Origin of the sequence: Lacrimispora sphenoides (genome assembly GCF_900105215.1) — a bacterium.
Classification (GTDB): domain Bacteria; phylum Bacillota; class Clostridia; order Lachnospirales; family Lachnospiraceae; genus Lacrimispora; species Lacrimispora sphenoides_A.
On sequence record NZ_FOIP01000001.1, the window covers coordinates 2,713,187 to 2,943,872 of the forward strand.

Genomic DNA, 230,686 nt, shown 5'->3' on the forward strand with positions numbered 1-230,686 from the left:
TTCTCTATCATGATCGGTGTTTCCAAGAGGCAGCCTATGAAATGTGCGGTCTGCTCCTATGGAGAAGAGGTCATTGTGACCTTTACATCCGTATTTCAGGATACCAGGCTTCAGGATCGTTTTTTCGGTTTTCTTAGAGAAATGAATATTCCGGTGAGCCTTGAGAGCAACGGCGTTCCGGATCACAGGGATGATCTTGGTATGTATCCCCAGATCCGGTATGACAGGAAACGTCTTAAGAAGCTGGTTACTGTCTTTTATGGATTGCTGTTTTTTGTGGGGGCTGTTTTAGGGATGATCAATTATGCCACCTATTCCGGATCGCTATGGTCCATCATTGCCATCGGGCTTATGGCATATACAGCTCTTACCGTTGAATATTCTGTTTTGCGCCATGCAAATCTGGCATCTAAGATCCTTTTGCAGACGGTAGCTGCGCAAATACTTTTAGTGGCCCTGGATCATTCTACGGGTTATAATGGCTGGTCAGTGAATTACGGAATTCCAAGCACCATTTTGTTTGCGGATCTTTCCATTGTTTTTTTGATTCTGGTGAACCGTATGAACTGGCAGAGCTATTTTATGTATCAGATTGCTGTTACAGTGTTCAGCTTTATTCCTTTGATTTTATGGGCGACAGGCCTTCTAACCAGACCGTTTCTGGCCCTGTTTACTGTGACGGTGACAGTGATCATTCTTGCCGTTACGATTGTGCTTGGAGATCGAAGTGTGAAAACTGAACTGAAAAGGCGGTTTCATGTGTAAAAAGATGCCGGAAAAGGAGGGGATTGTTGATGAGCCGAAGAAAAGTGAGTGTAAGAGGAAATCTTGTGAGGGATATGATGCAGAATGTAATGGAAACTTCGTTAAAACAGCCTATCCGGACCGGAGAACTGAGGAAAAATCCGGTGGAGCCTGCCTGGGTCCGTCCGGCGGGTTATGAATATGAAATCATAGAGCTGGAGCATTTGAAAATGGAGTATCTGCGCCCAGTGGGAGTGGTGACGGACCGGGTGATCTTACAGCTTCACGGCGGCGGATACATCGGGCCTATGAAGAACATTTACCGGAGATTTGCGGTCCGGTATTCAAAGCTTAGCTACGGCGGGGACGTGTTGACCCTTGACTACCGGGTGGCACCGGAACATCCATATCCGGCGGCTTTGGAGGATGCAGTGGCTGCTTATCAGTGGCTAATTGAGGAAAAAGGGTACCGGCCGGAGCATATTGCGGTAGCCGGGGATTCTGCCGGAGGCGGATTGAGCCTGGCCTTAGGGCTGTATTTAAAAGATCATGGAATTGCCCTTCCCGGAGGGTTTATCACCATGTCTGCGTGGACGGATCTAACCAACAGCGGGGAAAGCCGTTTGTCAAATTACGAGATCGATCCGCTGTTTGGAAATTCTAAGGATAATATGCTTTACAATTCGGAATATATTGGGGGAGAGGATCCTGGCCTTCCTTATATTTCTCCGGTATTTGGGGAATATGAAGGCTTTCCTCCTGTTCTCATGCAGGTGGGAAGCTATGAGGTGCTTTTAAGCGATACGCTGACTGTGGCTGAGAAGTTAAAAAATGCAGGAGTGAAGCGGCGGGTTTCCGTTTATGAGGGAATGTTTCATGTATTTCAGATGGGACTGGACTTGATCCCCGAGAGCCGGGAGGCATGGGATGAAGTGGAGTCGTTTTTACGGATCATTTTTAATATCAATGTCAAACCTGATGGAAAAGTGGTGCGAAAGGTGAAAACAGAGCACACAAAGCCGGCAAGAGATATGGTTAAGCTTCTCATTGCCATGATGAAGAAAGAACTGGACGCATAAAGGAGACACCAATGAAGATTACGCTGGTAACTGTGGGAAAAATAAAGGAGAAGTTTTATACAGATGCCATCGGGGAATACAGCAAACGATTGAGCCGCTACTGCAAACTGGATATCGTACAGGTGGCTGACGAAAAAACACCGGACTCGGCCAGCGAGGCAGTCGAAAGGCAGATAAAGGATAAAGAAGGGGAAAGAATCCTTTCTTCGATTAAGGATGGGGCTTATGTGATCGCGTTGGCAATTGATGGGGAAATGCTCAATTCGGTTGAACTGTCGGAGAAAATAAACGGCCTTGGAATCGGAGGAGTGAGCCATATTGTTTTTGTGATCGGCGGATCTTTGGGACTTTCTGATGCTGTTTTAAGGCGGGCGGATTATAAGCTGAGCTTTTCCAGGATGACGTTTCCACATCAGCTGATGAGAGTTGTTTTGCTGGAGCAGGTTTACCGGAGTTATCGGATTATCAGCGGGGAGCCGTATCATAAATAAGCGGAGAAATCCGGAATGTATATGTTGATTGATAAAGGAAAGTGTTGGATTATAAATCCCGTCAGGGAATATGCTTTTGGCGGCAAGCAGTTAGTCCAGAATGGCTCTTAAGTGATTGTTTGGGGAAATATGGAGGGAAATCATGGAAATAAGAAAAGATTATCCCATTCGTCTGACAGGCTCCAGGGCCTGGAGGACTTATTTTGGGGGAAAACTGCTGGAACAATTTCACGGAGCTAAAACAGGAGAAGACGATCATTTTCCGGAGGAATGGATTGCCTCTCTTGTGGCTGCCAGGAATGCAGGGAGAGAAGAATTGACAGAGGGCCTGAGCATGCTTGCAGATCGGCCGTCGGTGTCTTTTAAAGAGCTGATTGAATCAGATCCCGCCGGATATCTGGGAGAAGAGCATGCAGTACAGCTGGGGGCAACCCTGGGGGTGCTGGTGAAGCTGATTGATTCAGCAGAGCGGCTGGCTGTCCAGGTGCATCCGGATAAAGAGAAGGCCAGGGAATTGTTTCATTCAGAATACGGAAAAACAGAATGCTGGCATATACTTGGGGGCAGAGAAATACATGGAGAAAAGCCTTATGTTTATCTTGGCTTTCGTCCGGGTGTGACACCGGAACATTGGAAGGACTGCTTTCTTCGCCAGGATATCAGGGCCATACTGGAATGCCTGCACCGGTTTGAAATACAGGAGGGGGATACCATTCTGATCGAAGGCGGCGTTCCTCATGCGATTGGTGCCGGTTGCTTTCTGGTGGAAATCCAGGAGCCTACGGACTACACCATCCGGGTGGAGCGGGTGACGCCGTCAGGGTATCAGGTGGCGGATTCCATGTGCCATCAGGGACTGGGCTTTGAGAAGATGTTTGAATGCTTCCATTATGAAAATTTCTCAGAGGAGGAAGCGAAGAAACGGTGGTTCATTCCGGCAAAGGTTATAGAAGAAGAGGGGAAAAACCGCCGGATCCGTTTGGTTGGATATGAAGAAACTCCATGCTTTTGTATGGATATGGTGGAAATAAAAGATGTCATGAGTCTGAAGCAGAATAGCTGCAGTGCTGTTTATGTTTTGGAGGGCAGTGGAAAACTGCTTTTGGAAGAAAGGAATGACGTACAGGAAGCCGCCAGCAATGAGAAGGTCAGGCAGGAAGAAGTCAAGCAGGGGGATCAGTTCTTTCTGCCTGCCGGGATTCAGGAGCTCCGATGGAAGGCTGAAGAAGGAAGCTGCTTGAAGCTGATTCAGTGCTTTGGGCCGGAATTAGGTCGTCAATAAGACCATAAATATTTAATTCCTATATACTGCCAGGAATCGGCAGGAGAGAGATTAACGGGCTAAGATATAAAATCCCGGATTGCCAATAGCAGGCAATCCGGGATTTTTTATTTGTAATCGGCGCACATTCTAGTAAGCCGCTGATATGATAGTACTATCGCCTTCATGGGGCAAGGCGCCATGCTTACATCTCACTCAATTCCGCCAAATCCTTCGTCCATTTCCGATAAACAACCAAAAGCCTTTCATACAACGCATTGACTTCCTTATCCGGAAGCAGAATATCTTCCGTCTGATGGATTTCCGTAATGCGGTCATATCCTTCCCACAGTCCGCACCCATTAGCCGCCAGTGCAGCAGCACCCAGAGAAGCGGCATTCTGGTCAATGTTGGTTTTTAAAACAGGCAGATTATAAACATCTGCAAAAATCTGCCGCCATACCGCACTTTTGCTTCCGCCCCCGCAGATCAGCATTTCTCCGTTTATGGAGGTCTGAGTCAGCAGGATATCAAGGGTACAGCGCAGGGCCATGGCAATGCCCTCCATGGATGCACGCACCAGGTCTTCCCGGGTATTGTGAAGGGCCAATCCCATAAATCCGCCCCGAAGTCCGGAGGACGGCTCCTGGGCGCTTCCGCCTGCCAGGGAGGGATTAAACAGCACCCCATTGCTTCCGGCAGGGACACGTTCTGCCATCCGGTTCATGGCATCGTATGTATCCGTATCATCTGTAAAATCCCGGCAAAGGTTATCCCGGATCCAGCGGAAGGAGTTTCCGGCGGAGAAAATGGATACCGCGGAAGTATAATATCCTTTCTTTGCATGGGCAAATACAAAAGGCCTGGTTACCGGATCCACAACTGGTTTGGAAGAGGTAACGGCAATCCAGCTGGAAGATCCCAGGGACGTATACGCCACCCCTTCCGCCAGTCCCCTGGCGCCAAGGGCCATGCAGGTGTTATCCACTGCCCCGCAGGCAACCGGGGTCCCTTCAGCCAAGCCGGTCATCTGTGCCGCAGTCTGTGTAACCCTCCCGATGATGGAATCACTAGGCCGGATTTCCGGGAATATCTCCGGACTGATACCTGCAGCATTCATAAACCTGGGTTCATAATCCCATGCAGTAAGATTGAATACGCCGAATCCCGAGGCATAGGAGGGGTCCGTACACATGGTTCCGGTCAGCATATAGTTGATAAAGTCCTTAGAGCCCAGAATTTTGTAAACCCTGGAGTACAGTTCTGGCTGGTGCTTTTTCATCCACATCAATTTGGTAACTGTGTAGCATTCCGCCGGATCTCCATTTCCGGTGGTAAGATACCACTGGTCATAGTCCAGATCCTTAAATAATTCCACTGCTTCTTCCTCTGCCCGCATGTCGCACCAGATGGGCACCTGGTCCGCCAGCAGAGTTCCATTCCTGTCAAGAGGCACTGCCACCAGACTGTGGCCCGACAGAGCGACACCGGCGATATCCGCTGCATCAGATTTTGACTTATCAAGAAGCTGCCTTGTTGCCTGACAGACATGATTCCACCAATCCATTGGGCGCTGTTCCACAAAGCGTTCTTTGGGAAATAAGGTGTCATACTGGATAAATACATCTGCCAAAGATGTCCCGTTTTCAGAGAACAGTGAGGCTTTGATGCCTCCGGTACCCAAATCATAAGCAATTAATTTTTTCATACAATTATTCCTTCTCCTGTTATGTAGAAATTAAAATGGCCATTCCATTACAAAATGGAATATAGAAAATCGCTGGTTATGGTATCGGCAGGGTACAGCCCCACCTGTTCCCCTGCTTTTAACAGCAGTATCCGGTCACACATGCCGATAAGCTCTGAGAAATCCGAGGAAATCAGTATGATGGAAGCGTTCCGGGACAATAGGGCATTGTAAATATTATAAAGCTCGCTTCTGGACATTAAAACTAAGTAGCTGGAAGGCTCATCAAAAATATAAAGCCGGGCCTCCTGGTGGAGGGAGCGGGCGATGAGCATCTTCTGCAGCTCTCCCCGGCTTAGCTGCTCCACAGGAACGTGGCAGGAGACTTTCCGTATATTCAGACGGTCCATGAAATCCCGGGCATATAAATCCAGCTTCTGGCCGGAAACCATATGAAAGCGTGCAGCCTTCCGGACATTGGAGGCTGTGATGTTGAAGCTTAAATCCTTTCCCGTAAAAAGGGTCTGACTTCCGCAATCCCCCGGAAGGAAGCTGATGGCCCCGGAGCGTTCCAGCACAGGCGCATAATACATATGGCCGGAGGTGATTTCCCGTTCTTTGGAAATGGCCTGGATCAAGGTCGTGCGGCCGGAGCCTACGATCCCTGCGATTCCTAAAATTTCCCCTTCCTGCAGGGAAAAAGAAATGTCATGGAGATTTCCGCTTGAAATATGGTCTGCGGCAAGCAGCAGCTTTCCGGGCGTATGGGGCAGCTTTGGATAGGAAAAGTCCTTTTTAAATGACAGCACCCGTTTTACAAATGCCTCGTCTCCAAGTTCCTTTCTGGAATATGACTCCGTGATCTGTCCCTGTTCCATGACGGAGACGCAGTCACAGTGCCGGATCACGGCCGGGTATTCGTGGGATATAAGTATGACACAGATATTTTTCTTTTTTAATTCTGTCAGAAGATTCATGATCCTTCTGGTTTCGTGGTTGGTCAGAGAAGCGGAGAATTCGTCCATAATCAGAATTTTTGGGCGACATAAAAGAACCCTGCCGATCTGAAGCAGGCATTTCTCCCCTTGGGACAGGCGGTCCACAGGCTGGTTTAATTCTAAGTCCAGCCCCAGCTCCTTAAGGATGGAGCGACAGACGGCTTCCTTTTTTTCTTTCGCCGGGTAAAACAAACGCTTCTGGAAAATAAGCTCTTCGATACCCAGCAGCAGGTTGTCCATAATGCTTTTGCCTGAAAAAAGCTGAAGGGATTCCTGAAGCATATAGATCCCGTTTCTTTGGGCGCTTGTTATGCTGTGGATATCCAGCTGCCTGCCGTCTATCAGGATTTTCCCGCCCACTCTGGGAACGATGCCCGCAAGAATCCTGGTAAGAGTAGTTTTCCCCTCGCCGTTGCTTCCAACAATCGCAGTGATATCTCCGGAAGCCGCCTGGAAGTTGATATGGCTTTCCGGAAATTGCTTTGCACAGACATTTTCCATACGAATTACAAACTTATCCATAAACATTCCTCATGAAATTATATTAGCTTAAAGGTTTTAAATTATAGGAGGTGTATGCCCGTATTCCGTGTTCCATGTAGTACTGATGGTAATCCTGGGGAATCTTATTGTTGGTAACTATGGTAGAAATGCTGGTTAAATCCCCAAGACGGATAAAAGAACGCTGTTCAAACTTTTTGCTGTCCAGGCAGATGATTGCCTCATGGCAGCGGTCTGACACTGCCCTTATGATATCCACCACATTCATATCCGTAAGAGTATAGCCTCCTTCCATACTGGCTCCATCTACGGAAAAGAAAAACTTGCTTAAATAAATATGCTCCAGCTCCCGGTTTAAATCCTCCGGTATGGTATACATTCCGGAATTCTGCATCCGCCCGCCCAGAAACAGAAGCTGCACTGAAGCATTGCTTCCGAAAACATTGGCAACATAAAAATTGTTGGTCATTATATTTAAATTCTGCCGTTTGGACAGGGCCTTTGCAATATAGTAACTGGTGGTGCCAGGGCCCAGGAAAATCCATTCCCGCTCCCGGACCAGTTGGGAAGCCACCAGTCCCAGCTCTTCCTTTTCCTTATCGTAAGGAATATTTAAGCCGTCCATCCGATCCGTATGAAGCTGTTCCTCTGGAAAGGCGGAGGCATTTAACGTAGCGCCTCCATGATTGCGGGTCAAAAAACCGCTTTTTTCCAGCTGCTCTAAATCGTTTCGAATTGTTACCTCTGTTACATTTAAAAGAGAGCTGAGAGTGGCAACGTCTATTTGTTTGCGCTCAAATATAATCTCTTTGATCCGCTGTATTCTTTCTGCTTTAAACATTTATGCCTCCTCCCGATAATAATTGTTTTCATTATTAAGATAGCATAAAAAACGAAAAAAATCAACAAAAAAAGAAAAAGATAAACGAAAATAATAAAAAATAAAAGCAAGAAAACAAAAGAAAATAGTTGAAAAACGAAAAAACGTATGTTATAATGACGAAAACGGGAGAGAAAAAGCGCATTTCTTTCCACTGTTTGGCCAAATCAGTATCGTTTTTGTTAAAAATTTGTCATGTCTGCATCTGATTTATGCAGAGCAGTACAAAAGCACCGGGGCGTTATTACAAGATTATTGGAGGTATTTAAGAAAGAGAGGGTTATTATGAGGAAAGCATTAGCAGTATTCATGGCATTGACAATGGCGGTTTCCATGAGCGGATGCCAGGCAGCGAATAAGGCACCGGCAGAGAGTCCGGATGGAACGGGTGTGACCACTGGGGAAGCAGCGAAAGAAGCAGGAGCAAAAGCAGAGACGGAAGCCGGAAAGAAATACAGGATCGGATTTGCCAACGCTTCTATATCCAATAGCTGGCGTGTAAAGATGAGGGACATGCTGGTGGAGGAATGCAACCGGCTGGGAGTGGAGCTGGTGGAAACAGATGCCCACGATGATGCCAACACCCAGAACAGCAACATTGAAGCCATGCTCCAGCAGAACCTGGATGCCATTTTGATTACTCCGTGTGTGGAAGACGCAGCAAATCCCGGCATTGAGGCGGCATTTGAGACGGGAATTCCGGTCATCATCTTCGACCGTACCTGCACTACAGAGGATTACACCCATTTTGTAGGATATTCTGATAAGCAAAACGGTGCGGAATGTGCCAGGATGCTGGTGGAAGCTCTGACAGAGCGTTACGGCGAGCCAAAGGGGAATATCATTGCTCTGGATACTATGGCAGGCTCCAGTACGGATAACTTCCAGAAAGAAGGGCAGGACTCCGTATTTTCCAAATATCCTAACATTAAAATCATTGCGAGACAGTATACGGATTTTGAGGTCAGCAAGGGTAAGAGCTTTATGGAAGATTGTCTGGCTAAGTTCGGTCCGGGAGAAATTGACGGATTCATTTCACAGGATGGCGGCGTGACCCTGGGGGCAGTGGATGCCATCCGTGAGGCAGGAAGGGACAAAGAAGGCATTGTCTTTACAAATGCGGATGGTATCAACGGCGTGGTGAAGATGATCAAGGACGGCAGCTGCGTGGGGCTGACCCAGTTCCCCTGTGCAGCCAGCATGGATGCCCTTCATGTGGCCATTGACTGCATCGATGGTCAGGGGCCAAAGGAGAAGGACGTCATGATGGACTCCATTGTTGTAACAAAGGACAATATGGGCCAGTACCTGATTCCGGATGGGGATGATTATGACTGGACCTATTAATCAGTCAGGTGCAGTCACAGTAAGCGCTCAGCAGCAAAAACAGTCAGGATGACCAGGAGGGATACATAGATGAAAATCGGATTTTGCGTAGTAAACTACTCGGAAAAGCCACTGGAAGAGGTGGTAAAGCTTGCGGCAGACAATGGATACGACTGCGTGGAACTGCCCACTTATGTGGGCAACGGCCAGGTTGATGTGGAAGATATCCTAAAAAACAAGAAGGCAGGGGAAATCAAAAAGATGGTGGAAAGCCATGGCCTGACCATCGCCTCCTTAAGCAACCATGCGGATTCCCCTTTGATCATGGGACCTTACAGTGATGGGACCGTATCCTCCTGCAAGGGGACCAGGGAGGAGAAGATACTCTTTGGAACGGAAAGCATGATCCGCAGCGCACAGCTTGCAGCAGAGCTTTCTGTACCTGCTGTAGTGGCCTTTTCCGGCATGGAAAATTACGGACACATCAACGATTGGCCGGAGCCAAACGGCTGGAAATACGAAGAAGAGCAGTTTGCACTAAAATGGGGCAGAGTGCTTGATAAATACAAGGAATACGGCGTAAAGGTGGCGTTTGAACCGCATCCCAACAATGTGGTGTATGATACTCAGTCTGCACTAAGGCTTTTGGAGGTGGTGGATCACCATCCGGCCTTTGCCATCAATTTAGATCCGGCAAATATCCTGTTCTCCGGTGTGAACATCCAGACCTTTGTGGATGAACTGAGGGGAAGGATCGCACTGGTTCATGCTAAGGACTGTGAAATCGTCCATCACAACCTGGCAAAGGGTGGGTTAAATATGTACATGCAGGATGGCTGGGGCCGTTTGGACCGCTCCTTCCGTTTCCGGATTCCCGGCTGGGGCGACGTGGATTGGAAACGTATGATCAGCGAGCTGTTCCTCACCGGATATGACGGCGTATTCAATTACGAACATGAAGATGTAATCATGAGCAGGGCAGACGGAGTGAAAAAGACCATAGAATTCCTGCGTCCCCTGATGATCGACGCTCCCTATGAAGGACGCAGTGATGCGCTGTTTACAAAATAAAATCAGACATATACAGAGCAAAGGAGAAAATATATGAGAAAAATGAGAGCACAAGTGCTGACCCAGCCGTATCACTATGAACTTTCAGAAGTTCCGGTACCGGAGATTTCTGAGGATGAAGTCCTGATTAAGATCAAATATTGCGGAATCTGCGGTTCTGACTGGGGTTCCTTTACGGGAAAATATGCAGATGAGGTAGCTTGCCTTCCCTTAATTACAGGACACGAGTTCTATGGAACCATTGAAGAACTGGGAGCCAATGCGCAGGGATTAAAGTTAGGAGACCGTGTTACCTGCGATATCTGCAAGCCATGCGGTACCTGCTATCATTGCCGCATCGGAGAGCCGCTTCTGTGTACGGAATTCAAACAGATCGGGATCCATGTAAACGGCGGGTTTGCAGAGTATGTTAAGGTCCCATGGAAAAATGTATATGTGGTGCCGGATGAAGTATCCGATGAGAAAGCGGCCTTTGTGGAGCCTTTGACCGCCTGTATCAATGCCTCCAGGAAAATGGACTGCGTCATGGGAAGAAGCGTGGTAGTTATCGGCGCCGGGCTTGGAATCCTCCATGCCTGTCTCGCAAAGCTTAGAGGCGCTGCGCCGGTGATCATCATTGACGGCAATGAGGACAGGCTTGCCATGGCTAAGGACATGGTGGCAGACTATGTAATCAACTTCAAGGAGACCCCTGACGTAATAGCTGAGGTAATGAAGCTGACAAACGGCATAGGCGCCGATTTTGTTCTGGAAGCCGTAGGCAGTTCAAAGACCTATGAACAGGCATTCCAGATGGTGAGAAAAGGCGGAAAGGTAGAGGCTTTCGGAATCTGTGCAGATGACGATTACGCCAGTCTTCCTCCGGTGAAGTTCGTACTGGAGGAGAAAAAGGTCAGCGGAAGCTGCGCCGGCATTGGTTACGACTGGGGCGACGTTCTGACCCTTCTAAAATATGACCGGGTAGATCCTACCCCTCTGATCTCCATGATTGTTCCCCTTGAGGAACTGGAAGACGCTGTCAATGAAATTCGCAGAAATCCGAAATTGGTCAAGGTTTTAGTAAGCCCAGAGGCCAAAGAGCGGGTTGTACTGTATCAGTAAACCGATAAGGGGGACATTTCAGTCATGAAACAAAAAAGTGCTTCGGGAATGGTGAAAAAAATATTAAATAATCCCATCAGCGGCCCCTATCTTGCGCTGATCATCCTGCTGCTGATTGCCAGCATGATTTCACCGATTTTTCCCACATTTAAAAATATTACAAACATCCTACGGCAGGCATCCATTGTGGGCGTGGTCAGCATTGGCATGACAATGGTACTGCTCATAGGAGGAATTGACCTTTCCGTCACCAGTATTATGGCGATTGCAGCCTGTGTGATGGCAAGAATGTCAGAGCCCTATGTGCAGGCCGGCGGTACCGGCATCTATTTAGGACCGGTGCTTCTGGTGATGTTATTCGGCTTTATTATCGGCCTGATTAACGGCAGCATCATTGTGTGCAGGGGGGTAGAGGCTTTCATCATCACCCTTGGCACGGGGCAGGTGCTGCGGGGACTTAATTACATATATACCAATGGAGCGCCGGGAGGCTCGGTTTCCCAGTTCTGGTCCAACTTTGGTTCCAAGTCCCTGGGAGGGATCATCCCCTATGCCGTGGTGTTGTATGCGGTCCTTATGATCATTTTCATGGTGCTGCTTCACAAGACGGTATTCGGGCGCCATATCTATGCCATAGGCAGCAATTCGGAGGCAGCCAGGCTCTCCGGCGTAAAGGTGAAATTCCATAAGATTATGGCATACGGTCTTTGTGGCCTGACCGCATCCATCGCCGGCGTCATGCTGGCGGCAAGAGTCCGGGTAGGAGAGCCAAACGGCAGTACCGGCTACGATATGGATGCCATTGCGGCGGTGGTCATCGGCGGAACCTCCATGGCAGGAGGACGGGGGTCCCTAATCTGTACCCTGGCAGGCGTGCTGATCATGGCGGTAATGAACAACATACTGAATCTATTGGGCGTGAATCCATACCTTCAAATCGTGATTAAAGGTCTGATTATACTGGTGGCGGTACTGATTCAGAAGAAAAACAAATAATGCAGGACTGTTATGAGAAAACAGAGGTGAGCATATGAGCGAATACGCATTGGAAATGCTTGACGTGACCAAAACATTTTCCAAAGTGACCGCTTTAAATCATGTGGACTTAAAGGTAAAGGAAGGAGAGATACACGCTCTCATCGGAGAAAATGGTGCAGGAAAATCTACCCTTATGAAGGTTCTGTCCGGGGTTTACCAGGCAGATTGTGGAACTGTGCGCATTTTTGGGGAAGAAACGCATTTTCATAACCCACAGGATGCCATTGATAAGGGAATTGCCATCATCTATCAGGAGTTAAGCCTTGTCCCTGATTTAAATGCGGTCGAGAATCTGATGCTGGGTCATGAGATTCATAAGAACCATTTTATAAAGAAAAAAGAGGAAGAAGAGTTTGCAAAAAAATGGCTGGACTATGTGAGTGCCGGTACCATCCCGGATTATCACACTCCGGTCCGCTGCCTAAGCGTTGCACAGCAGCAGATGATTGACATCGCAAAAGCAGTATCCTATCATGCAAAAATCATTATTATGGATGAGCCTACGGACAGTCTGACCCAGAAAGAAATTGATGTTCTGTTTCAGATTGTGAGAAAGCTTAAGCAGGATGGAATCACGGTGATTTACATATCCCACAGGCTGGAGGAGCTGTTTGAAATCTGTGACCGGATCACGGTGCTTCGGGATGGTGCTTATGTAGACTGCGCGAATATTGCGGATGTGAATAAGGACTGGCTCATCGGAAAGATGATTGGCCGGGACCTAAAAGATACCTTTCCGCCCAGACGCCGGGTACATTCAGAGGAAGTGGTGCTTGAGACCAGCAATTTATGCGGGGAACAGTTTCAAAATGTATCCTTCCAGCTTCATAAAGGGGAGATCCTGGGATTTTCCGGTCTGGTTGGTGCTGGAAGAACGGAGGTTATGCGTGCCATATTCGGGGCGGACAAAATCTGCTCCGGAGAAATGAAGCTTTTTGGTCAGACGGTGCATATGACCCACCCCTGTCAGGCGGTGGAACTTGGCATGGGATTTGCCACGGAGGACAGGAAAGCCCAGGGGCTTTTCCTAAACCAGACAATTAAGGACAATATCGCAATTGCATCCCCAAAGCGGGTTTCTACCAAAGGCTTTGTAAGCGGAAAAGAAGAAGTAAAGCTTGCAAACCAGTATATGAAGGAGTTAAAAATTGCTGCGCCAGATATTCATAAAGTCTGTAAATTCCTCTCAGGAGGAAACCAGCAAAAGGTGGTGCTCTCCAAATGGCTGGCATCGGAATGCAGGATATTGATCCTTGATGAACCCACCAGAGGAATCGATGTAGGGGCAAAGTATGAAATTTACTTACTGATGGACCAGCTGGCCAATGCGGGAGTCAGTATCATCATGATTTCTTCCGAAATGCCGGAGATCATGGCAGTATCAGACCGCATGATCGTAATGCACGAGGGGACTGTGACCGGGGAAATTACTCATGAAGATTATACGGAAGAAAATATTATGAAGCTTGCCAGCGGCGAAATACGGAAAAAGGAGAGTTGACTTATGGGATACAAAGAGACATTATTTCAGCCGGTCATGATCGGCAGCAGAGAGTGTAAAAACCGGTTCTTCGCACAGCCCATGGAATGCGTGGATTCTGATGCAGAGGGAAATCCAACGGACTTAACTTATGAGCGGTATGAAAACCTGTATAAAGGCCAGTTTGGTCTGGTAGATTTAGAGGCGATCACGGTTACCAATGAAAGCCGCGCCAGAAAGACCCAGCTGGAGATCATGCCCCGCAATGAAAAAGCCCTGGAAAAATTTATCCGCAGACTGAAAGAAGTAAATCCCGATGCACTGATTGTATTCCAGCTGACCCACTCAGGAGAGATCAGCGTGCCGGAGTTTTCCAGAAGGGTCTGTGTGAAACCGATGTACGGGCTGGGCGGCGACATCCTGACAGAGGAAGAAGTAGAAAATATCATGGACCAGTTTGCCCTGGCATCAAAGATCTGTCAGAATGTGGGTGCAGACGGCGTAGACATGAAGCTGTGTCATGGATACTTAGGTTCCCAGATTATCCGACCTTATAATGACAGGGACTGGAAATACGGCGGCTCCTGGGAACGGCGTTCCGCTTTTGCATATGATCTCATGGAACAAATCCAGAAAGCGGTAAATTTTGATAAAAACTTCCTGATTGGTTCCAAAATGTCCATGTGGGAAGGCTTCCCGGGAGGCTTTGGTTCCGCAGGTCCGGACTCTCCGCTGATGGATATGACAGAGCCCATCGATTTAATTCAGGGGCTGGAGAAAATGGGAGCTTCCTATTTTGTGGAATCCTTAGGCAATGTCCACTGCAGCATGAGCTTTATGGAAGCAGCCACCAATGATCCTTACTTCTCATATCTGCATATTTATTTTTCAGATTTAATGAAGAAAGCGCTGAAGCCGGAAACAGTTGTAATCGGTTCCCATTTTTCATCCTTCCGCGGAGGAAAGAACAAGCTTCTGTCCATTGAACCGGAGAAATCCTCCCTGTTTGCAATGGGAGCCAGATGCATTGAGGACGGCATGATGGATATGGTAGGTTTAGGGCGCCAGTCCTTTGCTGACCCGCTTACTCCTTTAAAGCTTAAGGAGGGCCGGGAACATGAGATCAAGTATTGTACCCAGTGCATGAACTGTGAAGAGTTGATGATACGTCAGCAGCCGGTCGGCTGTGTGGCATTTAATAAACCTTACACCCAGCGGTTTGTGGACATTCGTAAGACCATGGGAAAACTGACAGAGCTGCATACCTGATGTCTGGCAGTTATATGGGATCCCGGAATTCCCAAAGAATCCGGCTGATCCATGATTCCGTTTATCTAAAAAAATTACATACAAAGAAAGGCAAAGAAAATGAAAGAATTAAGAAAAGACGTATTGACAGCAAAGGATATTGCTTACATGATGGACCCAAGTGTACTGAAATTGGATACGTCAATCAAAGATGTGGAAGCCATGGTAGAAGCATGTAAAAAGTATGATTTTGGCTCTTGCTTCTGCTGGCCCTGCTATTACCCTGAGCTGGTGGAATTGTTAAAGGGAACAAATACTGCTTTCGGTACCTCCCTTGCATTCCCTTCCGGTCAGGAAACCACAGAAACAAAAGTATACCTGGCTCATGAGTTTATGAAGCTGAATCCGGTGGAAAATGATATGGTAATGAATGTAGGCTGGCTGAAAGCGGGACTTTATGACCTGGTACTTGAAGATATCAAGGCAGTTCGTGAAGCTACTAAGGGTACTTCTTTAAAGGTAATCATTGAAGCAATGCTCTTAACGGATGAAGAAATCATAAAAGCCAGTGAGCTTTGTATCGAAGGCGGCGCAGATTATGTCAAGACAGGAACCGGATTCTCCCAGAATCCTACAACCCTTCATCACGTAGAACTGATAAAGGCAACCGTAGGCGACCGTGCAAAGATTAAGGTTGCAGGCGGAGTCAGGGATTTAGACACACTTCTTAGAATGTATAAGAGGGGAGCATGCAGATTCGGTATCGGCTTAAGCAATGCAATAAAGATCATCGAGGAAGTGATTGCAATGGGACACGATATTGATATGTCAACAATTGATTAAAAGCTGATGAGAGGCTGTTGCAAAATAAACTGAATATGCCTGATATTGTATATAAGAAGTAATACGATTGAAAGAAAGCGCATATATCATAGTTTTGCAACAGCCTAATGCTTTATTAACCTCATCAGGTAAGTCCCCCACTTCAATTCTGGAAAGGCATAAGTGGTGGGTGGACTTACTTGTGCCCGATAAAGCAGGGCATAATATGTCAGAAGGAGTGCAAACCCCTTCTGACAAGCTGCGATATCAGCTATGAGGTTATGAGCAAGCAGCGCAGCGGATTGCGAATATCCGATTAATAAGGAGGAATGAAAACAATGGGAAAACTTACAGGTAAGACCGCATTGATTACAGGTGCTTCACGAGGCATTGGGGAAGGAATTGCTAAGGCGTTTGCAAAACATGGTGCAAAGCTCATCCTTCTGGATATTTCTAATGATGTAGACAGACTGACAGAGGAGCTAAAGGCAGAGGGAGCTTCTTGTGTGGCGGTGCGGGCGGATGTCCGGGATCTAAAGGCAGTTGAGGCTGCGGTTGCAGAAGGCAAACGTCAAATGGGAGATATTGATATCCTGGTGAATAATGCAGGAGTATGCAGACTGGGAAATTTCCTGGATATGAGCGAGGAAGACCGAGATTTCCATATTGATATCAACATTAAGGGTGTGTGGAACGTGACCCAGACTGTGCTTCCGGAAATGGTGGAGCGAAAGGATGGGCGGATCGTCATCATGTCCTCCGTAACAGGGGATATGGTAGCTGACCCTGGTGAAACAGCGTATGCACTGTCAAAGGCAGCCCTGGTAGGGTTCACAAAATCCCTTGCAGTAGAATTTGCCGGATCCGGCATCCGTGTCAATGCCATATGTCCTGGATATGTGCGTACACCTATGGCAGAGAGCATTGCACAACAGTCGAATCCCACTGATCCTGAGTCTGTGCTGACAGAGATGGCAAAAGCGATCCCCATGAGACGGCTGGCGGCTCCCATAGAGGTGGGGGAACTGGCGGCGTTTTTAGCATCAGATGAATCCAGCTATCTGACTGGCACCCAGACGGTCATTGATGGGGGAAGCACATTGCCGGAAAGTGTCAGTGTCGGGGTGTAGTTCATGATCATTTCAAAGGGAATTGTGCTTCTTATGGCCTTGTTTCTGCTTGCAGGCGGTCTGGATAAAATCACAGGCAACCGTTTGGGCCTTGGGGAAGAATTTGAAAACGGCTTCCATGCCCTGGGTCCCCTGGCCTTAACAATGGCAGGGCTTACCAGCCTGTCCCCCCTGCTGGCCCGGTGGCTGTCCGGGGGAGTGGGAGCTCTGGCGGCAAAGGCAGGAATAAATCCTGCCATGGCCCCGGCGCTACTGATACCGGTTGATACGGGCTGTTACCCCCTGTCCCATGCCATGACTTCCGATGGAGCGGCAGCCGATTTCGCTTCCCTTATCGTTGCCTCCATGCTGGGGGCAACGGTCACGTTCAGCGTGCCGGTGGCCTTATCGATTATAAGGAAAGAGGACTATGGCTGCATGGCTATGGGGACAATGGCAGGGCTTATCGCCCTTCCTGCCGGATGCTTTGTGGGGGGACTGATGATGGGGCTTCCTCCCGGAACCGTTTTATGGAATCTGCTTCCGGTTCTGGCGTTTGCTTTGGTTCTGGCAGCAGGCCTGTTTCTTTTCCCCCAGAAAACCATTCGGTTCTTTGTGTGGTTTGGCAAGGGTGTGGTGGCAGTCATTACCATGGCCCTTATTACAGCATGTGTCCAGGAAGTGACCGGGTTCGTTGTGGTGGAAGGCATGGCTCCCTTAAAGGATTCCTTTATCATCCTTGGAAATATCGCGGTGATGCTGGCAGGAGCTTATCCCATGATGGCATGGATCCGCAAAAGACTTTTAAAGCCCCTAAAGAAAGCCGGCGGGTATCTTGGGGTGAATGAAACCGCTATGGCAGGCTTTCTGTCCACCTTGGCCAATAATGTCCCCATGATGGCAATGGTGAAGGATATGGATGACAGAGGAAAGGTATTAAACTTTGCCTTCGCCACCTGCGCCGCCTTTACCCTGGGGGATCATCTGGGCTTTTGCTCCGCTGTTGCACCGGATCGGATCCTGGCCATGGTTTGCGGAAAAATGGCAGGCGGTATTCTGGCTGTAGCCATGGCTTCTATTCTGCCTGGGATGAGCCCGAAGAAGAGCGTTGTTAGACCTTCCGCCTGAACTCATGGATTTTTTTATATTTACTTTGCTTAAGGTGTATGCTATGATGAAAAAACTCATCGTACGTAATAGATGGAGAGCAGCATGAATGATTTATAATCATGCACTGAACTTAGAGATGCTGTATATCAAATTTAAGCCGGACAGGATGAGAACCTGATGATGACATGATGGAGTAGAAAAACATGAAAAAAGCACTTATATTTGGTATTATCGGATCTTTCTTTTTTGCATTTACATTTGTGCTGAACCGTAGCATGCATCTGTCCGGTGGAAGCTGGATATGGAGTGCAAGCCTCCGATATCTGTTTACCTTTCCAATTCTGGCTTTGATCGTGGGGAAACAGCACGGGTTTCAACAAGTCCATAAAGTTATAAGAAAGAATCTTTTAAATTGGCTTATATGGAGTACCGTAGGATTTGGTCTTTTTTACGCACCGATCTCTTACGCGGCCGATTATGGAGAATCCTGGTTGATTGCGGCATCTTGGCAGGTTACAATCGTAATGGGAATTTTACTATCTCCTGTATTCCACAAGCGTATACCCATAAAAAATTTATGTATATCAGGATTTATTTTAATCGGAGTTTTTCTTTTACAGGTACATAATATTGCAGATTTGGATATTAAAATAACCCTTATGACGCTGCTTCCTATTCTTGTAGGGGCTGTTTCCTATCCTTTGGGAAACAGAAAGATCATGGAGGCAAGCGGGGACCAGCTATCTACAATCCAGCGGACTTATGGTATGACGTTATGCAGTCTTCCCTTCTGGTTCATTTTATCGGTACTCGGTCTGGTAAATGCCGGGGTACCTTCTGTAAGTCAGACGGTACAATCCTTCTGTGTCGCGGTTTTTTCCGGAGTGATCGCAACGTTGCTGTTTTTTAAAGCCACCGATATGGTTAAGTCGAACCATAAACAGCTTGCTGTGATAGAATCCACACAGTCGGGCGAGGTCATATTTACCTTGCTGGGAGGCATCTGGCTTCTTGGGGATTCCCGGCCTGATGATTTGGGAATTCTCGGCATATCGTTTATTGTGTTTGGTATGATCTTTAACAGCATGATTGTATCCTTTTCTAAAAAATCAGAGATTATTAACCCGTAACGAAATGGTTTTTACCTGCCAGCCTGTGGTACTTTTGCTGGCAGTTTTTGTATTGATGTTTTGATCCATATGAACTTGAAAGTCTCTTGGTAGTCTGGTAATATTAGGAACAGATCATTTTGTTTGCAGCCGTCAAATGATAAAGAGGCTGAAGTAAAAGAGGCGGCCGGGCATGGAAAGGAATAACAGCCGGGTATGCCCAGGATAAATAAAGATATGAAAGGAAAGGGCATATGAGCCAGAAACTTCTTACCCCCATCCTTCCGGAGGCGATGGATTTTGTTCTGGAAGATGTGGATGAATTATACCGCAGGAAAGACCAGGAGGAAGCGGTAAGCGATGTTCTAATAAGAAATCTTCATGTAACGGAGGAAGATCTTTCCCACATGCGTTTTTCTGCCGTCATATTTGAAAACTGCATATTTCAGGATTGCAGCTTTGATAAAGGAGAATTTACTGACATAGCATTCCGGGCCTGCGACATATCCAACTGCAATTTTGAGGACAGCTATTTTAACCGGGCGGAATTTTCTTCCTCAAAGGGGATGGGAACAAAATTCTGCGGGAATACCATGCTCCATACCGTAATAAAAGACTGCAATTTCAACTATGCCAATTTCGATTCCTCCAGGCTGGAGCACATCCGTTTTACCGATTCCCAGGTCCGGGGCGGATCCCTGACCCAGTGCCGCTGCAAGGCGTTTGAATGGAACCGGGCAAATCTGGAAAATGCCAGTTTTTTTAAAACCATGATGAAAGGAATGGATTTTACTAACAGTACCATACAGGGGTTGGTAATGTCTGATAACTGTGCGGAGATAAAGGGCGCTGTGGTGGACCTATACCAGGCGGCGGAACTGGCAAAGTATCTTGGCATTGTCATAAAAAACTGACCATCTGATGCTCTAATACGTTTCTGGATCAAACATGAGGTTTACAATGATCTTTTATGTGATAGAATGGTTATAATTATGTTGCAAGATAAGCGTTTATTTAAGGAGGCGAGCTTTTTTATGATGGAACCCTCAAAAGCTGCGTAGCACGGGTTATGCAGTTAAAATAAATAAGTAATTGTATAGCCTTTGCTATTCCTGACAGTAAAAATATGTTTGGGAGGCAGCGATGCGCTATCAGAAAGCGAATGAGATTTTACCGGAAGAGCTGGTGGAATTAATTCAGAATTATATAGACGGGGAGTATGTTTATATCCCCAGAAAACAGGAAAATAAAAGAACCTGGGGTCAGAGGACAGGTGCCAGAGCGGAAAGAAAGCTCCGGGACTTATCCATCTATGAGGATTACCTTTCCGGCATATGCGTGAAGCTTTTGGCGGAGCGCTATTATCTGTCCGAGAAAAGCATCCAGAGGATCGTACTTCAGGAAAAGAAAAATATGAAATTAGAATAAGGCGGCGCATCTGTAAGAAAATGGTGCGCCGCCTTTTCTTTGTTTCATAAGAGAGTATGAGGTGGGATAAAGAATGAGGGCGTGTTACAGTTGTTGAAAGAAACAATTGTAAAAATGGAGAAAGAACATGAATCGAAATTTACGAAAACAATGGATCGTCACGCCGGACCAGCTTCCAACCATCATAAGAAGATGCCCGAAATGCGGGAAAAAGACGGAATTTATAAACAGCGGTAAATTCAGGGTCAATGCCAATGGCCGCCTCATAGATGTCTGGATGATTTACCGGTGCGGACAATGTAATACCTCCTGGAATATGACCATATGGGAGAGAGCGGAGGCCGGCCGCCTGGAGAAAGAAGAATATGAGGGATTTTTAAATAATGATCCTGATCTGGCGGCAAAATACGGAAATGACAGGGATTTATTTGCGAGAAACAAGGCAGAAGCCGCTGCCTCAAAGGCGGAATATCACGTGACTGCTGTTGATACTGCATTACCCTGCGGGGAGGATCATGCCATGGAGATCGAGATAAGGATTCCGCCTGGATTTGATTTGAGGGCAGATATTTTTTTAATGCAGCAGTTGTCCGTATCCAGAAGCAGGATAAAGAAATGGTGTGAGGACGGACTGATTCTAAGCGGCGGACAGGTATTGTCTCCCAAAGGAAAAATCAAGGACAAGATGATTCTGCAGATAAAAAAGGAAGCCTGCCGTTCAAAACAGGAGGAAGCGTTTAAAATGATTCAGTATCATATGATTTAAAGTCCTGCTTTTCTAACTTTTTCTCGCCGGATCCGGTCCTTTTTGCCAGAAGAAACAAAGTCATAAAAACGGTATATCCGATCAATAATACTCCCGCAGTCAGCCATAACCCAGATATGGCAATCCGGTCTACAAACAGACTGCAAAAAAAGGACGCACACATGGAGCCTGCCTGCAGAAGAAAAGAACCGAAAGAAAGAACACTTGCTCTGAAATACCCTGGAGTATATTGGTTGATCAGGGTGTTTTCAGCTACACTTCCGGTTCCGAGGAGGAGATAAATACTACCGTATCCCAGGATAAAGAGCCATACATTTTTATGAAGAGCCAGAACGAGGAGGGCGCAGCCAAGGAATAACCGGCTGATGCTGTAAATCCGCCATTGGCGGCCGGGAAATTTCTTCAGCAGCCTTTGACAGAAGGAATTTCCCATCGCTGCCAGTAAGAATCCGGCAAAGGACAGTATACCCAAAACCCAGGTTCCTTCCGTATGATTTGAAATCTTAAGATAAGCCGGCTGCCAGTAGGTTTCAATGGAGATAAGGAAATAACCGGTAAACAGCATACCTGCCAGAATCAAAGGAAAGTCCTGTTTCGACAGGACTATTTTTACGCCTCTCTTTACATGCTTCGCGAGGGGAATCCTTTCTCCCCGGCGGCCGCAGATTTTATCCTCCCGGATGCAAAACAGACAGAGCATGAAGGTAACTGCTGTAAATACGCCTCGGGTCAATATATTTCCGGTGAAAGAATCTCCTATACAGGAAAGAAAGCCGCCAAGGATACAGCCGGCCGCAAGCCCGGCTTCTTCCAGAATCCCAAGGCGGGCAGCTATTGCAGGAAGACAAGCTTCTCCCTTTTCCTGCAGAGCCTGATCCACGATGAGGGCATCCAGGCTTCCGGTAGAAAAGGCTCTGCTGATCCCATTAAGAAGAATGTAAAACAGCAGCCAAATCCAGTTGTCAGCAAACAGCAGCAGGATCAGAGACAGGATCTGGCATGCGCCGGAAATAAGGAAAACAGTCTTCCGTCCGTATAAATCTGCGCAGATTCCGCTGGGCAGTTCAAAGCAAAGCACCGCAGCAGAATAGGAAGCGATCAAAAGCGGCAGAGTCTTAAGATCGGCTCCACGGTTTAAAAGAATTAAATTCAGCACCGGCAGAAGGATTCCCAAGGATACATAATTGAGAAAAATAGTCAGCTGCTTTCCATTACTCATGAGGATTCTCCTCTGCATTGTATAGAATAAACGCATATTCCCAGGGGGATTTTTCTGCAGAAGGAATGGCGTGCCGGTCTAAATAATCCGTGATCATCATCAAAAGCTCTTTGCCTTCTCCCTCAGACAGATGTATGACACCGGTTAAGATATCTCCTAAATTCCATGTACTTTCCGGATCGGTGGAATCATACCGTTCCAGATACTTCTTTTTCTGAGCCAGAAATCCCTCATAGGTTCCGGCAATCTGTTCCTGTACCAGAACTTCCTTCTGCATATTGTTCTCATCGGGATGATCCAGTCCAATCTGGACATTGACATAGGTAGGTTTGTAATATCTGGCGGTAATTCCGTTGATCATTTCTGTATGATCCAATTCCACGACTCCCAGCGAGCTTAGTTTTTTAATATGATGCTGGACACTGGAAGGGGATATCTCCAGTTTTTCTGAAAGCTGCTTGGGTGTCATGGGGATTTTGGACCGTCCCAATAATCTAAGAAGCTTCTGCCTAACAGGATTCATGTAGATTTCCAGTTCCTTTTTTGTAGATAACGTAATTTTATTCATATTCCTTTTTCTCCTTATCCCTGCGATATCATTACATATATTGTAACATTACAAAATGTGTAACGTCAAGCGGAAATTAAGTATAAAACAAGAAAGGTCTTATAAGTTTCGCAATTACATATCCTATGTATTGATTAAAGAATTAAAAAGAATTGATATTTTTGGAAAAGCCTCTTGACAATCAGGGAATAATATTATATTATAAGCGTAGTTGATAATGATAATTATTACTGATATTATTTATCAATAAGGTGAAGCGAATATTCTTATTTCGCTTTCCATATATCAGAACCAACACGCAGCCATACAGCTGTTTTCGAGGGGGCCTGGCCTCCACGGAAAAAAGTACAGTTTCCGCCCATAGAAACAGCGGAAAATCCTGATAAGTTAACATTAAATCAAAATATAAAAATCATAGGAGGTAATTCATTATGTCATTAATCGGAACCGAAGTAAAACCATTCAAGGCGCAGGCTTATCACAACGGAAAATTTGTAGAGGTCACAGAGGAAGATTTTAAGGGCAAGTGGAGCATCATCTGCTTTTATCCTGCGGATTTCACGTTTGTTTGCCCGACAGAACTGGAAGATCTGCAGAACAATTATGAGACATTTAAGAATCTGGGAGCGGAAGTTTATTCCGTATCTACGGATACTCACTATACCCACAAGGCTTGGCATGACAATTCAGAGGCTATACGTAAGCTGACCTATGTTATGATTGGAGACCCCTCTCATACAATTTCCCGCAATTTTGATGTACTGATCGAAGCAGATGGACTTGCGGACCGCGGTACCTTTATTGTTGACCCGGACGGCATCATTCAGTCGGTAGAGATCAATGCCGGAAACATTGGCCGTGATGCAAACATTCTTATTGATAAGATCAAGGCTGCCCAGTACGTAAGAAAGAATCCTGGTGAAGTTTGCCCGGCAAAATGGAAAGAGGGCGGAGCCACACTGAAACCAAGCCTTGACCTAGTAGGAAAAATTTAAGGAGTAAAGATTATGATGCTGGATGCTGAAATAAAGAAACAACTGGCTGAGTATCTCCAGCTTCTGGAAAACGATGTGCTGATTAAAATCAGCACAGGATCTGACAGTATATCAAACGACATGATGGTCCTGATGGAGGAGCTGACCGCACTGTCACCGAGAATAAAGACAGAACAGGTAAAACTGCCCAGAACACCCAGCTTTACCATTAGCCGAATGGAAGAAGACTTTGGGGTCACTTTTGCAGGCATCCCTTTGGGCCATGAATTTACTTCTCTTGTACTGGCTCTTTTACAGGTAAGCGGAAGAGCCCCCAAGGTTGACGGTAAACTAATTGACCTTGTGAAGAGTATCAAGGGCGAATACCATTTTGAAACCTACATCAGCTTAAGCTGTCATAATTGCCCGGAGGTGGTGCAGGCCCTTAACCTTATGAGCATTTTAAATCCTGGCATTACCCATACGATGATTGACGGTGCCGCCTTTAAAGAAGAGGCGGAGAGCAAAAATATTATGGCTGTGCCAACGGTTTTACTAAATGGTGAATTTTTTGGCAGCGGGCGCATGACACTGGAAGAGATTCTTGGAAAATTAGGCAGCGGGCCTGATATGTCAGAGTTTGAGAAGAAAGAGCCGTATGATATACTTGTAATCGGAGGCGGTCCCGCGGGAGCCAGTGCAGCCATTTACGCGGCGCGCAAAGGCATACGCACAGGGATTGTTGCGGAACGCTTCGGCGGTCAGGTAAGAGAGACGCTGGGAATTGAGAATCTGATCAGCGTCGGATATACCGAAGGTCCCAGATTAGCAGAAATTCTGGAGCAGCATGTTAGTAATTATGATGTGGATATTATGAGTGCACAGCGCGCCAGGCGCCTGGAAAGAAAAGAACTCATTGAGGTGGAACTGGAAAACGGCGCTGTCTTAAAAAGCAAGGCAGTAATCCTTTCCACAGGAGCCCGATGGAGAAATGTCGGGATACCGGGTGAGGAGGAATTTAAGAACAAGGGGGTTGCTTATTGTCCCCATTGTGACGGACCTCTTTATAAAGGAAAGCAGGTGGCAGTAATTGGAGGCGGTAATTCCGGCATAGAAGCCGCTATTGACCTTGCGGGAATTGCCAGTCATGTAACGGTGTTTGAATTTATGCCTGAGCTGAAAGCAGATGCCATACTACAGAAGCGCCTTTACAGTCTGTCTAATGTGACAGTCTTAAAGAATGTACAAACGAAAGAAATTACCGGCACTGATAAGGTAAACGGCATCACCTATATGGAACGTGAAACCGGAGCAGTCCATCATATGGATTTGCAAGGAGTATTTGTTCAGATCGGTCTTATAGCCAATACAGACTGGCTGGGGGATACTATTGAACGCAACCGCATTGGTGAGATTATTGTTGATAACCACAATGCAACCAGTTTACCAGGAGTTTTTGCAGCAGGAGACTGCACGGACAGCGTTTATAAGCAGATAGTGATCTCAATGGGATCCGGAGCTAGCGCAGCTTTAAGTGCTTTTGATTATTTAATTCGAAATTGACTTTGAGTAAGGTGAAACCCATGAAACCCATTGTTTATGTGTGTTTCATGAGTTTCATTTTACTCTCTGGTTACAAGCCGAAAGCTGGATTAAGCCTGGCCGTCGGTATGTATAGCTTGAAAATAGCGCCTTACTTTACCAAGAGCAGGGGCGCTATTTTTTGAGTTATTACCCGAAACCTTGACATGTCCCATCTGTAACAGTATAATTTTATATGGACATGACTGGAAAATGACTGGAGTGATAAAAATGCAATATCGTGCACTAGAGCAGATGCTCATTAATTCCATAAAAGAAGTACAGATAAAATTAGGATACGAAAAAGAACCAATTCGCTTCTATTACCCAGAACGTGCTCTGGTGAACATCCTGAAAATCCACGAAGGCTCTCCACAGGAAACAAGAGCAGCCATGGAAGGTTTTAAGGAATATGTGAAGGAGCGACTGGGAGACATCAGGATCACAAAAAGTCAGGAACGCTTTTGCTTTGAGATTCCCCAGGAAGGTATTGAATACGTATATTACCATAAAAAAGACAATGGCTTCTTAAAAGAATTCATTGAAACCGTGGAAAAACCCAATACGACCCTGGATGAGATCCTGAAAGTTTTTCATAAATTCGCCGACGGTAAGGTTATCTGTATAAAATCTCAGGAAGAAGATTTCGATTACATTATATTTTTTGAGGATTCCTCAATAGATAATTACCGGTACTATATTAAATTTCATAGAAATCACGCCACATACCACAGGTTCTTATCCGAAGATGCAGCGGATATGGGCATATAACGATATTATATCAGGAGAAAAAACAATGCAGAGAAAAAGGTGGATCGCAACCCTGTTTACAGGTCTGGTATTTATGGCCGCTAATAGTTTTACTGCCAAAGCAGATATGGCCGCCAATGCGGTAATTCCCATTGTGGCTCCGCCGCCCTTTGAGCAGCAGATTGGCCCTGGAGTAGGCGGGGGGAAAGACTTTTCCCAGTCAGCGCCGGAAGTTTACACAGGTACAGGAGAACAGGTTGTGGCTTTTGCAAAACAGTTTCTTGGAAACCCCTATGTATATGGCGGGACAAGCCTTACATCAGGTGCCGACTGTTCCGGATTTGTGCTAAGCGTTTATAATCAATTTGGCATAAGCCTCCCAAGGACCTCTGAAGCCCAGGGAGAAGCTGGATTTGATGTGGGCGGAATCGAAAATGCCCGGCCGGGAGATATTGTATATTACATAGGACATACCGGTATTTACATAGGGCAGAATCAGTTGATCCATGCAAGCGGCCCAAAGGATGGGATTAAAATATCCTCTGTGGATTTTATGACAATTGTTTCAGTCAGAAGAATATTAGGGAATTAAATAATAATAAGATTATATTTGAGCTTATTCAGATGCTTCGTCAGAATCATCGGGAATAAGCTCTTTTTTTATGCAGCAGCGTGCCGGAATGCCTTTCAGGAAGTCAGAAGTTTTTCAGTCATAATTTGTCCCACTACACATATATTGAGGTAAGAGGAGGGATGAAGGTGGAGAGGAAAGACGAGCTTATCAATATATTTTCCAGGAGCATAAGAGAAATTTTAAACCGGGTAACAATTAACTTTGACGAGGTTCAGGAAATCAGGCTCCGGGTAGGAGCTCCTCTTTTAATGATATACCGGAATGAGGAGTATTATGTGACTCTTAGGGGTTCTCTGAATAAGGAAGGAAAGGATGCCTATATCGTCTCGAAAAATGAGCTTAAGGAAACCATGGAGTACATGAGTAACTATTCTCTTTATGCTTTTGAAGAAGAGATGAAGCAGGGGTTTATTACCATTCAGGGAGGACACCGGATCGGAATCGCAGGAAAGACCATTTTAGACGAATCTGGAATTAAGACCATGAAATACATATCTTTTGTCAACGTCCGGCTGTCCCATCAGGTGAAGGGCTGCGCCTCTGAGGTTTTGCCCTATCTTTATGAGGAAGGGAGAGAAATCTATCACACTCTGATCATTTCCCCTCCCAGGTGCGGAAAGACCACTTTGCTGAGAGATTTGATCCGTCAGGTTTCCAACGGTTCTGAGGAGCATGCAGGCCTTACCGTGGGTGTGGTTGATGAGCGTTCTGAAATTGGGGCCTGTTATCAGGGGATCCCTCAGAATGAACTTGGAATCCGTACCGATATTTTGGACTGCTGTCCCAAGGCAAGAGGAATGATGATGCTGATACGAACCATGTCCCCAAGAGTGATCGCCGTGGACGAGATCGGGAGCAGGGAGGATCTGGAAGCAATGGAATACGTAATGAACTGCGGCTGCAAGCTGATTGCCACGGTTCACGGAAACTCTATAGATGATTTAAAGCAGAAGCCGATTCTAAGAAAGTTGGTGGAGGAGCGGATCTTTGAGAGGTATGTGGTCTTAAACAACTTAGGAAGGATCGGAAACATCGACCAGATCTATGATTCCAGGGGAACGCAGCTCTACAAGGCGCAGGTACATCAGATGGGAATACGGTGGGACAGGCAGGAGTGCATAGCTTATGGATAATACATGGCTGCGGATAATAGGAGCTCTACTGGTCATTATATCATGCTCAGGCCTTGGATTTTTTATGGCGGCCCAATGGAACGAGCATTTAAGAACTGTAGAAAAGCTTAGAAAAATGATTTTTTTATTGAAAGGCGAGATTGTTTATGCCAATTCTCCGCTGACTGAGGCCTTTGAACGGACCGGCAGAAAGGCTGGGGGAGAGATCGGTGTTTTGTTTGAGAGCGTGTCGGAAAGACTTTCCGGACAACAGGGAGAGACCTTTTATACCATTTGGCAGGAGGAGATTGACAAGCTTCCCAGGGAGGTCTGCTTGTCCAAAGAGGACAAACAGAATTTAAAAGGTCTGGGGGAGCATCTGGGTTACCTGGACATGGACATGCAGGAGCGGAATATCCTTTTATATCTGGAACAGCTGGACTTAACAATCGGTTATCTGAGAAAACATAAGCAGGAAAAAAGCCGCCTTTATACCAGCCTGGGTATCATGGGCGGTTTATTCCTAACAATCGTAATGTATTAAGGAGGATCGCATGGGAGTCAATTTGATTTTTAAAATTGCAGCAGTTGGAATCCTGGTTTCCGTCATCTGCCAGGTTTTAAAACACAGCGGACGGGAAGAACAGGCATTCTTAACAAGCCTTGCGGGGCTGATCCTGGTACTGTTCTGGCTGGTGCCTTATATTTATCAGTTATTTGAATCCATTAAAAATCTGTTTGCATTGTAGGTGAGTGTATGACCGTAGTGACCATAGCCATAACAGGAATCGTTGCAGTGCTTTTAGCGGTTTCGTTAAAGGGGATGAAGGGGGAATATGGGACCTATCTGGTCATGGCGGCGGGCTTTTTTATCTTCTTTTACGGCATGGGAAAGCTCACCACCATTCTGGATACGATGAAGGAAATCCAGACCTATATTAAGATTAACAGCGTCTATTTAACCACATTGGTAAAGATGATAGGAATTACCTATATCGCAGAATTTGCCGCGGGGATATGCAAGGATGCCGGATATGGAGCCGTAGGGACTCAGATCGAAATATTTGGAAAGCTTTCCGTTCTGGCGGTCAGCATGCCCATTCTCCTTGCGCTGATCGAGACACTGCAGGTATTTTTATCATGACGGGAGGGTTAAGGACTATGAAAAGAACCGCCTTTTTCCTGCTGTGCCTTATTAGTTTAATGCTGCTGTTTTTTTGTAAGGACAGCCTGGGAGCGGAAACATCATCAGGTAAGGAAGCATCCATCCCGGCGGAAAATTTAGACCTGGATCAGTATGATTTAACGGATATCCAGAATTTTCTGGATCGGTCGAAGGAGAACCAGGGCTTGAATCTATCTTTTAAAAAACTTATGAAAGATCTGATGGATGGAAAATTAAACGAGGTCATGGGACAAGTCGGAAAAGCGTTAAAAGATCTATTGGTGGGGGAGGTAAGAAACAGCGGGCATATGATGGGACAAATCATGGTGCTGGGGATCATTGGGGCGGTGTTTTCCAACTTTTCCAGTGTATTTACCGGAAGTCAGATTTCAGAAACCGGGTTTTTTGTCACCTATTTGCTTCTGTTTACCTATCTGGCGGCCAGCTTTTTTACAAGCGTGACCATTACGGGAAATGTGGTGGGGCAGATTCTGGATTTTACCAAGGTATTGATGCCTGCCTATTTCCTGGCGGCGGCATTTGCGGGAAGCAGTGCATCGGCGGCGGCTTCCTATGAGTTCACACTGCTTGTCATTGTTGCCGCCCAGTGGCTTTTGGGACAGGTACTTTTAGCACTCATAAGAGTCTATGCTCTTTTGGTCATGGCAGGCCACATTGCAAAGGAAGAAATGCTTTCAAAGCTTACGGAACTGTTGGAACAGGTGGTTTCCTGGAGCTTAAAGACCCTGGTGGGAGTTGTGCTTGGGTTTCATCTCATACAGTCCATGGTTCTGCCCTATGTGGATTCCATGAAAACGGGAGCCATTCAGAAGCTGATCGGAGCCATTCCGGGAATCGGCCAGGGCGTCAACTCGGTTGCCCAAATGGTTTTAGGCTCCGGGGTACTTATAAAAAATACCATTGGTGCAGCCGGCATTATCGTACTTCTTATCCTTTCCGTGATTCCCCTGATTAAACTGGCAGTGCTGATGGTTTTATACCAGTGTGTTGCAGCCCTTTTGCAGCCGGTCTGTGATAAAAGGATTGTTTCCTGTATTTCAGAAATGGCCAAAGGCCACAAAATGCTGCTGTCTGTAGCGGCTTCTGCAGTGATCCTCTTTGTTGTTACTATAGCGCTTGTATGCGCTTCTACCAATGTGACCTATTATACCGGGTGAGTGGCATGGAAGAATTGTTTAGCTGGATACGCAATATAACCTATTACCTGATTTTTATAACTGTGGTGGGAAACCTCCTGCCAAATAAAAAATATGAAAAATACATAAAATTATTTGCCGGCATGGTACTGATCCTTCTGGTATTAAAGCCCATTACAGGGGGCTTAAGGCTTGATGATACGCTGGCTTACTATTTTGAGTCAATAAGCCTTAAAAAGGAAGCCGGGGAGTTAACAGGAAAGCTTTCAGAAATGGAAGGGAAAAGGCTGGAAAGCATGATTACCAGATATGAAGAGGCGGTTGGAACGGATTTAAAATCCATGGCTGAGACCGACGGCTTTACCTGCAGAGAATCCAGGGCGGAGATTAACCAGGATCAGGCAAGCAGTACCTTTGGCCATGTCGTGCGGGTGACCTTGGTTCTGTCCCCGGGAAGAACTGGAGATGAGGGAACAGATATTGCCGTTTCCGGTAATGGAAATCCGCCGGTAAAAAAGGTACAGGAAGTGGAAGAAGTGAAAATAGCCGGCTCTGAACCGGAAAAGACTGATGATAAGGGACTAGAGGATGTGAGAAAACAGAAGCAGGAAGAAAATTCACGGCTTTCTGGTCTTAGAAGGCGGATTGCGGAATATTATGATTTGGAGGAACAGGATATTGAAATTCAAATGGAAGATGGGAAAGGATAAATGGCTGATCCTGCTGGCGGTTGGAATGATTATCCTGATCCTTACATTTCCCTCCGGTTCGGGTATGGCTGCCAGGGTAGAGAAAACAGCAGAAAGCAAAAACCAGACGGCACTGCAAAAAGGTATTGTGACAGAGCCAGCAGATGGGGAAGCGGCTGTTGCGGCAGGAGCAGACCGGACCTATGAGGAACAACTGGAGGCGAGGGTGAAGAGAATCCTAAAAACCGTGGATGGGGTCGGTCAGGTAGAAGTAATGATCGTACTGAAATCCTCAGAAGAGAAGGTACTCCGAGTCGATAAGGACAGTTCGGATTCATCTACTGAGGAAAAGGACAGCTCCGGGGGAACCAGAAAGCTCACCAGCGCAGATCGCAAGGAAAACACTATTCTGACCGGTTCAGGAGAAAATACAGCTCCCATTGTGGAGAAAGAGATACGTCCGGAAATAGAAGGAATCATCATCAGTGCCCAGGGCGGTGGCAGTCCTACGGTAAAAGCTGAAATTTCCGGTGCCATGGAAGCATTATTTAACCTGCCCCCACATAAAATTAAAGTATTAAAGAGGGTGGAATAAAAAGGAGTGTCATGTATGAGAAGTTGGAAAACAAGCAATGAGCCCAAAGTCCCTAGAACCCCAAAGAAAATGGATATGAAGAAACTTTTCCGAAGAAACCAGATTATTATCACCACCTTAGCCGTTATGATAGCTGCTGCTGGATATTTAAACTATGCAGGAAAGCAGGAGGCCGCTTCCGGGACAGACGTCTATGAAGCTGGAATGACTGATATTTCTGAAGAAGATATTTTAGCGGAAAACCAGTCCCTTACCGGCAGTGATACAAATCAGGATATTGCAAGCCTTGACCAGGATGCAGAGGATATTGATAAACTGGCGGCAGGAGAAACCGATGCGGCTTTACAAAGCGATGGATCGGTAGACTTAGCGGCAAATGAGACACAGGCGGCAAAAACCGGCCTTGACAACCCTGGAGAAGCGGTGCTTACCAGCGGAATGAACGTATCAGAATACATATCCAGCGTACAGTTAAATCGGGAGCAGGTAAGGGCAAAGAATAAGGAAACCTTAATGAACCTGATCAACAATCCAAACATTGAAGAAGCAGCAAAACAGCAGGCCATTCAGGAAATGATTGATATGACAGCTATTGCTGAAAAAGAAAATGCAGCGGAAACTCTGCTGCTTGCCAAAGGATTTGCAGATCCGGTGGTCAGCATTTCCAGCGGGAAAGTGGATGTTGTTATCAATGCCTCCAGCATTACAGATCCTCAGCGGGCTCAAATTGAGGACATCGTAAAGAGAAAAACAGAAGTGGGAGCGGAAAGCATCGTAATCACTCTTATGAAATTGGAAGAGTAAAAAGCCTTTGCAAACTGTGGACAGTTTTGCTATAATGATTCCAGAACCTAAAGGGCCGGAAGAAAAAACATCTTTCAACCCCCCGCTTTTGAATCAGGCGGATATGCCTGCATATCCAGTTGATTCATTAGTATATAAATATTAGTATAGGAGGGAATTGCTGTGGCAGAAATGGAAAGCAGAAATACTCACAAGGTATATGAAAAAGATAAAATTGGCGAAGTACAGATTGCGGACGATGTGGTGGCCATCATTGCAGGTCTTGCAGCAACCGAGGTAGAAGGCGTAGATTCCATGGCTGGCAACATCACCAATGAGTTGGTGTCAAAGCTGGGCATGAAAAATTTATCCAAGGGCGTTAAGGTGGAGCTGACAGAAGAACATGTATCGGTGGATTTATCCTTAAACATCAAATACGGTTACAGCATACCTACCGTCAGTGAGAAGGTTCAAGAGAAGGTGCAGAACGCCATTGAGAACATGACAGGTTTAACGGTCCTGGATGTAAACATCCGGATTGCCGGTGTAGCATTGGAAGAGAATAAATAGATGAAAAGGTCTATCGCGGGGGCGAACCGGGAAAAGGTTCATGCCCCCGCTTTTCTTTGTGTACAAAAGAATAAATGCTGTAAGGATATGATTCGGGATTTATAAAGGGACAGGTGTTTTCATATATGATGGCTGATAAGGAGAAAGACCGCTACTCGCTGAGGGTGATGACATTGTTTGGTCTGGTGGTATCGGTAATTATAGGGATATTCGCCTTAAACATTTATTACTTCAAAGAGGTGGAAAAAAGTCTGGTAGAACAGACTTACCAGGATTTAAAAAGGGAGAATGACGAAGCACTTACCTATTTTCGGGGAATGATCCGGGAAAGGTTTGAAGTGCTTGAGGCATTCTCTGCTTATGGTGATCTGCCGGAGGGACCGGAAATTGGAGTTTTAGGCGGGCAGGGAATTACGTATTACGGGATCCATGAATCCCAGGGGGTAAAGGGAGGAAACAGCATTTCCAGGCTGCCCTCCAATGGCTTTAACGGTCAGTCAGGGATCGCTTTGTCCGTTCCGGTGGTTAGGGAGGGACAAGCAAAGGGGTTGGTCTCTATGGAGTATACCGCTGAAGAACTGGGGAAGTATTTAAACAGTACAGAGTTAAGCCCATATGGTGCCAGTCTGGTTTTCACAAGGTCCGGAGAGCTGGTGGCCACGTGCCCTGGGTATGATGCTTATGCCAATGTTTATGATATACTCAAAACCATGGAATTTAGAGACGAACAATCTTTGGAGCAGATGAAAAAGACTGCGGCGAGCGGGGGCTTTGGATATGTCTCCTTTTATTACAAGGGCAGCAGGGAGCTTCTTTATTATCAGCCTGCGGGAGTTGAAGACTGGATGGTGGCTTCCATGGTGAAAACAGAAAGCTATGATGGCGCTCTTTACAAGATCAAAAAACTGTCAAAAGTCTTTATTGCAAGTTCAACGGTTATGGTGTCCTGTACAGTTCTTCTTATTATTTGTATTATTTATTTACGGAAAAAGGAAGCGAAGCGGGCGCAAAAGGATTATTTAACAGGCGTTTATACCAGAGAAACAGCTAGAAAGCTGGTGGAACAGAGACTGAAAGGCGGAGGGAAAAAGAGGTTTTATGCCTGTATGTTCCTTGATATTGACGATTTCAAGAAAATTAATGACACCTTCGGCCATCATAAGGGAGATCTGGTTCTAACCCAGGCAGGACAGATTTTAAGCGCCTGTACAAGAAAAGAGGATGTGATTGTCCGTTTTGGCGGAGATGAGTTCTGCATCTGGCTGTACGGCTTAAGCGGAAGGAAACAGCCGGAAGCCATTGCGAAACGGATATTAAATGCATTTCACGCCTCCGGAACCATACATGCAAGCATCGGAATCACCCTGGTAGGAGAACATGAGACAGAATACGATGCCATATTGAGACGGGCGGATCAGGCATTATATCTGGCTAAGGGAAAAGGGAAAAATCAGTTTGCATTCCAGCTTTGAGTCTTGGGGTCCTGCACTCCTTGAAAGTCCTTTTGATTTCAGGTATAATGAAGTTTAATGTTTTTAAAATTACTAAAAGGAGAAAAGCATGAATAAGCTTAGACTTGGAATTATTGGAAACGGTTATCTTGGAGAAATTATTGCCGGAGCATGGAACGATGGTTTACTGCCTGAGTATGAGTTGGTGGGAATCGTTGGGAGGACAAAGGAAAAGACAGAAGCCCTGGCAGAGAAAAGTGGCTGCAGCTCCTGCGCAGGGATCGATGAACTGCTGGAATTAAAACCGGATTACATCGCTGAGGCGGCATCTGGGGATTCCGTCAGAGACATGGCGGAGAAGATTCTGGCAAATGGATGTAATCTCATCGTGCTGTCCATTGGCGCCTTTGCGGATAAAGAATTTTATGAGAGAGTGAAGGCCACGGCCGTAAAACATAATACCAGGGTATACATCGCCTCAGGAGCGGTGGGCGGCTTTGACGTGCTTCGTACGGTTTCTCTCATGGGAGAGGCGAAAGCAGGAATTGAGACAAGAAAAGGTCCTGAATCCTTAATGTATACACCTCTTTTTGAGGAACATTTAATGACCGATAAGGAAAGCACCATGGTGTTTGACGGCAATGCAAAAGAGGCGATCGGACTACTTCCTACAAAGGTGAATGTTGCGGTAGCGTCTTCCCTGGCAACTGTGGGACCGGATAAAACCAGGGTGAACATTCACAGCGTTCCGGGAATGATTGGGGATGACCATAAGATCACTGCGGAAATTGAAGGCGTAAAGGCTGTTGTGGATATTTATTCAAGCACCAGCGCCATTGCCGGCTGGAGTGTAGTGGCTGTCCTGCAGAATATTGTGTCACCAATCGTATTTTAACGATAGCTGTTATACGGTTATGCCCGGTAGAGCGGGGCACACTGTGAGCAGGCAGTCGCGGATTGTGAATATAGCTTGACAGGAGGATAAGAAGTTGTTTGAGAAGTTGGTTGCCATAGAGCCGGTGAGTCTGGTAGAAGAAGCGGAGAAAGAGCTTTTCCAATATGCAAAACAGGTGGTGATGTACGAGGATATTCCCTGTGATGACGAAGAGATCATAAGGAGAATCGGAGATGCGGATGGAGTGCTTTTAAGCTATACATCCAGGATTAGTCAATATGTCTTTGAACGATGTCCTAAAATAAAATATGTGGGGATGTGCTGCAGCCTTTATTCAAAGGAGAGCGCAAATGTAGACATTGCTTACGCAGAACAGCATGGGATTACAGTTATGGGAATCCGTGATTACGGCGATGTTGGAGTGGTGGAATATGCGATCTGTGAACTGGTGCGCTTTCTTCATGGATATGACAGGCCCATGTGGAAGGATATGCCGGTAGAGATTACCGGATTAAAGATAGGAATCGTTGGAATGGGTGTTTCCGGAGGCATGATCGCCAATGCTTTGAAGTTTCTTGGTGCAGATGTTACCTATTACAGCAGGAGCAGAAAACCGCAATACGAGGAAAAAGGAATCGGATATCGTCCATTAGGAGAGCTTTTAGAGAGCAGCGAAATTGTATTTACCTGCTTAAATAAGAATGTAATCCTTCTGCGCGAAGAAGAATTCCAGAAGCTGGGAAATGGAAAAATCCTGTTTAATACGTCCATTGGACCTGCCTTTGAACCGGAAGATTTGAAAAACTGGCTGGATGCCGGGGACAACCGGTTTGCCTGCGATACGGCAGGAGCAGCAGGAGACGGGGAGCTTTTAAAACATCCCATGGTGTTTTGTGTCAATGCTTCGGCAGGGAGAACCAGGCAGGCCTTTGGAATTTTGAGCGAAAAAGTGCTTGATAATATCCGGAGGTTTTTGGAGAATAGCAAAGTTTCTATTGTATAAAAAACCCTGGTAAGGTATAATAATTCCAAATGTCCAGAAAATCACCAATAGGAGGACCATGGGAAATGACCAGAAGTAAAATGCGCGAACACTGCTTTAAAATGCTCTTTTGTGCGGATTTTTATCCAGCAGAGGAGAAGACAGGGCAGCTTATTCAATATTTTGAGGAACCAAAAGAGGATGATTTAAACGCCGAGGGTGTAGAAGAGATCATCCATGATGTGGATATGAGTGAAGAAAATGCTGCTTATTTAAGAGAAAGGGCAGAGTCCGTTATGGTCAGAATCCCTGAACTGGATTCAAAGATCAACGAAGTAGCCGAAGGCTGGAAGACAAAACGTATGGGTAAGGCTGAACTTACGATACTACGCCTGGCTCTGTTTGAGATATTATTTGATGAAGATGTGCCGGAAAAAGTAGCCATCAATGAGGCTGTGGAACTGGCTAAAAAGTACGGCGGGAATGAAGCTCCGGCATTTATTAACGGAGTCCTGGCAAAGCTGGTGTAAGATATGGCAAGTGTGTATTCCGTTACTTCAGTCAATGCCTATATTAAGAATATGTTTGCCCAGGATTTCGCCCTGAACCGGATATCCGTTAAGGGTGAAGTGTCCAACTGTAAATACCATACCTCCGGCCATATTTACTTTACCTTAAAGGACGGAAAATCGTCTATGGCGGCAGTGATGTTTGCCGGGCACAGGAAGGGTCTTGCTTTTAAGCTGGAGGAAGGGCAGCAGGTGGTGGTAAAGGGCAGCGTGGAGGTTTATGAGCGGGACGGAAGATACCAGCTCTATGCCCAGGAGATCACAAAAGAAGGAATCGGTGATCTGTTTGAAAGGTTCCAAAAACTGCGTGATGAACTGGAAGAAATGGGGATGTTTTCTCCTGAATATAAGAAACCGATTCCAAAGTACGGGACAACCGTAGGAATCGTGACGGCTCCTACCGGAGCTGCTATCCAGGATATTATAAATATATCGACCAGACGCAATCCTTATGTGCAGCTTTATCTCTACCCGGCTCTTGTCCAGGGAGAGAGCGCAAAGGAAAGCATAGTAAAGGGAATCGAAACCCTGGACCAGATGGGACTTGATGTCCTGATCGTTGGGAGGGGCGGCGGTTCCATTGAGGATTTATGGGCATTTAATGAGGAAGTTGTGGCAAGGGCTGTTTTTAACTGCACCACTCCTGTGATCTCAGCGGTAGGCCATGAAACCGATGTGACAATCGCAGATTATGTGGCGGACATGCGTGCCCCCACACCTTCTGCAGCCGCAGAGCTTGCTGTATTTGATTACAGCAAGTTTGAGGAGCAGGTGGAAATGTACGGTCATACGCTCTTAAGGACCGTGGAAAGAAAGCTGGAACGCTACCGGTTTCATGGAAACCAGTACGCCTTAAAGCTGAAACTGCATGACCCTAAGCGCAGCATTCATGAATGCCGGCAAAGGCTTGTGGACATAGAGGACAAGCTAAAAAACCTGATTCTGTCCAGGACGGCCTCATACCGGGCAAGGGCGGAAGAAGAAAAGCTTCACATAAAACAGCTGATAGAAAAGCAGGCGGTCAGGGACAGACACAGGCTGGAGATTTTCATCAGCCGCCTGGAAGCAGAATCCCCTCTTAAGAGGATGGGAGGCGGCTATGGTTTTGTAACTGATGGAAAAGACAGGCGGATTGATTCCGTGAAGCAGGTAAAAGCCGGTGACAGAATTGGGCTGAGGCTTAGGGATGGAAGCATGGAGGCGGTGGTTTCCCGTGTTGCCCCGGCGGAATCTGGCTTATTTGGCAGCCAGCGGGAGGAAGTTCGTGGAGACAGGTAATAAGGAGAAACGGATTTATGGCGGCAAAAAAAGAAAAAACGATTGAAGAGACATTTGGAGAGCTGGAAGAGCTCATTAAAAAACTGGAAAGCGGAGAAAGTTCCCTGGAGGAATCCTTTCAGTATTATGAGACCGGCATGAAGCTGGTAAAGTTCTGCAATGAAAAAATAGATAAAGTGGAAAAAAAGATTATCGTGTTAGAGGAAAATGGTGAGGAACATGAATTATAAAGAAATGTTTTCAGCCCGTACAGAGGAAGTAAGGCATGTAGTAGAAACATACCTGCCTCCTGTGGAGGGCCATCAGAGTACAGTTCTGGCGGCAATGGATTACAGCGTTCGCGCTGGAGGAAAGAGGATTCGTCCCATGCTGATGGAGGAGACCTACCGCTTATTCGGCGGTAAGGGGAAAGAGATCGAGCCTTTCATGGCTGCGATTGAGATGATTCACACCTCCTCCCTGATTCACGATGACCTTCCCTGCATGGATAATGATACCCTGCGCCGGGGACTTCCTACGGCATGGGTTAAATTTGGTTATGACATGGCGGTACTGGCGGGAGACGGTTTGCTGATTTATTCCATGGAGACAGCTGCAAAAGCTCTTTCCATGACGGACCGGCCGGACCTGGTTGCCAGGTGCATGGGGATTTTAGCAGAAAAAACAGGAATTTTTGGGATGATAGGCGGTCAGACCGTTGATGTGGAGCTGGCAGGAAAGCCTGTTCCAAGGGAAAAGCTTGATTTCATTTACCGGTTGAAGACCGGAGCGCTTTTAGAGGCCGCTATGATGATCGGAGCCGTTCTCGGCGGAGCAGATGAAGAGCAGCTGAAGCTGGTGGAGAAGATGGCCTCCTGTCTGGGACTTGCATTTCAGATACAGGATGATATCCTGGATTTAACCAGCAGTGCGGAGGTTCTTGGAAAGCCTGTGCTCAGTGATGAAAAGAACCATAAGACCACCTATGTAACCCTGGAGGGAATTGAAAAGGCGAAGCAGGATGTGGAGCGGATTTCAGAAGAGGCGATTTCCTGCCTCCATGAGCTCCCAGGGAAAAATGAATTCCTGGAAGCGCTGATTCGGATACTTGTGAACCGGGAAAAGTAAGCCGTTTAACGATAAGGCTAAAAAAGGATCTGATAAGAATATGATGCTGGAATTAATAAACGGGCCTGAGGATATCAAAAAACTGTCAAAGCAGGAGCTTGATATTTTAAGTCAGGAAATCCGTGACTTTTTGGTAGGAAAAATAAGCATGACAGGCGGCCATCTGGCTTCCAATTTAGGAGTGGTGGAGTTAACCATGGCGATCTACCTGGCTTTTGACCTTCCAAAGGATAAGGTTATCTGGGATGTAGGGCATCAGTCCTACACCCATAAGATATTAAGCGGCAGGAGAGATGAATTTGACGACCTGCGGCAATACGGCGGCATGAGCGGCTTCCCAAAGAGAAAGGAAAGTCCTTGTGATGCCTTTGATACCGGTCACAGCTCTACTTCCATTTCAGCCGGACTAGGACTGGCCCAGGCAAGAGATGTGCTGGGAGAGGATCATTTTGTGGTATCCGTAATTGGAGACGGCGCCTTAACAGGCGGCATGGCCTATGAAGCTTTAAATAATGCGGCCAGGATGAACAAGAATTTCATTATCATTCTCAACGATAACAACATGTCTATCTCAGAAAATGTAGGTGGCATGTCAACTTATTTAAATAGCATCCGTACCGGAGAAGGGTATCTGGACTTAAAGAAGCACGTGACCAACGTGCTGTCCCGGATTCCGGTTGTAGGAGATCAGATCATTGATAAGATCAGCAGGACAAAGAACGGCATTAAGCAGCTGCTCATACCTGGAATGCTGTTTGAGAATATGGGGATCACCTATCTTGGTCCGGTGGATGGCCATAATATAAAGGCCCTTTCCAGGGCACTGCGGGAAGCAAAGAAGCTTCCACATACCGTGCTGGTCCATGTGATCACCCAGAAAGGCAAGGGATATGCCCTGGCGGAGAGGAATCCTTCCAAATTCCATGGAGTTGATCCTTTTGATATCATCACCGGGGAGCCGAAGAAAAAGAAGAATAATCCCAGCTATACGGATGTATTTTCCAAAACCATCTGCCGTCTGGCTGAGCAGGATAAACGAATCGTGGCGGTAACGGCAGCCATGCCGGATGGAACAGGTTTAAAGCGGTTTTCCCGTCTGTATCCTGACCGCTTTTTTGATGTGGGAATTGCAGAAGAGCATGCGGTGACTTCGGCGGCTGGAATGGCGGCAGGCGGCTTAAAGCCGGTTGTGGCCGTTTATTCGTCTTTTTTACAGCGCGGCTTTGATCAGATCCTCCATGATGTTTGCATTCAGAATCTGCCTGTGGTCTTTGCCATAGACAGGGCAGGGCTTGTGGGAAGTGATGGGGAGACCCATCAGGGAATATTTGACTTATCCTATTTAACTGCTATCCCTAATATGAGCGTGTTTGCGCCGAAAAACTTATGGGAGCTTATGGATGGGATGGAGTTTGCCCTTTCCTACAATGGCCCGTTTGCGGTGCGCTATCCAAGAGGAGAGGCTTACCAGGGCTTAAAAAGTTTTCGTGCTCCCATTGAATATGGCAAGGGAGAGATGCTCTATGAGGAAAAGGATATTGCTCTTTTAGCAGTAGGAAGCATGGTGAGCACAGGGGAGCATGTGAGGCAAAAGCTGAAGGCAGAAGGCTGGAACTGTTCTCTGGCCAACGGCCGGTTTGTGAAGCCTTTTGACCGGGAATTGCTGGACCGTCTGGCAAAGAAGCATTGGCTGATCGCGGTCATGGAAGAAAATGTCCTTCAGGGAGGCTTTGGCCCCGGGGTCACCGCTTATATCCACGAGCACTATCCGCATGTAAAGGTTATAAATATCGCCTTGCCGGATGCTTATGTGGAGCATGGCAACGTATCCCTGCTCCGGAAGGGGCTGGGGATTGACAGCAATTCTATCATATGGCGGCTCAAAAAGGAATATCTTGATACGGAGCGCCAGAATGCAGAATGGAAAAAATATAAAGATAAAACAAGGGAAATGGAAAAGGCATGAAAGAACGTTTGGATGTGCTTTTAGTAAAACGGGGACTGGCTGAATCCAGGGAAAAGGCCAAGGCTGTCATTATGTCCGGGATCGTCTATGTAGACGGGGATAAAGAAGACAAAGCCGGTACCACATTTGAGGAAACTGCGAACATCGAGGTAAGAGGAAGCACTCTGCGGTATGTGAGCCGGGGCGGTTTAAAGCTTGAAAAAGCCATGACTCATTTTGACGTGACTCTGGAAGGAAAAGTGTGCATGGATGTAGGCTCTTCCACAGGCGGTTTTACAGACTGCATGCTTCAAAACGGAGCTGTTAAGGTTTATGCAGTGGATGTAGGCCACGGTCAGCTTGCATGGAAGCTGAGGAACGATGAACGCGTGGTGTGTATGGAAAAGACCAATATCCGCTATGTCACTCCTGGAGATCTGGCCGACCCAATAGAATTTTCCTCTATTGATGTTTCCTTTATTTCCCTGACAAAGGTATTAGGACCTGTAAAAGCTCTTCTTACGGATAAAGGAGAGGTCGTCTGCCTTATAAAGCCCCAGTTTGAAGCCGGCCGGGAAAAAGTGGGGAAAAAGGGCGTGGTAAGGGAAAAATCCGTCCATCTGGAAGTGATCCGGATGGTCATTTCCCATGCAGTAAGCATTGGCTTTGAAGCACTACATCTGGAATACTCCCCCATTAAGGGGCCGGAAGGGAACATTGAATATCTCCTTCACTTGAAAAATCATCAGTCAGGAGAGGCATGCCCGGAATGCGGTCTTAATCCGGAACAGATCGTGGAAGAAGCCCATGGGAATTTAACAGGAAACTAAAAGCGGCCTGTTACTGCAGGCAGCAAAGCGGATTAAAAGTATCCTTGCAGGTAAGGAGTTTTAATATGAAATATTTTTATGTAATCATGAACCCTGACAAAGAAGGGGCCAGAGAGACTGCGAAAGCCATTCGTGACTATCTTACCGGTCATGGGGCGGTCTGTCTGATCGGGGGAGAAGGCCAGGAGAAGCGGCAGGGGAAAAGCCATTATACCGATGCTTCCATGGTGCCGGAAGAGACGGATTGCCTGATCACCTTAGGAGGCGACGGGACCCTGATCCAGGCGGCCAGAGACTTAGCAGGAAGGAATATCCCCATGATCGGGATCAATCGGGGAACCCTTGGGTACTTAACCCAGGTATCCCGCACGGAGGATATCAATGATGCTCTTTCTGCTCTTCTTGCCAATGATTATAAGCTGGAAGAACGGATGATGTTAGACGGCTGTATTTACCGCAAGGGAACAGCTGTCTGCCAGGATATTGCCTTAAATGAAATTGTCATAACCAGGAGCGAGCAATTAAAGATGCTTCAGTTTAAGGTTTATGTAAATCAGGAATTTTTAAATGAATACCGGGCTGATGGGCTTATTGCGGCAACACCCACCGGCTCCACCGCTTACAATCTTTCTGCAGGAGGCCCCATCATTGTCCCGGATTCCCAAATGGTGGTCCTGACTCCCATCTGTTCCCATGCCCTGGGGACAAGGAGCATCGTCCTTTCCGCAGATGATTGGATCCAGATCGAAATGACGGGGAAGAAGGGCATAAGCCAGACGGCTGTATTTGACGGAGATACGTCCACGGAGCTTTATCCAGGCGATTGCATCGAGATACGCCGGTCGGATATTAAAACCATTCTGATAAAGCTGAAGAACATATCATTTTTAGATAACCTGCGCAACAAGATGGCTGGTATATAGGGAGGGACACTATGAAACTGGAACGACACAGCAAAATTGTGGAACTTATTGGAAAACACGAGATTGAAACCCAGGAGGAGCTGGCAGATTATTTGAATCATGCAGGCTTTGCGGTCACTCAGGCGACGGTTTCCAGAGACATCAGGGAGCTGAAGCTTACAAAGGTTCAGTCTGAGTCAGGAAAGCAGAGGTATGTGGTACTTCAAAACCAGGGCTCTTTCAGTGACAAATACATCCGGATCCTGCGGGATGGCTTTTTATCTATGGACATGGCGCAGAATATTCTGGTTATTAAGACGGTATCCGGCATGGCCATGGCAGTGGCGGCGGCACTCGATGCCCTTCATTTCGGTGAGATGGTGGGCTGCATCGCAGGTGACGACACCATCATGTGCGCCATTCGAAGCGCCGATGATACCATACTTATGATGGACAAACTAAAGAAACTCATTACGGGATAAAGGAGGCCGCCATGCTTTCAGAATTACACGTAAAGAACTTAGCCCTGATCGAAAAAGCCGATGTGGAATTTGGACAGGGCTTTAATGTCCTGACCGGTGAGACCGGAGCCGGTAAATCTATTATTATCGGTTCGGTTACCATTGCCTTAGGGGGAAAAACGCCAAAGGATATCATTCGAAAGGGCACAGAATACGCCTATATTGAGCTGATCTTTACGGTCAGTGACCCGGGGAAAGTCCGCCTGTTAAAGGCGTTTGATGTCTATCCGGATGGAGACGGCACGGTGATCATCTCAAAGAAGATCATGCCCTCCAGAAGTTTAAGCAAAATCAATGATGAAACCGTAACCGCAGGAAAGCTGCGGGAAATCACGGGCCTTCTCATCGATATTCATGGACAGCATGAACATCAGTCTTTACTCTACAAATCAAAACATCTTGAGATTCTGGACCGCTACCAGGAGAAAAAGTCCCATAAGCTAAAAGAGAATATTGTAGACACTTATCGGGAATACGTCCGGTTAAAGGACCGGCTTTCCGCCTTCCAGCTTGACGAGGAAGCCAGACTCAGGGAAATGGATTTTATCCGCTATGAGATAGAAGAGATCGAAAATGCCGGGCTAAAGGAAGGGGAAAAGGAAGAACTGACCTCCAGATACCGTCTTTTTTTGAATGCAAAGAAGATATCCGAAAGCCTTTCCATGGCTTATTCCGCCGTGGATACTGATTTCATCAGCCGTGCATTAAAAGAGGTGGAAACGGTCGCCTCCTATGATGACAGGCTCTCTGTCATAAGGGATCAGTTATTTGATGCCGATTCCATCTTAAGTGATATCAGCCGGGAAATAACCTCATACATAGATGATATGTCCTTTGATGAGGATGAATACAGGCAGATGGAAGAGAGGCTCGATGTTTTACATAATCTTGAAGCAAAATATGGAGGAAGCCTAAGTCAGATATTTATAAATCTGGAAGAAAAGCAGAAACGCCTGGAAGAGTTGGAGGATTATGACGGAGCCAGAAAAAGGACGGCAGAAGAACTCCAAAAGGTTTCGGACCGTCTGGAGCTTCTTTCCGGTCAATTATCCGAAATGAGAAAGAATACAGCCAAGGAACTGACAAACAAAATAAAGGAAGGGCTTAAGGACTTAAATTTTATTGATGTGGAATTTTCCATGGAATTTTCACGCCTTGGCCACTATACAGCGAACGGCTTTGACGAGGCGGAATTTTTGATCTCCACGAACCCTGGAGAGTCTTTAAAGCCTTTGGGCATGGTAGCTTCCGGCGGAGAACTGTCCAGAATCATGCTGGCCATTAAGACTGTACTTGCGGATACCGATGACATTCCTACTTTGATTTTTGATGAGATTGATACCGGAATCAGCGGCCGTACGGCTCAGAAGGTATCGGAAAAGCTGGCCTATATTGCCGGGAACCATCAGGTCATCTGCATCACCCATCTGCCCCAGATCGCTGCCATGGCTGACAGCCATTACGAGATTGCAAAGGCAGTGGAAGAGGGCCGTACAGCCACTTCCATACACCCTTTAAGCGGGGAAGAGGTAGTAGAGGAGCTGGCAAGGCTTTTAGGAGGCGCAGAGATAACCGAGGCAGTGAGAGCGAATGCAAGAGAGATGAAGCGGCTGGCAAAAGAAGGCAGACGCCCGGGAGTATGAGAACATGATTGGACTTGGAACACTGATAAATGTGGCGGGGATTGCGGCAGGAGGCTTGGGAGGCCTTCTCTTTGGGAAGAAGATGGAGGAGCGTTACCAGCGCACGCTGATGAGCGGAGCAGGAATATGTGTGCTGTTTCTTGGTATTGAAGGCGTTATGGAAGAAATGCTGGTCATCCGTCAGGGAGAGCTTGCCGGCAGGGGAACAATGATGCTTATCCTATCGTTTTTCATAGGATCACTTCTTGGAGAGTGGATGAACATTGAATCAGCCATGGAGCGGTTTGGAGAGTGGCTTAAAAGAATAACAAACAGCAGCGGCGATGCAAAATTTGTAGACGGATTTGTAACGGCCTCTCTTACTGTCTGCATCGGAGCCATGGCAGTGGTAGGTGCCATCAAGGATGGGATTTCCGGTGATTATACAATTCTTGCTGCCAAAGCTCTCCTGGATTTGATCATTATTCTGGTCATGACTGTTTCCCTGGGAAAAGGGTGCATCTTTTCGGCTATACCGGTAGCCCTGTTTCAGGGAACCATAACCCTTCTGGCAAGACTCATTGAACCCATTATGACGGCCCAGGCTCTGTCTAATTTGTCCTTAACCGGTTCCGTCCTGATCTTTTGCGTGGGCATGAATCTTATCTGGGGAAAGATGATAAAAGTTGCCAATCTGCTACCGGCCATATTTTTGGCAGTGGCTTTTGCTTTTGTTCCTTAGAACCTATCCATTGATGCATTGAAAGGAAAAATTATTGAAGGAATATATTGCGGAATGTATAAATATTTTAGGTGATTTTTGTGGGAAGAGGGATGTTCCTGCATTGACATCAGAGTATCTGAGAAAAAAATATGGAATAGAACAGGCAGACGTAATGGTCCTTTTCGGAGGCAGCATTCTCTGCGGTGGGGATATCCTGGCTCATGCAATGAAAAAGGGAATAGCAAAAAAATACATCATTGTAGGCGGGGCAGGTCATACAACGGAAACCCTGCGTCTTAATATGCATGATGAATTCCCTGATATAGAAACAGCCGGTCTGCCGGAAGCAAAGATATTTGAAGCATATATCGAACACCGTTATGGATTAAAGGCAGATTTTCTGGAATGTAATTCTACAAATTGCGGAAACAATATAACATATCTTCTGGAACTGCTAAAGGAAAACAACATTTCTTTCAACCGTATAATACTCGCACAAGATGCATCCATGCAGAATCGAATGGAAGCAGGACTCCGGAAATATGTAGCTGAAGATGTGACTATCATTAATTATGCCATTTACCGCGCACATGTGATTGTGAGGGATTCGGAACTTGCTTTTGAAGAAGAGATATGGGGAATGTGGGATATGGACAGGTATATAACCCTGTTAATGGGCGAGATTCCCCGATTGTCAGACAATGCAGACGGATATGGGCCGAAAGGGAAAGGGTTTATTGCCCATGTGGATATACATAAAGAAGTTGAGAATGCTTTTGAGGGATTGAAAAAAGAATACGCTGACATGGTTCGGACAGCGGATCCTTTGTATGCGTCAGCAAGATGATTTTCTGAGATTTTCTATTCGCCTGCTCATTTTCCGCTTTCGAATTTTTCTACATCGTCAGACATGTAATGCCGCAAGCTGCATGAACACTATGTTTTTGCAGGATTGCGGCATCTTTTTATTCGCTTCCACTCTTTTCTTTTTTTCAGAATGGCAGCTTGTAATGATTATTTTTTATCGAGGTTTTCTAAAATTTCATGATAACGTTTTGTTGCTAATGCGCTTGGCGCTCCCTTTTTGCAGAATGAGAGTTTTGCCAACTTAGGGACCACTCGCTCAACGATGATCTGACCGTCAACTGTTTTTGATTTCAAACATTCAAATGCTTCCAGGAAACGGCTATCATTTTTTGCACGGTCATAAAAAGATAGAATATAGACATATTCAAATAAATTATAATTGCGGAATGGGTATTCAACCTGCATAAACAGAGTTCCGATACCATAATGACAAGGACCGATGGGTTTACGAATGACCCAATGTTCAAGCAGAAATTCTACTGCTTTATTTAGCGCCTGTTCTTTATTTAAATAGTCGCTGAACCGAAAGGCATCAAGCACATTCAGTGTAGGTTTTGGATTGGAATACTCCGTTTCTTCCCCATGGCCATATGAAAACTTATTGCAGCGCCAGCCTCCGTCTTTGTATTGTGTATCCAAAAAATGGCGGAAGGTTGTTTGAATTCTGCTATCTGAAACATACCCCAAATGACACAATACATTGGCAGCTATTGCCGTTTGACATGGTAAAATACTGCCTTTGGGATAAATTTTAAAACGCCCGTCATCCTGCCATACGCTAAAAATTAAATCAGCAGCAGCTTTTAAAACAGGATCTTCCGGCGGCACTCCAAGTTCCGATAAAAAAAGCACGCTGTCAAAAGTCGAAAACGGAGATCCTTTCAAAAGCCGTTTATCGGGAGTTGCCCAAAGGTCAGCCCCATTGTCATGCCTGTGAGATAATATTGCTTCCACATCTGATAAGTATTGATTTTCCACCGCCATTTTATAGTCCTCCACAACAGTTATTCCGCTTATTAGTTTTTCGAGCACCCAAACGTTAAGGTCTATATACTAATTCGAATTCCTCGCATACGACTGGCATATCTTCATCAAATATTTTTCCGGTTTCAGACATCTCTTTGCTGAAAAATTCAACATGCACTTTTCTCCAGTATTCCAAAGAACCATCGCCTTCGCCTTCTTTCCCGGCATGTTCCTCACTTACCTCCCGAAATGGGACGATTGAAACTTTTGTTGTTTTAATAATACAAACCGCTTCATCCTTTGAGTCGAGAATAACGCTATAGTCTCCTACTTTTGGCAGTGCTTCGTTTTCTGCTTCATATATGGGATACGCAGAGGCTGTCCCTGTTTTAATACCTTTTAATACTAATTCCGCCAGTTCATCAGGTACAGCACCAAACGCCCATGATTGATATTCCGTTCCTTCGATTTGATTTTTTAATACAAATTTATCCCACATCTGTTCTGCATTCATGATATCTTAATTATCCCATCTTTCAGTTATTTTTAAAACCCCAAAATACAAAATCACTTCGTATCAGCTTCTTATTTATTAGAAAATTATACAATAATTCCTGAAATAATTCCACACAAATTATAATGAATATCTATTTGCAGAAAAGTAATAGGGGTTAAGGGATACCTCTCGGGAAAGAAGGGAAAGAAAACAAATAAAATCAGCAAAAAGTCCTCTATCCAAGCCATCTTCATCAATGTGTTATGCATGCTTATTAATCATTTTTTATTGTTTAATCAATGAAAAAACGGAGATGATAAGAGTAAATAAAGAATATGCATCACATCTTTTTTAAAAATTATTGAATTTGAAATGATCATTCAGACTGATGATAAAGCTAATAGAGATATCCATTTTATTGCAATAGCTGCCACCGAAAGAAAATAGTTACAACTAAAATATGACAGTGTGATTTAGTTAATTTCTCACATACTAAGAGAGGAGCAAAAAAATTGTCTCCTTTCATTCACCTAAGGAGGTATGCGAGATGGGAAAAAATAAATTTCATAAATTTATAGTAAGAGCGTTCTGGATCAGCCTGATCTTTTGCATCGGATTTTCCTGGTTCTATATGAAGCGGGTAATTCCCGACAAGTTAAATATCGTTGCACAAGAAGAAGAGCAGTTTCATTTCTCCATGCCTTTTGATGTGACGCTGTCATCTGACAGCGAGGAAGTGGTCTTAAATAATGGATCAAATATTCCTTCCGACAAGATCCATCTTCAGGTAAATCAGCCATTTTCCTTATATTCGGAAAACCAGGGAAGCTATAAGCTGGGGCTTAAGCTGTTTGGATGGATCCAATTAAAGGACATACAGGTGAATGTAGTAGATACCAAGTATGCCATTCCTTGCGGCACACCCATTGGTATCTACTTAAAATCCGACGGTATCATGGTAATCGGTACCGGAGATGTAACAAAAAAGGACGGAATGGTTGTAGAGCCGGCTTTCGGGATACTGCAATCAGGGGATTATATTGAAGCCATCAATGGAACACCTCTTAAGGACAAGGAAACTCTGATGAATGAGCTGAGCAAAATAGGCGCCTCAGAAGCAATGCTAAAAATCAGACGGAATGGGGAATCCATTGATGTAAAAATGAATCCTACGGAAGCAGAAGACGGAACCTACAAGCTGGGAGTCTGGGTAAGAGATGACACTCAGGGAATTGGTACCATGACTTATGTTGACATGAACGGACAGTTCGGTGCATTGGGTCATGGAATCAGCGACAGTGATACCGGCAATGTGGTTCAGATTACCAATGGAGCCCTTTATGAGACAGCGATTCTAGGAATTGAAAAGGGAACCTTTGGAAAGCCGGGAGTGATGAGCGGGATCATCTATTATGGACCAGGATCGACCCTGGGAACGATTACCGCCAATACAGAAGAAGGAATATTTGGAAACGTAAATGACAGGTTTAAACAGAGCATGGTGCAGGATGCCATTCCCATTGGCTACCGGCAGGATGTGAAGAAGGGAACGGCCTACATCCGAAGCGATGTTTCCGGAAAGGTGAGGGATTATGAGATTGAAATACAGCGTGTGGATTATTCCACCACTCATAAAAGTAAGGGAATGGTGATTAAGGTCACAGACCCGGATCTTTTGGCTTTGACCGGCGGAATCGTGCAGGGCATGTCAGGAAGCCCGATTATACAGGATGGAAAGTTGATAGGAGCTGTAACCCATGTGTTTATCCAGGACTCTACAAGAGGGTATGGGATATTCATCGAAAACATGATCAATCACTGAGTCCTAAGGCCAGGAGAGAAAAGAACAGAATCGTAAAAATTTACGGCGCCGTTCTTTTCTTTTCTTTTCACATTTTTGATTAAATAATAATAATTACAACGGATTTTAGGTAAATCAGAATATTTTTAGAAGTATTTCACAATAAATACATTTAAATATTTTTTCTTAATAGTCGAAATATAGAAAATAAAGTTACAAAAATGGCATGTTTTATAGAATGTGCTTTTCAAGGTAATTATAATGTGCTAATATAAGATTCATGGGATGGAAAATTTCGGAATTTTTTTGACGACAAGGAGTTTCAATTTTCAACACCGGTGGAGAATCAAAGGACCTTCAGGGTTTTGGACCGGGGTAAGCCTTTTCGACCTTCGACGTAACAAAGGAAAAAAATACTTTTAAAATCAACTTAAAAATCAGTTCCTTTTGTCGAATAATGCGATAGAATCCCGTTGCGGCATAAGCTAAGGCAAGACTATAATGGCTTTACACTAGTTTTAACCTATTTTTGAAGAATCAGAAGGAGAGTATCAATATGTCAGAAATTAGTATTGCGATTGCGGATGATAACCTGCAGACATTGAATCTGCTGAACGATATACTGGAGGGAGAGGAGGATTTTCACGTAGTAGGAAGAGCGGATAATGGCGAAGACGCTTATAACATGATCCTCAAAACAAATCCTGATGTTGTCTTATTGGATGTGATTATGCCGAGAATGGACGGAATAACAGTTATGGAACGGGTACGCGGAAATGGTGCTGTTACAAAGATTCCGTCATTTATTATGGTAACTGCAGCAGGAAGCGAGAATATTACTGAAGATGCTTTCCGAATGGGAGCAAATTACTACATAATGAAGCCGTTTAATAAGGATATTATCGTCGATAAGGTACGAAGGGTAGGACAGAGAAAGTCGAAGACTCCCAGCTTACAGGGGATGAAAAAAGTAAAACCTTATGTCAATAAAACGGAATACATGGAGCAGAACCTGGAAAATGATGTAACACAGATGCTTCATGAAATAGGCATTCCTGCGCATATTAAAGGTTACCAGTATTTGAGAGATGCCATTGTTATCTCCGTACAGGATCAAGAAATGCTCACCTCTGTCACTAAGATACTGTACCCTTCCATTGCAAAGAAACATCAGACAACTCCCAGCAGGGTGGAACGTGCGATACGTCATGCCATAGAGGTGGCCTGGAGCAGGGGAAAGATGGATACCATCAATGATTTGTTTGGATATACGGTAAGCACCGGCAAAGGAAAACCTACGAATTCTGAATTTATTGCTTTAATAGCCGATAAGATAAGACTGGATTATAAAAAACTATCCTAATTTGTAACTTTTGATACTTCCTTATTTCTTTAAAATGCAGTATACTAAATAAAAACCGACAATACCCCAACGGGAAAAGGATAAGGGAGGTTTTTGGATGAAGAAGATTTTATTCGTTGCATCAGAGGCAGTACCTTTTATTAAGACAGGTGGTCTCGCAGATGTTGTGGGATCCCTTCCCAAGTGTTTCGATACAGAGTATTTCGATGTTAGAGTCATGATTCCCAAATACCTATGTATCAAAGAAGAGCTGAGGAACCAGATGACCTATATTGACCATTTTTATATGGACTATCTGGGCCAAAACAGGTATGTGGGAATTCTTCAGTATGTTCATGAAGGCATTACATTTTACTTTATTGATAACGAAGAATATTATAATGGTTCCAAGCCCTATGGGGACTGGTATCATGACCTGGAAAAGTTTTGCTTTTTCTCCAGAGCAGCCTTGTCAGCGCTTCCGGTTATCGGATTCCAGCCGGATGTGGTTCACTGTCAAGACTGGCAGACCGCCCTTATTCCTGTTTTATTAAAGGACCGGTTTCATGATGGAGATTTTTTCAGGAACATGAAATCCGTAATCACGATTCACAATTTAAAGTTCCAGGGCGTATGGGATGCAAAGACGATACAGAAGCTTACATGTCTGCCGGATTATTATTTTACTCCGGATAAGCTGGAAGCATATAAAGATGGCAATCTGTTAAAGGGCGGCATAGTTTATGCCGATGCCATAACTACGGTCAGCGATACTTATGCGGAAGAAATAAAGATGCCGTTTTACGGGGAAGGGTTAGATGGCCTGATGCGTGCACGTGCAGGCAGTCTCCGGGGAATTGTCAATGGCATTGATTATGAGGAGTTCGATCCGGAAACCGATCCGCATATTGAAAAGAATTATAATTTAAAAAATTTCCGTAAGGAAAAGGTGAAGAACAAGCGGGCTTTGCAGCAGGAGCTTGGACTGAATCAGGATGAGAAGAAGTTTGTAATCGGTATTGTTTCCAGACTGACAGACCAAAAAGGTCTGGATCTGGTCCAGTGCGTGATTGATGAGATGTGCAGTGATGATATCCAGCTGGTAGTCCTTGGTACCGGAGAAGAACGGTATGAGAATATGTTTCGCCATTATGCGTGGAAATACCAGGATAAGGTTTCAGCTAATATCTATTATTCAGAGGCAATGTCCCATAAGATTTACGCTGCCTGTGATGCGTTCCTTATGCCATCTTTGTTTGAACCATGCGGTCTGAGCCAGCTTATGGCTCTCCGGTACGGCTCCGTACCCATTGTACGGGAAACCGGTGGTTTAAAAGATACGGTTGAGTCGTATAATGAATATGAGAACCGGGGAACCGGTTTCTCGTTCTCTAATTATAATGCTCACGAGATGTTAGGGATTATCCGGTACGCGGAGGGGGTCTACTACGATAAGAAGCGTGAGTGGAACAAGATCATAGACCGCGCCATGGCAAAGGATTACTCATGGAAAACTTCAGCCATGAAATATCAGGAACTATATGATTGGCTGATTGGCGATTAAGCCGGCCATGGATCAGGAAAGAAGCGTTTGAATAAGGATGGACAGCATGCATTTAACCCGAGAAGAAAAAGAAGAAGCAATTCGGTGGGCAGAAGATTCTTCCTGGGTAGAACGGGAAGATTACTGTGAAGATACAGATTATATGGACTGCGTCAGGGACATTATAGATAGTCAGGTATTCCAGTCCATGGATAATTATATGCAGCACGGAGACACAAGCTGCAAGGCTCATTGCATTAAGGTATCCTATATGGGCTACTGTATTTGCAGGAAGATGGGCTGGGATTATGCTGAGGTCGCAAGAGCCGGTCTGCTTCATGATTTGTTTTTGTATGATTGGCATACCCATGCAAAGGAAACGGGGGAACATTTCCATGGTTTTACTCATCCCCGGACTGCACTCAATAATGCAGTAAAATATTTTGATTTAACAGAAAAAGAAAAAAATATGATTTTACGCCATATGTGGCCGCTGACACCCATCCCCCCAAAGAGCCGGGATGGAATGGTGATCATTTATTCTGATAAATTTTGCGGACTGATTGAAACAATGGCCAGGATCAAGCGTTGGATCTTATTTGGATTTGGAAAGAAAAGCGCTGCATAATACGGAGGAAACCATGACATTTTGGGAAGATATACTTGGGAATCAGGTTTTGATTACTGCAGTTGCCGGTTGGCTGGTTGCACAGGTTTTAAAGACGATCATTGACCTGGCCCTTAACAAAAACTTTAATCCGGAGAGGCTTGTGGGATCTGGGGGAATGCCCAGTTCCCATTCCTCAACGGTATGTGCATTGACGACCGCCGCCATTTACCGCTATGGCGTCGGTTCTTTTGAGTTTGCGGTCTGCTTTGTCCTATCCATGATTGTCATGTATGATGCCATGGGGGTGCGCAGGGAAACCGGAAAACAGGCCAAGCTGTTAAACAGCATCCTGCTGGAAAACCCATTTGAGCTTAGCGGAGAGATATTACAGGAACGATTAAAGGAATATGTAGGACATACCCCGCTTCAGGTGGCGGCAGGTGCAATTTTAGGAATCTTGCTGGCGCTGTTTATCTCTCAGTACTATTAATCAAATACTTTGCATCTACGGGAATAAAGAAGAAAATTTTCTGGGAATCGTAAGAAAATAGTCCTTGATTTCTTAAGATATCCATTATATACTTTAACAAGTTCAAAAATTGTTAAAATTGGAGGTAAAATGGATATGTCAATTTATCATAGGATAAACTGTTTTTTCCTATTCAGTTTACTTGGATACCTTCTTGAATGTTCCGTACTCAGTTTTGAGAATAAAAGGCCTGTGCTGAATCGAGGATTCGGACATGGACCGTTCTGTATCATCTATGGATTTGGTGCCACGGGAGCGATGATCCTGCTTAAGCCTCTTGCAGGCAATCCGGTTCATCTTTATTTCGCCTCTATGGCTATGGCAACCTTTATGGAGCTTTTAACAGCTCACATGATGATAAGGCTGTTCGGTTCCTTCTGGTGGGATTATAGCCGGAAGCTGTTTAATTACAAAGGGATCATCTGTCTGGAAAGCAGTATTGCATGGGGGTTCCTGGGAATTTTTTATTTCCGCTTCCTAAACGGATTTGTCAATCAGATGGCAGGGATGATACCGGAGTATTTTGAACGATTGGTGGCAATGGGCCTTTTGATTTTTTATATGGCAGATTTCATATACACCATGAGGATGCAGCTTCGGGATGACTATGACGATGATGATACGTCCATGATCGGACGATTGAAAGTTTATTGATGATTGGCGGGATTCGATATGGGTCCCGCTTATTTGCTATTTTATAGCATAAAAGCAATGGGCCAAATTTGCTTTCGCGTCTTTTGGAGAATGCAGTACAATAATAGACGCTTGCGTCTATTCTATATATATTAAATCAGAAAAAGTGACATGGAGGTTAGGGATGAATAAGATAGAAAGGCTTGTATTGGCTTCCGCTTCACCAAGAAGGAAAGAGCTTCTGGCTCAGATCGGAATAACGCCGGAAATCGTGCCCAGCACCATAGAGGAGAAGATTACCACAAGTGTGCCCGAGGAGGCGGTGATGGAATTGTCCCGCCAGAAGGCAAAAGATGTGGCCAGCCGCATGCAGCCGGGAACTTATGTCATCGGAGCGGACACCGTAGTTGCAGCAGGCGGTGAGATTCTGGGCAAGCCAGTCAGCCACGAGGACGCTTACCGGATGATTTCCCTGATGGAAGGAAGGACTCATCAGGTATACACAGGGGTTACCCTGGTGTATTGTGGAGAACGTGGAAATAAAGTCAGGACATTTGTAGAAAAGACCGATGTTCATCTCTATCCCATGTCTGACGGGGAGATAAGGGTCTATGCAGACAGTGCAGATCCTATGGACAAAGCCGGGGCCTATGGGATACAGGGAATATTCGCAGCTTTTATTAAAGGGATTGACGGCGATTATAATAATGTAGTAGGATTGCCTGTAGGACGTGTGTACCAGGAGATAAAGCAGATGTTTGAACAGGAGGATAAGGAATGATTAAACTGATTGCATCGGATATTGACGGAACTCTTGTGCCGGATGGAGGCAACGAGCTGAATCCTGAGCTTTATGATGTGATTTTAAAGCTGCGGGCAAAGGGGATCCAGTTCGCCGCGGCCAGCGGACGCCAGTGGCTCAGCATTGAATCCATATTTGAACCCATCAAGGAAAAGGTATTCTATCTTTCGGATAACGGCGCCTATGTGGGCTGTCATGGCAGAAGCCTGTACGTCAACCCCATTGAGCGTAAGACGGTTATGGATATGGTACAGGATGTGAGGAATATGGCTGGACTTGATATCATGATCTGCGGACCCGATGTGATTTATACAGAGACAGACAACCAGGAGTTCCTGGACTGGATGATAAACGGCTACAAGTTCCATGTGAAGCAGGTAGAGGATATAACTAAGGTGGAATCTGAATTCATCAAGGTCTCCGTGTACCGCAAGACCGATGTGGAGGCCCATACCAGAACCTTACGGCAAAAATATGCGGACCGCCTTAAGATGACCATAGCAGGAGATATGTGGCTGGACTGTATGAGACCGGGAATTAACAAAGGGCAGGCAGTGAAGCTTCTTCAGGACAGTCTTGGGATCAAGCCGGAAGAGACTATGGCATTTGGCGATCAGTTAAATGATATTGAGATGTTAAAGCAGGCATATTACAGCTTTGCCGTAGGAAACGCCAGGGAAGAAGTAAAGGCGGCAGCCAGATTTCGGACGGACACGAACGTAAACGACGGGGTCCTGAAAATACTGAAGCTGCTTTAAGCAGCGTGAAAAGAGGGATGCTCGTGAAAGGACAATTTAAGATTATGGGAAAAGTCCTTCTCGCTGCTGCAGCGGCAATTGCCCTGCTGTCCGGCTGCAGGGCTAATATCCCCCTTGTTTCTGAATCTTTGGAGACAAAGGCGTATACGCTGTCCCAATCCATGGTGATCGTGGCTACGGAGAGGAACCGGTATCAGCAGATTTATACCAATCAGATCTGGGGAGTGGACTTACCAGGCGGCCAGACTTTTGAAACCTATCTGGTGGATCAGGTAAAGGAATTTCTTCAGGAAATGAAAATGATGAATCTCCTGGCTAGGAATAAGGGAGTCACCCTGACAAGTGCGGAAAAGGAAGAAGTCCGTAAAGCGTCGGAAGAATACTTTTCTTCCCTGACAAAGGAAGATATTTCCTACATGGGAGCCACGGAAACGGATGTGCGGACGATGTATGAGGAATATTACCTGTCCAATAAGGTAGTGGATGAACTGACAAAGGATATGAATCTGGAGATCAGCGACAGCGAGGCCAAAGTGGTCCAGGTGGATCAGATCGTTATGTCTGATGCGGATGTAGCTTCGGCTGTGCTTTTAAAGGCAGAAGCCGAGGGGGCTGATTTTTCTGTACTTGCCAGGGAATATTCAGAGAATCCTGTTACCACATACAAAATCGGCAGAGGGGAGAATCCAGGCCCCTATGAAGATGCTGCCTTTTCTCTTTCTGCAGGTCAGATCAGTCAGGTGGTGGAGGATAATGGCAAATATTATATAATCCGGTGTGTAAATGATTATGATCAAGACGCTACCCAGGAGAGGAAAGCCGGGCTATACCGCAAACGGAAAAAGGAAGCCTTTGATCAGATCTATTCCCAGTTTAAGAAAGATAATCCGATTACTTTCACCAATGAGATATGGAAAGATGTAAAATTCTCCAAAGATGACAAGACTACTACCACGAACTTTTTTGAAATCTATAAGAAGTATTTTTCTGACTAACCATAGGGGAAGGATGGGGAAAACTACAGATGAAACCGGAAGAATATGATAGGATGAGAGGACGCAGCCGGAGGCGCAGAAGAAACCGGGGTCGGGAGATCCTTATAGGGGTTTTCCGGATTCTGCTTGCCTTGTTTCTATTGGTCTGCCTGACGGTTGGGGGCGTGTTTGGCTACCGGTACTGGGAGGGAAGTAAGACCTCTGATTCTCCTTTGGAAACCAGCCGGGCAGTGGCGCCGGAAACCATGGGGGAATCGCATTAAAGGGAATGGATCTTCTGTTTCGATATAGGTGAGTTGATTATGATATACATTAAATCTGTTTATTTTAATAAGAAAAAGGAATATAATGATTCTAAATATGAGTTTAATATACCTGCAATAAAACAACTTATTGAACAAAAGGAATTGAAATTTTCTACAGATGTTACTTTTTTTGTGGGTGAGAACGGAGTAGGTAAGTCGACTCTTTTAGAAAGCCTGGCCATTGCTTCTGGATTTAATCCGGAAGGTGGAACAAGGAACTTTAATTTCTCGACGAAGGATACACATTCTCAATTATCAGATTATTTAGTTTTATCAAAAAGCCATGTTAAAGCAAGAGATGGTTTCTTTTACCGGGCAGAGAGCTTTTATAATGTATCTACAAATATTGATGAGCTTGACAGCGATGTACGATTATTAGATAGTTATGGAGGAATATCTTTGCACAAACAGTCCCATGGAGAAGGTTTTCTTTCCTTAATAAAGAATCGATTTGGCGGAAATGGACTTTATATTTTGGATGAACCGGAAGCAGCACTTTCGCCTTCCAGACTGATGAGCTTGATATGCCTGATCGATCAATTGGTTGAGAGAAATTCACAATTTATCATTGCAACACATTCTCCTATTTTAATGGCATTTCCTAATGCAACGATATACCAGATTGATGATAAGGGGTTTAAAACTGTTAAACTGGAAGAAACGGAGCATTACATTATTACAAAAGCTTTTACAAATAACTATAAAAAAATGATTTCTGAGCTGCTTGAATAACATAATTAAGTATGGAAAAATTAAGAGAAGTTGGGACTTGGAGCCTGTTCTATGGCTGGTCTCAATTTAAAACGTTTAGGAGCCGGGCTTTTTAAAGCCCGGCTCCATCTCATTGGTTCAGTTCTGAAAAATTCGATTTTAATTTCTGATACAATTCCCCCTGAACAAAATTCTCAAAGCAAACTTCATCTTGTGGAAGAATTACATCTGCGTACTCCATCACTGCCTCAGCGGTAGGCTTTATGCTGGAAGAAGTACTTTGAATCATAACAAAGAGAGCAGGTTCAGCCACCAGTCGTACGCTGTTGGATTCACAAAGAATAAGGGCGTCCTTTGGAACCAGTTTCAGCGCTTCCTCTAATGCTTCTCTTAAATTTTCCTTATAGGCACGGATGAGATAAACCTGATTTGCCCCGGCCTTTTTTAAAAGCATGGTATCTTTTGTTCCGGTACCGGTCTCCAGCGTGATGTCAAAGGAACCTTTCAGTCCTTGGCAGATCCCGCAGCCCTGTCCTCCTCTGGGGCATATATCCCCATGGTTTCTTATGGTTATCAGCTTGAATGCAACAACCGGTAATGTATCCTTAAAGGCATGGATAATCTGAAGTGCCAGGGTTGTTTTTCCGCTGTTCCGTCCCGTTGCGCCGATTAGTACCATATGTCTGGCTTGCAGAAGCGTTTTGTTTTCTGTACTCATATATGCTCCGTTTTCATAAATTGCTGCACTTTTTTGGTAAAACCAATATCATTTTGTGCAAAATTATTTTTATTATAACACGTTCCTAACATGGGTACAACATGGAAATCACGGGGAAAATCGTCGGAAATGCGTGATATATTTAACAAAAAAACTTTTTGATGTTCAGGATTGTATCCCTTCGGCTGCCGCTTGTGCAGAAAACTTTATCTTGATTTTTATTATTGATCCAGTAAAAAGCCAGGCATTCTGTGTTTCAATGACACAATTATAAATATTGCCTGAAAAAAGTCATGGAAACGACGGTAAGAAATTGAGAAAAACATAACGAGAAAAAAATAAAATATTATACATTTATGTATTATAAACAAAATAAGATGTAACCGTTATACTAATTTGTGCATATTGACACAAGACCAATGGAGTGTTAATATAAAAAAAACCTAAAAATATTTTATTACCTAAAATTTTTTTTTAGGTATCAATGTCCGGTGAGTTTCATAAAAAACAAAAACAGGAGGTGATTTCTTTCGAAAGCGCAGATAAAAAAATCGAAAATGTAACAGCCGCCATTTTATGCGGAGGCAAAAGCAGGAGAATGGGTTTTGATAAAGCATTTTTGATGGAGGATGAGCAGTATTTGCTGCTGCAGACAGCGGGGAGGCTGCAAAGCCTGTTTGAACAGGTGGTTCTGGTCAGCAATACAAAAGCCAAGTTTGTCGGCCGGACGGATTTTACGGAGTTTCGCATATTAGAGGATCACTACATGGAAAAGGGTCCCATGGGCGGGATAAGTACTGTTTTAGAGCAGGTTCAGACAGAATACGTTTTTATTATGGCCTGCGATATGCCTTTACCGGATATTGGGCTGATCGGCCGAATGTACCGGAAGCTGGAAGAGGAACAGGTTTTGGTTTGCAGTCATCAGGGGAAATTAGAGCCTTTGCTCGCCTTTTACCATAAGTCCTGCCTTCCTGTTTTTAAAAAGCAAATGGAGATAGGAGAACTCAAGCCTCGCAGTGCTTTTCCGGCCCTGAATGTGGGCCTGTATTGCTTAAGCGATACGGAAATAAACGCTATCGTAAATTTAAATACACCGGAAGATGTACAAAATTGGAACCAGAAAACAATAAAAAAATGAATGGAGTTACATAGGGGGGAACATGGGATTTTTTAGTCCGGCAGAAGTTTTGGATATTTTGGGAGATAAGGCCCAAATAAAAAAGAAGTTGTCTTTTATGAAATTGTTTTTACTTTCTATTCTTGGCGGTTCATTTATCGCAGAAGGCTTTTTAGCCTGCATACGTGTACAGGGAACTATGCCTGCCCAGTGGGGAAGCTTTGCAACATTTCTCGGAGGCTGCCTTTTCCCTATGGGGCTCATGGCGATTGTGCTGGTTGGGGGAGAATTAGCCACCGGAAATATGATGACCATGGCCATCGGTTTGTTCCAGAAAAAGATCTCATTTTGGGATTTAACTTATAACTGGGTAGTGGTCATGGCAGGAAATATGGTTGGAAGCATAATCGTCGCCTACACGTTTGGGCATTTTGTGGGACTGACGGAAGGAGCCTTTTTGGCCAAAACCATGGCTGTAGCTAACTCCAAGATCAGCGATCCGCCTATGGTGGCACTGGTTTCTGCCATCGGCTGCAACATCTTTGTCTGCATGGCTGTATGGTTTGCGACCAGCGCAAAGGGTTTTACCGCAAAGATGGCGGGAATGTGGTTCCCTATTATGATTTTTGTGGTCTTGGGATTTCAGCATGTGGTGGCAAACGCTTTTGTCATTCCGGCAGCAATCTTTTCCGGTGAGTCTTCGATCACGTGGCTTAATTACCTGCAGAATACGGTGTTTGTCTTTATCGGCAACGCCATTGGCGGAGCGCTGGTTTTTGCCCTTCCCTGCTTCTGTATGTATGGGCAGGAAGAGAATGTCAAAACGGAATGTGAAGTAAAATTAAATGAAAGAAAGGGTCATTGCAATGGATACAAGGGTAAGGGAAGAAAAGCTGAGGATCATCCGGCAGGATGGAGCTAAGCAGGAAAACATCTTGGAAATTTTAATTGATCTTCAATTTGCTTCGGAAGAAGGCTATATTGACAAAGAAACTGCGGCCATGGTTGCAGAAGAGCTGCATATGACCGAAACCAGGGTGTATGAGATTGTCAGCTATTATGCGATGTTAAAGGATAAACCTCAGGCCAAATATGTCCTTAAGATCTGCAACAGTTCGCCCTGTCATTTCTCCCGCTCGGAAGAGGTGTGTTTATCCCTGGAGAAAAAGCTTGGTGTACCCATGGGTAAGACGACAGATGACGGTCTTTTTGCCTACCACTATATTCCGTGCGTGGGTGCCTGTGACATTGGTCCGGTCATTAAGATCAAGGATACGGTATTTGGAAATCTCAGCGACGAAAAAATATCTGCTTTGATTGATGACCTGCGCAGAGGCAAAATAGCCGTATAGGCTGAAAGGGGGAAACACCATGGCAATGAAAGAACCGGTCCTTTTAAAACGAGTGGTAAAAATGACGGATTCCACTTCCGTTGAGGAATATATAAAATACGGCGGTTTTGCGGCACTGCAAAAAGCCGTTACAATGGACAGGGAGGATATTTTAGGAGAACTGGATACCGCTTTGCTTCGCGGAAGAGGCGGAGCAGCCTATCCCTTAGGCCGTAAATGGCGCCATTTATACGGCAGCACCGATACTCCCAAATACATTGTCTGCAATGCAGACGAAGGGGAACCCGGCACCTTTAAAGATAAGCTGCTGTTAGAAAAGGATCCTCTCAGCATTATTGAAGGCATGCTGATCGCAGGATATGTCTTCGGTTCCAACGACGGTTACATTTATATCAGGGGGGAATACCGCCACATCCAGGCAGTGTTCCATCAGGCGGTAAGCAACGCTCTGGCTGCCGGATATCTGGGAAATAAGATTATGGGGATTGACGGGTTTGACTTTCAGCTCCACATTGTTTCCGGCGGCGGCGCTTATGTCTGCGGCGAGAACTCGGCGCTTCTTAATTCAGTGGAGGGCAAAACCGGGCGTCCAAGGGTGAAACCTCCTCATCTTGCCGATGTGGGTCTATACCTTAAGCCAACGCTTGTCAACAATGTGGAATCCTTCGCCTGTGTTCCGGCTGTTATCAATATGGGCGGAGAAGCTTTTTTGCAGCTTGGCACAAAGGATGGGGGCGGTACTAAACTCATCTGTTTATCCGGGCATATTAAAAACAGGGGAATTTATGAGATTCAGCTCGGTACGCCCCTTGAAGAGATTCTCTACAGCGAGGAATACGGAGGCGGCACTTCCACAGGGAGACCCATTAAATTCTGCCATTTTGGAGGTCAGTCCGGCCCCATCGGAACCAGTGGGCAGATCAAGGGCTGCCTGTATGATTACGGAGATTTCTGGTCCCATAAGCTGGCAGTGGGATCCGGCGCCATCGTGGTAATGGATGACAGTGTAAGCGTTGTGGACTATATCACAAGTGTCATGGAATTTTTTGTCCATGAGTCCTGCGGCAAATGTACGCCCTGCCGGCTGGGAACCACTCGGCTTTTAGAGCTGCTCCAGAATTTTCAGCATCATAAGGGCAGGCCGGGGGATCTTGAAAGACTTGAAAAGATGCTGGAACATATTACTTATTTGTCTGCATGCGGACTTGGCCAATCGGTATCAGTTTCTGTGAATTCTGCCTTAGCCGGCTACAGAGATGAATTCGAAGCCTGTATCAGTTAATGGAGAAGGAGGAGAATACTGTGTTAGAAACAGAGAAAAACAACTCTATGATTGTACTGGAAATCGACGGGCACGCCATTGCCGTACAAAAGGGAACCACCATTCTGGAGGCCTGTAAAACACTGGATATTGAGATTCCAACTCTCTGCCATATGAAAGAACTGGCACCGGACGGTTCCTGCCGGATGTGCGTGGTGGAAATCGAGGGCGGGCGAAAGGGAGGGCTGGTCCCTTCCTGCTCCGAGCACTGTGCTCCTGGAATGAAAGTATCCACCAGGTCGGATCGGGTGGTGGAATCCCGGCGGTTTATCCTGGATCTGCTTTTGAGCAATCATGTGCTCAGCTGCTTTGACTGTGCTTCCAACGGGGAATGCAGGCTCCAGGATTACTGTCTGGAATACGGTGTGGAAAAAACCAGCTTCCCCTATGGAAAGAGAGTAGGGACCAATGAATCGGACAGCAGCAATCCATTCTTTTCCTTCCATCCTGAAAAATGTATTATGTGCCGGCGCTGCACCAGGGTATGTCAGCAGCTGCAGGGACGTGATGTTATCAGCGTTTCCAACCGCGGCTTTGATACCCGCATGAGCCCCAGCTATCAGCTTCCATGGAGAGAGTCCATTTGTGAGTCCTGCGGAAATTGTGTTTCAAACTGTCCTACAGGGGCTCTTTCCTCTAAGGATCAGCAGAGGCACTACAGGGCCTGGGAGGTTAAAAAGGTACGGACTACCTGTCCCCATTGCGCTACAGGCTGCCAGATGGATCTTTTGGTGAAGAATAACCGGATCGTGGGGGTTAATCCGGCTGACGGACCATCAAACAGAGGGCTTTTATGCGTAAAGGGCAAATTCGGTTCCTATAAGTTTATTCATTCCGGAGACCGTCTTACCCATCCGCTTATCAAACGGGACGGAAAATTTGAGAAAGCAAGCTGGGACGAAGCCCTGGACTTAATCGCCCGCCGGTTTACAGAAATTAAAAAGAAGTATGGAGCGGATGCCAATGCCGGCTTTTCCTGCTCCCGGGCTCCCAATGAGGACAATTATATTTTCCAGAAAATGATGAGGGCCGCTTTTGGAACCAACAATGTAGATAACTGCGCAAGAGTCTGTCACTCCGCCTCCGTCCATGGCCTTGCGATGACCCTGGGTTCCGGAGCCATGACAAATCCCATCCGGGACATTACGGAGGATGTTGACCTTATTTTACTCATAGGCTCCAATCCAACCGAAGCCCACCCCGTGGTTGGCACACAGATCCGGCAGGCAATTAAGAGGGGCACGCAGATTATTGTGGTGGACCCGCGTAAGATCGATCTGGTTAAAGATGCGGTCATCCATATGCCAATCAAAGCTGGAACCAATATTGCGTTTGCAAACGCGATGATCCATGTCATTATCAAGGAAGGCCTTGCGGACATGGACTATATACGGGAGCGGACCGAAGGGTTTGAGGAGCTGGCGGAAATCGTGAAAGATTATACGCCGGAAAAGGTTGCAGAGATCTGCCACATTGATGCAGAGGATATCCGCAAAGCCGCAAGGATGTACGCCAGGGCGAAAAAAGCACCTATCATTTACTGCCTGGGAGTCACAGAGCATTCCACAGGGACAGAGGGCGTTATGAGCCTATCCAATCTGGCCATGGCGGTCGGAAAAATAGGAAAATCAGGCTGTGGAATCAACCCACTCAGAGGGCAAAATAATGTACAGGGCGCCTGTGATATGGGTTGTATGCCCTATGATTTCCCAGGATACCAAAAGGTGGCGAACAAAGAGGTTCGTGAAAAATTCGAAAGGGCATGGGAAATTCCTTTAAGTGAAACCACCGGACTCATGTCCACCCAGGTGCTGCCGGAAGCCATAGAAGGGAAGATCAAAGGACTCTACATTTTCGGAGAAGACCCTATGGTCACGGACCCGGATACGGGCCATGTTGCCAAGTCCCTGGAAAGTCTGGACTTTCTTGTGGTGCAGGAGCTGTTTATGACAGAAACGGCCCAGTATGCCGATGTGATTCTGCCCGGAACCAGCTATGGGGAAAAGGAGGGAACCTTCAGCAATACGGAACGCCGGGTGCAGAGAGTACGCAAAGCGGTGACTCTGGAAGGAGAAATGCGCCTGGATACGGACATCTTTTATGATGTGATGAACCGTATGGGTTATCCCTGCGAGAAAAAGACAGCGGCTGAGATCATGGATGAAATCGCCAGCGTAACCCCTGCCTTTGGAGGCATCAGCTTTGAGAGGCTGGACCGGGGGGAGACACTTCAATGGCCCTGCCTGGACAAAGAGAGCAAAGGCACGTATATCATGCATGTTGGAAAATTTTCACGGGGCCTTGGATATTTTTATCCGGCAAAGTACCGGCCGTCCAAGGAGCTTCCTGACAACGATTATCCGTTTATGATGGTCACGGGCCGCATGCTCTACCATTACAACACCAGAGCCATGACAGGCAGAACCGAAGGCTTAAATGAAATCTGCGGAGATTCCTATATTGAGATCAACCAGGGAGATGCAGTCATACTGGGAATTAAGGACGGGGACAAAGTCAAAGTATCCTCCCGCCGGGGTGAAATTGAATCCAGGGCGGTGGTAGGAGATAAGATGATGCCTTCCGAAGTATTTATGACCTTCCATTTTGCAGACGGAAATGTTAATAAAATCACGAATTTTGTGATCGATGATATCGCCCGGATTCCGGAATACAAGGTTTGTGCGGTGTCTGTAACACGAGCTTAATCCTGTCATTTAAGAAAAGGGGCTGCAAAATCTGTTAGTTTGCAGCAGCCCCTTTATCCTTTATTTTGTTATATTAGGAGGGAGGAGCCTGATTGATCGAATTAGAAGAAGCTGTTAGCCTATTGGTGAACAGCGTTAAAATAGAAACAAAGACAGAAAAGCTGGACATTTTATCAGCCTATGGAAGAATTTGCGTAGAGGATGTGACAGCCCCTTTTCCTGTCCCCCATTTCCCCAAATCAGGAATGGATGGGTATGCAGTCAGAAGTCAGGATACAAAAGGCGCTTCAAGGGAAACACCAATCCAATTTCAAGTGGCTGGTGAAATATGTGCAGGGGATTATCTTTCCATCAAGGCAAAACCCTGTACAGCGGTTCGGGTGATGACCGGTGCCGTGGTGCCGGAAGGCTATGACTGTGTGATACGCCAGGAAGATACGGACTATGGCCAGGAACAGGCGGAGATCTATGTGGAAGGAAGACCCTGGCAGAACTATTGCAGGATCGGAGAGGACTTCCAGGCAGGAACGTGCATGATCCCCCGGCGGGTCCGCTTGGGCGCAGGGCATATCGGTGTTTTAGCCAGTATGGGAATCCGGGAAATTGCGGTGCTTAAAGAGCCGAAGGTGGGCATAATCTCAACGGGAAATGAGCTTGTTCCGCTCACCAGTCCCTTGGGAGAGGTAGGGGTATATCCCAGCAGTGCCTATGCCATCGCCGCCCAGTTGAAAGCTCAGGGAGTCCAGGTTCCTTTTATGGAAATCTGCCCTGACGATGCCAGGGGTTTTTCCCGTATGTTGGATGAGAGAATCAGCCAGGCAGATGTGATTATCACCACCGGCGCACTTTCCGTGGGAAAAAAGGATTTTCTTCCGGAGGCATTGGAAACAATGGGTGCCGAGCGGCTTTTTCATGGAGTGAATATGCGGCCGGGTACGCCTGTCATGGCTAACCGGTACAAGGAGAAGCTCATCCTCAGCTTATCCGGTTATCCCTTTGCAGCCATGGTTAATTTCCGGCTGTTCTTCTGGCCTGTCATGGCCAGGATGGTTGGCGATGATTCTCTTTCCTGGAAAAAAATAAGACGTATGGTAGTTGAGGGAAACGCCAATGCGGCAAAAAGGAGGCGGTTTGTCCAGGCATTCAGCGATGAGATGGGCGTCCATATCTTTGACAGAAACCACCATTCCTCCGTTTTATCCGAAATGCTCCGTTCAAACTGCATCATTGATCAGAAACAGGGATCGGTTATTTCGCCGGGGGATATGGTGGATATTCTCTATTGGAAGCAGGACCGGTAAAATTATGCCTGGAAAAAGGCCTCTGCCAGATGAACAAGAGCTTCCTGGTCTTTCGTGCCCATGATTTCCCTTGCGGAGTGCATAGCCAGGATGGGCACGCCTGCATCTACCGTCCGCATGGTAAGAAGGGCGGAAGAAATGCTTCCCAAGGTGGAACCGCCTTTCACATCCGAGCGGTTGGAGAACTTTTTATAAGGAATATTATTTGTCCGGCAGATTCCTTCAATGACACCGGTGCTGGAAGCGTCGGTTGCGTAGGCCTGGCTGGATGCCAGCTTAATGGCAACTCCGTCTCCCATGAGGATCTGGTTCTTAATATCACATTTTTCCCCATGGTTGGGATGAATGGCATGAGCCACGTCCAGGGACAGCAAAAAGCCGCTAAGAAGAACATTAAGGAAGGTTTCCCTGGTATAACCCAGAGATAAGCAGATCTTTTCAAGAATGCGTTCCATCAGGGCGGAAGCAGCTCCCTGCTTTGTATGGCTACCGATTTCCTCATTGTCGTACAGGGCAATGGCATGAATGCCGTTTTTGCATGGTCCGGCCATAATCCCGCTTAAGCAGGCCTGTACGGATGTTAAGTTATCCAGCCGGGGAGAAGAATAGAACTCATTTTGTAAGCCTAAGAGAGTTCCCTGCTCCCAGTTATAGATGCAGATTTCATAATCCAGAATATCTTCCTTTTTCACACCGGCCTCTTTTGCCAGAGCTTCTAAGAAAAAGTCTTCTTTACTTAACTCATCCGTGATCCGGGTTATGAGGGGAAGCATGTCTATCTGTGCATTGATGGAAACTCCATCGTTGGCGTCCCGGTTCATGTGGATCGCCAGGTTGGGGACCGTAAGGAGGGGACGTGAAAAATCCACAAAGATGGTCTCAGGCTTCATGGGAGATGTTCCGGCTACGCAGACCTTACCCGCCATGGATAGGGGACGGTCAAACCAGGTTCCCAGTAAAGGACCTCCGTATACCTCAACGTTAAGTTTTCCATATTCAAGAGAAGTGACCTCGGGGGAGGGTTTTACCTTCAGGCATGGCCAGTCCGTATGGGACGCTGCCAGTTTAAGGGCCGGTATTTCACCTAACTCTTCCCCTACGCTAAATGCAACCAGGGTGGAATCAAAGACATTTATGTAGTATGACCCGCCCTGTTGTAACTTCCAGGGCTCGGCCAGGGACAGTTCCTTAAATCCTGCGGACAATAGCTGGTCCGCTGCCGCCATGATACAGTGGTATGGAGAAACGGATGCGGCGATCAGTGTCTCTAACTGCTTAATATGATTCATATGATTTCCTCTTTTCTGCCCATGCTTTTTGGGCATAATGGTATGACCGAAGGGCGCTTCCTCTTTTCTGCCTGTGTTTTGGGGAATAATGGTATAGCCGAGGGAGGCCTCTTCTTTTCTGCCTGTGTTTTTAAGGGCATGGTGCTGTTTGGCTAAGTCCGCAGTGCAAGCCAGGGAATCCGCAGGATTCCCTGGCTCACGGGCATTCGCACTATAAAACAGGGTGCAAAAAAAATTTCTTACGTGCGGGCACGACGAAAATTTTTTTGTACCCTGTTTTGCACTGCTCATTGCTTACGTGAAAATAGTATACCACAGAAAAAAACTGTTTGGAATAGCGAAGATCGTGGGAATTCCTGCGTTGACAGTCTGGGAGGATCCGGTGTATAGTTAACGGATAGAGATTATAAAATGGGGAGAAATTGCCATGATCGCACTGAAAATTGAGGACCTCAAGCTCTTTACCTCCAAGTTGTTCGTAGGGGAAGTGTTTGACCAGTTCCTTGCAAAGGAAGCTGTTATTGTTACCTTTAATACATTTACCATCGATGGAAATATCCGTTCCGCTTATTACTCCAAAGAGGAACTGGAGGATATGAATACGGGACAGCTTTCTACCTGGGCTATGATGAAGCCCTTTTGTTTTTCGTTAATTAAAGGAAAAAGACTTCCTGTCAGTTTCCGGATCATCCTGCAGATGTCAAAGGAAGGTACAGAGCGCTTTCTTGCCTCCCGCCAGATTGCCTTTACACCCGATCAGGTGAAGGGGCTGTACCTCAACATCCGCTATGAGGAAGATAAGCTTTCCTGCGTGACAGGAACCTCGGTTTCTGTCTTTACCCTAGATAAGACCCTGGATGAGGAATGGGATCAGGCATTTAAAGGATTTTTAAAACAAAATGAGATTCCTTTTCTGGAGGAATAGAATTATTAGCACTCAGTTTAATTGAGTGCTGATTTTCTATTGACATTTCCATAACAGCGTATTAAAATATTCTTTGCAGGTATGATTCATAAGTTTACAAATTTGTGAAAATTCCATGGAAACATGGAACTGAAATAGAAAAAAGAGTAAGGAGTGTTCTAATATGGCAAAGACAGGAAGTTTAACAATTAACAGCGAGAATATTTTCCCGATTATCAAGAAATGGTTGTATTCCGACCATGATATTTTCTACCGCGAGCTTGTTTCCAATGGCTGCGATGCTATTACCAAGCTTAAGAAGCTGGAAATCATGGGAGAATGGCAGAAGCCGGAGGATCTGGATTTTAAGATCGAGATCATTACAGATTCCAATGAAAAGTCCATTACCTTTAAGGATAACGGACTTGGAATGACCATGGAGGAAGTCGATGAGTACATCAACCAGATCGCTTTCTCAGGCGCCCAGGATTTCCTTGAAAAGTATAAGGACAAGGCCAATGAAGATCAGATCATCGGTCACTTCGGACTTGGTTTTTATTCCGCATTCATGGTAGCTGACAGAGTTACGATTGATACCTTATCCTATAAGGAAGGCGCTTCTGCGGTTCACTGGGAGTCTGACGGCGGTACGGAATATGAGATGGAAGAAGGGGACAAGGCAGAGTTTGGTACCACCATTAAGCTGTATCTCAATGAAGAAAGCCTGGAATTCTGCAACGAGTACCGCGCAAAAGAGGTTCTTGATAAATATTGTTCCTTTATGCCGGTGGCAATCTATTTATCCAGTTCATCTTCAGAGCCTCAGTATGAGACCATTGAAAAGGATGAGCTGACCGATAAGGACACTGTTATCGAAACCATCCTCGAGGAAGCAGAGACCGAGGAAAACGAGAACGAAAACGGTGAGAAGGAAGTCGTAGAGGTATCTCCTGCCAAAGAAAAATATAAGATTAAAAAGCGTCCGGTACCTGTCAATGATATCAATCCCCTGTGGAACAAGCATCCAAACGACTGCACAGAGGAGGAGTACAAGTCCTTCTACCGCAAGGTATTCAATGACTACAAGGAACCATTATTCTGGATTCACTTAAATATGGATTATCCTTTTAACTTAAAAGGAATCCTTTACTTCCCCAAGCTGAATTTAAATTATGACAGCCTGGAGGGAACCATTAAGCTGTATAACAGCCAGGTATTTATTGCTGACAATATCAAGGAAGTTATTCCGGAATTCCTGATGCTGTTAAAGGGAGTGATCGATTGCCCGGATCTGCCGCTTAACGTATCCAGAAGCGCTCTTCAGAACGATGGTTTTGTGAAGAAGATTTCTGACTACATCACAAAGAAGGTTGCGGATAAATTAACCGGTATGTTTAAGACAGACCGTGAAAATTATGAAAAATACTGGGATGACATCAATCCATTTATTAAATTCGGCTGTTTAAAAGATGAAAAGTTCGCGGAGAAGATCAATGATTCCCTCCTGTTTAAGAATCTGGACGGCAAGTATTTAACTCTTTCCGATTGTCTGGAGGAGAATAAGGAGAAGCATGAAAACAGCGTATTCTATATCTCCGATGAAAAAGAGCAGAGCCAGTACATCAACATGTTTAAAGAGGCAGGCATAGATGCGGTTTATTTAACCCATAATATTGACAGTCCGTTTGTAGGCTATCTCGAACAAAAGAATGAGAATGTTAAGTTCTTATGCATCAATTCTGACTTATCCGACATCTTCAAAGAAGAGGTAAAGGAAGAAGATAAGGAAGCCATGAAGGCAGATGCAGAGACCCTGACCGAACTGTTCCGCAAAGCATTAAACAAAGAGCATCTGGAAGTAAAGGTGGAGAAGTTAAAGAACGGAAATGTATCTTCCATGATTACCGTATCTGAGGAATCCCGCCGCATGCAGGAAATGATGAAGATGTATACCATGCCGGGAATGGATCCTTCCATGTTTGGCGCAGGCGGTGAGACCCTGGTTCTTAACTACAACAATAAGCTGGTGCAATATATACTGGGACACAAAGACGGAGCCCATACAAACTCTATCTGTGAACAGCTTTATGATCTGGCGGCTCTCAGCCATGGTTCTCTGACACCGGAGCGCATGACGAAATTTATTGCCAGAAGCAATGAACTGATGCTTGTGATGGCAGAGGAATAGAACGTGAATCCTTGGATTTAGGGATATCTTTTTTCGCCTGATTGTGCTATATTAGATACAGCGATTTAAAATTGGCAGGGAAAATACCTTTGGGGGAACCTGCCCCCGCTGTATTGGGCATGTATCTATTACCCAGATAGCATGGGCATGGAAAGGAGAAACTTTAATGAAGGAAAAGACTATGAAGATGAGAAAGGCGATGCTGCGTCTGATGATCGCTCTCATGCTGGGTATATTCGCAGGAGCTGCACCTGGAGCCGCACTGGTGTCTCACGCAGAGACAGTTGCTGCTTCAGAGGCCAACCTACCGGCAGAAGGAACATCTGAGGACTTTGGAGTGACCTTTTTAATATGGTTTTTTGGGGGAATTACGCTTCTGATCCTGTTTGTTGTCGTAGTGGTCGTTTGTTCCAGCATAAGCGCAGTAGGAGTATTTGATGCGCAGGGAGAGGAATAATATCTGATGGTAAGATAAGGACTTGTACCTTGGAAGTTTCCCGGTATAAGTCCTTTTTTATGAAAAAAAAATTATTTTTGCATCATTAAGATTCATTCTCATAGCAGCCGGATCATGTAAAATTATTCTATTGACATCCGAGTCTGGTTTCTCTATAATATATGGTAATGAATACTACATGATAAGTTTTTCGCCAGGAGGAAGGATAGAGATATGAGCTATAAAATCATTGGGGACAGCTGCCTGGATCTTACGGCAGATCTAAAGAAAGATCCTCACTTTCAGATAATTCCCCTTACTTTGCAAGTGGGAAATACTCACGTAATCGATGACGAGACCTTTGACCAGAAGAGTTTTTTAGAGCTGGTAAAAAGCAGCAGCGAGTGTCCTAAAACAGCATGTCCGTCACCGGAGTTTTATAAAGAAGCCTTTGAATGCGACGTGGATCAGATTTTTGTTATCACTCTGTCCGAGCATTTAAGCGGCAGCTATAACAGTGCGGTTCTGGGAAAAAGGCTCTATGAAGAAGAACATGGGAATGACGGGAAAAAGATCGCTGTGCTTGGCTCGGATTCAGCCTCAGCCGGACAGTTAAATATCGCTCTTTACGTCCAGTCCCTTTGCCAGGCATCTCTGCCCTTTGAAGAAATTGAAGAGAAGGCAAGGACCTTCATCAAGAATATGAAGACCTATTTTGTATTGGAAAGTCTGGATACTTTACGAAAAAATGGACGACTTACCGGTCTTCAGGCATTTTTTGCCACTGCCTTAAACATTAAGCCGGTTATGGGTGCGAATTCAGGCGTAATCATTAAGCTGGACCAGGCAAGGGGAATCAATAAAGCGCTGGCCCGCATGGTGGAGATTGCTATTAAGGACGGAGGAGAAACCAGAGATAAGGTTCTGACAATTGCTCATTGTAATAATCCGGAACGGGCAGAGCATGTAAAGCAGGAGATGCTCAAGCAGGCCGTATTTAAGGATGTGCTCATTGTAGAAACAGCCGGAGTTGCTACGGTATATGCTAATGACGGCGGAATCATCTTAACGCTATAACGATATTTGATAAAAGCTTTACAAGTTTGGAAAAATATGTTAAAATGCTCACAAATAGAGAGTTTGACTAGGTGTAACTGTAATTAATCATGCAGGCATAACTGGTTATATTTATACTTTTGCTCAGGCAAGGCGTAAATATGACCAGTTTTTTATTTTAGGGAATTGAAATTAAGATTCAAAGACAGTACGTTTTATGAGAGGCCGAAAATCAGCCTCTCAAAAGCTGTATTATAAAAAGAAAGGATGGGAACTATGAGAGAAAACTTTTTGTGGGGAGGAGCCACTGCGGCAAACCAGTGCGAAGGCGGCTGGAAGGAAGGAAACCGGGGAATGGGAACTGTGGATGTGATCCCATGGGGAGAGAATCGTCTTCCGGTTATGCAGGGGGAGAAGGATTACAGGCAGCTGCCGGAAGATTCCTATTATCCCTCCAGGGAAGCCATTGATATGTACAATCATTGTAAGGAGGACATCGCCTTATTTGCAGAAATGGGATTTAAATGCTATCGCTTTTCCTTTTCCTGGTCCCGTATTTTTCCAACTGGAGAAGAAGAGAAGGCGAATGAAGAAGGGCTTAAGTTTTATGAGGATTTCATTGATGAGCTTTTAAAGTATGGGATCGAACCGGTAGTGACCATCTGCCATTTTGATATGCCGCTGGCTCTCGTTGAAAAATATGATTCCTGGAAAAACCGAAAGGTCATTGATTGTTTTGAGAAATACTGCGATGCTATTTTCCGCCGTTTCAGGGATAAGGTGACTTACTGGATCACATTTAATGAGATCAATATGCTTCTTCACCTGCCGTTTATGGGTGCCGGAATCCGGTTCTCTGAAGGAGAAAATGAAATGCAGGTGAAATATCAGGCTGCCCATAACGAATTAGTGGCTTCTGCCATGGCAACCAGACTGGCTCATCAGATTAATCCGGATTTTAAAATAGGCTGCATGCTTGCTGCAGGAAATTTCTACCCCTTTAGCTGCAATCCTAAGGATGTCTGGGAAAGCATAAAAAAAGACAGGGATAATTATTTCTTTATTGATGTACAGGCCAGAGGAGAGTACCCTGCCTATGCAAAGAAAATGTTTGAGAGGGAAGGAATAAAGCTTGAAACAGGTCCGGAGGACGACGAAATCTTAAAAGAGCATACGGTGGACTTTATTTCCTTCAGCTATTACTCATCCCGGTGTGTTAGCACAGCAGAAGAAGCCATCACAGAATCCACATCAGGCAATGTGATGAAGAGCGTTAAGAATCCCTACTTAAAGGAATCGGAATGGGGATGGCAGATCGATCCTCTTGGACTTAGGGTTACTTTGAATACTCTGTATGACCGTTACCAGAAACCGTTATTTATCGTGGAAAACGGCCTTGGTGCAGTGGATAGACTGGAAGAGGATGGAAGCATCATAGACGACTACCGGATAAATTATCTGGAAGAGCATATAAAAGCAATGATCGAGGCTGTGGATGAGGATGGAGTAGATTTATTGGGATATACCCCCTGGGGCTGTATTGACCTGGTCAGTGCATCTACAGGAGAAATGAAAAAGCGCTACGGATTTATCTATGTTGATAAGGACAATGAAGGAAATGGAAGCTTAAAACGCAGCAGGAAAAAATCCTTTGAATGGTATAAAAATGTAATCGCAAGCAATGGAGCTGTTTTGAAGGAAAGCGGATCTTGATAGCAAAATAGCATACGGGGAGGAAGGAAAGCACCTTTTGGGATCGGACAGACCCGGAAAGGTGCTTTTTTTGATGGATTTCATTATAATTAAAAGGAAAAACATATTTTTGTTGAAAATAGTAGGAGTAAAAGATATAATATATAAAAATACAAAAGTTTGAGGGGTCCGATGGAAAAAGAACAATTTTTATATAAAAAAATTTATCTGGATTTAAAAAATAAGATCCTTGCCGGAGAGCTGGAGGAAGGAACATGTCTGCCCCAGACGGGAGAATTAGCGGCTGCGTATGGAGTGAGTACCATAACCATTACCAATGCTTTAAATGCACTGAAAGGGGATGGCTACTTAAACCGGATCAAGGGGAAAGGAAGCTTTATACAGATTCCGGTAAAGATCGCAGGGACTTTAACAAGCGGTTTTGATGCTGCATCGGAACGATATGAGAACCCGGACCGGGATAAGATGCTGGGCCTGGTTCTGGAGCATGTATCCTCCTGTTTTGGGCTTGATATGATGTATGCAATGGATGCCATGGCGGCTGAGGCCGGCTATAAGCTTTGCGTCCGCTTTTCCTACGGAGAGAGAGAGAAAGAAACAGAGGAAATTGAGTTTTTAAAGGAGCTTGGCGTCAGTGGGATCATAGTCATGCCCTGTCATGGAATTTATTATAATACAGCTATTTTAAAGCTTGTGGTTGAAGAATTTCCTATGATACTGATCGATAAAAAAATGGAGGGGATTCCGGTTCCATCCGTAAGAACAGACAACTATCTTGCCATGAAAGAGCTGGTGGATTATCTGGTTCATAAAGGAAATAAAAAGATCGGCTTCATTACATTTTCAGAAAACGGCACTTCTTCTATTAAGGACAGAAGAAAGGGATTCCGTGAGGCCATAAGGGCTGCCGGGGTCGAGAATATAGAGGAATGCTGTCTGGAAGGGGCTGAAAAAATAAATATTTATTCAGATGATCTTGATATAGGCCTCAGCGGGAAGATTGAACGGTATCTTGATGATAATAAGGACTTAGATGCGGTAATCTGCGCAGAATATGGAATTGCCAGATGGCTTGGAAAATGGAAGGGAATTACCGTATGCTGCATTGACGAAGATTATTTATCACCCGGAGGTCCTCATTTCACTCATATAAAGCAGAATGAAAAGAAAATTGCCTTTGAAGCCATCAGGATCCTGTTAAAACAGATAGAAAAAGATCCGTCCTACAGCCAGATGGATTGTTTGGTTCCTGGAATATTTTGCGAATACTAAAATATATATTTTGCTCCTGTGATAATTAGGGTGCAGAACAATGATTATAATTGTTCTGTGCTCTTTTTTTATTCGTTGTAAATATTGCATAAAAAATATTGATTGATTATGTGTTTTAGTAACAAAATACCGATACATAGTTGAAAGTAAAAGTGTGATATGGTATTATAAATAAATAAAACATATATTTTAATTAAAATATATGTAAAAGTTGAGTAAATATGGTTTACAAAATCAAAAATATAATATAGTATGATTTTGTAGTCCCAAAGAGTGTTGGATTGAAAGGAGAAAAAATGAAAAAAAGAAGAGTCATGTCACTGCTCGCAGCAGCACTTATGGTGTGTTCCATAAGCGCCTGCGGAAAACAGGAGAGCGCTAGCACAAAAGCAAGCCAGACAGAGGAAAGTAAGGCAGAAGAAAGTAAGACAGACGAAAGTAAGACAGAAGCAGCCAGCCAGCCGGGGAAAGAAGCGGGGGGCACCGTAAAGATCATGACAGCTAATACAGGAGGCAAGGATGAAGCGGAAATGAAGCTTTTTACAGAAGCCCTTTCTCAGGCCACAGGCCTTACGGTTGAATTTGAAAAGCCGGCATCGGATTATGACAAGGTTCTGATGCAGAAATTAAGCGGCGGCGAAACCTATGACCTGATTTATATCACTGCCAGCCAGTATGCTAATCTGGTAGCTCAGGGGGCCTTAATGGATATTACGGACCGGGTAAATGGTTCGGAGATTCTCACCGGCAATGTGGATCCGGCTGAGTGGAAGGACATCACCATTGACGGTAAAATCTACGCCGGTTTCAACAAAAAGGAGATCCACAGGGTAGTGGCTTTAAACAACACGCTTCTTAAAAAGGCAGGAATCGATTATAAGATGATCGAGCCCACCATGGATGGATATTATGATGTGATGAAAAAATTAAAAGACAGCAGCCAGGACCCTGACTTTTATCCCTTTGATTCTATTTTATCTGAAACCTATGATTTACAGCCCTGGATGGCGGCAGCGGGCTTAAAGAACGGCGTGGTCCTGGACGATTCCGGGAAGCGGTTTGCGCCATACTCAGAAGATGGAGCAGCACCTGTATGGGAATGGTTTAAAAAGCTGTACGACGATGGTCTGCTGGATCCCTCCTCCTTTGTAGATAAGACAAAGGATATGAGAGCCAAAATGGGGGCCTCCTCACAGAAGACGGCTTTGACGGTAGACTGGGCAGCATGGGTTGGTTTACATAATGCAAATGCTAAGGCAGGGGGAATTTCTCCCGAAGATTTTGAGATCGTTTCTCTTCCTGGACTTAAGACCCCTGACGGAAGCTATATGCTGGTCAAAGGAAGCGCCAGTTTGTTTGCAGTTCCTGCCAATGCAAAGAATCCTGACGGAGCCATGAAGGTTTTAGAGTATTTTGCGACGCAGGAAGGCGGAAATCTTCTTTCAACCGGAATTTTAGACTATGATTATACTGGTTCAGATGGGAAATTTGAATTGACGGAAACAGGAGCTCAGCACGGCAATGACCATGGCGCTCCATTCCCTATCTATAAGGATTTCAAGCCGATTTTCGGATTCAATCCCGGAGTGGAAGAGGCGTTAAGCTACAGCAGCTATGCAACCATTGACAGGATCATTCCTAATGAAGCGGATTACAAGGAAATCGTGGGCAAATGGGGGATCAAGATCATCAAAGGAGATGTTTCCACCCAGGAGGGGCTTAGCGGCATGAGAAAAGAGCTTGTTGACCGGAAAGTGACTGACCGGTAATCACAATTCCCAAAAAAGACAGGAGGTATCGGTTTGAAAGGACAGCTTAAGAAAAGGATATTGCGGTATAAGGAGATCTATCTGCTGCTGATACCAGTTCTCATCTACTTTCTTGTATTTTCCTATTATCCGCTGGTACTGGGAATCATAAAAAGCTTTCAGAAGGTAAAGCTTTTAGGCGGCTATGAGATAGTAGGGTTTAGCAATTACAAGGAGATTTTTGGGGATAGGCAGTACAGACAGGCGTTTATTAACAGTCTTACAGTAGGAGGCGGAACCTTTATCCTGCAGTTTGTCTGGGGACTATTAATAGCTGTATTGCTGAATGAGATCAGAAGCAAGGCACCCAAATCCCTGTTCCAGACGGTTACTTACATACCGTATCTTCTGTCCTGGTCTGTGGTAGGAGGTTTGTGGATCTCCATTTTATCGCCTGCAGGCATGGTAAACGGCATTATGAGGGCTTTCATGGGAACCAGTTATTCTCCCATGGTATTTATGTCGGAGGGACGTTTCGCCAGATCGATCATGATTTTTACAGGTGCATGGAAAGGGGCCGGCTATTTTGCGGCCCTGTTCCTGGCCGCCATGGTCGGAATCGATTCGGCCCTGTATGAATCCGCCAGAATGGATGGTGCTACAAGAATCAAGCAGATCCGATACATCACTCTGCCGGTCATCGTGCCCACCATGAAGGTGGTAGCAGTGTTGTCGGTCATGGGAATCCTGCGGAACTTTGACCAGATTTTTGTTATGATGAATGCCTCCATCAGCGATAAGGTAAAAAACCTGCTGGTTTTAATTTACGAACAGGGCATTATCCAGTTTAATGTAGGGACTGCTACGGCGGCTGCGACCGTCGTATTATTCGCAACCCTGCTGATTACCTCGGCAGTCAGAAAAATGCTGAAATATGATGAGATTTATTCCTGATGGAAAGGGCAGAGATATGAAGAATAATCTAGATAAAAAAGGTTTGACAGGTTTCTGGAGAGTACTATTTTTGTTTTTGACGGCAGCCATTTTTCTTACCATGTTTCTTCCCATGTGGAATGTATTTGTAGTGTCCACCTCAACAGCCCTTGATTCCTCTCAAAGCGGAATCAAGCTGTGGTGGACAACATTCAGCTTGGAAGGCTTTTTCTATGTATTCCGGGTGACCAAGATGGCAAGACCGTTTCTAAATTCCCTTTTTATAACCACCTTGGGTACTGTGATCCAGGTTCTTTTATCAGCCCTTGCAGGCTATGTTCTGATACAAAAGAGCCTTCCTTTTAAAAACTTTATATCCTCCTTCATCATGCTCACCATGATGGTGCCGGGGGACTTAACTTTGATATCCGTTTACCAGCTCAATAAGCAGCTGTCATTGTTAAATACTTATCAGGGGTTGGTGCTAAATGGACTGGTGTCCGGTTTCAGCATTATGATGATGAGAAATTACTTTGAGACGGTCCCTTATTCTCTTGCGGAATCAGCCAGAATGGACGGGGCAGGTGAGTTAAAAATATTCGGAAGTATCTATATGCCTATATCCCTTCCGGGATTTGCTACTGTGTTCTTCATGGAGTATGTGGCCAGATGGAACTCTATCATGCTTCCCGCGACCTTGATCACGGACGAGAAAAAGTATACCCTTCCTCTGATGTTAAAGCAGATGATCATGTCTGTAGATTCCACATCGGGAACGGCGGCAACTCCGGATAACGCGATAATGGCGGCGATCGTGATTTCAACCATACCGCTGCTGATCATCTATATGTTTGCCCAGAGATTTCTCATGGAGGGCATAAACATGGGGGCCGTTAAGGGCTAAAGGAGGACCGAAATGAAGGAAAAGACAATCACATTTCAAAGGACAGTAATAAAAGAGGAAGAAGGGCTGTATTTAGAGGTACCGTTTTTCGTGCCGGATCAGGCTGAGGCCATGGAACTATCATACGACTACGAAAGGAACGGAACTATCATTGATTTCGGCCTGTTAAATGATACGGGAGAATTGATCGGCTGGTCCGGCTCTGACCGGAGCCGGATCGTTATTTCAGATCACAGGAGCATGGCTGGTTTTGCGTCGGTTCCTGTAAAGCAGGGACAATGGAGCATACTACTGGGAGCCTATAAGGTAGAAGAACAGGGAGTGGTAATTACATATAAAATTACGTTCCATTTAAAAGGCCTGCGGTTATATAAGGGAGATACCCACCTTCATTCCAGCGGCTCCGACGGAAATATGACTCCGGAAGAACTGGCACTTGCTGCCGGAAGAGAAGGGCTGGATTTCCTGTTTGTTACGGATCATAACAATTATGCCCACAATTACCAGCTTCGTTCTACGGACCTGGTAACCATGATTCCGGGAGTGGAATGGACCCATTACAAAGGACATATGGGAATGCTGGGAAGGAATCGTCCATATAAAAGCTTTCTCTCCAATTCCCTGGAAAGGACCGTAGAAATCGTCGAGGAAGCAAGGGAAAACGGTGCCTTTACGGTACTAAACCACCCCTTCTGTCCCTGGTGCGGCTGGCAGTGGGGGATGGAGAAGGTTCCCTTTGACGGGGTGGAGGTTTGGAACGGAGGCTTAATGCCGGAGAGCAACCAGGCCTGCCTGGCCTGGTGGGATGAAAGGCTTAAAGAAGGGAAAAGGATCCCAATAACAGGGGGCAGCGATTTTCATAAATATGAACTGGGAAGAATGCCGGCTTCTCCTTGTACCTGCGTGTACGCCCTGTCAAATTCCGCCGAGGATATATTAGAAGGACTTAAAAAAGGCCATTCCTTTCTGACCATATCTCCGGAAGGTCCCATGATGGAAACCTGGGCCGGGGAGGCTCTCATGGGAGATGAGATCCCGGAAGGAAGCGAAATCATGTTTAATTTCCGAAACTTACGCGAGGGAGATATCCTGTTCCTGGTTTCCCAGGACGGCAGGGAAGAAATCCCTTGCGGATCGGGCCGGCTTTCCATTCAAAGAACTGCCGGAAAAGCCGGATATCTCAGGGCGGAGATCAGGCGGAGTTTTCTTAAGGGGTATCCTTATATTCCGGTGCTCCTTTCCAATCCTTACTATATAACAGGTGAAAAAAATGACAAAGAATGAAATAGTGACAAATGAAACAATAAAAAGGGTACATGTAGTATTCATGACCCATTTTGATATGGGATTTACGGATCTTGCAGACCGTGTTCTTTCCAGCTATATCCAGGATTTTATTCCTGAAGCCATCAGGCTTGCCATGGACTTAAACCAGGATGGAAGGAAACGGTTTATCTGGACCTTAGGGGCATTCTTAATTGACCAGTATTTAAAAAAATCGCCTCAGGCGGAAGCACAGAAAATGAAAGATGCCGTTATGAGAGGAGATATCAGCTGGCATGGACTGGCCTTTACCACTCATACAGAACTGATGGATGCTGACCTGATGAATTTTAACTTAAGCTATGGGGACAGACTGGACAGAGAGTTTGGAAGAAAGACAATGGCTGCAAAACTTACTGACGTACCTGGCCATACGAAAGCCATGGTGCCAATCATGGCCCGCCATGGGAAACGATATCTTCATATCGGAGTAAATGCCTCATCCATGAACCCAATGGTTCCCAAAAGCTTTGTATGGCGGTCAGGAAACAGCGAGATTCTTGTCCAGTATTCCCCTGTTTATGGCTCGACCTGTTATATGGAGGGTATGGAGGATGTTCTGGAGTTTGTCTTTTTAGGGGATAATCTGGGCCTTCCCACGAGAGAAGATGTTTTAAGTCAATTAGAGGAATTGGAAAAGAAATATCCAGGTGCAGCAGTGGAGGCCTCCACTTTGGATGCTTATGCCGGAAAGCTTTGGGAAAGAAGGGAAGAGCTTCCCGTAATAACGGAGGAAATCGGGGACACCTGGATTCACGGCATTGCCTCAGATCCGGTCAAGGTCAGCGGCTTCAGACGGCTTCTGGGCCTTAAGGATCAATGGAAAAGACAGGGGAAGTTTGATTATGAAGGGCCGGAATTCCATGGTTTTATGGAAAATCTTCTGATGGTATGCGAACATACATGGGGGCTGGATTATAAGAAGCACCTGTTTGATTTTAAAAATTGGGAAAAGGAAGATTTTAAGAGAGCCAGAAAAGAAAATCATGTAACGGGGGATATGTTTACGGAAAGAAATGCAGCTCTTTTACATGCCATATATAAGGAGAAAGGTGTGGATCATCTGGAGAGCACCTATGACCGGTACGAAAGCTCCTATGAGGAGCAGCGGGCCTACTTACTCGAAGCGGTCCGGCTGCTGCCGGAGGAGCTTAAAGAGGAAGCCAGGCAGGCGCTAACATGGAATCCGGTTACAGAAGTAGAGACATGGGAAGAAGGAGGAGAGGTCCATCCTTTTGAGATCGTTTCCATACAGGACTGGAAAGCGGCGTTTGATGGAAGCGGCTCAATGGTATATCTGGAAAAGGAGGGAAAGGTCTGGATCCAGTCAGGCTGCTTTGGCCGTTTTTCTTATGAAACCTATGGGGCTACGGATACGGTATCGGAATATTATGAGTACAATCATGCATTTAAGGAAAATATGGCCTGGTCAGAAGCAGATTTTTCAAAGCCCGGACTGGAAACTGTGGAGGGACTTACTAACTGGAATTATACCTTTGGAGTGCGGGAGATGAGAAGGTCTGATTCTGTAGTGAGGATTTGTCTGGCAGGGAACCCGGCGGCTGTAAGGGAATATGGATGCCCTGAGCGGGCGTGGATTACCTACACGTTTGGAGAAGAATTATTGTGCGATCTTTTGTGGGAAAATAAAGATGCCAATAAAATGCCTGAAGCCCTTTGGTTTGATGTTAATCTTGATGTTGAAAATCCTTATCTCTGGAGGATGAAGATCATGGATCAGGAAATCTCTCCTCTTAAGGTAGTAAAAGGAGGAAACCGAAGGCAGCACTGCATAGAAAAGCTGGTCTATGACGGGGCGGATGGGACCATAGAAATACATAATACTGATTCTCCTCTGGTAAGTGTGGGAGGAAGGCGGCTGTATGGCGGTTGTCTGGAGCTTCCGGATATGAAAAAGGGATTTTCCTATTGCCTGTTTAACAATAAATGGGGAACTAATTTTTCCATGTGGTGCCAGGAAGACTGCAGGTTCCGGTATGTCTTAAGCTTTCAAAATAAGTAAAAGGGAATATTTGACAAATCTATGGAACCAGTGTAAGATAAAAAAATGGAATATAATCCAAAGAAATATGAAAGAAAAGTTATGGAAAAACCCATGGTTTTTGTGGAAAAAGTAATGAAAAATGAAAACTCATGTGGAAATAGTCAACAATCAGGAGGAGTAGATGAAGAAAAAAAATGGGCTGATGAAGATTCTGATTTTCCTACCCATAGTGCTGTTTATTTTGCTTGTCGGGTGGATCGGGGTAGGTGAATGGAATGGAAAACAGGCCGTTCCAAGGGAAAGCCTGACCCATTCAGAGCCTGAGACATCAGGGGAAACGGAAGTCCTGACGGTGGAAGAATCCCAGTCTCAGGAAGAAACCGCTCCAATTGAGGAAGAAACAGAGCAAAAATCAGCCGTTCAGCTCCTCTTTGCAGGTGATATATTACTATCTAGTCATGTGATGGCAGCTTATGATAAGGTGGGGGGCATGAATGGTGTCCTGGACGAAGGATATCGGAGTGAAATCAGCAATACGGATATCTTTATGGCCAACCAGGAGTTTCCTTTCAGCGACAGGGGCTCTGCTGCACCGGATAAGCAGTTTACATTCCGACTGCCGCCTTCCAAAGTCTCCCTGATGAATGAAATCGGAGTTGACATCGTTACTCTGGCCAATAACCATTCCCTTGACTATGGAACAGATGCCCTTGTGGATACCTGCACGGCCCTGGATGGAGCCGGTATTAAGTACGTGGGGGCAGGCCCTGATATGAACCGTGCCAAACAGCTTGAGAAGATAGAAGTGAATGGAAAGGCCATAGGCTTTCTGGGAGCGTCCAGGGTCTATCCCGATCCTAACTGGGTGGCGAACAGCAAAAAGCCAGGTATGGTAAGCGGTTATGATCCCACCATCCTTTTGGAAGAAATAAAAAAGGCAAAAGAAAGTTGTGATTATCTGGTGGTTTATGTCCACTGGGGTGTGGAGCGGGATGAGAAGCCTCAGGAATATCAGAGGGCTTTAGGAAAGCAGATCATCGACGCAGGGGCTGACTTAGTGATGGGAAGCCATCCTCATGTTCTTCAGGGAATTGAATATTACAACGGCAAGCCTATCTGCTACAGCATGGGAAATTTCATCTTTGGAAGCAGCATCCCAAAGACAGCCCTTATAAGGGCACAGGTGGATTTTGCCCAGGGAAGCACCACATTGTCCTTAGTCCCGGGGACATCAAAGGCAGGATATACCAGGAAGCTGACCCAGGAAGACGAGATCCGGGAATTTTACCAATATATCCAGAGCATATCCTTTGATGTATCAATTGATGAAAACGGCATTATTCACAATAATAAAAATTAAACTCAGACGAGGTATCTGTCACCCTGGCAGATGCCTCGTTCTTTTAGCCGTTTAGCCAGAGTGCCGAGGACCAGCTTTTTATTTCCGCTCCATAAAGGCGAAAGAAGAAGTTTTTTCGGTCCATCTCCGCTGATCCGGTGTATGACCACCTCGGCCGGAAGGAGGGCGATGCAGTCGATCACCAGGTCTGTGTATTCTTCCAGGGTATAGACAGGAACCAGGCCTTTATCATATTCTGCGGCAAGATCAGTTCCTTTTAACACATGAAGAAGCTGAAGTTTAATTCCATCGATTCCATGTTCTCCCAGATGACCCAGATAGTTTACAGTTTCCAAAATCATATCCCTGGTTTCTCCCGGAAGCCCTAAAATGACATGAGCGATGACCGTAAGACCGGCTTCCTTTAAATTCTGGTAGGCTTCATAGAACGTATGAAGGGGATATCCTCTGCGGATATGATCTGCTGTGGATTCATGGATGGTCTGAAGCCCCAGCTCTACCCAGACAGGCTTTATTTTATTTAATCTTATTAAAAGATTTAGGACATCAGGCGGAAGGCAGTCGGGACGGGTGGCAATGGAGAGGACCGCCACATCCGGATGGCAGATGGCCTGGGTAAACAGCTCTTCCAGATAGGGTACGGGAGCATAGGTGTTGGTATAAGACTGAAAATAGGCGATGAAACGGCCTTCTTCGGTCTTTATTTTACCCTGGATCCTTTTGCGGGCAGATTCAATCTGTTCCGTAACGGAGGAATGGAGGTTCAGGGATTCCGCAAATTCTCCTGATCCCCCGCCGCTGCAGAAAATGCATCCCCCGGTTCCCAGGGTCCCATCCCGGTTAGGACAGGTCATGCCGCCGTCAAGAGCCAGTTTATAGACTTTTTGTCCGTATTGTTTTTTCATTTCATAGTCCAGGGAATGGTAAGGTTTTTCGTTCCAGAACATGGTTTCCTCTTTTCCGCCCACGCTTTTTGGGCATAAAGGTATACCCGCAGGGTGTTTCCTCTTTTCTGCCCGTGCTTTCTGGGCATAAAGGTATGCCCTCAGGGTGTTTCCTCTTTTCTGCCCACGCTTTTTGGGCATAAAGGTATGCCAATGGGGTATTTCCTTTGCACTTATTTTTGTTTGTTTCATTATACGGGTCTCCTGGATGACCTGTCAAATTATTTTATAGGTTTTCGTAAAATATTATATTGTGAAATCTTTGGCATTTATGATATACTCGTAGCAATGACAATGCTTTGTCAATGAATGGGGGAAACCTTCCAGGTTACTATATAAATTGGGTGTGCCCAGCCCAAAAGCGTGGGCAGTAAATCGGAAAAGGAGAGCAAGTGACATGAAGATAAGTGATACGATTCAGCTGCTGGAGTCTAAGGAGTCTGAAAAGCTTATGACTGCTTTATATGGAAAAGAGGCAGTCAGGGAGAACATTGAACGTTATCAGAGCCTTATAGGAAACTTCCAGAAGAAATTTCCAGAGGATGATGTGATGCTGTTTTCCTCACCAGGGCGCACGGAGATCAGCGGAAACCATACCGATCATAACCATGGAAAAGTGCTGGCTGGAAGCATTAATCTGGATTGTGTGGGAGTAGCTGCAAAAAACAACAGCAGAAAAGTGAATATTATCAGTGAAACTTATAACCAGAGCTTTGAGATCGATCTGGATGACCTAGCTCCAAGCGATAAGAAGGCAGGAACCATTGACCTGGTAAAAGGTCTTTTAAAAGGCTTCTTAGAGGAAGGGTATGAGATCGGCGGCTTTGATGCCTGCGTAACAAGCAATGTCATCAGTGCGGCAGGTGTCAGCTCCTCTGCTTCCTTTGAGATGCTGCTCTGCTCTATTTTAAATACATTCTTTAACAATAGCGCCATGGATGCCGTGGCATATGCCCATATCGGCAAGTTTTCTGAAAACGTGTACTGGGACAAGGCTTCCGGCCTTTTGGATCAGATGGCATGTGCAGTAGGGGGACTTATTACCATTGATTTTAAGGACCCGGCAGTTCCGGTCGTAGAGAAGATTGATTTTGATTTTGGCTCTAAGAATCACAGCCTTATTATTGTCAATACAGGAAAAGGCCATGCGGATTTAAGCGCAGATTATTCCTCGGTTCCGGCAGAAATGAAAAAGGTTGCAGAATTCTTCGGAAAAGAAGTATGTGCTGAAATCACGGAAAAAGAGGTCATTGACAATTTACAGGAAATCAGGGATTTTGCCGGTGACCGTTCTGTCCTTCGCGCCCTCCATTTCTTTGAAGAGAATAAGAGAGTAGAGGCAGAAGTGGCTGCTTTAAAAGAAAACCGGTTTGAGGACTTTTTAAAGAAAATCACCGAATCTGGAAATTCCTCCTGGAAATGGCTACAGAACTGCTTTACCAACACCAGTTTCCAGGAGCAGGGAATCACCATTGCCCTGGCTCTTACGGAACTTTTCCTGGCAGAGAAAAATACAGGTGCATGCAGAATACATGGAGGCGGATTTGCCGGTGTCATCATGACCATGCTGCCTAATGAGCTGGTAGATGAATATATTTCCTATATTGAGAAAGCCATGGGAGAGGGCAATGCTTACCGAATGAGCATCAGGCCATATGGAGCCATCTGCTTCAATGAGATAATCAATCAATAATAATTGTAAATTCTGCCAAAATGGAGTAAAATATAATTAAGAAACGTTAGAAAAGAACGTGGGCAGAAGGAGGCATTATGAAAGAAAAGAAAAATCTGGTCATCACCATAGGAAGGCAGTACGGCAGCGGCGGCCGAATCGTGGGAAAAGCCCTTGCAGAGGAGCTGGGAATTCATTTTTATGATGAAGAGATTTTGTCCATAACTTCGGAGCAAAGCGCAGTTGGAGAGGTGTTTTTCCGTCTGGCGGATGAAAAGGCGGGTAGTAATCTGCTTTATAAGATCGTAAGCGGCTTAAAGCCCCAGCTTGGGAAACCCTCTACGGATGCGGACATTGTAAAACCGGAGAATCTGTTCCGTTTCCAGTCCCAGGTCATAAAAGAGCTGGCTTCGGAAGAGTCCTGCATTATTGCCGGACGGTGCGGGGATTATATCTTAGGCCGTGAAAAGGAAGAATTTCCGGGCCTGGTAAAAATCTTTGTTTACGCAGACACGGAAACCCTCATCAAGCGCACCATGGAAGTGGATAAGGTTGATGAGAAGGAAGCGGCAAAGCGTGTTAAGAAGATTAACCGGGAGCGGAAGGAGTATTACCGCTACTATACCGGCGAAAACTGGGAAAATTGGAACAATTATGATCTGATAATCAATACCAGCAGCATTGACTTAGAGCAGACCGCGAAGCTGATTAAGGATTATATTAAGCTTAGAGGAATTGAGCTATAAAGGAACGCATAAAACGGCGGCTTTGATTGTGATTTCAAAGCCGCCGTTTCCATGTCTAACGGTATATCATGGAACCAGTTTTAACGTTCCATGGATTTTTCCGGTACCAGCGCCGACAAGGCGCTATCTAAGTCATTCTTAAAATAGATCTGGTTTCCCTTGTTGCATTCATAAATAAAATCCCTTAGACTTTTGCTGGTATAGTTTGAAAAATCCCCTATGATTGCAAGCTTAAAACGGTAGTTTGAAAATTTCTGCAGGATTTCCCCTGCTATACCTGTTTTAAGATCAAAGAAGCTTTCATCAAGGCTTTCTTTATACAGGGTCATGCCGATGCAATCACATTGGTATTGGGACGAAGCCATTATATCAAGTATATCTTGAGCGGTGGATATCTTTTCGTCCTTATTAAGAATTACAATATTCTGGTTTCTTATTGTTTTTATATTCATCTCATCTAAATCCTTCTTTCTCTAGAAATGGAACTGTTATATCCAATATATTTGTCAGTATATGCCCGCAGCCTTGAAGAATGTGGGTTTCGGACATTGGAGCCAGGGCAGCAAGCCTGCGTGCCGTTTCATGAGCATCAATGGTGACATCATTTTCTCCGGCAATCAGAAGTACAGGCATGGTAAGTCTTTTTAATTGACTATCTGCAAAAACCGGCAGTGCATCCGTCATGGGAATAAAGTTTTGCACGATCAGCATAATAAAATCCTTTGCCTTTTGAGGTATATCACTTTCGCCAATTATGGAATCATCAAATGGCTCTGTACTATTTTTGTCCCGGGAAACATATTCCGCCGACTTAGAAATAAACTCCTGGCGGATTGGAGTGATGCCTGATGGAGAAATTAAAATAAGCTTTGCCACATATTCAGGAAATGCTGTTGCGAATTTCAAAGCCATCCATGCACCAAATGAATTTCCCATGATTATTACGCGGCAAATCTGTAATTTATCCAGAACTTCTTTCAACCATAATGCATATTCATCGGCAGCAGGGTCATACCTGTTTTCCTCACTGTTACCAGCTTCACCAATCATATCGATAGCGAATACATGATGATTTTTTGATAATGCGGAGATTTCTGCCGCCCAGAAGGCACTGTTGCTGCATGAGCCGTGGAGCAGTAGAAGAGGCGGGTTTTCCGGAAGTCCGCATTCTAGTACAAAGGTCTTTCCATATATGGTGTCTGTATAACGCTGCTTAGCTGGAAATTGACTTAATATTTGATTATAAATAGATAGTACTCTTTCTTTCCCTTCCGGGGACTTGAATACCTTATTTTGTATGGGCTTCATTAATAATCCTCCTGTCTAATCGTTTCAACCAATTCCATAATTAACTGAATGATTGCCTGTGCAAATTGGATGTTCCCCCATATGGTGACACGAACTTTGCATTCTGATTCCAGAAATTGTGCATGCATGGTCGGATGGCCATATTCCGGGAGATTGGTATTCAGCGCGGCAGTAACGGTATTCATAATACGAATGGCATCATCCATACCCTCGACATCGATATCAATTACGGAAGATACCTTTATTTCATAGTCGGATTTATTAATAGAATGGCTGGTTCCCTTTCCGCTTGGTAATTTTGTGCTTTCCATAAAAACACTTAAGTCATGTCCGGTCACTCTCCAGCTTTTTCCGATCTTTCCTGCTCTCAGCTTGCCTTCCCTGATGTAGCGCTGGATTGTCTTTGGGTGGATATTGAGCATTTCTGATATTTGTTCTACTGAATAATATTTCTCTTTCATATTAATCACTCCTTATTATTCCTTAAAATGCTTCGATAAAGTAATAATAAGGCATAATGGGGAATGTGTCAAGTGTTTATTTCAGGCTAAAATGTGGTAAATATAAATTCAGAAGGAGAGGGTATTACTATATGTGAAACATAAAAAGGCGGGTATCCGTACAAATATTACGGACCCGCCTAATTACTAAACACATATCTTCTGCCTGTATCGATTCAATAGTTTTCTATTCTAAATAAATAAGTTCACATTGGATTCTTCCGCATCCCCCAGATAAGCGCCTACGCCTCCAAGTTCCACTCCGTCGATCAACTCCTCGGCCCGGATTCCCATGACATCCATGCTCATGGTACAGGCAACAATTTTTACTCCGGATTTCATGGCCTTCTGGATCAGGGTTTCCAGTGAATCCACATTTTTATCGTTCATGATCTTTTTCATCATGGCGGTTCCCATGCCGCCCATATTCATTTTTGATAATTTTAATTTTTTACTTCCTCTGGGAAGCATGAATCCAAACATGGATTCCACCAGTGATTTGCGGACCGGCTGTTTTTCTGACTTTCTTAATGCCGTCAATCCCCAGAAGGTAAAGAACATGGTAACAGGTCTGCCCATAGCGGCAGCGCCATTAGCAATGATAAAGCTTGCCAAAACCTTGTCAAGATCACCGGAAAATACGATGATGGTCTTTCCTTCGGCTGCTTCCGTTTTTTCAGGGGCAGCAGGAGTTCCTTTCTTCACCAGGGCAACGTAATCTTTTCCGCGGAGTTCACAGGTCATAAGCTCATTACCGGTTCGTCTGCACCAGGCGCCGATGTCGCGGGTAAAACCGGGATCAGAGGCAGACACCTCCATGACTGCTCCATCCGGCATCTCCTTCATGGTTTCAAACACCTTCATGATGGGTCCGGGGCACTGCATGCCGCTGCAGTCTATGCGCATGGCAGAGGTGGGAATATTTTTCGTTTCCATCTGGCCGCTGTCGGAATAAACGGTTTGTTCGGAAGGAAGAACCCCTTCCGCCGTATAATGGGTCGACTGATAGAATCTGGCGCCGCCTGGATAAAGCTTGATATTATGAAAGCCGTTCTGCATCAGGAGGCGGGCAGCATTGTAAGCCCGGACTCCAATGGCGCAGAAGACGATGATTTTCTTTGAAGGATCCAGTTCTTTTAAGCGGTTTCTTAACTGTCCTAAAGGAATATGCTTTGCATTTGGCAGGGAAAAGGCCATTAGCTCTGCATCCTCTCTGACATCAAGCAGTACGGTCTCCGGGTTTTGCTCCACAGCATCCCAGGAGGAAAATGCAACCTTACCGGTAATCAGGTTTTCAGCCACAAATCCAGCCATGTTGACCGGATCCTTTGCTGAGGAGAAAGGAGGAGCATAAGCAAGCTCCAGGCTCTTTAAATCAGAGATTCCTGCACCAAGGCGGATGGACACCGCCAGAGTATCAATCCGCTTATCAACTCCGTCACGGCCCACAATCTGTGCTCCGAAGATCTTTTTCCCATCGGTGGAGAAAAGAAGCTTCAGAGTTATGGGCACGGCGCCGGGATAATAGCCTGCATGGGAATTCTGGGTAATGATGATGCTTTCATAGTCCCTTCCCTTTTGAAAACCCCTCTTGAGCAGTGCCTTTTCATTTGCACCGGTGGATGCTACAGCTAAATCAAATACTTTTGCAACCGATGTTCCCTGGGTTTTTTTATAGGTTTCCTGGGCTCCTGCAATATTATTGGCTGCAATGCGTCCCTGTTTGTTGGCAGGTCCTGCAAGGGGGACCATAGCCGGTTCCTGGAATATAAGGTCATCGACCTGAATCACATCGCCTACGGAATAGATATCCGGATCCGAAGTCCTTAAATATTCATCTACCACAATACCGCCGCGCTCATTGACGGAAAGGCCGGCTGCCTTTGCCAGTTCGCTGTTGGGCCGTACACCGATGGAGAGGATGACCAGTTCTGCGGAGATGGTTTTCCCGCTTTTTAAAGTAATGGCCACAGATCCATCCTGATCTTCAAATGCAGCGACACCGTCACTTAAATGGAGGTCTACCCCGTTTTGCAGAATGTGCTCGTGGAGCAGCTGAGCCATTTCGTAGTCAACAGGCGTCATAACCTGGTCCAGCATCTCAATGAGGGAAACAGAAAGACCTGCGTGACGGAGGTTTTCAGCCATTTCAAGGCCAATAAAGCCTCCGCCGATGACAGCGGCTGTTTTAATTTTATTTTCTTTTATAAGAGCGCGGATGCGGTCAGTATCAGGAACCGTCCAAAGAGTCTGGATACGGGAAGATCCGATTCCTGGAATGGGCGGGCGGACCGGTGATGAACCAGTGGAAATGACTAAGGTGTCATAGGTTTCCTCATAAGTTTCTCCAGAATCCAGCCTGCGGACCGTAATTTTTTTATTCTCCCGGTCAATGGAGGTGACTTCATTTTTTACTCTAACATCAATATTATATTTCTTTTTCATTGCTTCCGGCGACTGCAGCAGCAATGCGTCTCTGGATTTAATCACATCTCCTACATGATAAGGAAGGCCGCAGTTGGCGTAGGAAATGTATTCTCCCCGTTCAAACATAATGATATTTGCCTCCTCGTCAAGCCTGCGCAGCCTGGCTGCACAGCTGGCTCCTCCGGCTACTCCGCCGATAATTACAATTTTCTTCATAATATGCCTCCTGCTATATTTTTAAATTTACGAATGGTCACATGTTGTTTCGTTAAGTATAAACAAGAATTTAAAAGATGTCTGTGATTGAGTCACATAACAGTTCGTGATATAGATCATTCGTTTTTCTGGCCGCATTAATTAAGTAAACCTATGAAATTTTAATTTTACACAATTAAATTTTATAACACCATTGACAAATGATGAATAAAGTTTTATGATAAGTATGATTTTAATAAATATAATTTTGCATAATATAAAAAGGAGGACCATGATATGTCTGTTTATGATTTTACAGTGAAAGAGATGGATGGCACAGAGAACCCTTTATCCGATTTTGCAGGCAAAGTGTTACTGATCGTCAATACGGCAACGGTTTGCGGATTTACTCCCCAGTATACGGACCTTCAGGCCATGTATGACGAATATGGTGTCAAAGGATTTGAGATTCTTGATTTTCCCTGCAACCAGTTTGGAAACCAGGCGCCTGGCGATAACGAAGAAATTCATTCCTTTTGTACCGGACGCTTTGGAGTCACCTTTCCCCAGTTTGCAAAGATTGACGTAAATGGAGAGAATGCGATTCCTCTGTACCATTACCTGGTGAATGAAAAGGGCTTTGAAGGCTTTGACCCGGGACACGAGCTGACTTCCCGCCTGGAACAGAAGTTTGAAGCGCTTAATCCTAATTATAAAAATGAACCGGATATTAAGTGGAATTTCACCAAATTCCTTGTGGATCGCCAGGGGAATGTGGTCAGGCGCTTTGAGCCGACCGCGGATATGAAGTATGTAAAAGAAGTTGTAAAGAGTCTATTATAAAAAAACGTAGCGAGGATCGCAATGGGAGAGAGGATAGAAGTTATGGACTATGAAAAATTAAAATTGGAGAACCAGCTATGTTTTCCGCTTTATGCCTGCTCCCGTGAGATCATCAAATGGTATAAACCATTCCTTGATGAGATCGGTCTGACCTATACCCAGTATATCGCCATGATGGTATTATGGGAGAGAAGGCAGGTCACCATTAAAAAAATGGGAGAGCTTTTGTATCTGGACAGCGGCACCCTGACTCCTTTGTTAAAAAAGATGGAAGCTGCCGGCCTGCTCAAACGGAGCCGTGCCAAGGAAGACGAGAGAAGTGTGATCGTTGAACTGACGGAAAAGGGAGAACAGCTAAAAGACCAGGCTGTAACCATTCCTGACCGGATCTCCCAATGTGTACCTGTAAATAAGGACGAGTTTATAACCTTATACCGGCTTCTGTACCAGATTTTAGGCCAGGCCGACCCCACAAAAGCACCCCCGCGTGAATCCTGATTTGCGCGAGGGTGCTTTTGCATTCATACCTTTGCCATTTAAAAAGGTTACCAGGAAAGGTTACAGCATTTAGATGCTGTAAAGTCCATGTTAAAAAACTCGCCGATCCCCTGAGGAAAAGTAAAAATGTTGAGCGGATCATATTTCTCCTTTACCTCTTTTAATCTGCAAACATGGGTACCATAATATTCTTCAAGGTAGCAGGGAAGGCATGCATAGGGGAAATTTACATAGGAGCCGTCGGTAACTGATTTCAAATAGCTGTATCTATCAGCTACCCAGGCAGCATTTTGGCATCGATGGTCTTCAAATACGGTGTCAAGCCAGACAATAAAGTGGGCATCGCGGAAGAAAAACGCGGTTTCATCCACATCCACCTCCGCCACTCTACCTCCCAGGGCATAAAAGGAAATGCTGGCATAGACGGAGCCTTCGGCCCGTTCTTTTATAAGCCCGGCAATATTTAAGCTTTCACAGCTGCTAAAGTCCCGCACAGCAAAACGGCTTGCTGATTTGAACTTTTCAAAGGGTGGATAAAAATCCCCGATAATTGTAACAGCTTCTAAGAAGGTCACGTATTTTAAACTGTATTTTACACCTCCAAGCTCAAGGAGGGGAGCAATGATTCCCAGGGCTACTTCAGGAGGTCCATAAAAGATACCTCTTGCGATAATTGCAAGTCCCTCCATTAGGTCATTGTAAATCCTTGAGATTAAGGTTACTCTCTGATCGGCATCTTTCAGCCAGTCCTGCCAGGTCAGCAGAAACGAAGACTGCTTTTCCTGGTTTGCATGGGGATATCTTATGTCAATGAGTGTAACTTTATTTACCTTCTGAGGAAGGCGGAATGTCATGGAAACGATTACGCCAAAGTTTCCTCCCCCCGCTCCCCGGCAGGCCCAAAATAAATCGGAATTTACCTGTGAATTGGCTTTTATAATGCAGCCTTCGTAATTGACCATACGGATTTCCAAAAGATTGTCACAGCCAAGTCCAAAGTAGCGGCAGGAGAGTCCGAAGCCTCCGCCTAAGGCATATCCGCCTACCCCAACCGTGGGGCAGGTCCCGCCAGGGAAGGGGTAACCTTTTGATGAGACGAATTCGTATAGCTGTTTGTTAGTTACGCCTCCCTGAACGTGAAGTAAATGGGCGTTTTCATCTATGGCAAGCTGGTTCATTTCACTTAAATCAATGTCAAGTATATCATCTCCGGTGGAGTAGCCTTCATAGTTATGGCCTCCGTTTCGGATCCGCAGGCAGATGTGGTTTCTTCGGGACCACAAAACAGCATTGCTGACATCTTCCTGATTCTGGCAGTAGACGATGGCCAGGGGGAATTTTTGGACTGCTCTGTTATATACTTGTCTTAGTTCATGATAACAAGGGTCGTCTGGAGTTACAACACGACCGGTAAGCCCGTTAAAATTACAGGTGTTCATGAGGATTGCCTCCTTTCCTAATACCATGTTATTAAAAAGGAGGACATTTGGTTCGGGCTCAGCTTATCAGTAAATTTTGTTAAGATCCAGAAACAGTTTGGCGATCTCAGGGTCAAACTGTGTTCCGGAACAGCGTCTGATTTCTTCCATTGCATCCAGGCTGTCCATAGCCTTGCGGTAAGCCAGATTGCTTGTCATGGCATCAAATGCATCGGCAACTGCAAGAATGCGGCATAGCAGTGGGATTTCAGTTTCTTTTAAGCCTCTGGGATAGCCGGACCCATCCCATCTCTCATGATGGGAGAGGATATAATCAGATACAGTAGAGAGCTCAGGAGTGTTTTGGGCGATGCGGTAGCCGATTTCTGGATGGCGTTTCATCTCTTTCCATTCCTCATCACTTAAGGGGCCAGGTTTCTTTAAGATCTCCATACTGATTCCGACTTTTCCGATATCGTGGAGCATGGACAGAAGGGATAAATCATTTTTTTCTTCAGGAGCCAGGTCCAGCTTTTGGGCCATTGCGATACAGTAGGTTTCAATCCTTAAGGTATGTTCTTCCGTTTCCATGCTCTTTTCATGCAATGTGGCCAAAAGGGTATTTATGATTCGGTTGCGGTAGCTTTTTCCTTCTAAGAGCTTCTTATGATACATTTGTTCTTCCGCTTTTTGCAGTACCTGATGAAGATTTTCATACACGCTGTATTTAACATCAAATCCCAGGGATACGCTGATCTGCAGGGGAAGGCGGTCATTTTGCTTAAATTCCTCCTCCAGCTTCTGTATGAGATCCTGGGCAGAAGCGGTATCGGTTTTCGGCAGCAGGATCAGGAATTCGTCTCCGCCCCATCTGCCTGCGATCCCGTTTTTCGGTAAGGCATGTTTAAATATTTTCGCAACTTCCTTTAAAAGGAAATCCCCTGTTTTGTGGCCAAAGACGTCATTGGTTACCTTTAGGCCATTTACATCCCCCATGATTACCGTAATAGGCAGCATAGAGGCCCTATCGATCCGGATCATTTCCTCCTCCACGTACCTGCGGTTGAAGATTTCAGTCAATGAATCATGATAGCTTAAGTACATAATCCGTCTCTGCTGCTTTTTTTCGTGGCTTACATCGTGAAAGACCATGACAACGCCGTACATATGTCCTGTTTGATCCTTGATGGGCGCGGCGCTGTCTGTAATGGGAATAAAATCTCCCTGTCTGTTTAAAAGAACGGTATGATTGGCAAATTCCACGATCTTTTCCGTTTTAAGAACGGCACGGATCGGGTTTGAGATGGCTTCTCCGGAGGTTTCATTCCTTAAATCAAAGATTTCCTCAAAAGGCCTTCCGATTGCAGTCTCATTATTCCAGCTAGTGATTTCCTGAGCGGCCTGATTTAAATAGGTAATTTTTCCTTCGTTATCAGTGGTAACGACGCCATCACCAATGGAGTTAAGGGTAACGCTTAACAATTCTTTGTCCCAATAAAGGTCGTATCTGAATTTTTCCCGGTCTGATACGTCAAAGATAATGGAGAAGAGCTGGCTTTTTCCTTCATAGGTGATTTGACTGGAATATACGTCTACCATTTTGACAGTCCCGTCCTTTAAGCGGTGGGAAAACTGGGAATAGGGCCTTTCATTATTGAGGGCCTGAACACGCATAAGTTTGATGGCGTCATTAGGAGTTTGACTGATATCCTGTATGTGCATGGTTAAAATTTCTTCCCTGGTATAGCCATAAAAGCTGCGGGCTGATGGGTTGGCATTAAGTATTTTCCCGGTATTCATATCAATGATCAGCATGACTGCAGAGTGCTCCGTAAACATGGAATTTAAGTTTTCAAGGAGTTGTTCCTTATCTTCCTGCAGCTTTTTTAATTCTGTAACATCAATTCGTGATCCGATAATATAGGAGACCTTCCGATTTTCCTTAACAGGGGTAAGCCGAACCAGACAATTCCTGGGGTTTCCCTTAAACTCTACGGTTTCCTCGTACATTATGGTTTCTCCGGAGGCGATACATTTCTTATATCCTTCCTGCAAAATACTCCCCACATCATCACCCATTGCTTCTATGGGTGTTTTTCCTTCCATAAGAGGAATGGTCAATCCGGTCAATCTTTGATGGACCATATTGTTTCGGATATAACGGAATTCTCCGTTTTTATATTCCAGAAAAAACAAACCATCCTGGGTGCTGTTAAAAAAAACATCAATATCCCGGTTTAGTCTTTCATTTTTCACTCTTTGAGACTCAAGCTCCCCATTGATTTCCGTGATGTCATCAAAAATAGCCGTCAGTCCGTCTGATGTGGGATTGTAGACAGTAACCTTAAAGCTGCGTTCCCCAATGATCACGATGAAATGCTTGTCTTTTTCTGCATTCCCTAAGCGTTCATGAAACGTACGCCATGCGGGGGCTTCTGCTTTATCTTTCAAAAGCAGGGATACGTTTTTATGCAGCGCTTTTTCTTTGTCAAGGCCCCAAAGATCAAAAAAGGCATCATTTGCTTCTGAAAGAACATATTCCGGTGTGTGTTTCGTACTTCCAAAGATAATTTCATAGTAGGCATAGCCTAACGGCATCTGCATGAAAATTTTTTCTTTTTCCTCTTTTGCCATAATAGGACCCCCTTTACGCAATTTTAATAGGTAAGGTGTTAAAATGCACCAATTTGTAATAAAATAATATCAAAAGTTTTTTTGTTAAGCAATTCATATTTTGTGTTTTTTTACAAGAATTTTCACTTTTGTCATAAAAAACTTAATTTATCTGAATTTTATTGACAGAACTTGCCAGCAGGATTTTGGTTAGCATCGGGAGAGGGGAATGCCATGAACAGGAGGGGAATCCATGATCCGGAGAATGCTGCTTTCCGGCGTTTTGTTTTGTCAATATTTTACAAAAATATATTTTTTATGGGCTGACAGGTACTATTTTGATTTATAAATCATAAAATATGGAAAATTGCTTAATTGAAAGGCAGTAATCTTATGACTCCTTGCCCTGAAGGATTGCTCTCCTACACGATTCAATCCGGTGATACACTATGGCTTATTTCACAGCGCTTTCGTACTACCGTAGAGGAAATTATGGTTGTAAATCCTGGAATAACCCCCAATAATCTGATGATTGGGCAGGTGATCTGCGTTCCCCAAGGAAGCAGGAACCGCAATATGCCATCACAGACGCAGCCGATGACCGGGCCTCAGACACAGCCTGCGACTCAGCCCCGGACTCAGCCAATGACCGGACCTCAGACACAACCTATGACCGGGCCACAGACACAGCCTGCGACTCAGCCCCGGACCCAGCCAATGACCGGACCTCAGACACAACCTATGACCGGGCCACAGACCCAGCCTATGACGCAACCCCGGACCCAGCCGATGACCGGGCCACAGACCCAGCCGATGACACAACCCCAGACTCAACCAATGACTGGTCCCCAGACCCAGCCGACGACTGGTCCAATGACTCAGCCTCAGCGCAGGACCCAGACTCAGCCACAGACATCTGTTCCGGAAAACGGTATGAATAATTGTTCGGGAACGATGCAATCTTATACAATTCAAGCCGGAGATAACCTGTGGCTTATTTCGCGGCGTCATTCCATATCCATTGACGAAATTATGGAGGCGAATCCAGGCCTAAATCCGAATCGTCTGTTCATTGGTCAGGTTATCTGTATTCCACAGGCGGGCGGTAATCGTAATATGCCTTCACAAGCTCAGCCGATGACTCAGCCTCAGACCCAGCCTCAGACCCAGCCTCAGACCCAGCCTCAGACCCAGCCTATGAATCAGCCTATGTCCCAAGCTTTTATAGAGGAAGACCGGAGACGCAGAAACATAAGGCCCAGGTGTCCGGAAGGTTTACATCCTTATACAGTTCAGGCCGGTGATACCTTATGGCTTATTTCACAGCGCCATTGCACTACAGTAGAAGCAATTATGGAGTCTAACCCGGGTATAACTCCTGGTAATCTGTTTGTTGGCCAGGAAATCTGCATTCCTCGGTCAGCAGAATGCGCTGCGCCTGAAAGACCTCAAAACCGGCCACGCAATGAAGAAGGACGGAGAGAAGAACGCACGGAAGAAGAGCGCAGAAGGGAACGCATGGAGGAAGAGCGCAGAAGGGAACGCATGGAGGAAGAACGTAGAAGGGGACGCATGGAGGAAGAACGTAGGAGGGAACGCCCTGAAGAAGAACGTAGAAGGGAACGCCCTGAAGAAGAACGCAGAAGGGAACGCCCTGAAGAAGAACGCAGAAGGGAGCGCCCTGAAGAAGGTCGAAGGGGACGCACCGAGAATCTCTGCCCAGGAGGATTACATTCTTATATCATAGAGGCTGGTGATACCCTTTGGATTATTGCACAACGTTTTCAGACTACAGTTGAAGCGATTATCTCTGTAAATCCAGGTGTTAATCCAACAAATCTGTTTGTTGGTCAGGTGATTTGTATCCCATTTGGACAGAGACAGCCACCAATCTGCCCGACTCCGCAGCCAATGCCGACTCCGCAGCCAATGCCGACTCCGCAGCCAATGCCGACTCCGCAGCCAATGCCGATTCCACAGCCAATGCCGACCCCGCAGCCAATGCCGACTCCACAGCCAATGCCGACTCCGCAGCCAATGCCGACTCCTCAGCCAATGCCGACTCCACAGCCAATGCCGCAGCCTCAACCCCCTATCACCATGTGTATCACCGAGGCTGAACAAAACGTATCTAACTATTTGAGGCTTTTATGGTTACAGCATGTATACTGGACGAGAATGGTTATTGAAGGCATAGCTTTTGATCTTCCGAGTTTGAAAGTTACAACAGATCGCCTTCTGCAGAATCCAAAGGATTTCGAAGAGGTATTGGTAACGTTTTATGGGCAGGATACAGCAGCAAAATTTGCAGAGCTGCTGACAACTCACCTCACTATTGCCAATGAACTTGTTATAGCAGCGAAGGAAGGCAACGTTGATGCTGCCTCCGATGCGGAAAAACGCTGGTATGAAAATGCAGACCAGATTGCAACATTCCTTTCCAATATCAATCCCAATTGGTCGGTCGATGAATGGCAGGAAATGCTTTATAATCACCTGGCTATGACAAAAACGGAAGCTACTGATATTCTGACACAGAATTATGAAGACAGCATCGATATATTTGCAGACATTGAAAGAGGAGCCCTGGAAATGGCCGATGTCATGACACAGGGAATCGTACAACAGTTCATGCAGTTTTTTAGATAGTAATAATTAAATAAACGAGGGTATCTCAAAAGTCAATGAATGTCTTTTGGGATACCCTTATTTTTCTTTTGTTAGCAGACTGAAATACTTTGTGGTAAAATACCCATAAGACTGCGGCAGCACTTTTGGTACTGCGGGCGTCTAATCGAGACAAAGGAACTGCATAAATTGGGAGAGAAAATAACAATCAGGGATTATTATTCAAAAGATATTGAGGAAATGGCAGAATTATTTTATGATACAGTCCATAAAATATGCTCCAGAGACTATACAAAGGAGCAGCTTGATGCGTGGTCATCAAAAGATATTGACAGGGCTGCCTGGGACCGTTCATTTTTGGAGCATCATACGCTTGTAGCCGAGAAAAACGGTATGATCGTCGGATTTGGAGATATGGATAATACCGGTTATCTTGACCGTCTCTATATCCATAAGGACTATCAGGGGCAGGGGATTGCAACCGCCCTTTGTAACCGGCTGGAAGCAGATTTCCCTGCAGGTCCGGTGACAACACATGCTTCCATAACTGCAAAGCCGTTTTTTGAATCCCGCGGATATAGGGTTATCAAGGAACAGCAGGTAGAACGAAAAGGCGTTATTCTGACAAATTACGTGATGAAGAAATTTTGATAGAAGAAACTCTACGGAGCGTAGATTGAAAACCCCACGACGAACAACTACAATGATATGCGGAGAAGAAACTCTGAATTTAAGAAAGATGGTGAAATAAAATGGATAAGTCATCAAGGAAAGCTCTGAAAGAGCAGTATCAAAATAGAAAAATAGTCGGGGGCGTATATTGTATTAAATGCAAGGACAGGGATGAAGTATGGTTTCGGGCAACTGAAGATATGCAGGGGGCAAAAAACCGGTTCCAATTTTTTGTGTCAACGGATTCATGCCCTGAACCAAGTATGATGGATGCGTGGAAGGAGTCCGGGGCATCCGGATTTTCCTTTGAAGTTATCGAGGAAATAGAAAGAAATGAAACACAGACGGATCGTGAATTTTCTGACGATGTTAATACACTTTTGGAATTATGGCTGGAAAAGAATCAAAACCTTGATCCTTAATTCCTGATATGGAGGTAAAGCATGGAAAACAGTAGAGTAGGCAGCATAATCCGCACCTTACGCCAGGAACTCCGTATGACGCAAAGGGAACTTGCGGATAAGATGAACCTTAGCGATAAAACCATTTCCAAGTGGGAGAGGGGCCTGGGTCTTCCTGATATTTCTCTTATACCGGAGCTTTCCCGGATTTTGGAGATTGATATTATGAATTTACTAGCCGGCGATTTGACTCCCAACGATTTTGCAGGAGGTAATATGAAAAATACAAAATATTTCGTTTGTTCCACATGTCAGAATATAACGTTCTGCACGGGAGAGGCGGAAGTCTCTTGCTGCGGCAAAAAATTAGCAGCTCAGACTTTGAAAAAGGCCGAAGAAGGCGAAAGACTGACCGTACACTTGGTAGAAGATGACTGGTATATCACCAGTGAACACCCTATGGATAAAGAGCATTACATTTCCTTTGTAGCTTTGGCATCCGGCGACCGCCTTCAGATCATCAAGCAATATCCTGAATGGAATTTAAATGTGCGCATTCCCAGAAGAGAACATGGAATGCTGATATGGTACAGTACGGATTATGGATTACGGTACCAGTTGTTAAAATAAGGCGGTATAGCCGAAAGCGGCAGCACTGCCGGTACACCGTTTAAACAGCGTATCGCTTATAATAAATGCAGAAGAAAAGCACAGGGAGGCTCAATGCCCCCTGTGCTTTTCCTTGCGTTTTTCCTGCCGCAGTTCAAATTGGCGTTCTTTCTCTGCTTCCCGCTGTTCACGGGAACGGGATTTGCGCTCCGATTTTACCTGCTCCTGTTGAAGCTTCAAAGCCTGCTGCGCCTTTGTTCCAACCCCATTATTCTGCAGATGTTTTTCGATGTCCCTCTGCATTTTCTTGGGGTTGATGCGCCGTTCAGTCATTGGTGACGCTTCCAGAGATGGACTAAACCGCAGCCTGTTATAGTTTTTGAGTATGAAATCGTAGATTTCGTAGTCCTTTGGTTCTGCTCCAAAGGTGATTTTACAAGCTTCATATCTGCCTTCAAATTCACGCTCACAGATGCCCACCCAAAAGGGCTCCTCAAAGAATACAGTCAGCCTGGTACCAGTCTTTCTCATGATTAAATCCTCCTTTTAAATGCCTTACAAAGAACGGACAACCAAGGAGGCAGGTTACTGACAGCTTTCACTGCGTCCGGACTACCAACCGGAACTGTGTTTTTATCTTTGCATTGTATATTTTAACACTAATGGTCTAATGTTACATTACTTTTTTGCATCTTTTTTATCAGCTTTACTGCTTCATACCAGAATACTGCCAATGCAGCAATGCCTATAGCAGTGAAAAGCATGGCTGCAGACAGCGGAGCCAGCTTTAAAAACGTATTTAACGGAGAATACAAAATGAAACCAAGCATTGCAAATGTTCCAAAGATCGCTGCCCACATCACCTTGTCTTTTGCAAGACTTTTTATGGACTGCACTGCAAAATCGTGGTCAGAGCTGTTTACCTGTACCAGGAACAGATTGGAAAGCATGATGATGGTAAGCCCCATGGCTCCGGCTGTGGGTGCATTTGCTTCATTTCCGTCAAGTAAGGTATAATAGGTGCCGAATGAAACGGCAAATATAATCAGGCCCTGCAGGACGCTTTTAAAAAGAAGGGTTGGAGTGAGCATTTTTTCGTTCGGATCACGTGGTTTTCGGTTCATGATATCCATTTCGGCAGGCTGCCGTTCCAGTACAATGGAGCAGGTTGGGTCAATGAACAGCTCCATCAGCACAACATGCAGCGGCATCAGTAAAAGCGCAGTGGGCCCGATGCCAAGCATAGGGGCAAGCAAGGAAGCAAATGCAATCGGGATGTGGATGGTAAATACATAGCCTACTGCCTTGCGGATGTTATCATAAATACGTCTGCCGTCCTTTACGGTCTCTACAATCGTGGTAAAATTGTCATCCATCAGGATCAGACCGGCGGCTTCACGGGAAACTTCGCTGCCCCTCTTTCCCATAGCAATACCAATATCGGCATATTTCATTGCAGGAGCATCATTCACACCATCACCTGTCATGGCAACAATCTCGCCGTTTTCCTTAAATGCCTTAACGATCCGCATTTTGTGTTCCGGTACAACACGGGAGAAGATCGAAACATCTTTTACTTTATCGCGGAGCTCTTCATCACTCATTTCGTTTAGCATATCGCCTGTAATAATATGATCGCTGTTAGGCATATTGATTTTCTTAGCAATGGAAGAAGCGGTAATGCCATTGTCACCTGTAATCATCACTACACGAATACCGGCCTTGCTGCAGACGGCAATGTCTGCTTTCACGCTTTCACGGGGAGGATCGGCAAGACCGATCAAGCCCCGAAGTGTCAAGGAGCAGCCGGTGATTTCGGACGGTATTTCTGCTTCACTTTGGAGTTTCGCAGAGGCGACTGCAATGACGCGAAGTCCTTCCATGGACATTTCCATGATTTTTTGGTTAACGGTTTCTCTTTCTTCATCCCTGAGATTGCAGATGGTCAGAATCCGTTCAGGGGATCCTTTCGCTGCAATGACTAACTCACCGTTTCTGCGCCAGATATGTCCCATCATTTTCAGCTCATTGGTAAATGCGTACTCGCTGACCAGTTCTCCGTTAAAAAGATGTTCCCTGGTGATGCCAAGATTGCTGCAATGGGAAAGCATGGCTTTTTCCATGGGATCATAAACGTCTGTTTCACAGCCAAGTCCCATGGTTTCACATAATGCATAATCATTTCCATCCAGTGCCCACACATCCTGCACTGTCATTTGATTCATGGTAATGGTACCGGTTTTATCTACGCAGAGGACTGATACCGCACCCAAGGTTTCCACGGAAGGCAGCTTACGCACCAAAGACTGCTTTTTTGCAAGTCTCCATGCGCCCATAGAAAGAAAAACGGTAAGAATAACCGGAAATTCCTCTGGTATCATTGCCATGGCAAGGGTAATGCCGGATAGAATGCTTTCAATCAGCCGGTCGTGAAACGTATGGTCCGGAATATTGAACCATGTAAATACTGCCACAAGGGCAAACAGTACCGCAGCGATTCCCGCACATAGCTTAACAAGACTGCTGGTTTGCTTTTGCAAAGGGGTATCTTCATCAGGAGCTGCAGCCACATTTGCACCGATTTTGCCGTATTCCGTGGCAGCACCGATTTTATCGACACAAACAGTAGCCGTGCCCTGGGTGACCAGGGTACCTGCATAACAATAGTCCCGGCGCCAGTAGTCATTAGCGGAATCACCATTATCTGCTGAAAACTTCCAAACACCCTCAGCTTCGCAGATAAAGGATGATTCATCTGCGCATAATTTCCAAACACCTTCAGCTTCGCCGGTGAGGGAGGATTCATCTACGCATAAGTCGTTGCACTTAACTATCATACCGTCTGCAGGTATTTTGACGCCCTCACAGATCGTCATTAGGTCGCCGGGAACAAGATCAATACTGGCAATGATCTGTTCAATGCCATCGCGGATTACCGTTACATGAGGTGCTGATAAATCCTTCAGCGCATGAAGCGTCTTGTCTGTTTTCCATTCCTGAATGACATCAATGCTGATGACACCCACTACAAAAACAAGCATGATGGCACCGTCTCTGGGTTCACCCAGAATAAAATAGATGATTGCAGCAACAATCAGCAGCAAAAACATCGGCTCACAGATAATGTGAAAGACCTTCTTAAAAAAGCTCTCCATTTTCTGCGGCGTCAATTCATTTTTGCCATATTGTTCCTGCAATCGCTTTGCTTCGGCAGATGTCAAACCTGCCATGTGACCTTTGTTGTTTGTCATAAAAGTTACCTCCGTTTTAGCCTTTCGGCGTTCGTTTGATAGCTCTATGGCACTCCATTTTCGGGGTCTCTGTTCCATTTTTGTGTAAAAAAATACACCTATGGAACATATTATGAAAACAAAAAGTTGTTCTCATAACCGGATGGACGACGCAAAAGTTGCGTCTTTTTATAAGGAGTTAGAAAGAAACTTCTCATAAACCATACTACTGTCCCACAGATGTGCAATATTGCAATCTGTTGCCACTTATTAGGCGGCCCGGCCCCATGACCTTTGCAAAAAGGTTCATCGCCTGCTCAGTTTGTACCGTTGATCTCGCATCCAGAATCGGATGTAATGCAGTGCAAAGAGATTACAGAATATTATATGCACGGTTTTTTGGTTTGTCAACCAAAAATAGAATTTTTTTGTTGATTTTTTTTTTTATTGTATGTTTATAAAAATTATGAGGATCAATCAAACGATAAACAGATAAGTACTTTAACTTGTATCTGAATTGAATAAGTCAATTGGCATGAAAAATCACACTAAAAAACCATTTTAATAGTTAAAATGATGATGATATCTCGTAAAGTAATAAAAAAAACTAATAAAATGAACAAGAAAAACGCAAAAAAATTGTTGACTTTAAAAAAATGACATGTTAATATTTATTCAATAGTTAAGGGGGTGCTAATAGAGAGATAGTAAACCCAAATCAAAAAGTGAAAAGAAGAAATCTAGTTAATATCATATCAGGAAGCACAGTTGGATCGTGAATATGGCTTGAACATATACGAAACCTGCTTGGTTCCGGGGATTTTTATCCCTGGAATCAGGTGGGTTTTCTTTTTTGGGGGGGATCAGGAAGATGAAGATTGTCAAATTTTTAAACAATAATGCCGCACTGGTCTTAGACGGACAGGAGCGGGAACTGGTTGTCATGGGAAAGGGAATCGCTCATTTATCCCATAAAAATGAGGAGATATCACGTGAAATGATTGATAAAATATTCATTTTAGATGATCGCTCACAGCTTGCTCAGTATACTCAGTTATTTTCGGAAATACCGGGTGCGATTTTTGAATTGGCCGGCCGTTTTGTTACAAAAGCCAAAGAGGACTTGAATCGTACCTTGCAGAATTCTCTTGTCATATCACTGGCAGACCATATAAACAGCATGGTTGCGCGTGGGAGGCTGGGGGCTTATCTGGAGAACAGAATGCTTTGGGATATAAAGAAGATGTATCAGGATGAATTCCGGTTAAGCAGGGAGCTGGTGGCGGAATTTAATAAGCTTTATGATACCTTGTATGACGATCATGAAGCAGCAACCCTTGCCATGCATTTTGTCAATGCAGAATTGGAATCCGGGATGGAAAATGCAGGGAAGATAACAAAACTCATTGGTGAGATTTTAAACATAGTGAAATATCATTTTTTAATTGATTATGACGAAGAAAGTTATGCCTATTACCGCTTTGTAACTCACTTGCGTGTTCTGGCCCAACGGATTTTCCAAGGGTCACAATTAAATGATGCCGATATGAGTGAGATATTAAAAGACCACTTAAGCGAACGGTACGAAGCTACGTTTCAGTGTGTAAAAAAAATCAGGGATTTTTTTTGGATCCATTATCAATATTGCTTTACAGAGCAGGAAGGATTATACCTGGCGATCCATATCATTAAGATCCTTGATGACAATATAAAAATAGACTAGAAAGGGGAGATTTGCCATGGGAAAATATGAGGAACTGGCAAAGAAAATTGTCAAAGAAGTAGGAGGGAAAGAAAACATTGCGTCTTTGACCCATTGTATTACCCGCCTTCGTTTTCAGTTAAAGGATGAGAGCAAGGCACACGATGAAGTCTTAAAGAAAATGGATGGAGTCGTTACGGTTATGAAAAGCGGCGGACAATACCAGGTGGTTATCGGCAATCATGTGCCTTACGTGTACGAAGAGGTTTGTCAGGCGGCGGGAATCAGCAGCGAAGGAGGGGAAGCAGCGGATGCAGGAAATAAAAAGCTGTTTGATAAGCTGATTGATACGATCAGCGGCTGCTTCCAGCCATTTTTAGGGATTCTCTCAGCAGGCGGTATCATAAAGGGTATATGCGCACTTTTGGTTTTTCTCGGCGTTTTTTCCACTACGTCAGGTACCTATGCAATGCTAAATGCTATTGGTGATTCTGTGTTCCAGTTTATGCCCATCATCATTGGCTTTACTGCAGCGGGAAAATTCAATGTAAACAGGATGACAGGCATGGCCCTTGGTGCGGCCCTGTGTTATCCGGGCATCCAGTTATCTGCCCTGTCAGGAGGAGACGTCCTTGGCGTGCTGTTTGAAGGAAGCGTTTTCCACAGCGCTTATTACTTAAAGGCGTTTGGTGTGCCCTGGGTAGCGAATAACTATTTAAGCAGTGTAATTCCGGTTATTATTGTGGTCTGGTTTGCAAGCTATGTACAGAAGTTCGCAAAAAAAATAATTCCGGAGATGCTTCAAAACTTTTTCGTTCCGTTTGTTGTTATGCTTGTATCCATGGTTGCGGGATTTTTGGTCATAGGGCCTGTAATATCTATTCTGACAAGTTTTTTAAACTCAGGATTTTCTGCCCTCTTTGCAGCTTCTCCGATCCTATTTGGTATTCTGACGGGATTCTTCTGGCAGGTATTGGTTATTTTTGGCCTCCATTGGGCTTTGATTCCTTTGGCGTTCATTCAGTTGGCTGAGCTGGGATATATCAACGTATTAAGCGGAATGTATGGCGCAAGCTTTGCACAGACAGCCTGTGTGCTTGCCATGTACTTTAAACTCAAGGATAAGAAAACAAAATCACTTTGTATTCCTGCCGTTGTTTCTGGTATCTGCGGTGTGACGGAGCCTGCGATTTATGGTATTACCCTCCCGAAAAAACTGCCCTTTATTTACTCCATGATCGGTGGTGCGGTAGGCGGAGCTATTATGACTACTATGAATGCAGCTTCTTATACCATGGGCGGCCTTGGAATCTTTGGGGTGGTAAACTATATTAATACTGCAACAGGAGATGCAAGCGGGATGGTTACTTCCTTTATCTGTATCGCCGTTTCTTCCTTGGTTGGATTTTTACTTACTTTCTTCTTCTGGAATGATAAGGAAACGCCGGAAGAGGATAATCAGGGATCTGACGCATCGACAGGGATACAAGAGAATCCTGCAAAGCTTCTTTCCATAGAGGTTCTTTCTCCGGTAGAAGGTGATATTGTTCCATTGGAAAATCTGGAAGATGCAGCATTTTCCAGCGGTACTTTGGGAAAGGGGATCGCCGTAAAGCCATCAAAAGGAGTTGTTGTTTCTCCGGCAGACGGTGTGATCAGTGCCTTTTTCCATACAAAACATGCGTTGGGCATTAAAGCTGACAATGGTTTGGAGATTCTGATTCACGTTGGAATGGATACCACAAGATTAGAGGGCGAAGGCTTCAATGCGAAGGCCGAGCAGGGTCAGAGAGTAAAAAAAGGCCAGGTCTTATTGGAGTTTGATATGGACTTTATTCATTCGAAAGGATATTCATTGGTGACACCGGTATTGATTACAAATTTAAGTGAACATGACGGTATGATTTTGTGGAAAGACAAGAAGGTCACTACAGAGGATTGTCTGATAGGAATTGAGAGAGCAGCTGCCCTTTCATGATCTTTGTGTCCGATACCATGAGCAGATAAATATATAGGAAAGGAGTTATCATATGGCGTTTAGAGAGGATTTTTTATGGGGCGGAGCAACTGCTGCCAACCAATGCGAAGGAGGATATGCAGAAGGAGGCAGGGGACTTGCCAATGTGGACGTGGTTCCGCATGGCAAAGACCGCTGGGCTGTCGTTACCGGAGCAAAGAAAATGTTTGACTTTGATGAGGAATACTATTACCCGGCAAAAAAGTCGATTGACATGTATCATCATTATCTTGATGATATTAAATTATTTGGGGAAATGGGCTTTAAAACTTACCGCCTATCCATCGCATGGAGCAGAATCTTTCCTAACGGGGACGACGAACTTCCCAATGAGGAAGGGTTGAAATTTTACGAAGCTATTTTCAAAGAATGCCGCAAGTGTGGCATTGAACCGCTTGTTACTTTGATACATTTTGATTGTCCCATGCACTTGATCACAGAATACGGCGGCTGGAGGAACAGAAAGGTCATCGACTTTTTTGTAAATTACTGTGAGACTGTATTTACCCGGTACAAAGGGCTGGTAAAGTATTGGCTTACTTTTAATGAAATTAACATGATTCTCCATGGCCCTTTTATGGCAGCAGGATTATTTTTTGAAGAGGGAGAAGACAGAACCCAGATTCAGTACCAGGCAGCCCATCATGAACTGGTTGCCAGTGCTTTGGCAGTCAGAATGGCTCACGAGATCGATCCGCAGAACAAGGTGGGCTGTATGCTGGCGGCGGGACAATATTATCCCTTCACCTGCAAGCCTCAGGATGTATGGGCGGCATTTGAAAGTGATAGAGAGGGATATTTCTTTGTTGATGTGCAGGCAAGAGGAGAGTATCCTGATTATGCCTGGAAACGTTTTGAAAGAGAAAAAATTAAGTTGGATATCACAGACAGTGATCTGGAAATATTGAAAGAATCGCCTGTCGACTTTATTTCTTTTTCTTATTATTCGTCGAGAGTAGCCAGCGGGGATCCAACGGCTGCAGGGACTACCGAAGGCAATGTATTTGCTTCCTTGAAAAATCCTTATCTGGAAGCCAGCCAGTGGGGCTGGCAGATCGATCCTCTGGGACTTCGCATTACTCTCAATGCTTTGTATGACCGCTACCAAAAACCGCTGTTTATCGTGGAAAATGGTTTAGGTGCGAGGGATGTGGCTGATGTAAATGGATATGTGGAAGACGACTACCGCATTGACTATTTAAAATCCCACATTGAGGCCATGAAAGATGCGGTTGAAATCGATGGTGTGGATTTAATGGGATATACGCCCTGGGGCTGTATTGATTTAGTAAGTGCTTCCACCGGAGAAATGAGCAAACGCTATGGCTTTATTTATGTAGACCTGGATGATTCGGGAAATGGAACCGGAAAACGCTTCAGGAAAAAGTCTTTTTATTGGTATAAGAAAGTTATTGCTGCTAATGGGGAGGATCTGACCTGTTAAAACTGGATGGAATGCTGCCATGCCCGTCAAGAGGGGGCGGGCCGGCAGCTATCCGGTGGGAATGATCTAAAGGAGTATATAATAATAAGGATGAGGAATAAAGAATGAAAAAATTTACCGGATATATATCAGCGTTTTTACTTGGAACCATGCTTTTAACAGGCTGCCAGACGTCTTCTGTGAAACAGCCGGAGACGGCAGTACCAAAGACTGAGACGGCAGCAACGAAGAATGAAACGGCAGAAATAAAGAATGAAACAGAGAAAGCATCTGTAGAAGAGTCTGCGGAAGCGATTGATACGGTGACACTTTATATCACACGCCACGGTAAGACCATGTTAAATACTTCAGACCGATCACAGGGCTGGATCGATGCACCGCTTACACCCGCAGGTATAGAAGTGGCAAGCGCTTTGGGACGAGGCTTAAAATTAGAGGGAATTGAATTTGACGCTGTGTATACAAGCGATAGCGGGCGGGCCATTGAAACGGCAGAAATTGTTCTGAAAGAGAAGGGCCAGAATCTTGAGATACATAAAGACAAAAGGCTCAGGGAGTTTAACTTTGGTACTTATGAAGGTATGCCAAATGATGAAATGTGGGGAGCAATTGCAGCAGCGCAGGGCATAACACTGGAGGATATGATGGCTTCCATGCAGACAGGAAGCTTCATGGATACGGTTGCACCTTTTGCAGATACTCTGGCACAGCTGGATAAGGATAAGGCGGCGGAAGAGGGCAATTGGCCTGCGGAAGATATTGCCACAATCCAGGACCGTTTACAGGCGGCATTTAGCGATATCGTAAAGGAATCCATGGAAAAGGGCTATGGGGATGTTCTTGTAGTTTCTCACGGATTAAGCATCGGAACTTTTCTTTCTACAGTCGATGCAAATGCTAAAGTGCCGTCAGCAGGCCTTAAAAATGCCAGTGTATCAAAAGTGGTTGTCAAAGATGACATATATACAGTTGAAACGGTGAATGATTTGTCTTATGCTGAAAAAGGAAAATGATTATAAATAGATCATAAAAGGAAAGAGGGGATGGAATTAACCTCATCTTGCTTTGTATCACGTTTTAGGCTATACTGGTGTTGCTTTATACTATAACAGGCAAAGGAAACGTGATTTACATGGACATAGAGATTAAGCATAAAACAGCAATTCCCCGCTATCAGCAAATTGCCGTAGAGGTGGCGGCCCGGATCGCCAATGGGGAATATGAGGTAGGTGAGAAGATATACGCCCGTTCATCCCTGGCCAGCCAGTACAGCGTATCTCCGGAGACTGCACGGCGGGCGATCTGCATACTTAGCGATCTGGGGATCGTAACCTCGGAAAAGGGTAATGGGATCATCATTAGGTCCCAGAAAAAAGCAGCAGAGTACATCCAGCAAAACAGTAAGCGGCAGACCATCGATACAATCAAAGAGAATCTTTTAAAGAGTTTCAGCCGCCAAAAACAGGAAATGGAAAATTTAAATGACTGCCTGAAGGATCTGATAGAAGCCTCCGTACATTTCCGGTCAATGAATCCGTTTATGCCGTTTGAGATACGGATCACTAGCAACTGTGTTCATATAAATAAGACGGTAACGGAAATCCAATTTTGGCAGCGGACCGGGGCAACGGTGATTGCAGTAAGCAGGAATGATACTGTCATGAAATCCCCCGGACCATACGTTGCTCTTTCGGAAAATGATACCATATATTTCATAACTCAGGATGACACTCCTGATCGTGTAAGAGAATTTTTATATCCGTCCAAATAATAATTTTATCATAACGCTTGAAGCCATTTCGCTTCAGGCGTATTTTTTGAAATTTGACAAAGTGACAACTCTATAATATAATTAAGTTGTTACTTTGCTAAAAAGGAGGGAGATATATGATACAATTTGAACGTATTTCCAAACGTTATAAGACAAAGCAGGTTCTGAATCAAATTACATTTACGATAAATAGCGGTAGTCTGGTTGCTATTATTGGTGAGAGTGGTTGCGGAAAGACCACGCTCTTAAAAATGATCAACCGGCTGATCAAGCCCACATCGGGTACGATCTCCATTGACGGGAAAAATATCGGCAGCATGGATGAAGTAGCCCTGCGGCGGAAAATCGGATATGTGATCCAGCAGACGGGACTGTTTCCCCATATGACAGTTAAGGAAAATATTGAGCTGATTCCAAAGCTTGAAAAGATGCCGCCTAAGGACGTTGATGACAATACAAAGAAGCTGATGCAGATGGTCGGACTTGACTGTGATGAGTTTTTGAATCGTTATCCGACGGAGCTTAGCGGTGGGCAGCAGCAGCGTATCGGAGTTGCCAGAGCTTTTGCCACGGATCCGGATATTATCCTGATGGATGAGCCTTTTTCGGCCCTGGATCCCATGACGCGGTCAGATCTTCAGGATGAGTTAGTGCAGCTGCATGCAAAGTTAAAGAAGACGATCGTTTTTGTAACACATGACATGGATGAGGCCATTAAGATTGCGGATATGATCTGCATCATGAAGGATGGCGATATTCTGCAATATGACACGCCGGAGAATATCTTAAACAACCCTGTGGATGAGTTTGTTTCAAACTTTGTAGGAAAAAACAGGATCTGGTCTTCACCGGAATACATCAAGGTTTCTGACATTATGATCGAACAGCCTGTCACTGCCACCAAAGACTTATCTGTCTTAAAATGCATTGAAAAGATGCGCAGGAACAAGGTCGACAGCCTGCTCATGGTGGATCGGGACAGCAGGCGTCTGATCGGGATTGTCAAGGCCAGAAAATTAAGAGGCATTGAGGACAGAACCCAGATGGCAGAACAATTTATGTATGAGGACTTTCCTACCCTTTTACCGGAACAATGTATACTGGATGCACTGAAAATAGTGACCGAAAACCAGGTGTCAACGGTTCCGGTGGTTGATGATCAAAGGCGTCTTAAGGGGCTCATTACGCGGAGCAGTCTGGTGACGACCCTGAGTCAGCAATACTTTGATTATGAAGGAGGAGAGTCAGAATGAACTTTTGGAATTATATAATCAGTAATTATCCCCAGATTCTTTCATTGTTGATCGAACATCTGAAGCTGACTGCCATATCGGTGGGTCTGGCTATCCTGATCGGGGTGCCCCTTGGCATTTTTATATCCTTTGCGGCGAAAGCCAGTAAACCGATATTAGCGGTTGCAAATGTGATTCAGGCAATTCCCAGTATGGCGCTGCTTGGTTTCATGATCCCCCTATTGGGAATCGGTGTCATTCCTGCAATTGTTGCAGTCGTTCTATATTCTCTTCTTCCCATTATTAAGAATACCTATACTGGAATTGATAATATTAATCCCCAGACGCTGGAGGCGGCCAAAGGAATCGGATTGACGCCCTTTCAGGTGCTGACAAAGGTGCAGATTCCCCTTGCTCTTCCTGTTATTATGGCAGGAGTGCGGATCGCTTCTGTTACAGCAGTAGGGCTGATGACCATGGCTGCGTTTATTGGTGCCGGGGGCCTTGGATACCTGGTATTTTCCGGGATACGTACGGTAAACAACAATCAAATTCTGGCTGGTGCTATTCCTGCCTGTTTGTTGGCACTGATGGTAGACTTTCTGATTGGTCTTACAGAAAAGCTGGTAACTCCGGCCAGCCTTCAAAAGGGAGATGCCTCGGTTAAGAAAAAAAGCAGGAATATCCAAAAGGCAATGCTGGGAGCGGCTGCAATGCTGGTTGCGGCTATATTTCTTTTCACATCCGTTGGCAGTGTATCAGGGGATGCCCGTACCCTATCAGTTGGCTCAAAAGATTTTACGGAGCAAGAGATTCTTGGGAATATGGTGGCAGATTTAATAGAAGACAGAACGGATATCACAGTAAACAGAAAGCTGAGTCTGGGAGGGTCACAGGTGTGCTTTGCAGCAATGAAGACTGGAGATATTGATCTTTATATAGACTACAGCGGTACCTCATACACTGACATCCTCAAACATCCGCCGATCAGTGATATGGAGCAGGTGTATAAGACGGTAAAGGAAGAGTATAAGGAGCAGCTTAATCTGGAAGTGCTTAAGCAGATGAGCTTTAATAATACTTATACATTGGCTGTAACGAAAGAAATGGCTGAGAAGTATCATTTGAATAAAATAAGTGATCTTGCCAAAATAAGCGATACCTTAACATCCGGTACTACGTTTGAATTCTCCAACCGGGAGGATGGATTGTCCGGACTTCAGAAAACTTATGGTTTCCAAATAGGAAAACGCCTTACTTTAGATTCAGCTCCCCGTTATACGGCTTTGGGAAGCGGTGAGGTGGATATCATAGATGCCTTCTCCACTGACGGATTATTAAAAAAATTCGACTTAAAAACGCTGGAAGATGATAAAAACTTTTTCCCGCCTTATTTTGCCATTCCGGTTATTCGTGCGGAAGCTTTGGAGAAATACCCTGAAATTGCCGGAATCATGGAAGAATTGGCACCGTATTTAACCAACGAGGTTATGATTGAACTGAACTACAAAGTGGATGAATTACAGCAGACACCTGCTGCAGTCGCTCAGGATTTCCTGAAAGAGAATGGATTGATATCATGATTTATGGGATTCTGCTTTTTGCTTTTCTATCCTTTATTTTTACTTCTCCCAAGTGTCGCTGGCTGATGAGCGCTGACCAGCCCCTGTCCCTAAGGGAAGAAAGAATCGGTTTAATGTTTGGACGGTATATGCGGGATGTGGCAGTTGTAATGCTGCTTTTATGGTTGCTTGGAACTTTGCGCATTCCCTGGGTATATGTGATTGCAGGATGTGTGTTTATCCTGCGTACATTGAGTTTTCTCATTCATATGGCTCAGGTTTTTATAAATGATTAAATGCTGTCCGGAAAGAAAGAAGTTAAGAATATAGCGAACAAGAGCCGTTGCATCGGAAAGAAGATGCAATGGCTCTTGTTATATTTTGACCAGTAACAGCAAAAGAGTATAGCCTATAGCTCTGACAAGTAAATGCAGTAGTCTAAAATAACATTGCCATGCTCATCCTTCTCGGAAAATCTCGGACAGTTATACCTTTCGAAAAAACAAATCCTTTTTTCATTATCGTCCTGAAAATCACCCATACCATGTTCCTGGAATTTAGCAATACACTCATCGTGCATGCCATAGATGCTGCCGTCATCCTCTTTGCCTTTTATCCAGCACACACCGATGCTGCCCTCATCCAAATCTATAAAATCATAGCCATCGGGGACAAATGTATCAGGTGGAAGGAACATGCCAATCCAGTATTCAAAAGTGTTTTCAATATCGTTGCTGTTGCAGCGCATAAAACCCAGATAACTGTTTTCAATATTCGGGTCACCGTTTAGCTTTTCAAGCTTCTCAAACCAGCCGTTTCGAAACCATTCCATCCATTTGTGGCCAAATCCGCCAGATCTGTCAGCGTTGGTATAGCATTTCCCAATAAAACGCAGTGAGGGTAAATGCTCTTTATTGACTTTAATAATCTCTGCCATTTTTATTCCCCCTATTTTACGACCTTTTATAACCTTATTTTAACAGAAATCCGCCAGAATACAATATAGCAGTCTGGAAAAAAATGGAGGCAACTGCTCTGATCAGACACGTACCCAATACCGCCGTATTTATTTGACAGGAACTCAAATAGTCAATATAATGAGAGCAAGATAAAGGACGGTGATATTAAGTGCGAAGCTTTATACTAAATACAAAGATGATTTCTCCACCTCAAACAAGGAAAAGGCAGATGAAACATTGTTTGAGGCATATCGTATATATCAGTTTCATCGACAACCGAAATGAAAGGCGTATAATGCCTTGTTTTGTCGTGCCTCAATAAAGAATAGGAGGTAATGAAATGTCAAATTTTCATATTGTAAATAACAGGAATGACAGAGAAATAAATGATTTACTAAATATCTGGGAATCTGCAGTTGCAGCTACTCATACGTTTTTATCAGAAGATGACATCCAGGCGATCAAACCGGAGGTTGTAATGGGATTAAAAGAAATTGAACATTTGTATTGTTATTATGAAGATGATACTCCTCATGGTTTCATAGGTGCAGCCGACGATAAAATTGAGATGCTGTTTATCCATGATAAAGCCAGAGGAAAAGGAATTGGAAAGAAGCTTATCCGCTATGCTGTAGATAATTTAGATGCAAAATATGTTGATGTAAATGAACAGAATGATCAGGGCATAGGATTTTATAAACACATGGGTTTTCATGTCATTAGCAGGTCAGAGCTAGATGAACAAGGCAGACCATTTCCAATACTGCATCTTAAATTAAGTGACGGTTAAATAGTAACAGGTTGATAAGAAAAAGGCGAAGAACCATGCAGGGGATCGCCTTTTTTGCCTAATATCTGATTTACAATTCAACAGCATTATGAAACTATATTTCCATAAAGTTCTATTCTATATCATTGCAAAGAAGTAAAAATGGTGATAGGATATAGTTGACACACTCATATATCAACCGTGTCATATATATAATGGAAAGGTAAAATTATGTCTGATAATTATATTCGGGTATCTGGAGCTAGGGAGCGGAATCTAAAAAATATTAATGTCCTGATACCCAAAAAAGAAATTACGGTTTTTACAGGAGTATCCGGTTCTGGTAAATCGTCACTCGTATTTGATACAATAGCAGCAGAATCCCAAAGGCAATTAAATGAAACCTACACCAGTTTTATCCGTCACCGTATGCCCCATTACGGAAAACCCGATGTGGATATGATCGAAAATTTATCGGTAGCTTTTATAATCAACCAAAAACGGTTGGGCGGTAATGCACGGTCAACGGTAGGCACGATTACAGATATTTATTCTTTATTGCGTCTGTTGTTTTCACGAATTGGAAAACCTTTTGCCGGATATTCCGATGTTTTTTCATTCAATAATCCGGCTGGAATGTGCAGCTGCTGTCAGGGATTAGGAAAGATGGAAGCAGTTGATATTGAACGTCTGTTAGATAAAAATAAATCATTAGATGAAGGAGCAATCCGTTTTCCTACTTTTGAACCCGGCGGCTGGCGGCTGACCCGATATATTTATTCTGGATTTTTTGATAATGATAAAAAAATTAAAGACTATTCCTCCGAAGAACTGGATCTGCTTCTTTACGCTGACGGCATTAAGGTGAAAGATCCTCTTCCCGAATGGCCTAAAACTTCATTGTATGAGGGGGTGGTTCCACGGATCGAGCGGAGCTTTCTCAAAAAAGAGGATGGCGAAAAAGTTAGATACAGCAAAGAAATTGAGGGCTTTATCATAAAGCAGGATTGTCCCCACTGCCATGGAACACGCCTGAATGACAGAGTATTATCCTGCAAAGTGAACGGTAAAAATATAGCGGAATGCGCTGATATGCAGATAAACGAATTATTAGAATTTATCCAGTTAATCAATGCTCCTGTGGCGGCAGCAATTGTTTCAGAATTGGTGAATCGTCTGCAGCAAATGGTATCCATTGGATTGGACTATTTAAGTTTAAGCAGACAAACATCCACTCTATCGGGCGGGGAATCTCAAAGAATCAAAATAGTTTGCCAGCTGGGCAGCAGCTTAACAGACCTTACTTATATTTTTGACGAGCCCAGTATAGGACTGCACCCTCACGATATAAGCAAGATCAATGACCTTATGAAACTTTTGCGTGACAAAGGCAATACCGTACTTATCGTGGAGCATGACCCTGATATAATAAAGATTGCAGACCAAGTGATTGATATGGGGCCCGGCGCGGGAATCCATGGGGGTGAAATCGTATATCAGGGGAGCTTACAAGGGTTAAAAGCATCGGGTACATTGACAGGGAAGTATCTGTCTTACCGGCCTGAATTAAAAGCTGGCACACGTACCCCGAAAGGCTGGCTTTCCATTCACAATGCAACGCTGCACAATTTGAAGAACCTTTCAGTTGAAATACCCAAAGGAGTAATGACGGTTGTGACAGGGGTTGCCGGTTCAGGAAAAAGTACGCTTATCAATCAGGTGCTGCCCCGATTTTATCCTGATACTGTTTTTATCGACCAAAAGGGAATACAAGCATCAAAGCGTTCCAACATAGCAACCTTTACAGGTATCTTTGATATGATCAGAAAACTATTTGCGAAAAGCAACGGTGTCAGCGCCTCCCTGTTCAGTTTCAATTCCCAAGGAGCATGTCCTGCTTGTAAAGGCTTAGGTGTTACCTATACAGATTTAGCGTTTATGGATACCATGGTTACAGTATGTGAAGAATGTAACGGGAACCGTTATACCGACGAAGTGCTCGGGTATAAGCTAAGAGGTAAAAATATTGGTGAAATACTTAAAATGACCGTATCGGAGGCCTTGGAATTTTTTCGGGAAGAAGAAATAAGAACAGTACTGAAAAGGCTTTCAGATGTTGGAATTACCTATATTTCTTTGGGGCAGCCCTTGAACACACTTTCAGGAGGGGAATTGCAGCGGATCAAACTGGCTTCCGAGCTTTTAAACGGAGGGAAAGTTTATGTTTTGGACGAACCCTCAACAGGTTTGCATATGGCTGACATAAAACAGTTGATTGGTATAATGAATCGTCTTGTAGAACAAAATTCCACCCTTATTGTAATAGAGCATAATTTGGATATTATTTGCCAGGCAGACTGGATTATTGACTTAGGCCCACATGCCGGACAGCATGGCGGTAAAATTATGTTCACAGGGCTGCCGGAAGATTTAATTAATTGTAAAGATTCCCTGACAGGAAAATCCCTGAAAAAATATATAAATAAAATATAGGAGATCGGCTTTATGGCAGTAAAAGAATTAGAAGAAAATTATGTCCCTTTTCAGTGTATGATTGTATCTGATTCAAACAAATTTAACGTAGAAGGTGTTTCAACTGCACAGTACTATATCCTTGATACGTTGAGTAATCAAGGGCCAAAAACAACGAAAGAGCTTGCCGAAATGAAAGGAATCTCGCAGTCGGGTATTTCAAAATTGACGAAACGGCTGTTGGAAAAAAAGTATATCGTACAGGAAAGGCAGCTTAATGACCGCCGTTCCTATAAAATTATACTGACCAGTGAAGGAAAAGCCTTTTTAAACCGCGTCGATGATTTTGGAAATGAAATCATGAACTTAATTGAAGAAGCATTAACGTCAGAGGAAGTAAAGGCCTTTTCAATGATGTGCAAAAAAATCACCAGCTTGTATGCTGAAAAAACATGATAGCTTAAGTGGGAAGAGAAGGAGGGCGGTTATATGAATTATATCTTTACCAACAGCATTAAAGATGATAATGCATTACGGCGCAGTTATAACAGTTTAGCTGAAAAAACCTTTGGACTGTCTTTTGAAGAATTTTATCAGAATGGATATTGGACAGATAAATATATTCCATATTCCTTGATTGATGATGGAAAGGTAATTGCTAATGCATCTGTGAATATTTTAAAATCCTTTTATAATGGGCAGGAAAAACGATGCATCCAGATTGGCACTGTTATGACGGACTCCGATTATAGAAACCAGGGGTTATCCAGATATTTAATAGAAAGAATTTTAAGTGAATGGAAAGAAGCATGCGATACCATGTATCTGTTTGCCAATGACAGTGTTCTTGATTTTTACCCTAAATTTGGTTTTGTAAAAGCCGTTGAATACCAATGCAGCAGTCCGATCACTCCAACAAAAGGACGCGTAAGGAAACTTGACATGAGCCATGCAAGTGATCGTGAATTCTTGAAGCGGTATTACACGAAATCCAACCCATACTCCGCGCTTGCAATAAAGGATAACTATGAATTGTTTATGTTTTATTGTACTTCATTGATGAAAGATTGTGTGTACTTTCTGGAAGATTTTGATGCTGTAATAATTGCTTCAAATAAAAATGAAATTTTAACTTGTTATGATATTTTTAGCGACGGGAATCATGCTATGATTGAAATGGTATCCAGAGTAGCAGAGTCTCAAATACGCACTGTAGTTTTTGGCTTCACTCCTGCAGAACATGCAGCTTTTCATTCACAAATTCTCGAAGAAGAGGATACAACTCTTTTTATTCTTAAAGGAAAGGATAATTGGTTTGTGAATCATCAAATGATGTTTCCTGTTTTATCACATGCATAAATAAATCAAAGCAAGAGCAACGATGATGTATCATAGGGAATTATGAGATGTAACTAATTGAAAGAACAAAGGAGAATCTTACATGAGCCAAAATATATACGACAATGAACTGTTTTTTAAAGAGTATATGAAATTAAGGGGTGAAAAAAGCTATAATGATTTATTGGAACAACCTGCAATGAACAAATTATTGCCGGATATCAAGGGGAAAACAATTTTAGACATAGGATGCGGAATGGACATAATAGCTTATGGGCTATAAAGGAAAAGCCGGATTTGGTGAAAGAATTTATTAAGCCTACATTTCTGGTTATAAAAGCAAAAAAGTAATCATCTTATTTAATTAGTGAAACAATTAGCTGAGGAGGTCAAATGTTAGCTTATAGAACTTTAAATGATGCAAATATAGAAACACTTCACGAGGCATTTCGGAATGCATTTTCCGATTATCAGGTTGAAATGAATTTACCCATTGAAACATTCAAACAAATGCTGCAAAGAAGAGGGTATGCTCCGGAGATATCCATAGGTGCGTTTAAAGATGATCGATTGGTTGGTTTCGTTCTAAATGGACTTCGAAATTTAAACGGAAAAACAACGGTGTATGACATTGGAACAGGCGTTATCATTGATTACAGAAGACAAGGTGTCACAAGTAGCATGCTTTTGAATGTCAAAGAAGTACTTAAACAAAATCAAATAGAACAGTATTTACTTGAGGTTATTCAATCCAATACGTCTGCACTTCAATTGTACAAAAAAGAGGGATTCAAGATTCGAAGGAATTTTTCCTGCTTTAAAATAGACAAAAAAAGTTATGCTCCTGTGAAAAACCATAAAGTTGGGCACACGGATCAGATGGCGTGGGAACAATTAAGAGAATTCTGGGATTTTGAACCTTCATGGCAAAATTCAATTGATTCGGTAAATGCGGTATCAAAAGAATTTCTATATTCTATTGTACATTATGATAATACAATTGCTGGATATGGTATTATTAATAAAAAGACAGGAGATATCCCTCAAATTGCAGTAAAAAAAGTTTATAGAGGGAAGGGGATTGGCAGAAGCATTGTTACTGATTTAATCGAAAATACGGAATCTCAAAAAATAAGTACCCTCAACGTAGACGACGAATCAAAATGTATGAAGGATTTTCTGATTAAATCAGGGTTTGCACCAACTGTGAGTCAGTATGAGATGCTTTTGCACATAGGATAGGAATGAAGCGCGGAGGAGGTCATATATGAGGTATAAGCATATTGTTTTTGATATTGACGGAACATTAATAGATACGGAATATGCAGTTCTGCACTCTTTGCAAGACACCTTAATTGCCGTAACCGGGATTAACAGGGAAATCAACGAGCTGACATTTGCATTGGGGATTCCCGGAAAGAACGCATTGAAAAAACTTAACGTCCCGGAACATTCAATTTCGCTTATTCTGGGACATTGGGAAAAATGTATGTCCAATTACAGCAATACGGTATGTGTTTTTCAGGGCATAAGTGAGTTGTTGGACGCCCTTGTACAATACGGCTGTGAATTAGGGATTGTCACATCAAAAACAAGAGAAGAATTTAAACAGGATTTTGAACCATTTGAAATTAGCAAATATTTCACAACGATTATTTGCGCTGATGATACGGTGGAGCACAAGCCAGATCCAGACCCTCTTTTCAAATACATGGAAGTCTCAAATGCGAACAATAACGAATTGATTTATATTGGGGACAGTGTATATGACTGGGAATGTGCCAAAAGTGCCAAGGTTGATTTTGCTTTGGCGGGCTGGGGCAGTCTTTCCAGAGAAATAATGGCAGATTATTACTTAGAAAAACCTGACGATCTTCTTTTAATTATGAGGGATTGAACATATGATGCAACAGAAGAACATTCCATCGCCTGCCGAAGCTCAAATAACTCCAAGCGAGCTTGACAACTCTGGTATTTATAAGGTAATATGAGAAAAGCAATATAAGGAGATAAACTACTATGCGGCAAGGTATTCTTAAATAACAATCAATTGAATGATGGCAGGTATGAATTATTTAGCCTTATTACAGGTGTAATGGGCTTGGTTTTTTGTACCTTAATTTAAGAATACTTTCATATTTTATTGATGCCGCTGCGCTGTAGAATCTTCTTTCTAACAGCTTTTTAAGTCGTGCTCATAATTGTTATGATAGCAGTCCCCTGTGATGAAAGTATTTCAATCACAGGGGACATTTGTATTATAACGATTGTATGAGGTGTGACTTATGAAAATAATGAATATAGGAATCCTGGCTCACGTAGATGCAGGAAAAACAACATTAACAGAGAGCATGCTCTATACCAGCGGTACAATTGCTGAATCTGGGCGTGTTGATCGCGGTTCGACTATTACAGATTCTATGACACTTGAAAAACAGAGAGGAATTACAATACAGGCGTCTATAGCATCTTATGAATGGAAACATGTTAAAATCAATTTAATAGATACCCCAGGGCATATCGACTTCTATGCAGAAGTAGAGCGCTCCTTAAATGTATTAGATGGTATTGTTTTACTGATCTCAGCCAAGGACGGTATTCAGGCACAAACACGTATTCTTTTCGATGCAATAAGAAAAAGGAAGCTTCCTGCTTTGATTTTTATTAATAAAATTGATCAGCCAGATATCGATCTTGAATTAATATATAAAGATATCAAAGAGAAATTAACTTCCCATATTCTTGTAATGCAGAGAATTACAAATGATAATACTCTTTTACCCACGGAAATTGATGAATTGTCAGAAGAGATTAGAGATACGATTATTGAGATGGATGATACTTTACTGAAGAAATATATGCTAGATCAACCTATTACAGCGGAGGAACTTTTAAATAGCAGAAGAAAAAATATTAGCAGCGGTAAGCTTTTGCCTATTTATCATGGCAGTGCTCTGAAACATATAGGAACAAAAGAACTGATGGATGCTATTCTTATAGAATTCAATCCGATTATATTACCGACAGACTCCAAACTCGCTGCATTGGTATATAAAATTGAAAGAGATGATAATCGGAATAAGCGCACATATATGCGTATTTTTGGAGGCTCAATTAAAACCCGTGATGTACTAACCCCCGAAGGTCATTCTGACAGTATGAAAATTAAAAAGCTGGAAACCTCAAGCAATGGTAAAATTGTAGAAACCGACAAAATTGAATGCGGTGATATTGCTATTTTCCCAAATGAAGCCCGGCTAAAAATAGGAGACACCATAGGTACAATACCACGGAACAACTTGGCTTTACATGATAACAGCCTGATCATGCAGGCTAATATTTCCCCCATGTTTTCTTCCGATAGAGCAATTTTACTGGAAGCCTTGTCGGAACTGTCTGAAACAGATCCTCTTTTACAATATAAACTGGATTCCAGAAGCAGTGATATCATAATGGAGTTTCTTGGAAAGGTTCAAATAGAGATCATTGTTGCTCTATTGCAGAGCAGATACCATCTTCAGGCTAAAATAGAAAATGTAACAACTATTTATAAAGAGCGTCCTTTAAAAAAAGCGACTTTTACCGCTTATATTGAAGTTCCGCCAAATCCTTTTTGGGCCTCCATCGGATTGTCAATAGAGCCTCTTCCTATTGGAGCAGGAGTACAATATGAAAGTAAAGTGTCATATGGGTATTTAAAAAAGTCATTCCAGAATGCCGTTGAAGAAGGAATTCGATCTGGCTGCGAACAAGGGTTATACGGATGGGAATTGACGGATCTTAAAATTTGTTTTGAATATGGATTGTATTATAGTCCAGTAAGTACACCGGCTGATTTCAGGCATCTGGCTCCTGTCGTGCTTGAACAAGCTTTTAAACAGTCAGGTACAGAGTTATTGGAACCGTGTTTGTCATTCCAACTTTATGTCCCCCAAGATTGTAATGCTCGTGTTTATAATGACTTAAAAAAATATCATGCAATGATTGAATCAATAAAAACACGGCATAATGAAATTGTAGTGACTGGAAAAATCCCGGCCCGCACATCACAAATTTACAAAGAGCAGCTTTCAGAGTTAACAAAAGGCTGTGGAGTTTTTTTAACAGAACACGCAGGATACCAGCAAAATACCGGAGAAATTTTTATTCAGTCAAGAAAGCCAGATGATCGGTTGGACAAAACCCGCCACTTATTTGATAAGGCTTATGAAGAAGTTTCGCCCCTAAAAACGACTTGATGTAGCTCCAGCTAAAAATGAGAAACACCCTGCTTTTTACTTAGCAGGGTGTTTCTATTTGACCAATCTTTTAGCGGAAGCGGTGGGATTCGAACCCACGTGCCCTTGCGGACAACCGCATTTCGAGTGCGGCTCGTTATGACCACTTCGATACGCTTCCATGTAGAAAATATGCTGTTTGTATGCGGAGACCACTTGATTTCAAATCAGGTCCGTAATGGCCGCTTCGTATATGCTCCGCCTTATGAAAAAGACGAACGATACAATTATACACGAGAAATCTAATTTTGTGTAGTACTTTTAGCAAATTTTTCATTTTTTTCCGTATAAGCACCAGTGCTATGGAAATAATAGGAACATATATGAAAAAGTGCATATTTTTTTGTGAAAAACCCATTTGTTTTTGTTAAAAAGACACACAAAAAAATATCAAAAAAGGAGGTGCCAGAGATGAGGAATCTGAAACATACATTTTCTACGGTGGAAGATCTGGTTGCATTTGTAGTAAGAGCGGAAAGGTGCAGCTTTGATATTGATGTCATTTACAACCAGCTGGTTATTGACGGAAAATCGCTGATGGGAGTTATGCTCATCGGCATTGGAAAACAGGTTGAGATCGTTTGCCACAATGCAGCAGCTTCTCCTGAAGAATTAGTAGGCCATGCCGCTTAAATACTGGAATATTAAAACATCAGGCAGGAACAGAGAGGAAGAAGCCGGTCCCATCTTTTAAAGGAAAAGGGGACCGGCTTTCCCTGTTTGTTTCCCTGACCATTGCCATGACAGTGGTCTGCAGTCTGCCAGGCAAGACCCGGTCTGATAATATTTAATTTAATAGGAGATTTAATTTGCAGTTTTAGCCTGTTTCTGATTGACTTTAACCTAAGGAAAGACGTAAACTTAGTAAAAGGGAAAATCAGGAGTTTGAGATATGACAAATCAGACAAAAGAAAGCTATGACGAACTGGAACGCCGCCGCCGCGCCAGAATAAGGCAGCAGAAGCAAAAGAAGCAGCAAAAAAGAAGGCGGATCATCTACATAGTGGTCAGAGTAATCATTCTGTCCATAGCCCTGGCAGGGATCGCATGGGGGATCAGTTTGCTGTTTTTTAAAAATTATGTGGATCTAAAGAGGGTTACCATGCCTGTCTGGGTGAAGGAGGACTTTATTGAGCCAAATCCTTACTCAAGACCCGGGACAGAAATGAAAAGAGCGGATGGAATTGTGGTTCATTATGTGGCCAATCCAGGTACTTCGGCCAAACAGAACTTGAATTATTTTGACAGTCTGAAGAACCAGTCTGGAGACAAGAAAATTTCGGCCAGCAGCCATTTTATGATTGGGCTGGAAGGAGAAATTCTTCAGGGAATTCCTATTTATGAGGTAGCTTATGCCACATCCAAGGAAAAAAATGTGGATACGGTATCCATTGAATGCTGCCATCCTGATGAGACAGGGAAATTTAATGATGAAACTTATGATTCCCTGGTAAAGCTGACGGCCTGGCTTTGCAGGAATCTGGGATTGACGGAAAAAGATGTGATAAGGCATTATGATGCCACAGGTAAGGACTGTCCAAGGTACTTTGTAGCTCATGAGGATGCGTGGAAGAAGTTCCTTTCAGATGTGAAAGCGGCCAGAAAGCTGCCGGATGAAGGGGAAAGATAAGGATAAAGATAAAGATAAAGATAAAGATAAAGAACCTCCAATAGGCCCTGTCAGGCTTATTGGAGATTCTCCCAATGTACATTATTCTTCTCCAAATAATTCATGGTCTATGATTCTTACGGCATCTGCGATGCAGTCATTGCAGGAACGGAGGACCTTTCCGGTTTCCACGCCCTTTAAATCCTTGCAGATCACGCTTTTGTTTTGTTCCTTAAATTCTGACAAGCATTTTTTTGACGCTTCGTGAGAGGTCCTCTTGGAATCCGGCCGGTCTAGGTGGACGGAACTGTTCTTTAGTCCGGAAAGTACGGCAGCTGCGCTGATGGCCCCGCAGGTACCTTCCATACCGCCCATACCAAGACCCATGCCTTCCGTAACGCGGAACATGGTTTTCTCGTCAATGCCTGTTTTATCACAGAAGGCACAGGAGACAGCCTGTGCGCAATTATACCCCTTTGCATGCTTATTTAGAGCTTCTTCCACTCTTTTTGATGTTGTGTCTGACATGTAATGTTTCCTCCTGAAGTTATGATATCCACTGTATTGCCCGGTTAAGTTTCGGTCTGGGCAGAAAACAAATGAAATTTAAAAAATATTACGTGAAACAGAAAGCCGCCCAGGCAGGTGGCAAACAGATAAACAGCATTCCCTATGGATATGCCGTATTTTAACGCAATTTCATGAAAAACGATCTGAGCCGACGGGTAATAGGGGGAAATGTAGAACATATCTGCCTGACCCAAAGGCTTTGCCGTCCGATTGATAATAGAAGCTATGATGCAGCAGATGAAAAACAGGGGGAGTGTCCGCACGAATCCCAAAATCGAAGTATCGGAAAGACGGGAAAATGCGATGGCCAGCCCTATAAAAATCAAAAGCAGGTGCCAGATCAAACCGTGAAGGGTTAAGAACCAGTAAGGATGAAAAAGCCCGGATGGTTCTGCCAGTGCCATGATGCCTCCTAAAAGGTTGAAATCCTGCATAAAGGTGCATAGCACCCTTTGAACGTCCTTAGATGGGACCAGCGGAAGAATGAGGCAGAGGTACATGGGAAGGCTGCAAAGCTGAAATGGAAAATACCACCAGTTGTAGGTCTGTTCATTTACCACATAATATAAAAAAAGCTGTTTCCAGCATTCGGAGGCAGCCAGAAGAAGGCCGCAGAAAAAAAGCAGCCGCGGAAGTCTGGAGCTGTTTATTTTTCTGGTGGTGTAATAAGCCAGAAAAACCACAGAGGCAAGCCCGACGGCAATAAATATGATGTGGAACAGAGAATAAGGAGCCGGTGGATTCATGGGCCATGCTGTTTTTTCAAGGAGTTCCTTCATAGCGATTACCGACCTTCCTTTCTTACTTCTGATTAAGCTGTATTATCGTAAAAAGCATTTGCGATAATCGGATTGACGGGCTAAAAAGCAGCCCTTTTATTGAAGCTTGCACTGCAAGTTCCGATAAATCATATTATATAGGATTGCCTGAAATCATGCAAGATAAATGGAAATTCTTCGGAAAAATAAGAATCTTCTTCTTATTAAGTACTTGATTAATTCCGAAAATGCTATATAATGTATAACTAGCACTTTATTTAATAATTATGCATATTTGTGTATATAAGAGGAGGAATCATTATGAAAAGGAAAGTAATTGCTATGGTGGGTGTTGCATGTATGGCAGCTTTATTAACTGCTTGTGCAGGTTCCGGAACAAAGACAGAGACAACTGCTGCAGAACAGAAAGAAGCAGGAAAACTGGTTATGGTAACCAATGCAGAATTTCCGCCCTATGAATATTATGATAAAAATGAGATCGTTGGAATTGATGTGGATATTGCAAGGGCTATCGCTGATAAGATGGGTGTGGAGCTGGATGTTGAGGATATGGCCTTTGATTCCCTGATCCCGGCTGTCCAGTCCGGTAAGGCGGACTTTACTGCCGCCGGTATGACCGTCAACGAAGACCGAAAGAAAAATGTTGATTTTACCGATACTTATGCAGAAGCAGCCCAGGTAATCATTGTTAAAGAAGGCAGTGAGATCAAAACACCGGATGATTTAACTGGAAAGAAGATTGGCGTACAGACCGGCACCACCGGTGATATTTATGCAGATGATATTGAGAATGCGGTCGTTAATCGTTATAATAAGGGAATGGAAGCAGTTATGGCTCTTACTCAGGACAAAATTGATGCAGTCATCATTGACCGTGAGCCTGCAAAGGTATTTGTTAAGGAAAATGCCGGATTGGTGATCCTTGACGAAGCATTCACCGAGGAAGAATATGCAATCGCCGTTAAAAAAGACAACAAAGAGCTGTTAGACAAAATCAACGGTGCCATTAAGGAATTAAAGGAATCCGGTGAATTAAAGAAGATCGTGGATAAATACATTACCGCGGAATAATAAAAAAGGAAGAGTGCCATGTGGGAAAAGCTAAGAGATGATTTTTATCAGAATTTTATCGTAGATGACCGTTGGAAATACATTACCGGCGGCCTGCAAAATACGTTAAAGATCACGTTTTTTGCAGTTTTGATCGGTATTGTACTGGGATTTCTGGTTGCGATCATTCGTTCAACCTATGAAAATACCCATAAGCTGAAAATATTAAATGCAGTTTGCAGCGTTTATCTGACGGTGATCCGCGGGACGCCGGTGGTTGTACAGTTGATGATCATGTATTTTATCATCTTTGCATCCACTGATCCGGGCCAGGTGCCAACAGCGATTCTGGCATTTGGAATCAACTCTGGCGCCTATGTGGCGGAAATCTTCCGCAGCGGTATCAGTTCCATTGAAAAAGGACAGTTTGAGGCCGGCCGAAGCCTGGGCTTTAATTACGCCCAGACCATGTGGTTCATCGTTATGCCCCAGGCCTTTAAAAATGTGGTTCCTACCCTTGCTAATGAATTTATCGTCCTTTTAAAGGAGACTTCTGTGGCAGGTTACATAGGGCTGCAGGATTTGACCAAGGGCGGCGATATCATCAAGAGCCGTACTTATTCTGCGTTTATGCCTCTGATTGCAGTGGCCATTATTTATCTGGTTATGGTAATGGTATTTTCATATCTCGTAAAATTACTGGAGAGGAGGCTGCACAGAAGTGAGCATTAATAGAATGGAAAACCCCCTGATTCAGGTACAGAATCTGGGGAAAAAGTTTGGCGACATAGAAGTGCTTAAGGATATTACCGTTGATATTTATAAAGGGGACGTAGTATGTGTGATCGGGCCTTCCGGTTCAGGAAAAAGCACATTTCTCCGCTGCTTAAACCATCTGGAGGAACCCACCGGAGGACATATCCTGTTTGAAGGCGTGGACATTGTAGATAAGAAAACCGACATTGATAAGCACCGTCAGAAGATGGGAATGGTGTTCCAGCAGTTTAATTTGTTTCCTCATATGACGATTTTAAAGAATTTGACTCTTGCGCCCATGAAGCTTCAGGGACGCAGTAAGAAGGAGGCAGAAGAGCAGGCATTAGGGCTTCTTCATAAGGTAGGTCTTGCTGACAGGGCGGACTCTTATCCCAATCAGTTATCCGGGGGACAGAAGCAGCGTATCGCCATTGTCCGTGCGCTGTGCATGAATCCGGATGTCATGCTGTTTGACGAACCAACCTCCGCTCTTGATCCTGAGATGGTAGGCGAGGTGTTAAATGTAATGAGGGAGCTGGCTGACGAGAAGATGACCATGGTCGTGGTTACTCACGAAATGGGGTTTGCCAGAGAAGTGGCGACCCGGGTCATGTTCATGGACGGCGGTTATTTCCTGGAAGAAAATGAACCAAATGAGTTCTTTGCCAATCCTCAAAATGACAGATTGAAGCTCTTTTTGAGTAAGGTGCTTTAAACATTTATTGATTAAAAGAAAAAGACAGATGAGAGTCTGCCCCTGATTCTATCGGGTGGATAGATAGGTAATACTGGTTCGGTCTAAAACCGTCACGAAAGTGGCGGTTTTTTTATTATGCTTTTTCATTCAAAAATCCTATCATAAGCAATCAACTATTGGTATTTTTCAACAAATGTAAAATGTGTTAAAATAAAAACAAGAATGTTAAAAAAATAACTAGAAGGGAGTAACAAAGGATGGGTTCTTATGTTCATACATTGGTGGAGCGGTCCAGAAAAGCGCAGGAGATACTGGCCACCTATGACCAGGCTAAAACAGATGAGATTGTAAAGATGTTCGCAAAGGTGGTTTTCGACCATGCAGAGCCACTGGCAAAGCTGGCTGTGGAGGAAAGCCGCATGGGAGTTTATGAAGACAAGATTTTGAAAAACAAAGGGAAGTCCAGAATTATCTGGAATGCGATGAAAGGCAGGAAATCGGTTGGGATCATCGGAAGGGATGAGGAGGCAGGAATTATTGAGATGGCAAAGCCGATGGGCATCATTGCAGCAGCAACTCCCTGTACAAATCCTGTGGTTACACCCATGTGCAATGCCATGTTCGCCATCAAATGTCAAAATACCATTATCATCGCTCCTCACCCCAGAGGCAGGAAATGCGCGGCTGCAGTAGCAGATCTGTATTATAAGGAATTAGACAGGATGGGAGTGCCAAGGGATATCTTTCTTGTTATGGAGGAACCCAGTGTTGAACTGACCACAGAACTTATGGCTGCCTGTGACGCAGTGATTGCAACCGGCGGTATGGCAATGGTGAAGTCCGCATATTCCAGCGGAAAGCCCAGCTATGGCGTTGGCCCTGGCAATGTGCAGGGATTGATTGACGAAGGAATCAATTACAAAGAGGCGGCAGGCCGTATGATTGCCAGCCGTATCTTTGACAATGGCATCATCTGTTCCGGTACCCAGAGCATTATCGCCCCGGAGAAGGATTATGAAAAGATCATGAAGGAATTCGAGGATCAGGGGGCATATGTGATCGACGATCCAAACGTGACTACTAAGCTGGCGGAAGTGGTGTTCCCGGGTGGAACCATCAGTAAGCATGTAGTGGGCCAGTCCGTGCAGGCCATAGCAGGGATGGCAGGGATTTCTATTCCTGAGGACAGGAAGGTAATTGTTGTCAAACCGGAAACATATGGAGCGGGGATTGTGTGGAGCAAGGAGAAAATGTGCCCCGTAATGGCTGCTTACAGCTACAAAACCTGGGAGGAAGCCGTTGAGATTGCTTACCAAAACCTGTTGGTGGAAGGGGAAGGCCATTCTGCAGATATTCAGTCGGACAATCGAGGTCACATCGAATATGCAGGGGTAAAGCTTCCAGTAAGCCGGGTAATGGTCAACCAGACCAGTTCCAGCATGGCAGGCGGAGCATTTGCTAATTCGTTAAATCCCACCACGACTCTGGGCTGCGGAAGCTGGGGCAATAACGCCATCAGCGAAAACCTGTTTTTTACCCATCTGATGAATAAGAGCAGGATCGTTCTGGTTAAGAAGAACTGGAAGCAGCCGTCGGATGAAGAGATCTTTTCATAGGGAGAGCAGTCATGACAGAATTAATATTAAAAACACAAATCTCTTACTACGATACCTGCGCCGAATTTGCAAAGGAATTTAAACTCGGAAGAGGCGATCTGGTATTGACCAATGAATACATATATAATCCATGTTTTGGAAACCTGGGGCTGGAAGTGCAGACGATTTTCCAGGAAGAATACGGCGGAGGAGAACCTACAGACGTTATGGTAGACCAGATCCTTGAGGCAGCGGAGAGAAGGGAGTGCCAAAGGATTATTGCCATAGGAGGCGGTACGGTGATCGATATAGCCAAAGTGCTGGCTGTCTCGTCAGGAGATTCCTTAGATTCTCTGTACGAGGATCCGGCTTCTGCGAAAAAAAGAAGGAAGCTGGTGATTCTTCCGACTACCTGCGGAACGGGCAGCGAGGTGACCAATATTTCCATTATCAACAGGACCAGGCTGGGAACGAAAATGGGCCTTGTATCACCCGCTATGTATGCGGATGATGCGGTACTGGTCCCGGAGCTTTTACACGGACTTCCCTTTGGCGTATTTGCAGCCAGTTCCATTGATGCCCTGGTTCACGCCGTGGAATCCAGTTTATCTCCTAAGGCCACGCCTTATTCAAAGCTGTTCGGATACAAAGCCATTGAAATGATCATTAAGGGGTATCAGAAAATAGCGGCTGACGGAAGAGAAGCGTTAAAACCTCTGATGAAAGATTTCCTGATCGCCAGTAATTATGCGGGAATTGCTTTTGGGACTGCCGGATGTGCGGCGGTTCATGCCACAAGCTATCCTCTGGGAGGGAGTTATCATGTGGCTCATGGGGAAAGCAATTATGCCATGTTTACCGGAGTGCTGAAAAACTATATGGAAATACGCAGGGACGGAGAAATCGCAGTCTTAAACCAGTGCATTTCCGGACTTTTGGGTTGCGGGGAGGAAGAGGTCTATGAAAAGCTTGACGAACTGCTGGGAACGGTCCTTCCTAAGAAAACCCTGCATGAATACGGAGTAAAGCCGGAGGAACTTCCGGTGTTTGCAAAGAGCGTTATGGAGCGCCAGGGGAGGCTTATGGCCAACAATTTTGTACCTCTGGACGAAGCGCGGGTTTTAAAAATTTATAGGGAACTATATTAATTTCGGATCTTAAAGGAGGAAAAAGCAATGGCATTGATGACAGGGGAAGAATATGTGGAAAGCATGCGCAAAATGAAACTGAATGTTTATATGTTCGGGGAGAAAATTGACAATGTGGTTGACAACCCGGTTTTGCGTCCATCCCTTAATTCGGTAAAAGCGACCTATGATCTGGCTCAGATGCCGGAATATGTGGATCTGATGACAGTGACCTTGGAGGATGGCCGGAAGATCAACCGTTTTGCCAACATACACAGGAATACAGATGATTTAATAAAAAAAGTAAAGATGCAGAGGCTCTGCGGCCAGAAGACAGCATCCTGTTTTCAGCGGTGTGTGGGAATGGACGCATTTAATGCAGTATGGTCCACCACCTATGAGATTGATAAGAAGTATTCCACCCAATACCATGAAAATTTCAAAAGTTACCTCCGCATGGTCCAGGACCGCGACTTTACGGTGGATGGTGCAATGACCGACCCAAAGGGTGACAGAAGTCTGGCTCCTCACGCCCAGCCGGATTTAGATTTGTATCTTCGGGTGGTGGAGCAGCGTGAGGATGGGATTGTAGTCAGAGGGGCAAAGGCCCATCAGACGGGTATCATCAATTCCCAGGAGGTAATTGTCATGCCTACCGTAGCCATGGGGCCGGAAGATAAGGATTTTGCCGTATCATTTGCTGTGCCCACGGACGCAGAAGGAATTACCATGATAATCGGCAGGCAGTCCTGCGATACCAGAAAGCTGGAAGGTTCTTCCATGGATGTGGGAAACAGTGAATTCGGAGGCGTGGAAGCCCTGGTTGTATTTGACGATGTGTTTGTACCCAATGACAGGATCTTCTTAAATGGGGAACATGAGTTTGCAGGCATGCTGGTGGAACGCTTTGCAGGCTACCACAGGCAGTCCTATGGCGGCTGCAAGGTGGGAGTGGGAGATGTTTTAATCGGTGCCGCCGCACTGGCTGCAGATTATAACGGAGTGCCGAAAGCTTCTCATATTAAGGATAAACTCATCGAAATGGTTCATTTAAATGAGACCCTCTATTGCTGCGGAATTGCCTGTTCCGCGGAAGGCACACCTACAGAATCCGGAAATTATCTGATCGATCTTTTACTTGCCAATGTCTGTAAGCAGAATGTTACCAGGTACCCCTATGAGATTGCACGGCTGGCGGAAGATATTGCTGGGGGCTTTATGGTGACAGCACCTTCTGAAAAGGATTTAAGAAGCCCGGTCGTCGGCCCCATGGTGGAGAAATACTTAAAGGGAACGGCTGGAGTTTCTACGGAAAACCGCCTTAAGATTCTGCGCCTGATCGAGAATCTGACCCTTGGAACCGCAGCAGTGGGTTACCGGACAGAATCCATGCATGGAGCCGGTTCTCCCCAGGCCCAGAGGATCATGATATCCCGTCAGGGCAACATTGGAAAGAAGAAAGAGCTTGCAAAAGAAATTGCAAAGATCCGGGATTAAGGCGGGGCCTAAATAGATTTCAACAGGGAGGTTTGGGAGTGTGAACTGGAAAGAACTATATGCGTCAAAGCTTAAAACGATGGAAGAGGCAGTAAAAATCATTAAGTCCGGCGACCGGGTGGTCATCAGCCATGCGGTGGGAGAGCCAGTGAAACTGGTGGATGCCATGGTGGACTATGTTGTAAAAATGGATTTGAGAGACATTGAGATCAATCAGCAGATCGATATGGGGCACTCTCTTTATGCCAGGCCGGGAATGGAAAAACATTTCAGGCAGAACAGCTTTTTTCTGGGGGCCAATACCAGAGACTGTGTCAACAGCGGCCGGGGAGATTTTACACCCTGTTTCTTTTACCAGATACCGGATTTGTTCCGTTCTTTCTTAAAGCCGGATGTGCTTTTAGCAACCTTCTCCCTGCCGGATGAGCACGGCTACTGCAGCTTTGGTGTGGCCTGTGATTATACCAAGCCGGCTGCGGAGATCGAGGGAGTAAAGGTGATCGGGGTACTAAATCCCACCATGCCAAGGACACACGGAGACTGCTTTATCCATATCAGGGACATTGACGTTATCGTGGAAGACGATACGCCGGTGACGGAGCTGTTAATCCCCGAGAGCGGTGACGTGGAGTTGGCCATTGGAGAGCATATTGCTTCTTTAATAAAGGATGGGGACTGTTTACAGCTTGGAATTGGGGGGATTCCTGATGCTGTTTTAAAATTCCTGGGAGGCAAGAAAAATCTGGGGATCCATTCGGAAATGCTTTCTGACGGCATTGTGGATTTATATGAGAAAGGCGTTGTTAATTGCAGTGCCAAGAATTTTAATCCGGATAAGATGGTGGTGTCCTTCCTTATGGGAACCAGGCGGTTGTATGATTTTGCAGATAACAATCCCTGCATTTACATGGCTCCGGTGGATTATGTCAATAACCCCGGGATCATTGGACGCAATGATAACATGGTATCCATCAATTCATCCCTGCAAGTGAATCTAATGGGAGAGGCCTGTTCGGAGGCTATGGGCCTAAAGCAGTTTTCCGGTATTGGCGGGCAGGTGGACTTTATCCGTGGAGCCGCGTTCTCAAAAGGCGGGTGTTCCATCCTTGCATTTTCATCCACTGCCAAAAAGGGTACCATTTCCAGGATTGTCCCCTATTTGACTTATGGGGCGACTGTAACCACGTGCAGAAATGACGTGGACTATGTTGTGACGGAATATGGGATTGCCAGAATGAAAGGGCATACCCTAAGAGACAGGGCCCGTCAATTGATCCGGATCGCTGCTCCTCAGTTCAGGGAGGAGCTTTCGAGGGAATTTGAAAAACGTTTTGCTGAAAAATACCTGGAGGTGTAGGAATATGGACTGGAGAGAAATATATGCCTCAAAGTTAAGAACGCCGGAAGAGGCTGTGAAGGAGATCCATTCCGGTGATACGGTTCTGATCGCTCATGCGGCTTCAGAGCCAGGGATTCTTGTAAATGCCATGGTGGATTATGCGGTTGAGCAGGATTTGAGGAACATACGCATTGTCCAGCAGCACGATCTTGGGCCCTGTAAGTATTTAGGAGCTGGAATGGAGCGGCATTTCAGCTTTAACAACTTATTTGTAGGCCCTGCCAGCAGAAACCACATCGCGGCGGGAAAAGGGGATTATACGCCCTGCTTCTTTTATCAGATTCCGGATTATGTGGTAAATGTAGAGCCTGCGGATGTATTTTTAGTCACCTTATCTCCGCCGGATGAGCATGGTTTTTGCAGCTACGGCATTTCCTGTGACTTTGCTAAGGAAGCGGGACAAAACCCAAAGACCAGGGTGATCGGGTCTGTGAATCCCAATATGCCAAGGGTCATGGGGGACAATTTTATCCATGTCAGCAGACTGGCGGCCATTGTGGAAAGTAACGAGCCGGTTCTTGAACATGGAAATTCCATGATAGGCGAAACAGAGGCTTCCATTGGAAGGCACATTGCTTCCCTTGTACGGGATGGAGACTGCCTCCAGCTTGGAATCGGCGCCATACCGGATGCGGTTTTAAGGTGTCTGGACGATAAAAAGGATTTGGGAATCCATTCCGAAATGGTATCTGACGGAGTGGTGGATTTGTATGAAAAAGGAGTCATTACAGGAAAAAAGAAGAACATTGACAAAGGGAAAATGGTCGTTACCTTTATGCTTGGAACAAGAAGGCTGTATGACTTTGTAAATGACAATCCGGCCGTGTCCTTAATGCCTGTGAGCTATGTAAATGATCCCTTTGTCATAAGCCAAAATGATAACGTGGTATCCATCAATTCTGCGCTGCAGATCGACTTGATGGGGCAGGTATGTGCAGAGGCCATTGGATTAAAGCAATATTCCGCAGTGGGAGGACAGGTGGATTTTGTGAGAGGTGCAGCTGCGTCTAAGGGCGGGCGCTCCATTATTGCATTCCCTTCTGTCACAAAAGGGGGAAGCGTATCGAAAATCGTTCCTTTCCTTTCGGAAGGAGCAGCCGTGACGACCAGCAGAAATGATGTGGATTATATTGTGACGGAACAAGGAATCGCACGTATGAAGGGAAAGACGTTAAGGGAACGGGCCAGAGCGCTGGTTAAGATTTCCCATCCGGATTTTAAAGAAGGACTTAAAGAAGAATTTGAAAGGCGTTTTTCGGAGCCGTATTAATGGGGAAAAGCCTTGTATTATCACGGGATATATGGTATGTAAGAAATACCGGGTCCTGCAGAGATGCCCGGTTCCAGGTCCGGATAGATATCATCCGGACCTGGAAGGTATCACTAGTCTTTAAGAAGAGAGCCCCAGCAGTCTCCTTGCCGCATCCAGTAATTCCTGGCTGGTTTCCTCTACCAGAACTACATCTGTGACAGAGGGAAAAGCGGCTTTGATTTCAGCCGCAATCAGTTCTTCGCTGGTGCGGCCGGCTGCGGGACATCCGGAACATTTGCCGGTTAACCGGACTTTTAAAATGTTGTTTTCCAGGCTCAGTACCGTGACGTTGCCTTCGTGTTTGGCCAAAGCCGGGCGCACCTTCTTATTGAGAATCATTTCAATCTGCTCTCTTGTTCCTATCATGGCAAACCCTCCTTTTGAAACAGTGTAACAGCAGGAAGGAGCCTTTGTCAATCCGGATACTGATACGAATATCTGATGAATACAGATAGGAAAAAACAATAAAAGAAAAGAGGGAATCGGTATGTCGGCCAATTTTGAACATTACAAAGTTTTTTATTATGTGGCTAAGTATAAGAACTTCACAAGAGCTGCCAATGCTCTTTTAACCAGTCAGCCTTCTGTGACCTGCTATATACAGAACCTTGAAAACGTGCTGGGCTGCAAGCTGTTTATACGGTCGAAAAAAGGCGTTGTTTTGACCAGTGAAGGGGAACTGCTTTACAGCTATGTGGCACCTGCCTGTATGCAGTTTATGCAGGGCGAGGAAGCCTTAAAGGAGAGACTGGGCAAACAGATTGAACAGATCAACGTGGGAGCCACACAGATGGCTATGCATTCCTATCTGCTGACTGGGCTTCATCAGTTTAAAGAACAATTTCCCCAGGTCAGGTTAAACATCTTCACCTATAACACGCCCCAGACGTTAAGCGAACTGAAGGCAGGGAAAATAGATTTAGGAATTATTACAACGCCGTTTTACTGTGATGAGAACATAAAGGCAGTCAAGGTAAAGACCTTCCGCAGCCTGCTGGCGGGAGGAAAGAAGTATGAGGAATACGGCGGAAAAACCAGCTACCTTTCGGAACTTTCGACCCTTCCCCTGATAACCATGTCAAACGTCACAACTACTTTTGCCTTTTTTCAGGAATTTTACCATTCCTGCGGCCTGGTCATGCAGCCGGCCATTGAAGTGGCAGGAATTGACTTAATTCTTCCGGTAATTGTGCAGAACTTAGGCATTGGATTTGTTCCCGAAGAGCTGGCCCGGCCGGCCCTTGAAAAGGGAGAGATCGTAGAAATAAAGCTGCATGAACAAATACCGGAACGAAGTATCTGCATTGTCAGCGACAGCCGCCGGCCCTTAAGCTCGGCTGCAAAGCAGCTTCAGCAGATGTTAGAAGGCCAATGTCCACAAAAGCAATGAGCAGTGCGGACTTATGGTATAAAAAAATGGAGGAGCACCAGCATGGATTTTAATTTATCGAAAAAACACCTTCTCGCAAGAAGCCTGTTCCGGCAGTTTGCCGAAAATGAAGCAAAGCCCCTGGCGCAGGAGACCGACGAGACGGAAAAATTTCCAAAATCAACCGTTGAACAAATGGCAAAATGCGGATTCCTTGGTATTCCGGTACCAAAGGAATACGGCGGCCAGGGCTGTGATCCTCTTACATACGTTATGTGCGTGGAGGAACTTGCCAAGGTATGTGCGGCAACTGCCGTCATTGTATCCGCTCACACATCTCTTTGTATTGATCCCATACTTAACTATGGGAGCGAAGCCCAGAAGCAAAAGTACATCCCTGACCTGGCTTCAGGTAAGAAGCTTGGCGCCTTTGGACTGACGGAGGCCGGGGCAGGAACCGATGCCCAGGGACAGCAGACAAAGGCAGTACCGGATGGAGACCACTGGGTAATAAATGGCTCCAAATGCTTTATCACCAATGGAAAAGAAGCCGATGTTTATGTGATCATCGCTGTGACCGGTACGGTGGAAAAGCGTGGGAAAAAGATTAAGGAAATCTCCGCCTTTCTGGTGGAAAAGGGGACTCCGGGCTTTTCTTTCGGGACAAAGGAAAAGAAAATGGGGATCAGAGGTTCTTCTACCTATGAATTGATTTTCACGGATTGCCGCATCCCTAAGGAAAACATACTTGGAAGTAGGGGAAAGGGATTTCAGATCGCCATGCATACCTTGGACGGCGGAAGGATCGGTATTGCTGCCCAGGCCCTGGGCATTGCAGAAGGAGCATTTGATTCCACGGTGAAATATGTTAAGGAAAGAAAACAGTTTGGCCGCAGCATTGGTCAGTTCCAGAATACCCAGTTTCAGTTAGCAGATATGGCAGCCAGGATCGAAGCAGCCAGGCTTCTGGTATATAAGGCTGCTATGGCAAAAGCCACGCAAAAGTCCTACAGCGTGGAAGCAGCCATGGCAAAGCTGTATGCAGCAGAGGCTGCCATGGATGTGACCACAAAGGCGGTACAGCTCCATGGCGGTTACGGATATATCAGGGAATACGAGGTGGAACGCATGATGCGGGATGCCAAAATCACGGAGATTTACGAGGGAACCTCGGAGGTGCAGCGCATGGTCATATCCGGGAACATTTTAAAATAAGGAGGACTTGTTGTGAAAATAGTAGTCTGTATCAAACAGGTACCTGATACAAAAAATGGGGTGAAATTCAAGCCGGACGGCACTCTGGACCGGGGAGCCATGGCAAGTGTCATGAACCCGGACGACAAAGCCGGACTGGAAGCAGCCCTTCGCCTAAAGGACCGGCATGGCGGGGAAGTGACCGCTGTCACCATGGGACTTCCAAAAGCAGAAGAGGTATTGCGGGAGGCTCTGGCCATGGGGGCGGATAAGGGAATCTTAATAACGGACCGGGTGCTGGGAGGAGCCGATACCTGGGCTACTTCCTCCACATTGGCCGGAGCAGTCAGAAACTTAGAATACGACCTGATTATAACAGGACGTCAGGCCATTGACGGGGATACCGCCCAGGTTGGGCCCCAGCTTTCCGAACATTTAGGCATTCCGGTGATTTCCTATGCCCAGAAGATCCGGGTAGAGGGAGACAATGTGATTGTGGAGCGTCAGTTTGAGGACCGGTATCACGTTTTAAAGGCAAAGCTTCCCTGCCTGATCACGGCGCTTTCAGAGCTTAACGAGCCCCGTTACATGACACCGGGAGGTATCTTTGATGCGTATGATGCGGATATTACGGTATGGGGAAGAGGGGATTTAAAAGACGTAGCGGATACGGACATTGGTTTAAAAGGCTCTCCCACCCAGATCGCAAAGGCTTCCGACAAGGTGAAAAAAGGGACGGGAGAGATGATAAACGGAACCCCTGGGGAATCTGCAGCATTTATCGTAGAAAAGTTAAAGGAAAGACATGTTATTTAGCGGAAGAGAGGGGAGGCAGGCAATATGAATTTGGAAGAATACAAAGGGATCTGCGTTTTTGCACAGCAGACAGATAACCGGTTAAACAGCATTGCATTTGAATTGCTTGGAAAAGGTAAGGAACTTGCGAAGGATTTAAATACAGATGTGACCGCAGTGCTTATTGGTTATGGAATTATGGGGCTGGCGGATGAACTTGCCGCATATGGTGCCGACAGGGTGATCGTCGTGGACGGACCGGAGTTTAAGGAGTACCGTGCAGAGCCATATACCCATGCACTTGCTTCTGCAATCAGGGAATACAAGCCGGAAATCGTTCTCATAGGCGCAACTGCTGTAGGAAGAGAGTTAGGGCCCAAAGTGTCGGCCAGAATTGCAACAGGGCTTACTGCGGATTGCACAAAGCTGGAAATCGGAGATTTTCCGTTACATCCAGTTTCGGGTAAGGAGCAGAAGCATGATCAGCTTCTGATGACGCGCCCCGCTTTCGGCGGCAATACCATAGCGACCATCGCCTGCCCCAATCATCGGCCTCAGATGGCTACGGTCCGTCCGGGAGTGATGCGTACCGCCGGGAAGATTCAGGGTAGAAAGGCTGTGATCGAGGAATTAAATCCTGGCTTTCATCATAGCATGTACGATACAGAGATTCTGGAGATTGTGAAAGCCGTAAATGAAACAGCTGACATTATGGACGCTAAAATACTGGTGTCAGGGGGGCGCGGCATAGGCTGTCCGGAAAACTTCCGCCTGCTGGAAGAGCTTGCAAGTGCACTGGGCGGAGAGGTAAGCTGCTCAAGGGCCGTTGTGGACGCGGGCTGGAAGCCCAAGGATTTACAGGTGGGGCAGACCGGAAAGACCGTTCGTCCCAATGTGTATTTTGCCGTAGGAATTTCCGGGGCAATCCAGCATGTGGCAGGTATGGAAGAGTCTGATTTGATCATTGCAATCAATAAGGATGAAAGCGCCCCCATTTTTGAGGTCGCAGATTACGGGATTACCGGTGACTGGAAGAAAATTGTTCCGGAACTGACCAGGCAGCTTCAGGCAGTCAGGGCCGGAATATAAGGATTTCAACCGGATTCGTTATTGAAATAGAGATTATGGTATGTTATAATAGTTTATATCGGTCCAGAGAGAAAGAGAGCGCAGCAGGACAACTGAAAGGTTGTCTTTTGTGTGCGCTTTTTTTGTTGGATGAAAAAAGGTATCTTATTTGAAGCCATTATTTGCAGGAGGGGTTGAAAAATATGTATCAGACAATCATCATTGAAGATGACCCTATCGTTGCTTCTATTAATCGTCATTTTGTAGAATTAAATAAAGATATGGAAGTATGCGGTTGTTTTAGCAATGGACAGGATGCTCTAAACTACTTAGAGGAGCATTCCGTAGATTTGGCCATCACGGAACTGTATATGCCGAAAATGGATGGAATGGAGCTTCTGCGGGAGATCCGGAGACAGGAGAAGGATCTGGATGTCATAGTAGTAAGTTCCGCCAATGATGTAAAGCATGTTAAGAAGTTTCTTTCGCTTGGAATTATCGACTATCTGATAAAACCATTTGAATATACCAGGTTTAACCATGCTTTGGAGAAGTTTACGAAAAGTCAGGAACTGCTGAAACCTCGTAATTTCTCCCAGTCCCAATTAGATAAGCTTTTTTACATTTCTTCTCTGCCCCAGGCAGAAGAAAACAGTAAGGGAATCCAAGAAGCTACCTTAAGCAGTATATTGGATTATATGAAAGTGCACCAGCTGGATCCAATGACAAGCGATATGATAGCCAAAGAGGTACGGTTGTCCAGTGTGACGGTCAGAAGGTACATGAACTATCTGTTGGAAAAGCAGAGGGTTATCAGTGACATTGATTATAACACCGGAGGAAGGCCCAGTGTTGTTTACCGTTACATAATCGAAGAGGAGTGCCTGGCAGAGTGAGAAAAGTGCCGGAAACACTGGGCAGGTGTTCCGGCCTTTTTCTTTTCTTATTGGTCACATTAGCAGGATAGTAAAGGTATATTTATGCCCAGGGGATCGCGCTGTAAAGAAGTACTGCAGCTAAGGCACCGATCAGGGGCCCGAATAACACGACGGGAGCATATTTCCAGTTGGAGCTGCCTTTATCCTTGATAGGAAGAACGGCGTGAGCGAGCCGGGGGCCTAAATCCCTGGCAGGATTGATGGCGTATCCGGTTAAACCTCCAAGGGACATACCGATGGAAACGATGATTCCAAACACAAAGAAGTTACCTAGTCCAGGAACCGCTCCTGTCTGTCCGATGCCTTTAATGGCAAATACAAGAACGAATGTTCCGATAATTTCACTTAACAGATTGCGGCCGGTGTTGGGAATCGCAGGTGAAGTACAGAAAACACCTCGTTTCGTGGCCTGGCTCTCCGTTGCGTCAAGCTGATCCTTAAACAATAAGTAAACCAGGATTGCACCGGTAAATGCTCCTGCAAATTGTGCGATCACATATCCCGGAACAAGGTCCCATGGAAGGCTTCCGTCTGCCGCCAGGGCAATGGTAAGAGCCGGATTAAAATGGGCTCCGGAAGCTGCGCCGAAGATGAAAGCAGGTATCATAACCGCTAACCCCCAAGCAAAGGAGACCTGGACGGAACCTCCACCCTTCATACCGGACTTATCCAGGTTAACATTGGCAACCACGCCATCTCCAAGCAAAATCAAAATCATAGTTCCTAAAAATTCTGCTATATACATTAACATACGTTTCCTCCCTGAAACTTTTATTTAGTTTTCTAATCTTCTTTTGCCCAATCAAAGGAATATTTCACAGCTCTGTTCCATCCATTGATCCTCTTGGTTCTTTCTTCCCCGCAGATAACAGGTTCAAAGGTCCTGTCAATGGCCCAGTTCTTTATAACATCTTCCTTGTTTTCCCAATATCCCACTGCCAGGCCTGCCAGATAAGCGGCGCCCATTGCAGTAGTTTCCACACATTGAGGGCGGTTTACAGGTGCATTTATGATATCTGCCTGTGTCTGCATGAGGTAATTGTTGGCACTGGCACCTCCGTCAACCTTTAAGGAGGCCAGCTCGATTCCAGAATCCGATCTCATTGCCTGCAGCACGTCATTGACCTGATAGGCCAGGGAATCCAGGGTGGCGCGGATAATGTGGCACTTGTTCACGCCCCGTGTAATTCCTACCACAGTGCCTCTGGCATACTGATCCCAGTGGGGAGCCCCCAGTCCTGTAAATGCAGGAACGACGTAACAGCCGTTGGTATCTTTTACCTTGCGTGCCATATATTCGGAATCCTGAGCGGAATCAATGAATTTCAGTTCGTCCCGAAGCCACTGGACGGCGGCTCCTGCTACGAAGATGGAGCCCTCCAGGGCATAATTCACTTTTCCATCCAGTCCCCAGGCAATGGTAGTTACCAGGCCGTTGCTGGAGAATACAGGCTTTTCTCCGGTGTTCATCAGTAAGAAGCACCCGGTTCCATATGTATTTTTAGCCTCTCCTGCGGTAAAGCAGGTCTGCCCGAAAAGTGCTGCCTGCTGATCCCCTGCCGCACCGCTGACCGGAATAGGACCACCAAAGAACTGAGAGTCGGATTCTCCGTATATGCAGCTTGAGGGTTTTGCCTGGGGCAGCAGGGACTTTGGAATGTTAAGTTCTGTAAGAATGTCATCGTCCCATTCTAAGGTATTGATATTAAACATCATGGTCCGGGAAGCGTTGGAGTAATCGGTTACGTGAACCCGTCCCTTCGTCAGTTTCCAAATCAGCCATGTTTCTACGGTTCCGAATAAGAGTTCTCCTCTTTCGGCCCTTTCTCTTGCGCCTTCTACGTTATCCAGAATCCATTTTAATTTAGTTCCGGAAAAATAAGCGTCAATGACCAGTCCGGTTTTGGAGCGGAAGGTGTCTACCAATCCTTTTGCCTTTAAGGAATCGCAATATTCAGAAGTTCTGCGGCATTGCCATACGATTGCGTGATAAACGGGATCGCCGGTTGCCTTATCCCATACGATAGTAGTTTCTCTCTGGTTGGTGATTCCGATTGCAGAAATGTCTTCTGCTGAAGCACCTATTTTGGACATAGCCTCCACTGCAACCCCCAATTGCGTGGACCAAATCTCATTTGCATCGTGCTCTACCCAGCCGGGTTTTGGAAAATACTGAGTAAATTCCTTTTGAGCAACGCTGCATATTTCCCCTTTTTCATTGAACAGAATACACCGATTACTTGTTGTGCCCGCATCCAATGCCATTACATACTTTGCCATAAAAAATCTCCTTTTCCTTTAATTTTTAATCATTATAGGAGAACCCTGGCGAAAAAAGAAGAATAAGAAAGTAAAGAATGAATTACGTAAGTAAGAAACGCAAGTCCATTTATTTTACTTACATAATGTATTCAATACTTTCCAATGATTCCGCTCACTTCTGATATATGATAAATTATTATCAATGTAAGAGGTTGGGAGGTTTTATACAATGGTTTACAGCTATTATCCGGGCTGCACATTGAAGGCAAAGGCGAAGAAGCTGGACCGCTATGCCAGGGATTGTGCCCAAATATTTGAGATTGAGCTGGAAGAGATAGAAGACTGGCAATGCTGCGGAGGCGTCTACCCTGGGATGGCAGACGAACTGGCTACACGCCTTTCTCCTGTGCGCGCATTAAGAGAGGCCGGGGATAAAAAGCAGGATCTGGTGACTGTATGCTCTGCATGTCACCACGTGATAAAAAGAGTGAATGAGGATGTAAAGACCTCCGGAGAAATAAGGAGGAAGATCAACGCTTATCTGGAACCTGAGAATGGTTATGAAGGTGAGACAAAGGTGATCCACTACTTAGAACTGCTTCGCGACCGGATAGGCTTTGACCGGATCAGGGAAAAAGTAAAACAACCTCTTAATGGAAAGAAGATAGCTCCCTATTATGGCTGCCTGCTTTTAAGGCCTTTTGAAGTAATGAATTTTGACGATCCGGAAAATCCTTCGGTTATGGAAGAGTTTCTCCTTGCAATCGGTGCAAAACCGGTTCACTACGCTTTAAAAAACGAGTGCTGCGGCGGATATGTGACCATGGAAGATGAGGAATTTGCTTCTAAAAAAAGTTCCTCTATTATGGAAGCTGCTATGGACCAGGGAGCGGAAGGCATGATTACGGCATGTCCCCTATGTAAATACAATCTGGAAAACGGCGGTATGAAGGATGGCATTCCGGTCTACTATTTTACAGAACTTTTTGCTGAAGCTTTGGGAGTGAAAGAACAGGAGGAAGAAACGTGAGGGAAGAAATTTTAAGGATCAGCGGTGTGAACCCCTTAAAATGCATGAAATGCGGAAAATGTACAGCTTCCTGCCCTGCATTTGAAAAGATGGAATATCACCCTCATCAATTTGTAGAAATGGTTCAAAACAATCATATCACCCCTCTTTTGGAATCGGAATCCCAGTATTACTGTATGTCCTGTCTGGTCTGTGAGGAGCGGTGCCCCAGAGGGGTAAAGCCTCAGAAACTCATAGAAGCCGTCCAGGTTTTAAAGTTAAGGGCGTCGGAGGGGAACCGGCTGAAACCCCAGGATATAGCGGAGCGGCTGGATCCTTCGCTTCCCCAGCAGGCCCTAATGGCAGCATTCAGAAAGTACAGCAGGTGACAAAAGAAAGGAGGGGAAGAATTTGCAGAAAATAGGAGTTTTTGTCTGTTGGTGCGGAAGCAACATAGCGGCTACTGTGGATGTAAGTGAGGTCGTAGGAGCTGTGAAGAAAGAACCGGGAGTTGTTTTTGCATCTGATTATTCCTACATGTGTTCGGAAGCCGGCCAGCTTATGATCCAAAATGCCATAAAGGAAAAGGGGCTGACCGGAATCGTGGTATGCTCCTGCTCCCCGCGCATGCATGAAGCTACGTTCCGCAAAGCTGCACAGACTGCGGGACTGAATCCTTATATGGTAGAAATCGCCAATATCAGGGAGCAATGCTCCTGGATCCATAAAGATAAAGAAGAAGGAACGAAAAAAGCGATTCTATTGGCAAAGGCGGCAATTGCCAAGGTCCGTTTCAACGAACCATTGACAGCGGGAGAAACCCCGGTGACAAAACGGGCTCTGGTGATCGGGGGAGGAATTGCGGGAATCCAGACGGCCCTTGATATTGCGGATGCAGGATTTGAAGTTGACATTGTAGAGAAATCACCTACCATAGGCGGAAAAATGGCTCAGCTTGATAAGACGTTTCCCACTTTGGACTGTGCGGCCTGTATCCTCACTCCTAAGATGGTGGACGCAGCAGCCCACGAGAAGATCCGTTTGTTTACCTATAGTGAAGTGGAGAAGGTAAAAGGATTTGTGGGGAATTTCACCGTTGATATCCGGAAAAAAGCCAGAAGCATACTGGAAGAGAAGTGTACGGGCTGCGGAGCGTGTACGAAAGAATGCCCTTCTAAGAAAACGGGAAACGAATTTAATGAAAGGCTGGATAACCGGCCGGCCATTTATATCCCCTTTGCCCAGGCAATCCCCAACATACCGTCCATTGACAGGGAAGCCTGCATTCATTTTAAGACCGGTAAATGCGGCTTATGCCAAAAGGCCTGCGGCGTGGGAGCCATTGACTTTGACCAGCAGGATGAGATGATCACCAGGAAATACGGAGCCATTGTGGCTGCCACAGGGTTTCAGCCCATATCCGTGGAACGGTTTGACGAATTCCAGTATTCCAAAAGTCCCGACGTCATCACTTCCTTAGAACTGGAACGGCTGATGAACGCCGCCGGCCCCACAAAGGGAGAACTGGTAAAGCCTTCAAGCCGCAAGCACCCAAACGATATGGTATTTGTCCAGTGCGTCGGCTCCCGGGGGGAATCCTGCAGGGAAAAGAGCTACTGTTCCAAGATTTGCTGCATGTACACGGCCAAACACGCCATGATGATCCGTGACAAATATCCGGACATCAATGTTCATGTATTTTACATTGATGTTCGCACACCGGGAAAGAATTTCGACGAATTTTACCGAAGGGCAGTGGAAGATTACGGCGTTGATTACCGGAAGGGAATGGTGGGAAAGGTCATGGAGCAAAAGGACGGTAAGCTGTTAGTACAGGCATCCGACTTGCTGACTGGAGAACAGCTTCTATTACATACGGATATGGTGGTATTGGCAACGGCCATAGAGCCGGACAAATCAGCCAGGGCTCTGGCTACGATGCTCACGGCCAGTATGGACACCAATGACTTTTTTACGGAGGCCCATCCCAAACTGAGGCCCGTGGAAAGTCCCACTGCCGGAGTATTTTTATCAGGAACCTGCCAGGGTCCCAAGGACATTCCGGAGACAGTGGCCCAGGCAGGAGCAGCCGCAGCCAAGGTCATCGGTCTTTTAAGCAGAAAGAAGCTTCTTAATAACCCTCAAGTGGCAATGGCAGAGGAACGTTTGTGCAGCGGGTGTTCGGGCTGTTCCAAAGTCTGTCCTTACGGAGCGATTGACTACGAAGTGAGAGAGATCTGGGATCATGGGGTCAGGCAAACGCGGAGGATAGCTATGGTAAACGAAGCGGTGTGCCAGGGCTGCGGAGCCTGTACGGTGACCTGCCCATCCGGAGCCATGGACTTAAAGGGATTTACTGCAAAACAGATTATGGCGGAGGTAGATGCGATATGCAGATAGAAGATAACAGCAACAAGGAGTTCCGGCCTCTCATCCTGGCATTTTGCTGCAACTGGTGCAGCTATGCAGGGGCCGATCTGGCGGGTTCCAGCCGCTCTTCCTATCCGGCAGAAGTAAAGATTATCCGGGTCCCCTGTTCCTGCAGGGTGAATCCCTTATTCTTGTTAAGGGCCTTTGAAAAGGGGGCAGATGGTGTGATCTTAGCCGGCTGCCATCCGGGTGACTGCCATTATTCCACAGGCAATTACTATACCAGAAGAAGGATGGCCCTTTTGTTTGACATGTTGGACTACCTGGGAATCGAAAGGGAAAGAACCAGGGTGGAATGGATTTCCGCAGCAGAGGGTGCCAAGTTCTCTGCGACCATGAATGCCTTCACCCAGACGATAAAAGAACTGGGTCCAAACAGAAAGCTGAGGGATTTACGATGCATGCCATAGAAAAGACCATAAAAGAAACGTGTAAAAAGCTCTGGGATAATGGAGAGGTAAACCGGATTCTGGCATGGGAAAAAGGACTCTTTGACTATGACGCGGCTCCCGCCCTGTTCCGGAGCCGGGAACGTATTTCCCGTCTTGTTTACAATGAGCACTGCGGTGTAAATTTAAGCAAATTCCTGATAAAAGAAATGGAAAAAGAAGGAAAGGTACTGGTCCTTTTAAAGCCCTGCGATACATATGGATTTAACCAGCTTTTATCGGAGAATCGGGTAAATAAGGAAAAGGTTTACATTCTGGGCGTTCCCTGCGGTGGAATGAGGGATGAAAAGGGTCTTCTCTTTAAATGCCTCTCCTGTAAGGGCAATGATTTCAAAGCCTTCGACCAGATCATAGAATCGGATCTGACCGTTCCGGCTCCGGTTCCCTCCAGTGAAGAAGAGAAATTAAACCAGATGACTGCAGAAGAACGTTTTGCATTTTGGCGTGGACAGCTTTCCAAATGCATCCGCTGCAATGCCTGCCGCAACGTATGTCCTGCCTGCAGCTGCATCAAATGCGTGTTTGACAACCGGGATTCCGGAATAGAGGCAAAGGCAAATTCCGATGCTTTTGAAGAAAATCTGTTTCATATCATAAGAGCCTTTCACGTGGCGGGAAGGTGCACGGACTGCGGGGAATGCAGCCGGGTCTGTCCCCAGAACATTCCTCTCCATCTGCTTAACCGGAAAATGATCCAGGAAATTAATGAACGGTACGGAACCTATCAGGCAGGAGAAAATCCTGAAGCTAAGTCTCCGTTAACGGAGTTTAAGGAGTCTGATCCGGAAATTTCGGCCGTATACGGGAAAGGCGGTGTGTCTTAATGTTAAAAATGCCATTGAAACATCTTGACGAGCTTTTACTGGAACTTTCAAAGGAGCACCAGGTATTTGCTCCCATGGAAAAGGCGGGAAGTGTCTCGTTCTTTCCATGGAATGAGGGAGATACCGTATGTCTTGATACTCTTTTGACAGATCATGCACCCAAGTCCTTTTTCTTTCCCCAGTCAGAAACTTTATACCGCTCCCGGAGAGAAGAGGGTAGTCTTTCCATCGTTCCCGAAGAGGCGGAGGAAATAAGCTCTGTTTATTTTGGTGTAAGAGCCTGCGACCGGAGAAGCTTTGAGATCCTGGACCGGGTATTCCTAAGCTCGCCCTGCGATTCCTGCTATGAGTCCAAAAGAAGGAATGGATATGTGGTGGCTCTGGCCTGTGAGAATCCGGAAGACACCTGCTTTTGCCAAACCTTTGGCATCGATCCTGCCTGGCCGGGAGGGGATGTGTCCGTCTGGATCGCAGACGGAGAAATTTACTGGAAAAGCCTGACCGAAAAGGGAGAAGCATTAACGGAATTAGTCGAAGGTTTGTTTGAGGAGGGGGACCGTAAAAAAGCAGAAGAGCAGAAAGCAAAGATCCGGAAAAAGCTAGAAGCTCTGCCCCTTAAGAATTTGAGTCTGGGACGGTTTGAACATCCGGATTCCTCTATGGATTTGTTTGAGTCGGAACAATGGGAAACCTTATCCGACACCTGCCTAGGCTGCGGGATCTGCACGTTTGTATGCCCTACCTGCCAGTGCTATGATATATGCGACTACGACGCAGGCCATGAAATCAGGAAGTTCCGCTGCTGGGATTCCTGCATGTATCCGGGTTTTACGGAGATGTCCCATGGGAATAACAGAAACAGCCAAATGCAGCGGTTCCGTCAGAGATTCATGCATAAGCTGGTATATTTTCCGGAAAACAACGGCGGAGTATATTCCTGTGTGGGCTGTGGAAGGTGTCTGCGCAAATGCCCGTCTTCCTTAAATATTGTCAGAGTGATAAAAGCTCTTGGAGAGACAGACGCCGAAGGAGGAAACGATGAGTAACAGAACCAATGTATTGATCCCGGGAATCGGCGTGATTACAGATGTAAGAAGAGATACACCGGATGTGAAAACCTTCCGCGTAAATGGGTCAGAGGGCAGAAAACCCTTTGAACATATGCCGGGACAATGTGCCATGCTTTCTATTCCGGGAGTTGGGGAAGCCATGTTTTCCATCACTTCCTCACCAACCAACCGGGATTACATGGAGTTTTCCATTAAAAAGTGCGGCTGCCTCACCGACTGGCTCCACCAGATGGAAGAGGGGCAGGAGATTGCCCTGCGTGGTCCATATGGCAATTACTTTCCCGTTGATACGGATTTAAAAGGAAAGAACCTGCTCTTTATCGCCGGAGGGATCGGAATCGCACCCTTGCGGTCTGTGATTCATTACGTCATTGATAACCGGGCGGATTACGGCTTGGTGGACATTGTTTACGGAGCCCGTTCGGCAGAGGATCTGGTGGATTTAGAAGAAATGAGGAAAGACTGGTCAAACGTGGAGGGCTTCCGTGTGCATCTGACCATTGACCGGGAGGAAGAAGGCTGGGAAGGAAACGTGGCCTTTGTGCCTGATTATGTCAGGGAACTGAAGTTTTCAAACGACAGAATCGCTTTGGTCTGCGGCCCGCCTGTTATGATAAAATTTGTGCTTCAGGCACTGGAAGAAATGGGATTTGCCAGTACTGAAATCTATACGACCATGGAACTTAAGATGAAATGCGGAGTGGGAAAATGCGGACGCTGCAACATAGGCTCTAAGTATGTCTGTAAGGATGGACCGGTGTTCCGTTATGATGAATTGGGCGTCCTGCCCTCTGAATATTAGGAGGTTGACCAATGAATGATATGATTACTGTTTATCTGTTCGGTAAAAAATATACGGTTCCGTCCAATTTAACCATAATGGGAGCAATGGAATACGCAGGATACCAGCTTGTGCGGGGCTGCGGCTGCAGGTGTGGTTTCTGCGGAGCCTGTGCAACGATTTACCGTATCAAGGGAGACAGGGAATTAAAGACCTGCCTGGCCTGCCAGACCCAGGTCCGGGAAAATATGTATGTAGCAACCCTTCCCTTTTTTCCTCTGGTAAAAGAGGTTTATGACATAAGCAAGGTTTCAGTCAACGAACAGGTCATGATGGAGCTGTATCCGGAAATCTACAAGTGCATCGGGTGTGCAGCCTGTACCAAGAGCTGTCCCCAGGGTCTTGACACCATGCAGTACATCGCATATGCCCAGAGAGGGGAATTGGAAAAGTGTGCCGAAGAGTCCTTTGACTGTGTGATGTGTGGGATCTGTTCTTCCAGGTGCCCGGCTGGGATTTCCCATCCCCAGGTGGGACTTTTAGCCAGACGGATCACTGGAAAATATCTGGCTCCGGAGTCAAGGCACTTAACCAACCGGGTAAGAGAGGTAGAGGCTGGTGATTTTACGGAGCTGATCGAAGCGATCATGGCAAAACCCCTGGAAGAACTGAAAAACCTTTATAATACCAGGGAAATCGAAAAGTAGGAGGAATAGACATGTTTACAGCCAAGATGATGGATTCCGTAAAAAAGGTCGAGGCCACCAGAAAAGAGCGGATGGAGACTGAGCCCAGGAGAATGACGGCCGAGGAAAAGGAAAAGCTGCTGAAAGCCTATCACCCGGATTATAAAGAGGAAGAGTTTGTCACACTGAAGGCAGGCCCCAATAAGGGAGAAAAAGTGCCCAGGGAACTGGGAGTCCTTTTGCAGGCCAGGAGCCGGATCAAAGACACTGACGTGGATTTATCATCTCCGGATTACGATACGGATGTTCTGATCATCGGAGGAGGGGGAGCAGGCTGTGCAGCTGCCATTGAGGCTTCCAAGGCAGGGGCAGAGGTATTGATCGTCACGAAGCTCCGCCTGGGGGATGCCAACACCATGATGGCGGAAGGCGGGATCCAGGCTGCGGACAAAGAGAACGATTCCCCCCAGATCCACTACTTAGACGCCTTGGGAGGGGGACATTTCGCCAACCGGCCACAGCTTTTGAAAAAGCTGGTCATGGAAGCTCCGGGAGCCCTTAAATGGTTAAATGAGCTTGGAGTGATGTTTGACAAGGATAAAGACGGAAACATGATCACCACACACGGCGGCGGTACCTCCAGAAAGCGAATGCACGCTGCGGCTGACTACACGGGTGCGGAAATCATGAGAGTGCTCCGGGATGAAGTATTAAACCTCCCGATTTCCTTAGCTGATTATACCTCTGCCATTGAACTCATTTTAGATGAGGAGGGAAGAGCGGCGGGAGCAGTTCTTATGAATATGGAAACAGGAGAGCTTCTGACAGCCAGGGCAAAAACCGTTATCCTGGCCACAGGGGGAGCCGGACGGCTCCACTATCAGGGATTTCCCACCTCCAACCACTACGGGGCCACGGCCGACGGCCTGGTTTTAGCTTACCGGGCAGGGGCAAAGCTTCTCTATCAGGACACCCTTCAGTACCATCCCACGGGTGTTGCTTTTCCGGAGCAGATTTATGGGGCTTTGGTCACGGAAAAGGTCCGTTCCTTAGGCGCCATGTTAGTCAATGCCGGGGGTGAGGCTTTCATGCACCCATTAGAGACCAGGGATGTGTCCGCCGCCTCCATTATCAGAGAGTGCGCAAACGGGAAAGGAGTTGTCACTCCTCTTGGGAAGGGGATCTGGCTGGATACTCCCATGATTGATTTGATTCATGGGAAAGGAACTCTGGAAAAGCGTCTTCCCGGAATGCTGCGAATGTATTTAAAATATGAAATCGATATGAGAAAAACCCCTATATTGATCTATCCTACCCTCCACTATCAAAACGGCGGAATCGAGATCGGAGCGGATTGCCAGAGCACCATAGAGAACTTATATGTGGCAGGAGAAGCGGTGGGAGGGATTCACGGCAGGAACCGGCTGATGGGGAATTCTCTTCTGGATATTATTGTTTTTGGCCGCAATGCCGGAATATGTGCGGCCAGACGCGTGAAAGACATACATACAGGGAAGCTGACTTTGTCACATATAAGAGAGATGGAAGAGGAGCGTCAAAGGGCCGGTATTGTTACGGATAATATTTCCCCGCTGCTGTTGCCAAAGTATGCCAGAACAGCGGGGCAGCTATAAGGAGGAGGAAGTCCCCTGCGGGGATACCTATATGCCCTCGGGATTCGCGCTTTAGAGGGGCGCTCACCCTGGGGCAGGCTCTGCCCAAAAAGCATGGGCAAGAAGGAGGAAAAATGAGAGAAATATCGGTAAAGACATTGATCGACGTAGTAGAAAAGCTGTGCATTGATGCAAATCAGTACTTACCGGAAGACGTGAAGAAGGCGATCAAAACCTGCCGCGCCTGTGAGGACTGGGACATTGCCGCCGGGGTTCTTGACAATATTATCGAGAACTTTGAAATCGCAGAAAGGGAAGATGTTCCTATCTGTCAGGATACGGGCATGGCCTGTGTTTTTCTGGAGATCGGCCAGGATGTCCACTTGATTGACGGGGATTTGACCGAAGCAATCAATGAAGGCGTGCGCAGAGGCTACGAAAAGGGATTTTTAAGAAAATCTGTCGTAAAAGATCCGGTAAGGCGGGGAAATACAGGTGATAACACTCCTGCTTTAATCTATACGGAAATCGTTCCGGGAGACCAGGTGAAAATTACGGTAGGACCCAAGGGCTTTGGCAGCGAGAATATGAGTGCACTCCGCATGTTTAAGCCTTCCGCAGGACTCCAGGGAATCAAGGATTTTATTCTGGAAACCGTATCTGCCGCAGGTCCCAATCCCTGTCCTCCCATCGTAGTGGGTGTAGGGATAGGAGGCAGCTTTGACAAGGCAGCTCTCTTGGCGAAAAAGGCTTTGATGAGAGATTTGGATTCCTCTCATCCGGATCCTTACTATGCAGATCTGGAAAAGGAAATGCTGGAGAAGATCAACCTTCTGGGAATCGGACCTCAGGGCTTTGGAGGTAAGACCACTGCCATTGGGGTGAACATTGAAACCATGCCTACCCATATCGCAGGCATGCCCTGTGCCATCAATATTAACTGTCATGTGACTCGCCATAAAACGGAAGTAGTCTAATGTCTTTGAAAGACTCAAACGGTGAAAGACGCACGCCGCTTTTCCTTACTTTTTCGTGCCGTATGCGTCAGCGGCGGATTGGAGATAAAAATGATAAAGCATATTACACTGCCTTTGACAAGAGAATTGTCTAAAACCCTTCACGCAGGAGATACGGTTTATCTGACCGGTGATATCTACACTTCCAGGGACGCCGGGCATAAGCGTATGTGTGAGACCCTGGCAAAAGGCGAAAAGCTGCCCTTTGATCCCATGGATGCCACGATTTACTATGTGGGCCCCACGCCTGCAAAGCCGGGCCAGGTAATCGGGTCTGCAGGACCTACTACCAGCGGCCGGATGGACGCCTATGCTCCCACAATGATGTCCGTAGGAGCCAGGGGAATGATCGGAAAAGGAGCCAGGCAGCCGGATGTGGTGGAAGCCATAAAAAAGTATGACGGTGTTTACTTTGGCGCCATCGGGGGAGCAGGAGCGTTGCTTGCCAAATGCATCAAAAAGCTGGAACCCATCGCTTATGAGGATTTGGGAGCAGAAGCTTTGTGCAGACTTTACGTAGAAGAAATGCCTTTGGTGGTTGTTATCGACTGCGAAGGAAATAATCTCTATGAAGAGGGGAAGAATGCTTATTTAAAGTCAAGAAAGTAATTGGAGTGAAACGCAGTAACCTTTTGATGAAAAAGCAGCGGTTTCTGTCATATGGGAGCCAATGTTTTTAAATAAATTTAAAAAATACAGGAGGTAATTATGGGAACCAAAACAAACATTGTGGATTGGAAGACAATTACGGATTTTGTAGTGGATGCATTTAAGGGGTATGGGATTCCGGAAGAAGACGCAAAAGTCTGTGCGGATGTATTGCTGGAGTCTGACAAGAGGGGAATTGAATCTCATGGGGTAAACCGCTTTAAGCCCATTTATCTGGACCGTATCAAAGCGGGAATCCAGAACCCGGTGACAAATTTTGAGGTAGTAAAGGAAACAAGAACCACAGCGGTTGTGGACGGCCATGACGGCATGGGCCAGGTAATCGGTGTAAAATCCATGAATATGGCCATCGAGAAAGCCAAAGAATATGGCATGGGCATGGTGGTTGCCCGCAATTCCACCCATTACGGCATTGCTGGCTATTATGCAACAATGGCTTCCCAGGCAGGCTGTATCGGAATTACGGGAACCAACGCAAGGCCTTCCATTGCTCCTACTTTTGGCGTGGAAAATATGCTGGGAACGAATCCTCTTACCTTTGGTATGCCTACGGATGAGGAATTCCCCTTTGTGCTGGACTGTGCGACTTCCATTACTCAGAGAGGCAGGATCGAATACTATTCCCGTATCGGCAAGTCCACTCCTTCCGGTATGGTAATCGGACGGGACGGGCAGCCTCAGACGAATTCAGACCAGATTCTTTCTGATTTAAATACGGGAAAAGCAGCCCTCGCACCTTTAGGCGGAATCGGTGAAGAACTGGCAGGCTACAAGGGATATGGCTATGCCACTGTAGTTGAAATTCTTTCTGCAGCTTTGCAGCAGGGGAATTTCTTAAGAGCCTTAACAGGCATTGGAGAACAGGGAGAAAAGATTCCCTTCCATTTAGGCCATTTCTTCATTGCCATTGATACGGAAGCCTTTATGGGCCTGGATTCCTTTAAAAAGACATGCGGCGATATTCTCCGGGATCTTCGCGGTTCTGTCAAAGCTCCTGGGGAAGACCACATTTATACGGCAGGTGAGAAAGAGTATCTGGTATGGCAGGAACGCAAAAACAGCGGTGTGCCGATCAATGATGCAGTTCAGAAAGAGCTTATTAAGATCAGGGATGAACTGGGATTAAGCCAGTACCGGTTCCCATTTGAATAAAAAGTATTGCCATTTTTGATATGTCCCCTTCCAGGCAAACGAGTGTAATATTAAAACCCGTTTGCATGGAAGGGGGCATTTTCGCTTAATCCTATGAGCCCTGGAATGTCCGGTTGCTCTTTTCTGTCTTCTTATGTTAGAATAGATAGGAGTTTTTATGAACTGATTCTAACGTTAAGAAAGCTGGAAAAATGATGTATTGTATGAGTATAAGCCATAAAAAGGCTTCTGTGAATATCCGGGAACAATTCGCCTTTCATGAAAATGAGAAGACGGAGTTTATAGAACGGCTTATGAAGAAGAAAGCGGTGACTGGTGTAGTTGTGCTTTGCACCTGTAACCGCAGTGAGATTTATGTTTCAGGAACAAAGCATGCAATTGGGGAACTTCAGCGGGAGGCTGCTGATTTTAAAGGAATTAGACTGGAAGAACTGCTGAAATATCTAAATATCTACGGTGGGGAAAGCGCCATAGGGCACTTGTTTAAAGTGGCCTGTGGGTTCGATTCCATGGTGCTGGGAGAAGACGAGATTTTAGGGCAGGTAAAGGGTGCCTATGAGATGTCTAAAGACCAGGGGGCAGTGGATTACGAAATGAATGTGCTGTTCCAAAGGGCGTTTGCCTGTGCCAAACGGATCAAGACGGATACCAATTTATCCAGAACGCCCCTATCCGTTGCAACTCTTGTAGCCAATGAGGTGTTCCGCTTTGAAAAAGAGGGCGGTGATAAGAATGTGATGGTGATCGGCATGACCGGTAAAATGGGGAATACTATAACAAAAAATATTTTAAGCAAGTCCGGAATCCATGTCACCGGCACGGTCAGAAGCCATAAGTCCGATCTGACTTTTGAGGTAAAGGGGGACAGGGTGAAGGTCGTGGATTACAGGGACCGCTATCAGTATATGGATGAGATGGATATTGTCATCAGTGCCACTTCCGGCCCCCATTACACTGTGACCTGTGAAGAACTGTCAGAGCAAGTGACTCCTGGGAAAAAACGGCTGTTCATGGATGTGGCAGTTCCTGTGGACATGGACCCTGAGATTGAAGAAATGGAAGGGCTGACTCTTTATAACATCGACTATTTTGAAACACTTTCAAAAAACAACACGGAAATTAAACGAAAGGAATTGGACCGGGCAAACGTAATCATGGAAGAGGACTTAGATGGGGCCATCAAGGAGGTGGTGTTCCATCCATACATCCGGAGAATGGAAGAACTTAAGGAAGCATTTGCGGGAAAACGTCTGGATACCCTTCTCTTTGAGATCAGGGACCATGTTTCCAGTGAAGAATTAAAGGTGGTACTTAAAACCCTGGATGGCTTAGAACGCTGGATTAAGGAGGGATGACCGTGGCTTATTTCCCGTTTTTTGCTGATATTGAAGGGAAAAGATGCCTGATCGCAGGCGGAGGATCGGTCGCCTGCCGCAAGGCTCTGACACTTATGGATTATGGTCCGGATATTATAGTTGTGGCTCCGCAAGTGATTCCCGAGTTGGAACGGCTGATAAAAGAAAACAAGGGAAGACTCACATGGTGGTGCCGGGAATTTGCAGAATCTGACCTGGAGAAAATGGATTTTGTAATAGCGGCAACTTCAGATGAAGGATTAAACCGGCAGATATCCATCTGGTGCAGGGAACAGAAGATTCCAGTCAATGTGGCGGACAACCAGGAGGAATGCAGCTTTATTTTTCCAGCTCTTATTAAAGATGGAGAGATCACGGTGGGGATTACCACAGGCGGAAGCTCTCCGGCCCTTGCCCGGTATTTAAAAGAAACGCTTAAAGAAGCCATACCTGGGGGACTTGGCGGCCTGGCAAAGCAGCTTGGCTCATACAGGGATATGGTAAGAGAAAGGGTAGACTCCCTACCTGTCAGAAGGTCAATATTTAAAACTATGACAGAGGAGGGGATCCGCCAGGGAGATTATACCAGAGAACAGGCAGATGAACTGATAGAAAGGAAACTGGCGGAGCATGAAAAGTAATACCATTCGTATTGGAACAAGAAGAAGTGCTTTGGCCGTGGCCCAGGCAAATCTGGTAGCAGAGGCTCTTAAAAAGGCAGGTAACGGCTTATCGGCAGAACTGGTGTTAAAGCAGACGGAAGGGGACCGGATTCTTGATAAGCCGCTTTTGGAATTTGGAGGAAAGGGCGTATTTGTGACGGAATTTGAGCAGGCCCTTTTGCGGGGGGAGATTGATTTTGCAGTCCACAGCGCCAAGGATCTGCCCATGGAGCTGGAAGAGGGGCTGGGAATTGTGGCAGTTCTGGAGCGGGGAGATCCCAGGGATGTTCTGGTGACACCAGCTTTAAGTAACCTTTCCGGAAAAAAGGAAATCATAATTGGAACCTCCAGCTTAAGAAGGAAGATTCAGATGGAGGAGATTGGAACGGCCATGTGGCCGGGAGCTTTGGTTCGCTGCGAGAATTTAAGGGGAAATGTACAGACCAGACTTTCAAAACTCATGGAAGGCTCTTATGACGGCATTCTATTGGCGGCTGCCGGATTAAAGCGTCTGGGACTTTGGGAAGACAGCCGGTATGATTACCATTGTTTTGATTGTGAGACCTTTATTCCGGCTGGAGGCCAGGGGATACTAGCGGTGGAAGGACGGCTGGATTCCGGTCTTGAAGCGGTGGTAAAGCATATTGAGGATGAAGAAGCCAGGATGTGCCTTTCTTTAGAACGGAAAATATTAAGGCATTTAAATGCCGGCTGTCATGAACCCATCGGCGTGTATTCCAGACTGGGAGGCGGGGATATGGAGGTTCTTGGAATCAGCAGGAGAGGGGAAGAAATCAAGCGGATCCATCTTTGGGGAGGAACCGGGGAACTTGACAGGCTGGCGCGGCAGGCCGCCGATGGCCTTGCGTAATAAGGAGGATGCTATGAAGGAAACAGGAGTCGTCTATCTGGTAGGGGCTGGTCCGGGAGATCCGGGGCTTATTACGGAAAAAGGGTTGTCAAGGCTGCGGGTGTGTAACGCAGTGGTTTATGATTCCCTTCTTTCTCCACGCCTTCTTGATGAGGTACCTGACCAATGCCGGAAGATTTATGTAGGAAAACGGGCCGAGCGTCATTCTATGAAGCAGGAGGAGATTAATCAGCTTCTGGTAGAGCTGGCAAGGGAAGGTCTTGCAGTTGTGAGGCTAAAGGGCGGTGATCCTTTTGTATTTGGACGGGGTGGAGAAGAGATCATGGCTATTTCTGAGGCAGGAATCCCTTATGAGGTGGTTTCTGGAGTTACCTCTGCGGTCGCCGCCCTTGCAAGTGCCGGGATCCCGGTGACCCACCGGGCGCTTAGCAGAAGCTTTCACGTCATGACCGGACACACACTCTCAAAGGAAGGAACGCTTCCTCCTGATTTTGATGAATTTGCCAGGCTTTCCGGCACATTGATTTTTCTTATGGGACTTGGGAACTTATCCCTCATCGTAAAGGGCCTTTTAAACCAGGGAAAACCAGGGGAGACACCTGCTGCGGTTATTCAAAACGGAACTCTTCCCGGAGAGAGAACCATCCGCGGGACCATAGAAAATATTGAGGAAAAGGTGCTGGTGGCTGGAATAGAAAGTCCTGCTATCCTTGTGGTTGGAGAAGTGGCTTCCCTTGATTTTTCTTCTACGTCAAAACAGCCCCTTATGGGGTGCCGGATTGGAGTAACAGGAACGGACACCTTTACAGAAAGGCTGAGAAAAAAGCTGGAATCTTTTGGAGGAGCTTCGGAATGCATACTGAGCCTTTTGATCGAGTCCTACCGAAAGGGAGCGGAAATGATGGAAGCATATGAAAACCTGCCGTCCTACACATGGATTGTATTTACCAGCGCCAATGGAGTAAGAGAATTTTTCCATGGGCTTTTGGAATGTGGGCATGATTTCCGGTCGGTGGGTCATGTGAAATTTGCCGCGGTCGGAAGGGGAACGGCCGATGAACTGCTGCGGCACGGCTTTTCTGCAGATTACTTACCAGAGAAATATCAGGTACAGGATCTGGCGGAAGGCTTAAAAGGCTTGATTTCCGGGGGAGACAGGCTTTTGATCCCCAGATCCTCAGGCGGCTCCAAGGAGCTGAATGAGATTCTTGATGAAACCGGAGCTTCTTATGATGACATCGTTCTCTATGATGTGGCCCTGGCAGGCCTGGAGACGGAAAAAAGGACGGAAGCCTTAAAGCATTTGGACTATCTGACCTTTTCAAGCGCTTCCGGTGTAGAGGCTTTTTTCCGGGAGGCAAATGAGGAAATAAAGGAAGCCCTGGCAGGTCTTAAAGTGGTCTGCATCGGGGATATAACAGCAAAAGCCCTTATAGGGCATGGGAGAAAGGCAGATATCATCGCCGGGGTTTACAGCATCCAGGGGTTAACGGAAGCCATTTGCCGGGATTGGAAATAGGAATAGGAGATGATTCATTGGATCCATCAATAAAGAATGTGGAAATGAAGAATAAGGATCGGTTTTTAGGATTTGCGGATGTCTATGATCAGGCAAGGCCGGAAATGCCAGAATATCCGATCGAGATCATAACAAGATATTTAAATAAGAAGGCAAATATTGTAGTTGACTTAGGCTGCGGTTCGGGCTTATCAACAACTGCATGGAAAAACCATTGCAACGCCATTATCGGTATTGAACCAAGTGATGATATGTTCCTGGCCGCCAATAAGAAATCAGATAAAAACATTTCGTTTAAGAAAGCGTTCGCCCATGAGACAGGTTTAAGCAGCGATTGTGCTGATGTTGTTATCTGTTCCCAGTCTTTTCATTGGATGAACCCTGCATTAACTCTGGCAGAAGTAAACCGCATACTAAAGTCCGGCGGTATATTTGCTGCGGTCGATTACGACTGGCCGCCTGTCTGCAAATGGGAAGCTGAGCTTGCCCATAAGCAGCTATTTTATAAAGTCAGCTGCCTGGAGGAAGAACATGAGGATTTGAAAGATGATTATATAAGATGGGATAAAAATAAACATCTGTCCAATATCAATAATAGCGGTTACTTTCGTTATCAAAGAGAAATTGTTTTTGCAAACAGAGAATCCTGTGATGCCAAAAGATTTATCAGTATGACGTTAAGCCAAAGCGGACTCCAAAGCATCATGAAACATAAGTCGGATTTAATTAAGAGTGCTCTGGATGAATATATTGAGACAATACAGTGCTTATTCGCCGGTGAGATGATGGAAGCGGACTTCTGTTATCGCATGCGCCTGGGTATTAAATGATCAATTTAACAAGAAACGAAAGCTATCTTACGGATTGAAAAGGAGTCAGTTAGAATGAAAATAGAAGAATCAAAAACATTATTTGAAAAATCAAGGGAGTATTTCCCGGGCGGGGTCAACAGCCCGGTTCGTGCTTTTGGCTCCGTGGGAGGAGTACCGGTCTTCGTAAAACGGGCGTCAGGCTCCCATATTTTCGATGAGGATGGAAATGAATACATTGATTACGTGAATTCATGGGGGCCATCCATTCTTGGGCATGCCTGCGGGCCTGTGGTGGAAGCGGTGAGAGAGGCCTGTCTTGACGGCTTATCTTTTGGCGCGCCTACCAGAAAGGAGCTGGTTCTGGGAACACTTATCAGGGAGTGTATGCCTTCCATGGAGATGATGCGTATGGTAAGCTCCGGAACAGAAGCGGTCATGAGTGCGATCCGCGCGGCAAGAGGCTATACGGGAAGGGATAAGATCGTAAAGTTTATTGGCTGCTATCATGGACATTCCGATGGACTTTTAGTTAAGGCTGGTTCCGGTGCCTTGACAGAATCTGCACCGGACAGTGCCGGTGTACCGGCTTCCTATACCCAGCACACATTGTTAGCCAGATATAATGATGAGGATTCCGTTAAAAAGCTGTTTTCGGAATTTCCCGATGACATCGGAGCGCTAGTGGTGGAGCCGGTGGCAGCCAATATGGGGCTCGTTCCGCCAAAGCCCGGTTTTCTGGAATTTTTAAGGGAAATTACGGCAAAGTATGGAGCGGTTCTCATCTTTGATGAGGTCATTACCGGATTTCGTATGGGGCTTGGAGGCGCACAGGGATATTACGGTGTTACTCCTGATATGACAGCCCTCGGAAAGATCGCAGGCGGTGGAATGCCGATGGGAGTGTATGGTGGAAGGAAGGAGATCATGGAGGTGGTTTCTCCTTTGGGAAAGGTATATCAGGCAGGAACCCTTTCCGGCAATCCCATTGCAACGACAGCTGGAATCGCTACCATCAGGACCCTGATGGAGCAGCCGGGAATCTATTCTTCTCTGGAAGAAAAGGCTGGAAAGCTTGTGAAAACTCTTAAGGAAACGCTTCCGGAAACCTGGGTGAATCAGGCAGGCTCTCTTTTCAGCGTATTTTTCACAAAAGGCCAGGTGGTGGATTTTGATACAGCTCTGGCTTCGGACACGGTTAAGTATGGAACCTATTTTCATTATCTTTTGGAGCACGGCATTTACACGGCTCCTTCCCAGTTTGAAATTTTGTTTCTTTCTGCGGCACATACAGATGAGGATATTGAAAAAACCTGCAGCATCATAAAGGATGCAGCAGGAATTATTTCTTAAGAATGGTAAAATATAGCTTTGGAATGGCTGGGTGTCAGCAGTTCCAAAGCTTTTTCAAATTTTAAGGGAATAACCGTGCATTTTGCCATATAGATTCTAAAAGTTACATAAATTGTATTAACATTTTCCGCAATCTCTTGATAAATAGCTAGATTTGGTATATTTTAATCTCATAGGAGGCTGAATGTATGGACTATTTAGTTGTATATACAAGTAATACTGGAAATACCCAGAAGGTTGCCATGAAAATTTTTAAAACCCTTCCTGGAAAATCCAAGGATATTGTCAGTCTGGAGGAACTTCATGGAGAAGAAGCGGATACGTATTTTGTAGGTTTCTGGAATAACCGGGGAACCTGTAAAACGGAAGTGCTTGACTTTCTTTCGGATCTCCACGGCAAACGGGTTGCTTTGTTTGGAACCTGCGGGCTTTCCGGAAATAAAGAATATTATAAACAGGTGGAAAAGCAGGTGGCTGTATTCCTTCCTGATGATAATGAATATCTTGGCTGTTTTATGTGCGGAGGAAAGATGGCTCCCCAGATTTTAGAAAAGTACAGGCAAATGCAGGCGATTCACGACACTCCTCAGATCAGAGCCATGATATCCGCATATGAGGATGGGATGCTGCATCCCAATGAACAGGATTTTAAGGACGCGGAAGAATTTGTAAAATCGGTTCTTAAGGAGTAACAAAAGAAAAGGAGGAGAATTATGGGTTTGAAAGATGATAATACACAAAATAAGCAGAAAAAACCGTTTATTTTTTATTATGTAATCGTTTTATTAGTAATGATATTGTTTAATGCATTGACGGTTCCATGGATTCAGTCCAAATCCGTGACTGAGGTTCCCTACAGCACGTTTCTGGAGATGGTAGACCAGGGGAAAGTTCAGGCAGTTGCAAAGACAGAAACAGAGATCCAGTTTAAATCAGATACCGGAAAGAAGGACTGGGAAGGCAAGCCTGTGTACGATGTATATAAGACCGGACTGTGGCCGGATGATACACTTACCGAAAGGCTGATAGCCCATGACGTTTCTTTTGAAAAGGCGATTGTAGAGCAGATGTCCCCCTTGCTTTCCATTTTGCTTACCTGGATCATTCCCATTTTGATCTTTGTGTTTCTGGGGAATTTTCTATCCGGGCAGATACAAAAAAAGATGGGCGGCGGCAATGCCATGAGCTTTGGAAAATCCAATCCGAAGATCTATGCGGAATCCGAGACAGGAAAAACATTTCGGGATGTGGCCGGCCAGGAGGAGGCAAAGGAAGCTTTAACGGAGATTGTGGATTTTCTTCATAACCCCCAGAAGTATGCGGATATCGGTGCATCCCTTCCCAAAGGTGCCCTGCTAGTAGGCCCTCCCGGAACCGGTAAGACACTCCTTGCCAGGGCGGTAGCAGGTGAAGCACATGTGCCGTTTTTCTCCATATCTGGTTCTGAATTCGTGGAAATGTTTGTGGGTATGGGTGCGGCAAAGGTCAGGGACTTATTTAAGCAGGCCACTGAAAAGGCCCCCTGTATCGTATTCATCGATGAAATTGATACCATAGGCAAGAAACGTGACGGTGGCGGCTTCACCGGAAACGACGAACGGGAACAGACCTTAAACCAGCTCTTGGCTGAGATGGATGGATTTGACGGAAGAAAAGGCGTTGTCATATTGGCAGCCACCAACCGTCCGGATTCCCTTGATAAAGCTCTTTTAAGGCCGGGCCGTTTTGACCGCAGGATCCCTGTGGAGCTTCCTGATCTTAATGGCAGGGAGGCCATATTAAAGGTTCACGGCAAAAATGTAAAGCTGTCCGATGATGTGGATTTTCATGGAATCGCACTTGCCACGGCCGGGTCCAGCGGTGCAGAGCTTGCCAATATTGTTAATGAGGCGGCGCTCCGGGCAGTCCGGATGGGCAGAAAGACCGTAACCCAAAGAGACTTGGAAGAAAGCGTAGAGGTAGTAATCGCAGGATACCAGAAAAAGGATGCTTCTGTTAATTCCAAGGAAAGGAAGATCATTGCTTATCATGAGGTAGGGCATGCGCTTGTTGCTGCTTGCCAGAACCATTCAGCGCCTGTTCATAAGATCACCATTATTCCAAGAACTTCCGGCGCCCTCGGCTATACCATGCAGGTGGATGAAGAAGAACGCCACCTGTTGACAAAGGAGGCTGCCTTAAGCAAGATCGCCACCTTTACCGGAGGAAGGGCGGCAGAAGAGCTGATATTTGATACAGTCACCAGCGGCGCTTCCAATGATATCGAACAGGCTACCAGAATTGCCAGGGCTATGGTGACCCGTTACGGTATGAGCGATGAGTTTGATATGGTGGCCCTTGAGACCGTAACCAACCAGTATCTGGGCGGAGACACCACTCTTGCCTGTTCTCCTGAAACGGCAAAGCAGATCGATGATACCGTAATCAGAATCGTAAAGGAACAGCATCAGAAGGCCTTTAATATTCTTAAGGAAAATGTTACAAAGCTGCATGAGATCGCAGAATATCTCCTGGAACGGGAAACCATAACAGGGGAAGAGTTCATGAGGATCGCAGGTTTTGAGACTGCCGGAACCCAGGAAAGCTAAAAATATTGTAAAAATGTTACAAAAAAAATGAAAATACGTTTTACTTTTTGGTAGATTATGGTATAATTCCCGTAAAGGTTGTAACTTACAGAGGGGGATTATGCAATGAAGGTACAGTTTTTGAGAAAATGGAGGAGTCGTGATTTAAGTAGCAAAGGGTTGTCCTGGTTAAAGAAGAAAGGGGCAGGAAAATATCAGCTTTCAACCAGGATTGCACTCATCGCAGGAATTATGCTGGTGGTCGTTTTTACGGGTTTGATCGGAGTTACCTCCAGAATGACAAAAAACGCCATGAAACAGTCCGCTTTCAGAGAGTTAAAGACTCTGGCATCTGAGAACGGAAAGGTGATCCAGCAGACGCTTGATGAGGCAAGGCAGGTATCAGACAATATTACGTACTATCTTGAGAATTCAGCGGCTAACCGAAAGGTTCTCCAGGGGCTGAGGATTAAGTCAGGCCCTTCAGCTGAACCGCTGTATAAAAGCCAGGTATTTGATAATATGACCCTGGACAGCTATGGTATGAGAATGGAGGATTATATGATGACGACCATCAAGTCCTCAGTTCTCTACTCCGAAGATATCGTAGGAATCGGTATTCTGTTTGAGCAGTATGCCATGAGTTCTGCAGCCAGAAGCTATGGCCTGTATGCAGGCAAGGATGGGACGGTTAAGGACTGCGGGCTGTACGAGGATTATTCTTCCGCGGATTATTTTGTAAAGGTGATGGAAGAAAAGACTCAGGTCATTACACTGCCATATAAATCGAATGGAATGATGATCATTACCATGGCGGTGCCTGTAATCGTTAACGACAGGGTGCTGTGCGTGGTTTCCATTGATGTGGATCTGGACCGCTTCAGCCAGATGAAAACGGCAGGTTCCTCCTACCCAAGCATGCAAACCTTCATTTTAAATGAAACAGGAACCATCATTTCAGAAAGTACAGGCAGCGGTCTCGTTGGAACCAGTGTTTCTGATTTCGTGAACAGCGGGACGTGCAGAGAGAAGATAAATACGGAAATTACCTCTGGCTCCGACTTTTATACCGTAGATCCAGGCAAAAAAGGAGATACCTATTATTTCTTTGAACCAATTCAGTTAAATGGTTCCAGCTGGTACTCCGTCACAGCGGTGGAAGCGGGGGATATGAACCGGGAAGCAGACCGGATGTCTTCCATGATGATCGTTATTTCCATCACAGCCATGATCGTTATTCTCTTTATCATTGCATTTATTATAAGAAGGCAGTTAAAACCGATCCATAAGATCGTTGCGGCTGCCGGGCAGATCGCGGAAGGGGATTTAAGTGTCATTATTGATGTGGAATCCAACGATGAGATCGGCCTTGTTGCAGCTTCCTTTGAACGAATGACAGTGAACTTAAAAGAGGTAATAGACCGAATCTCCTTTACGTTAAATGAAGTTGCAAACAACCATTTGGACTTAAACGTGGAACTGGGTCTTAAGGGAGACTTTTCCCAGCTTGAAAAGGCGGTAAAGCAGATCGTCATGAATTTAAATTCGGTTATGAATGAAGTTAATCAGGCAGCTGCCCAGGTAGCGGTAAGCTCCGGACAGGTTGCAAGCGGTTCCCAGCTTTTAGCAAACGGTGCGGAGGAGCAGGAAAGAACCGTTGAAATGCTATCCGGCTCCATCAGCCAGGTTGCAGAAAAAGTCAGACGTCTGGCAGAAAAAGCCGGAGAAGTTTCCTTACAGGTTCAGATGACCGGTACAGAGGTGGTAAACTGCGATATGTCCATGCAGAATCTTTCCAATGCCATGAATGAAATTCATGTCTCTTCCGGTGAGATCGGAAAGATTATCAAGGTGATTGAAGATATTGCATTCCAGACCAATATCCTGGCATTAAATGCTGCAATAGAGGCCGCAAGGGCAGGAGAGTCTGGAAGAGGATTCGCAGTGGTTGCCGGTGAGGTACGGAATCTTGCTGCAAAAAGCTCTGAAGCAGCAAAGAATACCACGGCATTAATCAGGGATTCCATAAATGCTGTGGAAAAGGGCAATGAGATATTGGATGAAACCGTTCAGTCCATGATGAAGGTGTTGGAGGATTCCGCTCTGGCAGTGGATTCCGTGGATACCATTTCAACCATAGCCTCCCAGGAAGCAAGAGCAGTGGAAGATGTGACCAAGGAGCTTGGAAGGATCTCCTCTGTAGTTCAGAACAATGCAGCGGCAGCGGAAGAAAGTGCGGCTTCCAGTGAGGAACTATCCCAGCAGGCGCAGCTTTTGCGTGAACTGGTAAAGAACTTCCGCTTAAGAGAAGAATAAAAGATACATAATGAATTTCATAAAGGATCGTGAAACAGAGTTAATTCGAACAGATATTTAACTCTGTTTCTTTTTGTGATGACATACAAAAATTATATAATATTCGAATAAAGGCAATAAAATGTTTTGTAATAACATTATAAAAATGCATATAAATTCTAAATAATTATATACAATTTGAAAATTAACAATTAATATATAAAAATATATTAAAAAGTATTGACAAAATAAAGCTTGTACGTTATAATAAAGCCATAACTAAAAGAATTTAAATAAAGAAAGTTAAATCTAAAAGAAGGAGGTACAGTCCACCAGAAAGAGCAGCCACGCTTCATTTATATAATATATGAAGCAAAAGAAAAACCAATCTGCCGATGTTAAAAGCCAATCTTTGAAGCAATGGTAAGTCATTCATGAAAAAGAGAGAATTCATGAGAAGGAAAGACTGTATTAGATTCAAATGATCCAACTTAAGAAATTTAGGACATATAAGGAGAGAAGCAGTTAAGTTAAAAAGTAAAGTCCATGAATCTGGTGTATAACAACGGGGAGCGGAAAAATTAACATAGATCATGCTGAAGATCGTGTACTATGTACAAGGAAACAGACATGAGAGAGAAACGAGGTATCAAGACCAATGGATTCAATAATATAGAAACGGATATCGATGGTATGAAAACTTAAAATCGGTATCCGTTTCTATCTGTTTATTATTAAGGATATGATAAAAAAGGAAACCTTTCTCAAAGTTTCCCTTTACTTACATATATTGATAAATGAATTAAATAAATTTTTTTTTATTGTTCTTGATAAAATAATCTCTTAATTTTCGGACGTACTCTAAACGTTCTTCTGGCTTTGAGTTTTCTCTGTCTGCCTTATATAAATTGTCACCCTTATATCTTGGAAATACATGAAGATGATAATGCCACACATCTTGATTTCCACAAGGTTCATTATGCTGTCTGGAAGATACTCCATCACATTTGTACGTTTCTTTTAATGCAAGTGCGATTTCTTTTTCTAAATCATGTATTCTGTAAGAAAATTCAGATGGCAGATCATATAAGTTCTCTATATGTTTATTAGGAATAATAATGACATGTCCTTTATTATTTTTCCACCAACAAGAAGAAATAAATGCAGTAACATAGTCATCTTTGTATATTATATCGTTCTGTTTCGTATATATATGTTCATTTTCCACTCCATCAACTATTAGACAAAAAGGGCAAACATACCCTTCGGGTTCATGATTATACATATCTTTCCTCCAATATAATCTACATACTTAGCCTTTATTAAAAGATCCCTTCCAAATCAAAGGGCGGCGTGTATTCTTCTTTTGCACTGCTTTTTTCCTGCATAAATCCCTGAACCAACCCAAGTCTGATGGCTTCATCCACCACTTTTCCGTATTCATAAGAAGTAATTCTCCGGTTAATTTCCGGAAAACTTTCGCTCCGATAGAATGGGGTATACTGGCTCAAAAGACTGATGTAATACATTCCCTCCGGCAGTTCATCCTTCATCCAGTGAAGCAGACGGATAGAATCTTTGTAAGCGCCCGGAAGCACCATATGGCGTATGATGACCCCCTTTTTCATAAGGGTCCCATCGGAATTAAAACGGGGAGCCCCGGTCTGGCGAATCATCTGTTTTACAGCCTTTGAAGCCGCATCAAAATAATCAGAAGCTTTGCTGTAGCGTGAGGAAAGTTCAGAACTGAAATATTTTAAATCAGGAAGCCACACATCAATGTATGAGGTAAGCGTTTTTATGATATCTTCTGATTCATATCCACCGCAGTTATAAACCACAGGAATAGAAAGCTTTGGTTTTGTAAGATCCAGGGCCTTTAAAACCGAGGGGAGATACTGGGTGGCTGTGACCAGATTAATGTTGTGGGCGCCTTCCTCCTGAAGCCTTAAGAAAATCTGGGCAAGTTCTTTACTTGTAATTTCCTTTCCGAAATTCTCCTGGCTGAGGGTATAATTCTGACAAAAGCAGCAGCCCAGGGTACAGCCGGTAAAAAATACGGTACCGCTTCCCCGGCTTCCGCTGATGCAGGGCTCCTCCCAGTGGTGGAGTGCGGCCCGGGCTGCTTTTATGGTATCGCCGCAACCGCAGAAACCGGTACTTATATGGCGGTTTACCCTGCAGTTCCTGGGACAGAGGCTGCAGGATTCATAGATATGGTCAAGGTTCATTTGAGAAACTCCTAATATTGACAAAGTCACTTTTGTGCATTAATATATTAAACAAAATACAGAAAAATTGCAAGAAAAAGATGATACACAAAGGAACGGTGCCAATGAGTAAAAAGAAAAAGCTTGCTGCTCTTTGTTATGCATTTCCCAGAACAATGCCGGTGATGGCCGGTTATCTGGTTTTAGGAGCAGCGTACGGGATACTTATGAATGTAAACGGGTATGGGATCTGGTGGGCCCTGCTCATCAGTGTATTTGTCTATGCCGGAAGCCTGCAGTACCTTGGAATCACATTTTTTGTGGCGGCAGTGAATCCATGGTACGCCTTTTTTATGTCCTTGATGCTCAATGCGAGACATTTATTTTACGGGCTTTCCATGCTGGACAAATATAAGGATGCAGGGAAGTTAAAGCCATATCTGATATTTTCACTGACGGATGAAACATTTTCCGTTCTGTGTAATGAGGAGCCGCCTGAGGGACTTCCAAAATACTGGGTGTATTTTTTTATATCGATTCTGGATCAGCTTTACTGGGTGACAGGAGCTGTAATCGGTGCATTAGCCGGAACCATGATAACTTTTAGCACGGCTGGAATGGACTTTGCGCTGACGGCTCTTTTTGTGGTGATCTTTATCGACCAGTGGAAATCAGGAAAAGGACACCAGGCCGCATGTGTGGGCGTGTGTTCCTCTGCCCTTTGCGTGGCAGTCTTTGGCCAGAGTGTTTTCATTGTTCCGGCCATGATCCTCATTCTGATCATTATTACAGCAGGTTATTTCATGGAAAAGAAAAAGGAGGAACAGCCTTGAACGATAATATAGCAGTTTACAGCCTGATCGCATTAGTCATGGTACTTGCTACTGTGATCACCCGTTTTCTTCCCTTTCTTTTGTTTCCGGCAGGGAAAGAGACCCCCAAATACATTCTCTATCTGGGGCGGACTCTTCCATATGCCACCATTGGTCTCTTGGTGGTCTACTGTTTAAGAGGGCTTCAATTTCTTTCTTATCCTCATGGACTGCCAGAACTTATCTCCATTTGCACCATTACAGGGCTTCATTTATGGAAGGGAAATTCCCTGTTAAGCATTGGTGCAGGAACGATTCTTTATATGGCACTCATTCAGGGTGTATTCCGCTAATGTAACATGAGGCGGTATTAATACCCTTTTGGCAAAACGGCCTGCTCCCGGAATTCTTTGGGGGAAAGGCCGAATTCTTTTTTAAAGGCCCTGTAAAAGCTGGTATAATCCGAAAAGCCGTATTGATGGTACAGCTCTCCAAAAGGGATGCCGGAGAGGATTCCGTTTTTACTCGCCTGCAGCCGTTTTTTCAGGATGTACTGGTGAAGGGAAATCCCCATGTTATCCTTAAATACATGGGAAATGTGATATTTGCTGGCATAAAAGAAGGATGCCAGATGGTCCAGGGACAGATTTTCTCCCAAGTGGTTGTTAATATAATCACAGAGGTTCAGATAAAGTACGTTTTCATAGGCAGCAGGTACCTGATGGAGCATATCATAAGTGATCCGGTTCAACAGGAGCATAAAGGAATGGATCTGCAGCTCTGAATTCATCTTATGGAATGCCTTATTTCCATGGATTTCTTCCAAAAGGTCCAGGAGACGACCTTGAATATTCTGAAATGTGACAAAATCCGTGCGGAAATGGTAATGCTTATTCTCTGATACATAACTAAAACTATATGAAAAGTCCTGTGACCAGGAACACATGGTCTCAAAATAGCTCCGGCTGATCCAAAGAACAATCCGCTGATAGGTATTTCCGGTGGAATGGAATATGGGGTGATGCTTTACCTCAGGAGGAATGAGTAAGTAATCCCCATACTGCAAAGAATACGGTTTCCCTTCCACATCATAAGTTACATCTCCGTTTAAGAAAAAATACACTTCATAATAGGAATGGCTGTGGTCCACTACATGATTCAAGTCCAGATCCTTATAAAAAAATACTTCAAATTCCCCTGAATTCATATACTGCCGCTCATTAAAGCCGGTGGACAATTCTTTTCTCATTTGATAATCCCCTTTCCTGTTTTCTTATGCCTTTATAATAGTATCGGAAGTAAAGAGCACTTTCGATAATCAGATGGACGGTTTTAGTTGTATTATAGGCCATGACCGCAAGTTTTGCAATGTGAACGGCAAATAAATCCATGGTAATAAGGAAACATTTTGTTTATACTGAGTCCACAAGGTAGGAAAAGAAACTTATTATAGGATTGTTAAGGAGGTATTTTATGAAATTATCATTCAGATGGTACGGAGACGATGACAAAGTAACCTTACAGAACATCCGCCAGATTCCAGGCATGTATTCCATTGTAACGGCGGTTTATGATGTTCCCGTAGGGGAAGTATGGGGCAGAGAAAGCATTGCCCACTTAAAAGAGGAAACAGAAAAGGCAGGACTTGCCTTTGAAGTGATTGAGAGCATTCCGGTTCATGAGGATATTAAATTAGGAAAGCCAACCAGAGACAAGTATATTGCAAATTATTGCGAGAACATCAGGCGGGTGGCGGAAGCAGGGATCAAGTGCATCTGCTATAACTTCATGCCGGTATTTGACTGGACCAGGACCCAGCTGGATCATGTGCTGGAGGATGGCTCTACCTCTCTGGTTTATTATCAGGATCAGGTAGACAAAGTGAATCCTCTGGAAAGCGAAAGCGACTTAACCCTTCCAGGCTGGGATTCCAGCTACACAAGAGATGAGCTTAAGCAGATTGTAAGCGAGTACAATACCATGTCAGAGGATGACCTTTGGGATAATTTAAAATATTTCTTAGAGGCGATTATTCCTGTTGCAGCAGAATGTAACGTGAATATGGCGATCCATGAGGATGACCCATGCTGGAGCATCTTTGGACTTCCAAGAATCATTACCTGCGAGGAGAACTTAGACCGTTTCTTAAAGCTTGTGGATGATAAGCACAATGGTATCACTCTCTGTACCGGTTCTTTAGGCTGTTCCAATAAAAATGACGTAGTAAAGATGGCTGCCAAATATGCAGCTATGGGACGTATTCACTTTGTCCATGCAAGAAATGTGGCGATTCTGGAAGATAACCAGGGCTTTGAAGAGCGTGCTCATTTATCATCATGCGGTTCCCTGGACATGTTTGCCATCTTAAAAGCTCTTCATGACAATGGTTTTGAAGGTTATATGCGTCCGGACCATGGCCGTATGATCTGGGGCGAAACAGGCAGAGCCGGTTACGGACTTTATGACCGGGCACTTGGCGCAACCTATTTAAACGGTCTTTGGGAAGCGATTGAAAAAACGAGCAAATAGGAAAGAGGGAAATCATATGGCTTTAACATTTGGTACAGATTTAAGCGGTAAGGTAGCAGTTGTAACAGGAGCAGGCGGAGTATTATGCGGAATGTTCGCAAAGACTCTTGCAGAAGCAGGCGCAAAGGTTGCAGTTCTGGATTTAAACGAAAGTGCTGCAGAGGGAATTGCAGCTTCTATTAATGAAGCAGGCTATAAGGCAAAGGCTTACAAAGCAAACGTTCTGGAACGGGCAAGCCTTGAGGAAGTTCATGCAAAGGTTTTGGCAGAGCTTGGTCCCTGCGACATCCTGATTAACGGCGCAGGCGGTAATAATGCAAGAGCCAATACGGACAAGGAATATTTTGAGATGGGTGACATTGAGGCGGATACAAAAACCTTCTTTGATTTAGACCAGTCAGGCGTTGAATTCGTTTTTAACTTAAACTTCCTTGGAACTCTGCTTCCATGCCAGATTTTTGCTAAGGATATGATTGGCAGGGAAGGCTGCAGTATTTTGAATATTTCCTCCATGAATGCCTTTACTCCACTTACGAAGATTCCGGCATACAGCGGTGCAAAAGCTGCGATCAGCAACTTTACCCAGTGGCTTGCCGTTCATTTTTCCAAGGTCGGTATCCGTGTGAATGCAATTGCACCAGGCTTTTTCGTTACAGCGCAGAATGAGAAGCTCCTGTTTAACGAAGATGGTTCTCCCACACCAAGAACCAACAAGATTCTGTCTGCAACTCCCATGGGACGTTTTGGAGAAGCAGAGGAATTAAATGGCGCTTTGTTATTCCTTTTGAATCATGCAGCAGCAGGTTTCATCACCGGCGTGGTTCTGCCTATTGACGGCGGATTCTCAGCTTATTCCGGCGTATAACAGAATATTAAAAAATATCAGCCTCTTCCTTGGGATTGCAGTGAGCAGCACTCAGACCGGGAAGGGGCTGTTTTTTAATGGATTTTTCACAGAAGAAAATAGAAAATACACCTAGTTGTAATTTCTTTTTAGAGAAAATTCGACAAAATTCGTTTCCATTTTCTGGAAGCGTTGACAAATGGTTACAAAATATTGTATAATGGATAAAACCATGAACAAAGTGTTATGGTTTACAATTACCAAAGACGAGACGAGGAGCATAAGGCAATGAAGACATCGGGGGATAAGAAACGAAACCTGAAAGCATTACTAGGGACGAAGAAAGTGAAGCCGGAAAAAAACGGAAGTAAGAGTACATTCCTGAAATCATTGAAGATGAAGATGCTGGCATTCATTATCGCAATTATTTTGGGATTGGCTGTGACCAACATGGTAATCAGTATTACAGTCAGTTACAAAGGGATTACAGATGTTGTGAAAAATGATTTGGAATCAACGGGTAAACTTGTGAACAGTCTGGTAGTACAGAACTTAAATCAGATGAAACTAAGCATAGAAGCCAGTTCACAGGGTGGAAGCTTGAAATCCATAAATTCCAGGGTTGTGACGGAATACCTTTCCAACCAGTGTAAGCTTTACGGATACAAAGAACTTGAAGTAATCAGCATGGATGGTACCGTTACCCGCAGCGCAAGCGGACAGAATATCGGTGAGAAATACGAAGTCACTGGTTATCTGGAAAAAGCCTTAAATGGTGAGACCACCATTTCCACCACGGAATATGATAACAACAACGAACTTGTGATCCGCGTTGCGGCTCCTTATGAATATGGAGTTCTTTTGGGAACTTATAATGGCTCCGTTTTAAGTGATCTGATCAGTGACCTCCGGATTGGGGAAAGCGGCAATGCCTTTATTATCGACAATACAGGGACCATGATCGCCAATATATCACCGGATCTGGTTAATAACCGCCAGAACTTTATTGAGCTTTCAAAGTCCGATAAATCCTATGTTTCTGTAGGCCGTATGTTCCAGACCATGTTGGGTGGAAAATCGGGAACTGGTAATTACGAATACAATGGAGACAACCGTTTTTGTTATTACAGCCCGGTAACAGGCAGTGACGGCTGGGCTTTGGGTGTGGCAGCATCGGTTAAGGAAACCACTGTTTCCATCTACTTAGTAGTTTTTGCAATGGGTGTGTTTGCCATTGTATCAATCGTTATCGGTTGTTTCCTGGCATTCTGGTTTGCAGGATCCATTGCAGGTCCGGTATCAGCCATTGCAGCAAGAATGAAGCTCTTTACAGAAGGAGATTTATCCAGCGAAGTTCCGGTTGTAAAGCGCAGGGATGAGATCGGACAGCTTGCCGATGAAATCACCAGTTCCGTACATAGTGTTAAATCCTATATCACTGAAATCGCAGCCGTATTGGAAAATATCGCTTCCGGAGATTTCAGCCGGTCCGTTGGAATGGAATTCCAGGGAGATTTTAAGGTAATACAGCAATCCATTGACATTGCAGAAGACTTACTTTCAAAAACCATGGATACCATCAGTATTTCTTCAGATGAAGTAGCAAAGGGCAGTTCTCAGGTGTCTCAGGGAGCGCAGAATTTAAGCCAGGGTGCTGTAGAGCAGGCAGCTTCTGTAGAAGAGTTATCTTCCTCAGTAAATGAGATATCAAGCAGCCTTATGAGCACGGCTAAGGCTGTGGAAGATGTAAATAAGCAGGCAGGACGGGTAGGAGAAGCCATGGAAAGCGGCAATGCCCAGATGCATGAGATGATGCAGTCCATGGATCAGATCAATAAAAAATCCAAGGAAATTGAGAAGGTTAATAAGCTTATCGAAGACATTGCCTTCCAGACAAACATTCTTGCGCTCAATGCCGCTGTAGAGGCAGCCAGGGCAGGCGAGGCCGGAAAAGGCTTTGCAGTTGTTGCAGATGAGGTCCGCAATCTGGCAGGAAAGAGTGCCAACGCAGCAAAGGATACCTCCAGTCTGGTTGCTGATACCATTGCAGCCGTTAATACGGGAACCGGTATTGCAGCATCTACAGGGGAAACATTAAACGGTGTTCTTTCAGAAACCAAGAATATGGTTTCTGCCATTCGCAGATCCGCAGAGGAACTAAAAGAGCAAAGTGAAAAGGTTACTCAGGTAACTTATGGAATTGAGCAGATTTCTTCCGTAGTTCAGAATAACTCTGCGACTGCAGAGGAAAGTGCTGCGGCCAGCGAGGAACTTTCTGGCCAGGCGGAAGGTTTACGGGAATTAATGAGCAGATTTCGGCTTCGTTAAAATTTGACGATGAAATAAGAAAAAAAGAAGGTCTCTTAGGGGCCTTCTTTTTTTGACTCATTTCCTCATTCTTTATCTACATTCTTTGCATGGGGCATGTAGGGATAAAGATCTTCATATGCTTCCAGTTCAGCTTCTGACTGCGGAGCCGCGGGAATAAGTCCCGTACAGTCCATGGTGGAACAAGTCTGAATATCGATATCATAATTATTATTAGAGGTTGTTGATTCTGTCTTTCCTTTTTTTGTTTCCTTTTTTTCTGATTTCATTTCATTTTCTCCTTCCGGCAGTCTTATGGGAACCGTTTCTTTTAGTTTGAGGAAAAACAGCGTAATTATTCGTTGCCTGTGTGATCTCTTTTTTGCGTTATAAAATTTATTGAAAATCGTTATATAAGATGTCGGAAAGCATCGTCCAAGAGTATGATTGATTACAGGGGGGAACTGGAAATGAGAATTGCCATTTTTACAAATGAAGAACAAATGCCGGAATTAATAAAGGCCTGTCCGTGCAGGCAGAACAACCGCTTACAGATTGATTATTTTTCTATAAAGGAAGGACGTCTTTCTACGTTGGAACGTGCCTTATATGATATGATTGTAATTAGTCCAAAAGGGAATATAACCTTATACCAGGCAAAATATTCTGTGTTCTTTAACGGCCAGTACTGCATTCTTGATATCACGGATATTCTTTATCTGGAATCCTATTACCGGAAAACAAGCGTGGTGGCAGGCAGCGGCAGGATGCGGATCCGGGCAAGGCTAGATGAAGAGGAAGAAAAGCTTCCAAAAGACCGGTTTGTCAGAATCAACAGGCATAACATTATCAATATGCAATATGTAAGGAGTGTAAAAGGAGAAGCAGTTGAGATGCAGAACGGAGAGGTTCTGTATGTAAATGGCGGGAGAAGAAAAAAGTTTGAAAAGAGTTACAGGGATTTTCTAAAGGATCATAGTATGATATTTTAAAGATTTAAAAAACGCAATAATTAGGTTAAAAAGTGCAAACTGGCTTGCCTTGGATAAAAGACCATGGTATTGTATGTTTCATTAATCGGCAGTTCACATCTAAACACATTTCTATCATCTGTAACATCAGGGCAGGCAGCGATAATCAGCCGATATCGCCGCCTGTCTTCTTAAGGTTAAAGAACTCCTATGGAAAGGCTATAGCTTTTTGTATTTCCGGGACTTAAAGTCTGCACATGATTCTTATGAATGAATTCGTCATCTTCCGTTGCATAGATTGCAGAACCATTCCATGGTTCCACACAGACAAAGGGCGCTTTCGCAGGATATGGCGTCCAGAAAGCTACGGTTTCAAAGCCTGGATAGGAAACTTCCACACCCCGGCCGGTATTTCTGTTTACGATTGAAACTTTTCTGGACTGTAAATCATCAAAATAGATGGCATCATCTTTAAATAATTCACGGGTTAAAGAAAGGGAACGGCTTTCATTCAGCTGATCGATCCGGTTTCCAGGATTAAATTCCAGATGTTCAGAATCATATACCATGCTGGAAATGGTTTCCTCCTTTTCAAACACCAGATCATAATCCTCAAATACGGCATTATCCTCCATAGGGCAGTTAAAACCAGGATGAGCGCCCAGACAGTAGTGTATGATCCGGTCATCGGTGTTTGTCACCCGGTATTCCATGAATATGGTTCCGCCTGTAAGAGTATAGACAAGACTTAAACGGAAGGAATAGGGATAAATCTTCTTTGTTTCTTCTGTATCCCGGATTTCAAAGGTCACGGAAGTGCTTGTCTGTTCAGTGGCGGAAAAATCCATTTCCCGGCAAAAACCGTGCTTAGGGATTTCCCATGTCTGGCCTTCCAGAATGGTCCGGTCGTTGCGGCAGTTTCCCACAATGGGAAAAAGAAGAGGAGAGCATTTGCTCCAGAACTGGGGATCTCTCTGCCATATGTATTCTGTACCGGCAGAATCTTTGAATGAAATGAGCTGGGCACCGATGGAATCGATGACAGCAGTTGCTTTGGAATCATGAAGTGTAACCAGCATTTCAATTTACCTCGTTTCTTAGTTGTTTTTATCTCTTAAATAGCCAAGCTTGCTTTACAATAAGTATACTAAATAAAAAAGGAAACTTCCATGGGTTTGTGAAAAAACATTTGAAAAAAAGAGGTTATTAACTGAAACGTTTAATATTTTCTCCTGTCCTATTGACAATTACATAAAAATCTGAGTTAATTAAATCAAAAGGTTCTGGAGGCAGGCGATGGCAACCATAAAGGAATTGGCAAAATGCTGCGGTGTATCAGTGGCCACAGTTTCAAATATATTAAACAACAAACCTGGTGCAAGTGATAAGACTAGAAAACTGGTTTTAGAAATGGCTGAAAAGCTGGATTATACCCCTAACGTTGTTGCAAAGAACTTAAAGCTGCAAAAGACGAGAAGCATTGGGGTCATTGCGGAGGATATGACCATATTCAGCATCCCTGACGTAATAGACGGCATTACGGACTACTGCCAGGAGCTGGATTACCAGATACTTCTTACCAATCTAAGGCTGTTTAAAAAATACGATGATACTTATTATAACCGGGACGATTATTATGGGCAGGTAGGGCTTGAGATAAAAAAGCTGATGGAAAAACAGGTGGAAGGGATTATATATGTGGCTGCCCATGAGCGGGTCATTCGGTGCATCCCTGATACACTGCCGATCCCTGCCGTAATGGCTTACGGATATTCCAAAAGTATGAAGGTACCTTCTGTTGTGGTGGATGATGTCCATGGCGCTGCTGAAATCATGCAGTATCTGCTGAACCACGGCCATAAGAGAGTCGGGGTGATTACAGGAAAGCCGGACAGCCTTCATGCACAAGCCAGACTGGTGGGATATCAGCAGGCTCTTTTTCAAAACAGGATTTTGTACGATCCAGGCCTTGTGATCGAAGGGGACTGGACCAGAGAATCCGGGTACCGGTGTGCCTGCCAGCTCCTTGAAAGGGGAGTGACTGCCATCTTCTGCATGAATGACTTAATGGCAGGAGGGGTGTATGACCGCCTGGAGGAACTGGGCATGAACGTGGGCACTGACCTATCGGTGGCAGGATACGATGACCGGGAATTATCAGGGTATTACCGGCCCCCACTTACCACCGTAAGACTTCCTCTTCATGATATCGGGCACAAAGCCAGTGAACTGGTTATTGGCCTTATAAACGGGCAGGAGCTTGAGACTGATGCTGAAAACGTCTGTTCCGTTGGATGCAGGCTTCTGATTCGTAAATCGATAAAGAGTATTGAATAGAGTCAGTTCATCGATCAAATTACGAAAAGGAACATTTTACATGGGACAGGCTGTGTAAATGTTCCTTTTTTGTAGAGAAATTATGGAGAATGAGCTGCCTGATATCGGCTGTTTTTAGATGATTGTAAGAAAAAACCAGGTAAAATGATATTATTCTACATTTTACAAAAAAAAAATAAGTAAAAGTTACATAGTTAAACGATTTAAATATTTGTAAAATTGTGCAAAAGTACTTTACAGAATAAAACCCGTGTGCTAGTATGAAATTATATGAATTGATGGTGATTATTAACAAATAAATCACCTTTACTTTTATTTTTTAAATTAAACGTTTAATATAAATTACAGAAATTAGAAAACCATGATGGATAAAAAAGTTTACGGGTATTCCACTGAAAGTGGTTATTATCAACGATAAACCATGGAATCGGCAAATGACTTCCGTGAAGGAAGTGATGATAGCTTATCAATGGATAGATTAAACGATTTAATCTCATCAGGCAGCGAAGCGGATTGCAAGTATCCGATTGACCAGCAGAAGGAGAAAGCAGTTCCATACAGTAAATGGGGGATCCGGAAAGCAGGAAAGATGACGGTATGGATAAAAAAGTTCATCCGGTGGGAGTCATACAGATGGTATCATCTGATTTGATAAAGCAGGATAATAAAAAGGAGGATTTATCATGAAAAAGCGGGTATTAGCCGGGCTACTGTGTGTAGCGATGGCAGCATCCATGATCACTGGATGCAACAGCGCCAAGGGAGTTTCCGGGGAAACCACCAAAGGCGTATCTTCGGCAGGGAAAAAGGAGATGGAGGTAGGCGGTAATGATGTGACCACCTTGAACGTGTGGACCTTTATTGAACTGCATCAGAACTTCTATGTATCAATGGCGGAGAAGTGGAACGAAGCTCATCCCGATAAAAAGGTGAAGCTGGTGCTGAGCAATATGCCCTATGATGACATGCACAATAAACTGTCCCTTGCGCTGGAATCGGGGGAAGGGGCGCCGGATATTGTGGATATCGAACTTGGCAAATTCCCTGCATTTATGACAGGAAAGATCGGCCTCATGGAGCTTAATGATGCGATTGAACCTTACAGGAAGAATATCGTAAAATCGAGGCTGGATATTTACACGAAAGACGGGAAGGAATACGGTTTTCCGACCCATGTAGGGACAACGGTGGCATTCTACAATGAAAAGCTGTTAAGTGACGCAGGAATAAATTATGAAGATATTAAGACCTGGGATCAATTTAAGGAAGCAGGTGTAAAGTACTATGAAACTACCGGAAAATATTTCGCTTGCGTGGAAACCTCTGCCCAGTGGATGGTCAATCTGATGCTGGCTCAGAAGGGCGGGGACTATGTAGATGAAAACGGGAAACTCAATCTGGCAAGCAAGGAAATGGCGGAAGTGCTGGAATACATAAAGGGAATGCAGGAAACCGGCGCATTTGCAACGATTCCAGGCGGGCAGCCGGATAATGAAGAAGCATACCCATTCTATAACTCAGGAGATTATGCCGTTCAGATTATGCCGTTCTGGCAGACTTCCAGATACGTAAATTATATGAAGGATTTAAAGAAGCAGGTAGCCATTGCCACAGTACCGGTATGGAATGAAAGCGACAAAGAGATAGCCACCATCGGCGGAGGCGGTACTGGTACTGCCATTGTAAAATCAGGGAAACATGCACAGCTTGCGGCGGAAGTAATGGCTTATATCAAGCTTTCCGAGGAGGCCAACAAGGAAGTATGGAATGTGCTGGGCTTTGATCCGGTCAATACTGCGGTATGGTCTGATACCTCACTGACACAGAACCCGGATAACCAGTTTGTCCAGTATTTTACCAATTATCCCTTTGATACCCTGCTTAAAACAAAGGACAGCATTGGATCCTTACGAGCTTATACGGATGAAAAATATCCCTCTATCAACAATGAATTCTGCAATGTGACCCTAAACAGTATCTTTGAAGATGGGGTGGATGTGACAGAGGCTCTTCAATCCTCCCAGGAAACCCTGAATAATGAATTTAAAGAATAGGTAAGGCTGCGGGCTGCAGGAGGATGGCATATCACCTGCAGCCGGTAAATGAGTTCCTATGAGAAAAGGGGTATGCGAAATGAAGAAATTCTTTTACTCGAAAAAGATAGCTCCTTATGTATTTATCTGCCCGTTTGTGATCACGGTATTATTGTTCTGGCTAGTGCCCATCTGCAATGGGGTCCTTTTAAGCTTTCAGGATATATTAAAAGAGCAATGGGTTGGATTTGACAATTATACGCGGCTGCTGTCTGATAAAATATTTATGAAAGCGTTGTGGAACAGCTTTAAGTATATGGCAGGAACGTTGCTCCTCCTGATTCCTTTTCCAATGCTGTTTGCGACCCTGTTAAACAGCAGATTAATGAAAAAGGCAGATTTTTTTAAATCTGTTTATTTTATACCGGCGCTTACTTCTGTTGTGGTGGCAGGTACAATTTTCCGCCTTATGTTCGGGGAGTCATCCACCTCTCTTTTTAACCAGGTGCTGGTTTTTTTTGGAGCGGCCCCAATAAAATGGCTGAAGGGGGCAGGAACCAGTTATTTTGCCCTTCTGCTTTTGGCCTGCTGGAGATGGACCGGAGTGAATATCCTGTACTTCCTTTCAGGTCTTCAGAGCATTCCTTCTGATCTATATGAAGCGGCTGCCATTGACGGTGCCTCCAAATGGCAGCAGTTTTCTAAAATATCCGTGCCGCTGGTCAAACCTACTACGGTTTACGTCCTTACGATCAGTATCTATGCGGGCCTTTCCATGTTTCTTGAAAGCAATATGCTGTTTAAGGGGAATAACTCCCCCAATAACATCGGTCTTACCATCGTCGGGTACCTTTACAGGCAGGGGGTTGAAAAAAGGGCTCTGGGTTATGCCTGTGCGGTTGGCCTTATTCTTTTATTGGTTGTTATGCTGGTAAATATCATTCAACTGAAGATCACAGGTACATTTGAAGAAGGGAGGGAATGATATGGGTGAAAGAAACACAGCAAACATGCAGGGCAGAAGAAAGGCGGCCACCGCCGCACTGATCCTTTTGTTTGCCATCCTTGCCGTATTGATCATTCTTCCCATCTGGGTGCTGTTTGTAGCCAGCTTTAAACCGGGCAGTGATCTGCTGCAATACGGCCTTAATCTGGATATCCGCTTTTCAAGAATGAGTTTGGATAACTATATCCTTTTGTTTGCAGGGCAGCATGAATACTGGAAATGGTTCTTTAACAGTATCTGCCTTACCGTTGTCACGGTGGTGAGCACGTTGCTTGTAAGCTCCTTTGTGGGATACGGATTTGCGGTTTATGAATTCAAAGGAAAGAAGGTTCTGTTCGTCATCGTTCTTCTGATCCTCTCCATTCCCTTGGAGGTAGTCATGCTTCCCCTGTATAAACAGATGTCCAGCTGGAAGATGATGGACAGCTATGCCGCCATCATTCTTCCCTTTGTTGCCCATGCCTCCACGATCTTTTTCTTCCGGCAGTATCTGATGAGCATTCCGGGGTCTCTTTTAGAGGCAGGAAGGATCGACGGCGCCACCGAGTATGGGATTTTTTACAGACTGATCGTTCCTCTGATGAAGCCTGCTTTTTCCGCCATGGCCATTCTCAATGGAATGAATGCCTGGAACAATTACCTGTGGCCACTTCTGGTGATCCGATCTTCTGAAAAGTATCCTCTGACCCTGGGCTTAAATACGCTCATCAATCCTTATGGAGACAATTACAGCCTTTTGATCGTGGGTTCTGTTTTTTCGGTGGTACCCATATTCCTCCTGTTTGTGGCTTTCCAGAAATACTTTATTGAAGGTATGATGGCAGGGGCTGTGAAAGGGTAGGGGGGACAGGAGATGGACAGCCGTAATTTTATTAAGACCCCTTATAATGAACCTTTCATTGTCCGGAGAGCAGATCCTTATGTATACCGTCATGGAGACGGAAGCTATTATTTTACCGCATCAGTGCCGGAATACGACCGGATCATCCTTCGACGTTCGGATACGATCCTGGGATTAAAGGCTGAAAAGGAAGTGACTATCTGGGAAAAGCATGAGAAAGGGATCATGAGCGCCCATATCTGGGCTCCGGAGCTTCATTATATGGAAGACAGGTGGTACGTTTATTTTGCAGCAGGGAATTCGGATGACGTCTGGGCGATTCGTCCTTATGTGCTGGAATGCAGGGAACAAGACCCAATGACAGGGACCTGGAGGGAGTTAGGCATGATGCAGCCCTTTGATGATTTTTCATTTCAGGATTTTTCCCTGGATATGACGGTTTTTAATCATAACGGGAACTGGTACTGCATCTGGGCGGAAAAGGTCAGTGTGGGAAAGAAGATTTCAAACCTGTACATAGCCAGAATGGAGACGCCGTGGAAGCTTTCATCGGAACAGGTGACTCTTTCCACTCCTGACTATGCCTGGGAAAGGGTAGGGTTCTGGGTTAATGAAGGACCGGCGGTTATAAAGCATGGAGACAGGATCTATGTCACTTATTCTGCCAGTGCTACAGGGGCCTGCTACTGCATGGGGCTTTTGAGCATAGATGCAGGTGCAGATTTACTGGACCGGAATGCATGGAAAAAAGGCCGGGAGCCTGTATTTAAGTCCGTGCGGGAAGCCGGAATATTTGGTCCGGGACATAATTGTTTTGTAAAAGATGAAGACGGTCTTCAGGATATTATGGTATATCACGCAAGGCAGTACGATGAAATCACCGGAGACCCCCTTTATGATCCCAATCGGCATACTTATATGATGAAGGTTGGCTGGGGAGATCATGGTCCGGTATTTGATTGGAAGAATATTATAAGATAATAAAAGAAAAAATCAGCATTTTACAGGCGATTTGTCAGCCTGGGAGTGCTGGTTTTTTCCATCCTTTCATTAATTTGTAAGAACTGGTAAGGGTTTTGTCAGAACTTGTCCGAAAGCTTTAGGGAAATATAAGGAATTATTCCTATTTTTAGTGGAACTCTATGATACAATTTAATCAGAATTATAACATATCATATAACGAGAACCCCATTGAGGGATACCTGTATGCCCTAAGACTGTGGGTGGATAAGAGGAAACACCCTGCGGGTATACCTTTATGCCCAAAATGCATGGGCGGATAAGAGGAAAGGAGACAGTGAATCTATGAGAATTGGAACATTTATAAGAAGAATTTTGTTTTTGCTGATGACGGTATGTCTTTTAGCTGGATTCACTGTGGCATATAAAGGATATGAGATGTACCGGGAGGCTATTTTGGAAACCGGGCTTCAGGACCGGGTGGAGGCGATTCGGGATAAAGAAGGGTATACTGAATACGAAAACCTGCCCCAGATTTATGTGAATGCGGTCATATCCGTTGAGGATCACCGTTTTTACCGCCATAACGGGATCGACTTTATTGCCATAGCCAGGGCCGCTGTAAATGATATCAGAGCCGGGCGGTTTGTGGAAGGCGGAAGCACCATAACCCAGCAGCTTGCTAAGAACTTATATTTTGACCAGGACAAAGAGATTGCCAGAAAAGCGGCAGAAGTGTTCATGGCCTATAATATTGAGAAAAACTATACCAAGGATGAAATTTTTGAACTGTATGTAAACTGCATTTATTTTGGAGACGGATATTACAGTGTGGGCGCTGCCAGTGAGGGCTACTTTAAAAAAGGGCCGGAGGAAATGACGGAGTATGAGAGTACTCTCTTAGCCGGTGTTCCCAATGCCCCTTCCAAATACGCTCCGTCAAAAAATCCTGCTCTGGCGGAGAAAAGACAGATGAAGGTTCTTCAAAGAATGGAGAAGTGCGGATATTTTTCAGCGCAAGAGGCGGAGACTGTGGCGGAGCAGATGGTGGCCGTTCGATGATTTTTGCTTGATGAATGAAGGGGCAGAGAGTATAATGGAGGTGTTACATATATTTTTTCACGTACAAAAGAATGGAGGAATCTATGTCCATCAGACAGTTCACAGGCAGACGTTTAAACGAATATGTAGAGAATTACGTGGTATTTGATTTGGAAACAACAGGCATCAGTGCCGAAGAAGATTCCATTATAGAGATTTCTGCGATCAAGGTAAAGGGACATGAGCCTGTTGCCGAGTTTAATACACTGGTTAATCCTGGGACCCATATTCCGGCCGGTGCTACCAATGTTAATGGAATTACAGATGATATGGTAAGGGCGGCGCCTGGACTAAAGGAGGTTTTACCGGAGTTTCTTTCCTTTATTGAAGGGGAAATTCTGGTAGGGCATAATATTCAGTCCTTTGACCTGCTTTTCCTGTACAGGGCTGCAGAGGAGCTTTTGAGAAGAGAGGTGGCAAATGATTACGTTGACACCCTTTTCATGGCAAAAGCCTGCTTACCCCAGCTAAACCGCTACCGCCTGACGGATATTTCGGCGTATTTCCATATTGATACAGATGGAGCCCACCGGGCACTTAATGATTGTGTCATGAACCAGAGATGCTATGTGCAAATGGGGAAGCTGCATCATAATGAAGAGGCTGAGATCTGCCCCCAATGCGGCGGAGTGCTTAAGCACCGCAGCGGAAAATTTGGGGAATTTTATGGCTGTACTAATTTTCCGCAGTGCCGTTTTACAAGGAATGTTTAAGCTGCAGGTTCGTAGTGTTATTTCTGCAAATAATGAGCCGGGCGCAGGAATGCAGGCATCCGAAGGGTGCATAGACTTATTACATAATGGAAGAAAGGGGAAACGGTATGGAGGATAAAAATTTATATAATAAGATCATGCTGATTGTACTTTGTCTGATCATGATTTTGCTTTGTGCCGGTATGTACAGCTGGTTCCATGAAGGGAGTGCTGCACCGGAAATGGAAGTGCCCCGGGAAAAGGTCCAGGTCCTTCAATTTGAATTCCGGGAGCAGGGAAGGCTTCCGGAGTCTGTCATTTTGGAGGAAGACGGAATATGCAATTTTTAATTGAAAGGGCGGTCCCTGCGGATTATCAGACGGTTGCTGACGTGATACAATCGGTGTGGCAGCAAATCAAGCAGAAGGACTGGTTTGTTGCCGATGATTCGGAATACACCTGCCATACGCTTAAAGAGGGAAACGGAATCGGTTTTAAGGCTTTTGATATGGATTCCGGGGCCCTGGCAGGTGTTTTTCTTGCTGCTTTGCCGGGAAGCAGTGCAGAAAACCTTGGCCGGGACATTGGCCTTCCCGAAATGGAGCTGGGAAAAGTCGCCCATATGGAGTCGATCGCCATTCTTCCTGAATACCGGGGGAACGGCCTTCAGTATACCATGATGAAGGCCGCTGAGGAAGAGCTTAGGAAACAGGGCTATCGGTATCTGATGTGTACGGTTCATCCGGAAAACAGATACAGCAAAAACAACATAATCAAACAGGGTTATGAGGTTGTCCTGACCAAAGAAAAGTACGGCGGATATGTAAGAGATATCTTATTAAAGAAGCTTTCTTAAAATGCAGGAGTTTTGCAAACGTTTGCTTAAAAAGTCGTTGACGTTTGGGTTATTTTTACGTATACTTTTTCCTAAGGGCTGACAGAAGTCGCCAATGGAAAGAATACATAAAAGAAACAATATTTAAAAACAGATACCAGGAAGGTATGGGTATTCCCAAGGAATACGTATGACTGTTTCTGGTATCTGTTTTTTTGCAGAAATACCGGACTCGATGAGAACATTTATGGAGGGGAAAAACGATGAGAAAGTATAAATGGGGGATTGCCGCAGCATTGGTACTGTCTGCAATGGTTATGAACGGCTGCGGAAAAGCCGGAGAGACACAGACACAGGTGGTTTCAGAGTCAGCCGATGCAGACAATACCGGAAAAAACGACAGAGTCGTTGTGGTAATGGGCGTCAGTTCAGAGCCTGAATCAGGATTCGATCCGGCTTATGGCTGGGGAGCCGGGGAGCACGTCCATGAACCTTTGATACAAAGTACGCTTACGGTCACTGATAAGGATTTAAACATTGGTTATGATCTGGCAACGGACTTAAAGGTCAGCAGCGACGGCATGACCTGGACCGCAAAGATCCGGGATGACGTGTTCTTTACGGATGGGAAAAAGCTGACCGGGCAGGATGTGGCATTTACTTATAATACCTTGAGAGATACCAGTTCTGTGAATGATTTCACAATGCTTGACAGGGCAGAGGCAGTGGATGACACGACCGTGGAGTTTCATATGAAGCATCCCTATTCCATCTGGCCATACACCATGGCCGTGACAGGAATTGTGCCGGAACATGCATATGGACCGGATTACGGGGAACACCCTATCGGATCCGGCAGGTACATATTAAAGCAATGGGACAGAGGGCAGCAGGTGATCCTGGAAGCCAATCCGGACTATTATGGAGAAGTGCCGAAGATGAAACGGGTTACGGTCCTCTTCATGGAAGAGGATGGTGCTTTGGCAGCGGTCCAGTCCGGACAGGCAGATATTGCATATACGGCTGCTTCCTACTCGGACCTTACGGTACCCGGGTATGGCCTTTTAGACTGCAAAACCGTGGATAACCGTGGATTTAACCTTCCGGCCATTCCCTCCGGAAGCGTATCAGAAGAGGGAATTCCTTTGGGAAATGACTTTACCAGCGATGTAAAGGTCAGAAGAGCGATCAACATTGGAATTGACCGGGAAGAAATGATAAATAACGTACTGAACGGATACGGCAGTCCCGCTTACAGCGTTTGTGATAAAATGCCATGGTATGAGCCTTCTGCAAAAACAGAATATGACCCGGAAGGGGCAGAGGCATTGCTTGACGAAGCAGGCTGGAAACTGGGCAGCGACGGAATCAGGGAAAAGGATGGTAAACGGGCGGAGCTTCAGTTCCTTTATCCGGCAGGAGATTCTGTAAGGCAGGCCATTGCGGCAGACACCATCAATCAGCTTAAAAAGCTGGGAATTGACGGACAGATGGAAGGTGCAAGCTGGGATACTGCCTATGACAGAGCTCAGTCACAGCCTTTGATCTGGGGCTGGGGTGCTCATACTCCCATGGAGCTTTATAATATTTACCATACCATGAAGGAAACCGGGATTGCAGCCTATTCTCCTTATGCCAATCAAACGCTGGACCAGTACATGGATGAGGCTCTTGCAGAAAATGACCTGGAAAAATCCTATGAGCTGTGGAAAAAAGCCCAGTGGGATGGAGAAACAGGCATTACCCAAGACGGAGATATTCCATGGATCTGGCTTGTGAATATTGATCATTTATATTGGGTAAGGGATGGGTTAAAGGTTGCGGACCAGAAGCTTCACCCCCATGGCCACGGCTGGTCCATTGTAAATAACGTGGATCAGTGGAGCTGGGAACAATGAAAAGTGGCCGGCCCCAAAGGAAAGTCTTTTGGTTTTTACTGAAACAGCTCATACGGATGGCTGTCCTCCTTTTTCTGGTAAGCGCAGCAGCTTTTTTTCTGGTATCGGTTTCCCCTATTGATCCGTTAAAGGTCAATATTGGCCAGGCAGCTCTTGGCTCTATGAGCCAGGAGCAGATCGCAAAGCTTTCGGAATACTGGGGAACCGGCTTACCGCCGGCAGAACGGTTTCTTTCCTGGGCCGGCGATTTTCTAAAGGGGGATATGGGAACCTCTCTTTTATACCGGCAGCCGGTTTCTCATGTGATTGGACTGAAGCTGTCAAATTCCCTGTGGCTGATGGCAGTTTCCTGGCTGGTTTCCGGAGGAGCCGGCTTTGCCCTGGGAACCCTGGCTGGTGCTAACAGGGGAAAAGCGGTGGATAAGGTGATCTCCGCTTATGCTCTTATGACCGCAAGCACTCCGGCTTTCTGGCTGGCGCTGGTGCTTTTGATGGTGTTTGCTGTCTGGCTTAAGATACTTCCCATTGGGCTAAGCGTCCCCATAGGCATGGAAGCGGCAGAGGTCACTATTAAGGACAGGGCAGTGCATGGGATCTTGCCCTGCCTGACCCTTTCCATTACCGGAATGTCCAATATCCTACTCCATACAAGAGAGAAAATGATCCAGGTTATGGAAAGTGATTATGTTCTCTTTGCGAGAGCAAGGGGAGAGTCCAAAAGCCAGATTGTCTTTCGCCACGGAATCAGAAATATTCTCCTGCCTGCCCTGACCCTTCAGCTGGCTTCGGTCAGCGAAATCTTTGGAGGTTCGGTTTTAGTGGAACAGGTATTTTCCTATCCGGGACTGGGCCAGGCGGCTGTGACGGCCGGACTTGGCGGTGATATTCCGTTGCTTCTGGGGATCACGGTCATCAGTGCGGCTATTGTATTTACAGGGAATTTTATTGCAAACGTACTTTACGGCGTGGTGGACCCAAGAATGAGGAAAGGGAGGAAGGTCGCATGAAACAATGGAATGGCCGGAAGTCCATGGTATGCCTCCTGGTGCTTTTCATCACCCTTTTGGCAGCTGTGACCATTGCCGGGCAGCTTTACAGGACAGAGGCCCTTGTCACTGATTTTTCCAGAAAAAATATGCCGCCCTGTTTTTCTCATCCCTTTGGGACGGACTGGATGGGCCGGGATATGTTTGCCAGGACCATGACCGGTCTTTCCATGAGCATCCGCATTGGCCTTCTCACAGCAGCGGTCAGCACAGTGATTGCCTTTTTCCTGGGACTTTTTGCAGCGTCCATGGGAAGAGTGGCGGACGGGTTTGTGGTCGGGCTCATTGATCTTGTCATGGGGATCCCTCATATCCTCCTGCTGGTTTTGATCTCCTTTGCCCTGGGGAAAGGCTTTAAAGGAGTTGTAGTGGGAATTTCTTTGACCCACTGGACTTCCCTTGCCAGGCTGATCAGGGGAGAGGTTCTTCAGCTTAAGGAGAGCCAGTACATAAAAATCTCCCGTAAGCTTGGCCACAGCGGGTTTGAAACAGCCCTTAAGCATATGACGCCTCATTTGATTCCTCAGCTTCTTGTTGGGCTTGTGCTGTTATTTCCCCATGCCATCCTTCATGAGGCCAGCATCACGTTTCTGGGCTTTGGGCTTTCCTCAGAGCAGCCTGCCATCGGCGTGATCCTGTCAGAGAGCATGAAATATCTGTCAATGGGGAAATGGTGGCTGGCGCTGTTTCCAGGAGCATTTCTGGTTGCTGTTGTTATGCTGTTTCATCTAACTGGAGAGATGGTGGGCAGGCTTATAGACCCGGGCGCCCTGCATCAGTAGGAGGGAATGGATTGGAAGAGAAGAAAACGGTTCTGGCGGTAAAAAACCTGTCAGTATCATTTACCCAATATGAGCGATGGATCAAAAGAACCACTCTTTTGGCTGTCAAGGACGTAAGCCTTACCGTGAGAGAAGGAGAACTGGTGGCAGTGGTGGGTTCCAGCGGTTCGGGAAAAAGCCTTCTGGCCCATGGAGTGCTGGGAATCCTGCCTTATAATGCGGCATGGTCCGGGGAGATATCTTATTATGGGGAGAAGCTTACGGAAAAACGGCTGGGACAGCTTCGGGGGAAGGAGATCGTTCTGGTCCCTCAAAGCGTTTCTTATCTGGATCCCCTAATGAAGGCGGGGGCTCAGATCAGGAAAGGGAAACGGGATCAGGGAAGCATGGGCGAAAGCCTTAAAACACTTAAGCGGTATGGGCTTGATGAGACTGTGGAGAAGCTTTATCCCTTTGAACTGTCAGGAGGAATGACCAGAAGGATCTTAATTTCCACTGCTGTCATGGAAAAACCTAAGCTGGTGATAGCGGATGAGCCTACACCGGGCCTGCATCTGGAGGCGGCAAAACGGGTGCTGTCCCATTTCAGGGAAATGGCCGATGGAGGAGCCGGTGTGCTTCTCATCACCCACGACCTGGAGTTAGCGCTGGAGGTCGCTGACCGGATTGTGGTATTCTATGCCGGTACCAGCATTGAGGAAGTATCTGCCGCTGATTTCAGAGAGGAAAGACTCCTTCGTCATCCATACTCCAAGGCCCTTTACAGGGCTATGCCGGAACATGGATTCCGGGCTACACCGGGAGCCCAGCCTTATTTAAAGGACCGCCCCTCAGGCTGTCCCTATGCCCCCAGATGTGAATACCGGGAGGCAAGGTGTTTAAAGGAAGTGGATTACGTCGGCCTGGCTGGTGGAATGGTCCGGTGCGTAAAAGCAGAGGAGAGATAAGGTGAGACTGGAAGTAAAAAACATATCATTCCGATATGATAATGGGAATAGGCAGATATTAAATAATCTGACCATGTACATGGACAGCGGGGAACGTGTGGGGCTGATTGCTCCCAGCGGTTTTGGGAAGACCACTTGCTGCAAAATTCTTGCCGGATATGAAAAACCGGATCAGGGAGAGGTGCTTTTAGACGGAAAGCCCCTTTCTTCCTGCAAGGGATATTGTCCAGTCCAGATGATCTGGCAGCATCCGGAAAACTCTGTAAACCCAAGGCTTAAGCTTAAAGAGGTTTTAAAGGAGGGAGATGGAGTAGAAGACCGGGTAATCGAAGGTCTGGGTATCGAACCGGAATGGTTAAACCGGTACCCGGCTGAGGTTTCGGGAGGTGAGCTTCAGCGTTTTTGCATTGCCCGGGCGCTTGGCGGCGGAACCAGGTTTCTCCTTGCGGACGAGATCAGTACCATGCTGGATTTGATCACCCAGAGCCAGATCTGGAATTTTCTCATATCAGAAGTGGAGAGACGTAACATCGGCCTTTTGGTAGTCAGTCATTCCCAGGGCCTTTTAGAACGCGTATGCACAAGGAGACTTGATCTGCGCGGGCAATGAGGTAAACTAAAACGCACAGAGTGTGTTTTCCCTAGCATAAACGGAACATCGTAAGAGGAGGAAGTCGGGATCATGGATATTAGAGATATGCTTAACCTGGTAAAATCAGGAGAAATGGAAATTCAGGAAGCAGAACAGCTGTTAAAGGATCTTCCCTATGAGGACCTGGGTTATGCAAAGCTGGACCATCACAGGGCGCTTCGTTCCGGCTTTGGAGAGACGGTCTTTTGCCAGGGAAAGCCGGACCCATACCTGGTGGAGATTTATAGGAAATTCTATGAAAGAGACGGTGAAGTGCTGGGAACCAGGGCCTCAGAGGAGCAATTTGAACTGGTAAAATCCGTTGTGCCGGAAGTTCAGTATGATCCCATATCCAGGATCTTAAAGGTAGAGCGGCCGGAAAAAGAAAGGAAGGGATGTGTGGCGGTCTGTACAGGAGGTACGGCGGACATCCCGGTAGCGGAGGAGGCGGCACAGACTGCGGAATATTTCGGCTGTCACGTGGACCGGATATATGATGTGGGAGTAGCCGGAATCCACCGTCTTCTGTCCCAGAGAGACAGGATCCGGAATGCCAGCTGCATTATTGCAGTGGCAGGAATGGAGGGGGCTTTGGGAACGGTGATCGCAGGGCTGGCGGACTGCCCGGTCATCGCGGTTCCCACCTCGGTAGGCTACGGAGCCAGCTTTCATGGGCTCTCTGCTCTTCTTACAATGCTTAATTCCTGTGCGAATGGAATTTCCGTTGTAAATATTGATAATGGATATGGGGCGGGGTATCTTGCGACACAAATCAATCGACTGGCGGTGAAATAAGATGGGAAAAATACTGTATTTGGAATGTAACTCAGGAATCAGCGGTGATATGACGGTAGGCGCTCTTTTAGACCTGGGAGCAGATAAGCAGGCTTTTACAAAGGCTCTGCAGAGCCTGGGAGTGGACGGCTATCATCTACACTTTGGCAGGACCAGGAAATGCGGACTGGATGCTTATGATTTTGATGTTCATTTGGAAAATGAAGGGCATGGCCAAAAGCGTGATCACGACAATGACCATGATCTTGATTATAGCCAAGACCAAAGCCAAGACCATGAGCATAATCACGATCATAGCCATGACCACGACCATGATCACGGCCACAGCCACGACCTCGATCATGACCATAGCCATAGCCATGACCATGACCACAATCATGACCATAGCCATGGCCATGATCATCCCCAAGTTCACCGGAATCTCCAGGATATATACGCAATCATTGACCGGCTGGATTCCAACAGCAGGGTAAAGGCAATGGCGAAGCGGATGTTTGATATCGTGGCAGAGGCGGAGTCAAAAGCTCATGGAATCCCTGTGGAAGAGGTCCATTTTCATGAGGTCGGAGCCATTGATTCCATTGTGGACATCATTGGTGTGGCGGTTTGTGTGGACAGCCTGGACGTGGATGAGATCGTGGTATCTCCTTTGTCAGAAGGGTATGGCAGCATCCGCTGCCAGCATGGTGTTATCCCGGTTCCTGTTCCGGCAACAGCTAACATTGTATCGGCCCATGGTCTGAAGCTTCGTCTTACGGACAATGAAGGGGAGATGGTGACTCCTACCGGAGCTGCCATAGCTGCCGCCCTTGGGACAAGAACGAATCTTCCTTCCTCCTTTCAGATCTTAAAGACAGGGCTTGGTGCAGGGAAAAAGGACTTTAAACAGGCAAACGTTCTGCGGGCCATGCTGCTTCTGGAAGAGGAAGAAGGGGCAGGAGAAAATATGTGGGTTTTAGAGGCCAATATTGACGATTGCAGCGGGGAATCCTTTGGTTTTGCCATGGAATCCTTATTGGAAGCCGGAGCGGCTGATGTCTGGTATACGCCTGTATTCATGAAAAAGAACCGTCCAGCCTATATGCTTAGCCTGATCTGCCGGGAAGAGGAGATAAGCAGAATGGAAGATATTCTGTTCATTCAAACCACTACCATCGGAGTGAGAAGATACCCGGTAGCCAGAACCATTTTAAACCGAAAAAAAAGGAAGGTCATGACGGAATTCGGGGAGGCGGAGGTAAAAATCTGCACCTACAAAGACAGGACCTTCTGCTACCCGGAATTTGAAAGTGTAAGAAGTATTTGCAGACAAAATGGGCTGGATTATCAGACGGTATACAGTATCATACGCATGGAGGCGGAGAAATAATGGAACAGAACATGTTAGAAATAAAAATGAGACTGGAACAGATGATGGCAGAGTACGCCAAAGAGGATATCTGCCTGGCTTTTTCCGGAGGAGTGGATTCCAGTTTGTTGCTGAAAGTAGCAGCAGATGCCGCAGGAAAGACGGGAAAAACTGTTTATGCGGTGACTTTTGACAGCCGTCTTCATCCCTCCTGTGATCTGGAAATCGCAGCCAGGGTAGCAAAGGAGCTGGGAGGAATACATAAGGTGGTTTCCGTAAATGAACTGGAACAGGAGGAGATACGTTTTAATCCTGTAAACCGTTGTTATCTATGCAAAAAGAAGCTGTTTCAGACTTTGAAGGATTATGCGGGGGAAATGGACATCCCTTATATCATGGATGGAACCAACGAAGATGACCTGCATGTCTACCGTCCGGGAATCAAAGCCTTAAGAGAACTGGGAATCATCAGTCCTCTGGCAGAGCTTCACATCACCAAGGCCCAGGTAAAAGAGCTGGCCTCATGGTACGGGATCTCTGTGGCGTCCAGGCCTTCCGCTCCCTGTATGGCGACCCGTCTTCCCTATGGTACAGAAATTGATTATGATATCCTGAATCTTATTGGAAAAGGAGAGGAATTTGTAAGTTCTCTTGTGAAAGGAAATGTACGCCTGAGACTTCATAAAGACATTGTCCGAATCGAAGTGGACAAAGAAGCGATAGGAAATCTGGTGGAGAAGAGCAGAGAGATCATTGCTTATTTAAAAGAATTAGGCTTTATCTATATCACCATGGATCTGGAAGGATTCCGGTCCGGAAGCATGGATGTGGGGATCCCCCCATTGAGTAAAAATTCATACTGATACGTAAAAAGTGCGTTTCCCCGACAGGAAACGCACTTTTTCTGCATATTCCGCTGACCCTATAAACAAATCCCCGATAGCGGTCGAGCGGGATAGCGCAGTGCCGTCAGGATTCGACAACACGACAAATGTGGATTTATTAACAATAACCTAAAAAATGAATATTAATTAAAAAATAATATAATAATTGAATATGAGTTAAACATTTAGCACAGAAATATTATGTGAAATTGTACAATAAAGTCTATTGTATTTTGACTTTGTTTGTGCTAATATGAAAACACATATTTAGGTTTTTTGTCCGTAATCCTGTTTTTAAACATAAGGAGGACAAATATATTAGTAAAGGAGAAAATATACCGTGGGTAACAATGCAATGGAAAACATGGAACCGGTGGAAGTGTTTCACTATTTTGAGGAAATTAACAGTATTCCGAGAGGTTCAGGAAATGAAAAAAGAATCAGCGATTATCTAGTTTCTTTTGCAAAGGAACACAATCTGGAGGTCATACAGGATAAGGCGCTGAATGTGATCATCAGGAAGCCGGGTTCCAAGGGCTATGAAGAAAGTCCAGGTGTCGTAATTCAGGGGCATATGGATATGGTCTGTGAGAAAAGGCCTGATGTAATGCATGATTTCATGACAGACCCCATCCAAATGAAAATCGTTGGAGATATGCTTTACGCAAACGGAACAACTCTTGGGGGAGACGACGGCATTGCGGTTGCTATGGGGTTAGCGGTTCTGGCATCGGATACATTGGAACACCCTCCTGTTGAATTGTTGGTTACCACCTCTGAAGAGACCGGAATGGATGGCGCCCATGCGCTGGATCCAAAAAACATATTAGGTAAAACCCTTATTAATATCGATTCAGAGGAAGAGGGAATCCTGACGGTAAGTTGTGCAGGCGGATGCTCCTCCAAGATCAATATTCCTATTACATGGGAAGATGCAGATAGCAGCAGGGCTGCTTATATTATTGATATTTCTGGTTTAAAGGGCGGCCACTCTGGAGTGGAAATACATACAGGCAGGGCAAACGCCAATAAATTGATGGCCCGGTTTTTGAAAAGTGTAAGCTTAGAGACAGATTTAAATTTATGCTCCATTAGCGGAGGTTCCAAGCACAACGCCATTGCCCGTGATGCACGAGCTGTTGTGTGTGTAAATTTAGAGGCTGTCCCAATGCTGAAAGAGAAGATTTCCAGTTTGGAACAAATATTCAGGGATGAATTCAAAGTTGCAGATCCGGATATAAAGGTCGAACTAAATCCTGTGGAAAATATGCCGAAGCGAATCATGTCGAAAGACACAAGGGATAATATCATTAATTTTATGTACCTGATTCCAAACGGAGTCCAGAGCGTTAGCATGGATATTGAAGGCCTTGTAGAGAGCTCCCTTAATCTGGGGGTAGTTGAGACTGGGGAAGAAAGCATTGAAATCATAAGTTCTATCAGAAGCTCTATTGGAACGATAAAGGATAATATTTTCCATACCGTAGCCACCATTGCCGAACTTACAAACGGGAAGGTGACCGCTGAATCGGATTACCCGGAATGGAAATACAATCCCGATTCAAAAGTTAGACTGCTGTTTATAGAATTATACGAGAAATTATTTGGTGAAAAGCCGCTGATAAGCGCAATTCATGCCGGATTAGAATGCGCAATTTTTGATAAAAAGTTTGAAGGAAAGATGGATATGATATCCGTTGGACCGACAATCGTTGGGGTACATACTGCAGAAGAGCATTTAAGCATCCCATCCACCCAGAGGACATGGAAATATTTGACAGAAGTATTGAAAGCCCTCAAATAGCAGCTGGAATACCGCTGATAATTTATATTTAATTTGTGTCAATGATTGATCAAACTATAATGAATATAAGGGAGTACTATGTATGAATCAGAAATTATCTAAAGGCGCATATGGTGGTATAGCCGGCAAAGACTACGTACCATATGTCCCTAAAAACTCCGGATCGGGTGGAAATGCTGCGGTATTAATCATTGGTATTGCTCTGTCTGCATTGTTTGCAGCATCAACTGCTTACTCAGGCATGAAAGCAGGTCTTACAGTTGCAGCCGGAATACCGGGCTCCATATTAGGTTCTGTATTTATTGCTATGTTTGCAAGAGAAAAAGGAATCCTTGGAAAGACACTCCTTCAGGGAATGGCCAGCGGCGGTGAATCCATTGCCAGCGGTATGATATTTGTTTTTCCGGCAATTCTTTTGATCGGTTCCCAGGTTACATTTCTGGAAGGTCTTGTGATCGGTGTCGGCGGTGCATTATTTGGTATAGGTGCAGCTTCTCTGGTCTACAATTATTTGATCGTGGAAGAACATGGAAAATTAATGTATCCTGAGTCAATGGCTATTTCGGAAACCTTAGTTGCTTCGGAAGGCGCCAAAGATTCTCTGAAGTTTATGGGAATCGGATTTGGAATAGGCGGTTTAATAACTGCGGTAACCAGCTCATTCTTAAATATCACCAACAACGTGATCAGCTTTGTGCATGAGCCCTTTTACAAATGGAAATTTCAGCTTGAAGTGAACCCATTGCTGCTGGGAATTGGATTCATCGTGGGGATGGAAGTATCCTTGACCATGTTTGCCGGTTCTATATTATCTAACTTTGCCATCACGCCTCTCATCGGTTATTTTGCTACTTTAGGAAGTGGCGGACCCGCCGTATGGAATAATCCTTCTGTCAGCGTAAACGCTATGGGAGTCGGCGATATAGCAGGAAGCTACGTAAAATATATCGGTGCAGGCATGATGCTTTCCGGCGGTCTGATCGGTGCGGTAAAGCTGATTCCAACGGTTATCGCTTCCATAAAGGAAACCATGAATGCCAGAGGTAAAGGCTCCAGCGGCGCTGGATCTTCTGTTGAAACTGTTATTTTACTGTCAGGTATCATCGTAGGCTTCATCGGCGGTTTCCTGGTATCTGGCGGCAACATTGCCATGGCTGTACTGGGTGCTGTTTTATCCATGGTGCTTTCTTTGATGTTTGTTATTGTTTCCGGCCGTTTAACCGGTACCATCGGAACTTCAAACCTTCCTGTATCCGGTATGACAATTGCTTCCATCGTTATCGTCACATTACTGTTTGTGGGATTAGGCTGGAAGAGTGTAGATGATAATAAGGCTCTGTTGTTATTCGGTTCCTTTATTGTTACTGCAATCGCTGCAGCAGGCGGTTACTGCCAATCACAAAAAGTTTCTTTTATCATTGGCGGAAGCAAGAATGAAATGCAGAAATATTTTGCAATTTCTTCTGTGGTAGGCGTTGTGGTAGTTACCTGCGTTATATTATTGCTTTCCAATCAGCTCTCAATGACTGGAGACAATGTTCCGTTTGCATTGCCTCAGGCGAATTTAATGGCAACATTGACAGCCGGAATCATGTCGGGTCAGCTGCCCTGGGTTATGATCATTTGCGGCATTATGATGGGAATCGTTTTATTTTTGCTGGGACTCCCTGTAATGACAGTTGCAATCGGTTTTTATTTGCCGATATCCACAACTTCTATCATTTTGATAGGAGCTCTGGTTCGTTTCTTAGTTGAGAAATATTGCAAGAATGAAAAAGAAAAGGAAGCGAAAGTTTCTAACGGTGTAAGCCTGTCATCAGGACTTGTTGCCGGCGGATCAATCATTGGACTTATCGGAATCGTTTTACAGGTAACTGGAGTTATCAGTGGTGCAGGCCCAAGCGGATTTGCAAATTCAAATGGAATGGCATTTATCTTATTGATCATTCTTGTAGTAGCGACTGCTATACCGCTTTTTAAGAGTGAAGTGAAGAATGCTAAATGACAATGATGAGGTTTTAAATTTAATATTTAAGATTTCCGAAAAACTGGAATATGAGGTTGATAAAAACGGCATTGTGACCATGCTTATTAAACAGGATCACAAGATTCAACGGGTTTTTAGAAAACTCGGTTTCAAAATTCCGGAATATAAAAAGATTGCAATGGATGAGTATGGAAGCTGCGTCTTTCTTCAAATTGACGGCAGTAAGACCATTAAGGAAATTGGAAAAAGCCTTGAAGAAACGTATGGTGACAAGGTAGAGCCGCTGTATGAAAGACTGCTGTTATTCGTCAGTCACTTAGAACAGCAATTTCACTATATCGAAAATACCAGCAAGGTGTAAGAAATAAACTGCAAAGCAGGTAGATCGGTGTCGGGAATTAAGTCCTGGCACCGATCTTTTTTTGTGTAACTCTTGACCGCTGCTGGCATGAACGATATAATTATCATTAAATTCTTTTACCGACTGGTCAGAAAGGACTTTGATGAAACCAAATAAATTTATGTTTTTCTTTGTGTTCTTACTCCTGCCGCTTCTTTTATCAGCCTGCGGGAGGCATTACCCGGATTATATCAGTCAATCCGGCAGTCCGAGCACTGAGGAATCAAAAACGGCTGCAAACGAAACAGATGATCACAGTGCAGATCCTACAGAACCCACAATCCATATCTCAACCACAGAGTCTACGGCGATGGAAGATACAGCCGGACAGACGGATTCTTCCTATAGCAGTGATCCCTATGAGGTTAGAGCAGGAGAGCTGCTCTTAAGCATGTCCCTTGAGGAAAAGGTGGGTCAGATGTTTTTTGTCCGCCTGCGCAAAGCCAGTGCCCTTCAGGATATTGAGAAGTATCATTTAGGCGGTTATATCCTGTTCGGAGACGATTTTAAGGATGAGACGCAAACCGGCATCCAGGATTTTATTAAGAGCTGTCAGAATGCAGCCTCCATCCCCTTGCTCGTGGGAGTGGATGAGGAAGGCGGAACTGTGTGCCGTGTCAGCAAATACGCGGCTTTCCGTTCTGAACCGTTTAAGTCTCCTCAGGATTTGTATAAACAGGGCGGCTTTGAAGCTATTCAGGCGGATACAAAGGAAAAGACAGCCTTTCTGCTTGGACTTGGGATCAATGTTAATCTGGCTCCTGTCTGTGATGTCTCTGTTAATCCGGATGATTTTATTTACCGCAGGTCTTTTGGCCGGGAAGCCCGGGAGACGTCAGATTATGTCAGGACAGTTGTCCTGGAAATGGAAAAAGCGGGAATCGGCAGCACACTGAAACATTTTCCCGGTTATGGCAGCAATGGGGATACCCATACGGGATCCGCGGTTGATACCAGGGATTACCAACAATTTGTCCAGAGTGACTTCCTGCCATTTGAGGCCGGGATTAAAGCCGGAGCCGACAGTGTTCTGGTTTCCCATAATATCGTAACTTCCATGGATGAGAAACATCCTGCCTCTCTTTCCCGTGTGGTTCATGATAAATTAAGGGAATCCTTAAACTTCAAGGGAGTGATTATGACGGATGACCTAAGTATGGATGCCATTAAGAACAGTACATCGGAGGCGGCTGTTCTGGCCATTGACGCCGGAAATGACTTACTGGTTGCGACTGACTTTGACGTACAGATTCCGGCTGTTTTAGATGCTATAAATAAGGGGACCCTGAAGGAAGAACAGATTGACACTTCCGTAATCAGGATACTGGTCTGGAAACTTAAATTAGGCTTATTGCAGTGATCCATACTGCCATTACGTTTGTACCATTAGCGATATAAAAAAAGTGCGGTTCCATGTTTGGGAAACGCACTTTTTATGTCATCAAAATGTATTATCAAGCTTCGTTAACTACTTTAAAAAAATTATTAATTTCCACCTGGCCATAACCCCATATGTTATTTGGATAAGTATAGGCGTTGTCGCGGGTTGCATACAAAATCAGCTGCCGGTTAACAACACCGCCAGTCATCTGGATATAATTCTCTTTGACAATCCCCCATTCAAAAATCATTGCCATGATTCCTGCCGTATGGGCCGCTGCGGCTCCCGTTCCTGTAGCAGTGCCGTATTTATCACCCGGAACCGCACACGGGATAAGATAGCCCGGGGCTGCAATGTCAGGCTTAACCACTCCAATTCTCGTGTAGCCTCTGCCGGATTCTTCCAGGATGCTGTTATCCAGCTGATTATAAGCAGTAACGGTCAGCGGGCTTACTGCGTTTCCCGGAGAAGTAATAGTAACGTTTGGATCCGGATTTATAAAGTATGTTTCGTCTGTTATCAGATTTCCTGATGGGAGCCATGCATGAAAGGAGAATGAATCATTATTACTATTTTCTAAGTGAAATTGCCAGGTTCCAGGAAACGTGTTTGTGAAACGCAGCAGGATAAGCTGGTCCCCGGTATTCTGCTCGTAAATAATATTGTTTATCCAGGCGTTTGTCTGGCTTATATTGAAATTATAATTGATGCAGCCATTAATTGATGGAGGAATTAATCTTGTAACCTCCCGGGTAGGGGAGGTTATGCTGATGGACAGCTGAGCAGGGGAAGTGGCCCAAATTTCTACGAAGAACATGCTGTCATCGTTTCCCGCATTTATACTAAAATCACTATAATGGACTTCGGGAGAAGTGGCATAATAATAATGTCTTTTTTTGTTTCCTTCATTTCCTGCTGAGATTGAAACTCCTATTCCAGGAAGCTGTGCCAGATAATCTAAATAGCTGCTTAAAGGGCCGTTTCCGTCATGTCCTCCCATACTTGTACCAAGGGCAATACAGATAACTATTGGCTTATTTAATTCTATGGAGACAGTAACCAGGTAACGTGCGGCAAGCATAATATCGGATTCCTGAAAACACAGAAGTCCATCCGGTACAAAAAAGAGATCCTTTAAATTCTTTTTGGCATTTTTCAATTTTACGACTACCAGATCGGCTTCCGGGGCAACTCCGCGGAAACTTTGGTCATTGGTTGGGGAACCGGCCGCAATACTGGAAATTGCCGTACCATGGCCATTGGTATCAACCGAGGGAACGATCGATAAAGGGTTATTCGACTGTAGCGCTTTGTTTATCAGATCTCTGTCGTATTCGGAACCAAAAGTAAAGCTATCCGGGGGTATGCCGCTTTGTTCACTCTGATCCCAGATTGACTGAATGCGTGTGGTTCCGTCAGTGTTTTTAAAAGCCTGATGCCGGTAGTCAATACCGGTATCTATAATTCCTATTAATACATCTTTTCCAAACAGACTTAAATCAGGATTGTTCTGAACCGCTGTAATTCCGGATATGTCTAAGCTTACTAATGAATTTAGTGTGTAAAGTGACGGAAAACTGTTGTAAGAATACAGCCCTAAGTTACAGGGGTTCATAGATTCTGCCGGGACATGTTCCAAAGAAAATCTTTCATTGAGGTAGGTAATATCACTGTCCTTTTGATGTAGTGGAATGAGAACATTATTTACGAACAGATCGTAATAATTATTGTCAAGTATTCTTTCCAAAATCTAGCCCCCCTCTTTGCATTCTGGTGCTATACATATTTATGCAGAGAGAATCTGATTATGTACATTATTAATCGTTAGGCAGGGAAGGATAAGCTGCTTCTATTCCTTTGATCTTCTCGTAAAGCATATCATTGACCGGAACCATGAATCCGTGTTTTGCCGCCAGACGGCGGACAACTCCGGAAAACATTTCCACTTCAGAATACCGGCGGGCCATTCCATCCTGGCGCATGGAGGGAGCGCTTTCCGGAGAAAGAGTTTTGATCAGATCTATGTAGAAATTCATATCTTCTTCCGATAAGTGAACCCCTTCCTTTTTTGAAAGATCAATCACTTCTTTCATGGCCCCGATCAGGGCGTCATAAGGCTCTCCGGGAGCAAGTACTCCGCCATAATTGGTTTCAAAGGCCATGCAGGTCTGGTTGACTCCCACATTCAGCATGAATTTTCCCCAAAGACGTTTTACAATGTCGGCTTCGACCGTATAGGATACGCCGGCGCTGTCAAAGTAACAGGTTAAGTCCTTTAGTCTGGATTCCTGTCCTTCGGTCCTGGTTCCAAGTAAGAGGGTGCCCGGGCGGGTGTATGTAAGACTGGAACCAAACCTCATGGCGTCCATTCCCTGTGCAATGCAATAAAGTACTTTTTCCCTGCCGAACCGTTTTGCAATGATCTCCTCGCTGTCGATTCCATTCATGACCGATAGGATCGTAGTATCAGGACCAACGCTGGCCTCCATGGTATCCAGGGCAGAAGAGAGGGCGCCGTATTTGACCGCCACAATCATAAAATCCACTGGCCGGGCGTTTTTGCAGTCCTCGATCCGAAAGGAAAAAGGTTTGCCGTTTATGGTGAAGGGTGTTTGCTGGTAACGTTCTATCCGTTCACGGTCCCCAAGAAAGAATAGGTTATCCGGGCCAAGGGAGGCAGTAATCTGGCTGGCGTAAAGCATTCCCAAAGCGCCCAGCCCTACAATTGCAGTTGTTTTAGATTGATCGCACATAAAATCTCCTTTCAAATAAGACTTGTCTACGGAATGAGGCACTGGTTCTTATCAAAGCCTCCTGCATTCATGCTGTCCTGATATATTTTTTCCAATTCTTCCAGATGAAAAACCCCTTCAGAAACTTTATAGAATTTTTTCGTATCTGCCAGATAGAACATGCTGTTTTCGTCCACATTAATAGCGGCAGTCTGACCGTTGGTGTTAGAAAAATAAATCTGGTAGGTGGTGGCGCTGTCAAGAGCTCCGTCAGGGACTTCTTCTAAAGAAAAGCCGTGAAAGAGATCGGCGGCCCTTTCTATAGTTTCCTTGCTCTCGTCATAGAAGGAATAACAGATGGAACCATAGTAAATGGAAACGGATTCGGTTTTTTCTGTGTCAATAGGAATACCGGTAAGGTTCTCTTTTTTCTGGCTTTGGCATGCAGTAAGAGATAAGATAAGAATGACAAAAGGGAAAAAGATTCTTTGTATTTTTCTATTCATAGGAAACCTCTTTTTTTAATCTATATTACCATAAGTTCCTAAAAAAGCAAAGAATAGGAAGGGACCGATAATTATGTTTGCTTTGTCTGATAATATTCTGTCAGGATATCAAGATAAGCCTTGGCATATTTCGGCAGGTAGCGGTTTTTCTGATAGGCGGCTATAAGGGTGTTTTCAATCTTTTCTTTCCCAATGGACAGGCAGACTGAGGATTTAAGTTCTCTGTCTTTTAGATAATGATAGTAGCTTTCAGGAGCAAAGGCGGCTCCCAGGCCTTCCATGGCGAGGCGGATGGACATTTCGCTGTTTCTGGTATGAAGGAGAATATTTGGTTCCAGCCCGTAATCCTTAAAGAGCTTTAAAGCAAGGCCGCCTGTATTCTGGTCAGGATAAAGAAGAATAAAGGGCTCGTCTGCAAGAAAGCCAAGATCGATCCAGGGATATTGAAAGCCATCTTTTTTTTCAGCCATTTTTACCAGTGGATTAGATCCGGATAGGACGAGAACCATTTCTTCCTTTCCGATCACCTGATAATCCAGGCCGGTGGGAAATTCATGGACATTGTAAATGGTCACGTCCACGGTATGGTCGGTCAGGGTATGTTCTGCTACAAAGTTGACTTCCTCCATCATGTTGACTGTGACATGGGGATATAGCTTGTGGAAGTTTGAAAGAGTGGGACCGATCAGGCTGTTTCCAAGCATGATGGGAATGGCGATATTTAAACGTCCGTGGTTTTGGTGCATAATATCGTCAAACTCCATGTCCCATTCGATTCCGAATTCCACGATTCTTTCGGCGTAGTGGATGTAACGTTCTCCGATATAGGTCGGAGAATAGCAGCTTCCAACACGGTCAAAAAGACGGGCCCCAAGCTGATGCTCCAAGTTTTTTAAATATTTGCTTAAGGATGGCTGGGAGATGAAAAGGGTTTCTGCAGCTTTGCTGATGTTTTTCTGTCTGGCGATGGCCAGAATGTATCTTGCTTCCTTTAATTCCATAAATATTCCCCCTTTGTGCAGGTGATGGCGTTCTCTTATAGCTTTAATGCATAGAAAATATAGATTATATGTATTTGACGTACAGTATATCATAAATTATAATAAAAGTATAGACATAAATTAACAGAACTTATAAGTAATAATAAGTTCATAATAATTGACGTAAAAAGCATGGGGAGGTCCAGATGAAGAAAAGTAGTGCATTTATCATGGTGGTGCCAGGGCTTGTAATACTGGCAGTGTGTCTGTTTTTACCGCTTTTAAGGGTACTGATTCCGTCTTTTCATACCGGAGACTATCCGTTCAGCGCTTATGTGGAGTTTTTTCAGGATGAGTATTATCTTAAGATTTTTATGAGAACGGTTAAGGTTGCGTTCATCACTACGGCTATCTGCATGGCAGCAGGAGTACCGACTGCATATTTTATCAGCCGGTGCCAGAAGAAGTGGAGAGGGATTTTGCTGTCTGTTTCCATTTTTCCCCTGATGACCAATTCTGTCATCAGAAGCTTTGCCTGGATCAATATTTTAGGAAGCAACGGTATTATTAACCGATTTCTTATGGCGGCCGGTCTTGTGGAAAAGCCTGCGAAACTGTTGTACACGGATTTTGCCATTATCATTGGTTCCGTTTATTTATTTCTTCCCCTGATGATCGTTACAGTGGCCGGTATTATGGAAAATATTGAGGATGACATGATGGAAGCGGCTCTCAGCCTGGGGGCGGACCGGTTCAAGGCCTTTATGAAGGTGATTTTCCCCATAAGTCTTCCGGGAATCATCGTTGGAGGTATTCTGGTATTTACCGGAACCTTGACGGCCTATACTACGCCTCAGCTGCTTGGCGGCAATAAACATATGGTTCTTGCCACATTCATCTACCAGAGGGCCATGAGTGTGGGAGACTGGAATGGGGCTGCAGTTATTTCCCTGATCATGATCGCCACGACCCTGGCTGTGATCAAAGGTTTAAATGCCCTGTCAGCCAGACTGGACAGAAGAGGAGGAAATCATGCGTAAGAATAAAATGCTGACTGCTTTTGCTGTGATCGTGTTTCTGTTTTTGGTTCTGCCGCTTGTCATCATTACTGTGACCGCTTTTGGGGAGGGCAGTGCCATCACCTTTCCCATTGACTCTTTCTCTTTTCGGTGGTTTGTCAATGTATTTGCATTAAAGTCCTTCCGGGTTTCCTTCCTGACCAGTTTGGAAATCGCTCTGCTTGCGACCGTGGCCGCACTGATTGCAGGGATTCCGGCTGCTTATGCTCTGGCAAGGTCCGGCATAAAAGGAAAGGGGATTCTAAAATCCGTGTTCCTTTCCCCGACCATTGTGCCTGGAATCGTAATCGGCTTCGTGCTCTATCAGTTTCTGGTTCTGACTTTAAGAGTTCCAGTGTTTGCCGGACTTTTGGCCGGGCATTTTATGGTGACACTGCCCTATGTGATCCGGGTGGTCGGCTCCAGTCTGGACCAGTTCGATTTTTCGGTGGAAGAGGCGGCCTGGAGTCTGGGGTGCACAAAGACGGGGGCATTTTTCCGTGTGGTACTGCCTAATATCACATCGGGAATCTCCGCTGCCTTTATGCTGGCTTTTATTAACTCCTTTAATAACATTCCGGTTTCCATGTTTCTCTCCGGTCCCGGTGTGTCTACTTTCCCGGCGACTCTCATGGGTTACATCGAATATAATTATGATCCCACCGTATCGGCGGTATCCGTGCTTTTAATGGCCGTAACGGTCCTTATTATGGTAATTGTTGATAAGACACTGGGAATTGCAGCTTTGGCAAAATAGGAGGAGAAACCATGGCGTATATGACACTGCAGGATATTGATGTCTGCTATGATAAGAAGAAACAGATTTTAAAGGGATTGAATTTAGAAGTGCAGGAAGGGGAGCTGGTTTCCCTTTTGGGGCCAAGCGGCTGCGGAAAGACTACGACCCTTCGGGTGGTAGCAGGGTTTATTGAGCCCCAGAATGGAGTTTTCGCTCTGGATGGGGAGGACCTTACCAAGGTTCCGGTCCACAAGAGGAATTTTGGAATCGTATTTCAAAGCTATGCCCTGTTTCCCCATTTAAGCGTATATGACAATGTGGCATTTGGGCTTAAGATGAGAAAGCTTGATAAAGCGGAAATTGATAAAAAAGTGGATCAGATCCTGGAGGTCTGCGGTCTTACGGAATTTCGCGGGCGTTTTCCCCAGCAGATGTCCGGCGGGCAGAGGCAGAGAGTGGCCCTTGCCAGGGCGTTAGTAATTGAACCGAAGCTTCTTCTCCTTGATGAGCCTTTAAGCAACTTAGATGCAAAGCTGCGCATCAATATGCGAATGGAGATTAAGAGGATCCAGAAAAAGCTTGGCATTACCACCTTATTTGTCACCCATGACCAGGAGGAGTGCTTCTCCATCTCGGATAAAGTGGCGGTTATGAATCAGGGAGTGATCGAACAGTTTGACACGCCGGAAAATATTTATCAAAGGCCAAATACGGAATTTGTTGCAAGATTTATTGGTTTTGAGAATTTTCTTCCTTTAAAGAGACAGGGAGATGTATATAAAACGGAGACCGGCGCAGTATTTAACGTAGAAAATACACACAGGGATGGCACCTGTACCGGCACCATTCGTCCGGAGGATATCCGGGTGGCAGAAGAAGGACAGGATAACAATATCCTGGAAGGTACGGTAGGCGTCCGGACATTTCTTGGTAAGGGCTATCAGTATGAGGTTCTTACCGCTGCCGGAAAGTTCCTGGTAAACAGGCCGGCAGAAGAAGCTTATGAAGAGGGCAGCCGGATCCGCCTTTATCTGCCGGAATCTAAGCTGATTCTTGTGAATTAAAAGGAATGTACCAGAGGACATGGACAGTAATAAGGTAACTGCGGCTGATACAGCCGGTCAATTATAAAAAAGAGAGGATCATGATTATGAAGAAAGTATTGGCATTATCCCTGTGTGCAGCCATTGTACTGACGGGCTGCGGCGGTGCCGGAGCTACGGGAACGGCAGGAGAGAAAAAGAGCGGTTCAGAAGAAAAGAAACTGGTGTTATCCACTTACGGCTTAAGCGAAGATATTTCTGAGGAAGAGGTGTACAAGCCCTTTGAGGACCAGTACAACTGCAAGATCGTTACAGAGACAGGTAGTACCAATGAGCGTTACACAAAGCTTTCTGCTGACTCACAAACCACCATTGACGTAATCGAGCTGTCCCAGGCCATGACGGCAAAGGGGATCGAAGAGGATTTATTTGAGCCTCTGGATTTAAGTAAGATCGAGAACAGCCAGTATCTGATCAAAGCGGCAAAGACTATGGCGGACGCCGGACAGGGAATTGCCTATACCATCAACAGCATCGGTATTATGTATGATCCGGAAGCAGTGGGCTTTGAGATTAAGAGCTTTGATGATTTATGGAAGGCAGAGCTGGAAGGAAGCGTTGCCATTCCGGATATCACGACTACCTTTGGTCCTGCCATGGTTTATATGGCAAGCGATTACAAGGGCGTTGATGTGACCAGTGACAATGGAGCGGCCGCATTTGAGGCATTGGAGGAATTAAAGCCAAACCTTGTAAAGACCTATGCAAAGTCTTCGGACTTAATCAATATGTTTACTTCCGGGGAAATCAAGGCTGCCATCGTAGGCGACTTCGGTGTTCCTACCATTAAAGAGGCAAACCCGGATCTGGTGTATGTGACTCCTGACGTTACTTATGCAAATTTCAATACCATCAGCATTACCAAGAACTGCAAAGACAAGGAACTGGCTTACGCATACATCAATTACCGTTTAAGCAAAGAGCTTCAGGATAAAACCACTAAGGCTTTAAATGAAGCACCTACCAATAACCAAGTGGAGGTTTCCAAGGAAGATTCGGAAAATATGACATATGGCCCTGCGGCAGAGAGTGCAAAGGTGTTAGATTATTCCTTTGTCAATCCGGTCTTAAGTGATTGGATTGATCAGTGGAACCGAACAATCAATAATTAAGGACAGAGGGAAAATGAAGGTTGACTTACTTGTTCAAAATGGATGGGTCTACCGGACATACAGGCAATGCTTTGAAAAAATGGACATTGCGGTTGTAGGGGAAAGGTTTTACGACATTTCCCCTTCCTCCTATTATGGGAACAAAATTCCTTATGAGGCTGAATGTGTGGTGGATGGTACAGGAAAATATTTTATACCGGGACTGATCGATATTCATATGCATATCGAAAGCTCCATGACATATCCGGGAGAGTTTTCCAGGGCGGCCCTGCCCTGGGGAGTCACCTGTGTGGTGGCTGACCCTCACGAGATCGCCAATGTATTCGGGTTAGAAGGAATAAAAAGCTTTATGGAACAGGAGACGGAGCTGGATATTTATTACGGGATTCCATCAAGTGTTCCTTCCACCGGAAGCAGCTTAGAAACCTCAGGCGGGCAAATCAGGGAAGAGGAGGTCCGGGAGCTTTTAAAAGAGGATAAAGTCATCTGCCTTGGAGAGGTGATGAATGATTCAGACTTAGTTTCCGGGGAAGATACCCTGATCAAACGCATTATCAGGCTGTGTCAAAGCGGGGACCGCAGGCTGAAGATTGAGGGGCATTGCCCTGCCCTGTCAGGAGAAGCGCTGGCAGGCTTTATCCGGGGCGGCGTGGATGCAGACCATACCCAGCAAACCCCAGAGTCAGTACTGGAAAAGACGGACATGGGCATGTTTCTGGAGCTTCAGGCAAAATCCCTGACATCTGATGTGGTAGAAACGGTGGTATCCCATGGTCTTTATGAAAATGTGGCTCTTGTAACAGATGATACCATGCCGGATCATCTGGCAAAGGGCCATTTAAACCAGATCCTTAAATTGGCTGTTGAGCAGGGAATGCCGGCAGAGAAGGCTATTTACTGTGGGACCCTTACACCTGCGCGGAGAATGGGCCTTGATGACAGGGGAATGATTGCGCCCGGAAAGCTGGCGGATTTCGTTGTACTTGATGATCTGGTAAGCTTTTGCCCTTCTGCGGTTTATAAAAACGGAAAACAGCATATAAAAAGTCCGGATTCCCCAAAAGCAGTTTTCCCGGACCATTTTTACCAGTCTGTAAAATGTCGCCTGGCTCTGGCTTCCGATTTTAAACTGAACCGGTGCGAGATACGGGAGGGAACAGCAACCGTAAATGTCATGGAGATTCAGGATTTTGGAACAAGGGTTAAGCATGTGAAAAGGGAAATTCCCGTCAGGAACCGCTGCATATGCTGGCAGGAGGCAGGACTTTCCCTGGCAATGGTATTTGAACGCTACGGAAAGACAGGAGATGTTTCCTATGGACTTGTGGAACATGCCTTAAAGTCTCCCGGAGCGGTGGCAACCACCTGGAGTCATGACAGCCATAATCTGCTGGTGCTTGGAAATTCAGTGGAGGATATGGTGCTTGCCCAGAACCGGGTGGTTCATATGCAGGGCGGTTATGTAACAGCCCGGGGCGGTAAAATCACAGCTTCCGCAGCCCTTCCTGTAGGAGGAATCCTCTCCGACGGAAGTCTCCCAAAGCTTTCAGAGGAACTGGCTGAGGTGCGGGAGGAAATCGAGGCCATGGGGTATGTGAACAGCAATGTTATCATGTCCATTTCCACCCTGACGCTACTGGTTTCCCCGGAATTAAAGATAAGCGACAAGGGCCTGTTTGATGTAATGATGAAGCAAAGGGTTCCTTTGGTGGAAACATACGAGTCTTAAAAAAATAATACAGAGACAGCCAATGGGTGTGCCTTTATGTCTCCTCAATTTGGGCAGAAATAAGGAAAAGGTTGATAAATGTGAGAACGATAATCATAAATGTAACTGTGGTAACAATGAATGATCAGAGGGAAATTCACGATCCCGGTTTTGTGATGTTTGAAAATGATATCATCGCAGCGGTGGGAGGTATGAAGGATTTACCGGAAGAAGCCTGGCATTTGGATACGGTGACAGTGGACGGAAAGAACGGCATCCTGATGCCGGGAATGGTGAATCTCCATACGCATATGGGGATGATCCCTTTCCGTGGACTTGGGGATGACTGCAAGGACCGGCTCCGGGTATTTTTGCTTCCGATGGAGCAAAAGGCCATGGATGAAGAGCTTGTATACCTGTCTTCCCGCTACGCGGCAGGGGAGATGCTTCTTGGCGGCGTGACCACAGCTCTTGATATGTATTACTTTGAGGAAGAAGCTGCAAGGGCCATGGATGAGATGGGAATGAGAGGGATTGCAGGGCAGACAGTGATGGAAGAAGGTGCCTGCGATTTCAGTGATCCTTATCAGGCATTGGCTTATGGGGAAGAATTGATAAAAAAATATCAATCCCACCCCCGAATATCAGCCTGCATTGCTCCTCATGGAACTAATACCTGCGGGAAAACACTGCTTTTGGAAGCCTACCGTCTGGATTCGTCCTTAAAGGTTCCTTTTACTTTACATACGGCGGAAATGGATTATGAAATGGATTATTTCCGGAAGGAATACGGCATGTCCCCGGTTCAGTATTTGGACAGCATCGGGGTATTGGGAAAAGAGACTCTGGCAGCCCACTGCATTCATATGGAGGAAGAGGATCTTTTGCTTTTAAAGGAACGGGAAGCAAGGGTGGCTCACTGCATCGGCTCCAATACAAAGGCGGCAAAGGGCGTGGCACCGGTAAGCTCCATGCTTCGGATGGGAATCCCGGTAGGCCTTGGAACGGATGGCCCTGCAAGCGGAAATACTCTTGATATTTTTACGCAAATGAAGCTTTGTGCCGATTTTCATAAAAATGAAACCAGAGACCGGAGCGCATTTCCGGCGGAAACCATTGTGTCAATGGCTACGGATCTGGGAGCAAAGGCCCTTGGCCTTTATGACCACACAGGTTCCCTGGAACCGGGAAAGCAGGCGGATCTTGTTTTAGTTGAAACCTGCTCTGCTAATATGTTTCCGGTTTACAATCCCTATTCTGCCCTCGTTTACAGCGCCAATCCTTCCAATGTGGAGGCCGTATACGTTGCAGGGGAATGTGTGGTGAAGGATAAGAAGCTTGCAAAGGCAGATATGGCAGAAATCAGGAAAATGCTTATAAAGAAGATGAAAAAAACGGATTTTGGAATTTATATGGAAAAAATGGGGAATATTTATTGAAGAAAGGGTTTGCAGGGTGATTATAATAAATCGATCTTAGGTATATTATAAACAGAGGTTTTAATTATTAATTCGCCGGTTGTAATTTATTAGAAATAATTGACAACCATATTGCCCTGTGGTAAACTGTATCAGTACAAATACGCGCCGATACTTGGTATTTTGGATACTCCAACCAATACTTGGTATGAGGTGAGACTTTAAGACTAAAGGAGGAAATCAACATGATTTCAAAGGAAAAGAAAGCAGCTATCATCGCTGAATTTGGCAGAAAAGCCGGAGACACAGGTTCACCGGAAGTACAGATCGCAATTCTGACAGAAAGAATTACAGAATTAACTGATCACCTTCAGAAGAACCCAAAAGATCATCATTCCAGAAGAGGACTTCTGATGATGGTTGGACAGAGAAGGGGTCTTCTTGATTACTTAAAGAAGACAGACTTAGAAGGCTATCGTTCATTGATCGAGAAGTTAGGAATCAGAAAATAATAAACCATTTAGGGTGGAGGACATCTCCACCCTATCTGTCTATTAGGAAAAGAATATTAAAAGTAGAAGCATTCCCCGAGACCGCTGATGTGCGCGTAATAAGCAGAGCAAAGAGGCGGGAAGGGGGCACGGATATGCATGCATATCCGTGCCCCCTTCCAGTCTCTTGGCGAGCAGCCGCGAATGAGGGACTGAAAGTCCCGAATTTGCGGCTGCGGATTCTGCCCAAGGCAGAATCTGCTTATGCCCCCAGCGGGCCGCATAATCAAACTCATTTTTTCATTATTGCGCGCAGATCAGTAGTTTCGGCGTCTTCTACTGTTAATATAAATATTAATCCAGTAAAAGGAGATACCAGTATGTACAAGAGTTATAGTATGGAACTGGCCGGCAGAACATTAACCGTTGATGTCGGCAGAGTAGCAAAGCAGGCAAGCGGCGCGGCACTTATGCACTATGGCGATACCGTTGTATTAGCTACCGCAACTGCTTCTGACAAACCAAGAGACGGAATCGATTTCTTCCCACTGAGCGTAGAATACGAAGAAAAATTATACGCCGTAGGAAAGATCCCAGGCGGCTTCAACAAAAGAGAGGGAAAAGCGTCTGAGAATGCAATTTTGACCTCCCGTGTCATTGATCGTCCAATGAGACCTCTGTTTCCAAAAGATTACCGTAACGATGTGACTTTAGATAACATCGTTATGTCTGTAGACCAGGATTGCAGTCCTGAGCTGACAGCGATGTTAGGCTCAGCCATTTCAACCTGCATTTCCGATATTCCTTTTAACGGACCATGCGCTTCCACCCAGGTGGGACTTGTAGACGGAGAATTCGTCATCAATCCGACCCAGGCTCAGAAGCAGGTTTCCGACATGGCGCTTACGGTTGCATCTACAAGAGAAAAAGTCATCATGATCGAGGCCGGAGCCAATGAGGTGCCGGAAGATAAGATGATCGAGGCCATTTTTAGGGCTCATGAAGTAAACCAGGAAATTATCAAATTCATTGACACCATTGTAGCAGAGTGCGGAAAGCCGAAGCACCAGTACACCAGCTGCGCAGTGCCGGAAGAGTTATTTGCTGCCATCAGGGAAACCGTTACTCCTGAGGAGATGGAAGTTGCCGTATTTACCGATGAAAAGCAGATAAGAGAAGAAAACATCCGTAATATCACCGCAAAACTGGAAGAAGCCTTTGCAGATAAGGAAGAATGGCTGTCAGTGCTTGGAGAAGCCATTTACCAGTACCAGAAAAAGACTGTCCGCAAGATGATCTTAAAAGACCATAAGCGTCCTGATGGCCGTGCCATGGATCAGATCCGTCATCTGGCAGCAGAAATCGATATGCTTCCAAGAGTTCATGGTTCCGCCATGTTCACCCGCGGCCAGACACAGATTTTAAATATTTGTACCTTGGCTCCATTATCAGAAAGCCAGAGATTAGATGGCATTGATGATATGGAAACCTCCAAGAGATATATGCACCACTATAATTTCCCGTCCTTCTCCGTAGGAGAGACAAGACCTTCCAGAGGACCGGGACGCCGTGAGATCGGCCATGGTGCCCTGGCAGAGAGAGCATTGATTCCGGTTCTTCCGTCTGAGGAAGAATTCCCATATGCGATCCGTACCGTTTCCGAGACCATGGAATCCAATGGATCTACCTCCCAGGCAAGCATCTGTTCCTCATCCATGTCCTTAATGGCTGCCGGTGTTCCTATTAAATCGGCTGTTGCAGGTATTTCCTGCGGACTTGTTACAGGAGATTCCGATGATGATTACATCGTCTTAACCGATATTCAGGGTCTGGAAGATTTCTTCGGCGATATGGACTTTAAGGTTGGAGGTACCCACAAGGGTATCACTGCGATCCAGATGGATATTAAGATCCACGGCCTTACAAGACCGATCATTGAGGAAGCTATCCGCACCACCAGAGAGGCAAGGCTTTACATTCTTGATGAGGTTATGGCAAAAGCCATTGCAGAGCCACGTAAGGAAGTAGGCAAGTATGCTCCGAAGATCGACCGGATTTCCATTGATCCTCAGAAGATCGGTGATGTAGTAGGTAAGCAGGGGAAAGTGATCAATAAGATCATTGAAGAAACCGGCGTAAAGATCGATATTAACGATGACGGAAATGTATCTGTATGCGGAACCGATCAGGCCATGATCGACCGTGCGATCCAGATCATTAAGAGCATTGTTACGGAAATCGAAGCAGGACAGATTTTCAAAGGCAAGGTTGTCAGAATCATGAACTTTGGTGCTTTCGTTGAACTGGCTCCAAACAAGGATGGTATGGTTCACATTTCCAAGTTGTCAGATAAGAGGGTGGCAAAGGTTGAGGATGTTGTCAACATCGGTGACGAAGTAACCGTTAAGGTAATGGAAGTCGACAAGATGGGCAGAATCAACTTAAGCATGAAGCCGGGAGATCTGGCCGGAAAGACAGAAGAGAAAAAAGCTGAAAAAGAAACAGGATCAAAAGAAACAGAATAAAACAGCTATGCCTTTTGGCAGACAGCAGATAGGCCAATATCCGTCTGCTGTCTGTTTTTTTACCTCATCAAGTAAGTAGGGGTGCAAGCCCCATCTGACAAGCTGCGATAGCAGCTATGAGGTTATGAGTAGTAGCGAAGCGGATTGCAAATATCCGATTGACTTACATAAATGCAGGTCAGGAACGGGGAAGGAGTTTATCATGGAAAAACAGACACTGGCAGAAATTGCCGCCCAAAAATTATTGCAGATCATACAGGAAGAAGGATACACTGCAGGAGACAAATTACCCACCGAGGCGGAACTGTCTGAAGTTCTGGGGGTAGGGCGTAATACGGTCCGTGAAGCCTTAAGGATCCTGATGTCCCGGAATATTGTCACTATCCGCCAGGGATCGGGGACCTTTCTGTCGGATAAAAATGGTGTGGCCGATGATCCTCTGGGATTTACCATGATAGAAGACAGAAGAAAGCTGACAGAGGATTTGATCCAGATCCGGGTTATGCTGGAGCCCCCGATTGCAGCCCTGGCGGCCCAGAACGCGGATTTGGATCAAATCCTTTGCCTGGAACAGATACTTCTGGAGTTAGAAAAGATGATGGAGAACCGGGAGGATTATTCGGAAAGGGATTCCCAGTTCCATGCCCAGATTGCCAACTGCAGCCATAATCTGGTCATAGCAAACCTGGTGCCTGTCATTACCGACGGGGTCCGGGTCTTTGCCGGTTCGGTCCGGGAGACTGAATATGCCCAGACGTTATTGTCACATCGCAGGATTTATGAGGCGATCAGGGACCGGAAGCCTGTAGAGGCACAGCAGGCAATGTATTTCCACTTAATGTACAACGAAAACCGCTATAAGGAAGAAGACCGGGAGAGAACCTGATTAAATCATGGTCTGAAATCATGCAGGAAGAGATAAGGCATATATTCATGGGATGAGTATATGCCTTATTTTTTGCTTTTTCTTGACTTATTCCATAAAATGTGATAAAAATAAAATATATTTGTAGGATGAATATTCGTCCTATAGTGTTCATTTATTTCTGGAGGTCAAAAATATTGAAACAATTATATGATGTACTTATTATCGGAGGCGGGGTCATTGGAAGCGCAATTGCGAGGGAAATGTCCAGATATCGCTTAAAAATAGGCGTTTTGGAAAAGAATCTGGATGTCTGCTGCGAGACGAGCGGACGAAATTCCGGGGTGGTCCACGGAGGATTCGCGTATGACACTGGTTCTTTAAAAGCAAAACTGTGTGTAGAAGGCAACCAAATCATGGGACAACTTTCCGAAGAACTGGATTTTCCTTTTAAACGTTGCGGAAAGGTTCTGGTAGGTAATACACCGGAGGATCAGGAAGCGCTGGAACGGACCATGAAGCAGGGCAAAGCCAATGGAGTAAACGGTATGGAGCTGATCGGAAAAGATCGGCTTCATGAACTGGTTCCTGCTGTGGTAGGGGAATTTGCCATGTACTCCGCTGAAAGCGGAATCGTAGATCCTTTCGGATATACCATTGCCCTGGCTGAGAATGCAGCAGAAAATGGTGTGGATTATTTCTTTGACCGCGAGGTGACAGCCATTGAAAGAGATGCGGATTCCAATTATGTGATCACCGCATCCGGCGGAACCTTTTACGGCCGCTGGGTAGTGAACAGTGCCGGCTTAGGCTGCGGAAAAATATCGGAGCTGCTTGGTATGGGCAGTTATAAGATCATAGGTTCCAAGGGAGATTACATCATTCTGGATAAAAGGACCGGTCCTTTGCTTCCCATGCCGGTATATCCGGTTCCCAGCAATACCTATATGGGGATCCACGTGACCAACACGACAGATGGCAATGTGATCGTCGGGCCCAATGCGGATCTGACAGAGAATTTTACATATTATGGCGTATCCCAGGACAATATGGACTATTTAGCAAGAAGTGCCTCCGACTTATGGCCCTGCATCCATAAGAAGGATTATATCCGTAATTATTCCGGAATCCTTCCCAAATGGGTAGATGAGAATGGAGCAATCCAGGATTTTAAAATTGAGGTGCAGGATTCGGCAGCCCTGCGAGCCATCAATCTGGTAGGCATAGAATCTCCCGGACTGACTGCGGCTGTTCCGATTGCCCGCTATGCGGTAGGGCTCATGGCGGAGAGAGAAACGCTTACCCTTAACTCCTCCTTTAATCCCATACGCAAAGGTGTGGTGCGGTTTGCGGAGCTTTCAAAAGAAGAGCAGAACCTTAAAATTCTGGAAAATCCGGAATACGGAGAGGTGATCTGCCGTTGTGAAAAGGTGACTAAGGCAGAAATCCTACAGGCAATCCATAATCCTCTGGGAGTTGACACCTTAACCGGGATTAAGTATAGAACACGCTCGATGATGGGGCGCTGCCAGGGCGGGTACTGCCAGATGCGCATTGCACAGCTGCTGGGGCAGGAGCTGGGGAAAAAAGAAGATCAAATCCAATATGCCAGAAAAGGTTCTAATATGTTCTTTGGCAAAGTACGGCAGGAGGTGGAGTCATGAATGCAGAACGAAAAGAGATCCAGGTAGAACAGGTGGATGTTGTAATTATAGGCGGAGGACCTGCCGGGCTTGCAGCAGCGGCGGAACTTTACCGCCGCGGAATTCGTAACCTGCTGATCATTGAGCGGGAAAAGCAGCTGGGAGGCATCCTGCGTCAATGCATTCACGACGGATTCGGACTGACCCGCTTTCAGACTGCCTTAAGCGGTCCTGAATATGCACAGCGTTTCATTGACACAATAGAAGAACTGAATATTCCTTACATAACAGATGCAACGGTACTGGAGGTGACCCGTGAAAGACAGGTGACGGCAGTTTCCGGGGAGGGCATGAGAACCTGGCAGGCAAAGGCAGTGATCCTGACCATGGGCTGCCGCGAGCGGACAAGGGGAGCCATTGGGATTCCGGGTGAGCGGCCTGCGGGCGTATTTACAGCAGGCGTTGCCCAGGCTTATATGAATCTGTTTAATACCATGCCGGCTAAGGAAGCGGTAATACTGGGTTCTGGAGATATCGGTTTGATTATGGCCCGCCGGCTTACTCTGGAAGGGGCTCATGTAAAGGCTGTATTTGAAATCCAGCCTTATCCCAGCGGTTTGCCGCGCAATATCGAACAGTGCCTTAATGATTATGACATACCATTGTATTTAAGCCATGGAATAACCGCAATTCATGGAAATACCAGGCTTACCGGTGTCACTGTCTCTCAGGTAGATGAGAATTTTATGCCCATCCCAGGAACTGAAAAAGAGTACCAGTGTGATACGCTCATTCTTTCCGTCGGCCTGATTCCGGAGAATGAACTATCCCTGGATGCTGGAGTTATCTTAGATGAACGGACCAGGGGCGTTCTTGTAGACGAATATTTCCAGACTGACGCAGAAGGGATCTTTGCCGCAGGAAACGTCCTTCATGTACATGACCTGGTTGATTTTGTCTCGATAGAGGCGGAGAGTCTGGCCGATTCAGTGGCGGAATACGTAAAAGAGGGAAGTCTCAAACCAGCTGCCATTGCGATTAAAACCGACTGCAATATCGGGTATACGGTACCTCAAAGAGTCAGCGGAACGAAAGAATTCACGTTGTCCTTAAGGGTAAAAAGACCGATGAAGGACTGCCGCATTGTTGTGCGCCAGGCCGGGACGGAAGTGGCTGCTAAAAAGAAGAAAAAAGCCATACCCGCAGAAATGATTCGCTTTGTCATCTCTCATGAAAAGCTGGTGTCCGGCTCAGATTTGGAGGTGTGCGTAGAATGATGAAGGAATTTACCTGTATTATCTGTCCGAACGGGTGCGAAATAAGCGCAGATATAGAAATAAAAGAAGACGGCGGCAGCCTGATACGGTCCATAGATGGCGCCCTCTGTCCAAGAGGAGAGATTTATGTGAAGCAGGAACTGATCGATCCCCGTCGTAATATTGCAACTTCAGTTCTGGTAAAAGGAGGAATTCTTCCATTAGCCAGCGTACGTCTGACGAGCCCGATCCCAAAAGCCAGAATCTTTGATGCCATGGAAGAGATAAAGAAGTGCGGTCTGACAGCACCTGTGACAGCCGGAACGGTTATCGTGGAAAATATTCTTGGATATGATGCAGATGTGATTGTGACAAAATCTGTGCCGGCCGGCGAACTGCAGAAATAATAAAGATCCGGCAAAATATAGCAGCCGTAAAACAGTCTTGTTTTACGGCTCCTTATCGTATCAAAATATGGTACCAATCCATTAAATAAAATAATCGGGAAATTCTTTTTTAAGTATGGTCTGATCTGCCAATGCTGTGGATATGTGCTGGATCATGGCTTCAGAAGCCTTTTTCTTATCCTTTTCCATGATGGCTTTGCAGATGGCGGAGTGATCGCTGATGACACGGTCTGATACATTGATCTGATAACTCAGCTTTCGCTGCCTGTCAAAGTGAGGCATGATGGTCTGCATGGTGTCATAGATAAAGGTCATTCCGCATATATCATAAAATTCTTTGTGGAAAGCAATATCCAGAGTCAGAAATTTCTCGAAGTTCTCCCTCGGTCCGTTGGATGCGTAATCTTTCTGGAGCGTTATATAGTCATATAAGTTATCCATGTGTTCCTGGGTAATAAAATCACAGCTCATTTCTGCCAGCGGCCCTTCAATCATTTTCCTCATGGTACATACCTGTTCCACGATATTACTATCGATCAAAGAAATAAAAATTCCCTTTTGAGGATAGCTTTCGATCAAATGGCCATTGGTCAGAGAAAGAATGGCTTCTCTGACCGGAGTCCGGCTGATGTTTAATTCCTTTGAAATTTCTATATCAGAGATTTTTTGTCCCGGCGTGAATTCCAGGTTAATAATCTGGTCCAGAAGAAACCGAAGGGCATATTCACGTGCAGACTCTCCCGGGTTTTGGGTAAAATTTTTTGTCATTTCAGCGCTCCTTTGTGTTATAGCTATGTCACGGAAAGATTCGGACATGGATATTTTAAATTGTAATCAATATATTACTTTCAAGAAAAAATAGCACAATAGGTACAGTATACGGTACAAGTAATGTTTTTACCATGGATGAAAATAATAAATATAAATAAAAAATTATACAATTATCACATGGAAAATGATTATTATCGTTAAAGTGCACAAGAAACAGAGGTTTTAAATGGATAAAAGAAACAAAATCCTTGTTAAAAAAATATTTATTATTGCTTTTCAAACACTGATATAGTATACTAGCGCCATGAAAATATATTACTGCTGAATTAATATATTTCTAAATCGATTTAATTGAACTCATAATTCGTAAGAGGAGGATTACAACATGAGAAGGATGAAAAAAGTTTTATGCATGGCATTGGCGGTTGGTATGGCTGTCTCATCCCTGGCTGGCTGCGGCAGCAGTACATCAGGTGCAGCGAAAGCTTCGTCTTCAGGGAAAACGCAGGCAGGAGCCCAGTCAACGGCTACCGGTGCTCCGATCAAGGTGGGAGTATCCAACATGGTAACCGGCCCTATGGCAGCCGGTGGGCTTCGTATGAAGCAGGCCGTAACCATGGCGTTTGAAGAAATCAACGCCAAAGGCGGAGTGCTGGGTGGAAGACCTTTGGAGATGGTTCTGGTTGATGACACAGGGACTCCCACAGGTGCGGTAAATGCAGTCAATAAGATTCTGGGTGAGAATGTTTCGGTATCAATCGGACCTCATACTTCTCCCATGGCATCTGCAACTCAGGAATTATATCGGAAGGCAGGAGTTCCGTTCATCAGCGCTGCTACCTCACCAAAGCTTTTAGAAGCACAGAATCCATACTTTTTCCGTATATCCGTTTCTGACGGAGCCGTTGGACCGGCTATGGTGGAGTTTGCCAAGGACCAGTTTGGTGCTGCAAAGGTTGGAGCTCTCTATGATACTGATGATTACGGTGTAGCGGCCGACAATGCCACAAAACTGTATTGCGAAAAGAATGGCATTGAGTATTACTCAGAAGGATTTACATCTGGCGATAAGGACTTAACATCACAGCTTTCCAAAATAAAAGGCTGGGGACCTGATGTTATCTTTGATTTTTCCCATGACGCAGAGGCGGCTTTGATTGTCCGCCAGTTGGACGAGCTTGGTATGGGAGATCTTCCTCATGTTGGACCTAATGCTCTGGCACAGTCCCAGACCTATGATTTATGCGATGCAAAACAGCTGGAAGGTACTTATGCATCTACAGATTTCTATGCAGACCAGACCAATGAGACCATGAAGAAATTCTTAGATGATTTTAAGACACGCTGGGGAGCTGACGTGGAACGTTATGCAGCGATGTATTATACTGCAGCTTACTTAACAGCCGATGCCATTGAGCGGGCAGGCTCCGATAAACCGGAAGATATTCGCAAGGCTCTTTCTGAAACAAAAGATTTTAATGCTGTATTTGGAAAGCTTAACTGCTCTGAGCAGGGAGAGATGAATACGAACCTTTATATTCTGGAGTTTAACGGAGAAAAGAATATGTCTGTATCCAAACAGGTATCCTTAGACTGATTATAAAAAGGGAATAAACGGCACCCGGCGGCTTAAAACAGCTGCCGGGTGCAAATAACGAGGAGGTTCTACATATGCAGGTATTTGTACAGCTGCTCATTACCGGTATTGCCATGGGCTTTATCTATGCTCTGGTAGGTATTGAGTACACTCTTATCTGGAACGCAACAGGATTACTAAATTTCAGCCATGATAAGTTCATCTTATTTGGAGCTTATATGTTTGCCGGTACCTATGTGCTGGGTCTTGGGCTTCCGCCGATACTAGCAATTCTTTTCACAATTCTTACCATGTTTTTATTAGGTATTGTCAGCGCGTTTGTAATTTTTAATCCGCTAAGCAAGCTTTCCACCAATTTATTCGCAGTGATCGGAACCGTTATCCTTGGCAGGATCATGATAGAGTCGGTTCGCCTGATCTGGGGGCCTCTTCCCTTTACACTGGATAATTTCATGAGAGGATCCATTCACTTTGGTTCTGTGGTAGTCTCAAAAGCTCATTTGGTTATAATTGTGGTATGTTCCTTAATTACCGCTGGCCTTCAGGTTTTCTTTAAAGCAACCAAGACCGGAAAAGCCATGCGTTGTGTATCGGAAAATAAAACGGCAGCATCCTTAATGGGAATCAATGTTCCCATGAACATCGCCTTTACCATTGGTTTATCAGCGATTGTCTGTGCCACCATCGGAATCCTGGTAATTCCTATATTCAATGTGGAACTTCAAATGTCATCCATGATCGGTTTAAAAGGATTTGCCTCCGGTGTCATCGGCGGCTTTGGCTACCTTCCAGGGGCAATTGTGGGGGGTATCCTACTTGGAGTGGTTGAAATCTTTGGAAGTATGCTGATTCCGTCTGTTTATAAAGACTGTTTGTCATTTGTACTGTTAATCATTTTCTTGTTGGTGAGACCGTCAGGAATTCTGGGAAATAAGAGATAAGGGAGGAGGAAAGCAATGAAAATAAACAAAACATCGGCATTAATTGCAGCAGCAGCCATTGCTCTGGCAGCGATCCTACCCATGTTTATTTCCAATAACTATCATCTGAATCTGATGATCCAGGTATTAATTAATATCATTATAGTAGTGGGTCTTAATTTCATAACCGGCCTTACCGGTCAGATGAATCTGGGAACTGCCGGTATATTCTCTATGGGAGCATATACGTCTTCCCTGCTGGCAACAAGACTTGGGATCAATCCATGGATTTGCTTAATTGCAGCCGTGGGTATGGGATTTTTAATAGGAATGGGTCTTGGCTATCCTTCCTTAAGGGTGTCCGGAGTATATTTAGCCCTTACTACCATTGGTTTTTCTGAAATTGTCCGTATTCTGATGACGAATTTAACAGGCCTGACAGGAGGAGCATTGGGCGTAACGGGAATTCCCCCATTTTCTATCCTGGGCCATAAGTTCCAGACCAATAAAGAGATTTACTATCTCTATCTGGTCATAGCGGTCATTCTTATCTTTAACGCATACCGGATTGTTAACTCCAAATGGGGACGGGCTTTCCTGGCAGTTAAGGATAATCCGGATGCGGTGGAAGCAGGAGGGATCAACATTGCGTCCATTAAGATTTTAGCGTTTACCCTTGCAGCTGTTTATGCAACAGTGGCAGGAAGCCTTTATGCCCATTACGTTGGTTTCATCAATCCTAGTGCGTATAACCTTGAGTATTCCATTAACTACGTTGTCATGTTGGTTATCGGAGGAATCGGCTCTGTGCCAGGCAATGTGCTCGGGGCGATTCTGGTTACTTTAGTGCCGGAATTATTAAGATTCATGGAAAATTACTACTGGCTGGTATTTTCAATCATCACTCTGCTGTTTGTCATCTTTATGCCAAATGGGATCGTTTCTCTATTTAAGGGTAAGAAGAGGGCAGCAAAAGCAGGGAAAGGAGTGCAGGCAAATGGCAGATAACAGAGAAGGAAAATCTATTTTAACCCTGAAACATGTAACAAAACGTTTTTCCGGGCTGGTTGCGGTAAATGATCTGTCTCTGGATATGAAAGAACGTACTATTCATGCTTTGATCGGACCAAACGGAGCAGGTAAGTCAACTGCTATCAATATGATCACCGGCCTTCTGCCGTTAACAGAGGGTGAGATTTACCATGAGAATACGAAAATAAGCGGTATGAGTGCCCATCAGATCGCCCAGACCAGCTGCAGCCGGACCTTCCAGAATTTAAAGTTATATCGTTCCATGACAGTGAAAGAAAACTTAATGATGGGAAATATGACAGACCGGAAGCAGGGCTTTGTACCTTTTCTGTTTGATATTAAGAACGCATACAGGGAAGAGAAGCTTATGAATGAAAAAGCAGATCAGATCCTGGAGTTTATGGGATTAAAGGATCTGGCAGAAGAGTATCCGTCCAATATGCCTTATGGAAAACAGAAACTTACGGAGCTTGCCAGGTCTCTCATGTCAGATCCAAGACTTCTGTTCTTAGATGAACCTGCCGCAGGACTCAATCCCTCCGAACGTGTGGAATTTGTAAATATTATGCTTAAGGTATTTGATTCCGGCATCGATATTTTCCTCATTGAGCACAATATGGATGTTATCATGAATATCAGCAATTATATTACCGTTATTAACTTTGGAGCTAAAATTGCCGAAGGCACACCGGAAGAAATACAGCAGGATCCGTTGGTAATTAAGGCGTATTTAGGCGACCGGTATAAACAGAATATGGCAAGGGGGGCTTCAAATGCTTAAAGTAAATGGCATTGACGTATATTATGGCAAGGTTCAGGCTCTGTTTGACGTATCCATTGAAGTGGGTGACCGGGAAATCGTATCCATCATCGGAGCCAACGGAGCAGGAAAGACTACCCTGATGAAATCTATTATGGGAATCAATAAACCGAAAAACGGCACCATCGAATACAACGGCCAGGTCATAAGCGGCCTCCCTCCCCATAAGGTGGTAAGTAAAAAGATTGTTTATATCCCTGAGGGCCGTGAAATTTTCCCCAATATGACGGTTCAGGAAAATCTGGAAATGGGCGCTTATTCTGTAAAGTTATCAAAGGCGGAAATGGAGCGTCATCTGGAAGAACAGTACGATATTTTTCCGAGGCTTAAGGAACGGGCAAAACAAAAAGCCGGTTCCATGTCAGGAGGCGAGCAGCAGATGTTAGCCATAGCAAGAGGGCTAATGTCAGATCCGGAGCTTTTGATGCTTGATGAGCCAAGCCTTGGTCTTGCACCAGTCATTGTTGATGACATGTTTGATGTAATTGTCCGCGTAAATAAGGTGAGAAATATACCGATCGCTATCGTGGAGCAGAATGCATTTATGGCCATGTCCATATCTGACAGGACCTATGTATTGGAAGTGGGTAACCTTGTTACCCATGGAGAAAGCAAGGCACTGATGGATTCTGATGAAATTAAAAAAGCTTATCTGGGAGGCTGACGGCCTCCCACTGTTTACATAATGAATGGAGGTAAAAGAAATTGCGCGCTATTTATTTAGAAGAACCGTGGAAGGTTGCATGTATTGACAATGAGAAACCAGAGCCAAAGGAAGGTCAGGCCCTTATAAAAGTACGGGCAGCAGGTATCTGTGGAAGTGATATAGGTGCTTACCGGGGAACCAATCCTCTGGTATCCTATCCAAGGATTATCGGCCATGAGGTTGTGGGAGAGGTAATATCCATTCCGGAGGACAACAGGAAAGGAATTAAAGCAGGAGACCATGTGATCGTAGATCCCTATCTCTTTTGCGGAGAGTGCTACCCCTGTTCCATTGGACGAACCAATTGCTGTACCGATTTAAAGGTACTTGGCGTCCATGTGGAGGGAGGAATGTCCGACTATATGGTACATCCGGCAGATATGCTGTGGAAGCTTCCGGAAGATATGCCATGGGATATTGCACCGATGGCAGAGCCTCTTACCATTGCCTTACATGGCATTCACAGAGGCAGTTTAAAGAAAGGGGAGCATGTGGCGATCATAGGGGCAGGCCCCATCGGTCTTCTGGCAGCCATGTCAGCTCTGGCTTATGAGGCAGTGCCTATTGTTATTGACGTTGTTGCTGAGCGCCTTTCTTTTGCAAAAGAGCTGGGAGTAAAATATACCATTCATTCAGCAGAAGAAAATCTGACAGAAAAGGTATTTGAATATACCGATGGCCGTTTGGCAGAGCTTGTCATGGAGTGTTCTGGTGCAAACCCGGCAGTCCGCTCTGCCCTGGACATTACAGCGAACGCAGGCCGGATTACGTTGACCGGATGGCCGAAAAAAGAAACTCCGCTCCCTACCGATATGATCACCAGAAAGGAAATTGATATCCGCGGTGCCCGTACCAGTGCCAATGAATTTGAAGAAGCCATTGAGCTGATCCATTCAGGCAGGGTAGATGTGAGAAAAATACTGACCAAAACCGTTACGATGGAAGAAACCCCGGAAGTGATCGCTGATATTGAACAAAATTCCGGTAACTATATGAAAGTAAACGTAATTCTGTGACGGATGGCAGGAGAAAAGTCATACAGAAGAAAATGATGATTGACAAATAAAGCTTTAGAACGTATAATTGTCTGGATCGAAGACATAAGCATCTGATTTACAATTAAATATGCTTCATTAAGAGGGAGTAGTTTTAATGCATCGTCAACATCCTGACTGCCAAAGGGCAGCCTGGTGGTGCATGCCAGACAATGGTTACCAGACTTTTAATGTATTTATTCTGAACATTTAATATTTTTCAGAATAAGTGCATTGAAAGTCTTTTTCTTTTTCTTTTTGGGGCAATAATAAATCAGAGAGATCAAACAGTACATGTTGATGCAGGCTGTCCGTATGGGCAGCAGAATGGAGGAAAGTTTGAAAGACTGGTATCAGAAAACAGAAGAAGAAGTTTTAGAAGCGCTTCATACGTCAAAGGAAGGCTTAAGTGCAACAGAAGCAGCCGGACTTCTTGCCAGCAAGGGAGAAAATATTCTGGAGGAGGGAAAGAAAAAAAGCACCCTTCAAGTATTTGCCGAGCAGTTCCGTGATCTGCTGGTGGTCATTCTGATTGCAGCGGCTGTCATTTCCATGCTTTCAGGAAATGCAGAAAGTACCATCGTTATCGTAGCGGTTATTGTGCTGAATGCAGTTCTTGGAACCGTGCAGCATGAAAAGGCCCAGAAGTCTCTGGCAAGCTTAAAGTCCTTATCGTCACCAACTGCCAAGGTGATCCGGGATGGACAAAAGGTAGAGATCGCTTCCAAAGGTGTGGTTCCCGGAGATATCCTGCTTCTGGAAGCCGGAGATATGGTAGTGGCTGATGGACGGATCCTTAATAATTATTCCCTGCAGGTAAACGAAAGCTCCTTAACCGGCGAATCTACCAATGTGGATAAGGAAGAAGGGACTCTTGATACAGAAGCACCTCTGGCAGACCGGACCAATATGGTTTATTCCGGAAGCCTGGTTACTTATGGCAGAGCGGTTGTAGCTATCACCGGAACCGGAATGGATACGGAGATCGGAAAGATCGCCAGCCTGATGAATGCGACTAAGGAGAAAAAAACACCTTTGCAGATCAGTCTGGATCAGTTTTCCAGCCGGCTTGCCATGGTCATTATGGTGATCTGCGCCATGGTGTTCCTGTTAAGTATTTATCGTAAAATGCCACTTTTAGACTCCCTGATGTTTGCTGTGGCTCTTGCAGTTGCTGCGATTCCAGAGGCCTTAAGCTCCATCGTAACCATTGTACAGGCAATGGGAACACAGCGAATGGCAAAAGAAAATGCTATTATTAAGGAATTAAAGGCGGTGGAAAGCCTTGGCTGCGTTTCCGTCATCTGCTCTGATAAGACCGGAACCCTGACCCAAAATAAGATGACTGTAAAGGATATCTATGTGGATGGCAAAGTCTGTCAACCGGATGAGTTAGACCTTCGCAACCAGCTCCACCGGTATCTGCTTTACGATGCACTGCTGACCAACGATTCCTCTATTGTAGAAGGAAAGGGGATCGGAGATCCTACGGAGTATGCCCTTCTTGAAATGGCAGGAAAAGTCAGCTTAAGTCATGATCTCATCAGGGAAATGATGCACCGTCTGGAAGAGATTCCTTTTGATTCCGACCGGAAGCTGATGAGCACCAAATACCAGCTCCATGGAGTTCCTACCATACTGACAAAGGGTGCGGTGGATGTATTGCTGTACCGGACCACCCACATCCGTACCTCGGAAGGAGTCAGGGAACTGACAGAAAAAGACCGGGAGAATATCCTGGAGCAGAATATGAGATTTTCAGAGAATGGACTTCGAGTGCTTGCTTTTGCCTATAAGGAAGTAGAAGAAGACCATGTGCTTTCCTTAAAATCAGAAAACGACTTTATCTTTATTGGGCTTATCTCCATGGTTGACCCGCCGAGAGAAGAGTCTAAAGATGCGGTAGCCGATGCCAAACGGGCAGGAATCCGGCCGGTAATGATCACCGGAGATCATAAGATAACGGCAACTGCCATAGCAAAACAGATCGGTATTTTTGAAAAGGGAGATATGGCTGTTACCGGCGCGGAATTAGACGCAATGACCGATGAAGAGCTTGACTTAAATATTACTAAGACTTCCGTATATGCCAGAGTTTCGCCGGAAAATAAGATCCGAATTGTGGACGCATGGCAGAGGCGGGGAAATGTTGTTTCTATGACAGGAGACGGAGTCAATGATGCGCCTGCCTTAAAGAAGGCCGACATCGGAGTGGCTATGGGAATCACCGGTACGGAGGTTTCCAAGGATGCTGCATCTATGATTCTGGCAGATGATAACTTTGCAACCATTATAAAGGCAGTTGCCAACGGCCGTAATGTTTACCGGAACATAAAAAACGCCATTCAGTTTTTGCTGTCCGGCAACATGGCGGGAATCCTTTCCGTCCTGTATACATCGATTATGGCTCTTCCTGTGCCCTTTGCACCGGTTCATCTGCTGTTCATTAACCTGCTGACTGATTCACTTCCGGCAATCGCTATTGGCATGGAGCCTGCGGAGCACGGACTGCTTAACAGGAAGCCAAGAGATCCAAAAGAGGGAATCCTGTCCAAAGAATTTATGCTTAAGATACTGGTGCAGGGCGCTCTGATTGCCGTATGTACCATGACGGCTTTCCATATCGGATTAAAGCAGGGCAGTGCAGCCACAGCCAGCACCATGGCCTTTTGTACCCTGACCCTTTCCCGGTTGTTCCACGGATTTAACTGCAGAAGCCGCCAGTCTATTTTCCGGTTGGGTTTTGCAAGCAACTGGTACAGTCTTGGAGCATTCCTTGCAGGAGTTTTCCTGTTAAGCCTTGTTATGTTTGTGCCTGTCCTTGAAAAGCTGTTTTCCGTAGCTCCTCTAACAGCCAGCCAGATTGGCATCATATATGGTCTTGCAGTCATTCCTACGATCATCATACAGTTAACAAAAATCATAAAAGAAAACAGGAAATAATTACTTCTAAAAAAGAGGTTCAACCGTAAAAAAAGTGTTGAACCTCTTTTTTAAAAATGTTAAAATATTTCAGTACATAAAATTAAATATAGGAGAAAGGAACGACACATGACAGGACAACTTTCACTAAAAGTGAGAAATTGCGGACCGCTGTCCAGGCGGACGAAATTCCAAATTCTTGCCCTGGTGCCGATTTATTTTATTGTTGCAGGCCTCTTACTGCAGCCGTTCGATGAAATCTGGAGGGGTATCATTACAATTGTCAGGGAGCCAGATTTCCTGATTACGGATTATTTTGCTATTGGCGGCGTAGGAGCTGCTTTTGTTAATGCGGGTGTATTAACCTTATTAAGTATTGCAATTGTATATTTTCTTGGTATGGAGATGAGCGGCCATACTATAACCTCATGCTTTCTTATGTTTGGTTTTTCTTTGTTTGGGAAAAATATCATGAACATATGGGCTATCATGCTGGGCATCTGCCTGTATTCTTATTATCACAAAACTTCCATTACACGTTATATTTATGTTGGCTTTTACGGGACCTCATTGTCCCCGATCATCACTCAGATCATGCAGATCGGCAATTTACATTTGGCGTCCAGGCTGATTTTGAGCATTTTTGTAGGATTGGCAATTGGATTTGTACTTCCGCCCTTGTCCACTCATACGCATTACGCCCACAAGGGATATTCTCTCTATAATGTGGGATTTTCTGCCGGCATCATTGCCACAGTGATTGTATCACTGATGAAGTCCTTTGGAATCACTATAGAGACAAGACTGATCTGGTTTGAGGGCAACAATGAGTTGTTTGCAAGGTTGCTTCTGTTTTTGTTTTTTGGTATGATAATATTTGCATTCCTGTTATCAGAGAATGTTGGAAAGCGTTATCTGGAAATACTGAAAACCTATGGTCTCAGCGGAACCGATTATGTAAAGAGTGAGGGATTTGGGCCTACACTCCTTAATATGGGAATTAACGGAATTGTAGCAACATTGTTCCTTGTTATGTCAGGAGGTGCGTTAAACGGACCTACGATTGGAGGGATATTCACCATTGTAGGCTTCAGTGCAACAGGAAAGCACCTGCGAAACATTCTCCCTATCATGATGGGAGTGGTACTTGGAGGAGCGATTCAGAACTGGAGCATTACGGATCCCAACGCTCTTCTTGCACTTTTATTGTCGACAACCCTTGCACCGATTGCCGGTGAGTTCGGCATTATAGCGGGTATTATAGCCGGATTTTTACACTCTGCCGCTGCGCTTAATGTAGGCATTGTTTACGGCGGAATGAACCTTTATAACAATGGCTTTGCAGGAGGTCTCATAGCCACCTTCCTGGTACCGGTGTACCAGTCTGTCCGGGACAGAAGCGCGCGGGCCAAGGTCCATGATTCCTTATAGCTTCATGAGAAACGAAAGCCAGAATAAAATTAATTTAAGAACAGGAAAATTTGAAGATGTTGTATCAGATAAAGGATGGGACAGTCATTGCCGGAGGCAGCCTGATTCTGTCACATATTGACTTTGAAATACACGGCAGAGAAAAAATAGCGGTGGTAGGTAATAATGGAGCCGGAAAAACCACACTTTTAAAACTGATAGCCGGGGAAGTGGATTTAGACCGGGATGATAAACGGCAAGGCCCTGGAATCATCAGT

At 45.1% G+C, this 230,686-nt stretch carries 216 protein-coding genes, 1 tRNA gene and 1 riboswitch (2 of these 218 cut by a window edge); of the genes, 182 read left to right on the forward strand and 35 right to left on the reverse strand.

Annotation, left to right across the window (positions count from 1 at the left end; genetic code table 11):
- The 4 genes from BMW45_RS12320 to BMW45_RS12335 form a co-directional block, all read left to right on the forward strand.
- Nucleotides 1-765, forward strand: partial view of a DUF6320 domain-containing protein gene (locus BMW45_RS12320; RefSeq protein WP_092243953.1) — the 3' end only. The gene continues 1,092 nt to the left of window position 1, outside the view; only the last 765 of its 1,857 coding nucleotides appear in the window; its start codon lies off the left edge, out of view; it ends in the stop codon at nucleotides 763-765.
- Between the two features lie 29 nt (nucleotides 766-794).
- The gene (locus BMW45_RS12325; RefSeq protein ID WP_092243956.1) at nucleotides 795-1,823 is read left to right on the forward strand and encodes an alpha/beta hydrolase; all 1,029 of its coding nucleotides are present in this window, start codon (nucleotides 795-797) and stop codon (nucleotides 1,821-1,823) included.
- Between the two features lie 11 nt (nucleotides 1,824-1,834).
- Nucleotides 1,835-2,314 (forward strand): 23S rRNA (pseudouridine(1915)-N(3))-methyltransferase RlmH, encoded by a 480-nt coding sequence (rlmH, locus tag BMW45_RS12330; RefSeq protein ID WP_092243959.1) that lies wholly within the window; start codon nucleotides 1,835-1,837, stop codon nucleotides 2,312-2,314.
- Between the two features lie 142 nt (nucleotides 2,315-2,456).
- The gene (locus BMW45_RS12335; RefSeq protein ID WP_092243962.1) at nucleotides 2,457-3,596 is read left to right on the forward strand and encodes a type I phosphomannose isomerase catalytic subunit; all 1,140 of its coding nucleotides are present in this window, start codon (nucleotides 2,457-2,459) and stop codon (nucleotides 3,594-3,596) included.
- 184 nt (nucleotides 3,597-3,780) lie between these two features.
- Here the strand turns inward: BMW45_RS12335 and BMW45_RS12340 are convergent, their stop codons facing one another.
- From BMW45_RS12340 to BMW45_RS12350, 3 genes are read right to left on the reverse strand one after another with little or no spacing between them, the layout of a single operon-like run.
- A complete protein-coding gene (locus BMW45_RS12340) occupies nucleotides 3,781-5,283 on the reverse strand; it encodes a xylulokinase (protein ID WP_092243965.1) in 1,503 nt (500 codons plus the stop codon).
- Between the two features lie 47 nt (nucleotides 5,284-5,330).
- On the reverse strand, nucleotides 5,331-6,782 hold the full coding sequence (locus tag BMW45_RS12345) for an ATP-binding cassette domain-containing protein (protein WP_166433341.1): 1,452 nt from the start codon (nucleotides 6,780-6,782) through the stop codon (nucleotides 5,331-5,333).
- Between the two features lie 22 nt (nucleotides 6,783-6,804).
- Nucleotides 6,805-7,602, reverse strand: coding sequence for a DeoR/GlpR family DNA-binding transcription regulator (locus BMW45_RS12350; protein WP_025234626.1), 798 nt, complete (start codon nucleotides 7,600-7,602; stop codon nucleotides 6,805-6,807).
- Between the two features lie 324 nt (nucleotides 7,603-7,926).
- Between BMW45_RS12350 and BMW45_RS12355 the strand changes: the two genes are divergently transcribed.
- From BMW45_RS12355 to BMW45_RS12415, 13 genes are all read left to right on the forward strand, one after another.
- Nucleotides 7,927-8,988 (forward strand): substrate-binding domain-containing protein, encoded by a 1,062-nt coding sequence (locus BMW45_RS12355; protein WP_166433342.1) that lies wholly within the window; start codon nucleotides 7,927-7,929, stop codon nucleotides 8,986-8,988.
- 69 nt (nucleotides 8,989-9,057) lie between these two features.
- Nucleotides 9,058-10,038, forward strand: coding sequence for a sugar phosphate isomerase/epimerase family protein (locus BMW45_RS12360; RefSeq protein WP_092243974.1), 981 nt, complete (start codon nucleotides 9,058-9,060; stop codon nucleotides 10,036-10,038).
- Nucleotides 10,039-10,071: 33 nt separating this feature from the next.
- On the forward strand, nucleotides 10,072-11,139 hold the full coding sequence (locus tag BMW45_RS12365) for a zinc-dependent alcohol dehydrogenase (protein ID WP_025234623.1): 1,068 nt from the start codon (nucleotides 10,072-10,074) through the stop codon (nucleotides 11,137-11,139).
- A gap of 24 nt (nucleotides 11,140-11,163) precedes the next feature.
- Nucleotides 11,164-12,135 carry an ABC transporter permease gene (locus tag BMW45_RS12370; protein WP_025234622.1) on the forward strand — a complete coding sequence of 324 codons (972 nt, stop codon included), beginning with the start codon at nucleotides 11,164-11,166 and terminating at the stop codon, nucleotides 12,133-12,135.
- A 34-nt stretch (nucleotides 12,136-12,169) separates the two neighbouring features.
- Entirely contained in the window at nucleotides 12,170-13,678 is a 1,509-nt protein-coding gene (locus BMW45_RS12375) for a sugar ABC transporter ATP-binding protein (RefSeq protein WP_092243977.1), read from the forward strand.
- Between the two features lie 3 nt (nucleotides 13,679-13,681).
- On the forward strand, nucleotides 13,682-14,926 hold the full coding sequence (locus BMW45_RS12380) for an oxidoreductase (RefSeq protein ID WP_092243980.1): 1,245 nt from the start codon (nucleotides 13,682-13,684) through the stop codon (nucleotides 14,924-14,926).
- Nucleotides 14,927-15,025: 99 nt separating this feature from the next.
- Entirely contained in the window at nucleotides 15,026-15,748 is a 723-nt protein-coding gene (gene deoC / locus BMW45_RS12385; RefSeq protein ID WP_025234619.1) for a deoxyribose-phosphate aldolase, read from the forward strand.
- Nucleotides 15,749-16,065: 317 nt separating this feature from the next.
- Nucleotides 16,066-16,857 (forward strand): SDR family oxidoreductase UcpA, encoded by a 792-nt coding sequence (ucpA, locus tag BMW45_RS12390; RefSeq protein WP_025234618.1) that lies wholly within the window; start codon nucleotides 16,066-16,068, stop codon nucleotides 16,855-16,857.
- Nucleotides 16,858-16,860: 3 nt separating this feature from the next.
- On the forward strand, nucleotides 16,861-17,964 hold the full coding sequence (locus BMW45_RS12395) for an ethanolamine utilization protein EutH (protein ID WP_092243984.1): 1,104 nt from the start codon (nucleotides 16,861-16,863) through the stop codon (nucleotides 17,962-17,964).
- 185 nt (nucleotides 17,965-18,149) lie between these two features.
- Entirely contained in the window at nucleotides 18,150-19,076 is a 927-nt protein-coding gene (locus BMW45_RS12400) for a DMT family transporter (protein ID WP_092243987.1), read from the forward strand.
- 233 nt (nucleotides 19,077-19,309) lie between these two features.
- Nucleotides 19,310-19,969 carry a pentapeptide repeat-containing protein gene (locus BMW45_RS12405; RefSeq protein WP_092243989.1) on the forward strand — a complete coding sequence of 220 codons (660 nt, stop codon included), beginning with the start codon at nucleotides 19,310-19,312 and terminating at the stop codon, nucleotides 19,967-19,969.
- A 229-nt stretch (nucleotides 19,970-20,198) separates the two neighbouring features.
- A complete protein-coding gene (locus BMW45_RS12410; RefSeq protein WP_092243991.1) occupies nucleotides 20,199-20,483 on the forward strand; it encodes a CD3324 family protein in 285 nt (94 codons plus the stop codon).
- 127 nt (nucleotides 20,484-20,610) lie between these two features.
- A complete protein-coding gene (locus BMW45_RS12415) occupies nucleotides 20,611-21,249 on the forward strand; it encodes a DUF1062 domain-containing protein (RefSeq protein WP_092243994.1) in 639 nt (212 codons plus the stop codon).
- Here the strand turns inward: BMW45_RS12415 and BMW45_RS12420 are convergent.
- Together BMW45_RS12420 and BMW45_RS12425 are read right to left on the reverse strand one after the other, a co-directional pair.
- Complete coding sequence (locus BMW45_RS12420; protein ID WP_166433343.1) at nucleotides 21,221-22,468, reverse strand: MFS transporter; 1,248 nt, start codon at nucleotides 22,466-22,468, stop codon at nucleotides 21,221-21,223. The genes BMW45_RS12415 and BMW45_RS12420 overlap by 29 nt on opposite strands.
- Entirely contained in the window at nucleotides 22,461-23,036 is a 576-nt protein-coding gene (locus BMW45_RS12425) for an ArsR/SmtB family transcription factor (protein ID WP_092244000.1), read from the reverse strand. Before BMW45_RS12425 ends, BMW45_RS12420 begins: the two co-directional genes overlap by 8 nt.
- A 431-nt stretch (nucleotides 23,037-23,467) precedes the next feature.
- Between BMW45_RS12425 and ahpC the strand changes: the two genes are divergently transcribed.
- The 27 genes from ahpC to BMW45_RS12560 all read left to right on the forward strand — a co-directional run bounded on the left by ahpC (nucleotide 23,468) and on the right by BMW45_RS12560 (nucleotide 46,719).
- Entirely contained in the window at nucleotides 23,468-24,031 is a 564-nt protein-coding gene (gene ahpC / locus BMW45_RS12430) for an alkyl hydroperoxide reductase subunit C (protein WP_054791470.1), read from the forward strand.
- 12 nt (nucleotides 24,032-24,043) lie between these two features.
- The gene (ahpF, locus tag BMW45_RS12435; protein ID WP_092244003.1) at nucleotides 24,044-25,573 is read left to right on the forward strand and encodes an alkyl hydroperoxide reductase subunit F; all 1,530 of its coding nucleotides are present in this window, start codon (nucleotides 24,044-24,046) and stop codon (nucleotides 25,571-25,573) included.
- 249 nt (nucleotides 25,574-25,822) lie between these two features.
- Nucleotides 25,823-26,362 (forward strand): DUF3877 family protein, encoded by a 540-nt coding sequence (locus BMW45_RS12440; RefSeq protein WP_166433344.1) that lies wholly within the window; start codon nucleotides 25,823-25,825, stop codon nucleotides 26,360-26,362.
- A 25-nt stretch (nucleotides 26,363-26,387) separates the two neighbouring features.
- The gene (locus BMW45_RS12445) at nucleotides 26,388-26,933 is read left to right on the forward strand and encodes a C40 family peptidase (protein ID WP_242883004.1); all 546 of its coding nucleotides are present in this window, start codon (nucleotides 26,388-26,390) and stop codon (nucleotides 26,931-26,933) included.
- 167 nt (nucleotides 26,934-27,100) lie between these two features.
- Nucleotides 27,101-28,108, forward strand: a complete 1,008-nt coding sequence (gene spoIIIAA / locus BMW45_RS12450) for a stage III sporulation protein AA (RefSeq protein WP_092246418.1) — start codon at nucleotides 27,101-27,103, stop codon at nucleotides 28,106-28,108.
- Nucleotides 28,101-28,631 (forward strand): stage III sporulation protein AB, encoded by a 531-nt coding sequence (locus BMW45_RS12455; protein WP_092244012.1) that lies wholly within the window; start codon nucleotides 28,101-28,103, stop codon nucleotides 28,629-28,631. Before spoIIIAA ends, BMW45_RS12455 begins: the two co-directional genes overlap by 8 nt.
- Before the next feature lie 10 nt (nucleotides 28,632-28,641).
- Nucleotides 28,642-28,836, forward strand: a complete 195-nt coding sequence (spoIIIAC, locus tag BMW45_RS12460; RefSeq protein ID WP_013273849.1) for a stage III sporulation protein AC — start codon at nucleotides 28,642-28,644, stop codon at nucleotides 28,834-28,836.
- An 8-nt stretch (nucleotides 28,837-28,844) separates the two neighbouring features.
- A complete protein-coding gene (spoIIIAD, locus tag BMW45_RS12465; RefSeq protein WP_092244014.1) occupies nucleotides 28,845-29,231 on the forward strand; it encodes a stage III sporulation protein AD in 387 nt (128 codons plus the stop codon).
- Nucleotides 29,232-29,248: 17 nt separating this feature from the next.
- A complete protein-coding gene (locus BMW45_RS12470) occupies nucleotides 29,249-30,430 on the forward strand; it encodes a stage III sporulation protein AE (protein WP_092244017.1) in 1,182 nt (393 codons plus the stop codon).
- Between the two features lie 5 nt (nucleotides 30,431-30,435).
- Complete coding sequence (locus BMW45_RS12475; protein WP_242883006.1) at nucleotides 30,436-31,119, forward strand: stage III sporulation protein AF; 684 nt, start codon at nucleotides 30,436-30,438, stop codon at nucleotides 31,117-31,119.
- Nucleotides 31,067-31,693, forward strand: coding sequence for a stage III sporulation protein AG (locus BMW45_RS12480; RefSeq protein WP_092244023.1), 627 nt, complete (start codon nucleotides 31,067-31,069; stop codon nucleotides 31,691-31,693). The genes BMW45_RS12475 and BMW45_RS12480 overlap by 53 nt, the downstream gene beginning before the upstream one ends.
- Before the next feature lie 15 nt (nucleotides 31,694-31,708).
- Entirely contained in the window at nucleotides 31,709-32,497 is a 789-nt protein-coding gene (locus BMW45_RS12485; protein WP_242883008.1) for a SpoIIIAH-like family protein, read from the forward strand.
- Between the two features lie 171 nt (nucleotides 32,498-32,668).
- Complete coding sequence (locus BMW45_RS12490; protein ID WP_092246424.1) at nucleotides 32,669-33,046, forward strand: Asp23/Gls24 family envelope stress response protein; 378 nt, start codon at nucleotides 32,669-32,671, stop codon at nucleotides 33,044-33,046.
- Nucleotides 33,047-33,171: 125 nt separating this feature from the next.
- Nucleotides 33,172-34,518, forward strand: coding sequence for a sensor domain-containing diguanylate cyclase (locus BMW45_RS12495; RefSeq protein WP_092244026.1), 1,347 nt, complete (start codon nucleotides 33,172-33,174; stop codon nucleotides 34,516-34,518).
- 88 nt (nucleotides 34,519-34,606) lie between these two features.
- Nucleotides 34,607-35,392, forward strand: coding sequence for an aspartate dehydrogenase domain-containing protein (locus BMW45_RS12500; RefSeq protein ID WP_025234597.1), 786 nt, complete (start codon nucleotides 34,607-34,609; stop codon nucleotides 35,390-35,392).
- 94 nt (nucleotides 35,393-35,486) lie between these two features.
- Nucleotides 35,487-36,395 (forward strand): D-isomer specific 2-hydroxyacid dehydrogenase family protein, encoded by a 909-nt coding sequence (locus BMW45_RS12505; RefSeq protein WP_092244029.1) that lies wholly within the window; start codon nucleotides 35,487-35,489, stop codon nucleotides 36,393-36,395.
- 65 nt (nucleotides 36,396-36,460) lie between these two features.
- Entirely contained in the window at nucleotides 36,461-36,904 is a 444-nt protein-coding gene (gene nusB / locus BMW45_RS12510) for a transcription antitermination factor NusB (RefSeq protein ID WP_092244032.1), read from the forward strand.
- A 3-nt stretch (nucleotides 36,905-36,907) separates the two neighbouring features.
- The gene (xseA, locus tag BMW45_RS12515; RefSeq protein ID WP_092244035.1) at nucleotides 36,908-38,221 is read left to right on the forward strand and encodes an exodeoxyribonuclease VII large subunit; all 1,314 of its coding nucleotides are present in this window, start codon (nucleotides 36,908-36,910) and stop codon (nucleotides 38,219-38,221) included.
- Nucleotides 38,222-38,238: 17 nt separating this feature from the next.
- Complete coding sequence (gene xseB / locus BMW45_RS12520; protein WP_013273837.1) at nucleotides 38,239-38,451, forward strand: exodeoxyribonuclease VII small subunit; 213 nt, start codon at nucleotides 38,239-38,241, stop codon at nucleotides 38,449-38,451.
- Complete coding sequence (locus BMW45_RS12525; RefSeq protein WP_092244038.1) at nucleotides 38,441-39,328, forward strand: polyprenyl synthetase family protein; 888 nt, start codon at nucleotides 38,441-38,443, stop codon at nucleotides 39,326-39,328. The genes xseB and BMW45_RS12525 overlap by 11 nt, the downstream gene beginning before the upstream one ends.
- A 40-nt stretch (nucleotides 39,329-39,368) precedes the next feature.
- Nucleotides 39,369-41,294, forward strand: coding sequence for a 1-deoxy-D-xylulose-5-phosphate synthase (dxs, locus tag BMW45_RS12530; protein WP_092244041.1), 1,926 nt, complete (start codon nucleotides 39,369-39,371; stop codon nucleotides 41,292-41,294).
- Entirely contained in the window at nucleotides 41,291-42,103 is an 813-nt protein-coding gene (locus BMW45_RS12535) for a TlyA family RNA methyltransferase (RefSeq protein ID WP_092244043.1), read from the forward strand. Before dxs ends, BMW45_RS12535 begins: the two co-directional genes overlap by 4 nt.
- A 65-nt stretch (nucleotides 42,104-42,168) precedes the next feature.
- Nucleotides 42,169-43,026 carry an NAD(+)/NADH kinase gene (locus BMW45_RS12540; protein WP_092244046.1) on the forward strand — a complete coding sequence of 286 codons (858 nt, stop codon included), beginning with the start codon at nucleotides 42,169-42,171 and terminating at the stop codon, nucleotides 43,024-43,026.
- A gap of 11 nt (nucleotides 43,027-43,037) precedes the next feature.
- Nucleotides 43,038-43,487 (forward strand): arginine repressor, encoded by a 450-nt coding sequence (gene argR / locus BMW45_RS12545; RefSeq protein WP_092244049.1) that lies wholly within the window; start codon nucleotides 43,038-43,040, stop codon nucleotides 43,485-43,487.
- Between the two features lie 11 nt (nucleotides 43,488-43,498).
- On the forward strand, nucleotides 43,499-45,169 hold the full coding sequence (gene recN, locus BMW45_RS12550; protein WP_092244052.1) for a DNA repair protein RecN: 1,671 nt from the start codon (nucleotides 43,499-43,501) through the stop codon (nucleotides 45,167-45,169).
- Between the two features lie 4 nt (nucleotides 45,170-45,173).
- Nucleotides 45,174-45,890, forward strand: coding sequence for a DUF554 domain-containing protein (locus BMW45_RS12555; protein ID WP_054791479.1), 717 nt, complete (start codon nucleotides 45,174-45,176; stop codon nucleotides 45,888-45,890).
- Nucleotides 45,891-45,924: 34 nt separating this feature from the next.
- Nucleotides 45,925-46,719, forward strand: a complete 795-nt coding sequence (locus BMW45_RS12560) for a hypothetical protein (protein WP_092244055.1) — start codon at nucleotides 45,925-45,927, stop codon at nucleotides 46,717-46,719.
- Nucleotides 46,720-46,886: 167 nt separating this feature from the next.
- Here BMW45_RS12560 and BMW45_RS12565 read toward each other — a convergent pair whose 3' ends face one another.
- Together BMW45_RS12565 and BMW45_RS12570 are read right to left on the reverse strand one after the other, a co-directional pair.
- Nucleotides 46,887-47,723, reverse strand: a complete 837-nt coding sequence (locus BMW45_RS12565) for a prenyltransferase (RefSeq protein ID WP_092244058.1) — start codon at nucleotides 47,721-47,723, stop codon at nucleotides 46,887-46,889.
- Nucleotides 47,724-47,778: 55 nt separating this feature from the next.
- Nucleotides 47,779-48,219 carry an ASCH domain-containing protein gene (locus BMW45_RS12570; protein ID WP_092244061.1) on the reverse strand — a complete coding sequence of 147 codons (441 nt, stop codon included), beginning with the start codon at nucleotides 48,217-48,219 and terminating at the stop codon, nucleotides 47,779-47,781.
- A gap of 529 nt (nucleotides 48,220-48,748) precedes the next feature.
- Here BMW45_RS12570 and spoIVB point away from each other — a divergent pair.
- From spoIVB to BMW45_RS12625, 11 genes are all read left to right on the forward strand, one after another.
- Nucleotides 48,749-50,023 carry a SpoIVB peptidase gene (gene spoIVB, locus BMW45_RS12575; protein ID WP_092244064.1) on the forward strand — a complete coding sequence of 425 codons (1,275 nt, stop codon included), beginning with the start codon at nucleotides 48,749-48,751 and terminating at the stop codon, nucleotides 50,021-50,023.
- A gap of 535 nt (nucleotides 50,024-50,558) precedes the next feature.
- Nucleotides 50,559-51,365: a sporulation transcription factor Spo0A gene (gene spo0A, locus BMW45_RS12580; protein ID WP_092244067.1), complete on the forward strand. Its 807-nt coding sequence runs from the start codon at nucleotides 50,559-50,561 to the stop codon at nucleotides 51,363-51,365.
- 97 nt (nucleotides 51,366-51,462) lie between these two features.
- The gene (gene glgA, locus BMW45_RS12585) at nucleotides 51,463-52,908 is read left to right on the forward strand and encodes a glycogen synthase GlgA (RefSeq protein WP_092244070.1); all 1,446 of its coding nucleotides are present in this window, start codon (nucleotides 51,463-51,465) and stop codon (nucleotides 52,906-52,908) included.
- Nucleotides 52,909-52,945: 37 nt separating this feature from the next.
- Nucleotides 52,946-53,515, forward strand: coding sequence for an HD domain-containing protein (locus BMW45_RS12590; RefSeq protein ID WP_092244073.1), 570 nt, complete (start codon nucleotides 52,946-52,948; stop codon nucleotides 53,513-53,515).
- 13 nt (nucleotides 53,516-53,528) lie between these two features.
- Complete coding sequence (locus BMW45_RS12595; RefSeq protein ID WP_035286794.1) at nucleotides 53,529-53,987, forward strand: divergent PAP2 family protein; 459 nt, start codon at nucleotides 53,529-53,531, stop codon at nucleotides 53,985-53,987.
- Between the two features lie 135 nt (nucleotides 53,988-54,122).
- On the forward strand, nucleotides 54,123-54,680 hold the full coding sequence (locus BMW45_RS12600; RefSeq protein ID WP_092246427.1) for a putative ABC transporter permease: 558 nt from the start codon (nucleotides 54,123-54,125) through the stop codon (nucleotides 54,678-54,680).
- A gap of 163 nt (nucleotides 54,681-54,843) precedes the next feature.
- Nucleotides 54,844-55,440 (forward strand): Maf family protein, encoded by a 597-nt coding sequence (locus BMW45_RS12605; RefSeq protein WP_092244076.1) that lies wholly within the window; start codon nucleotides 54,844-54,846, stop codon nucleotides 55,438-55,440.
- A complete protein-coding gene (locus BMW45_RS12610) occupies nucleotides 55,437-56,219 on the forward strand; it encodes an HAD family hydrolase (protein WP_054791482.1) in 783 nt (260 codons plus the stop codon). The genes BMW45_RS12605 and BMW45_RS12610 overlap by 4 nt, the downstream gene beginning before the upstream one ends.
- Before the next feature lie 17 nt (nucleotides 56,220-56,236).
- Complete coding sequence (locus BMW45_RS12615; protein ID WP_242883009.1) at nucleotides 56,237-57,214, forward strand: peptidylprolyl isomerase; 978 nt, start codon at nucleotides 56,237-56,239, stop codon at nucleotides 57,212-57,214.
- Between the two features lie 29 nt (nucleotides 57,215-57,243).
- Nucleotides 57,244-57,477 (forward strand): hypothetical protein, encoded by a 234-nt coding sequence (locus BMW45_RS12620; protein WP_092244082.1) that lies wholly within the window; start codon nucleotides 57,244-57,246, stop codon nucleotides 57,475-57,477.
- Between the two features lie 39 nt (nucleotides 57,478-57,516).
- The gene (locus BMW45_RS12625; protein ID WP_092244085.1) at nucleotides 57,517-58,251 is read left to right on the forward strand and encodes an AAA family ATPase; all 735 of its coding nucleotides are present in this window, start codon (nucleotides 57,517-57,519) and stop codon (nucleotides 58,249-58,251) included.
- Between the two features lie 109 nt (nucleotides 58,252-58,360).
- On the opposite strand, the gene BMW45_RS12630 is transcribed toward BMW45_RS12625, so the two are convergent.
- Nucleotides 58,361-58,948: a hypothetical protein gene (locus tag BMW45_RS12630; RefSeq protein WP_092244088.1), complete on the reverse strand. Its 588-nt coding sequence runs from the start codon at nucleotides 58,946-58,948 to the stop codon at nucleotides 58,361-58,363.
- A gap of 484 nt (nucleotides 58,949-59,432) precedes the next feature.
- On the opposite strand from BMW45_RS12630, the gene BMW45_RS12635 reads away from it, so the two are divergent.
- The 6 genes from BMW45_RS12635 to BMW45_RS12660 all read left to right on the forward strand — a co-directional run bounded on the left by BMW45_RS12635 (nucleotide 59,433) and on the right by BMW45_RS12660 (nucleotide 66,747).
- Nucleotides 59,433-60,089: a molybdenum cofactor guanylyltransferase gene (locus BMW45_RS12635; RefSeq protein WP_092244091.1), complete on the forward strand. Its 657-nt coding sequence runs from the start codon at nucleotides 59,433-59,435 to the stop codon at nucleotides 60,087-60,089.
- Between the two features lie 22 nt (nucleotides 60,090-60,111).
- On the forward strand, nucleotides 60,112-60,990 hold the full coding sequence (locus tag BMW45_RS12640; RefSeq protein WP_092244094.1) for a formate/nitrite transporter family protein: 879 nt from the start codon (nucleotides 60,112-60,114) through the stop codon (nucleotides 60,988-60,990).
- 13 nt (nucleotides 60,991-61,003) lie between these two features.
- On the forward strand, nucleotides 61,004-61,420 hold the full coding sequence (locus BMW45_RS12645) for an NADH-quinone oxidoreductase subunit NuoE family protein (RefSeq protein ID WP_242883010.1): 417 nt from the start codon (nucleotides 61,004-61,006) through the stop codon (nucleotides 61,418-61,420).
- A gap of 19 nt (nucleotides 61,421-61,439) precedes the next feature.
- Nucleotides 61,440-62,702 (forward strand): complex I 51 kDa subunit family protein, encoded by a 1,263-nt coding sequence (locus tag BMW45_RS12650; protein WP_166433346.1) that lies wholly within the window; start codon nucleotides 61,440-61,442, stop codon nucleotides 62,700-62,702.
- Between the two features lie 20 nt (nucleotides 62,703-62,722).
- Nucleotides 62,723-65,446, forward strand: coding sequence for a formate dehydrogenase subunit alpha (gene fdhF / locus BMW45_RS12655; RefSeq protein WP_465220281.1), 2,724 nt, complete (start codon nucleotides 62,723-62,725; stop codon nucleotides 65,444-65,446).
- Between the two features lie 92 nt (nucleotides 65,447-65,538).
- A complete protein-coding gene (locus tag BMW45_RS12660; RefSeq protein WP_092244103.1) occupies nucleotides 65,539-66,747 on the forward strand; it encodes a molybdopterin molybdotransferase MoeA in 1,209 nt (402 codons plus the stop codon).
- A 2-nt stretch (nucleotides 66,748-66,749) separates the two neighbouring features.
- Here BMW45_RS12660 and BMW45_RS12665 read toward each other — a convergent pair whose 3' ends face one another.
- Nucleotides 66,750-68,036, reverse strand: coding sequence for a M18 family aminopeptidase (locus BMW45_RS12665; protein ID WP_092246433.1), 1,287 nt, complete (start codon nucleotides 68,034-68,036; stop codon nucleotides 66,750-66,752).
- A 427-nt stretch (nucleotides 68,037-68,463) separates the two neighbouring features.
- On the opposite strand from BMW45_RS12665, the gene BMW45_RS12670 reads away from it, so the two are divergent.
- The 12 genes from BMW45_RS12670 to BMW45_RS12725 all read left to right on the forward strand — a co-directional run bounded on the left by BMW45_RS12670 (nucleotide 68,464) and on the right by BMW45_RS12725 (nucleotide 83,878).
- The gene (locus tag BMW45_RS12670) at nucleotides 68,464-68,961 is read left to right on the forward strand and encodes a DUF5721 family protein (protein ID WP_025234563.1); all 498 of its coding nucleotides are present in this window, start codon (nucleotides 68,464-68,466) and stop codon (nucleotides 68,959-68,961) included.
- Nucleotides 68,962-69,124: 163 nt separating this feature from the next.
- A complete protein-coding gene (gene htpG, locus BMW45_RS12675) occupies nucleotides 69,125-71,128 on the forward strand; it encodes a molecular chaperone HtpG (protein ID WP_092244106.1) in 2,004 nt (667 codons plus the stop codon).
- 166 nt (nucleotides 71,129-71,294) lie between these two features.
- Nucleotides 71,295-71,585 (forward strand): hypothetical protein, encoded by a 291-nt coding sequence (locus BMW45_RS12680; protein WP_025234561.1) that lies wholly within the window; start codon nucleotides 71,295-71,297, stop codon nucleotides 71,583-71,585.
- A gap of 213 nt (nucleotides 71,586-71,798) precedes the next feature.
- Nucleotides 71,799-72,641: a DegV family protein gene (locus tag BMW45_RS12685; protein WP_092244109.1), complete on the forward strand. Its 843-nt coding sequence runs from the start codon at nucleotides 71,799-71,801 to the stop codon at nucleotides 72,639-72,641.
- Nucleotides 72,642-72,887: 246 nt separating this feature from the next.
- Entirely contained in the window at nucleotides 72,888-74,333 is a 1,446-nt protein-coding gene (locus BMW45_RS12690) for a 6-phospho-beta-glucosidase (protein WP_092244112.1), read from the forward strand.
- Nucleotides 74,334-74,504: 171 nt separating this feature from the next.
- Nucleotides 74,505-75,605 carry a GntR family transcriptional regulator gene (locus tag BMW45_RS12695; RefSeq protein WP_092244114.1) on the forward strand — a complete coding sequence of 367 codons (1,101 nt, stop codon included), beginning with the start codon at nucleotides 74,505-74,507 and terminating at the stop codon, nucleotides 75,603-75,605.
- Between the two features lie 296 nt (nucleotides 75,606-75,901).
- Nucleotides 75,902-77,374: an ABC transporter substrate-binding protein gene (locus BMW45_RS12700; RefSeq protein ID WP_092244117.1), complete on the forward strand. Its 1,473-nt coding sequence runs from the start codon at nucleotides 75,902-75,904 to the stop codon at nucleotides 77,372-77,374.
- A 33-nt stretch (nucleotides 77,375-77,407) separates the two neighbouring features.
- Nucleotides 77,408-78,307: an ABC transporter permease subunit gene (locus BMW45_RS12705; protein ID WP_092244120.1), complete on the forward strand. Its 900-nt coding sequence runs from the start codon at nucleotides 77,408-77,410 to the stop codon at nucleotides 78,305-78,307.
- A gap of 16 nt (nucleotides 78,308-78,323) precedes the next feature.
- Entirely contained in the window at nucleotides 78,324-79,190 is an 867-nt protein-coding gene (locus BMW45_RS12710; protein ID WP_025234555.1) for a carbohydrate ABC transporter permease, read from the forward strand.
- Between the two features lie 12 nt (nucleotides 79,191-79,202).
- A complete protein-coding gene (locus tag BMW45_RS12715) occupies nucleotides 79,203-80,474 on the forward strand; it encodes a CehA/McbA family metallohydrolase (RefSeq protein WP_092244122.1) in 1,272 nt (423 codons plus the stop codon).
- A complete protein-coding gene (locus tag BMW45_RS12720; RefSeq protein WP_092244125.1) occupies nucleotides 80,461-82,536 on the forward strand; it encodes a DUF5054 domain-containing protein in 2,076 nt (691 codons plus the stop codon). Before BMW45_RS12715 ends, BMW45_RS12720 begins: the two co-directional genes overlap by 14 nt.
- 163 nt (nucleotides 82,537-82,699) lie before the next feature.
- Complete coding sequence (locus tag BMW45_RS12725) at nucleotides 82,700-83,878, forward strand: CapA family protein (protein ID WP_092244128.1); 1,179 nt, start codon at nucleotides 82,700-82,702, stop codon at nucleotides 83,876-83,878.
- Between the two features lie 2 nt (nucleotides 83,879-83,880).
- On the opposite strand, the gene mnmL is transcribed toward BMW45_RS12725, so the two are convergent.
- Complete coding sequence (gene mnmL / locus BMW45_RS12730; protein WP_092246436.1) at nucleotides 83,881-84,825, reverse strand: tRNA modification radical SAM protein MnmL/YtqA; 945 nt, start codon at nucleotides 84,823-84,825, stop codon at nucleotides 83,881-83,883.
- A gap of 394 nt (nucleotides 84,826-85,219) precedes the next feature.
- Between mnmL and BMW45_RS12735 the strand changes: the two genes are divergently transcribed.
- Together BMW45_RS12735 and BMW45_RS12740 are read left to right on the forward strand one after the other, a co-directional pair.
- The gene (locus tag BMW45_RS12735) at nucleotides 85,220-86,515 is read left to right on the forward strand and encodes a galactokinase (RefSeq protein ID WP_092244130.1); all 1,296 of its coding nucleotides are present in this window, start codon (nucleotides 85,220-85,222) and stop codon (nucleotides 86,513-86,515) included.
- A 77-nt stretch (nucleotides 86,516-86,592) separates the two neighbouring features.
- Nucleotides 86,593-87,240, forward strand: coding sequence for a cytidylate kinase-like family protein (locus BMW45_RS12740; protein WP_025234549.1), 648 nt, complete (start codon nucleotides 86,593-86,595; stop codon nucleotides 87,238-87,240).
- Between the two features lie 80 nt (nucleotides 87,241-87,320).
- Here BMW45_RS12740 and BMW45_RS12745 read toward each other — a convergent pair whose 3' ends face one another.
- From BMW45_RS12745 to BMW45_RS12760, 4 genes are all read right to left on the reverse strand, one after another.
- Complete coding sequence (locus tag BMW45_RS12745; protein WP_092244133.1) at nucleotides 87,321-87,692, reverse strand: DUF4180 domain-containing protein; 372 nt, start codon at nucleotides 87,690-87,692, stop codon at nucleotides 87,321-87,323.
- A 1-nt stretch (nucleotide 87,693) separates the two neighbouring features.
- Nucleotides 87,694-88,548: an alpha/beta fold hydrolase gene (locus tag BMW45_RS12750; RefSeq protein WP_092244136.1), complete on the reverse strand. Its 855-nt coding sequence runs from the start codon at nucleotides 88,546-88,548 to the stop codon at nucleotides 87,694-87,696.
- Entirely contained in the window at nucleotides 88,548-89,009 is a 462-nt protein-coding gene (locus tag BMW45_RS12755; RefSeq protein ID WP_092244139.1) for a helix-turn-helix domain-containing protein, read from the reverse strand. The genes BMW45_RS12750 and BMW45_RS12755 overlap by 1 nt, the downstream gene beginning before the upstream one ends.
- 231 nt (nucleotides 89,010-89,240) lie before the next feature.
- Nucleotides 89,241-91,691: an FAD-dependent oxidoreductase gene (locus tag BMW45_RS12760; protein ID WP_092244142.1), complete on the reverse strand. Its 2,451-nt coding sequence runs from the start codon at nucleotides 91,689-91,691 to the stop codon at nucleotides 89,241-89,243.
- 276 nt (nucleotides 91,692-91,967) lie between these two features.
- On the opposite strand from BMW45_RS12760, the gene BMW45_RS12765 reads away from it, so the two are divergent.
- Nucleotides 91,968-92,513: a glutathione peroxidase gene (locus BMW45_RS12765; protein WP_092244145.1), complete on the forward strand. Its 546-nt coding sequence runs from the start codon at nucleotides 91,968-91,970 to the stop codon at nucleotides 92,511-92,513.
- A gap of 21 nt (nucleotides 92,514-92,534) precedes the next feature.
- Nucleotides 92,535-93,011 (forward strand): MarR family winged helix-turn-helix transcriptional regulator, encoded by a 477-nt coding sequence (locus BMW45_RS12770; protein WP_278320790.1) that lies wholly within the window; start codon nucleotides 92,535-92,537, stop codon nucleotides 93,009-93,011.
- 47 nt (nucleotides 93,012-93,058) lie between these two features.
- Here the strand turns inward: BMW45_RS12770 and BMW45_RS12775 are convergent, their stop codons facing one another.
- Both BMW45_RS12775 and BMW45_RS12780 read right to left on the reverse strand, forming a co-directional pair.
- Nucleotides 93,059-94,450: an FAD-binding oxidoreductase gene (locus tag BMW45_RS12775; RefSeq protein WP_092244151.1), complete on the reverse strand. Its 1,392-nt coding sequence runs from the start codon at nucleotides 94,448-94,450 to the stop codon at nucleotides 93,059-93,061.
- A gap of 66 nt (nucleotides 94,451-94,516) precedes the next feature.
- Nucleotides 94,517-97,063: a PAS domain S-box protein gene (locus BMW45_RS12780; protein ID WP_092244154.1), complete on the reverse strand. Its 2,547-nt coding sequence runs from the start codon at nucleotides 97,061-97,063 to the stop codon at nucleotides 94,517-94,519.
- A gap of 372 nt (nucleotides 97,064-97,435) precedes the next feature.
- Between BMW45_RS12780 and BMW45_RS28475 the strand changes: the two genes are divergently transcribed.
- From BMW45_RS28475 to BMW45_RS12820, 4 genes are all read left to right on the forward strand, one after another.
- Entirely contained in the window at nucleotides 97,436-99,691 is a 2,256-nt protein-coding gene (locus BMW45_RS28475; RefSeq protein WP_242883011.1) for a LysM peptidoglycan-binding domain-containing protein, read from the forward strand.
- Nucleotides 99,692-99,871: 180 nt separating this feature from the next.
- Complete coding sequence (locus tag BMW45_RS12810) at nucleotides 99,872-100,321, forward strand: GNAT family N-acetyltransferase (protein ID WP_025234538.1); 450 nt, start codon at nucleotides 99,872-99,874, stop codon at nucleotides 100,319-100,321.
- A 101-nt stretch (nucleotides 100,322-100,422) separates the two neighbouring features.
- On the forward strand, nucleotides 100,423-100,764 hold the full coding sequence (locus tag BMW45_RS12815) for a GIY-YIG nuclease family protein (protein WP_092244156.1): 342 nt from the start codon (nucleotides 100,423-100,425) through the stop codon (nucleotides 100,762-100,764).
- Nucleotides 100,765-100,785: 21 nt separating this feature from the next.
- Complete coding sequence (locus BMW45_RS12820; protein WP_092244159.1) at nucleotides 100,786-101,373, forward strand: helix-turn-helix domain-containing protein; 588 nt, start codon at nucleotides 100,786-100,788, stop codon at nucleotides 101,371-101,373.
- Between the two features lie 90 nt (nucleotides 101,374-101,463).
- On the opposite strand, the gene BMW45_RS12825 is transcribed toward BMW45_RS12820, so the two are convergent.
- Nucleotides 101,464-101,883 (reverse strand): YjdF family protein, encoded by a 420-nt coding sequence (locus BMW45_RS12825; RefSeq protein ID WP_092244162.1) that lies wholly within the window; start codon nucleotides 101,881-101,883, stop codon nucleotides 101,464-101,466.
- Between the two features lie 128 nt (nucleotides 101,884-102,011).
- On the reverse strand, nucleotides 102,012-104,603 hold the full coding sequence (locus tag BMW45_RS12830) for a cation-translocating P-type ATPase (RefSeq protein ID WP_092244164.1): 2,592 nt from the start codon (nucleotides 104,601-104,603) through the stop codon (nucleotides 102,012-102,014).
- Nucleotides 104,604-104,809: 206 nt separating this feature from the next.
- Nucleotides 104,810-104,913, reverse strand: a riboswitch (NiCo riboswitch).
- Nucleotides 104,914-105,453: 540 nt separating this feature from the next.
- Between BMW45_RS12830 and BMW45_RS12835 the strand changes: the two genes are divergently transcribed.
- The 8 genes from BMW45_RS12835 (at nucleotide 105,454) to BMW45_RS12870 (ending at nucleotide 114,606) form a co-directional block, all read left to right on the forward strand.
- Nucleotides 105,454-106,305, forward strand: a complete 852-nt coding sequence (locus tag BMW45_RS12835; protein ID WP_092244167.1) for a PRD domain-containing protein — start codon at nucleotides 105,454-105,456, stop codon at nucleotides 106,303-106,305.
- Nucleotides 106,306-106,321: 16 nt separating this feature from the next.
- Nucleotides 106,322-108,262 (forward strand): beta-glucoside-specific PTS transporter subunit IIABC, encoded by a 1,941-nt coding sequence (locus tag BMW45_RS12840; protein ID WP_092244170.1) that lies wholly within the window; start codon nucleotides 106,322-106,324, stop codon nucleotides 108,260-108,262.
- Between the two features lie 52 nt (nucleotides 108,263-108,314).
- Nucleotides 108,315-109,745 (forward strand): 6-phospho-beta-glucosidase, encoded by a 1,431-nt coding sequence (locus tag BMW45_RS12845; RefSeq protein WP_092244173.1) that lies wholly within the window; start codon nucleotides 108,315-108,317, stop codon nucleotides 109,743-109,745.
- A 104-nt stretch (nucleotides 109,746-109,849) separates the two neighbouring features.
- The gene (locus BMW45_RS12850) at nucleotides 109,850-110,758 is read left to right on the forward strand and encodes a histidine phosphatase family protein (RefSeq protein ID WP_207649070.1); all 909 of its coding nucleotides are present in this window, start codon (nucleotides 109,850-109,852) and stop codon (nucleotides 110,756-110,758) included.
- Between the two features lie 119 nt (nucleotides 110,759-110,877).
- Entirely contained in the window at nucleotides 110,878-111,516 is a 639-nt protein-coding gene (locus tag BMW45_RS12855) for a GntR family transcriptional regulator (RefSeq protein ID WP_092244176.1), read from the forward strand.
- Between the two features lie 116 nt (nucleotides 111,517-111,632).
- The gene (locus tag BMW45_RS12860; RefSeq protein WP_092244179.1) at nucleotides 111,633-112,769 is read left to right on the forward strand and encodes an ABC transporter ATP-binding protein; all 1,137 of its coding nucleotides are present in this window, start codon (nucleotides 111,633-111,635) and stop codon (nucleotides 112,767-112,769) included.
- Complete coding sequence (locus BMW45_RS12865) at nucleotides 112,766-114,331, forward strand: ABC transporter permease/substrate-binding protein (protein WP_092244183.1); 1,566 nt, start codon at nucleotides 112,766-112,768, stop codon at nucleotides 114,329-114,331. The genes BMW45_RS12860 and BMW45_RS12865 overlap by 4 nt, the downstream gene beginning before the upstream one ends.
- The gene (locus BMW45_RS12870; RefSeq protein WP_092244186.1) at nucleotides 114,328-114,606 is read left to right on the forward strand and encodes a hypothetical protein; all 279 of its coding nucleotides are present in this window, start codon (nucleotides 114,328-114,330) and stop codon (nucleotides 114,604-114,606) included. Before BMW45_RS12865 ends, BMW45_RS12870 begins: the two co-directional genes overlap by 4 nt.
- A 113-nt stretch (nucleotides 114,607-114,719) precedes the next feature.
- On the opposite strand, the gene BMW45_RS12875 is transcribed toward BMW45_RS12870, so the two are convergent.
- The gene (locus BMW45_RS12875; RefSeq protein WP_092244189.1) at nucleotides 114,720-115,247 is read right to left on the reverse strand and encodes a hypothetical protein; all 528 of its coding nucleotides are present in this window, start codon (nucleotides 115,245-115,247) and stop codon (nucleotides 114,720-114,722) included.
- Nucleotides 115,248-115,609: 362 nt separating this feature from the next.
- Between BMW45_RS12875 and BMW45_RS12880 the strand changes: the two genes are divergently transcribed.
- The 8 genes from BMW45_RS12880 to tet all read left to right on the forward strand — a co-directional run bounded on the left by BMW45_RS12880 (nucleotide 115,610) and on the right by tet (nucleotide 124,086).
- On the forward strand, nucleotides 115,610-116,059 hold the full coding sequence (locus tag BMW45_RS12880; RefSeq protein ID WP_092244191.1) for a GNAT family N-acetyltransferase: 450 nt from the start codon (nucleotides 115,610-115,612) through the stop codon (nucleotides 116,057-116,059).
- Between the two features lie 210 nt (nucleotides 116,060-116,269).
- Complete coding sequence (locus BMW45_RS12885; protein WP_092244194.1) at nucleotides 116,270-118,531, forward strand: ATP-binding cassette domain-containing protein; 2,262 nt, start codon at nucleotides 116,270-116,272, stop codon at nucleotides 118,529-118,531.
- 12 nt (nucleotides 118,532-118,543) lie between these two features.
- Nucleotides 118,544-118,966, forward strand: coding sequence for a MarR family winged helix-turn-helix transcriptional regulator (locus BMW45_RS12890; protein ID WP_025234522.1), 423 nt, complete (start codon nucleotides 118,544-118,546; stop codon nucleotides 118,964-118,966).
- A gap of 33 nt (nucleotides 118,967-118,999) precedes the next feature.
- On the forward strand, nucleotides 119,000-119,869 hold the full coding sequence (locus BMW45_RS12895) for a GNAT family N-acetyltransferase (RefSeq protein ID WP_092244197.1): 870 nt from the start codon (nucleotides 119,000-119,002) through the stop codon (nucleotides 119,867-119,869).
- Between the two features lie 82 nt (nucleotides 119,870-119,951).
- Complete coding sequence (locus BMW45_RS12900; RefSeq protein WP_207649071.1) at nucleotides 119,952-120,131, forward strand: hypothetical protein; 180 nt, start codon at nucleotides 119,952-119,954, stop codon at nucleotides 120,129-120,131.
- A 110-nt stretch (nucleotides 120,132-120,241) separates the two neighbouring features.
- The gene (locus BMW45_RS12905) at nucleotides 120,242-121,090 is read left to right on the forward strand and encodes a GNAT family N-acetyltransferase (protein ID WP_092244200.1); all 849 of its coding nucleotides are present in this window, start codon (nucleotides 120,242-120,244) and stop codon (nucleotides 121,088-121,090) included.
- A 25-nt stretch (nucleotides 121,091-121,115) separates the two neighbouring features.
- Nucleotides 121,116-121,745 carry an HAD family hydrolase gene (locus BMW45_RS12910; protein ID WP_092244203.1) on the forward strand — a complete coding sequence of 210 codons (630 nt, stop codon included), beginning with the start codon at nucleotides 121,116-121,118 and terminating at the stop codon, nucleotides 121,743-121,745.
- A 388-nt stretch (nucleotides 121,746-122,133) separates the two neighbouring features.
- Nucleotides 122,134-124,086, forward strand: coding sequence for a tetracycline resistance ribosomal protection protein (gene tet, locus BMW45_RS12915; protein ID WP_092244206.1), 1,953 nt, complete (start codon nucleotides 122,134-122,136; stop codon nucleotides 124,084-124,086).
- Between the two features lie 74 nt (nucleotides 124,087-124,160).
- On the opposite strand, the gene BMW45_RS12920 is transcribed toward tet, so the two are convergent.
- Nucleotides 124,161-124,246, reverse strand: a tRNA-Ser gene (locus tag BMW45_RS12920).
- A 290-nt stretch (nucleotides 124,247-124,536) separates the two neighbouring features.
- Here BMW45_RS12920 and BMW45_RS12925 point away from each other — a divergent pair.
- Complete coding sequence (locus tag BMW45_RS12925; protein WP_025234517.1) at nucleotides 124,537-124,758, forward strand: HPr family phosphocarrier protein; 222 nt, start codon at nucleotides 124,537-124,539, stop codon at nucleotides 124,756-124,758.
- 259 nt (nucleotides 124,759-125,017) lie between these two features.
- Nucleotides 125,018-125,755 (forward strand): peptidoglycan recognition protein family protein, encoded by a 738-nt coding sequence (locus BMW45_RS12930; protein ID WP_092244209.1) that lies wholly within the window; start codon nucleotides 125,018-125,020, stop codon nucleotides 125,753-125,755.
- An 81-nt stretch (nucleotides 125,756-125,836) separates the two neighbouring features.
- On the opposite strand, the gene BMW45_RS12935 is transcribed toward BMW45_RS12930, so the two are convergent.
- Both BMW45_RS12935 and BMW45_RS12940 read right to left on the reverse strand, forming a co-directional pair.
- Complete coding sequence (locus BMW45_RS12935) at nucleotides 125,837-126,262, reverse strand: C-GCAxxG-C-C family protein (protein ID WP_092244212.1); 426 nt, start codon at nucleotides 126,260-126,262, stop codon at nucleotides 125,837-125,839.
- Between the two features lie 44 nt (nucleotides 126,263-126,306).
- Complete coding sequence (locus BMW45_RS12940) at nucleotides 126,307-127,083, reverse strand: TMEM164 family acyltransferase (protein ID WP_092244215.1); 777 nt, start codon at nucleotides 127,081-127,083, stop codon at nucleotides 126,307-126,309.
- Between the two features lie 300 nt (nucleotides 127,084-127,383).
- Here BMW45_RS12940 and BMW45_RS12945 point away from each other — a divergent pair, with 300 nt between their 5' ends.
- The 8 genes from BMW45_RS12945 (at nucleotide 127,384) to BMW45_RS12980 (ending at nucleotide 136,474) form a co-directional block, all read left to right on the forward strand.
- Nucleotides 127,384-128,154 (forward strand): basic amino acid ABC transporter substrate-binding protein, encoded by a 771-nt coding sequence (locus BMW45_RS12945; RefSeq protein ID WP_092244218.1) that lies wholly within the window; start codon nucleotides 127,384-127,386, stop codon nucleotides 128,152-128,154.
- Between the two features lie 18 nt (nucleotides 128,155-128,172).
- Nucleotides 128,173-128,865 (forward strand): amino acid ABC transporter permease, encoded by a 693-nt coding sequence (locus BMW45_RS12950; RefSeq protein WP_092244221.1) that lies wholly within the window; start codon nucleotides 128,173-128,175, stop codon nucleotides 128,863-128,865.
- Nucleotides 128,866-128,869: 4 nt separating this feature from the next.
- Entirely contained in the window at nucleotides 128,870-129,604 is a 735-nt protein-coding gene (locus BMW45_RS12955; protein ID WP_092246451.1) for an amino acid ABC transporter ATP-binding protein, read from the forward strand.
- A gap of 239 nt (nucleotides 129,605-129,843) precedes the next feature.
- Nucleotides 129,844-131,202 (forward strand): aldehyde dehydrogenase family protein, encoded by a 1,359-nt coding sequence (locus tag BMW45_RS12960; protein WP_092244224.1) that lies wholly within the window; start codon nucleotides 129,844-129,846, stop codon nucleotides 131,200-131,202.
- An 11-nt stretch (nucleotides 131,203-131,213) separates the two neighbouring features.
- Nucleotides 131,214-132,329 carry a 4-hydroxybutyrate dehydrogenase gene (locus BMW45_RS12965; protein WP_092244227.1) on the forward strand — a complete coding sequence of 372 codons (1,116 nt, stop codon included), beginning with the start codon at nucleotides 131,214-131,216 and terminating at the stop codon, nucleotides 132,327-132,329.
- Between the two features lie 27 nt (nucleotides 132,330-132,356).
- A complete protein-coding gene (locus BMW45_RS12970; RefSeq protein WP_092244230.1) occupies nucleotides 132,357-133,805 on the forward strand; it encodes a 4-hydroxyphenylacetate 3-hydroxylase family protein in 1,449 nt (482 codons plus the stop codon).
- A 40-nt stretch (nucleotides 133,806-133,845) separates the two neighbouring features.
- On the forward strand, nucleotides 133,846-135,162 hold the full coding sequence (locus tag BMW45_RS12975; protein WP_092244233.1) for an acetyl-CoA hydrolase/transferase family protein: 1,317 nt from the start codon (nucleotides 133,846-133,848) through the stop codon (nucleotides 135,160-135,162).
- Between the two features lie 4 nt (nucleotides 135,163-135,166).
- A complete protein-coding gene (locus BMW45_RS12980) occupies nucleotides 135,167-136,474 on the forward strand; it encodes an acetyl-CoA hydrolase/transferase family protein (protein ID WP_092244236.1) in 1,308 nt (435 codons plus the stop codon).
- Nucleotides 136,475-136,594: 120 nt separating this feature from the next.
- Here BMW45_RS12980 and BMW45_RS12985 read toward each other — a convergent pair whose 3' ends face one another.
- Entirely contained in the window at nucleotides 136,595-136,882 is a 288-nt protein-coding gene (locus BMW45_RS12985) for a NifU family protein (protein WP_025234505.1), read from the reverse strand.
- A 121-nt stretch (nucleotides 136,883-137,003) separates the two neighbouring features.
- Here BMW45_RS12985 and BMW45_RS12990 point away from each other — a divergent pair, with 121 nt between their 5' ends.
- The 5 genes from BMW45_RS12990 (at nucleotide 137,004) to BMW45_RS13010 (ending at nucleotide 141,838) form a co-directional block, all read left to right on the forward strand.
- Nucleotides 137,004-137,906, forward strand: coding sequence for a LysR family transcriptional regulator (locus BMW45_RS12990; protein WP_092244239.1), 903 nt, complete (start codon nucleotides 137,004-137,006; stop codon nucleotides 137,904-137,906).
- A 42-nt stretch (nucleotides 137,907-137,948) separates the two neighbouring features.
- The gene (locus tag BMW45_RS12995) at nucleotides 137,949-139,100 is read left to right on the forward strand and encodes an acyl-CoA dehydrogenase (RefSeq protein ID WP_092244242.1); all 1,152 of its coding nucleotides are present in this window, start codon (nucleotides 137,949-137,951) and stop codon (nucleotides 139,098-139,100) included.
- A 12-nt stretch (nucleotides 139,101-139,112) separates the two neighbouring features.
- A complete protein-coding gene (locus BMW45_RS13000) occupies nucleotides 139,113-139,895 on the forward strand; it encodes an electron transfer flavoprotein subunit beta/FixA family protein (protein WP_092244245.1) in 783 nt (260 codons plus the stop codon).
- Between the two features lie 24 nt (nucleotides 139,896-139,919).
- Complete coding sequence (locus BMW45_RS13005; RefSeq protein WP_092244248.1) at nucleotides 139,920-140,963, forward strand: electron transfer flavoprotein subunit alpha/FixB family protein; 1,044 nt, start codon at nucleotides 139,920-139,922, stop codon at nucleotides 140,961-140,963.
- Between the two features lie 182 nt (nucleotides 140,964-141,145).
- Complete coding sequence (locus tag BMW45_RS13010; protein WP_025234500.1) at nucleotides 141,146-141,838, forward strand: response regulator; 693 nt, start codon at nucleotides 141,146-141,148, stop codon at nucleotides 141,836-141,838.
- A gap of 82 nt (nucleotides 141,839-141,920) precedes the next feature.
- Here BMW45_RS13010 and BMW45_RS13015 read toward each other — a convergent pair whose 3' ends face one another.
- Together BMW45_RS13015 and glpK are read right to left on the reverse strand one after the other, a co-directional pair.
- Nucleotides 141,921-142,631 carry an MIP/aquaporin family protein gene (locus BMW45_RS13015; RefSeq protein ID WP_054790381.1) on the reverse strand — a complete coding sequence of 237 codons (711 nt, stop codon included), beginning with the start codon at nucleotides 142,629-142,631 and terminating at the stop codon, nucleotides 141,921-141,923.
- Between the two features lie 32 nt (nucleotides 142,632-142,663).
- Nucleotides 142,664-144,160: a glycerol kinase GlpK gene (gene glpK / locus BMW45_RS13020; RefSeq protein WP_025234498.1), complete on the reverse strand. Its 1,497-nt coding sequence runs from the start codon at nucleotides 144,158-144,160 to the stop codon at nucleotides 142,664-142,666.
- Between the two features lie 211 nt (nucleotides 144,161-144,371).
- Between glpK and BMW45_RS13025 the strand changes: the two genes are divergently transcribed.
- The 21 genes from BMW45_RS13025 (at nucleotide 144,372) to BMW45_RS13125 (ending at nucleotide 167,293) form a co-directional block, all read left to right on the forward strand.
- The gene (locus tag BMW45_RS13025) at nucleotides 144,372-145,172 is read left to right on the forward strand and encodes a CoB--CoM heterodisulfide reductase iron-sulfur subunit B family protein (RefSeq protein ID WP_092244251.1); all 801 of its coding nucleotides are present in this window, start codon (nucleotides 144,372-144,374) and stop codon (nucleotides 145,170-145,172) included.
- Nucleotides 145,169-145,540 carry a 4Fe-4S dicluster domain-containing protein gene (locus tag BMW45_RS13030; RefSeq protein ID WP_025234496.1) on the forward strand — a complete coding sequence of 124 codons (372 nt, stop codon included), beginning with the start codon at nucleotides 145,169-145,171 and terminating at the stop codon, nucleotides 145,538-145,540. The genes BMW45_RS13025 and BMW45_RS13030 overlap by 4 nt, the downstream gene beginning before the upstream one ends.
- Before the next feature lie 22 nt (nucleotides 145,541-145,562).
- Nucleotides 145,563-147,551: a CoB--CoM heterodisulfide reductase iron-sulfur subunit A family protein gene (locus tag BMW45_RS13035; RefSeq protein ID WP_092244254.1), complete on the forward strand. Its 1,989-nt coding sequence runs from the start codon at nucleotides 145,563-145,565 to the stop codon at nucleotides 147,549-147,551.
- Nucleotides 147,542-147,991, forward strand: coding sequence for a hydrogenase iron-sulfur subunit (locus BMW45_RS13040; protein WP_025234494.1), 450 nt, complete (start codon nucleotides 147,542-147,544; stop codon nucleotides 147,989-147,991). Before BMW45_RS13035 ends, BMW45_RS13040 begins: the two co-directional genes overlap by 10 nt.
- Nucleotides 147,979-148,854, forward strand: a complete 876-nt coding sequence (locus BMW45_RS13045) for a 4Fe-4S dicluster domain-containing protein (protein WP_092244257.1) — start codon at nucleotides 147,979-147,981, stop codon at nucleotides 148,852-148,854. Before BMW45_RS13040 ends, BMW45_RS13045 begins: the two co-directional genes overlap by 13 nt.
- Nucleotides 148,854-149,900 (forward strand): 4Fe-4S dicluster domain-containing protein, encoded by a 1,047-nt coding sequence (locus BMW45_RS13050; RefSeq protein WP_092244260.1) that lies wholly within the window; start codon nucleotides 148,854-148,856, stop codon nucleotides 149,898-149,900. The genes BMW45_RS13045 and BMW45_RS13050 overlap by 1 nt, the downstream gene beginning before the upstream one ends.
- The gene (locus BMW45_RS13055) at nucleotides 149,893-150,726 is read left to right on the forward strand and encodes an FAD/NAD(P)-binding protein (protein WP_092244263.1); all 834 of its coding nucleotides are present in this window, start codon (nucleotides 149,893-149,895) and stop codon (nucleotides 150,724-150,726) included. Before BMW45_RS13050 ends, BMW45_RS13055 begins: the two co-directional genes overlap by 8 nt.
- A gap of 11 nt (nucleotides 150,727-150,737) precedes the next feature.
- Nucleotides 150,738-151,412 carry a 4Fe-4S dicluster domain-containing protein gene (locus BMW45_RS13060; RefSeq protein ID WP_092244266.1) on the forward strand — a complete coding sequence of 225 codons (675 nt, stop codon included), beginning with the start codon at nucleotides 150,738-150,740 and terminating at the stop codon, nucleotides 151,410-151,412.
- Between the two features lie 11 nt (nucleotides 151,413-151,423).
- Complete coding sequence (locus BMW45_RS13065; RefSeq protein ID WP_092244269.1) at nucleotides 151,424-153,025, forward strand: FAD-dependent oxidoreductase; 1,602 nt, start codon at nucleotides 151,424-151,426, stop codon at nucleotides 153,023-153,025.
- Between the two features lie 113 nt (nucleotides 153,026-153,138).
- On the forward strand, nucleotides 153,139-153,981 hold the full coding sequence (locus tag BMW45_RS13070; RefSeq protein WP_025234488.1) for a fumarate hydratase: 843 nt from the start codon (nucleotides 153,139-153,141) through the stop codon (nucleotides 153,979-153,981).
- A 90-nt stretch (nucleotides 153,982-154,071) separates the two neighbouring features.
- Complete coding sequence (locus BMW45_RS13075; RefSeq protein ID WP_054790403.1) at nucleotides 154,072-154,629, forward strand: Fe-S-containing hydro-lyase; 558 nt, start codon at nucleotides 154,072-154,074, stop codon at nucleotides 154,627-154,629.
- Nucleotides 154,630-154,728: 99 nt separating this feature from the next.
- Nucleotides 154,729-155,841 (forward strand): Ldh family oxidoreductase, encoded by a 1,113-nt coding sequence (locus tag BMW45_RS13080; protein ID WP_025234486.1) that lies wholly within the window; start codon nucleotides 154,729-154,731, stop codon nucleotides 155,839-155,841.
- Nucleotides 155,842-156,044: 203 nt separating this feature from the next.
- Nucleotides 156,045-157,196: a glutamyl-tRNA reductase gene (gene hemA, locus BMW45_RS13085; RefSeq protein WP_242883012.1), complete on the forward strand. Its 1,152-nt coding sequence runs from the start codon at nucleotides 156,045-156,047 to the stop codon at nucleotides 157,194-157,196.
- Entirely contained in the window at nucleotides 157,193-157,837 is a 645-nt protein-coding gene (locus BMW45_RS13090) for a precorrin-2 dehydrogenase/sirohydrochlorin ferrochelatase family protein (RefSeq protein WP_242883014.1), read from the forward strand. The genes hemA and BMW45_RS13090 overlap by 4 nt, the downstream gene beginning before the upstream one ends.
- Nucleotides 157,827-158,729 carry a hydroxymethylbilane synthase gene (gene hemC / locus BMW45_RS13095; protein WP_092244275.1) on the forward strand — a complete coding sequence of 301 codons (903 nt, stop codon included), beginning with the start codon at nucleotides 157,827-157,829 and terminating at the stop codon, nucleotides 158,727-158,729. Before BMW45_RS13090 ends, hemC begins: the two co-directional genes overlap by 11 nt.
- Before the next feature lie 13 nt (nucleotides 158,730-158,742).
- A complete protein-coding gene (gene cobA / locus BMW45_RS13100; RefSeq protein ID WP_092244278.1) occupies nucleotides 158,743-160,248 on the forward strand; it encodes a uroporphyrinogen-III C-methyltransferase in 1,506 nt (501 codons plus the stop codon).
- Between the two features lie 17 nt (nucleotides 160,249-160,265).
- On the forward strand, nucleotides 160,266-161,078 hold the full coding sequence (locus tag BMW45_RS13105; RefSeq protein WP_242883016.1) for a class I SAM-dependent methyltransferase: 813 nt from the start codon (nucleotides 160,266-160,268) through the stop codon (nucleotides 161,076-161,078).
- A gap of 54 nt (nucleotides 161,079-161,132) precedes the next feature.
- Complete coding sequence (gene hemL / locus BMW45_RS13110; RefSeq protein ID WP_092244281.1) at nucleotides 161,133-162,410, forward strand: glutamate-1-semialdehyde 2,1-aminomutase; 1,278 nt, start codon at nucleotides 161,133-161,135, stop codon at nucleotides 162,408-162,410.
- A gap of 188 nt (nucleotides 162,411-162,598) precedes the next feature.
- On the forward strand, nucleotides 162,599-163,102 hold the full coding sequence (gene bilS, locus BMW45_RS13115; protein WP_054790372.1) for a flavodoxin family protein BilS: 504 nt from the start codon (nucleotides 162,599-162,601) through the stop codon (nucleotides 163,100-163,102).
- Nucleotides 163,103-163,123: 21 nt separating this feature from the next.
- Nucleotides 163,124-164,998, forward strand: a complete 1,875-nt coding sequence (ftsH, locus tag BMW45_RS13120) for an ATP-dependent zinc metalloprotease FtsH (RefSeq protein ID WP_092244284.1) — start codon at nucleotides 163,124-163,126, stop codon at nucleotides 164,996-164,998.
- Nucleotides 164,999-165,103: 105 nt separating this feature from the next.
- Nucleotides 165,104-167,293 (forward strand): methyl-accepting chemotaxis protein, encoded by a 2,190-nt coding sequence (locus tag BMW45_RS13125; protein ID WP_092244287.1) that lies wholly within the window; start codon nucleotides 165,104-165,106, stop codon nucleotides 167,291-167,293.
- Nucleotides 167,294-168,074: 781 nt separating this feature from the next.
- Here the strand turns inward: BMW45_RS13125 and BMW45_RS13130 are convergent.
- Together BMW45_RS13130 and BMW45_RS13135 are read right to left on the reverse strand one after the other, a co-directional pair.
- Nucleotides 168,075-168,557 carry an HIT family protein gene (locus BMW45_RS13130; protein ID WP_092244290.1) on the reverse strand — a complete coding sequence of 161 codons (483 nt, stop codon included), beginning with the start codon at nucleotides 168,555-168,557 and terminating at the stop codon, nucleotides 168,075-168,077.
- A 37-nt stretch (nucleotides 168,558-168,594) separates the two neighbouring features.
- Complete coding sequence (locus BMW45_RS13135; protein WP_092244292.1) at nucleotides 168,595-169,503, reverse strand: radical SAM protein; 909 nt, start codon at nucleotides 169,501-169,503, stop codon at nucleotides 168,595-168,597.
- A 104-nt stretch (nucleotides 169,504-169,607) separates the two neighbouring features.
- On the opposite strand from BMW45_RS13135, the gene BMW45_RS13140 reads away from it, so the two are divergent.
- The gene (locus BMW45_RS13140; RefSeq protein ID WP_025234475.1) at nucleotides 169,608-170,315 is read left to right on the forward strand and encodes an AzlC family ABC transporter permease; all 708 of its coding nucleotides are present in this window, start codon (nucleotides 169,608-169,610) and stop codon (nucleotides 170,313-170,315) included.
- Nucleotides 170,312-170,647, forward strand: coding sequence for a branched-chain amino acid transporter permease (locus tag BMW45_RS13145; RefSeq protein WP_025234474.1), 336 nt, complete (start codon nucleotides 170,312-170,314; stop codon nucleotides 170,645-170,647). The genes BMW45_RS13140 and BMW45_RS13145 overlap by 4 nt, the downstream gene beginning before the upstream one ends.
- Before the next feature lie 17 nt (nucleotides 170,648-170,664).
- Here the strand turns inward: BMW45_RS13145 and BMW45_RS13150 are convergent, their stop codons facing one another.
- The gene (locus BMW45_RS13150; RefSeq protein ID WP_092244296.1) at nucleotides 170,665-171,543 is read right to left on the reverse strand and encodes a helix-turn-helix transcriptional regulator; all 879 of its coding nucleotides are present in this window, start codon (nucleotides 171,541-171,543) and stop codon (nucleotides 170,665-170,667) included.
- Nucleotides 171,544-171,767: 224 nt separating this feature from the next.
- Here BMW45_RS13150 and uxuA point away from each other — a divergent pair, with 224 nt between their 5' ends.
- From uxuA to BMW45_RS13165, 3 genes are all read left to right on the forward strand, one after another.
- A complete protein-coding gene (uxuA, locus tag BMW45_RS13155) occupies nucleotides 171,768-172,823 on the forward strand; it encodes a mannonate dehydratase (protein WP_092244299.1) in 1,056 nt (351 codons plus the stop codon).
- Nucleotides 172,824-172,839: 16 nt separating this feature from the next.
- Complete coding sequence (locus tag BMW45_RS13160; RefSeq protein ID WP_054790364.1) at nucleotides 172,840-173,688, forward strand: SDR family oxidoreductase; 849 nt, start codon at nucleotides 172,840-172,842, stop codon at nucleotides 173,686-173,688.
- Between the two features lie 267 nt (nucleotides 173,689-173,955).
- The gene (locus BMW45_RS13165) at nucleotides 173,956-175,995 is read left to right on the forward strand and encodes a methyl-accepting chemotaxis protein (protein ID WP_166433348.1); all 2,040 of its coding nucleotides are present in this window, start codon (nucleotides 173,956-173,958) and stop codon (nucleotides 175,993-175,995) included.
- A gap of 65 nt (nucleotides 175,996-176,060) precedes the next feature.
- Here the strand turns inward: BMW45_RS13165 and BMW45_RS13170 are convergent, their stop codons facing one another.
- Complete coding sequence (locus BMW45_RS13170; RefSeq protein ID WP_025234469.1) at nucleotides 176,061-176,264, reverse strand: hypothetical protein; 204 nt, start codon at nucleotides 176,262-176,264, stop codon at nucleotides 176,061-176,063.
- 180 nt (nucleotides 176,265-176,444) lie between these two features.
- On the opposite strand from BMW45_RS13170, the gene BMW45_RS13175 reads away from it, so the two are divergent.
- Nucleotides 176,445-176,966, forward strand: coding sequence for a LytR/AlgR family response regulator transcription factor (locus BMW45_RS13175; protein WP_025234468.1), 522 nt, complete (start codon nucleotides 176,445-176,447; stop codon nucleotides 176,964-176,966).
- A gap of 176 nt (nucleotides 176,967-177,142) precedes the next feature.
- On the opposite strand, the gene BMW45_RS13180 is transcribed toward BMW45_RS13175, so the two are convergent.
- Complete coding sequence (locus BMW45_RS13180) at nucleotides 177,143-178,024, reverse strand: aldose 1-epimerase family protein (RefSeq protein WP_092244305.1); 882 nt, start codon at nucleotides 178,022-178,024, stop codon at nucleotides 177,143-177,145.
- Nucleotides 178,025-178,241: 217 nt separating this feature from the next.
- On the opposite strand from BMW45_RS13180, the gene BMW45_RS13185 reads away from it, so the two are divergent.
- The 22 genes from BMW45_RS13185 (at nucleotide 178,242) to BMW45_RS13285 (ending at nucleotide 200,632) form a co-directional block, all read left to right on the forward strand.
- Complete coding sequence (locus tag BMW45_RS13185) at nucleotides 178,242-179,282, forward strand: LacI family DNA-binding transcriptional regulator (RefSeq protein WP_092244308.1); 1,041 nt, start codon at nucleotides 178,242-178,244, stop codon at nucleotides 179,280-179,282.
- Nucleotides 179,283-179,751: 469 nt separating this feature from the next.
- Nucleotides 179,752-179,934: a hypothetical protein gene (locus BMW45_RS27495; protein ID WP_143057036.1), complete on the forward strand. Its 183-nt coding sequence runs from the start codon at nucleotides 179,752-179,754 to the stop codon at nucleotides 179,932-179,934.
- A gap of 31 nt (nucleotides 179,935-179,965) precedes the next feature.
- Nucleotides 179,966-181,336, forward strand: coding sequence for an ABC transporter substrate-binding protein (locus BMW45_RS13190; RefSeq protein ID WP_092244311.1), 1,371 nt, complete (start codon nucleotides 179,966-179,968; stop codon nucleotides 181,334-181,336).
- A gap of 79 nt (nucleotides 181,337-181,415) precedes the next feature.
- Nucleotides 181,416-182,300: a carbohydrate ABC transporter permease gene (locus BMW45_RS13195; RefSeq protein WP_092244314.1), complete on the forward strand. Its 885-nt coding sequence runs from the start codon at nucleotides 181,416-181,418 to the stop codon at nucleotides 182,298-182,300.
- Nucleotide 182,301: 1 nt separating this feature from the next.
- Nucleotides 182,302-183,162: a carbohydrate ABC transporter permease gene (locus tag BMW45_RS13200; RefSeq protein WP_092244317.1), complete on the forward strand. Its 861-nt coding sequence runs from the start codon at nucleotides 182,302-182,304 to the stop codon at nucleotides 183,160-183,162.
- Between the two features lie 12 nt (nucleotides 183,163-183,174).
- Nucleotides 183,175-184,143 (forward strand): glycoside hydrolase family 43 protein, encoded by a 969-nt coding sequence (locus BMW45_RS13205; RefSeq protein WP_092244320.1) that lies wholly within the window; start codon nucleotides 183,175-183,177, stop codon nucleotides 184,141-184,143.
- A 324-nt stretch (nucleotides 184,144-184,467) separates the two neighbouring features.
- Entirely contained in the window at nucleotides 184,468-185,184 is a 717-nt protein-coding gene (locus BMW45_RS13210; RefSeq protein WP_092244323.1) for a transglycosylase domain-containing protein, read from the forward strand.
- An 83-nt stretch (nucleotides 185,185-185,267) separates the two neighbouring features.
- Nucleotides 185,268-185,936, forward strand: a complete 669-nt coding sequence (locus BMW45_RS13215) for an exonuclease domain-containing protein (protein ID WP_092244326.1) — start codon at nucleotides 185,268-185,270, stop codon at nucleotides 185,934-185,936.
- Between the two features lie 107 nt (nucleotides 185,937-186,043).
- Complete coding sequence (locus BMW45_RS13220) at nucleotides 186,044-186,265, forward strand: hypothetical protein (protein WP_092244329.1); 222 nt, start codon at nucleotides 186,044-186,046, stop codon at nucleotides 186,263-186,265.
- Entirely contained in the window at nucleotides 186,253-186,771 is a 519-nt protein-coding gene (locus BMW45_RS13225; protein WP_092244332.1) for a GNAT family N-acetyltransferase, read from the forward strand. Before BMW45_RS13220 ends, BMW45_RS13225 begins: the two co-directional genes overlap by 13 nt.
- Nucleotides 186,772-187,013: 242 nt before the next feature.
- Entirely contained in the window at nucleotides 187,014-188,648 is a 1,635-nt protein-coding gene (locus tag BMW45_RS13230) for an ABC transporter substrate-binding protein (RefSeq protein ID WP_092244335.1), read from the forward strand.
- Entirely contained in the window at nucleotides 188,645-189,655 is a 1,011-nt protein-coding gene (locus tag BMW45_RS13235) for an ABC transporter permease (RefSeq protein ID WP_092244338.1), read from the forward strand. Before BMW45_RS13230 ends, BMW45_RS13235 begins: the two co-directional genes overlap by 4 nt.
- Nucleotides 189,652-190,476 carry an ABC transporter permease gene (locus tag BMW45_RS13240; RefSeq protein WP_092244341.1) on the forward strand — a complete coding sequence of 275 codons (825 nt, stop codon included), beginning with the start codon at nucleotides 189,652-189,654 and terminating at the stop codon, nucleotides 190,474-190,476. The genes BMW45_RS13235 and BMW45_RS13240 overlap by 4 nt, the downstream gene beginning before the upstream one ends.
- An 11-nt stretch (nucleotides 190,477-190,487) precedes the next feature.
- Nucleotides 190,488-191,423, forward strand: coding sequence for an ATP-binding cassette domain-containing protein (locus BMW45_RS13245; protein ID WP_092244344.1), 936 nt, complete (start codon nucleotides 190,488-190,490; stop codon nucleotides 191,421-191,423).
- A gap of 1 nt (nucleotide 191,424) precedes the next feature.
- Nucleotides 191,425-192,033 carry an ABC transporter ATP-binding protein gene (locus BMW45_RS13250; RefSeq protein WP_092244347.1) on the forward strand — a complete coding sequence of 203 codons (609 nt, stop codon included), beginning with the start codon at nucleotides 191,425-191,427 and terminating at the stop codon, nucleotides 192,031-192,033.
- 72 nt (nucleotides 192,034-192,105) lie between these two features.
- A complete protein-coding gene (gene larB / locus BMW45_RS13255) occupies nucleotides 192,106-192,849 on the forward strand; it encodes a nickel pincer cofactor biosynthesis protein LarB (protein WP_025234452.1) in 744 nt (247 codons plus the stop codon).
- Nucleotide 192,850: 1 nt separating this feature from the next.
- Nucleotides 192,851-194,218 (forward strand): nickel pincer cofactor biosynthesis protein LarC, encoded by a 1,368-nt coding sequence (gene larC / locus BMW45_RS13260; RefSeq protein WP_092244350.1) that lies wholly within the window; start codon nucleotides 192,851-192,853, stop codon nucleotides 194,216-194,218.
- The gene (gene larE, locus BMW45_RS13265; RefSeq protein ID WP_092244353.1) at nucleotides 194,218-195,060 is read left to right on the forward strand and encodes an ATP-dependent sacrificial sulfur transferase LarE; all 843 of its coding nucleotides are present in this window, start codon (nucleotides 194,218-194,220) and stop codon (nucleotides 195,058-195,060) included. The genes larC and larE overlap by 1 nt, the downstream gene beginning before the upstream one ends.
- 361 nt (nucleotides 195,061-195,421) lie before the next feature.
- The gene (locus BMW45_RS13270; protein WP_242883017.1) at nucleotides 195,422-196,885 is read left to right on the forward strand and encodes an aminoacyl-histidine dipeptidase; all 1,464 of its coding nucleotides are present in this window, start codon (nucleotides 195,422-195,424) and stop codon (nucleotides 196,883-196,885) included.
- A gap of 82 nt (nucleotides 196,886-196,967) precedes the next feature.
- Complete coding sequence (locus tag BMW45_RS13275; RefSeq protein ID WP_092244356.1) at nucleotides 196,968-198,890, forward strand: OPT family oligopeptide transporter; 1,923 nt, start codon at nucleotides 196,968-196,970, stop codon at nucleotides 198,888-198,890.
- On the forward strand, nucleotides 198,880-199,233 hold the full coding sequence (locus BMW45_RS13280; RefSeq protein WP_092244359.1) for a PqqD family protein: 354 nt from the start codon (nucleotides 198,880-198,882) through the stop codon (nucleotides 199,231-199,233). Before BMW45_RS13275 ends, BMW45_RS13280 begins: the two co-directional genes overlap by 11 nt.
- A 142-nt stretch (nucleotides 199,234-199,375) precedes the next feature.
- The gene (locus tag BMW45_RS13285; RefSeq protein ID WP_242883018.1) at nucleotides 199,376-200,632 is read left to right on the forward strand and encodes a glycoside hydrolase family 3 protein; all 1,257 of its coding nucleotides are present in this window, start codon (nucleotides 199,376-199,378) and stop codon (nucleotides 200,630-200,632) included.
- A gap of 94 nt (nucleotides 200,633-200,726) precedes the next feature.
- Here the strand turns inward: BMW45_RS13285 and BMW45_RS13290 are convergent, their stop codons facing one another.
- From BMW45_RS13290 to BMW45_RS13305, 4 genes are all read right to left on the reverse strand, one after another.
- Entirely contained in the window at nucleotides 200,727-202,400 is a 1,674-nt protein-coding gene (locus BMW45_RS13290; RefSeq protein ID WP_092244362.1) for a S8 family peptidase, read from the reverse strand.
- Nucleotides 202,401-202,470: 70 nt separating this feature from the next.
- Nucleotides 202,471-203,406, reverse strand: coding sequence for a ketopantoate reductase family protein (locus BMW45_RS13295; protein WP_092244365.1), 936 nt, complete (start codon nucleotides 203,404-203,406; stop codon nucleotides 202,471-202,473).
- Between the two features lie 26 nt (nucleotides 203,407-203,432).
- Nucleotides 203,433-203,891: a hypothetical protein gene (locus tag BMW45_RS13300; protein WP_092244368.1), complete on the reverse strand. Its 459-nt coding sequence runs from the start codon at nucleotides 203,889-203,891 to the stop codon at nucleotides 203,433-203,435.
- Nucleotides 203,892-203,962: 71 nt separating this feature from the next.
- The gene (locus BMW45_RS13305) at nucleotides 203,963-204,892 is read right to left on the reverse strand and encodes a LysR family transcriptional regulator (RefSeq protein WP_092244371.1); all 930 of its coding nucleotides are present in this window, start codon (nucleotides 204,890-204,892) and stop codon (nucleotides 203,963-203,965) included.
- Between the two features lie 185 nt (nucleotides 204,893-205,077).
- On the opposite strand from BMW45_RS13305, the gene BMW45_RS13310 reads away from it, so the two are divergent.
- The 12 genes from BMW45_RS13310 to BMW45_RS13365 all read left to right on the forward strand — a co-directional run bounded on the left by BMW45_RS13310 (nucleotide 205,078) and on the right by BMW45_RS13365 (nucleotide 219,196).
- Nucleotides 205,078-205,911 carry an ABC transporter permease gene (locus tag BMW45_RS13310; protein ID WP_092244374.1) on the forward strand — a complete coding sequence of 278 codons (834 nt, stop codon included), beginning with the start codon at nucleotides 205,078-205,080 and terminating at the stop codon, nucleotides 205,909-205,911.
- The gene (locus BMW45_RS13315) at nucleotides 205,904-206,686 is read left to right on the forward strand and encodes an ABC transporter permease (protein ID WP_025234440.1); all 783 of its coding nucleotides are present in this window, start codon (nucleotides 205,904-205,906) and stop codon (nucleotides 206,684-206,686) included. Before BMW45_RS13310 ends, BMW45_RS13315 begins: the two co-directional genes overlap by 8 nt.
- A gap of 11 nt (nucleotides 206,687-206,697) precedes the next feature.
- On the forward strand, nucleotides 206,698-207,732 hold the full coding sequence (locus tag BMW45_RS13320) for an ABC transporter ATP-binding protein (protein ID WP_092244377.1): 1,035 nt from the start codon (nucleotides 206,698-206,700) through the stop codon (nucleotides 207,730-207,732).
- A gap of 86 nt (nucleotides 207,733-207,818) precedes the next feature.
- Entirely contained in the window at nucleotides 207,819-208,883 is a 1,065-nt protein-coding gene (locus BMW45_RS13325; protein ID WP_092246467.1) for an ABC transporter substrate-binding protein, read from the forward strand.
- Between the two features lie 13 nt (nucleotides 208,884-208,896).
- Nucleotides 208,897-210,612 carry an adenine deaminase C-terminal domain-containing protein gene (locus BMW45_RS13330; protein ID WP_092244380.1) on the forward strand — a complete coding sequence of 572 codons (1,716 nt, stop codon included), beginning with the start codon at nucleotides 208,897-208,899 and terminating at the stop codon, nucleotides 210,610-210,612.
- 80 nt (nucleotides 210,613-210,692) lie between these two features.
- On the forward strand, nucleotides 210,693-212,030 hold the full coding sequence (locus BMW45_RS13335; protein WP_092244383.1) for an amidohydrolase: 1,338 nt from the start codon (nucleotides 210,693-210,695) through the stop codon (nucleotides 212,028-212,030).
- A gap of 224 nt (nucleotides 212,031-212,254) precedes the next feature.
- Nucleotides 212,255-212,521 carry a 30S ribosomal protein S15 gene (gene rpsO, locus BMW45_RS13340; protein ID WP_024294143.1) on the forward strand — a complete coding sequence of 89 codons (267 nt, stop codon included), beginning with the start codon at nucleotides 212,255-212,257 and terminating at the stop codon, nucleotides 212,519-212,521.
- Nucleotides 212,522-212,880: 359 nt separating this feature from the next.
- Entirely contained in the window at nucleotides 212,881-215,025 is a 2,145-nt protein-coding gene (locus BMW45_RS13345; protein ID WP_092246470.1) for a polyribonucleotide nucleotidyltransferase, read from the forward strand.
- Nucleotides 215,026-215,227: 202 nt separating this feature from the next.
- A complete protein-coding gene (locus BMW45_RS13350) occupies nucleotides 215,228-215,911 on the forward strand; it encodes a FadR/GntR family transcriptional regulator (RefSeq protein ID WP_092244386.1) in 684 nt (227 codons plus the stop codon).
- A gap of 176 nt (nucleotides 215,912-216,087) precedes the next feature.
- Nucleotides 216,088-217,554, forward strand: coding sequence for an NAD(P)/FAD-dependent oxidoreductase (locus tag BMW45_RS13355; protein ID WP_092244388.1), 1,467 nt, complete (start codon nucleotides 216,088-216,090; stop codon nucleotides 217,552-217,554).
- Entirely contained in the window at nucleotides 217,551-218,810 is a 1,260-nt protein-coding gene (locus tag BMW45_RS13360) for an NAD(P)/FAD-dependent oxidoreductase (protein WP_092244391.1), read from the forward strand. The genes BMW45_RS13355 and BMW45_RS13360 overlap by 4 nt, the downstream gene beginning before the upstream one ends.
- The gene (locus BMW45_RS13365; RefSeq protein ID WP_092244394.1) at nucleotides 218,807-219,196 is read left to right on the forward strand and encodes a DUF1667 domain-containing protein; all 390 of its coding nucleotides are present in this window, start codon (nucleotides 218,807-218,809) and stop codon (nucleotides 219,194-219,196) included. Before BMW45_RS13360 ends, BMW45_RS13365 begins: the two co-directional genes overlap by 4 nt.
- 81 nt (nucleotides 219,197-219,277) lie before the next feature.
- Here BMW45_RS13365 and BMW45_RS13370 read toward each other — a convergent pair whose 3' ends face one another.
- A complete protein-coding gene (locus BMW45_RS13370; RefSeq protein WP_092244397.1) occupies nucleotides 219,278-219,964 on the reverse strand; it encodes a GntR family transcriptional regulator in 687 nt (228 codons plus the stop codon).
- 388 nt (nucleotides 219,965-220,352) lie between these two features.
- Between BMW45_RS13370 and BMW45_RS13375 the strand changes: the two genes are divergently transcribed.
- From BMW45_RS13375 to BMW45_RS13415, 9 genes are all read left to right on the forward strand, one after another.
- On the forward strand, nucleotides 220,353-221,564 hold the full coding sequence (locus tag BMW45_RS13375; protein WP_242883019.1) for an ABC transporter substrate-binding protein: 1,212 nt from the start codon (nucleotides 220,353-220,355) through the stop codon (nucleotides 221,562-221,564).
- 74 nt (nucleotides 221,565-221,638) lie between these two features.
- Nucleotides 221,639-222,505, forward strand: coding sequence for a branched-chain amino acid ABC transporter permease (locus BMW45_RS13380; protein WP_025234427.1), 867 nt, complete (start codon nucleotides 221,639-221,641; stop codon nucleotides 222,503-222,505).
- 15 nt (nucleotides 222,506-222,520) lie between these two features.
- Entirely contained in the window at nucleotides 222,521-223,492 is a 972-nt protein-coding gene (locus BMW45_RS13385; protein WP_092244400.1) for a branched-chain amino acid ABC transporter permease, read from the forward strand.
- Nucleotides 223,482-224,297, forward strand: coding sequence for an ABC transporter ATP-binding protein (locus BMW45_RS13390; protein ID WP_092244403.1), 816 nt, complete (start codon nucleotides 223,482-223,484; stop codon nucleotides 224,295-224,297). Before BMW45_RS13385 ends, BMW45_RS13390 begins: the two co-directional genes overlap by 11 nt.
- Entirely contained in the window at nucleotides 224,290-225,000 is a 711-nt protein-coding gene (locus tag BMW45_RS13395) for an ABC transporter ATP-binding protein (RefSeq protein ID WP_025234424.1), read from the forward strand. The genes BMW45_RS13390 and BMW45_RS13395 overlap by 8 nt, the downstream gene beginning before the upstream one ends.
- 41 nt (nucleotides 225,001-225,041) lie before the next feature.
- Nucleotides 225,042-226,058, forward strand: a complete 1,017-nt coding sequence (locus BMW45_RS13400) for a zinc-binding alcohol dehydrogenase family protein (RefSeq protein ID WP_092244406.1) — start codon at nucleotides 225,042-225,044, stop codon at nucleotides 226,056-226,058.
- 357 nt (nucleotides 226,059-226,415) lie between these two features.
- On the forward strand, nucleotides 226,416-229,019 hold the full coding sequence (locus BMW45_RS13405; RefSeq protein WP_092246476.1) for a cation-translocating P-type ATPase: 2,604 nt from the start codon (nucleotides 226,416-226,418) through the stop codon (nucleotides 229,017-229,019).
- 108 nt (nucleotides 229,020-229,127) lie between these two features.
- Nucleotides 229,128-230,429 (forward strand): DUF1576 domain-containing protein, encoded by a 1,302-nt coding sequence (locus tag BMW45_RS13410; RefSeq protein ID WP_092244409.1) that lies wholly within the window; start codon nucleotides 229,128-229,130, stop codon nucleotides 230,427-230,429.
- A 56-nt stretch (nucleotides 230,430-230,485) separates the two neighbouring features.
- On the forward strand, nucleotides 230,486-230,686 hold the start of the coding sequence (locus BMW45_RS13415) for an ABC-F family ATP-binding cassette domain-containing protein (protein WP_092244412.1). It continues 1,683 nt past the right edge of the window; the window shows 201 of its 1,884 coding nt (coding positions 1-201); it begins with the start codon at nucleotides 230,486-230,488; its stop codon lies beyond the right edge, outside the window.

Excerpts from the sequence above, each read along its gene's own strand:
- BMW45_RS12325 (WP_092243956.1), top strand. The coding sequence starts at position 795 with ATGAGCCGAAGAAAAGTGAGTGTAAGAGGAAATCTTGTGAGGGATATG.
- rlmH (WP_092243959.1), top strand. The coding sequence starts at position 1,835 with ATGAAGATTACGCTGGTAACTGTGGGAAAAATAAAGGAGAAGTTTTAT.
- BMW45_RS12335 (WP_092243962.1), top strand. The coding sequence starts at position 2,457 with ATGGAAATAAGAAAAGATTATCCCATTCGTCTGACAGGCTCCAGGGCC.
- BMW45_RS12340 (WP_092243965.1), bottom strand. The coding sequence starts at position 5,283 with ATGAAAAAATTAATTGCTTATGATTTGGGTACCGGAGGCATCAAAGCC.
- BMW45_RS12345 (WP_166433341.1), bottom strand. The coding sequence starts at position 6,782 with ATGGATAAGTTTGTAATTCGTATGGAAAATGTCTGTGCAAAGCAATTT.
- BMW45_RS12350 (WP_025234626.1), bottom strand. The coding sequence starts at position 7,602 with ATGTTTAAAGCAGAAAGAATACAGCGGATCAAAGAGATTATATTTGAG.
- BMW45_RS12355 (WP_166433342.1), top strand. The coding sequence starts at position 7,927 with ATGAGGAAAGCATTAGCAGTATTCATGGCATTGACAATGGCGGTTTCC.
- BMW45_RS12360 (WP_092243974.1), top strand. The coding sequence starts at position 9,058 with ATGAAAATCGGATTTTGCGTAGTAAACTACTCGGAAAAGCCACTGGAA.
- BMW45_RS12365 (WP_025234623.1), top strand. The coding sequence starts at position 10,072 with ATGAGAAAAATGAGAGCACAAGTGCTGACCCAGCCGTATCACTATGAA.
- BMW45_RS12370 (WP_025234622.1), top strand. The coding sequence starts at position 11,164 with ATGAAACAAAAAAGTGCTTCGGGAATGGTGAAAAAAATATTAAATAAT.
- BMW45_RS12375 (WP_092243977.1), top strand. The coding sequence starts at position 12,170 with ATGAGCGAATACGCATTGGAAATGCTTGACGTGACCAAAACATTTTCC.
- BMW45_RS12380 (WP_092243980.1), top strand. The coding sequence starts at position 13,682 with ATGGGATACAAAGAGACATTATTTCAGCCGGTCATGATCGGCAGCAGA.
- deoC (WP_025234619.1), top strand. The coding sequence starts at position 15,026 with ATGAAAGAATTAAGAAAAGACGTATTGACAGCAAAGGATATTGCTTAC.
- ucpA (WP_025234618.1), top strand. The coding sequence starts at position 16,066 with ATGGGAAAACTTACAGGTAAGACCGCATTGATTACAGGTGCTTCACGA.
- BMW45_RS12395 (WP_092243984.1), top strand. The coding sequence starts at position 16,861 with ATGATCATTTCAAAGGGAATTGTGCTTCTTATGGCCTTGTTTCTGCTT.
- BMW45_RS12400 (WP_092243987.1), top strand. The coding sequence starts at position 18,150 with ATGAAAAAAGCACTTATATTTGGTATTATCGGATCTTTCTTTTTTGCA.
- BMW45_RS12405 (WP_092243989.1), top strand. The coding sequence starts at position 19,310 with ATGAGCCAGAAACTTCTTACCCCCATCCTTCCGGAGGCGATGGATTTT.
- BMW45_RS12410 (WP_092243991.1), top strand. The coding sequence starts at position 20,199 with ATGCGCTATCAGAAAGCGAATGAGATTTTACCGGAAGAGCTGGTGGAA.
- BMW45_RS12415 (WP_092243994.1), top strand. The coding sequence starts at position 20,611 with ATGAATCGAAATTTACGAAAACAATGGATCGTCACGCCGGACCAGCTT.
- BMW45_RS12420 (WP_166433343.1), bottom strand. The coding sequence starts at position 22,468 with ATGAGTAATGGAAAGCAGCTGACTATTTTTCTCAATTATGTATCCTTG.
- BMW45_RS12425 (WP_092244000.1), bottom strand. The coding sequence starts at position 23,036 with ATGAATAAAATTACGTTATCTACAAAAAAGGAACTGGAAATCTACATG.
- ahpC (WP_054791470.1), top strand. The coding sequence starts at position 23,468 with ATGTCATTAATCGGAACCGAAGTAAAACCATTCAAGGCGCAGGCTTAT.
- ahpF (WP_092244003.1), top strand. The coding sequence starts at position 24,044 with ATGATGCTGGATGCTGAAATAAAGAAACAACTGGCTGAGTATCTCCAG.
- BMW45_RS12440 (WP_166433344.1), top strand. The coding sequence starts at position 25,823 with ATGCAATATCGTGCACTAGAGCAGATGCTCATTAATTCCATAAAAGAA.
- BMW45_RS12445 (WP_242883004.1), top strand. The coding sequence starts at position 26,388 with ATGCAGAGAAAAAGGTGGATCGCAACCCTGTTTACAGGTCTGGTATTT.
- BMW45_RS12455 (WP_092244012.1), top strand. The coding sequence starts at position 28,101 with ATGGATAATACATGGCTGCGGATAATAGGAGCTCTACTGGTCATTATA.
- spoIIIAC (WP_013273849.1), top strand. The coding sequence starts at position 28,642 with ATGGGAGTCAATTTGATTTTTAAAATTGCAGCAGTTGGAATCCTGGTT.
- spoIIIAD (WP_092244014.1), top strand. The coding sequence starts at position 28,845 with ATGACCGTAGTGACCATAGCCATAACAGGAATCGTTGCAGTGCTTTTA.
- BMW45_RS12470 (WP_092244017.1), top strand. The coding sequence starts at position 29,249 with ATGAAAAGAACCGCCTTTTTCCTGCTGTGCCTTATTAGTTTAATGCTG.
- BMW45_RS12475 (WP_242883006.1), top strand. The coding sequence starts at position 30,436 with ATGGAAGAATTGTTTAGCTGGATACGCAATATAACCTATTACCTGATT.
- BMW45_RS12480 (WP_092244023.1), top strand. The coding sequence starts at position 31,067 with ATGATTTGGAGGAACAGGATATTGAAATTCAAATGGAAGATGGGAAAG.
- BMW45_RS12485 (WP_242883008.1), top strand. The coding sequence starts at position 31,709 with ATGAGAAGTTGGAAAACAAGCAATGAGCCCAAAGTCCCTAGAACCCCA.
- BMW45_RS12490 (WP_092246424.1), top strand. The coding sequence starts at position 32,669 with ATGGAAAGCAGAAATACTCACAAGGTATATGAAAAAGATAAAATTGGC.
- BMW45_RS12495 (WP_092244026.1), top strand. The coding sequence starts at position 33,172 with ATGATGGCTGATAAGGAGAAAGACCGCTACTCGCTGAGGGTGATGACA.
- BMW45_RS12500 (WP_025234597.1), top strand. The coding sequence starts at position 34,607 with ATGAATAAGCTTAGACTTGGAATTATTGGAAACGGTTATCTTGGAGAA.
- nusB (WP_092244032.1), top strand. The coding sequence starts at position 36,461 with ATGACCAGAAGTAAAATGCGCGAACACTGCTTTAAAATGCTCTTTTGT.
- xseA (WP_092244035.1), top strand. The coding sequence starts at position 36,908 with ATGGCAAGTGTGTATTCCGTTACTTCAGTCAATGCCTATATTAAGAAT.
- xseB (WP_013273837.1), top strand. The coding sequence starts at position 38,239 with ATGGCGGCAAAAAAAGAAAAAACGATTGAAGAGACATTTGGAGAGCTG.
- BMW45_RS12525 (WP_092244038.1), top strand. The coding sequence starts at position 38,441 with ATGAATTATAAAGAAATGTTTTCAGCCCGTACAGAGGAAGTAAGGCAT.
- dxs (WP_092244041.1), top strand. The coding sequence starts at position 39,369 with ATGATGCTGGAATTAATAAACGGGCCTGAGGATATCAAAAAACTGTCA.
- BMW45_RS12535 (WP_092244043.1), top strand. The coding sequence starts at position 41,291 with ATGAAAGAACGTTTGGATGTGCTTTTAGTAAAACGGGGACTGGCTGAA.
- BMW45_RS12540 (WP_092244046.1), top strand. The coding sequence starts at position 42,169 with ATGAAATATTTTTATGTAATCATGAACCCTGACAAAGAAGGGGCCAGA.
- argR (WP_092244049.1), top strand. The coding sequence starts at position 43,038 with ATGAAACTGGAACGACACAGCAAAATTGTGGAACTTATTGGAAAACAC.
- recN (WP_092244052.1), top strand. The coding sequence starts at position 43,499 with ATGCTTTCAGAATTACACGTAAAGAACTTAGCCCTGATCGAAAAAGCC.
- BMW45_RS12555 (WP_054791479.1), top strand. The coding sequence starts at position 45,174 with ATGATTGGACTTGGAACACTGATAAATGTGGCGGGGATTGCGGCAGGA.
- BMW45_RS12565 (WP_092244058.1), bottom strand. The coding sequence starts at position 47,723 with ATGGCGGTGGAAAATCAATACTTATCAGATGTGGAAGCAATATTATCT.
- BMW45_RS12570 (WP_092244061.1), bottom strand. The coding sequence starts at position 48,219 with ATGAATGCAGAACAGATGTGGGATAAATTTGTATTAAAAAATCAAATC.
- spoIVB (WP_092244064.1), top strand. The coding sequence starts at position 48,749 with ATGGGAAAAAATAAATTTCATAAATTTATAGTAAGAGCGTTCTGGATC.
- spo0A (WP_092244067.1), top strand. The coding sequence starts at position 50,559 with ATGTCAGAAATTAGTATTGCGATTGCGGATGATAACCTGCAGACATTG.
- glgA (WP_092244070.1), top strand. The coding sequence starts at position 51,463 with ATGAAGAAGATTTTATTCGTTGCATCAGAGGCAGTACCTTTTATTAAG.
- BMW45_RS12590 (WP_092244073.1), top strand. The coding sequence starts at position 52,946 with ATGGACAGCATGCATTTAACCCGAGAAGAAAAAGAAGAAGCAATTCGG.
- BMW45_RS12595 (WP_035286794.1), top strand. The coding sequence starts at position 53,529 with ATGACATTTTGGGAAGATATACTTGGGAATCAGGTTTTGATTACTGCA.
- BMW45_RS12600 (WP_092246427.1), top strand. The coding sequence starts at position 54,123 with ATGTCAATTTATCATAGGATAAACTGTTTTTTCCTATTCAGTTTACTT.
- BMW45_RS12605 (WP_092244076.1), top strand. The coding sequence starts at position 54,844 with ATGAATAAGATAGAAAGGCTTGTATTGGCTTCCGCTTCACCAAGAAGG.
- BMW45_RS12610 (WP_054791482.1), top strand. The coding sequence starts at position 55,437 with ATGATTAAACTGATTGCATCGGATATTGACGGAACTCTTGTGCCGGAT.
- BMW45_RS12615 (WP_242883009.1), top strand. The coding sequence starts at position 56,237 with ATGCTCGTGAAAGGACAATTTAAGATTATGGGAAAAGTCCTTCTCGCT.
- BMW45_RS12620 (WP_092244082.1), top strand. The coding sequence starts at position 57,244 with ATGAAACCGGAAGAATATGATAGGATGAGAGGACGCAGCCGGAGGCGC.
- BMW45_RS12625 (WP_092244085.1), top strand. The coding sequence starts at position 57,517 with ATGATATACATTAAATCTGTTTATTTTAATAAGAAAAAGGAATATAAT.
- BMW45_RS12630 (WP_092244088.1), bottom strand. The coding sequence starts at position 58,948 with ATGAGTACAGAAAACAAAACGCTTCTGCAAGCCAGACATATGGTACTA.
- BMW45_RS12635 (WP_092244091.1), top strand. The coding sequence starts at position 59,433 with ATGTCCGGTGAGTTTCATAAAAAACAAAAACAGGAGGTGATTTCTTTC.
- BMW45_RS12640 (WP_092244094.1), top strand. The coding sequence starts at position 60,112 with ATGGGATTTTTTAGTCCGGCAGAAGTTTTGGATATTTTGGGAGATAAG.
- BMW45_RS12650 (WP_166433346.1), top strand. The coding sequence starts at position 61,440 with ATGGCAATGAAAGAACCGGTCCTTTTAAAACGAGTGGTAAAAATGACG.
- BMW45_RS12665 (WP_092246433.1), bottom strand. The coding sequence starts at position 68,036 with ATGAATCATATTAAGCAGTTAGAGACACTGATCGCCGCATCCGTTTCT.
- BMW45_RS12670 (WP_025234563.1), top strand. The coding sequence starts at position 68,464 with ATGATCGCACTGAAAATTGAGGACCTCAAGCTCTTTACCTCCAAGTTG.
- htpG (WP_092244106.1), top strand. The coding sequence starts at position 69,125 with ATGGCAAAGACAGGAAGTTTAACAATTAACAGCGAGAATATTTTCCCG.
- BMW45_RS12680 (WP_025234561.1), top strand. The coding sequence starts at position 71,295 with ATGAAGGAAAAGACTATGAAGATGAGAAAGGCGATGCTGCGTCTGATG.
- BMW45_RS12685 (WP_092244109.1), top strand. The coding sequence starts at position 71,799 with ATGAGCTATAAAATCATTGGGGACAGCTGCCTGGATCTTACGGCAGAT.
- BMW45_RS12690 (WP_092244112.1), top strand. The coding sequence starts at position 72,888 with ATGGGAACTATGAGAGAAAACTTTTTGTGGGGAGGAGCCACTGCGGCA.
- BMW45_RS12695 (WP_092244114.1), top strand. The coding sequence starts at position 74,505 with ATGGAAAAAGAACAATTTTTATATAAAAAAATTTATCTGGATTTAAAA.
- BMW45_RS12700 (WP_092244117.1), top strand. The coding sequence starts at position 75,902 with ATGAAAAAAAGAAGAGTCATGTCACTGCTCGCAGCAGCACTTATGGTG.
- BMW45_RS12710 (WP_025234555.1), top strand. The coding sequence starts at position 78,324 with ATGAAGAATAATCTAGATAAAAAAGGTTTGACAGGTTTCTGGAGAGTA.
- BMW45_RS12715 (WP_092244122.1), top strand. The coding sequence starts at position 79,203 with ATGAAGGAAAAGACAATCACATTTCAAAGGACAGTAATAAAAGAGGAA.
- BMW45_RS12720 (WP_092244125.1), top strand. The coding sequence starts at position 80,461 with ATGACAAAGAATGAAATAGTGACAAATGAAACAATAAAAAGGGTACAT.
- BMW45_RS12725 (WP_092244128.1), top strand. The coding sequence starts at position 82,700 with ATGAAGAAAAAAAATGGGCTGATGAAGATTCTGATTTTCCTACCCATA.
- mnmL (WP_092246436.1), bottom strand. The coding sequence starts at position 84,825 with ATGTTCTGGAACGAAAAACCTTACCATTCCCTGGACTATGAAATGAAA.
- BMW45_RS12735 (WP_092244130.1), top strand. The coding sequence starts at position 85,220 with ATGAAGATAAGTGATACGATTCAGCTGCTGGAGTCTAAGGAGTCTGAA.
- BMW45_RS12740 (WP_025234549.1), top strand. The coding sequence starts at position 86,593 with ATGAAAGAAAAGAAAAATCTGGTCATCACCATAGGAAGGCAGTACGGC.
- BMW45_RS12745 (WP_092244133.1), bottom strand. The coding sequence starts at position 87,692 with ATGAATATAAAAACAATAAGAAACCAGAATATTGTAATTCTTAATAAG.
- BMW45_RS12750 (WP_092244136.1), bottom strand. The coding sequence starts at position 88,548 with ATGAAGCCCATACAAAATAAGGTATTCAAGTCCCCGGAAGGGAAAGAA.
- BMW45_RS12755 (WP_092244139.1), bottom strand. The coding sequence starts at position 89,009 with ATGAAAGAGAAATATTATTCAGTAGAACAAATATCAGAAATGCTCAAT.
- BMW45_RS12760 (WP_092244142.1), bottom strand. The coding sequence starts at position 91,691 with ATGAAGAAAATTGTAATTATCGGCGGAGTAGCCGGAGGAGCCAGCTGT.
- BMW45_RS12765 (WP_092244145.1), top strand. The coding sequence starts at position 91,968 with ATGTCTGTTTATGATTTTACAGTGAAAGAGATGGATGGCACAGAGAAC.
- BMW45_RS12770 (WP_278320790.1), top strand. The coding sequence starts at position 92,535 with ATGGGAGAGAGGATAGAAGTTATGGACTATGAAAAATTAAAATTGGAG.
- BMW45_RS12775 (WP_092244151.1), bottom strand. The coding sequence starts at position 94,450 with ATGAACACCTGTAATTTTAACGGGCTTACCGGTCGTGTTGTAACTCCA.
- BMW45_RS12780 (WP_092244154.1), bottom strand. The coding sequence starts at position 97,063 with ATGGCAAAAGAGGAAAAAGAAAAAATTTTCATGCAGATGCCGTTAGGC.
- BMW45_RS28475 (WP_242883011.1), top strand. The coding sequence starts at position 97,436 with ATGACTCCTTGCCCTGAAGGATTGCTCTCCTACACGATTCAATCCGGT.
- BMW45_RS12815 (WP_092244156.1), top strand. The coding sequence starts at position 100,423 with ATGGATAAGTCATCAAGGAAAGCTCTGAAAGAGCAGTATCAAAATAGA.
- BMW45_RS12820 (WP_092244159.1), top strand. The coding sequence starts at position 100,786 with ATGGAAAACAGTAGAGTAGGCAGCATAATCCGCACCTTACGCCAGGAA.
- BMW45_RS12825 (WP_092244162.1), bottom strand. The coding sequence starts at position 101,883 with ATGAGAAAGACTGGTACCAGGCTGACTGTATTCTTTGAGGAGCCCTTT.
- BMW45_RS12830 (WP_092244164.1), bottom strand. The coding sequence starts at position 104,603 with ATGACAAACAACAAAGGTCACATGGCAGGTTTGACATCTGCCGAAGCA.
- BMW45_RS12835 (WP_092244167.1), top strand. The coding sequence starts at position 105,454 with ATGAAGATTGTCAAATTTTTAAACAATAATGCCGCACTGGTCTTAGAC.
- BMW45_RS12840 (WP_092244170.1), top strand. The coding sequence starts at position 106,322 with ATGGGAAAATATGAGGAACTGGCAAAGAAAATTGTCAAAGAAGTAGGA.
- BMW45_RS12845 (WP_092244173.1), top strand. The coding sequence starts at position 108,315 with ATGGCGTTTAGAGAGGATTTTTTATGGGGCGGAGCAACTGCTGCCAAC.
- BMW45_RS12850 (WP_207649070.1), top strand. The coding sequence starts at position 109,850 with ATGAAAAAATTTACCGGATATATATCAGCGTTTTTACTTGGAACCATG.
- BMW45_RS12855 (WP_092244176.1), top strand. The coding sequence starts at position 110,878 with ATGGACATAGAGATTAAGCATAAAACAGCAATTCCCCGCTATCAGCAA.
- BMW45_RS12860 (WP_092244179.1), top strand. The coding sequence starts at position 111,633 with ATGATACAATTTGAACGTATTTCCAAACGTTATAAGACAAAGCAGGTT.
- BMW45_RS12865 (WP_092244183.1), top strand. The coding sequence starts at position 112,766 with ATGAACTTTTGGAATTATATAATCAGTAATTATCCCCAGATTCTTTCA.
- BMW45_RS12870 (WP_092244186.1), top strand. The coding sequence starts at position 114,328 with ATGATTTATGGGATTCTGCTTTTTGCTTTTCTATCCTTTATTTTTACT.
- BMW45_RS12875 (WP_092244189.1), bottom strand. The coding sequence starts at position 115,247 with ATGGCAGAGATTATTAAAGTCAATAAAGAGCATTTACCCTCACTGCGT.
- BMW45_RS12880 (WP_092244191.1), top strand. The coding sequence starts at position 115,610 with ATGTCAAATTTTCATATTGTAAATAACAGGAATGACAGAGAAATAAAT.
- BMW45_RS12885 (WP_092244194.1), top strand. The coding sequence starts at position 116,270 with ATGTCTGATAATTATATTCGGGTATCTGGAGCTAGGGAGCGGAATCTA.
- BMW45_RS12890 (WP_025234522.1), top strand. The coding sequence starts at position 118,544 with ATGGCAGTAAAAGAATTAGAAGAAAATTATGTCCCTTTTCAGTGTATG.
- BMW45_RS12895 (WP_092244197.1), top strand. The coding sequence starts at position 119,000 with ATGAATTATATCTTTACCAACAGCATTAAAGATGATAATGCATTACGG.
- BMW45_RS12900 (WP_207649071.1), top strand. The coding sequence starts at position 119,952 with ATGAGCCAAAATATATACGACAATGAACTGTTTTTTAAAGAGTATATG.
- BMW45_RS12905 (WP_092244200.1), top strand. The coding sequence starts at position 120,242 with ATGTTAGCTTATAGAACTTTAAATGATGCAAATATAGAAACACTTCAC.
- BMW45_RS12910 (WP_092244203.1), top strand. The coding sequence starts at position 121,116 with ATGAGGTATAAGCATATTGTTTTTGATATTGACGGAACATTAATAGAT.
- tet (WP_092244206.1), top strand. The coding sequence starts at position 122,134 with ATGAAAATAATGAATATAGGAATCCTGGCTCACGTAGATGCAGGAAAA.
- BMW45_RS12925 (WP_025234517.1), top strand. The coding sequence starts at position 124,537 with ATGAGGAATCTGAAACATACATTTTCTACGGTGGAAGATCTGGTTGCA.
- BMW45_RS12930 (WP_092244209.1), top strand. The coding sequence starts at position 125,018 with ATGACAAATCAGACAAAAGAAAGCTATGACGAACTGGAACGCCGCCGC.
- BMW45_RS12935 (WP_092244212.1), bottom strand. The coding sequence starts at position 126,262 with ATGTCAGACACAACATCAAAAAGAGTGGAAGAAGCTCTAAATAAGCAT.
- BMW45_RS12940 (WP_092244215.1), bottom strand. The coding sequence starts at position 127,083 with ATGAAGGAACTCCTTGAAAAAACAGCATGGCCCATGAATCCACCGGCT.
- BMW45_RS12945 (WP_092244218.1), top strand. The coding sequence starts at position 127,384 with ATGAAAAGGAAAGTAATTGCTATGGTGGGTGTTGCATGTATGGCAGCT.
- BMW45_RS12950 (WP_092244221.1), top strand. The coding sequence starts at position 128,173 with ATGTGGGAAAAGCTAAGAGATGATTTTTATCAGAATTTTATCGTAGAT.
- BMW45_RS12955 (WP_092246451.1), top strand. The coding sequence starts at position 128,870 with ATGGAAAACCCCCTGATTCAGGTACAGAATCTGGGGAAAAAGTTTGGC.
- BMW45_RS12960 (WP_092244224.1), top strand. The coding sequence starts at position 129,844 with ATGGGTTCTTATGTTCATACATTGGTGGAGCGGTCCAGAAAAGCGCAG.
- BMW45_RS12965 (WP_092244227.1), top strand. The coding sequence starts at position 131,214 with ATGACAGAATTAATATTAAAAACACAAATCTCTTACTACGATACCTGC.
- BMW45_RS12970 (WP_092244230.1), top strand. The coding sequence starts at position 132,357 with ATGGCATTGATGACAGGGGAAGAATATGTGGAAAGCATGCGCAAAATG.
- BMW45_RS12980 (WP_092244236.1), top strand. The coding sequence starts at position 135,167 with ATGGACTGGAGAGAAATATATGCCTCAAAGTTAAGAACGCCGGAAGAG.
- BMW45_RS12985 (WP_025234505.1), bottom strand. The coding sequence starts at position 136,882 with ATGATAGGAACAAGAGAGCAGATTGAAATGATTCTCAATAAGAAGGTG.
- BMW45_RS12990 (WP_092244239.1), top strand. The coding sequence starts at position 137,004 with ATGTCGGCCAATTTTGAACATTACAAAGTTTTTTATTATGTGGCTAAG.
- BMW45_RS12995 (WP_092244242.1), top strand. The coding sequence starts at position 137,949 with ATGGATTTTAATTTATCGAAAAAACACCTTCTCGCAAGAAGCCTGTTC.
- BMW45_RS13005 (WP_092244248.1), top strand. The coding sequence starts at position 139,920 with ATGAATTTGGAAGAATACAAAGGGATCTGCGTTTTTGCACAGCAGACA.
- BMW45_RS13010 (WP_025234500.1), top strand. The coding sequence starts at position 141,146 with ATGTATCAGACAATCATCATTGAAGATGACCCTATCGTTGCTTCTATT.
- BMW45_RS13015 (WP_054790381.1), bottom strand. The coding sequence starts at position 142,631 with ATGTTAATGTATATAGCAGAATTTTTAGGAACTATGATTTTGATTTTG.
- glpK (WP_025234498.1), bottom strand. The coding sequence starts at position 144,160 with ATGGCAAAGTATGTAATGGCATTGGATGCGGGCACAACAAGTAATCGG.
- BMW45_RS13025 (WP_092244251.1), top strand. The coding sequence starts at position 144,372 with ATGGTTTACAGCTATTATCCGGGCTGCACATTGAAGGCAAAGGCGAAG.
- BMW45_RS13040 (WP_025234494.1), top strand. The coding sequence starts at position 147,542 with ATGCAGATAGAAGATAACAGCAACAAGGAGTTCCGGCCTCTCATCCTG.
- BMW45_RS13045 (WP_092244257.1), top strand. The coding sequence starts at position 147,979 with ATGCATGCCATAGAAAAGACCATAAAAGAAACGTGTAAAAAGCTCTGG.
- BMW45_RS13050 (WP_092244260.1), top strand. The coding sequence starts at position 148,854 with ATGTTAAAAATGCCATTGAAACATCTTGACGAGCTTTTACTGGAACTT.
- BMW45_RS13055 (WP_092244263.1), top strand. The coding sequence starts at position 149,893 with ATGAGTAACAGAACCAATGTATTGATCCCGGGAATCGGCGTGATTACA.
- BMW45_RS13060 (WP_092244266.1), top strand. The coding sequence starts at position 150,738 with ATGAATGATATGATTACTGTTTATCTGTTCGGTAAAAAATATACGGTT.
- BMW45_RS13065 (WP_092244269.1), top strand. The coding sequence starts at position 151,424 with ATGTTTACAGCCAAGATGATGGATTCCGTAAAAAAGGTCGAGGCCACC.
- BMW45_RS13070 (WP_025234488.1), top strand. The coding sequence starts at position 153,139 with ATGAGAGAAATATCGGTAAAGACATTGATCGACGTAGTAGAAAAGCTG.
- BMW45_RS13075 (WP_054790403.1), top strand. The coding sequence starts at position 154,072 with ATGATAAAGCATATTACACTGCCTTTGACAAGAGAATTGTCTAAAACC.
- BMW45_RS13080 (WP_025234486.1), top strand. The coding sequence starts at position 154,729 with ATGGGAACCAAAACAAACATTGTGGATTGGAAGACAATTACGGATTTT.
- hemA (WP_242883012.1), top strand. The coding sequence starts at position 156,045 with ATGAGTATAAGCCATAAAAAGGCTTCTGTGAATATCCGGGAACAATTC.
- BMW45_RS13090 (WP_242883014.1), top strand. The coding sequence starts at position 157,193 with ATGACCGTGGCTTATTTCCCGTTTTTTGCTGATATTGAAGGGAAAAGA.
- hemC (WP_092244275.1), top strand. The coding sequence starts at position 157,827 with ATGAAAAGTAATACCATTCGTATTGGAACAAGAAGAAGTGCTTTGGCC.
- cobA (WP_092244278.1), top strand. The coding sequence starts at position 158,743 with ATGAAGGAAACAGGAGTCGTCTATCTGGTAGGGGCTGGTCCGGGAGAT.
- hemL (WP_092244281.1), top strand. The coding sequence starts at position 161,133 with ATGAAAATAGAAGAATCAAAAACATTATTTGAAAAATCAAGGGAGTAT.
- bilS (WP_054790372.1), top strand. The coding sequence starts at position 162,599 with ATGGACTATTTAGTTGTATATACAAGTAATACTGGAAATACCCAGAAG.
- ftsH (WP_092244284.1), top strand. The coding sequence starts at position 163,124 with ATGGGTTTGAAAGATGATAATACACAAAATAAGCAGAAAAAACCGTTT.
- BMW45_RS13125 (WP_092244287.1), top strand. The coding sequence starts at position 165,104 with ATGAAGGTACAGTTTTTGAGAAAATGGAGGAGTCGTGATTTAAGTAGC.
- BMW45_RS13130 (WP_092244290.1), bottom strand. The coding sequence starts at position 168,557 with ATGTATAATCATGAACCCGAAGGGTATGTTTGCCCTTTTTGTCTAATA.
- BMW45_RS13135 (WP_092244292.1), bottom strand. The coding sequence starts at position 169,503 with ATGAACCTTGACCATATCTATGAATCCTGCAGCCTCTGTCCCAGGAAC.
- BMW45_RS13140 (WP_025234475.1), top strand. The coding sequence starts at position 169,608 with ATGAGTAAAAAGAAAAAGCTTGCTGCTCTTTGTTATGCATTTCCCAGA.
- BMW45_RS13150 (WP_092244296.1), bottom strand. The coding sequence starts at position 171,543 with ATGAGAAAAGAATTGTCCACCGGCTTTAATGAGCGGCAGTATATGAAT.
- uxuA (WP_092244299.1), top strand. The coding sequence starts at position 171,768 with ATGAAATTATCATTCAGATGGTACGGAGACGATGACAAAGTAACCTTA.
- BMW45_RS13160 (WP_054790364.1), top strand. The coding sequence starts at position 172,840 with ATGGCTTTAACATTTGGTACAGATTTAAGCGGTAAGGTAGCAGTTGTA.
- BMW45_RS13165 (WP_166433348.1), top strand. The coding sequence starts at position 173,956 with ATGAAGACATCGGGGGATAAGAAACGAAACCTGAAAGCATTACTAGGG.
- BMW45_RS13170 (WP_025234469.1), bottom strand. The coding sequence starts at position 176,264 with ATGAAATCAGAAAAAAAGGAAACAAAAAAAGGAAAGACAGAATCAACA.
- BMW45_RS13175 (WP_025234468.1), top strand. The coding sequence starts at position 176,445 with ATGAGAATTGCCATTTTTACAAATGAAGAACAAATGCCGGAATTAATA.
- BMW45_RS13180 (WP_092244305.1), bottom strand. The coding sequence starts at position 178,024 with ATGCTGGTTACACTTCATGATTCCAAAGCAACTGCTGTCATCGATTCC.
- BMW45_RS13185 (WP_092244308.1), top strand. The coding sequence starts at position 178,242 with ATGGCAACCATAAAGGAATTGGCAAAATGCTGCGGTGTATCAGTGGCC.
- BMW45_RS27495 (WP_143057036.1), top strand. The coding sequence starts at position 179,752 with ATGGATAGATTAAACGATTTAATCTCATCAGGCAGCGAAGCGGATTGC.
- BMW45_RS13190 (WP_092244311.1), top strand. The coding sequence starts at position 179,966 with ATGAAAAAGCGGGTATTAGCCGGGCTACTGTGTGTAGCGATGGCAGCA.
- BMW45_RS13195 (WP_092244314.1), top strand. The coding sequence starts at position 181,416 with ATGAAGAAATTCTTTTACTCGAAAAAGATAGCTCCTTATGTATTTATC.
- BMW45_RS13200 (WP_092244317.1), top strand. The coding sequence starts at position 182,302 with ATGGGTGAAAGAAACACAGCAAACATGCAGGGCAGAAGAAAGGCGGCC.
- BMW45_RS13205 (WP_092244320.1), top strand. The coding sequence starts at position 183,175 with ATGGACAGCCGTAATTTTATTAAGACCCCTTATAATGAACCTTTCATT.
- BMW45_RS13210 (WP_092244323.1), top strand. The coding sequence starts at position 184,468 with ATGAGAATTGGAACATTTATAAGAAGAATTTTGTTTTTGCTGATGACG.
- BMW45_RS13215 (WP_092244326.1), top strand. The coding sequence starts at position 185,268 with ATGTCCATCAGACAGTTCACAGGCAGACGTTTAAACGAATATGTAGAG.
- BMW45_RS13220 (WP_092244329.1), top strand. The coding sequence starts at position 186,044 with ATGGAGGATAAAAATTTATATAATAAGATCATGCTGATTGTACTTTGT.
- BMW45_RS13225 (WP_092244332.1), top strand. The coding sequence starts at position 186,253 with ATGCAATTTTTAATTGAAAGGGCGGTCCCTGCGGATTATCAGACGGTT.
- BMW45_RS13230 (WP_092244335.1), top strand. The coding sequence starts at position 187,014 with ATGAGAAAGTATAAATGGGGGATTGCCGCAGCATTGGTACTGTCTGCA.
- BMW45_RS13235 (WP_092244338.1), top strand. The coding sequence starts at position 188,645 with ATGAAAAGTGGCCGGCCCCAAAGGAAAGTCTTTTGGTTTTTACTGAAA.
- BMW45_RS13240 (WP_092244341.1), top strand. The coding sequence starts at position 189,652 with ATGAAACAATGGAATGGCCGGAAGTCCATGGTATGCCTCCTGGTGCTT.
- larB (WP_025234452.1), top strand. The coding sequence starts at position 192,106 with ATGGATATTAGAGATATGCTTAACCTGGTAAAATCAGGAGAAATGGAA.
- larC (WP_092244350.1), top strand. The coding sequence starts at position 192,851 with ATGGGAAAAATACTGTATTTGGAATGTAACTCAGGAATCAGCGGTGAT.
- larE (WP_092244353.1), top strand. The coding sequence starts at position 194,218 with ATGGAACAGAACATGTTAGAAATAAAAATGAGACTGGAACAGATGATG.
- BMW45_RS13275 (WP_092244356.1), top strand. The coding sequence starts at position 196,968 with ATGAATCAGAAATTATCTAAAGGCGCATATGGTGGTATAGCCGGCAAA.
- BMW45_RS13280 (WP_092244359.1), top strand. The coding sequence starts at position 198,880 with ATGCTAAATGACAATGATGAGGTTTTAAATTTAATATTTAAGATTTCC.
- BMW45_RS13285 (WP_242883018.1), top strand. The coding sequence starts at position 199,376 with ATGAAACCAAATAAATTTATGTTTTTCTTTGTGTTCTTACTCCTGCCG.
- BMW45_RS13295 (WP_092244365.1), bottom strand. The coding sequence starts at position 203,406 with ATGTGCGATCAATCTAAAACAACTGCAATTGTAGGGCTGGGCGCTTTG.
- BMW45_RS13300 (WP_092244368.1), bottom strand. The coding sequence starts at position 203,891 with ATGAATAGAAAAATACAAAGAATCTTTTTCCCTTTTGTCATTCTTATC.
- BMW45_RS13305 (WP_092244371.1), bottom strand. The coding sequence starts at position 204,892 with ATGGAATTAAAGGAAGCAAGATACATTCTGGCCATCGCCAGACAGAAA.
- BMW45_RS13310 (WP_092244374.1), top strand. The coding sequence starts at position 205,078 with ATGAAGAAAAGTAGTGCATTTATCATGGTGGTGCCAGGGCTTGTAATA.
- BMW45_RS13315 (WP_025234440.1), top strand. The coding sequence starts at position 205,904 with ATGCGTAAGAATAAAATGCTGACTGCTTTTGCTGTGATCGTGTTTCTG.
- BMW45_RS13320 (WP_092244377.1), top strand. The coding sequence starts at position 206,698 with ATGGCGTATATGACACTGCAGGATATTGATGTCTGCTATGATAAGAAG.
- BMW45_RS13325 (WP_092246467.1), top strand. The coding sequence starts at position 207,819 with ATGAAGAAAGTATTGGCATTATCCCTGTGTGCAGCCATTGTACTGACG.
- BMW45_RS13330 (WP_092244380.1), top strand. The coding sequence starts at position 208,897 with ATGAAGGTTGACTTACTTGTTCAAAATGGATGGGTCTACCGGACATAC.
- rpsO (WP_024294143.1), top strand. The coding sequence starts at position 212,255 with ATGATTTCAAAGGAAAAGAAAGCAGCTATCATCGCTGAATTTGGCAGA.
- BMW45_RS13345 (WP_092246470.1), top strand. The coding sequence starts at position 212,881 with ATGTACAAGAGTTATAGTATGGAACTGGCCGGCAGAACATTAACCGTT.
- BMW45_RS13350 (WP_092244386.1), top strand. The coding sequence starts at position 215,228 with ATGGAAAAACAGACACTGGCAGAAATTGCCGCCCAAAAATTATTGCAG.
- BMW45_RS13360 (WP_092244391.1), top strand. The coding sequence starts at position 217,551 with ATGAATGCAGAACGAAAAGAGATCCAGGTAGAACAGGTGGATGTTGTA.
- BMW45_RS13365 (WP_092244394.1), top strand. The coding sequence starts at position 218,807 with ATGATGAAGGAATTTACCTGTATTATCTGTCCGAACGGGTGCGAAATA.
- BMW45_RS13370 (WP_092244397.1), bottom strand. The coding sequence starts at position 219,964 with ATGACAAAAAATTTTACCCAAAACCCGGGAGAGTCTGCACGTGAATAT.
- BMW45_RS13375 (WP_242883019.1), top strand. The coding sequence starts at position 220,353 with ATGAGAAGGATGAAAAAAGTTTTATGCATGGCATTGGCGGTTGGTATG.
- BMW45_RS13380 (WP_025234427.1), top strand. The coding sequence starts at position 221,639 with ATGCAGGTATTTGTACAGCTGCTCATTACCGGTATTGCCATGGGCTTT.
- BMW45_RS13385 (WP_092244400.1), top strand. The coding sequence starts at position 222,521 with ATGAAAATAAACAAAACATCGGCATTAATTGCAGCAGCAGCCATTGCT.
- BMW45_RS13390 (WP_092244403.1), top strand. The coding sequence starts at position 223,482 with ATGGCAGATAACAGAGAAGGAAAATCTATTTTAACCCTGAAACATGTA.
- BMW45_RS13395 (WP_025234424.1), top strand. The coding sequence starts at position 224,290 with ATGCTTAAAGTAAATGGCATTGACGTATATTATGGCAAGGTTCAGGCT.
- BMW45_RS13410 (WP_092244409.1), top strand. The coding sequence starts at position 229,128 with ATGACAGGACAACTTTCACTAAAAGTGAGAAATTGCGGACCGCTGTCC.